We start from the raw sequence: 227,621 nt of genomic DNA on the forward strand, positions 1-227,621 counted from the left end.
CACCGCCGAAGCCGTGTCATTCCGATTATGTCGGGATGGGTAGGGGAGCGTCGTTCAGCCATGGAAGCGCCGGAGTGATCCAGGTGTGGAGGCTGGACGAGTGAGAATGCAGGCATGAGTAGCGAAAGCAGAGTGAGAAACTCTGCCGCCGGATGACCAAGGGTTCCTGGGCCAGGCTAATCCGCCCAGGGTAAGTCGGGACCTAAGGCGAGGCCGACAGGCGTAGTCGATGGACAACGGGTTGATATTCCCGTACCCGTGTGAACGCGCCCATGGCGAACCTTGTGATACTAACCGCCCGAAGCGCCGTGGAAGTCTTCGGACGACTGTGGTTGTGGAGCGCGGGACCTGAACTTGTAGTAGTCAAGCGATGGGGTGACGCAGGAGGGTAGCTCCGCCAGTGAGTGGTAGTACTGGTGTAAGCGTGTAGGCCGACGTGCAGGCAAATCCGCACGTCATTCAGGCTGAGACGTGATGCATAGCCGATTGAGGCGAAGTAGGGTGATCCCATGCTGTCGAGAAAAGCCTCTAGTGAGTGTTCATGCGGCCCGTACCCCAAACCGACACAGGTGGTCAGGTAGAGAATACCGAGGCGATCGGGCGAACTGTGGTTAAGGAACTCGGCAAAATGCCCCCGTAACTTCGGGAGAAGGGGGGCCGAGGGATTTGAAGCCCCATGCGGGCTAGGATTTTTCGGCCGCAGAGACCAGCGAGAAGCGACTGTTTACTAAAAACACAGGTCCGTGCGAAGTCGCAAGACGATGTATACGGACTGACGCCTGCCCGGTGCTGGAACGTTAAGGGGACCGGTTAGTCCTTCGGGGCGAGGCTGAGAACTTAAGCGCCAGTAAACGGCGGTGGTAACTATAACCATCCTAAGGTAGCGAAATTCCTTGTCGGGTAAGTTCCGACCTGCACGAATGGCGTAACGACTTCTCGACTGTCTCAACCACAGGCCCGGCGAAATTGCATTACGAGTAAAGATGCTCGTTACGCGCGGCAGGACGGAAAGACCCCGGGACCTTTACTATAGCTTGGTATTGGTGTTCGGTTCGGCTTGTGTAGGATAGGTGGGAGACTGTGAAGCGGCCACGCCAGTGGTTGTGGAGTCGTCGTTGAAATACCACTCTGGTCGTACTGGATGTCTAACCTCGGTCCGTGATCCGGATCAGGGACAGTGCCTGGTGGGTAGTTTAACTGGGGCGGTTGCCTCCCAAAGGGTAACGGAGGCGCTCAAAGGTTCCCTCAGCCTGGTTGGCAATCAGGTGTCGAGTGCAAGTGCACAAGGGGGCTTGACTGTGAGACCGACGGGTCGAGCAGGGACGAAAGTCGGAACTAGTGATCCGGCCATGGCTTGTGGAAGCGTGGTCGCTCAACGGATAAAAGGTACCCCGGGGATAACAGGCTGATCTTGCCCAAGAGTCCATATCGACGGCATGGTTTGGCACCTCGATGTCGGCTCGTCGCATCCTGGGGCTGGAGTAGGTCCCAAGGGTTGGGCTGTTCGCCCATTAAAGCGGTACGCGAGCTGGGTTTAGAACGTCGTGAGACAGTTCGGTCCCTATCCGCCGCGCGCGTAGGATACTTGCGGAAGGCTGTCCCTAGTACGAGAGGACCGGGACGGACGGACCTCTGGTGTGCCAGTTGTCCTGCCAAGGGCATTGCTGGTTGGCTACGTTCGGAAGGGATAACCGCTGAAAGCATCTAAGCGGGAAGCCTGTTCCTAGATGAGGTATCCCACCCATTCGTGGGGTAAGGCCCCCAAGAGACTATTGGGTTGATAGGCCGGAGATGGAAGGTCGGTAACGGCTGGAGTTGACCGGTACTAATAGGCCGAGGACTTGTCACGAAAATGCTACGCATCCACTGTGCGGTTCTGAAAGAACCAACCGGACACACGGCGACCGTTATTGGGCGCGGTGTCTGTGGTTGGTAATTTCATAGTGTTTCGGTGGTCATGGCGGAGGGGGAACACCCGGTCCCATTCCGAACCCGGTAGTTAAGCCTTCCAGCGCCGATGGTACTGCACTCGTGAGGGTGTGGGAGAGTAGGACGCCGCCGAACATTCTTTCCCTCAGGGGCACCCGGTTATCCGGGTGCCCCTGAGGGCTTTTTGCGTTGATTACGAGGCGTCAGCCGAGTTCGGCGACGATGGCCTCGGCGAGCAGCGTCCCGGACAGCCAGGCCGTTTCGATCTTGGGTGTGCCCCAGGCATCACCGGCGATCCCGATCCGCTCCGGCCCGAAGTGGAACGGCGTGTCGCCGGGCCGGCCGGGGCGGGCGAACGTCCACCGCTGGACGTCCACCCGCTCGGCCGGCTCAGGCAGTTCCAGCAGCTCCCGAACCGCGGACTCGATCTCCTCGGCCGCCGCCACGGTGTCGGCCACGAACTGGCCGGCGAAGTCGGCGGTCGTGTGCGCCACCAGCACCGGCGCCCCGTCCCCGCGCCGGCTCCCGTCGTCGAACAACGTGGTCAGCACGGGGTGGTCGTTGACGAACGCGCCGCGGAAGTCCCAGCCCCGCTCGGCGTACCGGAGCGTGGCGGCGAGCGAAGGCAGCCACTCCTGCGCCTGCGCGGCGTTCCGCGTCGCACGGAGCCGCGGATCCACGTGCCGGGCCACCTGGGCACCCGGCATGGCGAGCACGACGGCGTCCGCCGCCACGCCGTCCACCCGCGGCCCCGGCTCGATCCACTCGACCAGGTGACGGGTCCGCACGTCGAGCCCGTCCGCCAGCCGTTCGACCAGCGAACGCAGCCCGCCGGGGGCGGCCCACCGCATCGGCCCGGCCGCGACGTCCCGACCGGCCGGCGAGTACACCGCGAAGGTGTCGGTCCACTCCCGCGCGAGCCCGGCCGCCCGCCACCCGTCGACCACGGCGGCGAACCGGGCGTCGGAGACGGTGAAGTACCCCGCCCCGATGTCGGCCGGGCGGCCCTCGTACCGCTTGGTCGCCATCCGTCCGCCGCAAACGTGCGCCCGTTCGAGGACACTCACCGTCACTCCGGCGGTGGCGAGCGCCCGTGCGCAGGCCACTCCGGCGATACCCGCGCCCACCACTGTCACCTGCACGAACTTCTCCTCCTGGCCACGGTCACGCGGCTGCCTGTCGCTACCGCTGTCCGAGCGATACCGGTGGGGCGACCGGGTGATGCGAGTCCTGCCCCGCGGTCCGGTCCATAGCGTTGGGCGCATGGACAGCCTGGGTTGGCGTGTGGTGGGTGCGGGGGAGGCTGCGGTGCGATGGTTACCGCGTAGGCGACACGGCAGACATTCGCGGGCGAGGCCGTCGCCCGCCTCGCCCGCGTGGGTGTCCGTGCTGCTGGGCCTGATCGTGTTGGTATCGCTGGTCCTCCTGCTGCTGACCTACGTCTAGCGGGCCTGGAGTGCGTCGACTGCCACGGCCTGGGCGATGACGAGCCGGCGGTCGACCGCCGGGTCCGCGATGTGGATCACGTAGTGGTCGCGCAGCCACGTCTTCTTGTCCACGCTGAACACCGGCACGCCGTCCCGGACGAAGTCGAAGTGGTACCGGAACGGGAACGGCAGGTCGTTGACGAGCGGCAGGAAGTTCCAGATCCGGCGCAGCACGGCGACGCCGTGGTTGCGCTCGCGGCCCGTGGTGGTGCCCGCGTTCGGCTGCTCCAGGTGCCACGTCGAGTTGACCAGCGACTTGCCGAAGTCCTTGCGGAAGTTCCCGATCGTCCGGCCGTGGCCGTCGGTCACGTCGTAGCCACTGGCCAGGTCGATGACCTTGCGCGCCTTGAACCCCGCCAGGACGTGCTGCTTGCCGGCATCGGCGTAGATCGTCACCTGTTCCTTGAAGGCGAGCCGCTTCTGCTCGACGAACCCGACGAGCTGCCCCGGCTCGCCGTTGCCGTCGTCGGCGAACGCCTCGTAGCGGTTCACCATCATGGTGATCTTCTGGTGCAGGTGCAGTGTGCCCAGGGACTGCAGGTCCATGGCCCCCTCATTCGACTGGCCGGAGGTCTCCGGTCGGGAAGCGCCGTTCGTTGCGGTCGATCTTGGCGAACGCGGCGTCGATCAGGTCGACGTCCAGCTTGTCCGCCAGGCGCACGAGGTAGTGCATCACGTCGGCGAGTTCGTCGCGGACGTTCCAGGCAAGTTCCGGGTCCTCCATGGCCTTGGCGGCCTGTTCGGGGGTGAGCCACTGGAACAGGTCGGTCAGCTCGCCCGCCTCCGCCGACAGCGCCATGACCAGGTTCTTGGGCGTGTGGTAGGTGTCCCAGTCGCGTGCGGCGGCGAACCGGCGCAGTGCGTCCCGCAGGTCTTCCAGGCTGTTGTTCATGCCCTCATCGCTACCACACGGTGGTCGCTCGGACGCACTCCGCGCACACGTTTGAACGCGGTGCTGAACGCGAAGCCGTCCGTGTAGCCGACGGCGCGTGCCACCGAGCCGATGGTCGTGTCGGGTTTCGTCAACAGGTCCGCCGCGACCGCCATGCGCCATTCCGTGAGGTAGGTCAGCGGCGGCACGCCGACCTGCGCGGTGAACCGCTTCGCCAGCGCGGCCCGCGAGACCCGGGCGAGGGCGGCCAGGTCGCCGACCGTCCACGCCCGCGCCGGCTCGTCGTGGATGGCACGCAGCGCCGGGCCGACCACGGGGTCGCCCAGCGCCCGGTACCAGGCGGGCGGGTTGGCCTCCGGCCGGTCGAACCACTCGCGCAGCGCGAACACCAGCAGCAGGTCGAGCAGGCGGTCCAGCACGATCTCCTGGCCGGGCTGGTCCTTGTCGATCTCCGCGGACAGCAGGTCCACCGTCGGGCACGGGCCTTCCGTGGACGGCACGACGAACGCCTGCGGGAGCGCGTTGAGCAGCCGGTCGGAGATGCTGCCCTCGACGTCGTAGCAGCCGGTGATGAGCACCGCTTCGCCGTCGGTTCCCCAGCCGTACGTGCGGGGGCCGACCTGCCACTGGTCGCAGCCCGGTGCGCTGGTGTCGATCTGCGGCGGCGTCGCGGGGTCGTCGGCGAGGACGAACCGCAGCGGCCCGCGCACCAGTCCTATGTCGCCGATGCGCAGTTTCATCGGCGGGTGGCCCTCGGCGATCAGCCAGCCGTCGCCGCGGGCCGCCATGGCGACGGTGAGCGGGGCGGCGGCGAACGCGAGGGACCACGGCGGTGAGGCGAAGGAACGGCACACCAGCGCGCCGTGCGCGCGGATGCCGCGCAGCAAATCCGTGAGAGCTTCCACAGAGACGATTGAACATGCGATCAGGCGTTTCGACCATGTTCCGTCGACCACGGTCCTGATTGGCTCGTGCCATGACAATCCTGGTTCTCGGAGCGACCGGCAAGACCGGCCGCCGTGTCGCCGCCACGCTCGGCTCGGCTGCCCGTCCCGTGTCCCGTTCGTCCGCGCTGCGCTTCGACTGGTCCGACGAGTCCACTTGGGACGCTGCCCTGGCCGGCGCCACCGCCGTCTACCTGGTGCCGCCCGCGCTGAACCTCGAATGGGCCGAGGTGGCGGCGTTCCTGCCGCGGGCAGCGGCGGCCGGCGTGCGGCGGGTCGTGTACCTGTCGGCGCGCGGCATCGACCCGGCGGACCGCCGCGAGGCCGTGGTGCGGGAGTCCACTGTGGACTGGACGATCCTGCGCCCGACGTGGTTCCACCAGAACTTCACCGAGGACTTCCTGCTGCCGATGGTGCTCGCCGACGAGGTGGCGCTGCCGATCGGTCCGGGCAGGCACCCGTTCATCGACGCGCAGGACATCGCCGACGTGGCCGTGGCCGCGCTGACGTCGGACGGCCACGCCGGCAAGGTCTACGAGCTGTCCGGCCCGGAGGCGTTGTCGTTCCCGGAGGCGGTGGCTCAGATCGCGGAGGCCAGCGGCCGGACCATCCGCGTGACCGACGTGCCGGAGGGATCGTTCCTGGAGACGCTGGTGGGGTTCGGGATCTCGCGCGACTACGCGGAGACCCTGATCGGCTCCCTGACGGCGGTCCGCGACGGCCACGACGCCCACCTGTCCACCGGCGTGCAGGACGTCCTGGGCCACGCCCCGCGCTCGTTCGCGGACTACGTGAAGGCCGCGGCGTCGTCCGGCGCGTGGGCGTAGCCGCCCGGGTGCTGTGGTCCGGCGCTGGGGTTCCGCGCTCGTGGTTCCGCGGTGGCGGTATCAGCCCTTGCGGGTGGCCACGACCAGCAGGTGCTCCTCGTCCGGCTGGCCTTCGCGGTCGGGCGAGAACACCGAGCTGTCGGTCTCGACGACGTCCAGCCCGGCCTGCTCCACGTGCCGGAGCAGGTCGGGCGCGGCGAAGCTGGTGATGCGGACGGTGTGCCCGAGGAACGGCACTTCGAGGTTCTCGACGTCCATCGGGATGGTGATCAACACCAACAACCCACCCGGCTTGAGCCACCGTGCGATGTCCCCGAGCACCTTGATCGTGTCGGCGCGGGTCATCTGGAGGAACGGGAAGAACGCGCACACCGCGTCCCAGGAGCCGGCGGCGGAGTCCCACTCGCGGATGTCGGCGTGCACGAAGTCGGCGTCGGGCACCTGCTCGCGGGCGATGGCGACCATCTCGGCGGACACGTCGACGCCCATGACCCGGTGCCCGGCAGCCGCAAGATCGCCCGCCACCGGCCGCCCGGTGCCGCTGCCGATGTCCAGCACCCGGGCGCTGTCGGGGAGGCGTTCGAGGAGGAGGCGGACGGCGGCGTCCACGGTGGGCGGCCGACCGAACGCGTCCTCGTAGCCGTGGCCCACGGCGTCGAAGAGTTCGGCGGCGGTGAGGGGTCGGTCCACGGTCATACCTCCGAGGTCGAGGCGATCTTTGCGACCGCGCGCGCCGGTCAGATCCGTCAAGCGTTCGGCAACGGTAGCGACACTCCCAGGCAGTGCGGCGCTTGGCCGCTCTGCGCGGTTCCGGGCAGCCCGTGCGGGACATGACGATGACGGAACTCCTGACCGACCAGGTCGACCGGGAGCCGGCCGAGGGCGGTCAGCCGGTGGCGGCGAGCAGTTCCGACACCGAGTGCACGAGGCGCTGGTGGTCGGCCGGGCTCAGCGTCGACCACTCCCGGCCGTCCCCTGACGGGCGGCGGGTGAACTGCCAACGGCCTTCCGCCGTGTCGTAGAACGACACCGCATAGGGGCCGCGTTTCCTCGGCCCCGGCGCGCCGTTGCGGGACGGGCGGACGGCCACGCCGAACTGGCCCATCCGCACGACACCGCCCAGCACCGAGACGACCTTCTGCGCGTCCGGCCGGGCGACGCCGTTGTCCCGCAACGCGATTTCCATCCGGGATGCCGACTCACCCGCCGTTGCGGCGGCCTTCGCCAAGTCCGCGGAGGGCAGGCTGACCGATCGCGCCCGGGGCGTCCGGTGCGGTGGCAGGAGTGACACCACGGCGTCGGCGAGCATCGTCTCCTCGATCCGTTTCAGCACCAGGCTTTCCGCCGTGAGCACCGCCAGCACGGCATGCCCGCGCCGAGCCGCCGCCACCGCACGGATCCTCGGGCCGTCGTCCAGCCGGAGCCGGGCGTCGACCTCGCGGTCGGGACGGGCCACCAGGTCCAGCCAACCGGCCAGCCTCGCGTCCAGTTCGCCGCGTGCCACCAAACCTCTGGCGGCCAACGTGCGCCAAGCGTCGTCCAGCAGCGCCCGACGTTCGTCCGACGTCGCGCCGTGCGAGGGGATCGACAGGATCGTGGGGTGCTCGCCCAGGTTCAGATGATCCCAGCACAGGTCGAACTCCAGCCGGGACAACGCGAATCTCACCTGTCGTCGTCCCCGATCACCGGGGGTGCGACACGCTGGACGTCTTCCTCTCCCCACACGTCCGCCAGCTCCTCCAGGTACGGAGCGGCTTTGTGCTCGACGTCGTCCTCGCCTTGGCCGCGCTGGGGAGCGCCCATCACGCCGCCCCCGAGCGGTGTCGCGCTTGCCGTGCCGCGAACCGGGTTCGCCGCCGTGCCGGTGCGGTTGGCCGCTGTGTCCGGGGCGACGCCTGACGAACCGCCGGGGCCGAACGGTTGACCTGCGCCGGGTTGGCCGGGTGTTCCTGGCAGGCCGCCGCCGAACCGGGGCGTGCCGCCCGCGGACGAACCGCCGCCGATGGGGAGGCCTCCCGGACCTCTGCGGGTGTGCCGGGAGCCGTCGACCGGCGGTCCCGGACGGTGGGCGATCCGCTCCCGGTGGTTCGGCGGGTTCGGCTTGACGACGGGTGACGGGTACGGGCCGGTGATCGGCGGAGGAGTCGGCGAGGGGCTCGGGACAGGGGTGGGAGTGGGCCGGGGCGCGATGTCCACCGGCGGTCGGGCGTCGGACAGGTGCGTGTCGTCCCCGCCCCGGGTGACCGGAGGCGGCGTGCCGACCGGCTGGGACGTCTGGTGCTGGTGAGCGGACGTCGTGCCGACGGTTTGGCGGTCGGAGAGCTGCGGCGTGTACTGCTGGTGCGCTGCCGGCTGTTCGAAATCCGGTTCCGCGACTTGGGTGACCACCTGGGGCGGCGGCTCGAACGTGCCGAGCGTCGCGGAGGACGCGCCGTCGCGGTAGCCGTTCATCACCCGCACCGCTTCCCGCTTGGCCTCGTTGGCCCGCTGCTCCTCGATGTCCTGGTCGGTCTGGCCGCCGACGAGGTGCGTGAAGCCGGCCGGGATGCCCCAGTAGTCGTCGTTGGCGGTGGAGGACACCTGCACCGGTTCGGGCATGGTCGTCTTCGCGCTGCCGTAGTAGGAGGTCTGCGCGGAGAAGGCGTTGTGCGTCTCCACGCCGGCCGTGCGGGCATCCTCGGCCCACTGCACCAGAGGCGCGGCACTCCCGCTGAACCGCTCACCCGCGGCACCGACCCAGACTGCGTTCGCGTCCCTGATCGCCGATTCCAACTCGGCCTTGGCATTCCCCATGACAGCCCGGAAGTCGTTCCACGCGTCGTCCACGGTCCGGGCGGCGGCGTGGCCCGGGCCGCCGTGGATCTTGTCGTAGAGCTGCCGATGCGACTGGGCGTCGAAGTTGTGCTCGCCGATCTCCATCAGTGCCCCCTCACTTCAGCAGGTTCTGCATCGCGGCTTCGGCCAACTGCCGTGCCCCGTCACAGGGCTCGGGGAACTTGTCCTGGAAACCGAAGGTGACTGCGAAGGTGGCGACGAGGTACTGGCCGCTCGCGGTGTCCACCATGACATCGCAGTTCCGCTCGTCGGAAGGCACGGTCACCGTGATGGCGGCGAAGCCGTGTATCGGCTCGATCTTCGTCGGCCGGCCCGTGCGCTTGCCCCCGGTCCACACTTCGATTCCTTCTTTGGTGACCGGCACCAGGCGGCTGCTCGCGCCGTTGACCGTCCAGTTGCAGGCGGATGTCTGGTAGACGTCGCTGTCGACCGGTCGGCCGGCGCGGTCGATCTTGAGCGTGGACAGTTGCTGGTCGGTCAGCAGATCGCAGGGTTTGACGCCGTCGAGTTGGAGTTCCTGGGGACGGGACGACGCCGACGTGGCCGGTGTCGTCGTGCCGGGCGAGCCGGTGGTCGACCGCTGCGACGTCGGGGTGCCGGGGTCGCCACCGCACCCGGCCGCGAGGACGAGCAGCGCGAGCAGGCTGGGGAGGGATCGCCGCATCGGTTCAGATCCCCCGGTTCGGTGACTGCATCGACTGCGTGTTCACGTCCTCGACCAGGTGGTACGTCTTCGCTGCCAGGTCGAGTTGCTCGATGTTGAGGGTCAGTTCGTGGACGAACCGGTCGACGACGTCGACCGCCGTCATGGCGTTCTCGGCGAAACCCTGCGCCGCGTCCTGCGAAACGTCGTCATCCGCGAGCGGACGTGCGCGGAGGTTGTCCCGCTCGTTGATCAAGAAGTCCTGGATGGTGTCCCGTACGGCTTCGTAGCGGGCCTTGAGCGCCAGGATCCGGTCCGGCTCGACCTGCATGGTCACCGGAGCGGCGCCGGTGTCCGCACCGGCTCCGCCGCTACCGCCTGCCAGGAACGGCATGAGACTCCCCTTCTCGCGCCATGGTCACTGCGGGCTGATCAGGCACAGCCGTATCCAGTCCGCCACGTGTCTTGGCCACGCGACGAGGAATGTCCGGATATCGGCCCGGCCTTCGCGTGCAGTATTCCGGCAGGAGGTCACGTGCATGATCCATCCGGCGATGGATTCACCCTTATGGTGCACTGTCAATGCGAGGAACCTTCGTTTGGCCGTCGGTCGCGGCCAGTTATTCCCGGTCAAAGCGCCATTTTGCGGATTCGCGCATGTGTTGCGGGAACGTACGTTCTATAGGTGCGCCCCATTCGGGGAATACGCGCAGCCGCATCGGGTGCAAGGGGCGGTGGGGCAATCGGCTCAAGGGCCCCAGACTTGAATGGCCCGGACCACGAACGGGGCGTCCGGGACGTAGGTGCCCTTGCCGGGGTACGTGGTGAACTCCGCCTCGGTCGAGCAGGTGGCGCCTTGGAAGACCGTGGTGTCGCGGGTCAGGTTGTTGATGAACGAGCGGGCCACCAGGGCGTTGTCGAACGGGATGCATTCGCCTGGGTTGGCGGTTTCCAGGTCCAGGCGTTGGGCGTTGCCGGTGTAGTCGGTTCCGGACCAGGCGCAGAACTCCCCTCGGTCGCAGGTGACCTCCGGCGCCGTGCTGCCGGAGGTCAGGGCGGCCGTGAGCGCCAGGGCGGTCGCCAGGGTTGGGGTCGGCATCGGCCACCTCCGATCGCTGCGATTGTGAGGGCATGTCGCCGGATCGGCTACTCGGGATTCACACGGGTGGCGAGGACTTCAGGCGGGCGGCGAGTGCCATGGCGTCTCGGGGGGCCATTACCTTGGCGTCGTTGTCGAAATAGGCGTAGACGTCGTGGTCCTGGGACCAAGTTCGGATCTTCGCCGCCCAGCGGTCCAGGGACTCGTCGGTGTAGCCGCTCGTGTACAGCTCCTCCTCACCGTGCAGGCGGATGTAGACGAAGTCCGCGGTGACGGCTTCCAGGTACAGGAACGTGTTCGCGGTGTCGGCGATGACAAGGGCGATGTCGTGTGCGCGCAGCAGGGGCAGGAATCCCGGATCGCGGAACGAGTCGTGGCGGACCTCCAGGGCGTGGCGCAGCGGCCGGCCCTCGTGGGTGCGGGGGAGGGCCCTGAAGAAGTCGGTCAGGAGGTCCGGGTCGTAGCGCAGGGTCGGGGGCAGTTGCCACAGGAACGGGCCCAGTTTCGGGCCCAGGGTGAGCATTCCGGAGTCGAAGAACCTGCCCAGGGCTTCGTGTGGGTCGCGGAGGCGCTTCATGTGGGTGATGAAGCGGCTGCCCTTGATCGCGAAGACGAAGTCGTCCGGGGTCTGCGCGGCCCACGTCCGGAAGCTCGACGGCTTCTGCAGGGCGTAGAAGGTGCCGTTGATCTCCACCGAGCCCACCTGCCGCGACAGGTGCTCCAGCTCGCGCCGGTGCGGCAGCCCTTTCGGATAGAACACGCCTCGCCACGGTGCGTAAACCCAGCCCGACGTGCCGATGCGGATCACCTACCCATTGACCTCCAGCGCACTCGAACGTGCAAGTTTGTCCCCATGGACTCCCAGACCGTCGACGCCTACCTGGACCGGATCGGCGCAAGTCGTGACAGCACGCTGGTCGAGCTGACCGAACGGCACCTGCGCACGGTGCCGTTCGAGAACCTGAGCATCCACCTCGGCGAGACCATCTCGCTGACCGAGGACCTGCTGGTGGACAAGATCGTCCGCCGCCGGCGGGGCGGGTTCTGCCACGAGCTGAACGGCGCGTTCGCCGCGTTGCTCACCGCGCTCGGGCACGACGTGCGGATCCTGGCGGCCAGGGTGTTCGCCAACGGCGAGTTCGGGCCGCCGTACGGCCACATGGCGCTGCGCGTCGGCGACCTGCTGGTGGACGTCGGCTTCGGCCGGTTCGCGTTGCGACCGCTCGACCTGACCGGGCGGGAGGCGCAGCACGACCCGGCCGGGGAGTTCCGGGTGGCCGACGCGCCCGACGGGGACCTCGACGTGCTGCACGACGGAGTGGTGCAGTACCGGCTTGAGCTGCGGCCACGGGCGCTGGAGGAGTTCCGGGCCACCTGCTGGTACCAGCAGACGTGGCCGGAGTCGAGTTTCCGGCGGGCCGCAACCTGCTCGCTGGCCACGCCCACCGGCCGGGTGACGGTGGCGGGCGACAAGCTGATCGTCACCGAGAACGGGGTGAAGCGGGAGGAGCAGTTGGACGACGCCGGGATCATCGAGGCGCACGCCCGGTACTTCGGCGTCGTGCTGGACCGGGTGCCGCGGCTCTAGGACATGCGTTCGGCGAGCGCTCTGGCGTCGTGCGGGGCCGCTCCGTGCATGGTGTTGTCGAAGTAGACGTACACGTCACGGTCGCGTGACCACGTGCGCACCTTGGCCGCCCAGCGGTCCAGGGCTTCGTCGGAGTACTCGCTCACGTACAGCTCCTTGTCGCCGTGCAGCCGCACGTACACGAAGTCGGCGGTCAGCTCCTCCGGCTCGGGGAACCGGCCCGCCGACTCGGCCACGACCAGCGCCACGCCACGCTTCGCCAGCAGCTCGGTCACCTCGGGCACCAGGTAGCTGCGGTGGCGGATCTCCAGCGCGTGGCGGACGGGCGGGCCGGGCAGGTGGTCGAGGAACGCCGCGAAGCGGTCCGCCCGGTAGGGCAGGGTGGGCGGTAGCTGCCACAGGATCGGGCCCAGCTTCTCGCCCAGGTCGAGGACGCCGGAGGCGAAGAACTCGTCGACCGCCTCCTCGGCGTCGCGTAATCGGCGGAAGTGGGTCACTTCTTTGTGCGCCTTGACGGCGAACACGAAGTCGTCCGGTGTCCGCGCGTGCCACGAGTGGTAGTCGGCGGGCTTGCGCAGCCCGTAGAACGGGCCGTTGAGTTCGACGGTGTCCAGCATGCGTGACAGGAACTCCAGCTCCAGCCGCTGCTGGAGGCCGCGCGGGTAGAAGTCGCCGCGCCATTGGGGGTACCGCCACCCCGACGTGCCGATCCGAATCTCACCCATAGTAGTCGTTTGTGCCCCATTGAGTGACCGTCGAAACGTGTAGCACGCATGTAGCACTTTAGGTACCGTTGTGTCATGGGTGTCGCAAGCATCGGCCAGCGCGAACTCCGCAACGACAACGCGGAGATCATGCGGCGCGTCGAGGCCGGTGAGAGCTTCGTGGTGACCCGCAACGGCCGCCCGGTGGCCGACCTCGTGCCGCACGTCGAGTCCGAGCGGCCCCGGCGCACGCTCGCCGAGACGCAGGCCGAGTTCCGCCGGTTGCCGCCGGTCGACCCGGACCGCTGGCACGCCGACCGCCGCGCCGACGACGAGGTCTTCGGCGTGGACGACCCGCTGGCGGACCCGTGGCGCGGGTGACGCCGGCGCGCGTCCTGCTGGACACCGGCGTGGTGATCCGGCTGGAGCGGACCGACTTCGGCGACCTGGCCCGCGCCGAGCCCGCGATCAGCACGGTGACCGTGGCGGAACTGGCCTATGGCCTGGACGTGGACGACCCGGTGGAGCGCTTCGCCCGCACCGAGCGGTACTACGCGGCCCTGGACCGGTTCGAGGTCCTGCCGTTCGACCTGGCGGCGGCCAAGATCTACGGCACCCTGGCCGCCCTCGTCCGCCGCACCGGCCGCAGTCCGCGTCCGCGCCGCCTGGACCTCCAGATCGCCGCCACGGCCGCCGCCCACGGCATGCCGGTGCTGACCGGCAACCTGGAGGACTTCACCGGTCTGGCACGGGTGGTCGAGGTCATCGGCGTCTGAGCGCGCTAGAACCCCGCGCCGTCCAGCGCGCCCGTCACCACCCGCTCGATGCGGTCCTGCTGCGGGTCGCGGGCGAGCGCGGCGGTGCAGGGGCAGTGGGCCAGGTCGTTGCCGCACAGGAAGACGCCGAGCACGCGGAGGCTGCGGGCGGTCTGGCGGAGGCGGGCGGCTCCCCGCAGCCGCACCTGGCCGTAGACGGCCTTGGCGAGCTGGTAGGGCGCGCCGGGGCCCAGATCGACGCACGCCTGGCTGTCCAGCTCCTCCGCCACGTGCGCCAGCGGACGGCAGCCGCAAGCCTTCGCCGAGCGGACCAGGCGCTGGTCCAGGCGGGCCACCAGGCGTTTCGCCACCTCGTCGCGCCAGGACCGGTCCGCGCGCAGGAACGCGACCAGCTCCTCGACGCGGACGGGATCGGGCAGCGGGCGGCGGGCGCGGGCTCTTCGGCGGTGCGGAGTCATCCCCACAAGATCGACCACGACCTGCCGGTATGAGCATTCCTCACCCGGCTGCGCGGCCAGGAGCACACGGCCGTAGCAACACCCCGGTGACGCAGTGCGCCCGGCTCCCCGCGGAGGGAAGCCGGGCGCGCCGGTGAACTGCCTGGTCAGGCCGGTACGGAGGCCACGCCCGGCGGGAGGAAGCGCTTGCCGGTCACCTTTTCGGAGATCCCGGAGCGGTCCAGGTACGGGGTGATGCCGCCCAGCCAGAACGGCCAGCCCGCGCCCAGGATCATGCACAGGTCGATGTCCTGCGCCTCGGCCACCACGCCCTCGTCCAGCATCAGGCGGATCTCCTCGGCCAGCGCCTCCAACGCCCGCGCCTTGACCTCTTCACCGGTCAGCGGCTGGTCGCCGAACCGCCACAGCGCCTGGACCTCGGGGTCCACGGTCTGCTTCCCGGCGGAGTCCCACTGCCACACGGCGTTCTTGCCCGCCGCCACGAACGCCTTCATGTTCTCCGACACGCCGAAGCGGTCCGGGAACGCGCCGTGCATGGTCTCGGCCACGTGCAGCGCCACCGGGGCGCCGACGAGCTGCAACAGCACCAGCGGCGACATCGGCAGGCCGAGGGACTCGGTCGCCCGGTCGGCCACCTCGAACGGGGTGCCCTCGTCGATGGACTTCACGACCTCGCCCATGAACCGCGTCAGCAGCCGGTTCACCACGAACGCCGGGGCGTCCTTCACCAGCACCGAGGACTTCTTGAGCTGCTTGCCCACCGCGAACGCCGTCGCCAGCGTCGCGTCGTCGGTCCGCCCGGCGCGCACGATCTCCAGCAGCGGCATGATCGCGACCGGGTTGAAGAAGTGGAAGCCCACGACCCGCTCGGGGTGCTTGAGGCCCGCCGCCATGTCCGTGATGGACAGCGACGACGTGTTGGTCGCCAGCACCGCCTCGGGCGAGACGAACTCCTCGACCTCGGCGAACACCTTCTGCTTCACGCCCAGGTCCTCGAACACGGCCTCGATGACGAAGTCCGCGTCCGCGAAGGCCGCCTTGTCCAGCGACCCGGTGACCAGCGCCTTGAGCCGGTTCGCCTGGTCCGGCGACACGCGGCCCTTGCCGAGCAGCTTGTCGACCTCGCCGTGCACGTAGCCGACGCCCTTGTCCACGCGCGCCTGGTCGATGTCGGTGAGCACCACCGGCACCTCCAGCCGCCGCGCGAACAGCAGCGCCATCTGCGACGCCATCAGGCCCGCGCCGACGACGCCCACCTTGGTGACCTTGCGCGCGAGCGACTTGTCCGGCGCGCCGGCCGGCCGCTTGGCCCGCTTCTGCACCAGGTTGAACGAGTACAGGCCCGCGCGCAGCTCGTCGCTCATCACGACGTCGGCCAGCGCCTCGGTCTCGGCCGCGTAGCCCGCGTCCAGGTCGTTCGCCCGCGCCAGTTCCAGCAGCTCCAGGGCCTTCAGCGCACCGGGCGCGGCGCCCTTGGTCTTGCCCTCCACGATCGCGCGGGCACGGGCCACCGCGGCGTCCCAGCTCGCGCCGCGGTCGATCTCCCTGCGCGGCGGCACGATCTCCCCGCGCACCACCGAGGACAGCCACCGCAGCGACTGCTCCAGGTAGTCGGCCGAGTCGAACAGCACGTCCGCGATGCCCAGGTCCAGCGCCTGCTTCGGCTTGAGCATCTTGTTCTGGTTCAGCGCGTTCTCGAAGATCACGGTGACCGCGTCGTGCGCGCCGATCAGGTTCGGCAGGAGCTGCGTGCCGCCCCAGCCGGGGAACAGGCCCAGGAACACCTCGGGCAGCGCGATGGCCGCCGCGTTCGACGCCAGCGTCCGGTAGTGGCAGGACAGCGCCAGCTCCAGGCCGCCGCCCATGACCGCGCCGTTGACGAACGCGAAGGTCGGCACCGAGGACTCGGTGAACTTGCGGAACACGTCGTGGCCGAGCCGGCCGATGGCCAGCGCCTGCTCACGCGCCGCCGCGCCTTCCACGGCGGTCAGGTCCGCGCCCACCGCGAAGATGAACGGCTTGCCGGTGACCGCGATCGCCACCGGGGACGCCGCCGCGGCCTCGTCGAACGCCGCGCTCAGGCTCACCAGTGACTGCGGGCCGAACGTCGACGGCCGGGTGTGGTCGTGGCCGTTGTCCAGGGTGATCAGCGCGACCGGGCCGGTCAGGCCGGGCACCGTGATCAGGCGCGTCTTCGCCCGGGTCACCACCTCGTCGGGGAACAGGGCCTTGGCCTCGTCGGCGGTCAACGTGGTCACTTGGCTGCTCCGTTTCCGTTCCAGTGGGGGTTCTCCCAGATGACGGTCCCGCCCATGCCGATGCCGATGCACATGGTGGTGATGCCGTAGCGCACGTCCGGGCGCTCGGCGAACTGCCGGGAGAGCTGGGTCATCAGGCGCACGCCGGACGAGGCCAGCGGGTGGCCGGTCGCGATCGCGCCGCCCCACTGGTTGACCCGCGGGTCGTCGTCGGCGATGCCGAAGTGGTCGAGGAAGGCGAGCACCTGCACGGCGAACGCCTCGTTGATCTCGAACAGGCCGATGTCGGAGATGGTCAGCCCGGCCCGCTTGAGGGCCTTCTCCGTGGCCGGCACCGGGCCGACGCCCATGACCTCGGGCTCGACGCCCAGGAACGAGTAGCCGACCAGCCGCATGCCGACCGGCAGGCCCAGCTCCGCGGCGGTCTCCTCGTCGGCCAGGATGCAGCCGGTGGCGCCGTCGTTCAGGCCCGCCGCGTTGCCCGCGGTGACCCGGCCGTGCGGGCGGAACGGCGTCTTGAGCTTCGCCAGGTCCTCCACGGTGGTGCCCGGACGCGGCGGCTCGTCGGCGGTGGCCAGGCCCCAGCCGTGCTCGGCGGACCGGGTCGCGACCGGCACGAACTCCGGGCCGATCTTGCCGTTCTTCACCGCGTCGGCGTACTTGGCCTGCGAGGCGGCGGCGTAGGCGTCGGCGCGCTGCTTGGTGATGGCCGGGAACCGGTCGTGCAGGTTCTCCGCCGTCGAGCCCATCACGAGCGCCGACGGGTCCACGATCTTGTCGCTGAGGAAGCGCGGGTTCGGGTCGACGCCCTCGCCCATCGGGTGGCGGCCCATGTGCTCGACGCCGCCCGCGATCACCACGTCGTACGCGCCGAACGCGATGCCGCTCGCGGCGGTCGTCACGGCCGTCATCGCGCCCGCGCACATGCGGTCGACGGCGTAGCCGGGCACCGACTTCGGCAGGCCCGCCAGCAGCGCGGCGGTGCGGCCGATGGTCAGGCCCTGGTCGCCGATCTGCGTGGTGGCCGCGATGGCGACCTCGTCCACCCGCTCCGGCGGCAGCTCGGGGTGCCGGCGCAGCAGCTCGCGGATCACCTTGACCACCAGGTCGTCGGCACGGGTCTCCGCGAAGATCCCCTTGGGGCCGGCCTTGCCGAACGGCGTGCGCACGCCGTCCACGAAGACCACGTTCCGAACGCGTGCCGGCGTTGCTGGTGCGGCCACGGCGTCTCCTCCACTGTGTGGTGACGAATACCTGCGGACCGGGCGGGCGCGAACTCCTACCGATCGGTAACACCAACTCTAGACCATGTTACTCATCGGTAACCACCGTGGTCGCCCTGTCGGGTGTGTCACAGCGCGCCCTGATCGCCAGGAACAGCGCGAACCCGAACGGCGACAGGACGATCGTGAACACCAGCAGCGGCCCCATCAGCAGCGGGTGCAGGCCCAGCCGCCTGCTCTCCCGGTACATCCAGGCTCCGATCAGCAGGTCCCACGCGATCACCTGCGCCCACACCGCCGATGCGCCCCACGACGTGTTCAGGAACTCCCTCAAGGTGGTCAGGTCCGGACTGCTCATCGTGGCCCAGAGTTCGGGGAGGTGCCCGGCGACCAGTGCGGTGTAGACGATCAGGGGCGGCACGGCGATCAGCGGCGACGACGCTGTCCGGTGGGTCCACCGCCAGGTCGGGGCGAAGACCATGAGCGCCCAGAACGGGACGGTGAGCCAGAACGTCAGGTCGAACAGGAATCCCGTCATGCCGGTGCCGGCTCCTTGGTGCGGTCGGTGTCGCGCAGCGCCCATGTGGCGGCCACGCCGGTCACGGCCGCCAGCGTCATCGCGCCCACGGTCGTGATCAGATCGGGTCGGAACAGCGGCTGCCCGCGCAGCGCCTGCCACAGGGTCAGGGCCATCAGGCCCGCGTAGTCGATCGCGAGGACCCAGACCAGTCGCGTGAGTTGGGGCATTCGTCGTTCGTGGAACAGCTCGACGGGTACGCGCGGGCCTGCTCGGCCATCGCTGAGCAGGATCTCGAATACGTGTTGGCCGCGCCGTCGAAGGATGCCGCCATGGAGATCGTCGTCGTGGGGAACGTGCTCGGGGACGCGGCTTTGGCGGTGGTGCGGCGATTGGCTCGGCGGGAAGCTTCGAGCCGGCGCGATCAGAATGATTGTTAGACGAACTGCGCCTAGAAGCCAAAAGCGCCAAGAAGGAGAGGCCACCGTTTTGGCTTTCGGTTTCTACGCAGCTTGACGGCAGAAGAGTGACCACGAAGCAAGGCGACCAGTACCTACGCAGGTCTTGGATACAGCCGGGAACATTACGAGGCTGGACCACATCATCGGGAGCCCTAAAGGTTGCCTGGGGACCGGTGTCAGCGCTACACGCCGCCCGCAGAGCAACCCGCCCAGCGTGCCAGGTCGCGTGCCCTCGACCCGAGCACGCGACCTGGCAGCCGCAAGTGCACGTTCCGTAGCGCGCGTGGCGTTCCAGCCGTCCCTGGCAGCCCCAGGGCTTATCGATGATGTGGTCCCGTTGCTTAACGTTCCCGGCTTGAGACCAGACCTGCGTAAGTACTGGTCGCCTTGCGTTGTGGTTCCTCTGCGGTGGTGCCGTTGCGGATTTTGCAAGATGCGGCGTTTTGGCTAGTCCGGTGTTGGTGCCAGTGCCTTTGCCAAGGGCTCTGCGGTCAGTTGGATTTGCCAGTTTCGGGCGCCGCCCTCTCTGAGGACCGCCGCCACGCTTTCTGGGGACGTGTCGGCCGGCGGTTGCCAGCAGGTGCGGCGTACCAGGTCCGGCAGTAGCAGGTTCTCCACCGGCAGGGTGTTCGCCTCGGCCACCGCCGTCAGGGCTATCCGGGCGGCGGCCAGGCGGGCTGCTGCGGCCGGGTCCTTGTCCGCCCAGCGGTTTGCCGGGGGTGGGCCGTCGTGTTGTTGCGACGTTTCCGGCAGTTCGTTGCGGGGGAGGGCGGCGGCTCGTTGTAGCGCGCCCAGCCAGGTCGCGACCATGCGGCGTTGGGCCCGGCCTCGGAACACCGGCAGGGCCAGCAGGCCTGGTTCGTCGGTGGGGTTTCGGACGGCCGCTTCCATCAGGGCGCTGTCCGGGAGGACGCGGCCGGGTGCGATGTCGCGTTCGCGGGCCAGGGCGTCGCGGGTTTCCCACAGCGAGCGCACGGCCGCCAGTTGGCGTGGGCTGCGGATGCGGTGGATGCCCGAGGTCCGGCGCCACGGCTCGGACCTCGGTTTGGGGAGTGGGGCCGTCCGGGCCGCCTCGAACTCCTCCAGGGCCCATTCGAGCTTGCCCTGCTGCTTGAGTTCCTGTTCCAGGACGTCCCGGAGCTCCACCAGCAGTTCCACGTCTAGTGCCGCGTAGTTCAGCCAGTCTGCGGGAAGGGGCCGGCGCGACCAGTCGGCCGCGCCGTGCCCCTTCTCCAGCCGATAACCGAGCAAGCGCTCCACGAGCGTGCCCAGCGCCACCCGTTCGAAACCGGCCAGCCTGCCCGCCAGCTCGGTGTCGAACAGCACGCTCGGACGCAGGTCGAGTTCGGCGAGGCACGGCAGGTCCTGGGACGCCGCGTGCAACACCCACTCTGTCCCGTCCAGCGCCTCGACCAGCGGATCGAGCCGACCGCCCAGGGCGATCGGGTCGACCAGCACGGTCCCGGCGCCCTCCCGGCGAAGCTGCACCAGGTAAGCGCGTTGCGAGTAGCGGTATCCCGAGGCTCGCTCGGTGTCCACCGCAACCGGACCGGTCGCTCCGGCGAGCGCGTCAGCGGCACGCCGGAGCGCCTGAGCGTCGGCCACCACCGGCGGAACCCCATCAGCGGGTTCCGTCAGCGGGACCGGATCAGCTCCGGTTGGTTCGGTTGGCTCGTCGGAGGGTACGTCCACGGCGGAAGACCCTACGACGAACGCACCACTCGCGGGTGTGTTCGGCCCGTTCAGTGTGGCGACCCGGTCAGCGGATCACGCCGGCACGCATGGCCAGCGCGACCATCTGAGCCCGATCCCCGGTGCCCAGCTTGCGCCCGATCCGCGACAGGTGAGACTTCACCGTGAGCGCGGAAAGGCTGAGCGCTTCGCCGATTTCCTTGTTGCTCTGGCCATCGGCGACCAACTGGAGGACCTCGACCTCACGCGCGGAAAGCTCCCGCGGCGTGTTGTCGGTGCCCGGCACGCGGGTGCCCGCGGCAAGCACGGGCGCGACGCTCGGGTCCGCGTAGACGCCGCCGTCGAGGACCCTGCGCACACCGTCGGTCACCACCATCGGCGAGGCGGACTTCAGGAGGTACGCCTGGGCGCCCGCCTGGAAGGCCGACCTGACCGCGTAGGGGTCGTCGGAGGACGCGAGGACCACGATGCGGGGCCAGCCCTGGGCACGGAGTTCCGTGACCAGGTCGATGCCGGTGCCATCCGGCAGACCCAGATCGAGGATCGCGAGGTCGCACGGTCCGGTCGCGAGTGCCCGCGCCCGAGCCTCCGCAACCGAAGCCGCCTCATGCACTGTCCCGGCTCCCATCTGGGTGAGCCGAGCCGATATCGCCTCCCTCAGCAGTGGGTGGTCGTCGACCACCAGCACTGAAAAAAGCTCCTCCCGCGGGTGCGGGACCATGTTCGCCGGCAACGAGCCGGCTGGCGTGGTACGAACGGCCTGACCTAAGCCGACGGCAGCCACGTCACTACCTCCCTGGAGTCGGTCGTGCCCCCCGACCGGCACCGGGACTTTCGTCCAATCAGCCGCGCCACTGATCGACCGAAAGTGGTGTCGTCTGGGGCAGCGTAGCCGCCCAAGCGGGTCTACGGGACGATCAATCGGGTATCTATCCCGAATGAGTTGTCACTGATGGCCCCTGCTGTCACACGATCGGCTGACAACTGGATAGGGCGTGTAACGCGAGTCCCGCTCACGACGACACAGAGGAGTTGCCGGTGGCGAGCACCACACTTCGAGGCCGGGCCGAGGAACTGCTGGCCCGCGTGCCGCTCGTCGACGGGCACAACGATCTCCCGTGGGCGTTGCGCGCGCTCGTCGACCAGGCGCAAATCGGTGAAAAGTCAACGGCGCTGTACGGGTCTTCAGGTGTCCGACAGGTGGACCTGAGGGTACGCCAACCCCGTCTCCAGACCGACTTTTTGCGGTCTCGGCAGGGCCGGTTGGGGATGCAGTTCTGGTCCGTGTGGGTTCCGTGCCGGCTGACGGGCGACGCAGCCGTGACCGCCGTGCTGGAGCAGGTGGAGTTGGTCCGGGAGCTGTGCACGGTCTATCCCGACCTGCTGGGGTTCGCGTCGACGGCGGACGAGGCGGACGCCGTGTTCGCGTCCGGGCGGCTGGCGTCGCTGGTCGGGGCCGAGGGCGGGCACAGCATCAACTCGTCGCTGGGCGTGCTGCGGGCGCTGCGCCGGGCCGGGGTGCGGTACATGACGCTCACGCACAACGAGAACACCCCGTGGGCGGATTCGGCGACGGACGTGGCCGAGCACGGCGGGCTGACCGCGTTCGGCGTCGAGGTGGTGCGGGAGATGAACCGGGTCGGGATGGTGGTTGACCTCTCCCACGTCGCCGTGACCACCATGAACGCGGCGCTGGACGCGTCGTCGCGGCCGGTGCTGTTCACCCACTCGTCGTGCCGGGCGGTGGCGGACCACCCCCGGAACGTGCCCGACGCGGTGCTGGAGCGGCTGCCCGCGAACGGCGGCGTGTGCATGGTGACGTTCGTGCCGGCGTTCGTCTCGGCCGCCTACGCCGCGTGGGACGCGCGACTGAAGGACGCCATGGCGGCGGCGGGGGAGCGGCACAACGATCTGGAGGCCCGGGAGGCGTTCGTGTCCTCCTGGGGCCCTGAGCCGCCCCGGGTGACGCTGGACGACGTCGTGGCGCACGTGGAGCACGCCCGTGAGGTGGCCGGGATCGACCACATCGGGCTGGGCGGCGACTACGACGGGGTCCGGGAGCAGCCCGAGGGCCTGGCGGACGTGTCCACCTACCCGGCGCTGTTCGAGGCACTGCTGGAACGCGGGTGGAGTGAGGACGACTGCGCCAAGCTCGCCGGGGCCAACGCGTTGCGGGTGCTGCGGGACAACGAGGACTAGCGCGAGGGCCGGGGGACTGGCGCGAGGGCCGGCGACCGGCGTGGGGACTGGCGCGAGGGCGGGGTGACCGGCGCGCGGACCTGGCGTGAGGCGGGGCGACCGGCAGGGACTGGCGCAAAGGTCGGCGGAGGTCTGCGGCGAGGGCCGCGATCGGCGCGGTGACTAGCGCAGGGTGCTCACGCCGACCGGCGGGAGGCCCACGGCGGTGGCCATGACGTCGTAGAACGCCCTGCCGTGCGCGGCCAGTTCGGCGTCCCGCGCCGTCCACGACGCCCGCAGCTCCAAGTCGTCGGTGCGGGCCGGGCCGGCGATGTCGCCGAAGCGGGCCGACGACGTCTGGGTGACCGTGCCGCCCAGCGCCAGGAAGCCGGCGTCGGCCACCTCCAGCGCCTCCACCAGCCAGGACCACCCGACCTCCGGCAGCAGCGGGTCGGCCGCCAGCTCCGGGTCCAGCTCCACCCGCACGTACGCGACCAGGCGGAACACGCCCGACCACGCTTCCACGCCGTCCGGGTCGTGCAGCAGGACCAGGCGGCCGGTCGAGAGCTCGTCGGCCGGGCCCGTCGCCTCCGCGGTCAGGGCGAACGCCCAGGGTGCTAGGCGCTGCGGCGGGCGCACCTCGGTCAGCTCCAACTCGGGTCGGGTTCGCACCGACTTGAGCGTCGCCACCGCCCGCCGGAACAGTTCGGGCTCCGCCGCCAGTCCGGTCACACCACGGACTGTATGCCCCTAAACCTCGTTCCGTGAGCGCGGCGCGCCGGGACCGGGCACCGTCCGGTTGGCGAGTCGTGGGAGCATGGCGACGAGATGAGCGACAACACCACCGCACCACTGCTGGTCGCCGCGCGTGGCGGCGTCCCCTCGCGCACCCCGGTCTGGTTCATGCGGCAGGCGGGGCGTTCCCTGCCCGAGTACCGCAAGCTGCGGGAAGGCACCGCGATGCTGGACGCGTGCCTGGACCCGGAGATGGTCTGCGAGATCACGCTCCAGCCCGTCCGCCGGCACGACGTGGACGGCGCGATCCTGTTCTCCGACATCGTGGTGCCGCTGAAGGCGGCCGGCGTGGACCTGGACATCGTGCCCGGCACCGGTCCGGTGGTGGCCGAGCCGATCACCGGCCGCCGGGACGTCGACGCCCTGCCGGTGCTGGAGGCGCACCAGGTCCAGCCGGTGGTCGACGCCATCGGGCTGCTGAACGCGGCGCTGGGCGACGTGCCGCTGATCGGGTTCGCGGGCGCGCCGTTCACGCTGGCCTCGTACCTGGTCGAAGGCGGGCCCAGCAAGCACCACGAGCGGACCAAGGCGATGATGCACGCCGACCCGGAGCTGTGGCACGCGCTGCTCGGCAAGATCGCCGACATCACCGCCGAGTTCCTCCGGGTGCAGGTCGAGGCGGGTGTCAAGGCGGTCCAGCTTTTCGACTCGTGGGCCGGGGCGCTGTCGGAGCGGGACTACCGCGAGTTCGTGCTGCCGCATTCCACCCGGGTGCTGGAGACGATCACCACCGTGCCGCGCATCCACTTCGGCGTGGGCACCGCCGAGCTGCTGCCCGCCATGCGCGAGGCCGGCGCGGACGTGGTCGGCGTCGACTGGCGCACGCCGCTGGACGTGGCGGTCCGCCGGCTGCGGGCCGCCGCGCCGGACCTGCCGCCGCCCGTGGTGCAGGGGAACCTGGACCCGGCCCTGCTGTTCGCCGGCGAGACCGCGTTGCGGCGGGAGATCGACCGGATCGTGGCCGAGGGCAAGGCGGCGGCCGGGCACATCTTCAACCTGGGGCACGGTGTGCTGCCGGACACCGATCCGGACGTGATCACCAAGGCCGTCGAGTGGGTGCATCGGGCCGGATGAGAGCGCTCCACGTCGCGGTGGTCGGTGGCGGCATCTCGGGCCTGGCCGCCGCGCACCGGCTGCGCTGCCTGCTCGGCGCGCAGGCGCGCATCACCGTGGTGGAGCAGGCCGACCGGCTGGGCGGCAAGCTGCGGACCGGCGAGGTCGGCGGCCGGGCCTACGACGTGGGGGCCGAGGCGTTCCTGCACCGGCGGCCGGAGGCGGCCGAGCTGGTCGCCGAGCTGGGACTCGGCGGTGACCTGGCGCACCCGACGCCGGCGGCGGCGAGCATCCGCGCGGCGGGCGCGGTGCGGCCCATCCCGGCCCACACGCTGATGGGTGTGCCGGCGTCCGTGGAGGCGGTCCGGCAGGTGCTGAGCGCCGACGGGCTGCGCCGGGTCGCGGCGGAGCCCGGGTTGCCGCCGATCGAGCTGGCCGGCGCGGACGTCGCCGTCGGGGCGCTGCTGCGGGAGCGGTTCGGGCCCGAGGTCGGCGACCGGCTGGTGTCGCCGCTGCTGGGCGGGGTCTACGCGGGGCGCGCGGACGCGCTGGGGCTGCGGGCGACGATGCCGCGGCTGGCCACCGCGCTGGACTCCGGGGTCGGCTCGCTGCTGGCGGCGGCGGCCACGACGATGCCCGCGCCGCCGCAGCCGAGGGGCAAGCGGCCTCCCGTGTTCGGCACGTTGACCGGCGGGCTGTCCTCGTTGGTCGACCGGCTGGTGGAGGTGGCCGCGCCGGAGGTCAAGCTGGGGCTGCCGGTGCGCGGGCTGGTCCGCCGTGAGCACGACTGGCGGTTGGAGATCGGGTCGGCCGCGTCCCCTCGGCACCTGGACGTGGACGGGGTCGTGCTGGCGGTGCCCGCTCCCGCGGCGCGCAAGCTGCTCGCCGACGTCGCGCCGGCCGCGTCGAAGCAGTACGCCAAGGTCGAGGTCGCGTCGATGGCCGTGGTGGCGTTGGCGCTGCCGCCGGGGACCGCGCTGCCCGAGCGGTCGGGTGTGCTGCTGGCCGAGGGCGAGCGGTTCGCCGACGGGACTCCGTTCACCGCCAAGGCGTTCACCTTCTCCAGCCGCAAGTGGGCGCATCTGGGCGGCCCGGCGTCGGGCGACGAGCCCGTGCTGGTGCGGGGCAGCGTCGGGCGGCACGGCGAGGTCGAGGCGCTGCGGCGGGACGACGGCGAACTGGTCGCGGCCGTGCGGGCCGACCTGGCCGAGCTGACCGGGATCACCGCCGCGCCGGTCGACGCCGTGGTCACGCGCTGGGGCGGCGGGCTGCCGCAGTACGGCGTGGGGCACCTGGACGTCGTGAAAGGGATCGAGGACGCCGTCGCGGACGTGCCGGGGCTGGCGGTCGCGGGCGCGACGCTGCACGGCGTCGGCATCCCCGCCTGCATCGCGACCGGTGACGCGGCGGCGGCGCGGGTCGCCGCCCACGTGCTCGGCCGCGTCCGCTGAACGCCGGGTGAGAGGATGAGGGCATGGCCCGCCTGAACTACAACGAGCTGAACGACACCATCCGCTACACCATGTGGTCCGTCTTCCGGGTCGAACCCGGCCGGCTGCCCGACGACCGGGGGCCCGCCGCCACCGAGGCGCAGGAGTACCTGGACGGCCTGGAGGCCAAGGGCACCGTGGTGCGCGGCGTGTACGACGTGGCGGGTCTGCGCGCCGACGCCGACTTCATGATCTGGTGGCACTCCGAGGAGATCGAGCAGGTCCAGGCCGCCTACACGGGGTTCCGGCGGACCGCCCTGGGCCGCGCGTCGACCCCGGTGTGGAGCCAGGTCGCGCTGCACCGGCCGGCGGAGTTCAACCGCAGCCACATCCCGGCGTTCCTGGCCGGCGAGGACCCGCGCAAGTACATCTGCGTGTACCCGTTCGTGCGGTCCTACGAGTGGTACCTGCTGCCCGACGAGGACCGGCGCAGGATGCTCGCCGACCACGGCAAGGAGGCCCGCGACTACCCGGACGTGCGGGCGAACACCGTCGCGTCGTTCGCGCTGGGCGACTACGAGTGGATCCTGGCGTTCGAGGCGGACGAGCTGCACCGGATCGTGGACCTGATGCGGCACCTGCGCGGCACCGAGGCCCGGCGGCACGTGCGCGAGGAGATCCCGTTCTACACGGGCACCCGGATCCCGGCGGCGGAACTGGTCACCAACCTGCCGTGACGGGCGGTCACCAACCGGCCGTGACGCAACCGGCCGTGACGCGGTAGGAGGGGGCGCCCGCCGCGCGGGCGGGACGCCCCCTCCGCCGGTCACTTCCTGATCTTGTACGCCCGGATCACGGTGTGCTCGAACGTGTTGCCCTTGCTGTCGGAGCCCTTCACCCGCAGCGAGGCGAACCCGCCCGCGTCACCGTTGCGCACCAGGGCGGTGCGGCCGTTGACCGCGACCTTCGACCACGTCCTGCCGTCGTCGAACGACACCTCGACCGCCAGCTTGCGGACCTTGCCGTCCGGCCCACCCTGTTGCTGCTGCACGTCCAGCGGCACGCGCAGCAGCCGGTTGGCCGGCGCGCTGCCCGCGGCGTCCAGCTCCGGTGCAAACCGGACCACCGTCACCGGCACCGGCTTGAACACCGTGCCGGGGACCGTGTCGGAGCGGAACGTCCAGGTGCCCGCGACCTTCGTGCTGAACTCCGACACGCCCGGCAGCCGGACCGCCTCGGTGTCCACCTTGAACTCGGCCGGCCCCGGCGGGACCGTGAACAGGCCGTTCGACGCGTAGGCGGTCTCGCCGACCTTCGTGCCGTCGCGGTACAGCGTGGTGCGGGCGGACGCGGTGTCGGAGTCGCCCAGGTTGCCGTCGTGGTCGCCCCACAGCGGCACGCCGAACCCGATCTGGTCACCCATCCGGGCCGCGTACGGGAAGTCCGCCGCCGGCATCGTCGGGCCGAACACCGGCTTGCCGAACCGCTGGCGGTACTCGCGGCCCGGCCGGTAGCTCCGGTCCGGGGACTGCAGCAGCGCCTCGGGCCGGTCCTGGGCGTTGAACTGCAGGAGCACCCACGTCCACGTCGGGCCCTTGGCGGTGACGTAGTCGATCGCGTCGCCGGCCGCGCCGACCTCGGTCAGCAGGGTGCCGCTGGAGCCGCCGCCGACGATCCGCGGCAACGCGCCGTAGCGGTAGGTCTTGCCGTCCGGGAGGGGTTCTACGCGGCTGTCCACCCGGGCCAGCTCGCCCTTGGCGGGCGCGCGGACGAAACCGGTGGGCACCTTGCCGTGCTCGCCCCACGCCAGCCGGTAGTTCACCGGGGTCGTGCCGACCGGCGCGCCCCTGGCGTGGGCGTGCACCATCGTGTTCACTTCCTCGCGGGACGGCACGGGGCCGAGTTGCGCGATCGACACCTTGTCGCCGAAGCCGCCGAAGAACACGGTGCCGACCGCGAACCTCCGGTCGCCGTAGGTCCGGCTCACCACGACGTCGCCGATCAGGTCCTCGGCCGCCGGGTCCGGGTAGGTGATCCGGATCGGCTTCGCGAGCCGGGCGTCGGCGTCGACCGTGGTCGGGCCGGCGACCTTGAGCAGCGGCTGTGGCAGCAGCGCGCCCGTCACGCGGTCCTCGGCGAACACGTCGTGGTAGGCGAAGTAGTCGCCCTTGGGCAGACGCTCCTTCGCGACACCCGCCGAGCCGGCCGGGAACACCACGGTGTCGTTGTCGAGCCCGATTATCAGCGATCCGCCGTACGCGGGAGGCTGACCGGCGCCGTCGGTGTACTTGATGGTGACGTCGTAGCTCTCCACCTCGCGGCTGATGCTGACCGGTGTGCGCAGCGCACCCGACGCGACGACCGCGCCCGCGTACACGCCGTCCAGCGTGCCGACCTTCGTGTCGCCGGTGACGGTGACCTTGGCAGTGCCGCCGGCCGGGACGGTGACCTTGTCCGGGGCGACCGTGAGCAGCCCCGCCGGGGCGGGCTTGCCGTCCGGTCCCCGCACGTCCAGGGTCAGGTCCAGGGTGACCGGCGTGGCGCCCGCGTTGCGGTAGGTCAGCTCCTTGCCGACCGGCACGTCGTCGTCGTGCGGCCACTGCTGCTGGCCGAGGCCGACGCTCACCGGGTCGGTGGTGACCGTGGTGGTGATGGCCTTGGCCAGGTCGATCCGGCCCGCGCCCTGGTCGAGGACGGTCAGGTCGGGGTTGTTCTTCGCGGACGCGACCAGCGCCGCCTTGAGCTGCGCCCCGGTCCAGTCCGGGTGCTGCTGGGCGAGCACGGCCGCCGCGCCCGCGACGTGCGGGGCGGCCATGGACGTGCCGGACAGCGCCACGTGGGTGGCGTCCACCGGGTTGCCGATGGTGCCCTTGGCCGCCTTGGCGGCGGCGATGTCCACGCCCGGCGCGGTGACGTCGGGCTTGATGCCGCCGTCGCCGGCCCGCGGGCCCCGGCTGGAGAACGGCGCGATGCGGTCGTCCCGCTCGACCGCGCCGACGCTCAGCGCGGCGTCGGCGGTGCTCGGCGAGCCGACCGTGCCGGGGCGGCCGGAGTTGCCCGCCGAGATCACGAACAGCGTGCCCTTCTCGGCGGAGAGCCGGTTGACGGCCTCCTCCAGCGGGTCGACCCCCGGGCGGTCGCCGCCGCCCAGGCTCAGGTTGACGACGTCCGCGCCCTGGTCGGCGGCCCACTGCATGCCGTCGAGGATCCAGGACTCGGCGCAGCCGCCCTGGACGCACACCTTGCCGTCCAGGATCTGCGCGTCCGGCGCGACGCCGCGGTACTTGGCGTGCTTGCTCGCGATGGTCGCGGCGACGTGCGTGCCGTGGCCGTCGTTGTCGGTGGCGTCGGGGTCCTCGGAGAAGTTGCGCTCCGCGACCTCCTGGCCCGCGAGGTCGGGGTGCGCCCCGTCCACGCCGCCGTCGAGCACGGCGACCTTGACGCCCTTGCCGGTGTAGCCGGCCCCCCACGCCGCGGGCGCGCCGATCTGCGCCGTGCTGCGGTCGAGGTTGGTCCGGCGCAGGCCGTCCAGCCAGACCTTCCGCACGTTCGGGTCGGCGACCAGCGACCGGAAGGCCGTGCCCGCCTCGGACTTGGGCGCCCGCGCCGCGACCGCGCCGACGGTCGGCAATTCGCGGGTGACCTGGACGCCTTCCGCGCGTGACCCGCCGCCGATGACGATCAGCGGCACGTGGTCGCGGCGGGCGTCGTCGTAGCCGGACTCGGCGAGCCCGGTCACGTCGAACAGCCGCAGGTCCAGCTTGCCGTCGGCCAGCGGGCCCAACGCGTCGCGCGGGATGACGTGCACGTGGCCGTCCCGCTGGAACGTGTGGAAGACGACCTCGTCGCGGCCCGGTCCCCTCGTCACCGAGCCGAGTCGGTCGCCGTCGAGCAGGACGCGGTCACCCGTGATCAGGGTGACGGTCGCCCGCGCTCCGGTGATGGTGGTGTGGTGGTCGGGCGCCTCCGGTGCGGCGGTGGCCGCACCTGTCCCCGAGGCGATCATCCCGATTGCCAACGCGGCGGCTCCCCATGCGCCACGCTTCCCGGATCTCAACACAGATACCTCCCGAATCTGTTGTGCGCGCTGTGGATCGCGCAGTCGGGAGGCGCGCCGAACTCGCGGTGGCGGCGGTTTACCGGAAGTGACGAAACCCCCCAACGACCTCGACGCTATCCACCCCTCCGAGTGAGAGCAGCGTCTCATTGAGGGATGTTTCACGCCCGAACAGGTCACGTGTTGGTAACGCTCGGTTAGTTGTTGCGCTTCCTGGGTAAGGCGTTCGGACGGTTGCCGAGGGGGCGGGCGACCTTCGGCTCCGGCGGGCCGGCCGGGCCGAGGGGCCTACTTCGCGGCGACCGACCCGTCCGCGCCCACCGACACGACCAGTTGCGGCCCGCCGCCCCCGCAGTCCGGCCCGTTGGGGTAGGACATCGCGGGTGTCGCGGACAACTCGTGGTCGACCACCGCCGTCCCGGCCCGGTCGGCCAGCCTGAGCCGCACCGTCACCGGCCGGTCGGGCAGGTCCGGGATGGCGACGTAGGCGTGCTTCCCGCCGGTCGGCACGGCGCTCGCGCCGCACACGTCGGTCGGGGCGGTCCCGGCGCACGTTCCGCCCGCGGCCCGGCTCGACGGGAACAGGTCGAGCGCAGGGGTGGTGCACCGACCGTCCCAGCACACCTCGATCGTGCCGGTCTCCGCGGTGGTGAGCCCGACGTCCAGACTGACGCCCACCAGCGTGCCGATCGCCGTGCACGACCTGCCCTGTCCCGCGTCCGCGCCGCATGCCGTGACGAGGAACAGGACGCCCAGAGCCACGCTCGGTCTCCACATGCCCCTGGGACGTAACGGCCGCGCCGTCAGGTTGCGCGCCGCCGCCACCAGCGCGCCTTCTTCGGCGGCGGCAGTTCTCCTTGCGCCACGGCCCATTCGGCGAACGCGGCGGCGTCCTCCCGGGCCCGGCTGCCCGCCCGGCGCGGGTGCGCGCGGGCGTAGTCGGCGAACAGCGGGCGGAACCGGTCGCCGAGCGCGTCGGCCACGTCCGGGCGCAGCATCGCCACGATGCCGCGCCGCTTGTTCAGCAGCGCCCGCGCCTCCACCCGCAGCCGGTCCGGGTCGAAGCCCTCGGGCGGCTTCCCGTTGCCCAGCAACGCGTGCAGCAGCTCGGCCTGCGCCGCCGCCAGCCGGTCGCGCTGGGGCCGCGTCACGCCAGCACCGCCCGGATCGCGGCCAGCTCACCGGCCAGCTCGGCGTCCGCCGGGTAGTCGTCGTCCCGCTCCAGCAGCACACCCGGCGGGTCGACCCGGTCCCGTAGCTGCTTGAGCACGTCCAGCACCTCCGGCAGCACGGCGTGCGCGTGCGTGTCGTGGTAGACGCCCTGCTGCTCGACGCCGCCCGCGACGTGCACGTAGGCCAGGCGCTCCAACGGGATCTCGTCCAGGAACCGGCCCACGTCGGTGCCCAGGTTGCGGGCGTTCGCGTACAGGTTGGCCACGTCCACCAGCAGGTGGCAGTCGGTCCGCTCGACCAGCTCGGCCAGGAACTGACCCTCGGTCAGCTCGCCGCCCGGCCACTCCAGCAGCGCGGCGACGTTCTCCAGCGCCAGCGGCACGGGCAGGTCCGCCTGCGCCGCCTTCACGTTGGCCACCAACACGTCCAGCGCTTCACGCGTGCGCGGCAACGGCATGAGGTGCCCGGAGTCCAGCCCGCCCGCGCGCACGAAGCACACGTGATCGCTGACGAACGGCGCTTCGAGCGCCTCCGCCAACGCGCCGAGGTGGGCGACCCGGTCCGCGTCCACGGGCTCCGCGCCGCCCAACGACAGCGACACGGCGTGCGGCAGCACCGGCACACCCCGTTCGCGGATCAGCAACACCGATTCCGGCAGGTGCCCGACGTGCAGGTTCTCCGCCACCACCTCGACGAAGTCCACGTCGAGCCGCTCCACGGTCAGATCGATCTCCGGCCGCCAGCCGATGCCGACACCCAGCCCTTCCACCATCCACCCACCTTTCCACGCTCCGGCGGCGGCAGCGTCGCCAGCGCCGCGCCCGGCAGTCCCAACGCCTCGCCGACCGGCGTCACCCCGCCACGCAGACCCGCCCGCGCGACCCGGTTGAGCGGCGGCACGGAGTCCAGCGGCGTGCGGCGCAACGTCGGCGGCAGGCTCCGCGCGGACCCGGCGAACGGACCCCGCAGGTATCCCGCGACACCCGCCACGGCCACGCACGCGACCAGCGCGGGCAGCACCATCGACGGCAGCAACCCGAACGCGGCTGCCGCGAGCACCCCGACCGCGGCCACGTTCCCCAGCCAGAACACCGGTGTCAGCGCCCGCCACCGACCCGGCGCGACCAGCAGGCCGCGCTCGATGAACGGCTCCACCGGCACCCGTGCCGCGACCGCCTCGACCAGCGCGCCCAACGGAGCCGGCTGCCGCGCCACCCCCAGCGCGTGCGCCTGGGCCTGCGTCGCCGCGCCGCTCGTGTGCACGGCGTGCACCAGGCCGTCCCCGGTGAACCGCAACGCTCCCGCGCCGACCAACGCCGTGACCGCCACCTCGGCGACCCGCCGCGGTCCGGCGATCAACATCGCCTCGTCTTCAGGCGTCATCCCCCACCCCCACCAAAGCCGTCACTTCCCCGTCGCCGCGGCCCGCGGCGAATCCCAGCCACATCCGTCGACCCGATCCCGCGGAGGGCCGGCCTGTCATCAGTCGCCCCCACCGCCCCCGCCACCACAGCCGCCGCCCCCGCCGCCGCACGACGAGCCGCCGTCCGAACCCGACGCGCTGCCGCAACTGCTGCTGGAGCAACTGCCGCACCCGCCGCCGGACGCGCTGGAGTCCGTGCCCCGCGCCCGTCGCTTCAGCGTCGCCGAAGCCCGCGGAGCCAGCCCGAGGACTTCCCACACCAGGTGATTCCCGACCTTGCCCAGCAGTCCGTAGTACGCGACCAGCGCCACCCGGTTCGAGGTCGTCGCCACCGCGTCCAACCGCCGCACCGCCGCCCGCCCGGACCTGGTCAGCGGCCGTCCGGCCCGGCCGATCAGCAGGAGCAGCAGGACACCCAGCACGATCCCGCCCACGGTGTGCCCGGCCTGCAGGTAGTCGGCCGCGGTGAGGGCCAGCACCGCGACCAACCCGAGCATGACCAGCCGCCGTGCCCACCGCACGGCCTTGCGCTGCCCCGGCGACCGCACCAGGCCACGCCCGATCAGGCTCTGCCGCAACGACTCGGCCTCCGGGCTGCCCGCCACCGCGGGCACCAGGTCACCCAGCGACCGCGGCAGCGACCGCATCACGTAGGCCTGCAACGGCGACCACGACCGGATTTGCGTGTGCACGGCGCTGACCACGCCGTCACGGGAGATCCGCACCGCGCCCGCCTCGACCAGCGAGACGATCGCCACCTCGGCGGCGCGTCCGGGGCCGCCCGCCAGCAAGCCCTGTTCCTCCGGCCACAGTTCAGCCGAACCCGCCGAAGTCGGTGTCCACGAAGTCGCCACCGTCATCCCCCTCCAGCCACTGCGAGGCCAGCCAGCCGCCCGCGAGCCAGCCGCCCGCGACGAGCCATCCGTTGCCCCTCCGCCAGCGCCGCGGCTCGACGATCACCACCGGTCGCCTGCGTCGGGGAAGCGACTGCTCGGACGTGTCGGCGTACCCGATCGGTTCCGCCGTCTCGCCGTCGAACACCGCCGTCTCCACCCGCGCCGGGCCGGTGCGCGGCGCGGCCGGGACCGCGGTGCGCACCAGTCCGTAGCGGGCCGTCACCTCCGCCGGGTCGACCGGTGCGAGACCGGCGGTGGCCTCCTCGTACGCCCGCGCCCCGCGCCTGGTCAGCACGGGCGGCGGAGCCAACAGCAGCAGCACGGCGCAGAGCCCGGTGACCGGCAGCGCGGTGGCCATCACCCAGCCTCCCGGCGCCGCGAACACCGCGACCGCGGCGAGCACTGCCACCGGCAGCACGGACAGCACCGCCCGCCACAGCCGGCGTTTCGGGGCCACCAGCAGCCCGCCCGCGACCAGGCCGTGGCCCAGCCGCCGCGCGGGCCCGCCGGTGGCCGCGCCCATCAGCAGGTCGTCCAGGTCCCGCGGCTCGCCGAGGCGGGCCAGCAGGTGCGCCTGGAGTTCGGTGACCGCGCCCGGTTCCTGGCCGGGCACCGCCGTGACGGTCGCGCCGGACACCCTGGCCCGGTTGTCCGCCACCAGCGCCGCCACCGCCACCTCGGCCGCCCGCACCGGTCCGCCGCCGAGGTAGCCGATCTCCTCGAACGTCAGCGGCCGGGTCGGCGCGGCGCCGGTGACCCGTTTCAGCCACAGGCCCGACAGGACCGCGAGCACCAGCGCCGGGCCGTACCACCACAGGAACGCCATGGGCGTCAGCCTAGGAGCCGGAACCGCCCGAGGACCCGGGAACAGCCCGAAGACCTAGCCACCGCCGCCTCCGCCGCCACATCCGCCTCCGCCTCCGCCGCCGCCCCCACCGCACGACGACCCGCCGCTGCCGCACGATGATCCGCCGCTGCCGCACGATGATCCGACCGCCCCGGCCGCCAGGAACGTCGTGCCACCGCCGGCGTCCGCGTGCCGGAACCTCCGGCGGACGGGCCTGCGCGCGGCGGCCCGCAGCGGGATGTTCGGGTGCGCGGCGAAACCGTTGAGGGCGACCAGCCCGGCGTCACCCGCCGGGCCGGCCACCACCCCACCCCCGGGGCTCCCACCCGCGCGGGCCGTCGCCACCGCGCGCGAGCCGAGCGCGGTGCGCGTCAACGGACTCGCCTTGCGCAGCAAGGCGATCAACACCCCGGTCAGCACGAGTTGCAGCGTCAGCCACCCGACGGGCGCGCCGATCGCGAGCCCGTTCACCCACCGCACCACCCCGACGGCCGCGACCAGCGCCATCGGCACGACGCTCCGGCGCAGCCACCGCTTCGCGACCCACGGCGAGACCAGGTAGCCCCGCGCGACCAGCCGGTCACCGACGGCGCGCGGCGCGTCCTGCCCGGACACGGCGGTGAACAGCAGCGGGAGCGTCCGGTACCGGTACCTGGCCGCGTCGGTCAGCACGGCCTGGTCCACCGGATCGGCGGAGACGGGCGTGCCGACCACCCGCACCGCGCCGTCCCGCGCGGGGCGCAGCGCGCCGGAGTCGATCAGGGCGGCCGTCGACGTCTCGACCACCCGCCGCGGCCCGCCGATCAGGAAGGCCAGTTCATAGCGGCCGAGTTCGAAGCGGCCGAGTTCAGAGGGGCCGAGTTCAGCGGGGCCGAGCGCGCCCGCGGGGGCAACTCCCCGCGTCCCCCGCAGGCGCACTCGCACACCGATCGCGACGACCAGCGACACGGCCAGCGCGATCCAGTACAGCTCCAGGAATTCCGGGCCGGACAAGCCCCACGGTCGCTCCACGGTCCACCCCCTGTGGGCCACGGCGGACTGGGGTCCACCGGGTGTCGAGAGGCAATCGTGTGGGTCAGGCCACATCCCGGCAAGAGGGCTTTAGCAAGCCTTGAGGTTGCTCTTTTCCGGCTTCAGGACGACGATGCGCCGTCCACGCCGCCGGAGCCCTCGCCGTCCGTTCCCTTGAAGATGCGCATGATTCCTCCTGGTGTGGACTGGTTGTCATTCGGAGTAGCGCCTTCAGTCTGCTGGACCGGAAGGGTTTTCGACCAGACGCAAGCTGATGCTGTTGATGCAGTAGCGCTGGTCGGTCGGAGTGGCGTAGCCCTCACCCTCGAAGACGTGGCCGAGGTGGCTGTGGCAGGTGGCGCAGAGCACCTCCGTGCGCACCATCCCGAGCGCCCGGTCCTCCCGCAGGATCACCGAGTCGGCGGCCAGCGGCGAGAAGAACGACGGCCAGCCGCAGTGCGAGTCGAACTTGGTGTCGCTGCGGAACAGCTCGGCGCCGCAGGCGCGGCAGGAGTAGACGCCCTCGGACTTGGTGTCGGTGTACTCGCCGGTCCAGGCCGGCTCGGTGCCCGCCTCGCGCAGCACCGCGTACTCCTGGGGCTTCAGGATCTCCCGCCACTCCAGCTCGGAGTGGACCACCTTCGGGGTGGCGCCGACGACAGGTTCCATATCCCCACGTTAATCGAAGAACGTGGACACGATCTCGCCGAGCCCGAACCAGACGCTGACCGCCACACCCAGCAGGATCAGCAGCACCACGGCGACGGCGGTGAGCCTGCGCAGCCCACCCGCGCGGTTCGCCGAGTCTGCGAAGTTCTCCACGCCCGCCAGGTAGCCCTCGACCGTGAACGCGGGCTGCTGGCGCTGCATCCGGTCCAGGTGCTCGGCGAACGCCCTGGTCTCGGGATCGTGGGGGTCGAGCCCCACGAGCTCGTCTTCGACCGTCGGCTGCCCGTCGTCGACCTGGCCGGTGGGCCGGTCGTCCTCCGGCATGTCGGCGGCTCGGGAACTGGCCATGCGGCAAGCGTAATGGCCGGCTCAAGCCGAGAGGGTTCGTGCTGGGCGCACCCGCCCCGACCGGGTCAAGCCGTGAGGGTTCGTGCTGCGCGCACCCGCCCGACCGGGTCAAGCCGAGCGGGTCTGCGCCGGGCGCACCCGCCCCGACCGGGTCAAGCCGTGAGGGCCCGCGCCGGGCGCACCGCCCCGACCGGGCGGCCGTGGCCGAGCACGGGGACGGTGGCGAGGTCCTCGGGCGTGTCGACGCCGAGCGTGCGCAGCGCGGCGACCAGCACGACCGCCCTGGCCCGGCTGGAGCCGTCGGCGATCTTGCAGGCCACCGCCTCACCGGTGGGCAGAGCGATCGCGTAGACCCCCTCCGCGCCGTCCTTGGCGACCGCGCCGGGGATCGCGCGCATCAACCGGGTGACATCCCGGCCCGTGCCGCCGACCCATTCGGGGTACGTGCTCATCGCGTGCGCGATCCGCTGACCGGGCCCGCCTTCGGACGTGGCCAGCCGGGCGAACGCGCGGGCCAGCCCGACCAGGCTGATGCCGAACAGCGGCGCGCCGCACCCGTCCACGCCTTCCGCGCCGATGCGCTCGCCGGCCAGTTCCTCCAGGGTGTCCCGGATGGCCTGCTGCAACGGGTGGCCGGGCGCCAGGTAGCTGTCGGTGGGCCAGCCGTTCACCACGCAGGTGGCGAGCATGGCCGCGTGCTTGCCGGAGCAGTTCATGTACTTGGGCGCCTTGCCCCGGCCGGCCTTCAGGTGCGCCTTGAGGGCGTTCTCCCCGATGGGCAGGTCCGGGGTGCACTGGAGGGCGTCCTCGCCGAGCCCGGCGCCTTCGAGGATGCGCAGGACGCCGTCGATGTGGAAGTCCTCGCCGGAGTGGCTGGCACAGGCCAGCGCGAGCAGTTCGCCGTCGAGGTCCAGGCCGTGGCGCAGCATGGCCAGGGCTTGCACGGGCTTGTTGGACGAACGGGGGTATGTGACCTGGTCCGGCCGTCCCACCTGCAGTTTCGCCGCGCCGGAGTGGTCGAGCGCGACGACCGAGCCGTGGTGCACGGACTCCAGGAACTCGCCCCGCCACACCTCGGCGACCAGCTCGTGCGTCATCTCGTTCCCCTTGCCCGGTAAGCTGCCAACTGTCGACAGTTAACAACGCTTGGCCGGGTTGTGCTAGGGAGATGTTCGTGACACCGCCGTTGCACCTGAGCCTGGCCGGACAAGCCGTGGAGGCGCTGCGCGAGCTGGTGCTGACCGGGGAGATCCCGGCCGGCAGCCGGGTCAACGAGGTCGAACTCGCCGCTCGGCTCGGCATCAGCCGAGGGCCTTTGCGGGAGGCGATCCGCCACCTGGCCTCGGAGGGCCTGCTCGTTCTGACACCGCATCGCGGGGCCCGCGTTCCCGCTGCCACCGCGGCTGATGTCCGGGCGTTGTTCGAACTCCGGACCGCTCTCGAATGTGCCGCGGCCGAGTTGGCCGCATCGCGTCGGACGGATGCCGATGTCGTCCGCCTGCACGCCGTCAACGACGAGTCCCGCCGTAGTTACCAGTCCGGGGAGAGGTTTCCGTATCGGCTGGACCTGGCGTTCCACCAGGCGTTGCTCGACGCGGCCCGGTCGCCTCACATCGCCGAGCAGGTTCGGTTGGTGCAGCAACGTGTTGTGCTGCTTCGCAGTGGTCTAGTCGATGATCCACCTCATCAGCGGGCGTCGCTGGACGATCACGATGCCCTGGTGGCCGCTGTCGCGGCGGGCGATCCCTCACGTGCGTCGGACGTGATGCGCAAGCACCTGGCACGAGTCTGCGCGCAGATGCTCACCAGTCTCGGCTGAGGCGGCCTAGTAGGTCGCCAAGTGGTCCAGGAGGTGGAGGGTGGTCTCCTCCGCCGCTTCCTCCGGGATGAAGTGGCCGGTGTCGGCCATCACCTCGAACCAGTACGGCCCGGTCACCCAGCGACCCGTGTTCTGTGCCGCCTCCGGGCCGATCACCTGGTCGTTCTCGCCCCACAGGAACCTCGTCGGCACGGACACCGGCCGGTACGTCCCGGACACCACCGGGTTCGCCCGGTACCAGTTCAGGACCGCCGTCAGCGCGCCGGGCTCGGTCAGCTTGCGCACGTACTGGTTCACCCGTTCGGGTGCGATCGCGGACGGCCATCCCGCGCGCAGCCGCGCCGCGTTGTCGGCCAGCAGTTCGCGTTCCGCCACGCCCGGCGTGCGCAGGTGGTCGAGGCAGGACCATCTCCGCTGCTGGTCCGGATCGGTGCGCAGGGCCTGCGCCAGCGCGCCCGGGTGCGGTGCGGAGACCGCCGTCAGGGTGCGGACGCGCAGCGGGTACCGGGCCGCCGCGATCCAGGCCACGATGGCGCCCCAGTCGTGGCCCACCAGGTCGAACCGCTTCCAGCCGAGCGCGTCCGCGATCTCCCGCACGTCCTGCACGGCGTGCTCCAGCCGGTACCCGTCGACGTGCTTGGGGCGCACGCCCGGCGAGTAGCCGCGCAGGTCCGGCGCCACGGCCCGGTAGCCGTGGGCGGCCAGGGCGCGTAGCTGGTGCCGCCACTCGATGCCGCACTCCGGCACGCCGTGCAGGAGCAGCACCTTGCGCCCGGTCGCCGGGCCGGTCGCGATGGCGTCGAACGTGCCGGCGTCGGTCGCGATGCGCTGCCGGGTCAGGTCCGACTCGAAGACTGCGGGTCGTGATCGCATGCACTCATCGTGCTGGGCCGGGCGCGGAGAGTCCCTGGTGTGCGCTACCCGAGCCCGGGTGGGGGCAGCCCTACCGTCGTCGGTGTGGCTGCCCGGCCCGCGTCCTAACCGAGCGTGCCGGTGACTTTCGCGTGTCCCTTCAACAGGTTCCGGGCGATGGTGCGGCGCTGGATCTCGTCGGTGCCCTCGTAGATCCGCAGCAGCCGCAGCTCGCGGTACCAGCGTTCGATGGGCAGCTCGCGGGTGTAGCCCATGCCGCCGTGGATCTGGAGCACCCGGTCGACGATCTCGTTGGCCTTGATGCCGCCGTAGAGCTTCGCCATGCTCTGCGCCTGCCGCGAGTCGGCCTTCCGGTCGACCAGCCACGCGGCGTGCAGCACGAGCCAGCGCAGCGCCTCGATCTCCATCGCCGAGTCGGCCAGCATCCACTGGATCGCCTGGTACTCGGCGATCGGCTGCCCGAACGCGACCCGGTTCCTGGCCTGCTCGACGGCCATCTCCACCAGCCGCTCGCACGAGCCGAGCGCCCGCGCGGGCAGCAGGTAGCGGCCCTGGCCGATCCACTGCATGGCCAGCTCGAAGCCCTTGCCGACCTCGCCGAGGACGTTCTCCTCGGGCACCCGGACGTCGTCGAACACCAGCGCCGCCGGACCCCACTCGCCCATGGTCTGGATCGGCTCGGACTTCCATCCCATGTCCCGGTCGACCAGGAAGCAGGTGACGCCGCCGTTCGCGCCCTTCTCCTTGTCGTTCACCGCGAACACCATGACGAAGTCGGCCTCGTTGCCCTGGGTGATGAACGTCTTCTCCCCGTTGATCACCCAGTCGCCGCCGTCCTTGCGGGCGGACGTGCGGATGGCCTTGGCGTCCGAGCCCGCGCCCGGCTCGGTGATTGCGAAGCACGACACGCGCTCGCCGGAGATAGTGGGCAGCAGGTAGCGCTGCTTCTGCTCCTCGTTGCCGTGGAACAGGATGTTGTCCGCGTACCCGCCGAACCGGAACGGCACGAAGCTGCGGCCCAGCTCCTGCTCGATCAGCGCGGTCATCAACGCGCCCAGACCCATGCCGCCGTACTCCTGCGGCGTGAGGACGCCGAAGAACCCGGCGGCCTTCGCCTTGTCCTGCAACTCCTTCAGCTCGTCCCGGCGCAGCCCCGGCTCGCCCGAGCGCTCGCGGCGCAGCACCTCCGGCTCCAGCGGCACGATCTCCCTGCGCACGAAGGTCCGCACCCAGTCGCGGATCTCCTGCTGCTCCCCGTCGAGCGTGAAATCCATGACGTCCTCCCACTACGTGAACGCGTTGATGCCGGTCAGCGCCCGGCCGATGAGCAGTTTCTGGATCTGGCTGGTGCCCTCGTAGAGGGTGGTGACCCTGGTGTCCCGCAGGTACTTGCCGACCGGGTACTCGTCGATGTAGCCATAGCCGCCGAACACCTGGATGGCGTTGTTGGCGACCCGCACGGCCGCCTCGCTGGCGTAGAGCTTCGCCATGGACGCCTCCGTGCCGAACGGCTCGCCCCGGTCGGCGAGGTCGGCGCACCGCCACGTGAGCAGGCGGGCGGCGTCGGTCTCCACCGCCATGTCCGCCAGCAGTTCCTGCACGAGCTGGAAACCGGCGATGGGCCTGCCGAACTGCTCGCGTTCCTTGGCGTACGCCAGACTCGCCTCCAGCGCGCCGCGCGCGGCCCCGACGCACCCGGCGGCGACGGACATCCGGCCGCGGTCCAGCGCCGCCATCGCGAGCGTGAACCCCGCGCCCTCGTCGCCCAGCCGGCAGTCGTCCGGCACGCGGACGGCGTCCAGCGTCAGCTCGGCCGTGGCCTGCCCGCGCATCCCGAGCTTGCCCTTGATCTCCCGGGCCGCGAAGCCGGGGGAGCCGGTGGGCACCAGGAACGCCGTGATGCCCTTGGGCCCGGGACCGCCGGTGCGGGCGAACACCAGTGCCACGTCGGCCCACGTCCCGTTGGTGATGAACACCTTCCGGCCGGTGATCAGCCAGTCGTCGCCGTCCCGGACGGCTCTCGCGGCCAGCGAGGCGGCGTCGGACCCGGTGCCGGGCTCGGTGAGGCCGAAGCAGCCGACGGCCGTGCCCGCGCACAGACCGGGCAGCCACCGCCGCTTCTGCTGCTCCGTGCCGTGCTCGGCGATGGTCTTGCCGACCAGCCCGAGCGAGACGGAGACGATGCCGCGCACCGCCGAGTCGCCGCGCGCCAGCTCCTCCAGGACCAGGCAGTACGCGAGGTGGTCGCCGCCCGAGCCGCCGTGCTCCTCGGCGACGCCGAGCCCGAGGAACCCGACCTCGCCGAGCGCGGGGACCAACTCGCGGTCGATCGCCTCGTCCCGGTCCCAGCGGGCGGCGTGCGGCACGATCCGTTCCTCGGTGAACCGGTGCGCCAGCTCCCTGAGCTGCCGGTGCTCGTCGGACATGGCCAGATCCACCCCGGTGACCTCCTGACCGAACGCTGTTAGGTTTTCTAACGTAGGCGCGCAGACGAACTCTGGGCAAGAGGAGCCGCCATGCCGAGGAACCCGATCCTGAGCGCCTCGCGCATCCGCACCGTCGCCCTGGACATCATCGACCGGGACGGGCTGGACGGCCTGTCGATGCGGAAACTCGCCGCTGAGCTGGGCGTCCAGGCCGCCTCGCTGTACGGGCACGTGTCGACGAAGGACGACCTGCTGCACGAGGTGGCCGGCGGGATCCTGGAGGAGGTCGACGTCTCGGGCTTCGCGGACGGCGACTGGCGGCACGGCCTGACCATGTGCGGGCGCTCGTACCGGGCGGCGCTGGCCGAACACCCGAACATCGTGCCGTTCCTGGCCTACGGCCCCGCGCACCGCGAGGCGTCCCTGCGCCGGCTGGACGTCGTGCACGGCGCGCTGGTCGCGGCGGGGTGGTCGCGGCGGGAGGCGACCATGATCGCGGCGGCCCTGATGTACCTGGTGTTCGGGGCGGCGCTGAGTTCGTTCTCCAGCGGCTTCTCGGAAGACCAGTCCCTGTACCGGGACCGCTACCCGAACCTGGACAAGGCCCACCTGCTGCCGTCGGTGGCGCGGGAACTGGACCACGACAGCTTCGAACTGGCGCTGGACGCCTTCGTCACCGGCCTGGCGACCCGGGCGCCCCGCTGACCCACCGCCTGTGTTTGAGCGCTATCGGGACCGGGTTCGCGTGCCCATATCCGACAGGATTACGACCTCAGGTCCCGCAGGAGTGCGGTGAAGGCGTCGATGGAGAAGGAGAGCGCAGGCCCGGCGGGCTGTTTCGAGTCGCGGACACCGACTTCGCCGGTGGTGTTGGCCACCTCGACGCAGTTCTCCTGGGTGCCGCTGTAGCTGCTCTTGCGCCAGCTTCGCTCGGTGGTCACTCGGTCCTCGCTTCCGGGTCGAGCGTGGCCGCCAGTTCGGTGATCCGGCGGACCGATTCTTCCTGAGTCAGCGCCTGCCCCACCAGATGTCCGCACGGTTGCCTCGTAGGCCCCGATTTCGGCCGGCTCCTCCAGGAAAAGGCTCGACGTCTGGTTCTCCAGGAACACCACCTTGGTCTGGAGGAGCCCCGGTACCAGCATGCCCTCGAAGCAGATGATCAGGTCGGCCTTGGCTTCCAGGTTGATCAAGGTGCGCTGGCGTTGCGCGAAGTCCGGCTTGTCGCGGTGCCACCAGCCACGTCGGTCGACCTCGCGGGTCAGTCGCAGCAACTCGTCGCGTTTGGCCCCGGTGCATAGCTCGATCGTGGCGAGCAGCACCGACGAACCCGGGAAGCGCGGCCGGTCGGTCACTCGACGGTGGGACACCTTGCGGTGTGGGCAAAGCCGATCGGACCACCATGGCGATGATCGTGGCGGGCGGCGCGCCACGCCCGGCAGTCGCCGCACCAGGAGCAATGCCGAACGGTTGTTAGGCTCGGCGGGTGGCACAGGCTGTGGAGCTGACCGTCGGCGAGCGCGTGGTGCGGGTGTCGAACCCGGACAAGGTGTACTTCCCCGAGCGCGGTATCACGAAGCGGCAGGTGGTGGAGTACTACGTGGCCGTCGCCGAGCCGCTGTTGAACGTCCTGCGGGACCGGCCCACGACGCTCAAGCGGTACGTCGACGGGGTGACCGGGGAGGCCTTCTATCAGAAGCGGCTGCCCAAGGGGGCGCCCGAGTGGGTGGAGACGGCGCGGATCAGGTTCCCGTCCGGCCGGCCGGCCGACGAGGTGTGCCCGACCGAGCCCGCGGTGCTCGCGTGGGCGGCGAACCTCGGCACGTTCGACTTCCACCCCTGGCCGGTGCGCCGGCCGGACACCGACCACCCCGACGAGCTCCGCGTCGACCTCGACCCGCAGCCCGGCACGGATTTCGCCGACGCCGTCCGGGTCGCCCTGGTGCTGCGGGAAGTCCTCGACGAACTCGGCATGACCGGCTACCCGAAGACGTCCGGCGGCCGGGGCATCCACGTGGCCGTGCGGATCAGGCCCGAGTGGGACTTCGTGGACGTGCGCCACGCGGTGATCGCCCTGGCCCGCGAGGTCGAGCGCCGGGCGCCGTCGCTCGCGACCACCTCATGGTGGAAGGAGGAACGCGGCACGCGGGTCTTCCTGGACTTCAACCAGGCCGCCCGCGACCGCACCATCGCCTCCGCGTGGTCCGTCCGGGGCACCCCGCGGGCCACCGTGTCCACTCCGGTCACCTGGGACACGCTGTCCACAGTGGACCCGGACGACTTCGACGTGCTCACCGTGCCGAAGTACCTGGCCGAGCACGGCGACCCGCACGCCGCCCTGGACTCCGCGGCGTTCGGCCTGGAGACCCTGCTGGAGTGGTACGCCGCCGACGACCGGGGCGAGATGCCCTATCCGCCGGACTACCCGAAAATGCCCGGCGAGCCGCCGCGCGTGCAGCCGTCGAAAGCACGCAAGACGGAGTGACTACCTGAGGTCCAGGCGCATCCCGAAACGCCGGTCGGCCGCGATGTCGTGCGCCACCAATTCGACCACGGGCCGGTTCCCGCCGGTGGTCGACGTCTCCAGGCGGTAGCTGTCCACGCCCGCCTGGAGGCCGACCGGGATGGCGTGCACGCGGACCCCGGCCGGCAGCGTGACCCGATATCTCAGGTAGGCGAGCGGGTTGCCCAGGAGCATCACGAATTCGTCCGGCCGGCCCGAGCGCATCAGCGGCGTGGCCTTCTGCGGCCAGTGGACCTCGAACCGGAGGACCACCTCGTCGCCTTTCCTCGGCGGCGCGGTCGGGAAGTGCACGAGGACTTCCAGCCGCCCGTCCGGCAGCCAGGACGACGTGCTCTCGCACTGGTTCTTGGCCGCGCCGCCCACCTCGATCCCGGCGACCTTGACCCGCACCTTCCGGCGGCTGCTCATCGGCTGGTCCCAGTTGGGGCCGAGCCGCACCCGGTAGAACCGGAGTCGGTCGCGCTGGACGAAGGCGTGCACCAGGATCGACGCGCTGACGTCCCCGTTGTCCGCCACCTCGGCGGACTCCTCCCACCGGTCGATCCGCCACAGCGGCTGGATCTCGTCGTAGATGAGGTCGCAGTACCGGGCGAGCAGGTGGTCGCGCCGGACGACCTTGCGGTGCAGCGCGGACCGCGACCCGGCCAGGGTCGCCAGCGCGGCCAGCACGTACATCCCGGCGGTCAGCAGGAATGCGGCTTTGAGCGGTGTCGAGCCGAAAGACGCGGCCAGCACACTGCCGAACGCAAGTATTCCCACGGTGGTCTTCACCATTCCGGCCACGCCTTTGTCGGCCAGGTGGTCGGCCAAGAAGGAGATGAACCCGTCCAGCACAGCGACCTCCCCTCACCGGCCGGCTCGGGTGTCCGGATCTCCGCTCCGGTGAACCGCCGCCGGTCCGGGTACTGAAACACCCGGCCGCGAGAGTGGTCAATGCAGTCGACCCGGGCTCGACTATGCAGCACCTGCATAGTCGAGCCCGCCCAGAACGGGAAAAGGGGTCGGGCGGCTACTTGTCGCCGCTCTCGCCGCCTTCACCGCCGCGGAACTCGGTCATGCGGACTCCATAAATGTGAGGGAATGACCTGTTTCACGCCATCTCCATGGCAACGGCGCTCAGGTCCGCGATCAGTTTCGCATACGCCGTGACCTCTACCACACGTGGGGCGGAATATCGCTCGACCGGGGAGTGAGGGATTGCTAGCGTGCCGCTCCGTGACGTTTCCTCTCGCCGAGACCGAGGACCAGTACGACGCCGTCGCGGAGGACGAGCAGGCCCTGCGGCCCGCCGTCGACGCGCTGTGCCGGCACCTCGGCATCGACGGCGCCGTCGAGCGGTTCGCCGAGGGGTCGCTGCCGGTGTACGCGGTGGGCGACGGGCACGTGCTGAAGCTCTTCCCGGCCGTCCACCTCGCCGAGGTGCCCACCGAGCGGGACGTGCTGCTGGCCGTCCAGCACCGGTTGCCGGTGCCCACCCCCGAGCTGTACGCCGCCGGCGAGTTCGGCGGCTGGGGCTACGTCCACATGGAGCGGCTGCACGGGGCGAGCCTCAAGGACGTGTGGCCCGGCCTGGGGGACGACGGGCGGCGGGAGATCGCCCGGCAGGTCGGGGAGGCGTTGGCGGCCCTCCACCTGGTCGCGCCGCCGGCCGCGGAGCCCGCCGACTGGGCGGAGTTCGTCGCCACGCAGCGGCGGAACTGCGTGGCGCGGCAGGAGGGCCGGGGGCTGGACCCGCGCTGGCTGGAGCAGGTGCCGGACTTCCTGGCCGGCGTCGATCTCGGCGATCCGGAGCTGGTGCTCGCGCACACCGAGGTGACGAGCGCCCATCTCCTCGTCCGCGACGGGAAACTCAGCGGGCTGTTCGACTTCGAGCCCGCGATGCGGGCGGCGCGGGAGTACGAGTTCGTCGCCACCGGGGTGTTCCTGACGCGGGGGGACGCGGACGCCAACGCGGCCCTGCGCCGGGGGTACGGGCGGGACGTCGACCCGCGCAAGGTGATGGCCTACACGCTGCTGCACGTGTACTCGCACCTCGCCTGGTACCTCCGCGAGGTGCCGACCGCCGCGACCACCCTGGACGGGTTGGCGGAGCACTGGTTTGGGCCAACCGGCTAGTTGTCGCCGCAGTTCAGCCGCGATCCGACTACACCTCTCGTACCATGAACGGCGACGCCGAAGAGTGGGGAGGCCAGCGATGACGAACGCGTACGTGGTGCGGTTCGTCGGCGGCCCCCTGGACGGCCGCGTCGACTCGGTCAGCAAGCCGCCGGAGGCGCCCAAGCCGACGGTCACCCACGTCCACCTGCACGGCGGACCCAAGATCGTCCACCACTACGACCTGCAGTACGCGGTCGAGTACGGGTGCGAGTACCGGCTTCGGGTGGAGGACCCCTCGTAGCCCCTGCATATGTCCTTTGTGGACTGTCTTCGGCGGTGTGCGTCGGGTGGCCCGAGGGTGCAGGATCCGGTGGATGGACCGCAGCGCGCGTCTCCCCGTCGTCCTCGCCGTGCTCGTCGTCGCGGCGGTGGCGGTCTCCGCCGTCCGGCCGAAGAGCTACCTGACGTGGCTGCTGGAGGTCGCGCCGATCCTCGTCGCGCTGCCGGTGCTGGTGCTGACGTATCACCGGTTCCCGCTGACCCGGCTGGTGTACTGGCTGGTCTTCGGGCACGCCCTGGTGCTGACGCTGGGCGCGCACTACACCTACGCGGAGGTGCCGCTGGGCGACCTGCCGTGGTCGGAGCGGAACCACTACGACCGGTTCGCCCACTTCGTCCAGGGTTTCGTGCCGGCGATCGCGGTGCGGGAGATCCTGTTGCGCCGCACCCCGCTGCGGCCGGCCGGGTGGACGTTCACGCTGGTTTCGGCGGTGTGCCTGGCGATCAGCGCCGGTTACGAGCTGCTGGAGTGGCTGGGCGCCGCGATCGGCGGCGAGTCCGCCCAGGACTTCCTTGGCACGCAAGGAGATGTGTGGGACACCCACTGGGACATGCTGCTTGCGCTCACCGGCGCGATGGTCGCACAGTGGGTGCTCGCTCGCGTGCACGACCGGCGGCTCGCGGAATTGTCGGTGTCGTAGGGCAAGCTGCACGTGACGGATCTTGACGCAGCGGAGGTGCCCCATGGCGAAGGCCAAGCAGAGTTCCTTGTCCCCGGAGGACCTCGACCACCTGCGCGCGGAGCTGGACGCGGGCCGGTCGCCCGCGGTCTGGTTCACCTCCGCCGCCGTGGGCGTGGAGGCGGGGCGGTCGGCGAAGGTGTTGGCGTTCACCGAGCCGGCGGAGGGCGATTACATCCAGGTGCGGCCCACCGGCGCCAGGGACGAGCTGTCGTTCTCGCCGGCGGAGCTGACGCTGGAGAAACCCGCGCCCCGGAAGCGCCCGGCGTCGCCCGCGCCGGCCCCCGTCCCCGAGCCCGCGCCTGCTCCCATCGAGCACATCTACACCCCGGAGCCGAAGCCCGTGCCCGTCCCGAAGCCCGCGCCCAAGCCCGTCGCCGCTCCTCCCCGGCCGCCCGCGCGGAAGAAGGCCGGCGCCGCGGAGGTCACCGTGACGCTGACGTCCACGGCGGAGGGCGAGTGGGCGGTCGACGTGCAGACGGGGGCGAAGCGGGTGTTGAAGTCCGCGCCGATCGCGGCTTCGGCGGTGGCCCAGGCGGCGAAACTGCTCCTGCCGGAAGTGGACGAGGCGGTGCAGAGCGTGGTGAGTGCCGCTCGGGAACGGCACCTGGCCCGGGTCGAGCAACTCCGGGCGGAGTTGGAGGCGGCCCAGCGGGCATTGGATGAGCTGACCGGCTGAATTGCGGGCACGTAGTGCGACATTCTGATGATTGAGGTCCGCGATCGGGTGACGGGACTTCCCCTGGCCGGCGGTAGGGCGCACCGTGGGGGCCGTCCTACCGTGCCAAACGCTGGATGTCCGCGCGATTACGTGGAGGCCATGATGGCTGTAGAGATCACGACGACGGAACAGGCCCAGGCGAGTGGTTGCGGCTGCTGCGGCGGCTGCACCGGACCCGGCTGCGGGTGCTGCTCAAGCTGTTAACTCCGCTGTGCTGAACGACGACGGCCCCTGGAGCCTGGCTCCGGGGGCCGTCCTCCGGTCCGGTGGTCCGGGTTTGTGATCGTTCGTCGTCGGGGTTTGTGAGCGATTCTCGGCTGCGCTCGGACGGAAAGCGGGAAAAGCCGTCGAGGTGGCTGCTTCGATTTATCGAGAACAAATATGCTTCCGTGTTTCCGTCACGGGGGACAGACGGTGCCGCTGGTGGGAATCTCGGCGTCGACCAGGAATTCCTGAGCCGCCTGGGAGGCGCAGGCCGACTGGCCCAGGGCGCCGTGGCCGCCGCCCTGCCAGCCCACCACGATGCCGGCCGGGAGGGCTTGGGCCGCGCGTTCGCTGCCGCCCTGCGGGGTGACCGGGTCGGTGGCCGTGGTGAGCACCAGCACGGGGGGCGCGCTGGTGAGCTTCGGCGGCTTCGCGGGCTGTGGCACCGGGAACGGGCCGCACAGGAGCAGGCGGCGGGCGTGCCACGCTCCGAAGAGGGGGTGCTTGGCGCGCCAGTCCTTGGTCAGGCCCGCCACCCGTTCCGGTGGGATGCGGGTGGTCGTGTCGTTGCAGCCGGTGACGAGGCCCGGGTCGAACAGGGGGATGTCGTCGTCGCGGTCCACGACCTGGGCGCGCACGAAGTCGGTCAGGGGAGCCGGTTTGCCGGATTCGGCCGCCACGATCGCGTCCGCCAGCGCCGGCCAGCGGGAGCGGTCGGCGAGGGCCGTCAGGACCGCGGTGGTGGCGGTGCCCGGCGTCAGGTCGAGGTCGTTGCCGCGCAGTGGCTTGGTGCGCAACGCGGTGAGGAGGGCGGTGAAGCGTTTCGTGGCCTCCGCGCCCAACGGGCAGGAGCGGACCGCACAGTCCTTTTCGAACGCCGCGAAAGTCGCTTCGGCCGCCACCGCCTTGGCTTCGGCCACACCCGGCACGTCCATCGTCGGGTCCGGGGCGCCGTCGAACACCATGCGGCCGACGTGGTCCGGGTAGCGGCTCGCGTAGAGGGTGAGGACCTTCGAGCCCTCACCGATGCCGATCGCGTTGAGGTGGTCCACCCCCAGGGCCTCGCGTAGCTGCTCCAGGTCGGCCGCCGCGCGCCACGAGTCGATGGCGGGCAGCCGGTTCTCCAGGTCCAGCACGCATTCCTGGCTGGCCCGGCCGATCGACTCCAGCAGGTCCTCCTGCGAGTCCTCGTCCGGGTCCGCCTCGACGATGCCGACCCGCGCCACTTCGGGCACGCACTGCACGCCGTCCGACCTGCCGGTGCCGCGTCGGTCCACGCCGATCAGGCTGAACGTGCTCAGGACCGCCGGCGGCAGGGACGCGGCGAGCCGGGCGGCCTTGAGCGTGCCCGGTTCGCCTTCCGCGTCGCCCACCACCACCAGGGCGCTGGCGCCGGTACCCACCCGCAGCAGGGCCATGCCGAGGCTGCCGCGGCCGGGACGGCTCGGGACGTCGAGCTTCACGGTGAGGCGTGCGCACTCGTAGGCCAGATTTCCCGCCGGCGCGGACGAGCCCATCCGCAGCTTCGCCTGCTCGGTGCACGACGACCACGTGATGTTCGAGTTGTAGTTCTCCAAGGGCGGTATCTCGCGAGGACCCGCCGGAGCGGTGGCCTGCGGCTGCTCGCCCTCACCGTGCACGGCGATCACCGGTCGGGTCGACGGGCCCGCGCTGCACGCGGTCAGCACGCTCAGTGCCACCAGCAACAAGGCGACGTGACGCCGACGCGGCACGGTGGTCCCTCACTCTCTCCCGAAGCTCGTGCAAAGCCTCACACAGCGCAGGTGAGACTTCGGTGAGCGGGCTGGGGGAGGATGGTCGCCGTGGTCACAGTGCACGTGGAAGGCATCCCCGAGCGGAGGGTTCCCCAGGTCGGGCCGTTCGCCGCCGTGGCACGGGCGTTCGGCGCGATCCCGCCGCCGGCGCTCGTGCTGCTCGGCGTGGTCAGCGTCCAGGTCGGCGCGGCGGTGGCGAAACAGTTGTTCACGATGGCGGGCTCGGCGGGCACGGTGACGCTGCGGCTGGTGCTGGCCGCCGTCGTGCTGCTGGTCGTGTGGCGGCCTTCGTTCCGAATGGACCGGCGCACGCTGCTCGTCGTCGCCGGCTACGGGCTGGTGCTCGGCGTCATGAACCTGACCTTCTACCAGGCCATCGAGCGCATCCCGCTGGGCGCGGCGGTCACCATCGAGTTCCTCGGGCCGCTGGCGGTGGCGGTGCTGGGCTCGCGGCGCTGGCTGGACGGGCTGTGGGCGTTGCTCGCCGCGGTCGGCGTGCTGCTGCTGACCAGGGCCGACGGCGGGCTGGAGTTGACCGGCGTGCTGTTCGCGCTGGCCGCCGCCGTGTGCTGGGCCGCGTACATCCTGCTGGCCGCCGCGCTGGGCAACCGCACGTCCGACGGCAAGGGGCTGGCGCTGGCGATGGTGTTCGGCGCGCTGGTCGCCCTGCCGTTCGGGGTGGCCGACGCCGGCGCGGCGCTGCTCGACCCGGTGGTGCTGATCGCCGGGTTGGCGGTGGCGCTGCTGTCGTCGGTGGTCCCGTACTCGCTGGAACTGGAGGCGCTGCGGCGCATCCCGCCGCGGGTGTTCGGGATTCTGATGAGCCTGGAGCCGGCGGTCGCGGCGGTCGCCGGGCTGATCCTGCTGCACGAGGCGTTGCGTCCCGCACAATGGGTCGCGGTGTGCTGCGTCGTCCTCGCCTCGGTCGGGGCCACGCGGAGCGCACGTCCGGAGGTCTAGCCCGGCTGGAGGTTGTGGTGGCACGGAGCGACGCGGCGACGGTCGAGGAGTACCTGGCGGAGTTGCCGGCGGACCGGCGGGCCGTGGTGGCGGCGGTGCGGGACGTGATCCTGGCGAACCTGCCGCCCGGCTACGACGAGGGCATGGCGTGGGGGATGATCACCTACTCGGTGCCGCTGAGCCGGTCCGGCAAGACCTACAACGGGCAGCCGCTCGCGTACGTGTCGCTGGCGTCGCAGAAGAACCACCTGTCGCTGTACCTGATGGGCGTGTACGGCGAACACGAACAGGAGTTCCGCGCGGCGTTCGAGGCGACCGGGCGGAAGCTGGACATGGGCAAGAGCTGCGTGCGGTTCAAGCGCCTGGACGACCTGCCGCTGGACGTCATCGGCCGCGAGGTCGCCCGCCGGCCGGTGGACGAGTTCGTGGCCAAGGCCAGCGCCGCCCGAACCTAGCGCTGCCCGAACCCAGCGCTGCCCGAACCCAGGCCGCTCAGTTCGGGCTGCCCGGGTTTGTGCCGCTCAGAGTCGGTCTGCTCGGGTCGGCCTGCTCGGGTCGGTCTGCTCAGGCTGCGGGCAGGTCGGGCTTGGGATCGTCCGTCCCGAGGCGCCCGTCGATCAGCTCCCGGCCGCGCGCGTCGAAGATGGCCGCGTACTGCGCCGAGTACTTCTCGTAGACGGCTATCACGTCGCCGCCCTTCGCGACCTCGCCCCGGAACTGGTCCCGCAGCCGCCGCATGGTGTTGATGTCCGTCCGCCGCTTCTGGCTGTGCACGTAGGGCTTGAACGTCACGTTGAGGCCGCCCACCACCGCCGTGGCGAGCAGCAGCGCCTTGCCCAACGGGGTCTCCGACGACGTGAACCCGACCGCGAGCGTGGCGGGCACGAAGATCAGCACTATCGTGTACAGGACGCCCGTGCTGCGGTGCACCTGCCGCCAATACGTCAGCCGCTCGCAGTCGCGGAGCATCCGGGCGTCTAACTCCTGGACGAGCGCATCGACATCCGCCACGACCCGTCACGGTACGCGATCGGCCGGGTGCCGCGTGGCAACTTTCGGCACACGATTCCGACACGGCCGGGCGACCGGTCCCCGCGGTCAGGCCGGGCGCACCTCGCCGCGCAGGACCGACTCCACGTCGTAGCGCGCCGGCTGGTCGAGCTGGTCGTACCGGCACGACTCCGGGTCGCGGTCCGGCCGCCAGCGGCGGAACTGCCCGTTGTGCCGCAGCCGCACCGGAGCCCCGCCCTCGGTCTGCGTGTAGGCGATCTCCAGCACGCGCTCCGGGCGCAGCGGCACCCACTCGGCCTGCTTGCCCCGCCACCGGTTGATCTCACCGGGCAGCCGGCGGCCGTCCGGCTCCACCAGCCACGGGTGCTCGCCGTCGGTGATCAGGCCGCTCAGCTCCTCCGCCAGCGCCCGCCGCTCGGCCGCCTTTAACGATCCGACCACACCCACGTGGTGCAGCACGCCCCGGTCGTCGTGCAGGCCCAGCAGCAGCGACCCGACGGCCGTGCCCGGCTCGGTGTCCTTGTGCCAGCGCAGACCCGCGACCACGCACTCGGCGGTGCGCGCGTGCTTCACCTTGACCATGGTGCGCTTGCCCGGCGTGTACCCGGCGGACGCGGGCTTGCCGATCACCCCGTCCAGCCCCGCGCCCTCGAACAGCTCGAACCACTGCAACGCCAGCGCGCCGTCCGTCGTGGCCGGCGTCAGGTAGAGCGAGTCACCGGGCGTGACCAGGCCTTCCAGCCGCTCCCGGCGTTTCACGCACGCCTCGTCCAACAACACCTCGTCGCCCACCGCCAGCAGGTCGAACGCCACGAAACTCGCGGGCGTCTGCTCCGACAGCAGCCGCACGCGGCTCGCGGCGGGGTGGATGCGCTCGGACAGGGCGTCGAAGTCCAGCTTGTCGTCCTTCGCCACCACCAGCTCGCCGTCCACCACGACCCGGTCCGGCAAGGTCCGCAGCAGCGCGGCCACCGCCTCCGGGAAGTACCGGTTGAGCGGTTTGCCGCTGCGGGACTGGAGGAACAGCTCGTCGCCGTCGCGGAACACCAGACAGCGATAACCGTCCCACTTCGGCTCGAACACCCAGTCCGGGCCGGTCGGGATCTCGTCCACCGCGTTCGCCAGCATCGGCTGCACGGGAGGGTTCAGCGGAAGCGCCACGCGGGCCATCCTGCCTGGTGAACCCCGTCAACGCACGCGATGCCGCGCACGCGCCGCCAAGTCGAGGCGCACGGCGGTCGGCAGCACCGACACCCCCAGCGCCTCCCGCGCCCGACCCAACACCCCGTCGAGGTCCTGCCACACCGCCCGCAGGTCCGCGCCCTGCCGCAGGGTCAGCTTCATCCGCAGCGCGGGCTCGCCGATCACCTTGACGTTCGCCGACGTCACCCCGTTCACCCGCTCGGCGTCGGCCTTCACGGCGTCCGCCAACGCGTCGGACGTGACCACGAGACCGTCCTCCAAGTCCAGGTCGGGGTGCTTCTCGGGGGTGACGGCCCGCCACGCCCAGCGCAACCCGACCACGAGCAGGAGGAGGCCGAGCACGATCACGCCGACCCGGGTCGGGAGGAGGTGGCCGCGCACCCAGTCCAGGACCGCCGGGTCGAGCACCGGGCGGTCCACGCGGTAGAGGTTCAGGGCGAGCGCGCCGCCGCCGACGAGCAGGGCGACCGTGCCGAGGACGGCCGCGCAGAGCCGTTCGGTGCGGTAGGAGCGGGCGATCATCGACGGTCCCCGTCCGGTCGTTCGCTCGACCGGTCCACGGGCCGGTCTTCCGGTCGTTTGGCGGGTGGGTCTTCGGATCGTTTCGCGGGTGGGTCTTCGGATCGTTTCGCGGGTCGGTCTTTCGGTCGATCCTTCGGCGAGTGGACGACCACCGACACCTTGGGCCGGTTCGCGATCGGCAGTCGCCGCACCGTCTCGCCGACGACCTCCATCAGCCGGGGTCGGAGCGTGGCCTCGTCGTGCAGTCGGCTGGTGGCGCGGACGTGAACCTTGCGCCTGGACGCGGTGACCGACGCGCCGCTCACGCCCTCCTCCTGGCGAACCCGGTGACCGACGACCCGCGCCACGGCGGTCGCGGAGGTCGTGACGACGATCCCGTCCCCCGGTGCGTGGAGGCGGACGAACCTGCGTCGCGCGGTCAGGGCGATGACCAGCAACAGCAGGCCGGCGATGGCGGTGATCAGAGCAGGCACCCGGACCCGGTCGTCGGTCCAGGACAGCCCGGGCAGGTCGGTCACCGCACCGGGGATGAGATGACCCCGGCCCGCCGACTGCCAGGCGACCTCGGCGATCAGCAACACCCCGATGCCGGCCACGGCCAGACCGAGGAACGGGGACAGCAGACGCAACAACACGCGCACGGCTTCACTCCACTCGTGGTCGAGGTGGGGGACGCAGCCCGGACACCGTGACGGTGACGTCCAACACCCGGTAGCCGGTGATGCGTTCGACCTCGTCGGTGACCGTGCGCCGCACGTCGGCCGCCGCGGTCCGGATGGGGGCGGGGTAGTGGAGGGCGACTTTCACCGCGACCTCGATGTCGTGCTCCTCGCCCCGGATCTTCACCGAGGCGCCGGGGACAGCCGTCGGCACCAGGTCGACCGCGTGAGCGGCGACCTTCCTGACCACGGAGGGGTGAATCTCCAACCCGCCACGGTCACCAATGCCGTCACGCTGCTCCCCATCCCGTTCCTGCCCTTGCCCCCGCTCCCGCTCGACCACGGCCCCGGTCACTTGTCCCGCCCCCGCCCGATGAGGTCATGCAGGTCAAGCTCGCCATCCAACACCCGCCCAACCACCAACCCGATAACCCCGACCGCGAGGGTGACGAGAAACGCGGTGAAACCGCCGGTGGCAGCCAGGCCAAGCACAAGCCCCGCCAACAACCCAGTCTGAGTTCCATTCATGCCAAGCACTCCCAAGACTCCTAGATCAGGCTCCGCCGGACCGACACTCGACCAGCCACCGCGCGCTCAACCGCCCTGATCGCTCGATCGGGCGAATGTGGCGCATTCCGGGCACTATTCGGAAGAAAATTTCGTTGCCGGAAACAAGGAGCGCGGCACTCCCGGCGAAGCTTGCGCACCCGGCCACAAGGCCCCACCCAGCGCACCCCAACACCAACACTTGCGTGCGTGCGCGGTGGCTCGCGTGGTCCGTGGTGGCTCGCGTGCTCGCGTAGTCACGGCTCCTCCTCCCAGTCCGCCACCACCACGTCCACCGGCAGGTCGCCGGTCAAGGCCGTGACGGTCGCCCGCAGTTCACGGACCACCTCGGGGATCGGGCGGCCAGGGTGCAGGACGACCGCCACGCCCACGCGCTCGTCCTCCGTCCGCACGCCCACCACCCGCCGGCCCGGCAGGTACGACGCGTAGCGGCCGTCGAGGCGGGCCACCGACGGGTGGGCGAGCAGCGCCGCTTCCAGTTCCTCCGCCGGGTGCATCACTCGACTCGGGACTGAGCCGGCTCCTGGTCCTCGTCGTCCTCGGGCAGGTGGATGTCGTTGACCGCGATGTTCACCTCGATGACCTCCAGGCCGGTGATGCGCTCCACCGCGGTGATCACGTTGCGCCGCACGGCCCGTGCCAGGTCGACGATGCCCGCCCCGTACTCGACCACGATGTCCAGGTCGATCGCCGCCTGCTTCTCGCCGACCTCGACGCTCACGCCGGACGTCGTGGACGTGCCGGCGCCCGGGATCCGCTCGCGCAGCGCGCCGAACGCCCGGGACACCCCGCCGCCCAGCGCGTGCACGCCGGAGATTTCGCGGGCCGCGATGCCCGCTACCTTCTGGACCACCGACGACGCGATGGTGGTCTTGCCCTGGGCCGTGTCGTCGGCCAGGCGGGCCGGGACGTTCGTCGTGCCCGACTTGGTGGGGGCGGCTGTGGGCTGCGCCATGGGGTCCTCCCGGATCCGGATCCTGGGTCGTTCTGCACAGGTTCGGATGCGGACCGTGTCCGGATCATCACGGCAATGTGACCGGGGTCACTAAGGGCCTGGCAAGCTGGTCACCGATGAGCGTCGAACGGTGTCCCCGCGCACCGCGGCCTCCGGCAGAGTCACGCGCCCGCCCGCACGTACCTCAGCAGCAACGCGCTCTCGTACCGCAGAATCGACGCCAGTTCCAGGTCACGAGGGGCGGCCGGCAGCGGGCCGACCGCGATCCGTCCCGCGTCGCCGCCCGTGAGCAGAGGTGCGAACGTCACGCACAGCACGTCCACCAGGTCGTCGGCGATGAGCGCGCCGAACAGCGTCGGCCCGCCTTCGCAGTCGACGCGCCGCAGCCCGCGCGAGTCCAGTGCCCGCAACGCCGCGCGCAGGTCGACCGCGTCCTCCCCGGCCACGACGACGTCCGCACCCGCCGCGGCGAGGGCGTCCCGCCGCGAGACGGGCGCGGAGGACGTGGTGAGGATGATGGGCGGCACGGACGTGTCGGTCAGCAGTGGCGACGTGGGCTCGATCGAGCACCGTGCGGTCACGACCGCGATCGGCGGCACCTCCGCCAGGCCGAGCCGCGCACGGCGTTCCCGCCGCACCTCACCCGCCTTGATCCCCTGGTAGCCCTCGATCAGCGCCGTCCCCGCGCCGACCAGCACCACGTCGGCCAGGTCGCGGCCCAGCCCGAAGACCTTCTTGTCCGCCGGGTTGCCCAGGCCGCGGGACTTCCCGCCGACGGTGACCGCACCGTCCACGCTGGACACGAAGTTGACCTGCACCCAGGGCCGGTCCAGTCCGGAGGGGTAGTCGTAGAGCCGTTCCAGCTCGGCGTCGGTGATCCCGGTCGCCGGGTCCGGGGAGGGGGAGGGTGGCGGCCACAACATCTGCACCTGCCCATCCCAGCACGCCGTTACGCTGCGGGCATGTCAGCCCCGCGCCTGTCCGACCGCGACCCCCGCGTCGACGCGGACGAACTGGTCGGGGCGATGGTCCCGCCGCCGCGCTTCGACGGTGTCCGGTTCGCCACCTACCTGCCGAACCCGGACGAGCCGAGCCAGGCCGCCGCCGTGGAGGCGTGCAAGCTGTTCGCCGAACGGGTGTCGGAGGGCCCCAAGGGCTGGTTCGGGTCGCTGTTCCGGAAGGCCGACGAGGGCAAGCCGGGCTGCTACCTGGACGGCGGGTTCGGCGTCGGCAAGACGCACCTGCTCGCCTCGATCTGGCACGCCGTGCCCGGCCCGAAGGCGTACGGGACGTTCGTGGAGCTGACGAACCTGGTGGGCGCGCTGGGTTTCGCCGAGACGGTGCGGCGGCTGTCCGGCCACAAGCTGCTCGCCATCGACGAGTTCGAGCTGGACGACCCCGGCGACACCATGCTGGTGACCCGGCTGATCAAGGAGCTGGCCGCGGCGGGCGTGGCGATCGCCGCGACCTCGAACACGCTGCCGGACAAGCTGGGGGAGGGGCGGTTCGCGGCGGCGGACTTCCTGCGCGAGATCCAGTCCATGGCGGCGAAGTTCACCGTGGTGCGGGTGGACGGCCCGGACTACCGGCACCGGGGTCTGCCGGCCGCGCCGGACCCGATGTCCGACGAGGAGCTGACCGCGAAGGCGGACAGCACGCCGGGCGCGACGCTGGACGACTTCACCGAGCTGTGCGCGCGGCTGGCCGAGCTGCACCCGTCGCGGTACGGGCGGCTGGTGGACGGCGTCACGGCCGTGCACCTGCGGGGCGTGCGGCCCGCGCCGGACCAGGCGGTGGCTTTGCGGCTGGTCGCGCTGGGCGACCGGCTCTACGACCGCGACATCCCGGTGGCGGTGTCCGGCGAGGCGTTGTCGGGGCTGTTCACCGACGAGATGCTGCGGGGCGGGTACCGCAAGAAGTACCTGCGCGCGGTGTCCCGGCTGGTTGCCCTTTCGAGGTAGCCCCGGACGCCCGTCCGCGCTGGTTTTGAGGGGTTTCGGCAGGGTATCCAAGCCCCGTGATGAGCGATGCGGAGCGTCGGACGCTCAACGAGATAGAGCACAGACTCGCCGTGGAGGAGCCTGCACTGGCCAACGCGCTGGTCGCCGGTCGCCCTCGCCACCCCGTCCGGTCGCACGCGCTGGCAGCCACCTTCGGCGCGCTCGGCCTGCTGTTGATCGTGCTCGGCTCGCTCGGGCCGGCGCTGGCGTCGTTCGGTTGCGCCGCGATCACGCTGATGCTGCGCGGGTTCACCCTCCGCTGAGGCCGGCGCCTCAGGGCACCAGACCGACCCGCGCGGTGCACGTGCCGACGCACGTGGTCGCGTCGTAGTTCTCCCAGCGCGCGCCGCCCTCCCACGGGTCCTGCACGAGCAGCCCGGCGAAGCTGGCCCCGATCAGCCGCAGCGAACTCATCCGCGTGTACCCGGTGACCACCCGCGCGTGGCCCGGCACGAAACTGATCGACGGCCGCTGCTCCCGCACCTCCGACCGGTACTCGGCGAACGTCGGCGCGGTCGTCTCCGCCGTCAGCGCCTTGCCGGTCAACGTCTCCAGCACCAGCGCCACGTCGTGCCCGCCGTCCGCGATCGGCGAGTCCTCGGTGCCCAGCCCCAGTTCCTCGGCCAGCCGCTCCTGGTCGTACCGGTAGCGGTAGAAGTCGAGCACCACCTGCGCGCACGCCGCCACCGCCCACGCCTCGGTCTCCTGCCGGAACGGCCGCCCGCACAGCGGCAGCGCCATCGTGTCGACCCTGGGTCTCAGCACCTCTTCGACCAGCGCCCGGTCGAACCGCCGCACCACCGGCTCGGTCACCTTGAGCACCTGCGCCAGGTGCGTCAGGTCCTGCACGCGCTGCCGGTAGCGCTCCTCGTTCGCGATCCGCGCCGCGTCCGACACCACGGGCCGCGTCACGACGCGGGGCGGCGCGTCGGCCGATCCCTCCGGCACGACCGCCACCAGCGGGGCGCCCAGGCACGGCCGGGCGGCGACGTCCACGTACCCGGAGCCCGCCGCGTGCCGCCACAGCGCCACCCGGCCGGCTTTGTCGAGCACCGGCACCGGCGCGCCGGACAGCCGGACGCTGTCGTCGGGGAACGGCAGCGCGCCCACCGTGACGAGCACTCCTAGCTGCGCCGCGACCAACCGCGCCGACTCGATCGTGGCCATCGGCCCTCCCCAGAATGGTGTCCCGTGCTTCTAGGAGTGGTTCGAGGGGCAAGCTGATACGCGAAACCCGTTGGCGTGACGGTGCGTGTCCAGGCGACCATGCGCGGTGTGGGATTCCTGGACGCGAACGGCCTCGCCTTCCGCCTGCCGGACGGGCGCGAGCTGTTCCGCGATGTGTCGTTCAAGGTCGGCTCGGGCGCGGTGGTGGCGCTGGTCGGCGCGAACGGCGTGGGCAAGACGACCCTGCTGCGCATCCTGTCCGGCGAGCTGACGCCCGCCGCGGGCAGTGTGCGGGTCCAAGGCGGCCTGGGGGTGATGCCGCAGTTCGTGGGCTCGGTGCGGGACGCGAGCACGGTCCGGGACCTGCTGCTCGCGGCGTCGCCGAAGCCGCTGCGGGACGCGGCGGGGGAGCTGGACGCGGTCGAGCTGGCGCTGATGGAGACCGACGACGAGCCGACCCAGCTCCGGTACGCCGACGCCCTGGCGGACTGGGGCGAGGCGGGCGGCTACGACGCCGAGGTGCTGTGGGACACGGTGACCGTGGCGGCGCTGGGCGTGCCGTTCGACCGGGCCCGGTTCCGCGAGGTGCGGACGCTGTCCGGCGGCGAGCAGAAGCGGCTGGTGCTGGAGGCGCTGCTGCGCGGCCCGGAGCAGGTGCTGCTGCTGGACGAGCCGGACAACTACCTGGACGTGCCGGGCAAGCGGTGGCTGGAGGAACGGCTCGCCGACACCGGCAAGGGGGTGCTGCTGGTCAGCCACGACCGCGAGCTGCTCAACGTGGCCGCGACGCACGTGGTGACCGTGGAGGCGCACTCGGCGTGGACGCACAGCGGGTCGTTCGGCACCTGGCACGCCGCCCGCGCCGCGCGGATCGAACGGCTCGCCGAACTGCACCGCCGCTGGAACGAGGAGCACGAGCGGCTCCGCGAACTCGTCCGGACGTTGCAGGTCCAGGCGAAGATCAGCGAGGTGATGGCCGCCAAGTACCGGGTGATGCGGGCCAGGCTGGAGCGGTACGAGGCGGCCGGCCCGCCGCCGGAGCTGCCGACCGACGAGAAGGTCGCGCCCCGGCTGCGCGGCGGCCGGACCGGCGTGCGGGCGATCACCTGCGCCGGGCTGGAGCTGACCGGTCTGATGAAGCCGTTCGACACGGAGATCTTCTTCGAGGACCGGGTGGCCGTGCTCGGCTCGAACGGGTCGGGCAAGAGCCACTTCCTGCGCCTGCTCGGCGGCGGCGAGGTCGCGCACACCGGCTCGTGGCGGCTGGGCGCGCGGGTCGTGCCGGGGCTGTTCGCGCAGACCCACCAGCACCCGGAGTGGATCGGCCGGACCCTGGTGGACATCCTGTGGCACGGCGACGACGGCCGGTCGGGCAAGGACCGGGGCGCGGCGATGGCGGTGCTCGACCGGTACGGCCTGGCCCGCGGCGGTGACCAGCGGTTCGAGACGCTGTCCGGCGGCCAGCAGGCCCGGTTCCAGGTGCTGCTGCTGGAACTGTCCGGCGCGACCCTGCTGCTGCTGGACGAGCCGACCGACAACCTGGACCTGAACTCGGCGGAGGCGTTGCAGGACGCGCTGGCCGGCTTCACCGGCACCGTGGTCGCGGTGACCCACGACCGCTGGTTCGCCCGCACGTTCGACCGGTTCCTGCTGTTCCGGTCGGACGGCGAGGTGGTGGAGGTGGACGAGCCGGTGTGGGACGAGCAGCGGGTGCGGCGGGCGCGGTAGCGGCGGCCCCGCGTCGAAACCCCGCCTGCCGGTGGACCCCGGCGCTCGCCTGGACCGTTAACCCGCGCGGGGTAGAACTGCCGCCGTGGACCACGTGGACGCGTACTGCGAGCGCCTGTCGGCGGGCTTCTGGGCCGAGCCGCTCAACGCCGTCAGCAACCTCGCCTTCCTGGTCGCCGCCGCGCTGCTGTGGTGCCGGCACCGGCCGGGACCGAGGAGCCTCCGGGCGTTGCCGGTGCTGCTCGCGCTGGTCGGCCTGGGCAGCCTGAGCTTCCACACGGTCGCGACGAGGCTCACCAGCGCCCTGGACGTGGGCTTCATCGCCGCGTTCGTGCTCTGGTACCTGGTGGTGTTCGCGCACTGGTTCCTGGGCGCGCGATGGCTCGTCGCGTGGCTCGCGGTCCCGGCGTTCGCGGTGCTCGCGCTCGTCACGTCACCGCCGGCGGGCCTGATCCCGGGCGGTTCCGGCGGGTACCTCGCGCCGTGGCTGGCGCTGGTCGTGGTGGCGGTCGTCGCGGCGGCGCGCCGGCAGCCGTGGCGCGAACTCGCCTGGGCCGCCGGAATTTTCGTGGTGTCGCTGACGTTGCGCACGCTCGACCAGCCCCTGTGCGGGGTCTGGCCGAGCGGCACCCACCACGCCTGGCACGCGCTCAACGCCGTGGTGCTGTTCCTGGTCGCGGCGGGCGCTATTCGACAAGCGCGGGCAGCCGCCCGGACTTGACCGCCTCGGCCAGCTCCTCGTGGTCGGCGGCGGTCCGGTCGGCGTAGTCGACCGCGTACCGGGTGAACGCCTCGTCCAGCCCGTCGCCGTCCGCGCAGTACCCGGCCAGCAGCCGGGGGTCGACCGACCGGGAGTGCGCCCGCGCCAGCAGCGCGCCCGCGAACCGGCCGTAGTCGTCCAGGTCGTCCCGCTTGAGCGTGGTCGCGTCGATCTCGCCCTTGCGGTTGCGGAACTGGCGCACGATGTAGTGCCGGTCCCCGATGGTCGTCCAGCCCAGCAGGATGTCCGTCTCGGCCTGCACCAGCCGCGCGCCGTGCACGATCCGCTTGCCCTCGTGCCTGGCGTCCGGGACGTCCAGGAACGGCGCCAGCGCCGACCGCCGCGCTTCCTTGACCTGGAGGATCAACGCCTCGTCCCCGTTGCCGTGCAACAGGACCAGGTAGTTGCGCAGCCCCACGCTGCCGGTGCCGACCACCCGGAAGGCCACATCGGACACGCCGTAGCGCATGATCAGGTTGTAGCGGGACTCCCGCAGGGTGTCCACATAGGACGGCAGCGCGTCGGCCACGGCCCGCGCCTCGGCGTCCGGGATGCGGGTCAGCACCGGCGGATCGGCGATGAACCGCCAGTGCTCGCCCTCCCGGCGGGTCCACTTGGCGGCGACCTTCGCGCTGGTGTTCTTGCGCGCCTTGGACGCGGCCTTGGCGAAGTCGTCCAACAGGTCGTCGGCCTTGCTCTTGGACAGCACCGACTCGTCGCCGAGCGCGGTCCACGACTCCAGGAACGGCAGTTCGGCCAGGTGCCGCGCCGCGTCCCGGTAGGCCCGCACGGCGTCCGACGCCGCGTCCCGGCAGCCCTTCTCCGACACCCCGCCTTCCCGGCCGGCGAGGACCAGCGACGTGACGAGCCGCTTGAGGTCCCACTCCCACGGGCCGGGCAGCGTCTCGTCGAAGTCGTTGATGTCCATCACGATCTGGCCCTCGGACGTGCCGTAGAGGCCGAAGTTGGCCGCGTGGGCGTCCCCGCAGAGCTGCGCGTCCAGCCCGCTGCGCGCCCCGACGGCGAGATCGCCCGCCATCAACCCGGCACTGCCCCGGAAGAACGCGAACGGCGACGCCAGCATCCGCCCGACGCGCAGCGGCACCAGCTCGGGCAGCCGGCCCTCGTTGGACGCCTCGACGAACCGCACGACCGAGGGACGGTCGGGCGCGAGCGTCATCCTCCGATGAGCCTCGTGCCCGACGGCCGACCGAAGCGCCCGTCCCTGAGCCAGCACTTCCTCCGGCTCGGTCCACCGCCCCAGCGCGACTGCCGCCTCGGCCCGTCTGTGTTCACCCATACCCGGAATGATGCACGCGCGAGGTCGCCGCGGCGGCGGAGCCGACGCAATTTAATTCAGTGCTTGAGCACCTGCGCGATGGCCGCGATGCCCTGGTCGAGTTCCGCCTCGGTGATGACGAGCGGCGGCGCGATGCGCAGGGTGGTGTCCTGGGTCTCCTTGCAGAGCACACCCAGCCGGGCCAGCGCCTCGGACGCCTCACGTCCGCGCGGGCCGCCGGGCGCGATCTCCACGCCGGCCCACAGGCCCCGCCCGCGCACCTCGGCCACCCCGTGCCCGACGAGTTCGCCCAGCTTCGCGTGCAGGTGCGCGCCGAGTTCGCGGGACCGCCGCTGGAACTCGCCGGTCGCCAGCAGCCGCACCACCGCGCGTCCGATCGCGCACGCCAGCGGGTTGCCGCCGAACGTCGAGCCGTGCTCACCGGGCTTCAGCACGCCCAGCACCGCGCGGCTGCCGACCACCGCCGACACCGGCATGATGCCGCCGCCCAGGGCCTTGCCCAGGGTGTACAGATCGGCGCGCACGCCCTCGTGGTCCAGCGCCAGCAGGTCGCCGGTCCGCCCCAGGCCGGACTGGATCTCGTCGGCGATGAGCAGCGCGTCGTGCTCGTCGCACAGGGCCCGGATGCCCGCCAGGTAGCCCGCGGGCGGCACGACGACGCCTGCCTCGCCTTGGATGGGCTCGATGAGCACGGCGGCGGTGTGCGGGGTGATCGCGTCCCGCACCGCGTCCAGGTCGCCGTACTTCACCACCCGGAAGCCCGGCGTGAACGGCCCGAAGTCGGCGCGGGCCGTCTCGTCGGTGGAGAACGACACGATGGTCGTCGTCCGGCCGTGGAAGTTCGAGCCGGCCACCACGATCTCGGCGGTCCCCTCCGGCACGCCCTTCACCCGGTAGGCCCACTTGCGGGCGACCTTGATCGCGGACTCGACGGCCTCCGCGCCGGAGTTCATCGCCAGCACCATCTCGGTGCCGGTGAGTTCCGCCAGTTCCCGGCAGAACAGGCCGAACTGGTCGTGGTGGAACGCGCGGCTGGTCAACGTCACCCGGCCGAGCTGCTCCACCGCGGCGGCCACCAGGTCGGGGTGCCGGTGCCCGAAGTTGAGGGACGAGTAGCCGGACAGGAAGTCCAGGTACCGGCGTCCCTCAACGTCGGTCACCCACGCACCCTCGCCGTGGGAGATCACGACCGGCAGCGGGTGGTAGTTGTGCGTGCTCCACTGCTCGTCTAGCGCGATGAACTGCCCGGTGGTGGGAGCGGCGATGGCGGTCATGTCACCAGGCTAAAGGGCTTGGGCCAGCGATTTCATCCGTGAGGTGTTGCGCATTCGGCTTGTTCGTTGCGCAGTTCGACCTCCGCCCGGCGATCCGTTGCGCACCCGGCGGACCGGGCGCCCCGCCGTTAGAGTCCGACGATGGCGAAGAAGTCCGCGCAGGTCCAGTCGGTCCGGGACATCTTCCGGGTGACGCCCGGGACGTTCGAGATCGCCGGACTCGACCCGGCCGCCACCCCCGTCGGCCCGAAGTCCAAGGCCGGCGCCGCGGCGGACATGGCCGAGGTGGGCGCGGAGCTGGACGAACTCCAGGAAGCCCTCTACGCGGAGGGCTCCGGCGGCGGGCGGCGGCGCGTGCTGCTGGTGCTCCAAGGCCTGGACACCTCGGGCAAGGGCGGCACGATCCGGCACGTCGCGGGCCAGGTGAACCCGCAGGGCCTGCACATCGCCTCGTTCAAGAAGCCGACCCGCGCCGAGCTGCGGCACGACTTCCTGTGGCGGATCCGCCGCCAGGTGCCCGAGCCGGGCCGGATCGGCGTGTTCGACCGTTCACACTACGAGGACGTGCTGGTCGGCCGGGTGGACGAGCTGGTGCCCGCGGCCGAGTGGCGCCGCCGGTACCGGCTGATCAACGAGTTCGAGGCGGAGCTGGCCGCGAGCGGCGTGACGATCGCGAAGTGCTTCCTGCACATCTCGCCGGAGAAGCAGAAGGAGCGCCTGGTCGCACGGCTCCGGAACCCGGCCAAGCAGTGGAAGTACAACCCGCACGACATCGACGTGCGGGCGAAGTTCTCCCAGTACCTGCTGGCCTATCAAGACGCTCTGGTGAAGTGCTCGACCCCCGACGCGCCCTGGTACGCCATCCCGGCCGACCGGAAGTGGTACCGGAACTGGGCCGTCGCCCGGGTGCTGCTGGAGACGTTGCGGGACGTCGCCCCGGTCTACCCCGCGCCCTCGTACGATCCACTGGTCGAATTGGCTCGCCTCCAGGAGGATGACCCGTTGCGCTAGACGCAATCTTCGTTGCACCTATTGCCCTCCCGGAGTGGTCTAGTCCACTGTGGGACTCGCCGCGGGCACGGTGGAGCGGAGGTCTGGCGTGACAGTGGACAGGCGACGGTTCCTGGGGGCCGTGGGCGTTGGAGCGGGGTTGCTGATGACCGAAGGTGTCGCCGAGGCACGCGCGGAGGCCCGCGTCTATCTGGGCACCTACACCACCTGGCCGGGCGGCGGCCCCGGCCTCGGGCTCGCCGTTTACGACGCGGCCACCGGCCGGCTGCGGTCGACCGGTGTGGTCAAGGGCGTGCCGAACCCCTCGTTCGTGATCACCGCGGGACGGCGGGTCTACGCGGTCAACGAGCAGTCGAAGGGCACCGTCACCGCGCTCGCCGTGGGCGCGGACGGCGTGCCGAAGGTGGTCAACACGCAGAGCACCGGGGGTGCGGACCCGTGCCACCTGGTGCTGCACCGCGGGCACGTGCTGGCCGCGAACTACAGCTCGGGGAGCGTGTCCGTGCACCCGGTCCGGCCGGACGGCGGCCTCGGACCGCGCACCGACCTGGCGCGGCACGAGGGCTCCGGCCCCGACCCGGACCGGCAGGAGGGCCCGCACGCGCACCAGGTGCTGGCCGACCCGGCCGGCGAGTTCCTGCTGGCCGTCGACCTGGGCGCGGACGCCGTGTTCAGCTACCGGCTCGACGACGAGGGCAAGCTGACCCGCGTCGCGGCGGCCCGGCTGCACCCCGGCGCGGGGCCCCGGCACCTGGCGTTCCACCCGTCCGGGCGGTTCGCCTACATCGCGAACGAGCTGGACTCCACGGTGGTGGTCGCGTCCTACGCGGGCGGCGTGCTCACGCCGGTCGGGAAGCTCGACACGCTGCCCGCCGGCGCGCCGACGAAGCCGCGCAACTACCCGGCCGAGGTGGTGGTGTCGGCGGACGGCCGGTTCGCCTACCTGTCCAACCGGGGCCACGACAGCGTGGCGGTGTTCGCGGTGGAGCAGGGCGGCGGGTCGCTGCGCTTGCTGGAGGCCACTCCGGTGGGCGGCGAGTTCCCCCGGCACATCGCGCTCGACCCCACCGGGCGGCTGCTGTTCGCGGCCAACCAGAACTCCAACACGGTGACCACGTTCGGGGTGGACCGGGTGACCGGGCGGCTCAAGCTCACGAGCACGTTCCCGTCACCGATCCCGGTGTGTGTCGCTCTGTAGGGTCAACTTCCGTACCATGGGGTGACTTTCCGGCCGGTCACCGTCCACAGTGGTACGCAGTGCGACATGAACCTGTTGGCAGCAGTGATGTTGGTGGCCCTCGTGCCGGCGCCCGCCGCACCGGAGTACGTCGCTCTGGGCGACTCCTACGCGGCGGGCCTCGGCGCGGAACGGGAGTCCTGCGGGCGCAGCCCCGCCGCCCATCCCAGGCTCTACGCCGAGTCGCGCGGGCTGGCCCTGGTGTTCGCGGCCTGCGCCGGGGCGGAGACGGCCGAGGTCGAACGGCAGGCCGAGCGGATCACCCGGCGGACCTCGCTGGTCACGATCACCGTGGGCGGCAACGACGCGGGCTTCACCGACGTGATCACCACTTGCGTGCTCAGGAGCGACCGGGCCTGCGAGCGGCGGGTCGGGGAGTCGGAGCGGTTCGTCCGGGACGAGCTGCCCGGTCGGCTGGACGCGCTGAACGCGGCGGTGCGCGACCGGACGTCCGCGCACGTCGTGGTGCTGGGCTACCCGCACCTGTTCGCCCCGGAGGGGGCGTGCGTGCTGAGCGAGGACAAGCGCGCGGCGCTGAACCGGGCCGCCGACCTGCTGGACGAGGTGCTGCGGGCCCGCGCGGAGGCGGCCGGCTTCACGTTCGCCGACGTGCGTGGCCAGTTCGCGGAGCACGGCGTGTGCTCCGACGACCCGTGGATCAACGATCTGACCTTGCCGGTGGACTACTCCTACCACCCCAACGCCGCCGGTCACCGGCACGGCTACCTGCCGGCCTTGACGAGGGCCACCGCGTAGGTCCGCGACTTGCCGACGAGCAGGCCGGCGGTCTCGCCGCACCCGGTTCGAACGGGGCGTGGACGGCACGGTGTGCGACCAGGCGGGTAACCCGTTGGCGGTAGTCGGCCGCGACCGGCCATGATGCCCGGCGTGAATGCCACGAACGGGCTGCGCACGGTCGCGGCCACCCGCTACGTCACCCCGTTCCGGGAGGGCGGCTCCCTGCCGGGCCTGGTCGAAGCCGACGACCTCGGCATGTACGTGCTCAAGTTCCGCGGCGCGGGCCAGGGCGTGAAGGCGCTGATCGCCGAGATCGTGGTCGGCGAGCTGGCCCGCCGGCTGGGCTTCCGGGTGCCCGAGATCGTCCTGGTCGACCTGGACCCGGAGCTGGCGCGGGCCGAGCCCGACCAGGAGGTGCAGGAGCTGCTGCGCGCCAGCGGCGGCGTCAACCTGGGGCTGGACTACCTGCCCGGCTCGTTCGACTACAACCCCGTGGTGCGCGAGCCGTCCGTCGGGACCGCCACCCGCCTGCTGTGGCTGGACGCGCTGACGCTCAACGTGGACCGGAGCTGGCGCAACCCGAACACCCTGCTGTGGCACCGCGAGCTGTGGCTGATCGACCACGGCGCCGCGCTGTACTTCCACCACTCGTGGAACCCGGAGCGGTTCCCCGCCGCGACCTACCGGTTCGACGCGGCCGACCACCTGATGACGCCGTTCGCGGGCCCGTTGGCCGAGGTGGACGCCGAGCTGTCCGCCCTCGTCACCCCGGAACTCGTGGGCGAGGTCCTGGCGCTGGTGCCCGACGAGTGGCTCGCCCAGGACGAGGCGTTCGGCACGCCCGATAGGGTCCGCGACGCCTATCAGCAGTTCTTCGCGACCCGCCTCGCCCAGCCGCGCGCCTGGGTGGACGCCCTGGAGGCCGCCCGTGCCGCACGTGTTTGAGTACGCGCTGCTGCGCGCCGTGCCCAGGCAGGAGCGGGGGGAGTTCGTCAACGTCGGCGTGCTCGTCTACTGCGCGCCACTGGACTACCTCGGGGCCCGCGTACACGTCGACGAGCCGCGCCTGCGCGCGTTGGACCCGTTCCTGGACGTCGAACTGCTCAAGGCGAACCTGGAGCACCTCGGCGTGTCCTGCGACGGCGCACCGCAGGCGGGCCCGGTGTCGAAGACGTCACCCGGCCAGCGCTTCCGCTGGCTGACCGCGCCGCGCAGCACGATCATCCAGACCTCACCCGCGCACACCGGCCTGACCGACGACCCGGAGGCGTCCCTGGAACACCTCCTGCGGACGCTCGTCCTGCCACCCGACCACTAGGCTGGCAACCTCGCGGCGCACACCGCGTCCTTAGGTGCGAGACGCAAGCCAACACAGGGATCGGGGTCGCTGACATGAGCGCCGGCTACCACCAGGGATACCAGCGGCAGGCCGGCTACCGGCCCGCGCCCAAGCGCCGCAAGCCGAAAGTCGGCCGCATCATCGTCGTGGTCCTGGTGCTGCTGCTGGCCTTCACGATCGGCTTGTGGGTCTACGTCGACTCGTCCCTGCGCCGCAGCGCCGCCCTGCCGGACTACGAGGGCCGCCCGGCCGACACGCCGGGCACGAACTGGCTGCTGGTCGGCTCGGACGCGCGCGACGACCTGACCGAGGAGCAGAAGGCCAACCTGTCCACAGGGGACGCGGGCGGCCGGCGCACCGACACCATCATGATCCTGCACATCCCGGACGGGTCAGGGAAGTCGACGCTGGTGAGCGTCCCCCGTGACTCTTATGTGGACATCCCGGGCAACGGCAAGAACAAGATCAACGCAGCCTTCGCGTTCGGCGGCGCCCCGTTGCTGGTGCAGACCGTGGAGGGCGCGACCGGTTTGCGCATCGACCACTACATGGAGATCGGCTTCGGCGGCTTCGCCGGCATCGTGGACGCGGTGGGCGGCGTCGACATGTGCATCAAGGAACCGATGAACGACCCGCTGGCGGGCCTCGACCTCAAACCGGGCTGCCAGGAGCTGGACGGCGCAAAGGCCCTCGGCTTCGTCCGTTCCCGAGCCTTCGCGACGGCCGACCTGCAACGCGTGCAGAACCAGCGGGAATTCCTGTCGGCGCTGTCCGACAAGGCAACCAGCCTCGGCACCCTCGCGAACCCGTTCCGAGCCTTCCCGTTGCTGTTCGCCGCCACCGATTCGATCTCCGTGGACGATGACGACCACCTGCACAACCTGGCCGGCATGGCGTTCGGCATGGGCGGAGGCGTGGACAACGTCACCGTGCCCGTCGGTGGCACGCCCACCGTGCCGGGCGCGGGCTCCGTCGTGCAGTGGGACCGCGCCAACGCCCTACGCCTCTTCGGAGCCCTGGAGAAGGACGAGCCGGTACCGGCCGACCTGCTGGAACAACCGAAGTAGTAACCACCGGCCCGCACGAGCGCCGCACGCCCGACCGAGGCTTGCGCGAGCACGCCGACTCGAAGCTTGCGGGAGCACAAAGTAGGGCACGCGGGGCGGTCATCCGCAACGGTGGTGGAGGGCGGCACGCATTGGTGGTCAGCCTTCTTTCGTCGCGGTGGCCAGGACGGGCGCGTCCTCGGCTTTTTTGGTGCGGAGCAAGAGGAACGCCGCGATGATCCCGACGGCGACGAGGATCATGGCGCCGGTGAAGAATGCGTTCGTGAACCCGCTGACGGTCGCGCTCAGGACGTCTTGCTGCGTCGGCCGATCGATCGCGTGAAGGCGGCTCGTGGTGGTTTCTGCGGCGATGGCGTTCAGCAGTGCCACGCCTAGTGCGCCGCCGATCTGCGGCAACGCGCTGACCAGCGCGGACGCCACCCCTGTGTCCCGCTCGGCGACGCCTGCCGTGGCCATGTTGGTCGCCAGCGCAAGGATCACCCCGACGCCGAGCCCGGCGATGATCAGGCCCGGTCCGATGTGCGGCCAGTACCTGCCGTAATCGGGGAGCAAGGTCAGCCACGCGAGCCCGAAAGCGCCGACGAGCGCAGCCGCTGCGAATGCCGCCGCGGCCGGAATGCGCGTGAACGGTTTCGCCGACGCGGTCACCGCGCCGACGACCACCCCACCCAGCAGCGGCAGGAACGACACGCCGCTTTGCAGCGGGGAGAAGCCGAGGACCTGCTGCAGGTAGTAGACGATGAATAGAAACATCGAGAACATCGCGACCGGAGTAAGCGCGACGGCAACGAGCGCGGCGCCGCGTTTCCGGTCGGCGACGATGCGCAGCGGCAGCAGCGGGGCGGACGACCTCGCTTGTATCAGCACGAACAGCGTGGTCGCGACAACCCCGGCGCCGATCAGGGTGAGCGCGCCGGCGTCGCCCCAGCCGGCACTGCCGGCGTGGTCGAAGCCGTACACGAGCAGCCCGAGGCCGACCGCCGCGACCACCGCGCTGGACAGGTTCACCGGCACCGGATCGCTCGGTTTCGTGCTGCGCAGCAGGAAAACGCTTGCGATCAGCACCACGGCCACGATCGGCACATTGACGTACATGCCCCACCGCCAGTTCAGGTGCTCGGTGAGCACCCCGCCGAGCACGAGCCCGACCGCGCCGCCCGCCCCGGTGACGGCGCCGAAGACCGCGAACGCCCGCCGCCGCTCCGCGGGCTTGGTGAAGATTTGGTTGAGCAGCGAGAGAACCGCTGGTGCGAGCAACGCGCCGGACGCGCCTTGGAACGCCCGCCCGGTCACCAGAACGGTGAAGTTCTGCGCCAGGCCGCCGACCACCGAGGCAGCCGCGAAGCCGACCAGCCCGACGAGCAGCGTGCGCCGTGCGCCGAACCGGTCGGCGAGCCGTCCGCCGGTGAGTAGCAGCGCGCCGAAGCTGAGTGCGTAGGCGGTCACGATCCACTGCCGCTGCAGGTCTGAAAAGCCGAGGTCGGCCTGGGCGCGCGGCAGGGCGATGTTGATGATGGTGACGTCCATGACGTCGGTCAACTGGGCGAGCGCCAGGATGCCCAGCGCCCACCACCGGTGTCTCGTCACGCTGTTGGTCGTCACGCTGTTGGTCGTCACGCTGTCGGTCGTCACGCTGTCGGTCGTCACGGGTCACCGTTCCCTCGGCTAACTGGAGAGGTCTCACCACTTATGGCGCGAGCGTAGCACCGGTCGCGCTGGGGCGGACCTATCCTGGGGACCGGACGATGGGTGGTGTGATGCGAGCAGTGGAGCTGCGGGCGGACGCCCAGCTCAACCGGGACCGGGTCGTGCAAGCGGCGAGACAGGCGTTCGCGACCGAGGGAACGAGCGTGTCGATGGCGGAGATCGCCCGCCGTGCGGGTGTCGGTTTCGCCACCGCACAGCGCCGATTCCCGACGAAGGAGTCGTTGATCCGCGAGGTGGTCGGCGAACAGCTTGCCGGAATCGGTGAGCTTGCCTGGCGTGGTGGCGAGGTTGGCGGCCGGGCTGGCGAGCCCGACGGCGGGGGTGGCGGGCTCGCTGGCCGGGGTGGCGGGCTCGCTGGCCGGGGTGGCGACTCCGTGGACGACCCGTGGGATGCCTTCGCCACGCCGATCCGCGCCTGCTGTGCACACCAGGCGAGCGAACCGGGCCTGGCCGGGGCGCTGGCCCAGGTCCTGGCCTCAGTGACGGCAGCAGGTGTGCGCGACGTGGTCGAGCCGGTGTTCACAGCTCTGGCGGAACCCGCGAAAACAGCCGGAAAACTGCGGAACGACGTCACCTTCGATGACGTGCTGCTGATCTTGAAAGCAAATGCCGGCGTGGTGGCCAACTCGCCGGGCCGCGAAGCCGAAGAATCGAAGCGGTTCGTGGAGTTGGCGTTAAGCTCACTGCGCTCGGGCGGGAGTTGAGACCCGGTTCGGAGTTGCGCCGGGATGAGCCGATCGGTTGTGGATGCGTGTCCTCGGGGTGGATGATTTCGCGTTCCGGCGGGGACGTCATCACGGTACAGGTTGTCAACGTTTAGATCTTTTAGGTGAAGAGCGGTCGCGATCGCTTCAAGACCACAAGCTACAAGCGTCCTCGCCGGACTGGCAGGCCGCCAAGGATGATCACCAGTGCCAGGGCGTCGTGTCATCCCCGTATGGCCTGGTCAAAGACCACCACCCTTGTCCAGGGAGCGCAAGCGAAAAGCGTGCTTGCGCTCCCTGGACAAGCGCGGTTCCCTGCGGGCAGGCCATACGGGGATGACACGCAGCCCACCGGGAGGTGTGCGCGGCTGCGCGCGCCACTGCGAAGAGCGCGTCGCGCGCCATGGCTTGCGCGTGGGTGTGTGCCTCAGGCCTCGGTGTCGGCGTCCGTGGGCTCGGGCTCGTCCGCCTCGATGTTGGCGCTGGCCTCGATGATGCCTTCGAACTCTCGCAGCAGGTCGTCGTAGATCGGCGTGAGTGACACTTGGTAACCCCCACAGTCTGGTTCGTCCCCCGATTGGACCAAAGCAGCCTACTCATGATCGGGCCATGACTTCACCCGGTATCCACGAAGTGCAGGGGTGTGTCGCTAACTGTCGGCTAAACACATGCCATACCCGCAGGTTGTGTGACCTTCTGCCATGGGCGGGCTGCGCGTTCGGCACCTAGCGTTGTCGCCTATGAACAGTGTCGCCGGTCACAGTGCAGGCCTTTCCGGTCGTACCGCTCTGGTCACCGGCGCGGGCAGCGGTATCGGGCGGGCCTGTGTGGTGGCGTTGGTCGAGGTGGGTGTGGAGGTGCACCTGGTCGATCGGGATGAAGTGGTTGTCGGGGTGGCCGAGGAGGTCGGTGGCACGGCGCATGTCGTGGACCTCGCCGAGGCGGAGCCGGCTCGGGCGTTGCCCGTCGGGGTCGACATCCTGGTCAACAACGCGGGTCTTCAGCACGTGGCTCCGCTCCACGAGTTCCCGCCCGACAAGTTCGCGTTGCTCCAGCAGGTCATGGTGACCGCGCCGTTCCTGCTGGTCCGGCACGTCCTGCCGCACATGTACCGGCAGGGTTGGGGGCGGGTCGTGAACGTCTCCAGCGTGCATGGGCAACGGGCCAGTGCGTTCAAGTCCGCCTACGTCGCCGCCAAGCACGGGTTGGAAGGGCTGAGCAAGGTCATCGCGTTGGAAGGCGCGGAGCGCGGGGTGACCAGCAACTGCGTCAGTCCCGGCTACGTCCGCACGCCGTTGGTCGAGAACCAGGTCGAAGGTCAGGCGCGCGCGCACGGCCTGGAACCGCGGCGCGTGCTGACCGACGTCCTGCTCGCCCGGCACGCGATCAAAGAACTGGTCGAACCGCGGGAGGTGGCGGAACTGGTCCGCTGGCTGTGCGGCGACCACGCCCGGCACATCACCGGTTCCACGTTCACGGTCGACGGCGGCTGGACCGCCCAGTAAAACCTCCGGAAACACACTCCCGATGAAGTGGTGATCCGCCATGTCCAACACCGCCCCGCCCCGGCGGGGATTCGCCAAAGTCGTCATAGGCAGTCTGGTCGGCACGACGATCGAATGGTATGACTTTTTCCTCTACGGGTCGGCTGCCGCGATCGTGTTCAACAAGTTGTTCTTCCCCACCGAAGACGCGTTGACCGGCACGTTGCTCGCATTCCTCACCTACGCCGTCGGCTTTCTCGCCCGGCCGCTCGGCGGTCTGGTGTTCGGGCATTACGGCGACAAGTTGGGGCGCAAGAAACTGCTCGTGCTGAGCCTGGTCCTGATGGGCGGCGCGACGTTCGCGATGGGGTTGCTGCCCACGTATGCCGCTATCGGTGTGGGCGCGCCGTTGCTGCTGACGTTCCTGCGGCTGGTGCAGGGTTTCGCGTTGGGCGGCGAGTGGGGTGGCGCGGTGCTCATCGTGTCGGAGCACGGCAGTGCGGAACGGCGCGGGTTCTGGGCGTCGTGGCCGCAGGCCGGTGCGCCGATGGGCAACCTGCTGGCCACCGCCGTGCTGGCGGTGCTGTCGTCCGTGCAGAGCGAGGAGGCGTTCCTGTCGTGGGGCTGGCGGGTGCCGTTCCTGCTGTCCGGCGCGCTGGTGCTGGTGGGTCTGTGGATCCGGCTCAGCGTGTCCGAATCGCCGATCTTCCTTGCCGCCCAAGCGAAAGCGGACGCGGACGCGGTGAAGGTCAAGGAGCAGCCGCCGATCGTGACCGTGCTGCGTGACCACCGGCGTGAGGTGCTGATCGCGATGGGCGCGCGGATGGCGGAGAACGTCTCCTACTACGTGATCACGGCGTTCATCCTGGTCTACCTCTCCGTCGAACTCGGCCTGTCCCGCTCGACCGGTCTCAACGCGGTGCTCATCGCGTCGGCCGCGCACCTGGTGACGATCCCGTTGTGGGGCGCGCTGTCGGACCGGATCGGCCGCCGCGCCACCTACCTGGTCGGCGCGGTCGGGATCGGGGTGTGGATGTTCCCGTTCTTCTGGCTGCTGGACACGAAGTCGTTCTGGCCGATCACGCTCGCGGTCACGGTCGGGCTCGTGCTGCACGGCGCGATGTACGGGCCGCAGGCGGCGTTCTTCTCGGAGCTGTTCGGCACGAAGGTGCGCTACTCGGGGGCGTCCATCGGCTACCAGCTCGCCTCGATCGCGGCGGGCGCGCTCGCGCCGATCATCGCGACCGCCCTGCTGCGGGACTTCGGCAGCTCGTTCCCGATCGTGCTGTACGTGCTGGCGATGTGCGTGGTGACGGTGGTCGCGGTGCTCGCGGCACGGGAGACCAAGGGCGCCTCGCTGAGCCGGGCCGACGCCGAGCAGGCCGCGGTGTCAGCATGACCGCATGACCGAGGCGGACGCGGCGGAGCACCTGCTGGAGCTGTTGGACCTGCTGGCGGGCGACGCGAGCGGCGAACGGCTGGCGCGGGTGCTCCCCGCCGCGCGGGCGGCCGGGCTCCGCGACGACGCGCTGGACCGCGTCGGCCGGGCCACCGAGTGGGCGTTGCGGGTCCGCCGCACGCTCACCGCCCACCGCCGCCGGGAAGCCGAGCTGGAGGCCCTGTTCGCCACGGCGGGCGACCTGGCGGGCGTGCGCGACACGGACGGGGTGCTGCGGTCCATCGTGCGCCGGGCCCGGATGCTGCTCGGGGCCGACACCGCCTACCTCAGCATGAACGAGCCGGGGGAGCGCGGCACCTACATGCGGGTGACCGACGGGTCGATCTCCGTGCGGTTCCAACAGCTCCGGCTCGGCATGGGCGAAGGGCTCGGCGGCCTGGTCGCGCAGACCGCCCGGCCGTACGTGACGGCCGACTACTTCGCCGACGACCGGTTCCACCACACCGGGACCATCGACTCCGCCGTGCGCGACGAGGGTCTGGTCGCGATCCTGGGCGTGCCGCTGAAGCTGGGCCGCCGGGTGATCGGCGTCCTGTACGCGGCGAACCGGTCGCCCCGCCAGTTCCCGCCGGACGAGGTGGCGCTGCTGTCGTCGCTGGCGGACCACGCGGCGATCGCGTTGGACACCGCGCACCTGCTGGAGGAGACCCGCGCGGCGGGGGAGACGATCCGCGCGCACAACGAGGCCATGCGCCGCGCCGAGGACGCCCACGACCGGCTCACCGACCTGGTGCTGCGCGGCGCGGACGTGCCGGAGGTCGCGGCGGCGGTGGCGAAGGTGCTCGACGGCGGGATCGTCGTGCACGACAGCGAAGGCGTGGAACTGGCCCGCATCGGCGCGGCGCACACGCTCGCGCCCCCGGCGGCGGTCACCGCGTCCCGCGCCGGCGGCCGGGCCGTCCCGCACGACGGCACGTGGGTGTGCGCGGTGCTGGCGGGCCGTGAGCTGCTCGGCAGCATCGCGTTGACCGACCGCCCCGGCCTGGCGGACGCGGACCGCCGGCTGTTCGAGCGGGCGTCGGTGGTGACCGCGCTGCTGTTGCTGCTGCGCCGCACCGTCGCCGAAGCGGAGAACAAGGTGCGCGGTGAGCTGATCACCGACCTGCTCACCGCGCCCGACCTGGACCCGGCGGCGCTGAATGCCCGTGCCCGCCGGGTCGGCGTGGAACTGGCCGCGCGGCACGTGGTGCTGGTCGCCGACGGCCCGCGTGACCGGCTGCCGGCCGCCGCCGCGCACCACGCGTCCGCGCGCCGCGGGCTGGCGGGCGTGCACGGGGAGCACGTTGTCCTGGTGCTGCCGGGTGACGATCCCGCCTGCGCGGCAAGGGATGCGGCGCGGGTGTTGGGCAAGGTGGCGGGCCTGCCGGTGACCGTCGGCGCGGGCGGCCCGGCGGTCGGACCGGGCGAGGTCGCCGCCGCGCACGCCGAAGCCGCCCGGTGCCTGCGCGCGTTGCTGCTGCTGGACCGGCGTGGCGTCGGCGGCACGATGGCGGACCTGGGTTTCGTCGGCGTGCTGCTCGGCGACCGGGCCGATGTCGCCGGGTACGTCCGGACGACCCTGGGCCCTCTGCTGGACTACGACGCGAGCCGGGGCACCGAGCTGGTGCGGACCGTCACCGCGTACTTCGCGTGCGGCGCGAACCTGAGCCGCGCCAAGGACGAGCTGCACGTGCACGTGAACACGGTGGTGCAGCGGCTGGACCGGGTCGCGTGCCTGCTCGGCGACGACTGGCAGTCGCCGGACCGCGTGCTGGAGGTGCAGTTGGCGTTGCGGCTGCGGAAAGTCCTGGGCTGACCGCTCGACCCACCACGGTCGTCTAGGTCGACCAGGCGGGCTACCCCATGTGGTGTACCGCGACGACACCGGGTCACCTGTGGTGGAAACCCACACCATCACCGGTATGGGTCACGGCCAACCGGTGGATCCGCGCGCCGCGCCCCACCAATGCGACGCACAGGCAGCCTATGTGCTGGACCTCAATGTCTGTGCGGCGTGGCATTTCGCCCGTCGGTGGATGCTTTAGTAGCACAAAGGGGTCGTTTTGCAGTGGAGGGCGGGGGTAGCTGAGATGACGCAGCGAAGTTCGCACTCCCAGGTGATTTACCTTCACCCGGCGTGAGGTGAACGCTTCCGGGGTGACTGAGCAACGGCGCTCTGACCCCCTCGACCGGGAATCGGACCTGATCCGGCGCATCCAGAACCTGGCGCACCGCGCCGAACGCACCGCGTTCAACCATTCCAACCTGGTCGGCCCGCCCCCTTCCCAGGAACACCTCGACATCCTGGCGGAGATCCGCGCGCTCACCGAGCAGGCCGTCGCGGCCCGGCTCGGCAGACCGGCCGGCCTGCCCCGACAGGCCGACGCGGTGGAAGACACCCACCTGCCCGCCCCCGCCGTGTAGCGCAGCGGGCTGGGGCCGCACCCAGCCCGCATCTCGTTTGGCACGGCCCGGCGTCCCCGCAGGTCAACCGCAGGCACCCCGACATACCCGCAGGTCAGCGACGTGGCCTCGGCACGCGCCGGGATCGAGCGTGAACAGTCAACCGGGTGACGTGCGGAACGTTGTGCTCTTGCCGTACGTTGCCCGACCGTGACCACTCTCCTGGGACGGTTCAAGCAGTCGCTGCGCCGGTTCGCGCAGAAGCCCGGCTCCGCCGACCTCACGCCGTACCGCAAGCTGCTCGCCGAGGTGAACGAGCAGGCGGACCGCGTGAGCGCCCTCAGCGACACAGAGCTGACCGAGGCGGCGGCCGGACTCCGGGAGAAGTCCGACTTCGGCCGCGCCGAACTGGTCGAGGTGTGCGCGCTGGGCCGCGAGGCCGCCGACCGCGCGCTCGGCCTGCGTCCCTTCGACGTGCAGATCCTCGGCGCGCTGGGCCTGCTCGAAGGCCACGTCGTGGAGATGGCCACCGGCGAGGGCAAGACCCTGTCCGGCGCCATCGCCGCCGCCGGGTTCGCGCTGCGCGGCGACCACGTGCACGTCGTGTCGGTCAACGACTACCTCGCCCAACGCGACGCCGAGTGGATGGGCCCGCTGTACGAACTGCTCGGCGTGTCCGTCGGCTGGCTCAGCCAGAGCAGCAAACCCGAGGAACGCCGCGGCGCGTACGAAGCCGAGGTCACCTACGCGTCGGTGTCCGAGATCGGGTTCGACGTGCTGCGCGACAGGCTCGCCGTCGACGAGTCCGAGCGCATCGTCCCGCCGCCGCGCGTCGCGCTGGTCGACGAGGCCGACTCGGTCCTCGTGGACGAAGCCCGCGTGCCCCTGGTCCTGGCGGGCTCCACCGCCGGCCCCGCCGTCGACCCGGCACTGGCCGACCTCGTCAAGCGGCTGCGCCGCGACCTGCACTTCGAAGTGGACGACGAAGAGCGCAACGTCTACCTCACCGGCGCGGGCTCCGAACTGGTCGAACGCGCCCTCGGCGGCATCGACCTGTACTCCGACGAACACGTCTCCACCACGCTGAGCAAGGTCAACGTGGCCCTCCACGCGCAGGTCCTGCTGCACCGCGACGTCGACTACATCGTCCGCGACGGCAAGGTGCACCTGATCAACGACACCCGGGGCCGCATCGCGAAGCTCCAGCGCTGGCCGGACGGCCTCCAGGCGGCGGTCGAGGCCAAGGAGGCCGTGCAGACCACCGACTCCGGCGAGGTGCTCGACTCGATCACCGTCCAGGCGCTGCTCAGCCGCTACCCGACGGTGTGCGGCATGACCGGCACGGCGGTCGCCGTCGCCGAACAGTTGCGCGACTTCTACCAGCTCGAAGTGCTGGTCATCCCGTCGAACGTGGAATGCGTCCGCGAAGACGAGGCGCCGCGCCTGTACACGACGCTGGAGCAGAAGGAAGCGGCGATCGTCGCGGAGATCAAAGAGGTCCACGAGACCGGCCGGCCGATCCTGGTCGGCACGCTGGACGTGGCCGAGTCCGAGCGGCTGTCCCGCAAACTGGGCGAGGCCGGCCTGGAGTGCGTGGTCCTCAACGCGAAGAACGACGCCGAGGAAGCGGCCATCATCGCCGACGCGGGCTCGTACCGGCGGATCACCGTGTCGACCCAGATGGCCGGCCGGGGCACCGACATCAGGCTCGGCGGCCACGACTCGACCGACCGCGAACGCATCGCCGAACTCGGCGGCCTGTACGTGATCGGCACCGGCCGGCACTCGTCGTCCCGCCTGGACGACCAACTGCGCGGGCGGGCGGGCCGCCAGGGCGACCCCGGCGGGTCGGTGTTCTTCTCGTCGCTCCAGGACGACCTCGTGGCGCAGTACGTGCCGGACCACGACGAGCCCGCCGAGGTCTCCGACGACGGCCGCGTGACGGACCCCGGGACGCTGCACACGGTCGAACACGCGCAACGCGTGGCCGAGGGCGTGCACCTGGAGATCCACCGCAACACGTGGCGGTACAACAAGCTGATCGAACACCAGCGGACCCTGATGCTGGAGCACCGCGACAAGCTCCTGCTGACCGAGGCGGCGTGGGAAGAACTGTCCAGGCGCCGCCCGGAACGCGCCGAGGAACTGTCGGACCTCCCGAAGGACGTCCTGGTGAAGGCCGCGCGCCTGATCACCCTGCACCACCTGGACCAGCGGTGGAGCGACCACCTGACGTTCCTGACGGACCTGCGGGAAGGCATCCACCTGCGGGCCCTGGCCAGGCAGAACCCGCTGGACGAATTCCACCGCGAGGCGATCCCGGCGTACCACAAGATCGTGGCGGACGCGTGGGACGAGGCGGAGGAGACGTTCGCCAAGGTGAAGATCGACGCGGAGGGCGCGCACCTGGCCGAGGCGGGCGTGCAGCGGCCGAACACGACGTGGACGTACCTGGTCAACGACAACCCGTTCTCGTCCGGACTTGAGGAGACTTTCAAGGGACTTGTCAAGTTGGTTCGCCGGCGCTGATTTGCTTCGTATTGCTTCGTTTTCGCCGACCTGCGGAAATGGTGGGGGTTGGGTCACCTGATTGGGTGAACTCGGCGGTGATCGGGGTTTGTCGGGCACTTTCTAGTTACACGTTTCGTTGCCGGGAATGAAGGAGGCGGCGCGGCGGGAGAGTGCGGGCCGGGTTCGGCGGGGCAAGGTCTGGCGGGGCAGGGTCGAAGGCGCAGCTTCTGTGGTCGGGGCTTGGGCGGTTGCAATGAACTGGCTCAACGTCCGCTGGGACCTTCGGGACCGCTGGGACCGCCGCAAGCTTGTCCAGGGTCATCGCCTGGGTCATCGCCATGAGTCACGGCCTCAGCCGGCAACGCGTCGAACCTCATCCCGGCAACGCGTCGACCCCTCGGCCCGCAACCCGTCGAACCTCAGCCCGTTGAGCGGCGACCTCGGCCGAGCGACGAGCGACGAGCGGTGTGGCTGAGCGACGCGAGCAGCGCGGAGAGCCGCGCCCAGGACTGAGCGACCGCTCAGTATGTGACCGCCGTCCCATCCCGCCACATCCGCCTAGCGTTCGCCCCGGGGGAACCGATCCACGAGGTGCAGCGTCCTTGGGACAATCCGATCCCGGGACGTGAACCGGACAGTCGTTCAGGAGGACCCACCGTGGTGTTCAAGAGGATGTTGCGCGCGTTCGGAGTCGGCGGTCCCTCCGTGGACACCGTCCTGACCAACCCGAACGTCCGCCCCGGCGAGCTGCTCACCGGCGAGGTGCGCATCGCCGGCGGCGACCACCCCGCCGACATCGACCAGGTCAAGCTGTCCCTGGTCACCCGCGTCGAGGTGGAGAGCGGCGACAGCGAGCGCAACCGCAACGTCGAGTTCGCCCGCGTCATCGCCGGGCAGCGCATCCAGGTCGCCCCCGGCCAACAGCTCGCCCTGCCGTTCCAGTTCCCGGTGCCGCTGGAGACCCCGCTCACCGTCGTGCACGGCCAGCCCCTGCGCGGCATGACGATGGGCCTGCGCACGGAGCTGGAGGTGCGCGGCGCGGTCGACCCCGGTGACCTCGACCCGGTGGCCGTGCACCCGCTCCGCTCCCAGGAGCACGTGCTCAACGCGTTCGGCGCGCTGGGCTTCCGGTTCACCCGCGCGGACTCCGAGCAGGGGCGCATCCACGGCGTGCCGCAGGAGCTGCCGTTCTACCAGGAGATCGAGTTCCTGCCGCCGCAGCAGTTCCTGGCCAAGATCAGCCAGATCGAGCTGACCTTCGTCGCCGACCCCCACCACCTGTACGTCGTGCTGGAAGCGGACCGCCGGGGTGGGCTGTTCCGGCAGGGCGGTGACTCGTTCGGGCACTTCGCCATGTCGCACGATGAGGTGATCCGCACGGACTGGGCGGCGGTCCTCCACCAGTGGATGGATCAGGTCGCCGGACGGCGATCTTCGCACGGCCACGGCCTGCACGGGGGTCACCACGGGGGTCACCGCGGCGGGGGAATCGGGGCCGGCGGTCTCGTCGCCGGGGCTGCGGCCGGCGTGTTCGGTGGGATGATTATCGGCGAGGCCCTCGACGAGGTCGGGGACTTCTTCGAAGGCGACTAACCCGCAGGAGGCATCGTGGGCATCGGCGGCGTGATCAGCGCTTTGATCGTGGGTCTCATCATCGGACTCCTCGGCAAGCTCGTCGCACCGGGCAAGCAGGCCATCCCGATCTGGCTGACGATCCTCGTCGGCATCGTGGCGGCCTTCCTGGGCACGTTCCTGGCCAAGGCGCTCGGCGTGGAGGACACCAAGGGCATCGACTGGATCGAGATCATCATCCAGGTGGTGATCGCAGCCGTCGGCGTGAGCCTCGTGGCGGGCTTCTACGGCAAGAAACAGGTCCGCTAGCGACCGCGGAGTCGAAGGGTCTTCCGGCGAAACGCTGGAAGACCCTTCGGTGTTTCCCTATCCTGTCGGCGGACTTCGCGCGGACAGGGGGGAAGCGCCGTGGTGGCCGATCCCTCGGAACTGCTGGCGGTCGAGGGCACGAGGGTGGTCGTGGTGGCCACCGCACGGCACGTGAGCGGTTCGCTCCTGCCGGACGTGCCCTCCGCCGAGTCGACCGCCCGTGACCTGGCCCGCGTCTACACCGAGCGGTGCGGGCTGGACGAGGCCGGGCTGACCGTGCTGCTGGACCCGCCGGGGCCGCGCGAGCTGGGCGAGCGGCTGCTCGCGGTGACCGCCGAGGCGACCGAGGTGCTGGTGGTGCACTTCGTCGGGCACGGCGTGGTCGGCCCGGACAACGAGCTGTACCTGGCGACGTTCGCCACCGACGACCCGTCCCGCGGCCTGGTGCACCACCGGGCGCTGCGCTACGCCGAGCTGCGGGACGTGGTCGACCTGTCCCCGGCGCGGTCGGTGCTGCTGGTGCTGGACTGCTGCTTCTCCGGTCGCGCGGGCGGGGTGGACCCGGTGCGCCGGTCGCTGGCCGAGTCGGCGCGGGACGGCGTCTACCAGTTGGCGTCGGCCGGCGCGGACGAGACGGCGTGGGCGCCGGCGGGCAGCCCGCACACCGCGTTCTCCGGCGAGCTGATCCGGCTGCTGGACGAGGGCGATCCGGTCGGGCCGCGCACGCTGACCCTGGACCACGTCTTCGAGGAGCTGTCGAGCAGGCTCACCGAGCGCGGCTACCCGCGTCCCCTCCGGTACGCGACCGGCCGCGCGCCGCAGTGGCGGATCGCGCCCAACCCCGCGTGGCGACCGCCCCGGACGGCCGCCGAACCGCCCGCGCCGGCCACCGACCACCGCGCCCCGTACCGGGGGCTGGCCTATTTCCGGCGGGAGGACGCGGAGTTCTTCTTCGGCCGGGACGAGCTGTCCCGCGATCTGGTGGAACGGCTCGGCGACGACGGCCCGCTGCTGGTGCTCGGCCCGTCCGGGGCGGGCAAGTCGTCGGTGCTGCGCGCGGGCCTGGCGGCGTCGGTGGAACGGCTGCCCGGCTGGGCGTGCCGGGTGGTGACGCCCGGCGCGGACCCGTTCGGGCCGTTGGCGCTGTGGTTGGCCGATCGCGGCCAGGGCCCGGTCGGCGAGCTGCGGGCGGCGCTGCGGGGCAACCCGGACGAGCTGGCGGTGCGGCTGCGGGCCGAGGCGCGGGCGGGCGGCGAGCGGGTCGTGCTGGTGGTGGACCAGTTCGAGGAGCTGTTCACCGCCGTGGCCGACGAGGACACCCGGCTCGCCTACGTGCGGGCGCTGGTCCGCGCGTCCGAGGCCAGGACGTCGGTCGTGCTCGGGGTGCGGGCCGGGTTCTTCGGCCACTGCGCGCGCTACCCGGAGCTGCTGGCCGCGCTCGGCCGGCCGGTGGTGGTGCCGCCGCTGAACGCCGGGCAGTTGCGCGAGGTGATCGCCGAACCCGCCCGCAAAGCCGGTCTGGAGCTGGAATCCGGTCTGGTGGAACGGCTGCTGACGGACCTGGGCGACCGGCCGGGCGCGTTGCCGCTGCTGTCCCACGCGTTGCTCAAGACGTGGGAGGAGCGGGAAGGGCGGCGGCTGACGCTCGCGGGCTACCAGCAGACCGGCGGCATCCAGCGGGCCGTGGCGCGCACCGCCGACGCCGTCTACGACTCGTTGGAGCCGGAAAACCGGGACGTGGCAAGGCGATTACTGCTGCGGCTGGTGCGCATCGGCGACACCGACGACCTGCGCCGGCGGGTGCCGCAGTCCGAGCTGGTGCTCGACGAACGGGCCCAGGCGGTGCTGGACGCGTTCGTGCGCGCCAGGTTGGTCAACGTCGACCAGGACGCGGTGGAGATCGCGCACGAGGCGTTGTTGCGGGCGTGGCCGAGGCTGCGCGGCTGGATCACCGCCGACCGCGCCGGGCTGCTGGTGCGCCAGCAGTTGGCCGAGGCGGCGGAGAACTGGCGGCGGCACGACCGCGATCCCGAGTTCCTGTACCGGAGCAACCGGCTGGCCGAGGTCAGCGCGTGGCAGCGGGAACGGCAGGCGCACGACCCGGTGGGCGAGGTGGCGTCGGCGTTCCTCACCGCGAGCAGGCAGCGGCGGCGGGTGGAGTCGCGGCGCAAACGCGCGGCGGTGGCGGTGCTCGCGGTGATGCTGGTGCTGGCCGTGTCGGCGGCGGTGTACGCGACGGGTCAGCAGCGGGTGGCCGCCGAGCAGCAGCAGTCGGCGGAGTCCAGCCGCAACACGGCGGTGTCCCTGCTGATCGCCCGCACTTCGGCGGACATCCGGCACACCGACCCGACGCTGGCCATGCAGCTCGGTGTCGCGGCGTACCGGACGGCGCGGACCGCCGACGCGCGCAGCGCGCTGCTCAGCTCGGTGACCATCCCGAACCCGGTGGTGGTGTCCGGGCACGGGTACGCGGTGGACGGCGCGGCGTTCGACCCGTCGAACGGGGTGCTGGTGACCGGTTCCGAGGACTTCGACGGCAAGCTGTGGGACGTCGAGTCGGACCGCCGGCACCCGAGGTTGCTCGGCACGCTGAGCGGGCACCGCGGGTACGTGTTCGACGTCGCGGTGAGCGGCCGGGGCGGTGCTGTGGCGACGGCGTCCAACGACCGGACCGCGAAGCTGTGGGACACCCGCGACCCCCGTGCTCCGAAGCTGGTCGCGACGCTGGCCGAGCACACCGGCGCGGTGCGCGGCGTCGCGTTCAACGGGGACGGGACGCTGGTGGCGACGGGGTCCGCCGACGGCACGGCGCGGCTGTGGGACGTGCGGTCGGAGCCGCCGCGCCCGGTGGCGGTGCTGCGCGGGCACACCCACACGGTGCGCGGGGTGGCGTTCAGCGGGACGACGCTGGCCACCACGTCGGCGGACCGGACGGTCAAGCTGTGGGACGTCGCGGACCCGGTGAACCCGGTGGAACTGTCCACAGTGCCCGGTCACGGCGACACGGTGCGCGGGGTGGCGTTCAACAGGGACGGCACGCTGATGGCGACCGCGTCCAACGACCGCACCGCGAAGCTCTGGGACGTGGCCGACCGCTCGGCTCCCCGGCTGCGGGCGACGCTGACCGGGCACGGCGACACGGTGCGCGGGGTGGCGTTCAGCGGGGACGGCACGATCGTGGCGACGGGGTCCTCGGACAAGACCACCAAGCTGTGGGACATCCGGAACCCGGACCGGCCGGTGGCCGTGGCGAACCTCGCGGGCCACGGGAACGCGGTCAACGCGGTGGCGTTCGGCCGGGACGGGCGCACCCTGGCCACGGCGTCGGTGGACCGGACGGTGAAGCTGTGGGACGTCGGCGACCCTGGCCACCCGGCGACCCTGCTGCCGCCGTTGAGCGGCCACCGGAACACCGTGCGGGACGTGGCGTTCAGCCCGGACCGCCGGACGCTGGCAACCACCTCCGAGGACGGCGTGGCCCGGTTGTGGGACGTGAGCGCGCCGGGGCGCCCCGCGTTGGTCGCGGAACTGGTCGGGCACGGCGACATGGTGAACTCGGCGGCGTTCAGCCCGGACGGCCGGGTGCTGGTCACCGCGTCGGACGACCGCACCGCCCGGCTGTGGGACGTGGCGGACCGGGCGAGACCGGAGTTCCTCGGCGCTCTGGAGGGGCACACCGACACCGTGAACGGCGCGGCGTTCAACCACGACGGCACGATCGTGGTCACCGCCTCCGGCGACCGCACGGCGCGGCTGTGGAACGTGCGGTACCCGCGGCAGGCCGAGCCGCTGGGGACGCTGGTCGACCACGACAGCTACCTGTTCGCGGTGGCGTTCAGCCCGGACGGCCGGACCGTGGCGACGGCGTCGGAGGACCGCACCGCGAAGCTGTGGGACGTCGCCGATCCCCGCCGTCCCGTCCTGCGGTCCACCATCGGCGGGCACGACGCGCCCGTGAACGGGGTGGCGTTCAGCCCGGACGGCTCGCTGCTCGCGACCGTGTCGGTCGACCAGACGGCCCGGCTGTCGGACGTGTCCGACAGCGGCCGGGTGGTCGACCTGGCGACGCTGGAAGGCCACATCGCCCCGGTGCACGCGGTGGCGTTCGGGCCGGACGGCAAGACGCTGGCCACCGCGTCGGACGACCGGACGGCGAAGGTGTGGGACATCGCCGACGTGCGGCAGCCCCGCGTCACGGCGACCCTCGTCGGCCACGGCGGCACGGTGTACGCGGTGGCGTTCGGCGAGGGCCTGCTCGCCACCGGCTCGTGGGACCGCACCGCGCAGCTATGGCACACCGACGCGGATCAGGTGGCCGAACTGGTCTGCGCCACCGCCAACACGAGGGTCACGGACCAGGAGTGGTCCCAGGTCCTCCCGGACGTGCCGCGCAGGGCATCCTGCCCGGAATGAGAGGCGATCGGATGGATTTGGTGCTGACGGTGGAAGAGCCGGCGGGCGCGGACGACCTGCGCGGCCTGCACCGCGCGCTGTCCGGGGAGTCGGAGCTGCGTGGCCGCGTCCGCCTGCGCCAGCGCCCGCCCGCGCCGGGCACGCTCGGGCCGGTGGTCGAGGCGGTGGAGGTCGCGCTGGCCCCCGGCGGCGCGCTGACCGTGCTGACGGGCGCGGTGCTGGTGTGGCTGCGGCACCGGCGGGGCACCGTGAAGGTCAAGGTCACCAAGGGCAAGGCGACGGTGGAACTGACCGCGCACCGCATCCGCGACCTGGACCCGGCGGCGGTGCGCGACCTGGTCACGGAGACCGTCGCCGCGCTGGAGCGCAAGGACTGACGTCGTGGACGTGCCGCCGGACCGTCAGGCGCCGAGCATGCGCAGCACCAGGTCGGCGTAGAGGGAGCCGATGTCGGCCGGGGTGCGGCGTCCGCCCGGCTGGTACCAGCGCGCCACGTCGATGCACAGCGACAGCACCGCCAGCGTCGCCCCGCGCACGTCGGGCACCTCGAACACGCCCGCCGCGACACCGTCCTCGACCATCCCGCGCACGGCCGCCTCGATCCGCCGCCGCAGCTCCACGACCTCGGTCAGGTGCGGCGGGGTCAGCGCGCCCAGCTCGTACTGCACCACGCGCGCCGTCGTGTGGTGCTCGGCGTGCCACGAGGCGAACGCCGACACCGCCGCCGCCATCCGCGCCGCCGGGTCGGTGCCGGTGACGGAGGTGAGCACCGCCAGCGAGGACGCGTGGCCGATCCGGGAGATCTGGAACAGCAGGTCCTCTTTGGACCGGTAGTGGATGTAGACCGCCGCCGGGCTCATGCCGGCCTGCGCCGCGATGTCCCGGGTCGTGGTGGCGTGGTAGCCGCGCCCGGCGAACGCGGCGGCGGCGGCGACCAGCATCCGGCGCGCGGCCGGTGGGGAGACGTCGCGCCACGTCCGGTCGAGCGGCTCGAACTCGTGCGCGGTGGTCATCGAGCCTCCTTGACAAGGACGGTCAGCCTACCGCACGCTAAGCACACGCTTAGGGTCTAAGCAACCGCTTAGTATGGGCAAGCACGCACCGCGCCGTGAAGGCCGAGTAACGGAGCGCGGACGTCCAGACGACGACCCGGCCCGCGGCTCCGGGCACGACGATCCTCGGGAAGGCTGAGCTGACAATGGGAATCCTGGACAGGTTCCGGCTCGACGGGCAGGTCGCGATCGTCACCGGCGCGTCCTCCGGCCTCGGTGTGGCGTTCGCCAAGGGCCTGGCGGAAGCGGGCGCGGACGTGGTGCTTGCCGCGCGGCGGGTGGACCGGCTGGAGGACACCGCCGCGCTGGTGACCGCAGCGGGCCGGCGGGCGCTCGTCGTGCGGGCGGACGTGGCGCAGCCCGACGACTGCCGCGAGGTCGCACGTGCCGCCGCCGAGTTCGGCACGGTCGGCGTGCTGGTGAACAACGCGGGCGTGGCATCGGCCGTGCCCGCGTCGCGCGAGACGCCCGAGCAGTTCCGCCGGGTCATCGACGTCAACCTCAACGGCGCGTACTGGATGGCGCAGGCCGCCGCGGCGGTGATGACCGGCGGCGGGTCCATCGTCAACGTCTCCAGCGTGCTGGGCATCGTGTCGGCCGGGCTGCCGCAGGCCGCGTACTCGGCGTCGAAGGCCGGTGTGCTCGGGTTGACGCGCGACCTGGCGCGGCAGTGGACCGGGCGCAAGGGCATCCGGGTCAACGCGATCGCGCCCGGCTACTTCGCCTCCGAAATGACCGACCAGTACCCGGAGGGCTACCTGGAATCGCACATCGCGCGACTGCCGATGGGCCGGGTGGGCGATCCCGAGGAACTGGCCGCCGCGGTGGTGTTCCTCGCTTCGGCGGCAGGCGGCTACACCACCGGCGCGACCTTCGTGGTGGACGGCGGAGCGACCATCGGCGGTTGACCCGCGTGACCCCGGAAGTCGGCACGGGGCAACCGGTCGGCGGCGGATCGATGTGTAACCCGGCGTACAGGACAAACGACATACCGTGGGTAGAGCCACGCTCACACGGGGGATTTCGTGATCCAAGAGCCGGGTTTCACCGTTGTCGACCCGCCCAGGTCCATCTTCCGCCGCAAACGCTTCCTCCTGCCGTTCGGCATCGCCGCGGCCACCGCGCTGGCGGGCGTGTTCGCGTTGTTCGCGTCCGGCACGGTGGCGTTGCCGGCGCAGGAGATCCTGGTGGTGCGCGGGATGCTCGCCTCCAAGCGGGACTTCTTCCAGGACGACGAGGTGCGCCGCATCCTGATGGCCAACCGGATCCAGGTGCAGGTCACGCCAGTCGGGTCGCGGGACATCGTGCACCGGGACGACCTGGACACGTTCGACTTCGTGTTCCCGTCCGGCCAGTCGATGGCGGAACTGGTGTACCGACGGCGCGAGGGCAAGCCCACCAACCCGTACAAGCCGTTCTTCACGCCGATCGTGCTCGCCACCTACCGGGACTACGCGGAAGCGCTGGAGGGCGCGGAGGTCGTCACGGAGCAGGACGGCGGTGACGGCCTCTACTACCACCTGTCCGTGCCGAAGCTGATCGAGGTCGTCCGCGCCGGCACGTTCTGGAGCCAGTTGGAGCGCAAGGACAACACCCGGCTGGGGAACAACAACCGGGTGATCGCCCAGACCCCGGACCCGTGCCGCACCTACTCCGGCTCCACCTACCTCGGGATGGTGGCGTTCGCGCACAACGGCAACCAGATCCCGGCGGACGAGGAGACCGCGCTCCGGCTGGCGCGCGAGATCAAGCCGCTGTTCGCCATCGAGGGCCAGTACGGCGAAGAACTCGCGCCGAAGTACCACGCGCCCGAGGGCCGGACGTTCGCGCCGGTGGTGGTCATCTACGAGCACCAGTACCTGGCCCACCAGTTCGGCGAACTGGACCGCACCGGGCGGCCCGACCGGGAACGCGTGCTGCTGTACCCGGACGCGCAGCACGAGACCGTGCCCGAGCTGCTCGCGTTCACCCCGGCCGGCAGCCGGGTGGGCGAACTGGTCACCAAGAACCCCGACCTGCGGCGGCGCGCGCTGGAGCTGGGGTTCCGCGTCTTCGGCAGCGGCGGCTCGTTCGACGACAGCGAACTGTCCGCCCACCTCAAGCGGCGCGGCCTGCCGACCCCGACCAGCGGGCTCGGCGACACCGAGGCCTGGCTGCCGCCGCGGCACCTGTTCGACAAGATGATCGTGGAGGTCGGTGGCTGCACGTGAGGGTCCTCGTGGCGCTGGTCGTCCTGGCGGGCGCGCTCGTCGGCTGCACGGCGGGGCCGGGCCCGACGACGCTGACCGTGCTGGCCAGCTCCGAACTCGCCGACCTCGGCCCGGTGCTGGCGGACCTGCGCCGGGAGACCGGGGTGGAGCTGAAGCCGGACTACCGCGGCACCGTGCGGGCCAGCGAGGACGTCGCCCGGGGGACGGGGCACGACCTGGCGTGGCTGTCGTCCGCCCGGTACCTGAAGCTGCGCGGCGGCGACCTGCCGCTGGCCACCAGCATGATGCTGTCCCCGTTGGTGATCGGCGTGAAGGCGGGCAAAGCGGCGGCGCTGCGGGGCGGGCAGGCGTCGTGGGCGGACATCGCCGCGCTGGCCGGTTCCGGCGGGCTGAAGTACCTGATGGCCGATCCGCGGGCCACCGGGAGCGGTCTGGCGGCGTTGATCGGGGTGGCGACGGCCGCCGCGGGCACCGGGGCGGCGTTGCGGACCGAGGACGTGCGGTGCGACAAGCTCCAGGGATTCCTGGTCGGCCGGGCGGTGGTGTCGTCCGCCGAGGACGTGGCCGAGGACTACGTGCGGCGGCAGGACGAGGTGGACGCCGTGCTCACCTACGAGTCGACGGTGTTGTCCCTCAACGCCTCCGGCCGGTTGCGGGAGCCGTTGGAGGTGGTCTACCCGCGCGACGGGATCGTGCTGGCGGACTACCCGCTGATGCTGCTGAAGCCGGAGAAGCGGGCCGCGTACGACCGGGTGGTGGCCTGGCTGGGCGCCGAACCCGCCCAGCGGGCGCTGATGGAACGCACCTTCCGGCGTCCGGTCGATCCCAGGCTGCCGCGGACCGATCCGCTGCGGACTCCGTTGGGCACCGCGTTGTACTTCCCCGGCACACAACAGGTCGTGGACTCGCTGCTGGCCGCGTACGACCGTGCCGGGAAGGGGAGCCGGGTGGTGTTCGTGCTCGACTACTCCACCTCCATGGCGGGCGCGCGGATCGAAGGGCTCCGGTCGGCGTTCGCGGCGTTGAGCGGGTTCGACCGGTTCCACCTGGGCGAGACGGTCACCGTGGTGCGGTTCGCGGGCGAGGTGCTGGCCTCGCACACGGTGACGATCAGGGGTCCGGCCGACGTGGACGCGCTGCGGGACCTGTTGGCTGCCAACGACTTGCGGGACGGCACCGCGATCTGGTCGGCCCTCGACCACGCCTACCGCGAGGCCGGCGACGGCACGGTGGTGCTGATGACCGACGGCGAGAACAACGCCGGCGTCGGTGTGGAGGAATTCCTGGCGGCCTGGCCGAAACCCGCCGCGCCGACCTACGCGGTGCGGTTCGGCGAGGCCGATCCGGTCGAGTTGGCGAGGGTGGCGGACGTGTCCGGCGGACGGGTGGTCGACGCGGCCGAAGGGGCTTTGGCGGAGGCGGTGAAGGAAATCCGTGGGTGTCGATAGGGCGTTGTGGTGGTCCGTGTGGTGGCCGTGGGCGGTCGTGTGGGTGGTGACCGCGGTCGCGGTGGTGGTGGCCTCGGGGGTGCTGTTCTTCGCTTGGCGGGCCCGGCGGCGGTTCGCCCCGACGCGGGAGGTGCCGGGGCTGACGCTGTACCTGAACGCGAAGAACGTGATGGACCTGTACCAGGTGGGCGGGTTCGGCGACGCGCTGGTCAAGGAGGTCACCGACCGGGTCGGCGTGACGAAGGACGGCAAGATCGCGCTGCCCGGCCTGCCCGACGTGAGCGCGGGCGTGTCGTCCGGCCGGGAAGTGGTCAAGACCTACCTGGAGCGGTACGAGCCGATCACCGTGGTGGGTGTGCTGATCGACGCGCTGGAGGCGGCGGGGAGCGTCGTGCACGTCGACCTCGTGGAGCAGACCGTGGTGCGCAACGCGGCGCTGGAACGGGTGGCGCACGGCGTTTCGGAGGTGACGCTCCGGAAACTCAAGTCGTACGTGTCGGTGAAGGGCGAGTTCAAGCTGGAGGAGGACTCCTCGTCGTCCTCGGACATCGCGGTGTTCACCGCGGCGGTCGGCTCGGACGGGGTGCGGGTGCGCGTCGAGTGCCAGGCCGACGGTCTGGACCCCAGCGTGGGCGACGTGCCGTTCGACGCGACCTGCCTCGGGCGGGTGCAGGCGTGGCGTCCCGCGTCGCGGGAACTGGTCGTTCGGCCGATCGCCATGTTCCAGTGACGTTTAAGCTGCTCCGCATGGGCACAGTGCCGGAGCGGCTGATCGAGGCCGCGACGAGGTTGTTCGCCGACAAGGGCTTCGACCGGGTGGCGGTGCAGGAGATCGTCGACCTGGCCGGCGTCACCAAAGGCGCGATGTACCACTACTTCGGGTCCAAGGACGACCTGCTGCACGAGATCTACGGCAGCCTGTTGCGCATGCAGACCGAGCGGCTGGAACGCTTCGCCGCCGGCTCCGCGCCCGTGGCGGAACGCCTGCACGCCGCTGCGCTGGATGTCGTCGTCACTTCTGTTGAGAACTTCGACCAGGCCAAGGTCTATTTCCGGTCTGCTGACCAGTTGGCCGAAGATCAGCGGCGGGCCATGCGGGCTGAGCGGCGGCGGTATCACGAGCGGTTTCGGTCGTTGGTGGAGGAGGGGCAGGCGGATGGGGTTTTTCGGGCTGATGTGCCTGCTGATCTGACTGTGCACTATTTCTTTGGCACGGTTCACCATTTGGGGGCTTGGTATCGCGCTTCCGGGTCGTTGACGGCCAAGCAGGTGGCCCGGTATTACGCGGATCTGCTGTTGGCTTCGTTGCGGCCTTGAGGTTTTGGCTGCTGGTCGCGGCTGTTCTCACCGAGTGCTGGGGAGTTTGTGTCAGGGCACTAGTAGTACGACGGTTTCCGCTACGCAGGCCGGTTTCGGGTTGTTCTCGATTTCGACCGTCACCTTGACCACCGCCTGCTTGCCCGGTGGCAGGTCGGTGATGTCGGTCAATTCCGCGCCTGCCCTCACCCTCGACCCGACCGTCACCGGGCTGGGGAAGCGGACCTTGTTCAGGCCGTAGTTCACGCCCATCTTCAAGCCCTGCACGGTGTAGATGTCGCGGACCAGTAGCGGTATCAGGGACAGGGTCAGGTAGCCGTGCGCCACGGGAGCGCCGAACGGGCCCGCCTTGGCCTTCTCCAGGTCCACGTGGATCCACTGGTGGTCGCCGGTGGCGTCGGCGAAGAGGTTGATCTCTTCCTGTGTCACCTCGTGCCACGTGCCGTGGCCGAGGTGTTCGCCCTTCGCCGCCGCCAGTTCTTCCAGGTTCGCGAAAGTCCTCATGGCTAGTCCTTCGGTCCGCCGGCGACGTAGACGACCTGACCGGACACGAAGCCCGCGCCGTCGCTGACCAGGAATGACGCCGTGTGCGCGATGTCCTCCGGCTGCCCGATCCGGCCTACCGGGATGGTCGCCGCCACGCCCTTCTTGAAGTCCTCGAAGTCCACGCCGACACGCGCTGCGGTCGCGGCGGTCATGTCGGTCGCGATGAAGCCCGGCGCGATGGCGTTCACGGTCACGCCGAACTTGCCCAGTTCGATCGCCAGGGTCTTCGTGAAACCCTGGATGCCCGCCTTGGCCGCCGCGTAGTTCGCCTGGCCCCGGTTGCCCAGCGCGCTGGTGCTGGACAGGTTGACGATGCGGCCCCACTTGGCCTCCGTCTGGAACTTCTGCACCGCCCGGCTCATCAGGAACGTGCCGCGCAGGTGCACGTTCATCACCGCGTCCCAGTCCTCGTCGGTCATCTTGAACAACAGGTTGTCCCGCAGGATGCCCGCGTTGTTCACCAGCACGGTCGGCGCGCCCAGTTCCTCCGCCACCCGTTGGACCGCCGTGTCGACCGCCTTGCTGTCGCTCACGTCCACGCCCACCGCGACGGCCGTCCCGCCGGCGGCCCTGATCCGGTCCACGGCCTCCGCGCAGCTCTCCTCGGTCAGGTCCAGCAGGGCCACGGCGAAGCCGTCCTGTGCCAGCCGCGTCGCCACGGCAGCGCCGATGCCGCGTGCGGCGCCGGTGACGATGGCTACCCGGGCGTCGGTGTCGGCCACGGAGTCCTCCTCGGAGAGCGGGGCTAAGCAAGCGCTTAGAAACTACCGGGCCGCACGGCTTGACGCCAGCCTCCGGGCCGGACGACCATGGCGACCGCAACGGACCATACCGACTGGTCGGAATGTTGGCCGGCGGTCGCTGCCCAGGGAGGCGCGGGTGGAGTTCGAGGGCAAGGTCGCACTGGTCACCGGGGGCGCCAACGGAATCGGTGAAGGGGTGGTCCGGCGGCTTGCCGGGCTCGGGGCGCGGGTCGTCGTCGCCGATGTGGACGCCGGGCGCGGCTCGGTCGTGGCGGACGACGTCGGTGGCCTGTTCGTCCGGTGTGACGTGCGGGATTCCCGGCAGAGTGACGCGGCGGTCGCCGAGGCGGTCCGGGTGTTCGGCGGGTTGGACGTCGTGGTGTTGAACGCCGGGATCGCCACCGGGTTCGGGTTGGGCGACGACTTCGACCCCGAGCGCTACCGCGACGTCATGGGCGTCAACCTCGACGGTGTCGTGTACGGCGTGCACGCCGCCCTGCCGGAGTTGAAGAAGCGCGGCGGGCACATCATCGCGACGGCGAGCATGGCCGGGCTCATGGCGATGCCGCTCGACCCGGTCTACGGGGCCAACAAGGCCGCCGTCGTGGCGTTGGTGCGTGCGTTGGGGCCCGTCCTCGCCGCTGACGGCGTCACGGTCAACGCGGTCTGCCCCTCGTTCGCCGACACGGCGATCATCGCCGGCTTCACATCCTTCCTGGAGGCGTCCGGGATGCCCATCCTGACCGTGAACGACGTCGTGGACGCCTACCTCGCCGTGTTGCGCGCCGGCCAGTCCGGTGAATGCTGGTACGTGCAGGCGGGTCGGCCGAGTGAGCCGTTCAAGTTCCCCAACCCGCCCGGCCCGCGTACCGGCCGGGGCGGGCGCGTCGACCTGCACGACCCGTCCCAGGAAGGTTGAAACCCTTGCGTGCCATCCAGATCACCGAATTCGGCGGACCCGAGGTGCTGGCCGAGGTCGAGCTGCCCGACCCGGTGGCGGGTCCGGGCGAGCTGCTCGTGGAGGTCAGCCGGGCCGGGTTGAACTACGCCGACACGCACCAGGCGGAGAACTCCTACCTGGCGAAGATGCAGTTGCCGATGGTGCCCGGCGGCGAGGTCGCCGGGCGCACGCCGGACGGCCGTCGCGTGGTCGCCCTCACGGACTCCGGCGGGTACGCGCAGAAGGCCGTCGTGTCCGAGGCGACCGCCTTCGACCTGCCGGACGGGGTGGACGACCTGACCGCGCTCAGCATGGTCGTGCAGGGTGCGACGGCGTGGTTGCTGCTGCGCCGGAGCACGCACCTGGAGCCGGGGGAGAGCGTCGTCGTGCACGCCGCCGCCGGCGGGGTCGGGTCGATCGCCGTGCAGCTCGCCAAGAAGTGGGGCGCGGGTCGGGTCATCGCCACCGCCAGCAGCGAGGAGAAGCGCCGGCTCGCCCTGGAGCTGGGGGCCGACGTCGCGGTCGACTCGACCGCCGAGGACATGACCGGCGCCCTGCGGGAGGCCAACGGCGGGCGGCGGGTCGACATCGTGCTGGACATGACCGGTGGCCGGGTGACCGACCAGAGCGTGGCGGCGCTTGCGCCGTTCGGGCGGCTCGCGTTCTACGGGATGGCGAGCCGCGAACGGCCGACGCCGGTCGACCCGGGCGCGCTGCTGACGCACTCCACGGCCATCGCGGGGATGTGGCTGCCGCACGCGTTCAAGCTGCCCGGACGGGTCGTGCACCGGGCCATGGCCGAGCTGTTCGAGCTGGTCGGAGCCGGGGAGCTGCGGGCCGTCGCGGGTGGCGAGTACGGACTGTCCGAGGTCCGGCGGGCGCACGAGGACCTGCGGTCGCGCCGGACGACCGGGAAGCTGGTGCTGGACCCGTCACGGTGACCTGGGGGCCGAGCGCGGTGACCCGAGCGCCGAGCGCGGTGACCAGGGCCGAGCGCGGTGACCAAGGGCCGGTCGCGGGGCAGGCGAAGACGCTGCCGCGTTACGGAGGTGCCGCCGCGTGATGAGGGAAGGGACCGCCGGGTCGGTCGGACCGGGCGGCCCCTCGCCGTGTCAGTCGCTCAGTTCGGCCAGCGCGGCCTTGACCTTCGCCAGCTCGGCCTCCAGCTCTTCCATGCGGGTGCGGTGCTGGGCCCGCGCGGCCTCGATGACCTCGTCGATGCCGCCGGCGATGTCCTCGTGCAGTTCCTTGGCCGCCTTCGACACGGCAGCCGCGGAGATGACGAGGCCCTGCACGACCCGCTTGGTGCCGTGCACCAGGTCGGCCTGCCACTCGCCGTCGGCGGTGCCGGTCACGGTCAGCGTCAGCTCGACCGTGCGGGTCTTCTTGGCCGTGCTCTTGGCGGCCCGGGGCTTCGCGGGCTTGGCCGCGGGCGCTTCCTCCTGCTGCTGCGGCGCGGCAGGCTGCTCCTCCTGCTGCACGGGTGCGGCGGGCGCCACGGCGTCCACCTGGTCTTCCTGCTCCACGAGCGTGTCCGCCTGCACGTTCTCGTTCCTCTCTGCCATCCGGCTCGACCCGGCGAGATCATAGAACACGTGTTCGATGGTGGGTCGTTCGCCCCGCACAGCGTAGGGTGTCGGCCTTGTGAGCGGATGGCGGGACTTGTCCGCCCGCCGGTTCCTGGACCGGCTCGGTGGCGAAATCGGAATGGCAACAGCGGCCCTGGCGCCCGTGGGCGTCCTCGCGGCGGTCGACCAGCACGCGGCGGCGGTGCGGGACATCCTGGCGTACGGCACGCCCGCGGTGGCGGCGGCCGCGGTGGTCGTGCTGGCGGGCTACGCGAAGGGCGTGCTGGACGAGGCGGCGGCGCACGGCTGGAGCCTGCCGCCGGTCGTGGAGTGGCCGCACGCGGACTGGACGACGCTCAGACTCGCGGCGGTGTGCTCGCTGGCCCGCTGCGCCGACGAGCCCGCGCTGGAGGCGTAGGAGCGAAAGAGGGGGCGACGGCTTCCGAGTCGCCGCCGCCCCCGTCCCGCCAAGTACTACTGCTGCGGCGGGCGTTGGCCGGGATTCGGTTGGGGCTGAACCGGGTTCCCGACCGGCGGAGTTGGCATGGTGGCGGCGTGCGCCGGGGTGTCCGCGTGCACCCGGGGCACCTGCTGGGTCGGCGCTTCCTGGGTCCGCCGCACGTCCTCGCGGCCCCGCTGGTACGCCTCGGCCTGGGCCTTGGCCTGCGGCACCTCGTTCTCGGCGCGCGTCAGCCAGCCCTCCCAGCGCTGCTGCATCGGCTTGACCAGACCACCGCCGACGCCGACGACGGCGATACCGCCCACGGTCGCCAGGATGGTGATCAGGATCGGCAGGGTGACGGTGGTGGCGACGCCGATCTGGTTCAGCGCGGCGATGACGCCGAGCCCGATGATGAACCAGGACGCCACGTTGGCGACCGTGCGGCCGTAGGACAGGCCGCTCATCGCACGGCCGGCCAGGTCGCGCACGGCACGGGCGATGGCGGCGGCGACCACGATGATCACGATGGCGACGATCGCGCGCGGCAGCCAGGCCACGATCTCGGTCAGCAGGTTGCTCACCGGGTTCGACCCGAACAGCCCGAACGCGATCTGCAACGCGATCAGCAGGATGCCGTAGTAGACGATCTGCGAGACCAGCCCGGACGCGTCGAACTTCGAGCGCGCCATGGCGTCGCTGAGACCTCCGCGCTGCACCGCGCGGTCGAAGTGCACCCTCTCCAGCACCTTGCGCACCGCCGTGCGCAGCACCCGGGCCACGATCCACCCGATGAGCAGCACGACGAGGAACCCGACGAGCTTGGGCAGGAATGTCACCACGGAGCGCAAGGCGTCGCCGGTCGCCTCACCGATGCCTTGAGCCTGCGCCGTCTGCACGGCGAGCAGGGCATTCATCGTTCGACCTCCTCGGGGGAGTGGTACGTCTCACGCACCGGTTACCCCGAGTGGCCCTGCCAAACCTCCCACGTCAAACCTTCGGCGTCGGATTCGCCTGGTTCACGCGGTGGAGGACCCCGGCGGTAAGTGCACCACCCGCTGCCGTTCCACGTCGGCGACGCCGGGCACGGCCTTCAGCGACCGGATCGCCTCCGGGGCGACCGATCCCGTGACCATGCCCAGCGCCTCCAGCACGTCGTCCACCACCAGCCCGGCCTCCCGCAGGTCCGCGACCACGGCGGTCAGGTCGGACAGGCTCTCGTCGGCGACCGAGACCACGACCTTGTCCACGGGCGCCTCCGGGAGGGGTTAGGGAGCCTGCACCAATCCTGCCCCGACATCCGTCGAAGGCAACCCCAGCCGGCGGGCGGACTGCATCAGGCGCGCCCACAGTTCCCAGCCGCGCGCGTTGTACTGCTGGGCGAGCAGCGCGGCGAGGCCCGCGACGTGCGGCGTCGCCATGCTGGTGCCCTGGATGCGCTTGTGTAGGGTCTCGGCGGTCTTGCCGTTCCAACTGGAGTAGATGTTGACGCCGGGGCCGGTCAGGTCGACCTGGCCGACGGTGTCCACCGTCCCGCAGGAGAAGAACGCGGTGCCGCGCTGGTCGTCGACCGCGCCCACGGACATGATCGACGGGCAGTTCGCGGGGTGGCCGACCGGCGCCACCTTGCCCGGCCGCTTGCTCTCGTTGCCCGCCGCCGCGATGATCAGCGTGTTCCTGGCCAGCGCGCGCTGCGCGGCCTGCTCGAAGATCTGCGAGTACGGCGTGCCCGGCTGGACCGCCGCGCCCAGCGACATCGACACGACGGCGCAGCCGTTGGCCACCGCCCACGCGATGCCGTTGAGGATGCCGCCGTCCGCGCCGAACCCCGCGTTGGACAGCACCTTGCCCGCGTAGATCTCCGCCTCGTAGGCGACGCCGTAGCCGGGGCCGCCGGAAACGGGCTTGCGAGGGCCCGCGGCCGAGCCGATGCAGTGCGTGCCGTGGCCGTGCGCGTCGTCCACGGTCTCGCCCTTGATGAACGAGTTGGTCAGCACCGTGCGCCCGGCGAAGTCCGGGTGGTCGACGGTGAAGCCGGTGTCCAGGACGGCGAGGCGGACGCCCGCGCCGGACGAGGAGCAGAGCGTCGCGCCCACGGCCTGGAGGCCCCAGGTGAACACGCTCTCGTCCACGACGGTGGAGCCGGCCTCCTGGTGGGCGGGCGCGGCGAGCGCCTGCACGATCCGCTCCGGCTCGACCACGGAGATCGGGCCGGGCTCGTCCGCGGCCCGCGCCAACGCGCTGACCTGGTCGGGAGCAGCGTTGACCACGGCGATGCCGAGGTCGTGGAAGATCACGCCGTCGGACGACTCCAGCACCTCCGTGGTGACGGATTCCAGGGAGCTGGCGGCGTTGATCCCGGCGACGCGGCTCATTTCACGCGAGCCGGCCGCGACCGAGTTGTCCTCCAGGAGAACGAGGTAGCGACCGGTCGTGGTGTCGGTTTGCTCTGGCATGACGACCCCCTTCGGGGTTGGGCGGCAGTCAGGTGTAACCCCGGCGGACGCTCGTGCTCAAGCGGCCAAACGTGGTTCGTATGCCAGTACTGAGGAATTGATGCCGCGCCGAGATACAAATCAGGCGGTGGCCGGTTCCGCACCACGCTTTCGGGCTATTTTCGCGAGCGGTTCCACGATTCTTGCGGCCACCGGTCCGAGCACCGCCATCAGCAGCACGTAGGCCGTGGCCAGGGCCGCGAGCTGCCCGTCCACCGCGCCGGAGGCCACCGTGAGGCTCGCGATGACGATGGAGAACTCGCCGCGCGCGACGAGTGCCGCGCCCGCCCGCGCCCGGCCCAATTTCCCGATGCCCTGCCGTTGCGCGGCCCACCACCCGGTGGCGACCTTGGTCGCCGTCGTGACCGCCGCGAGCGCCACGGCCAATGCCAGCACAGGGGGAATGGACGCGGGATCGGTGTTCAACCCGAACACGACGAAGAACATCGCCGCGAACAGGTCGCGCAGCGGTTCGAGCATCCGGGTCGCGTTTTCCGCGGTCGACCCGGAGATCGCGATGCCGAGCAGGAAAGCGCCCACCGCCGCCGACACCTGGAGCTGCGAGGCGACGCCGGCCACCAGCAGCGCCGCGCCGAGCAGCTTGAGCAGGAACACCTCGGGCTCGGGGCTGTCCACCAGGGCCGACACGTACCGGCCGAACTTCAGCGCGATGACCAGCACCACGGTGATCGCGGCGAGCGAGATGCCGACCGCGCTCAGCCCGCCCAGGAAGCTCACGCCCGCCAGCACGGCGGTCAGGATCGGCAGGTAGACCGCCATCGCGAGGTCCTCGAAGACCAGCACGGACAGCACCACCGGCGTCTCCCGGTTGCCCAGCCGGCCCAGGTCGCCCAGGACCTTCGCGATGATCCCGGACGACGAGATGTAGGTGACGCCCGCCATCGCCAGCGCGCCCACCGGACCCCAGCCGAGGACGAGCGCGGCGATCGCGCCGGGCGCGGCGTTGAGCACGATGTCGACCACGCCGGCCGTCCAGGACTTCTTGAGGCCGGTCACCAGCTCGGCGGCCGAGTACTCCAGCCCGAGCAGGAGCAGCAGCAGGATCACGCCGATCTCGCTGGAGATGTGCGAGAAGTCCTCGATGCCGTGCAGGGGGATGAGCCCGCCTTGCCCGAAGGCCAGGCCGCCGATCAGGTAGAGCGGGATCGGCGAGATGCCGATCCGCCACGCCATCTTTCCGAGCAGGCCGAGGCCGAAGAAGACTGCGCCGAGCTGGATCAGGGCGATCGCGGTGTTGTGCAAGAGCTTCAGCCGCCCAGGATGTCGGCTGTCCGGGCCAGGCCGTCCGCGGTGCCCACCACGACCACCAGGTCGCCGCCGTCGAACGTGAAGTCCGGGCGCGGCGACGGGTGCACGGAGCCCGCGCGCACCACGGCCACGATGGACGCGCCGGTGCGGGTGCGCAGCTCGGTCGCGCCCAGCGTGCGGCCGTCGAACGTGGAGCCGGGGACGATCGGGAACTGCCGGGTGGAGATGCCCGCCACCTCGCGGTGCTGCTCCTCCAGGTGCGCGACGAGCTGCGGCGAGCCGAGCAGGCCCGCCAGCGTGCCCGCCTCGGCCGGCGTGAGCGGGATCGACGCCGAGCAGTCGTCCGGGTCCTCCTTGCTGGACACGATCAGCTCGAACTTGCCGTCGCGGTACGTGATCACCCCGATCCGCCTGCCCGCGCGAATCATGAAGTCCTGGCGGGTGCCGATTCCAGGCAAGGGCGTGACCTCGACGTTCATGACTGCATGATAATCAACATGACTGTTCGGGTACGGGCCGTGCGCAGCGGCTGGGTGGTCCGGGACCGGGTGCCGGGGCCGGACGTGGACGAGTTCGCCGAGCCCGAGCGGGTCGTGGAGGCGCTGGCCGCCACCCGGAACGGGACTCTGCTGGCGGTGCAGCACCCGCACCGCACGCCGTCCGCGCTGGCCGCGGGGCTGAGCCTGCTGGACGCGTTACCGAAGGCACGGGCCGAACTGACCGTCCTGTGCCGCACGGCGTACCGGCCGGTGTCGGACGTCGTCGCGCCCTACCGGGTGGACGGCCCGGACGGCACGGCGTACGGGCTGCTGTGCCTGGCCGACCCGGCGGCGGTCGGGCACACCGAGGAGGTCTACCCGGACGTGGTGGCCGAACGCGCCCGCGTGCTGGCCGGGCTGGGCTGCGTGACCAGCGCCGCCCTGCTGGTGCCGGTGCCCGCGGACCACCTCGCGTGGCCCACCCGGCGTCCCGGCCGGGGCGTCGCCGAGCCGTCCGAGCTGACCAGGCTGGTGGCGGAGGTGGACGACGAGCCCGCCGTGTCGATGGTCGACCCGAGCGGGCGGCGGCACTGGCTGTGGCTGGTCGGCCCCGGCCACCGCCAGGACGCGCTGCTGGCCGCCGCCGGCGCGCACCCGCTGATGGTCGCGGACGGCAACCACCGGGTGGCGGCGGCTGCGGCGGCCGGCCTGACCGGGCTGCTGGCGCTCGTCGCGGCCGGCCCGGACCTGCGGGTCGGCCCGATCCACCGGGCCCTGGTCGGCACCGGCCTGACGGTGGACGAACTGGCCGCCGCCTGGCGCGGCATCGGCCTGCGGGTGGACGCCGTCGACGTGTCGGTCCGGCCGTCGCCCGGCGTGGTGGTCGCCGTGGCGGGCGCGCGGGCGCTGCGGGTGGAGCTGCCGTCGTCCGGCGTCGACCACGCGTTCGTCGAGGCCGAACTGCTGGAGCGGGCGCTGGGCCTGGACCCGGAGAGCCCGCACGTGCGGCCGGTGACCAACGGCGTGCCGCTGGACGCGGACGCCCTGCTGCTGATCGCGCCGGTGCCGGTGGCCGACGTGCTGGCCGTGCACGCGGCGGGTGGCCGGATGCCGCGCAAGAGCACGTACTTCACGCCCAAGCCGCGCAGCGGCCTCCTGCTGGCCGATCTGGACCGGCCCTGACTCCGGTGTGATGGGCCGCACCAGGCACAATAGGAGGTTGACGGTCTGGTCGCGTTGAGGAGGAAACCCCGGTGGGACACGGTGAGCTGCGTGGCGTGGTGGCCCTCGACGGGCCGTCCGGCACCGGCAAGTCCTCCGTCGCGCGCAGGCTGGCGGCCACGCTCGGCGCGCGCTACCTGGACACGGGCGCGATGTACCGGGCGATCACGCTGGCCGTGCTGCGCGCGGGCGTCGACCCGGCGGACGCCGAGCACGTCACCGAGGTCGCCCGCGCCGTCCGCCTGGAGCAGGGCTCCGAGCCGGACCGGTCGACCACCACGCTGGACGGCGCGGACGTCGGCGCGGAGATCCGGGGCCCCGAGGTGACGCTCGCGGTGTCGCCGGTGTCGGCCGTGCCGCAGGTGCGCGAGCTGCTGGTGGCGCAGCAGCGCGCGATCATCGCCGCGGCGTTGGCGGACGCGGGCGGGATCGTCGTGGAAGGCCGCGACATCGGCACCGTCGTCGCGCCGGACGCCGAGCTGAAGGTGTACCTGACGGCCGACGCGCAGGCCCGCGCGCAGCGGCGCGCCAGGCAGGACAACGCTTCCGGGCGCGCGTCCACGGTGGACGCGACGCTGGCGGACGTGCGGCGGCGGGACGCCTACGACTCGTCGCGCGCGGTGTCGCCGCTGCGGCCCGCCGAGGACGCCGTCGAGCTGGACACCACGTCGCTCGACCTCGCGGGCACGCTGGCGGCGCTGGTGGACCTGGTGGAACGGCGCGGGCTGCGCGTCGTGGCGGTGGGTGGGTGAGCGAGCAGTTGCCTCCGGGCACCCTGCCGTGGCTGATGGACTTCGGCCGGTGGATCGCGCGCGGGCCGTTCTCGTGGGCGTTCCGGGTGCGGGTGTCGGGGCGGTCGAATCTGCCGTCGACCGGCCCGGTCGTGGTGGTCGCGAACCACAGCTCGATGGTGGACGGACCCGTCCTGTTGGGTGCCCTGCCCCGCCGTGTGGTCTTCTTGATCAAGCAGGAGATGTTCCGCGGCGCCGCCGGGTGGGGCCTGCGGCGGATCGGCCAGCTCGCCGTCCGGCGCGGCGTGCCCGACCGGGAGCCGCTGCTCGCGGCCCAGCGGGTGCTGCGGGCCGGCGGGGTCGTCGGCGTGTTCCCGGAGGGCACCCGCGGCTCGGGCGACGTGGCGCAGGCGCAGCAGGGCGCGGCGTGGCTGGCCCGGTCGACCGGCGCGGTGGTGGTGCCGGTCGCGTGCCGGGGCACCCTGCGCCCGCCGGGGTCCGGCCGCCGGTTCCGGCCCGTGGTGGACGTGCTGGTGGGCGCGCCGTTCGAGCTGCCCGCCGACAAGGGTCGGCAGGCGCTGGAGAAGGCGACCGAGCAGGTCCGCGACCGCTTGGCCACGCTGGTGGCCGAGCTCGACAGCAGACGAAGCGTGAGTGGAGAAGCAGGATGACGGACTTGGACGGCACCTGGGCGGACGAGTCCGACTGGGCGGCCATCGACGACGAGTCGATCGACGGTGACGAGGGCGCGGCCGTCCCGCAGCCGGTGCTGGCCGTGGTCGGCCGGCCGAACGTGGGCAAGTCGACGCTGGTCAACCGCATCATCGGCCGCCGCGAGGCGGTCGTGCAGGACGTGCCGGGCGTGACCCGCGACCGGGTGGCGTACGACGCGCTGTGGAGTGGTCGCAAGTTCACCGTGGTGGACACCGGCGGCTGGGAGCCCGACGCGACCGGCATGATGGCGTCCGTCGCGGCGCAGGCCGAATTGGCGATGGCCACCGCCGACGCGATCGTGTTCGTGGTCGACGCGGCGGTCGGCGCGACCACCACCGACGAGGCCGCCGTGAAGGTGCTGCGGCGCTCCAAGCGGCCCGTGCTGCTGGTGGCGAACAAGGTGGACGACGAGCGGCTGATGTCCGAGGTCGCGTCGCTGTGGTCGCTGGGGCTGGGCGAGCCGATCCCGGTCAGCGGACTGCACGGGCGCGGGTCCGGCGACATGCTCGACAAGATCCTGGAGGCGCTGCCCGAGACGCCGCGCGACACGTTCGGCGCGTCGGCCGGCGGCCCCCGGCGGGTCGCCCTGGTCGGCCGGCCGAACGTCGGCAAGTCGTCGCTGCTCAACCGGCTGACCGGGGAAGAGCGCTCGGTCGTGGACGCGGTCGCCGGCACCACCGTGGACCCCGTCGACTCGCTGGTGGAGCTGGACGACGAGCTGTGGCGGTTCGTGGACACCGCCGGCCTGCGCAAGCGGGTGAACTTCGCGTCCGGCGCCGAGTACTACGCGTCACTGCGCACCAAGGCCGCGATCGAGTCCGCCGAGGTGGCGATCGTGCTGCTGGACGCGTCCGAGCCGATCAGCGAGCAGGACCTGCGGGTGCTGACGATGGTCGTCGACTCGGGCCGGGCGTGCGTGCTGGCGTTCAACAAGTGGGACCTGGTGGACGAGGACCGGCGGCACGCCATGGTGCGTGAGCTGGAACGCGGCCTGGTGCGCGTGCCGTGGGCGGAGCGGGTCAACATCTCCGCGCTGACCGGCCGCGCGGTCCGCAAGCTGGCGCCCGCGCTGCGGACCGCGCTGGCGTCGTGGGACACCCGGGTGCCCACCGGACGGCTGAACTCGTGGCTGACCGACCTGATCCAGGCCACCCCGCCGCCGGTGCGCGGCGGCAAGCAGCCCAAGGTGCTGTTCGCGACCCAGGCGAGCACCCGGCCGCCGACGTTCGTGCTGTTCACGACCGGTTTCCTGGAGGCGGGCTACCGGCGGTTCATCGAGCGCAGGCTGCGCGAGGAGTTCGGCTTCGAGGGCAGCCCGGTGCGGATCTCGGTGCGGGTGAGGGAGAAGCGCCCGAAGAAGTGATCGGTTGCCCCGACAGGCGGAATGGGGTTGCCTGTCGTCGTGCCGGTGCGATTGGTCCTCGCGGACGACGAGGCGCTGCTGCGGCGGGGGCTGCGGGTGCTGCTGGAAGCGGACGGCCGCGTGCGGGTCGTCGCCGAAGCGGCCGACGGAGCGGGCCTGCTGGACGCCGTGCGCCGACACCGGCCGGACGTGGCGCTGGTCGACGTCCAGATGCCGGGCATGGACGGTTTGTCGGCGCTGCGCGCGCTGCTGGCGTGGACCGACCCGCCCGCCGTGGCGGTGCTGACGACGTTCGACCTGGACGACTACGTGGCGACGGCGCTGGAACTGGGCGCGCAGGGCTTCCTGCTCAAGGACGCTGAACCGGAAGCCCTGGTCAGGGCCGTCGTGGACCTGGCCGCCGGCGGTGCCGTCATGGACCCCCGGATCACCGCGCGCCTGCTGCCCAGACTGCGCGAGGCAGGCCGCTTCCGGGCGAACCCGCAGCTCCACACGCTGAGCGCGAGGGAGAAGCAGGTCCTGGCGCGGATCGCGAACGGCGAGTCGAACAGCACCATCGCGGCGGGCCTGGGCTTGAGCGAGGCGACGGTGAAGAGTTACGTGTCCACCGTGCTGACGAAACTGGGCGTGGAGAACCGAGTGCAGGCGGCCTTGGTGGCACACCAGGTGGGCGGCACGTGGTGATCGTGCTGGAGGTGCTGGCCGTCACGATCCCGGCCGCGATGGTGCTGCTGGCCGACGGCGTGCCGTACACGTGGTCCATCCCGACGGCTTTAGCCGCCTGCGCCGTGCTCCCACTGCGCAGGTGGTGGCCGTGGCCGGTGGTGGTGGCGTGCCTACCGGCGCTGGCCGGCGGCCTGGGCTGGCCCCCGGCGGTGGTGGCGCTCTACCGGGTGGGCCGCACGTCGTCCGTGCGGCTGATGATCATCTCGGTGTTCCTCACCACGGCGTTCCCGGCGACGCTGGTGGTCGTGACCCAGCAGTTGACGGTGGGCGGAATCCTGCTGACGTACTCGTTCAGCCTCTTCATGTCCGGCGCGCCGACGGCCCTGGGCGCGTTGATCGCGACAAGGCAGCAGTTGACCGAGACACTGGCGGAAGCCTCCAGGGCGCGCGAAGCGGAACTGGAAGCCAGGGAAGCGAGTGCAAGGGCATCGGAACGAGCCCGAATAGCCCGCGAGATCCACGACGCGGTAGGCCACCACGCAACGTTGATCGCGGTCGAGTCGGCGGCCCTGGCAACGACCAGCGACTCACCCCAAGTCCAAGCCACGGCGCACCGCCTGCGCGCGCTGGCGAAGGACGCGCTGGCGGAGATGAGAGCAGCCCTGGGCCTGCTCAACACGGAACCGACGCAAGGCCACGAGGACATCCCGGAACTGGTGGCCAGAGCGAGAGCCGCAGGCCTGACCATCCGCCTGGACGACAAGGTGAAGGAACTGCCGCCCTCCATCAGCCGAGCGGCGTTCCGAGTAGTGCAGGAAGCCCTGACCAACGTGACAAAACACGCACCGGGCGCAGCCGTCCAAGTGCGACTGTCCAAAGTGGATGAAAACGTGCGGATCTCGGTGGTGAACGGCCGCCCGATGCACCCACCGACAACGGAACCCGGCGGCACGGGCCTACACGGCCTCTCGGAACGCGTACGCCTGGTAGGAGGAACCCTCAAAACCACCCCGCGGGCGGACGGTAGCTGGGAACTGGAAGCCGACCTACCCTCCGGTGCGCCGAAAGTTGACAAAGGTGACTCGACTTTAGGCGGTAGTGCCCGAAACCCGACGAACGCATAGTGACAAGGCGTCGATGCTCGGGGGAGCGGCAAGTCGACCGAGGGGAACGCGGAGGCCCACCAAGGTGGACCTCCGCCACCTTCCCGCAACCCCAGGCGATCGACCACACGGGGGGCCGTGTCGGGGGCCCGTTGTGGGTGCGCTAAGCTAGCCGCGCACCCCACAACGGGATGCGGCCGGGACGTGGCGCAGTTTGGTAGCGCACTTGACTGGGGGTCAAGGGGTCGCAGGTTCAAATCCTGTCGTCCCGACGGCCGAGAGGGTCTTCGCAGGTCAGACACTGCGAGGGCCCTCTTTTTGTGATCTTGGGATGTTCGGACGGGTCAAGCACGCCGCTCAGCGACACCTTGACTCGGGGAGTTTCCGCGATGCCCCTGCTGGACCTGGACAAGATCACCACCGGCCTGTCGACGACCTGGTCGGGCTACCTACGAGACTGGGATCGGACCCTGCGGTCGGCAGGACACCCGGAGACCACCCGCTACAACTACCTCCTCGCGGCGGCCCAGCTCGCCCGGTACCTGTCCGAGCACTCCCCGGACCCCGACGCCGACGAGGCGGCCGAGGACCCGTGCGAGGTCACCCGCGCCCACGTCGAACACTTCCAGGCGTGGATGATCGAGACCCGTTCGGGCGCCACCGCCCTGAACAAGCACAAGGGCCTCCAACAATTCTTCCGTTGGCTGCGCGACGACGAGGAGGACATCGACCGCTCCCCGATGGACCGCGTCAAACAACCCAAGACCACGAAGAAACTCATCCCCGTCATCCGCGACGACGACACGAAAAAAGTCCTCGGAACCTGCAAGGGCAAGGATTTCGTCGCGCTGCGCGACGAGGCCCTGATTCGTCTCTACTACAACACCGGTGCCCGCCTGTCCGAAGTCGGCAACCTCACGCTGACCGACGTCGATCTGGACACCGAATCGGTCCGCTACCGCGGCAAAGGCGACAAGGACCGCCGCGTCCGCTTCGGCCCGAAAACCGCCCGCGCCCTGTCCCGCTACCTCCGCGCCCGCGCCAAACACAAAGCCGCCGACCTCCCGGACCTGTGGCTGGCCGAACGCGGCATCCGTCGCCTGGCCCCCAACGGCGTGAAGATCATGCTCAAACGCCGCGGCCTGGCCGCCGGCCTGACCGGCGTCCACGCCCACCGCTGGCGGCACAACTTCGCCCACGAGTGGAAACGCGCCGGCGGCGACACCGGCGACCTGATGCTCCTACTCGGCTGGGCCTCGGAGGACATGCCCCGCCACTACGGAGCCAGCGCCGCGGCCGAACGAGCCCAGGAAACCCAACTCCGCATGGGCATCGGCGAACAGGTGTAGCCGGGGACTGTGTCAAAGAGGCTGAGGTTCCGCTCCGGCGACGTCCTAATGGAGTGACCGGCGTCTTTCAGAACGACGTGGAATTGTGAGTGATGGTCGGCTCGGGATCTGTTCCGAGGTGAAGCCTGCCCTGCGCGTATCGCCAACCGGATCAGTAGTGGTGTGCGCTACGCTGTTGCATGACCAACGGCCGACACGCCTACCTAGAGAACTCTCTGGTTCGTGACGGTCGCGGTGGTTCCCTGAAGGAGAAGGGGTGGTCCGGGCCGGCACGCATACCTTGCGTCCTGACTGGGTTGTTCCCCGCGCGAGCGGGGGTCGGGCGTCGGCGGCGTCGACGCCCTCGGGAATGGGCCGAGGTCGTGAAAGCGAACGAGCCCTTCCGTTGCAGCGGAAGGGCCGTTCTTCTTCCTTCGGGATGGGACTCCAGTGAGAGGAAGCAGGTGCATGTTACCTGGGCAGGGTGCAGGACGTGGTGGGTCTGAGGAGATGCGCGGGTCTGGCGCGCCACCTAGGGCTAGAGGCTTGGTGGAGGGGCGTTCGTTCCTCATCTTCATGGGGGCGGTGCTGCTTGCCGCCCCGATCGCGGTGGCAGCCGGGTTCACTGTGTGGATCTCAACGAGGGAAGTCGATGGGCAGTTGATCGGTTTCGCTACCGTAGGTATCGCCATGATCTCCGCCTTCGTGCTCGCCTTCATGGGGGCCGTGAAGTTCCTGGATCAGTTCGTCGGATGACCTGGAGCCTTATTCAAAAGTGTTGCCCACCCGTGGAATAGACAACAGCCCCGACCGGTTAGGATCGCTTCTTCTCACGGAAACCGATCCACGGCGGGGCTGTTGCACTACGAGTCTACTACCGGGCTCGACCCGGACCAGATCCAGGAGTTGGTCGCCAGGATCCGACAGATCCTGCCGCCGGAACGACGACGGGGACGGCCTCCCGCACTCGGCCTGTACCGGTCGGTCGTGGTCACCCTGATCCTGCTGCGGTCCAATCTCGACCAGGCCACCCTGGCCGACCTGGTGGGGGTCAGCCAACCGACGGTCTCCCGCATCCACCGCAGACTCACTCCACTGGTGGGCCAGGCCCTGTGCCTGCACATCCCGCCCGTCCCCGAGATCCTGCGCGGCCGGGCCGTACTGGTCGACGGCACCCTGATTCCGATCGGCGACCGCGCCGGCCGCCAGGACCACTTCTCCGGCAAACACCGCAGGGTCGGCGTCAACGTCCAGGTCCTCGCCGACCTCGGCGGAACCCTCCTGGCGGTGTCCCCGCCGCAACGCGGCTCGCTGCACGACCGCACCGCCCTGGCCCACACCGGCTGGGAAACCCACCTCACCGACGCCATCGGCGACCTCGCCTACCGCGGCACCACCGTCGTCACACCCCGCCGCCGCAACTACGGCGGCGGCGAACACTCACCCGGCGACCTCGAATGCAACCGCGAGATATCCGCCCTCCGCGCCCCCGTCGAACGCGCCATCGCCCACCTCAAAAACTGGAAGATACTCAAAACCGGCTACCGAGGCCGCCTCGCGGAACTCCCCACCATCATCCGCGTCATCACCGCCCTGGAATTCTACCGACTCGGATGGCAGCCATTATGAATAAGGCTCCTGGTCGAGCGGGCTGTCGTGAGCCTCGGCGGCGACAGCCCGCTCTCGACGGTTCCAGCCTGGTGCGAGTCGTTAGTACGTCGCGGATCTCTCGTGGCGGTGAAGACGCGGGGATGAGTAGCGTTCGTCCTGCGGTCCACTAGCTGTGCGATTGATGCGATGAGGGCACCATGCATGGGCCGTTCCCCACCGCTGTGGATCTGTTGCGCAATCTTGCGGATGGCCAGCAATGAAGCGAGGTGGCCTACTTGTCAGTTCAACTGATCTATGGATTAGCTGATTACGGCGTTCGGGTGAATCTCGACCTGTCTGGGACGGCGAACAAGGGTTGGGTAGGTACCCGGTACGCGATCTGCTTATATGTTGCACCTTGTGAACGGTGTGAGTTGGCCGCGAATTCGGTAGGTGAGTCGTTGTGGGGTCGCCTCCTGTGTGGGGTGCTTGGGGGAAAGCGTCGGGAACGCGGCCTCCGCATCCGTTGGTGTGTCATGTTGTTGACACGGCTGCCGTCGCTGAGCTGCTGATGCCGGTGCTGTTGGGGCCGTCGTGCCTGGCGGAGTTGCGTGGGGCGTTTGCGGCGTTGGGTGATCCCGACGGCTGGGTCGCTGTGCTGTGTGGCCTGCACGATTTAGGGAAGTACGGACCGGGCTTCCAGGCGCTGCGGGCTGATCTCGTCGCGGAGCGGCTGGGTGGTGAGGCGGCTGCGGATGTGGCGTATTTGGAGCGGCCGAAGGGCGTGCCGCGGGTGGATACGCCGCATGGAACCGTGACCGCGTTGCATGTTCGCGACATGCTGACGCGTTGGGGGATGCCGAGGTCGCACGCGGTGGTGGTCGCGGCGGCCTTGGGTGGTCATCACGGCTATTACCCGGCCGGTGGTGAAGTGGACCAAGCGGCGACGGAGGTCAACGATCACGGGGGTGTGCGGTGGGCCGGGTGGCGCGACGGCATGGTCTTGGACCTGGTTCGGGCATTCGGGCTGGAGGAGCCGGAGTCGGCGCGGTGGGCAGGTGTCCGTGTCGGGGTCCGGGCGGCGGTAGCGTTGGCGGCGTTGACGACAGTCAGTGACTGGATCGCGTCCGACACGACGAACTACACGTCACCCGAAGGGCCGTTCGATCTGGTCGACTACGTCGCGCAGGCGCGTGATCGCGCGCGAGGTGCCCTGAAGAAGGCCGGGCTGCGGGCATGGACCGCACCGTCCGACACCTCGTTTGGCGCGTTGTTCCCCGATCTGACCGAGCTGAGACCGGTGCAGGTGACTGCGAGGTCGCTGGTGGCGGGCCGGACCGGGCCGACGATGCTGGTGGTCGAGGCACCGACGGGTGAGGGCAAGACGAACGTGGCGTTGCAGGCGGCCGCGACGCTTGTCGGCGAGTCGCGGTTAACCGGGGTGTACGTGGCGATGCCCACGAAGGCCACCAGCCACCAGTTCCTCGATGAGTTCGAGCGGCTGCTGAAGCACGTGGACGATCCGTCCGCAGTGAAGCTGATCCACTCCGATGCCAAGGCGTTCCTGGAGGAGCGTGCGGTCGAGCCGTCGGACGTGGGGCGGGACGATCGGGAGGATTCCGAGGTCGCCGCGCGCGAGTGGTTCACGCGGAAGCGGAGCCTGTTGGCCAGTCTGGGTGTGGGAACTGTTGATCAGGCGGCGAAGTCGGTGGTGCGGTCCGGGCATCTGTTCGTGCGGTTGACCGCGTTGTCGAGCAAAGTCGTGGTGTTCGACGAGGTGCACGCCTACGACACCCAGATGTCGGCGTTGCTGGACAGGTTGCTGATGTGGCTGGGGTGGTTGGGGACGTCGGTGGTGCTGCTGTCCGCCACGTTGCCGTCCCGTCGACACCTTGAGCTGGTCACCGCATGGCAGGCCGGTGTCCTCGGATGTCCTCCCTCGGCTGTCCCGGCGGTGGAGGGCGATGCTTCCTACCCGCGGGTTACCGTCGCGGGACGGGAGCCGGCCAGGACCGTGCCCGTGGGTGTGTCGGAGCTGAACTCCGGTCGGAAGGTGGTATTGGACAAGGTCGTCTCGGACGAGAAGGTCGTCGGCTGGTTGATCGACCGTGCGCGCGGCGGACGTGCTGCGGCCGTGGTGCACAACCTGAAGTCCCGCGCGAAGGCCACGTTCGAGGCGGTCCGTGACGCGGTCGAAGACTTGCCGCCGCACGAGCAACCGAAGGTTGTTCTTCTCCACGGTGAGTTGACCACTGCCGTCCGCCGCAGGACCGAGGCGCAGCTTCGGTGCTGGTTCGGCAGGCAGGGCAAGCGTCGGCACGCGATCGTCATCGGCACCCAGGTCTTGGAGCAGAGCCTGGACTTGGACTTCGACGCCATGTTGACCGACCTCGCCCCGATAGACCTACTGATCCAACGTGCTGGTCGGGTCCATCGGCACCGCCGCGACGGTCGCGGCGAGCTGGTGCTGGGAGTCACCGGAGTGACCGACACGCCGACCGGGCCGACCTTCCCCCGGTACCTGCACTCGGTGTACTCCACCTACCTCCTGATGCGCACGTGGGCAATGCTGCGCGACAAACAGACAATCGAATGTCCGGATGAGGTGTCCGGCTTGGTCGACGCCGTGTACGGGGTGGACGAGGCGATCGTGTGCCCGGAGGAGTGGAAGGCGTCGTGGCAGGCGTCGGCTCGGACCCACCGGAGGGCGATCGAAGCGCAGAAGGACCAGGCACACCACTGGTATGCGCCCATGCCGATGGCGGTCGAGCGGTTGAACGAGCTGACCGACATTCCCAAGTACGTCAGGAACCTTCGGGCAGGGAGGAAGCGGCGTGACTGACCATCCCGAACCGCTGAGCGCCTCGGTTGCCGTCGTCCTGCTTCGACGCGACCGGTCCTCGGGTGTGCTGACCACCGTGTCCGGGAACGAGCCGGTCGACTTGGACGACGGGCGCCTCTCATCCGCAGCGGTGGCGAGACTGCTGGAGCACGCCACGGGGTTGTCGGCACCGGAGGGTGTCACGGACGTCGTGGTGCGTGCCGTGCAAGCACTGGCAGTGCCGGTGGCGTTCGCGGCCCAGCCGTGGCTGCGTCACCATCGCGCGCTGGTTTTCGACGGCGGGCACTGCCGTGTGGGTGACCAGATGCTGCACTACGACGAGGAGTTCGGTGTGTACACCGATGACGACCTGTGACCGGGCCGGTGTTCGATCTGCTCACCGAGCGGTGGATTCCGGTGCTCGACGAGCACGGGGACGCCGACGAAATCGGCTTGGAGCAGGTTCTCACGCGAGCGCACGGACTGCTGCGCATTGTGGGGGAGACTCCGCCGATGACCGCCGCGTTGTACCGCTTGGTGTTGGCGCTGCTGCACCGTGGGTACGGTCCGCCGAGCGAGGAGGCGTGGGGAGCCTTGTGGACGGCCAAGGAGTTCCCTGAGGAGCCGTTGCGCCACTATTTCGCGGACAAGAGGTCCCGGTTCGACCTGTTCGATCCACAGCGGCCGTTCTTTCAGTGCGCGGCGTTGGCCAGGCTCTCGCCGAGCACCTCGTACAAGCTCGTCGCGCATCGTGCTGTAGGCAACAAGGTCACCCTGTTCGACCACACCACGGCGTCGGATCAGGTGACCATGCACCCGGCGGAAGCCGCCCGGTGGTTGATCACCACGCAGGCGTTCGACCCGGGCGGGATGAAGACGCCGTTCATCAAGGACAAATCCTCGCAGAAGGCACCGTGCAACACGATGGGCGTAGTGCTCCTGGAAGGTGCGACGCTGAAGGAAACCTTGCTGCTCAACGCGCTGGGCTATCGGCCGGAGCTGGAGCGTCCTCACGGGACGAAGATCGACGATCGTCCGGTGTGGGAGGACGACGCGGTCCCGGAGGGTGATCCGAAACAGCGTCCCGCGCGCGGGTGGACAGATCTGCTTACCTGGCCTTCGCGCCGCATCCTGCTGTCACACCGCGAGGTCGACGGTCAGCAGGTGGTCGATGGTGTCGTGCTCACCCCAGGCGACCGGTACGGCGGCTCGCAGCCCGACGACGAGAAGATGGCGGCATTCCGTCAGCCGGTGGGCAGCAACGGCAAACCACTGCGCGACAAGCCACTGTTCGCGGTGCGCCTACACCCGGTGCGGGGCGTGTGGCGGCACAGCGTCGAGCTACTGCTGTCCGACCGGCGCGAGGAGAACAGGTCCAGGCTTCGCCCCAGGACGCTGCACGCGATCCCCGACCGGGTCGCCGACGGCTACATCCCTGCCAAGGCGGTGTACACGCTGCGGGTGTTCGGCCAACAATTGGACGACAAGGGCTCCGTGGTCGAGGCGTATCTGGAGGACCAGGTTCCCGCGCCGGTCCCGTTGTTGCGCGTCGACGACCCGGTGTTGGGCGCGCTGATCGGCACGGCGATCGCGTTGGCGGACAACGCCGGAGCGGCGCTGCGACACATGGAGCGCGACTACCGCAAGGACAAGCGCGCCGCCCCGTCCAGCACCCTGGACCTGGACTACTGGCCGAAACTCGATTCCGCCTTCGCGACGCTGCTCACCGACCTTGGCGAGTGCTGGCCCACGGGCGCGGCCTCCACGGCCGTGGTCACCGCCTGGTCCCGTCACGTACGCCGCACCGCGCAGCGCGCCGGCGAACGCTGGGCGCGAAGCGGCCGGACCGACGTCAACGACTTGGTGGTGATGGCGAAGTACTTCGACAGGTTCCTCACCCGCCTGGCCACGCTGGTCCGCACCTTCGACCACGAGGTGCGCAACTACATCCCCCGGGAGGAGGAATGACCGAGCCGATGTCCCTGCCCGACCGCCGCCGGGCGTTCGTGGACAGCCTCTACGCTCGTGAACGCGGCACCCGATCGAAGAACACCAAGCACGCCGGCGAGTGCCGGCAGGCCTTGGCGCGGATGCGCCGCATGTTCTCCGGCGCCCGCCAGCAGGCCGACGCCTTCGAGTACGTTTTCCCTTACGACCCGCCGCAGGCCGAACAGGACGCCTGGTTGCTGGTGGCCGGGCTGTTCGCACTCAATCCGCAGCCACCGCGCAGCAGGAAAGGCCGCCGCACCTTCGGCGCGTCGATGGGGGAGTTGAGGGCCAAGACCGGCTCCAATGCAGACCGCCGCTTCACCCAGCTGCTCGCGCGCGACCCCGACGCCCTGTCCCACCACCTGCGCCAGGCCATCCGCCTACTCGCCTCGCACGACATCCCCGTCGACCACCACCAGCTGCTGGACGACTTGGTCGTCCTGCTCGGGGACGACCACCGCGGCGACCGGGCCCACCGGATCCGCCTGGACTGGGCACGGGAGTACCACGTCCCACTCGCCAACGGCCGACCCGGCGATCCGGCAGCCGACACCGACGACGAATCCGCACTCGAATCCGGAGAAGTATCGTGATCCTCGAACTGCACCTATTGCAGTCCTTCCCCGTCAGTAACCTCAACCGCGATGACGTCGGCCAGCCCAAGACCGCGACCTTCGGCGGTCACACCCGTGCCAGGATCTCCAGCCAGTCGCTCAAGCGCGCCGCCCGGTTGCTGTTCCAGGACCACGGCCTCGACGTCAGCGAGACCGGCGTGCGGACCAAGCGCCTGGTCGACAGCACCACCGAGCGGCTTGTCGCCGAAGGGCGCGACGAGAAGGAAGCACGGGAGATCGTGATCGCCGCGCTGGGCCACCTCGGGTTCGGCGTCGACGCCAAAGGCCTGACCCAGTACCTGCTGTTCGTCGGACGGTCATCGATCGACCACCTCGCCGAGTACTGCCAGACCAACTGGACCGCGCTGGCGGAGATCGAGAAGAAGGGCACGAAAGCCAAGCCTGACAAGGCTGTCTCCGCCGAGGCCAAACGCATCCTCGACGGCAGTCGCGCGGTCGACGTGGCCCTGTTCGGGCGGATGATCGCCGACAACAAGGACTTCAACGTCGACGCCGCCTCTCAGGTCGCGCACGCCCTCTCCACGCACGCGGTGGCCAACGAATTCGACTTCTACACCGCTGTCGACGACCTCAAGCCCACCGAGGACTCCGGGGCCGACATGATCGGTACCGTCGACTTCAACTCCGCCTGCTACTACCGCTACGCCAATGTCGACCTCAGCCAACTCGCCCACAATCTGGGCGACGACACCGAACTGGCCGCCCGCGGCGTCAAGGCATGGCTGCACGCGTTCGTCCACGCCGTCCCCGGTGGCAAGCAGAACTCCACCGCCGCCCGCACCATGCCTGATACCCTGCTGGGCGTCGTCCGCGACACCGGCGCATGGAACCTGGCCAACGCGTTCCAGAAACCGGTCACCGACAACGATTTCATGGCTTCCTCCACCGACCGGCTCACTCATCACTTCGCCCGGTTGCGCGACTTCTACGGCAGCATCGGCCTGCGCACCGTCGTCGGCGCCAGCGTCGCCGGCAGCCTCCAGCACCTCCCGGACGACGAAGTCGTCACCGGCATCGACGACTTCACCGGCCGACTGCTGACCGCGGCGACCGCATGACCACATCACTGGCCCTGTGCTTCGACGCGCCACTGCAATCCTGGGGTACCCGCTCCCGCGGCATCATCCGCGACACGACCCGTGAACCCACCAAATCCGGCGTCGTCGGCCTGCTCGCCGCCGCACTCGGCGCCCCTCGCGACGACGACGAGACCACACAACAGCTCGCCGCCCTGCACCTGGCGATCCGGGTCGACCGCGAAGGCATCCTCGAACGCGACTACCACATCACCCAGAACGTGCCGACCACCGAAGGAAAAGGGCATCGCACCGTGGTCAGCGAACGCTACTACCTTGCCGACGCCCTATTCCTCGTCGTTCTCGAAGGCGACCCCACCCTCCTGGAACAACTCCACGAGCGCGTCGACCGGCCGCACTGGCCACTGTTCTTCGGCCGCCGCGCCTTCGTCCCCGCGCGCCCCCTGCTTACACACCAAGCCCTCAGCACCCTCCCCGCCGCCACGGTGGTCGCGATGCACCCATGGCTGGAAACCGACCCGGACACGCGCAAGGCCGAACGCCTCAACACCGGCCGCGCACCCCTGCGGACCATCACCGACTGCACCCCCACCACACCAGGCGCACACCCCCGGCACGACCACCCGATCAGCATCGCCCGCCGAACCTTCCGCACCCGCCACGTCCTGAACACCACCACCGACCTCACCGACGCCATGATCCGCACAGGAGAACCCACCTCGTGTTCCTGACCAAACTCATCCTCAACGTCAGGTCCCGTGAGTTCCGCCGCGACTTCGCCGACATCCACGACCTGCACCGCACCGTCATGTCCGCCTACCCCAACACCGACGGCGACATCCCCGCCCGCCAAGCCCACGGCGTGCTCTGGCGGCTCGACCCGACCCACGTCGGCTACACCGCCTACGTCCAAAGCCATACCGGTCCAAACTGGACCAAACTCCCTGCCGGCTACACCACTGCTCCCGCCGAAGTCCGCCCCCTGCAACCAGTCCTGGACGCCGTCGCTCCCGGCTGCAAACTCGGCTTCCGGCTACTCGCCAACCCCACTCAGGACACCCGCCCCATCGAACTCAAGGGCAAGACCCGCCGCGTCGCCCACCAGAAACCCGAAGACCAGATCACCTGGCTGATCGGCAAAGGCAATCAACACGGCTTCGTCATCCCCACCGCCCGCGACGGTCAACCCGACCTCGCACCCTCACCCGTCCCTAGAATGACCGGCCGCAAAGACGGAACCACGATCACTGTCGATGCCGTCCGCTTCGATGGCCACCTCGTCATCACCGACCCCACCGCCTTCACTCACGCCCTCATCACCGGCATCGGACGAGCCAAGGCATACGGCTGCGGCCTACTCACCCTCGCCCCCGCCACACGACACCTGAACGGCGACTGAGAGGCAACGGGATTGGCGTCTGACTGCTGCGCAACCCACGCTCACTCACCGCAAATCATCGCGACACGGTTCAAGCGTGACCAGGGATCAGCAGATTGATGGGCTTCATGGCCTTCGACCTTCAACTTGACCCGCTTCACATGATCACCATGGTGCTGCCATGGCCGTTATCGCGGTCCAATTGGATTTCAAGAATGCGGTTGCGCTGCCGCGTGGGCCCCGGCGCCAGTGTGTCGCCGCCATCCCACGGGCTACAGCAACACATGCGCGCACCGGCAGTTGCGCCGATTCGGAAACGCGTGACCTGTAAATGCAATTCCACCTCGATCCGTCTCGTGGCACCCTGCTCGACGGGCGTGCCGCCGTCCACGGATACGCGCACGGCAGCCGAGTGCTGGAATGTGGTGCCACCGACCGGAGAACGGCGTGCCGACGCTCGCACTTTGGAGCACCTCGGTGAACTCGATCGCAGATTGAGCGGTGGACGCAAGGTGCCGCTGTCCGCGCGGTGACCACCGCCAGCACCACAGGTCAGCTCGGCAGTCGCGTTCTCCGAATATCCCGCGACCGCACGACAAGTCTTTACCGACGACACCGTAGCCCCGACCACGCCCCGGATCGGTCGAGTTCGAACAGCCGCTACGGCAGAGCGTGCGAACTGCGGAATGCTCACTTTCACATCTTCCTGGGCCGGGATCACTCGTCCGTCGCGCCGGACTTGATCGTGGCCTGATCGTGCGTGCAGGACGGATTAGCGGGCCTATGCGAGTGGTGCAGTCATGGCCTGCGATGCCGGGTGTGCTTGTCGGGTACGCCGATGGCTGGTCCTTTCGTTGTGCTGTGCGGGTTCTATCGACCGTGCCGGGCGGGGCTCTTCACTCTGGGTGACGTCGGTGCCCGTGTCAAACCGCTGCGCGGTAACGGGTTCTGCTGTTCCTCCCTTCGGTCGGGCAGAACCCGTTACCGCGCCTGTGCGGTGTGACACGGTCCCCGCCGCCACCCGGGACGAGTGAGCCCCGTCCGGAACGGACCACAACACCGTTTCGGCTGGGGCGCATTCAGAACCGCCGGAGTCACCGCCCGGTTCGGGCACTTGTCCGCTCGCGTTTCAGCCATGCCATCGGCATCGGCTGAGGTGCTCGGTCGAGTGTCAGGAGGCTGTGGAGCGGAGTGGCCCGGCGGCCGGGACCAGTGGGAGGGAATCTCCAGTGACCGCTCTGGCGTGGAGGAACGCGCGTATCGAGTTGCTCGATCCGCGTTCGCTTGTGATGGATCGGAATTCGCGGACGATCACGGATGTGGAGGTGGAGAATCCGGCGTTGTGCGCGAGCATCCGTGCGCACGGTGTCCGTGTCCCGATCATCGTCAACCCTGCCGAGGACGGCGGCTATCGGGTGAGGGACGGGCATTGCCGCACGTTGATCGCGATCCCGTTGGTGGACCGGTATCCGGTGGTTCCGGCGATCGTGACCGGGTCCGAGGACGAGGAGCAGTGGGCGTGGTTGCGGGATCAGTGGGTGGCCAACGAGGTGCGCAGCGGCTACACCACCGCCGACACGATCCGGATTTTCGAGCAGATGACGCTGTTCGGGCTCAGCCCTCAGGACGTGGCGACCGAGCTCAGTGTGGACGTGGCCACGGTGGAAGCGGGTCTGACGGCCCGGCGCAGCACGGCGGTCGCCCGGACGTTGAAGGACTTCCCGCAGCTGTCGCTGGCGCACGCCGCCGAGCTTGCCGCGTTCGAGGACGACGAGCAGGTGTACCAGGCTTTGGTGACCACGTTGGCCGACGATCCGGAGGCGTTCGACCACGAGCTGGCCGAGTGGCAGCAGGAGTACCGGCTGCGCGAGGAGCGTGAGGAGCTGAGCCGCACCCTGCGCGAGTCCGGTGTCGCGGTCGTGGGTGACGTGCTGCCGGTGGGGACGCAGCGGTTGGATCGGTTGTACCGCAGCGACAAGAACCGGACCCGGATGGACGACCCGGCGGCGCACGCGTCCTGTCCCGGTCACGCGGCGATGGTCACCACGGACAACGCCGAGGGCGCTGCGACCGCCGTGTACGTGTGTCGCGAATGGGCCAAGCACGGCCATGTCGATGTGTGGAGTGTGCGCTCGTCGGCCGCGCCGGAGCCGTGGACCGGGGAGAAGAGTGCTGCGCGTGCCCGGGTGGTGCGCAACAACAAGGCGTGGCGTGCTGCGGAGACGGCGCGGCACAAGAAGCTTCGGGAGTTGCTGGCTCGTAGGACGCCGCCGCGTCTGGCGGGGCAGTTCATCGCGCACAGTCTGGTGGCGGGTGGCCAGGAGCTGCGGCGGGCGATGGAGCGCCGGCACCGGCTGGCGTGCACGCTGCTGGGGTTGAAGGAACCCCAGTACGGCAAGCCGCACCCGTTGGCGGACAGGCTGCGCAAGGCCAACGCCAACCAGGCCACCATGATCAGCCTTGCGGTTCTGCTGGCCGCGTTCGAAGCCTCCACGGGCACCGAGACCTGGCGCAGCCCGACCGAGGAGCAGAAGCGCTACTTCGCCGCGCTGGCCGACTGGGGCGTGCGCCTGCACTGGGTGGAGCGACTCGTCAACGACCCCGCGGCCGACGCCCGGGTCGGTGTCGAGGTCGATCTCACCGCCGACCCCGGCGGCAGCACCGACACCGAACCCGCTCCGCAGAGCCCGCGCGCCGGCTGACCCCCCACCAGCCACGACACCCGCCCGAGGGCGTGACCGGACCCTTGTCCGGTCACACCCTTTTCTACTGTGCAAGGAGAAGACCATGACCGACCTCGTTGATTCATCCACTTCGCTGTACTCCCGGCGCAGGAGCGCGTGGGAACTGGCAGGTACCGCTGTCGCCGGCCAGGGTGATGCTCTGTCGGCGATGAGGACCGCCGGTCTGACCGGGTGGAACATCCGCAAGGTCCGCCAGACCGGCATGGACATCACCGGCGATGGGGTGACCGCCGTGGACAATCCCGACCAGGTCATGTTGGTGCGCACCGACCCGCGCACCGGTCGCACCCGCTATCTGAGTTCGGTCGGCGAGGGGTACGGGGTCAAGCAGAACGAGGACCAGGCCGGTGTGCTCGACGCACTGGTCGCGGAAGCCGGCGCGCCTGGCCTGGCGCACGCCGGGGCGATCGACGACGGTCGGCGGACGTTCGTGACGATGAAGCTGCCGACCACGATGACGGTCGCCGGCACCGACCGGGTCGATCTGTACCTGGTGGCGTTCAACTCCCACGACGGCACCGCCGCTTTCCGGGTCGGCCTGGTGCCGTTCCGTGTCGCGTGCGCCAACCAGCTCGACCTGGCCGTCGCCACGGCGGTGTCGTCGGTGGCGATCCGCCACACCCGCAACTCCCGGATCGACGTCGCCGGCATCCGTTCGAAGCTGCGGTTGATGTACGACTACGCCGACGCCTTCGAAGCACAGGCGCAGCGGATGATCCACGCCGAGCTGACCACCGACGGGTTCCGCGACCTCGTCGAGACGCTCTGGCCCGTCGGCCACAACGCCCCGCCACGCACCCGGGCCAACGCCGAACGCCGCCGCACCCACCTGCTGCGCCTGTGGACCGACGCACCCACCCAGGCCTGCATCCGCGGTAGCCGCTGGGCCGGTCTCCAGGCCGTCACCGAATACCTGGACCACTACCAGCCCGCCACCTCCGAAGCCGCCCGTGCCGGACGCGTCCTGACCAGCACGACGGTCCTGCGCCGTAAACAGCACGCCTTCGACCTGCTCACCGCATGACCGGGCACCGCGAGCCCCTCCGTGTGACGCCTGGCAACGAGAAGCCTGCGCCACAACCGAACCATCCCGACACTTCCAGGAGTTCACCATGTCGCTGACATCAGCCGAGTTGCGTGCCCTGCTGTATCTGCTTCGTGCGGCGGAACCACCGTCTCCCGCCCTGCACGACTACGTGGCCGTGTGCGGTGTCGTCGAGGCCGTGGCCCACATCCGCAGCGGCGATGCGCCATCGGCCGTTCTCGCCGAGATCGTCCGTCCGGACGTCGACATCGCCCGCGACCTCACAGCACTGGACACCGGTACGGCCCGTCTGGTCACCCCGCATGACCAGGAGTGGCCGCGGGATCGGTTCGACGCGATGGCGGTCCACGATCTCGGTGTGCCGTTGGCGCTGTGGGTGCGCGGCAGGTCGTCGCTTGCCGAACTGCTTGGCACGGCAGTGACGATCACCGGCGCGCGTGCGGCCACCGAGTACGGATCGTTCGTGGCGGCCGAGCTCGCCGCGGATTTGGCGCGTCGCGGGGTGACTGTGGTGGGTGGAGGTGCGTACGGCATCGAGGGCTGCGCGCATCGCGGCGCGCTGGCCGGTGACGGCGCCACCGTCGTGGTCATGCCCTGCGGTATCGACCAGCGCTTCCCCCGTGAGCACGGCTACTTGTTCGAGTCCGTGGTCGAGCGAGGCGGACTGGTCGTCGGCGAGTACCCGGTCGGCACGGTACCTGCCCGCAGACGGTTCTACGCCCGCAACCGGCTGCTCGCCGGGTTGGCTTCGGCGACGTTGCTCGTGGAGGCGGGCAAACGCAGCAAGACGTTGTTCACCGCGCAGGTCGCCTCCTCGCTCGGACGCCCCGTCTACGGCGTGCCGGGCCCGGTCACCTCCGCCTTGTCCGGCGGCGTCCACGAACTGCTGCGCACCGGCCAGGCCACCATCGCCACCACCGCCGGGCACATCGACGTCCCCGACGGCTCACCCCGCCCCACCAGCGGGGCGTGAACCGTGACCGCACCGCTGTCTTCGACCCATCAGGGAAGGAATCTGCCCGCTATGTCCATCACGCTGATCCCGGACGGGGCGCTCGCCGCACTGCTCGACCACGCCGACCAGGCCCGGGAGGCGGCCCATGCCCTCACCCCCCGAGCGCGCCTGCTCACCGCCGCATACCTGCTGCGCGACCGATTCCCCAACGCCACCATCGTCCTGGTCGACAGCACCTTCCACCACATCGACCCCGTCGGGGTGGAGATCGACGGCATCGAAGACGGCGACGGCAACCTCCTGTGGGGCAACGGATGTCCCCACAGCCCCGATTTCCCCTGCCGGCACTGCATGCAAGCGGACCTGTCCTACCGGACCGCCGACGATGCGACATGGGACGACGTCGTCCAGCAGGTGGCAACCAACCTCACCAAGGCCCTCTGCGGCGACCACCCACGGGACCACTGGCCGCAGCAGACCGCCCGGTCCGCCATTCACCGCGTCAGCCTGCCCGGCACACAAGCCGTCGCAGCGTTGGAACCCGGTCCGCACAGGCGGGCCTCATTGCCAGGCGGGGGAAAGGCTCAACGGATGATGCCGGGCGTCGCGTCCAGCGGCCCGGCGAGCGAACGCCACCGGCTACCCCTGGTGCTCGAGGAACGCGACGACGGACGAATCCGCATCTTCTGCGACGGTCGCGACTGCGTGTGGTCCTGGCCGCTCTATCCGGGTGCGTCGCCGTACGGCAACGGCCAAGCGATCATCAACGCGGTCCGGCACGCACTGCGCCGACACGGCCGCTGACCGATGCCGGCCCGACGACTTGGAGCGTCATGGCGACACATCGTTTCCGGGACGCCGCGATGGCCGCCGCCTGCCGCGGGTGGCCGGTCTTTCCCGCGCATCCGGGGTCGAAACGTCCCGCCATCACGGAGTGGGAGCGTCGAGCCAGCACCGACATCGAATGGATCGACCGGTGGTGGACTTGCTGGCCGACGGCGAACCCCGCCGTGGCCACCGGACCGGCCGGTCTGGTCGTGCTGGACTTGGACGATGCCGTGCGGCACGGGAACATCGTCCATCGCGATCCCGGCACGGTGCGGCACGGGAAGGACGCCTTCGCGCAGCTTTCGCAGGATGCGGCGGGGCAGGTGTCGGAGGGCACGTTCACTGTCCGCACACCCAACAACGGCCTGCACCTGTACTTCGCCGCACCCGTCGGTGTCCGGTTGCACAACACGCAGTCCGGCCTGGGTCCGCTGATCGACACCCGCGCCCACGGCGGCTACGTCCTCGCCGCTGGCGCGGGAACCCGCCAAGGCCACTACGCAATCATCCACGACGTGCCCGTGCAGGCGCTGCCCGACTGGCTTGTCGACGCGTTGGCACCCCGTCCCCACCTCGACACGCCAACGACGGTGGAAGCGACTCACAGCGATGCCTACCTGCGCGCCGCTCTCGCCGACGAGACCCGCAGAGTGCACACGGCCCTCCCGGGAACCCGCCGCCACTCGCTGTTGCGCGCGGCCTGCCGCATGGGACGCCTACCAGGCCTGGACGACGCGGCAATCACCCGCGCCCTCCGCGCGGCCTCCGACCGGCACGTGGCCGACGGCGCCTACAGTCTCACCGAACGCGATCGCGCCATCACCGACGGCATCACGTGGGGACGCGAACATCCGCGACTGCTGGCATAGAACAGGGCAGCGATCCGAAGCGCTGCCCTGCGTCGCCGATACGACGGGGTGGCCCGGCAACGACAGCGCGGAGTCGGGTGAATCCGGACAAGCCCCGAGCTGATTGGTTCGGATCTCACTGGCGAAGTCGATGGTTAAGGTCGCAGTGGCTCGGGGTGTGTCGATCGAAACGCAGGGATGAGTCAGAGCCGCCGGATGATCCGTGCCGGGTTGCCTGCGGCGAACACGTGGTCCGGTATGTCCCGGGTGACCACGCTGCCTGCGCCGATCACCGTGTTCTCGCCGATGGTCACACCCGGACAGACGATCACGCCGCCGCCGAGCCACGTGTTGTCGCCGATCGTGATCGCGGCGGGCCGTTCCCAGCCGGCGCGGCGGCGTTCGTGGTCTTCCACGGGGTGCAGCGCGGTGAGCAACTGTGTCCGTGGGCCGATCCGGACGTCGTCGCCGATCGTGATCGGGGCGTCGTCCATGAAGAGGGCGTCGTTGTTGACGAAGCTGTTGGCGCCGATGCTGATCAGCGAGCCGTAGCTGCACTGGAAGCGTGGCAGGACACAAGCGCCGGGGCCGAACTCGGCGAGCAGTTGCTCCAGGATCCGGCGGCGCTCGGCGTCGTCGTCCGCTCCGGTCGCGTTGAATCTGTCGAGTACTCGCCAACAGCGCCGTCGTTCCTCGACCAGATCGGGTTCGTCAAGGTACCAGTCACCGCGCAGCATCCGATCTTTCTGTTCACCCACGTCGCTGTCCCTTCCAGATGATGCCAGCAGAGGCTCCCAACTCAAGTCTGTAAAGGACAGTCGGTGTTTCCCTCACGTTGCAGTGCAAGCGATCCGTCACTTCCTGCGCTCTGACCACTCTCGAAAGGGCGATTACCGATGACCGATGACGACAGTACCGGGCGGGAGCCGGCGCACTGCCGGTCCGGGCCGTATCCGCCGATCGTGGTGTCCGATCCGGGGAAGCTGCTCGCGGCCATTCCGCACTTGCTCGGGTTCCACCCGACCGACTCGATCATTCTTCTGGTGCGGCAGACCGATTCGCTCATGGTGACAGTACGGCTCGACCTGCCCGCCGACGCGGGGAGCGACCGGCGGGTGGCGGCGGAGGCCGTCGCCTCGGTAGGCGGCTACGGCGCTGCGGGTGTGGTCGCCTTCCTTGTCGGGGATGATCTCGGCGGGAACGGTGTGGGTGCGCGCAGTCCGTTGGCCGCGCACCTGGCGGTGGCGTTCGCGTTGAGCCTGGACGTGATCGTGGACGTCTACGGTGTGCCCGAGATCGCGGTCGGTGCGCGGTGGTTCGAGTACGGCGTCGCCGGCCACACCGGTGTCGTCCCGGACCCGGAGTCCTCGCCGTCGCACGTGGCGGCGACGGCCCGTGGCCTGGTCACCCGCCCGAGCCGGGACGCGATCGCCGCGACGCTGGAACCCGACGCCGACGACGTGCTGGATCGGCGGGCGGCCCTGATCGCCGCCGCGGCCGAGCAGTTCCCGCCCGATCTGGACCCGCTGTCGACGGCGGCGGTGGAGCACGTTTTCCGGCTGGTCGAAGGGCAGGTGCAACGGGCGGCCGACCGCAGTGGGCCGTTGACCGACCGGGATGTCGCCGAGCTGGCGTTGGCGTTGGTGGACCTGCGGGTGCGTGACTGGTGCATCGCGTTCGCGATCGGCGAGCACGCTGTCGCGGCCGAACGGTTGTGGACCGAACTCACCCGGGCGACCCCTACGCCCGAACGCGCAGAGCCCGCCGCCCTGCTCGCGATATCGGCCTACCTCCGGGGCAACGGGGCACTGGCGTCACTCGCACTCGACCGCGCCGAGGCCGCACTACCCGACCACAAACTGGCCTCACTGCTGCGGACATTGCTAACCAACGGACTGCCAGCGACCACCGTGCGGCATCTCGCGGAACGCGCGCAGGCAGCGCGTCGGGAGTTCCTGGCGAAACACCGGAACGACCGCGAGTAGCCGGGTCGGGGTTGGTGGGGAGGGGTTCGTGTCGGGTGTTGTGCCCGCCGCCCGCCAGGGGTCTACAGGAGGGGAGGGGGTGGGGCAAACAAACAGCGTTTGCCCCCCCCCTCCCCTCCTGTCTGCGCACCCCAGGCGGCGGGCACAACACCCAGCCCGCGCCGACCGGCAATGGCACCCGGTCGAGGAACCAAAACCGAAGTTCGTCGGGTCCTCGACCGTGCCCATTCGTGAAGGGGTGATCCTCGATGACCGACGACAGCAGCACCGACCGGCACGCGCGGCCCGGCCAGAGTGCGCCGGGCAGGCCGATGTGCCTGTCCGACCACGGACAACTGATCGCGGCGATACCGCACCTGCTCGGGTTCTACCCGACCGACTCGATCGTCCTCATCCTCGTCCGCGACAACCTCGTGTTCCTCACGCAACGAATCGACCTGCCCACCTCCACCCTGCGCGACGAGCAGCTGGCGGCACAGGTCGCCAACGACGTGCGCCACCACGCCGACGTCGACGCCATCGCGTTCCTCGTCGGCGACGACGCCGGCGGGAACGGACGCGGCGGGCGTCACCAGTTTGCCGTGCACTTGTGGGGCGCGTTCGCCCGCCACGGTCGCGTCGTCGATGTCTACGGTGTGCCGAGAATCGCCGAAGGCGCGCGCTGGTTCGACTACGGCTTTCCCGAGCGCACCGGCACCGTGCCCGATCCGGAGAATTCCCCGATGCACGCGGCGGCGGTCGCGCGGGGACTGGTCACCTACGCCGACCGTGACGCTCTGGCCGCGACGCTGCGACCCGACCCCGACGACGTCCTCAAGCGGCGCGAAGCGCTGATGGACGCCCTCGCAGCCCACCCTTGCTCCGCCGACCCGGGAACGATGCAAGCGGAAACGGAACAGTCCTTCCAACTGGTCCGACGGCAGGTCGAACAAGTACCCGACCGGACCGGGCCGTTGACCGACCAGGACATCGCCGAACTGTCCATCGCGTTGGCCGACCTGTGGGTGCGTGACCGGTGCCTGGGTTTCGCACTCGGCGAGCACGCCCCGGCCGCCGAACGCCTGTGGACCGAGCTGACCAGGCAGAGTCCCGCACCCGAACGTGCCGAGCCGGCGACCCTGTTGGCGATATCCGCCTACCTCCGCGGGGACGGGACGCTCGCGGCCCTCGCACTCGACCGCGCCGAAGCCGCGCATCCCCACCACCGACTGGCCTCGATGGTCCGGGGAGCGATGGATTTGGGGATGCCACCCGCGACCATCCGGGGAATCGCCGAACGCGCCGTAGGGGACCAGCACGACACCTCGCGCGAAGCCGTCCACCACCGCCCGAGCGAGTAACGCAGGTCGACCGCGAAATGCCCGTACGGACAAGGAGAATGTGACATGGCCGGCGAAACGACACTGACCATCATCGGCAACCTGACCTCCGCCCCCGAACTGCGGCACACCCAGGCGGGCGCGTCGGTCGCGAACTTCACCATCGCCTCCACCCCGCGTACCTTCGACCGGCAGGCGGGGGAGTGGAAGGACGCCGACACCCTGTTCCTGCGCTGCACCTGCTGGAACCAACTCGCCGACCACGTCGCCGAATCGATCGGACGCGGGACACGGGTCATCGCCCAAGGGCGGCTGCGGCAGCGGTCCTACGAGAAGGACGGTGAAAAGCGCACCACGATGGAGTTCGAGGTGGACGAGATCGGCGCCGCCCTCCGCTATGCCACCGTGAAGATCACCAAGATCGGCAACGGAACAATGGCCGCATCCGGCGGAGGTACCGCGGATACGGCCGCGGACGAGTTTTCGTCGTGAGCGAGTGGCAACCGCCTCTTGATCCGACCTGCGGCTAAACTGGCGTCGGAGCCGGGTGTGTAAAGGGAACGATACGGCCTTGATGGGCACCGGGCTCCGGTGTCCAGGCGGTCTTGACGGACCGTCCGCTTCGGCGTGCGGCTAGCCTCTCGGGGCTTCCGCCTCGGCACAGCTGGGGGCGACCGGCACCCCGGCCGGCCGCCCCCAGCCGGTCCCACCGGGCAGCGGCCCGTCGGTATACGCACTCCACGAACTTCTGTGTTCCGGACCTGGTCGGTCGGCTCACCTCCGGGGACCCCAGGAGGGGCGGCGCAGTGTATGGGTCGGTGTCGTCATGTCAAATCGCTGTCCGAAACAATTTCACAGCGCACAAAATCCTCGGGCCCCCCACCCCAAGGATTTTGCTGAAATTCTTTCGGCCAAAGCACGCGATGTGACATGACGACACCGACCCGCGGACAGGCAAGAGCGGGCAGGCCGGGGGCCTGCCCTTGTCGTCGCGCCGCCCCTCTTGGAATCCCCTCCACAATGGTCACCGAAAAGCAAAGACAGGAATACGCCGGAAGCACCCGAAAGGGTTGCTCCGAATGGTTGCACCACAGTGGAATGCTCGATACGATCGAATAGCAGGAAACGCCGGGAACGTCAAGCCCGGCACCATCGAACCGTATCGAGAAAGCCGAAACCCATGGCCGAGAATTCCAGTTTCTCTGATTGTCTGGTGAACATCGTCAACGCCGTCCAGGGTGGCGACATCACGACCGCGAAGCGCTACGCCGGTCACCTGCTGAACGAGCTCGATCCGCACACGTTCGGCATCGTCGCCGACTGCGTGAACACCATCGAGCGCTACCCCGACCGCGCCGACATCCACCTCCGCGCCCGGTGGAAGTCCGCCACCAGCGACACCGACCGGTCGCTCATCGCCACGTTCGGCGAAGCCTTCGTCCAACGCGCCCCCCGCCGCACCCCCGACCCCCGCCCAGGGCGCAGGCTCGACGCCGCACCACGCGACCTGCGCACCGAGATCCGGCCCGACGCCCGCCGTGTCCTCACGCCCCACCGTCGCGCCCGGCTACGCGAACAGGACCGGCAGGACACCGTCGTGGCCGACTACGCCGACCGCGCCGGAGTCGACGACCAACCCCCACCGGACACCGTCTACGCCAGTGGCCTGGACTACGACCGCGCCGCCGTCCCCGCACTGCGCGGAACCCCGTGCGTGCGCTGCTGGCTGGAACGCGTCCCCGCCGACCACCGCGCCACCAGCGACGACGGCCTGTGCGGCGAATGCCACGACAAGCGCCGCCCCGGCATCCCCGCACTCCCCGACGGCCACACCCGCGCGGACGCCGTCCAAGCCCGCTGCGCGTTCATCACCGCCACCTACACCAACGCCCGAGCACTCCTGGCCCGCTGGTGGAAGGCCTACGCCACCCCCGCCGACCGAGCCGTGATCACCGACTGGGTACACCGCAACCCCTTCCCACCACCACCCGCCACCACCACGCCACCGGCCAAGCCCACCCACCAGCGTGGAGAAGCGACCTGGTGCGCCCAATGCGGAGACCCACGCGACACCACCGCCGAACTGTGCGCCGACTGCCGCGAAGTCGAACAGATGGTGACCACCACCTGACCACGCCCGCCCCCGGCGGCGCGCCGTCTCGGCCGCCGCCGGAGGGCGGCACGTGCAGCCGAGGTGGCCGGCGCATCGAGCGCCACCCACCTCGGCGAAGGCTGCCGCCCTGGCGCACCCGCCCGACCGTGACCAGCCGGACATCGAGCCGCGCCCGCTCGTTCGTCACGGACACCGCACCCCTTCTCATCACTGCACCGGCAACCAGCGACCCCGCCCGCCATCGGCGACCACCGGCACCACGTCACCGATCCGGTGCGGGTCATCGGGTCACATCTTTCGGCACGCCCGGATCCTGCGACGTGTCCAGTCGCGTCAACGCTTTCAGCGCGCGCACCCGACCCACGTCGACCCCGAGCAGCGCCGCCACCCCGTCGATAGATTCCCCGAGCCCCAGCAGCTCCGCCACACACGCCGCACACGCACGCTCGTGCCGCGCCCGGAACTCCTCGTGCTCGTAGAACGCATCAGCCCACCGCCGAACCCGCTTCTCATGCTCCCGCAACGCCTCACGCCGCCGCGCCTGCGCCAGCCGCGCCCGCCGCCGCGCCTCAACCCTCGCCGACGTACCACTCATAGCCCCACGCTAAGCGCCACGTTGACACAACCCCCTTCCCAGGCCACAGATTCACGGGTCCGACCCATCCGCCAACCCGCACCCACCCACTTATGACCTTGTGGTCCAGGAAGGGCACAAGACACAAGAGACACCTCTGGCACTACGCAGTGCGCGGCCCGCCCACCGACCCGTGAATCCACCGCCAGAACAGCGACTTCCCTCACCCCGGCCGCCTAGCGTCCGGACATGATGGCGCTCAAGGTGCTGCACGCCGGCGACGGCTACACCTACCTCCTGCGCCACATCGCCACCGGTGACACCCCACGCCACGGACGTGACCCGCTCACCGCCTACTACCACGCGGAAGGCAACCCGCCAGGGGAGTGGATCGGCTCCGGCATCACCGCCCTGGGCGTCAGCGGCCAGGTCCGCGAAGACCAGATGCAGGCCCTCTACGGCGAACGCCTTCACCCCGAGGCCAACACCCTCATCGCCGCCGCCACCGCCCAGGGCAGCAGCGTCACCGACGCCCTCGCCGACGTCCGACTGGGACGTCGACTCGCCCAATACGACAACGACATCCCGCTCATCGCCGAACTCCGCGCCGCCTACCAACGGTTCGAACAAGCCCACCAGCGCCGCCCCGACATCCAAGAACGACGCGACATCAAGGAACAGGTCGCCGCAGCCCTCCTGTCCCTGCGCGACCCGAACCGGGCTTGGACCGACACCGAGATCCGCACCTACATCACCGACGAACTCGGCCGCGCCCGCCAACCCGTCTCCGGATTCGACCTGGTCTTCAGCCAACCCACCAAGACCGCCGACATCCTCTGGGCACTCGGCGACCACCACACCCGCACCGCGCTCGAACAGGCACACCACGACGCCGTCCGCACCGCCATCACCTACCTCGAACACGAAGCCGCGTTCAGCCGCGCCGGCAAGGCCGGCATCGCCCAGATCGACACCGCGGGCCTCGTCGCCACCGCCTTCGTACACCGCGAATCCCGCGCCGGAGACCCCAACCTGCACACCCACGTCGCCGTCGCCAACGTCGCGCTGTGCGCAGACGGCCGGTGGCGCACCCTGGACTCACGCCAACTCCACCACGCCGCCGTCTCCGCCTCCGAGGTCTACAACGCCGCCTGGGAACGCGGAGTCACCAACCGGCTCAACGTCCGGTGGACGACCACCCCACGAGGCCTCGGCAAGCGCCCCGTCCGCGACATCGCCGGAATCCCCGCCGAGTGGGTGGCCGGTTTCTCCCAACGACGCACCCAGGTCGAAACCATCTACGACCAACTCGTCGCCCGCTACGTGCGTACCCACGACGGCACCCCATCCCGCAGCATCCAACTCAAACTCGCCCAACAAGCCGCCACCACCGACCGCCCCGACAAGACCGGACTGCGCAGCCTGCGCGACCAACTCGCCGACTGGACCCGTCGCGCACAACACCTGCGCCCGGACCTCGACATCCGAACCGTCGTCCGCGCCGCCGTCACCCCGACGACCCCGACGACCCCGACGACCCCGACACCAGACCCCGTGGACATCCCGACCCTGTCGGCCACCGTCATCCACGCCGTCTCGGAACGACGCGCGACCTGGACCGTCTACCACGTGCGAGCCGAGGCCGAACGTGCCCTGCGCGGCATCCGACCCGGCTCGGAACACGAGCACACCGCACTCCGCGAAGCCGTCGTCCACCACGCCCTGGACCACGACTCCGTCAAGCTGGACATCACCCCCGACCCCGCACCGGCGATGCTGCGACGGGCCAACGGCGAGTCCGTCCTGCGTCGCAGAGGATTCGCCCGCTACACCAGCAACACCATCCTCGACGCCGAACAACGCCTGGTCGGCGCCGCCCGCATCCACCACGGCCCCGCCGTCACCGACACGGTGGTGAACAAGGTCCTCAAACGTCTCGACCGCAAAGCCAACGGCCGCGACAGGATCACGCTCAACCCCGGTCAGCGCGACCTCGTCCGCAGCTTCGTCACCTCCGGCCGCGCCCTCGCCGTGGCCATCGGACCACCCGGAACGGGCAAGAGCACCGCCATGCGCGCCGTCGCCGAAGTCTGGCGCACCACCGGCGGACGCGTCATCGGACTCGCCCCCTCCGCAGCCGCCGCCGGCGTGCTCGGCGACATGCTCGGCATCCCCGCCGACACCATCCACAGCCTCGTCACCGCCCACCGCCACCACCACCCCGTCGACATCCGACCCGCCGACATGCTCTTGGTCGACGAAGCCGGCATGGCCGGAACCCTCATGCTCGACCACATCCGCGCCCTCGCCGCGCAACGCGGCGCCGTGGTCCGCCTGGTCGGCGACTACCGACAACTCGCCGCCGTCGAAGCAGGCGGCGTACTCCGCCTCATCCACACCCGGACCGGCGGCGTCGAACTCACCGAAGTCCACCGCTTCCGCGACCCCGCCGAAGCCCGCGCGGTCCTCCAGGTCCGGGTCGGCGACCGCCGCGCCATCGCCTGGTACACCAAACACCACCGACTCCACGGCGGCCCCCGGGCCGCGGTACTCGACGACCTCTACACCGCCTGGCGAGCAGGCCACGACAACGGCCACGCCACCATCATGTCCTCCGACACCAACGACATCGTCGCCGAACTCTCCGCCCGCGCCCAAACCGAACTCCGCGCCACCGGCCACGTCGACCCCACCGGAATCCCACTCCGCGACGGAAACCACGCCGGCCGCGGCGACACCATCGTCACCCGACTCAACCGCCGAGACCTACGCCCCCGTCTCACCGACCACGTCAAAAACGGCGACCTGTGGACCGTGCGGCGGGTCAACCCCGACGGCAGCCTCAAAGCCCGCCACCTCACACACAAAGGCACCATCACCCTGCCCGCCCACTACGTCGCCCACTTCGTCGAACTCGGCTACGCCGCCACCATCCACAGAACCCAAGGCATCAACGTCGACATCGCCCACGCCCACCTCTCACCCCACGCCACAAGACAACTCGCCACCGTCGCCCTCTCCCGAGGAACCGACCAGAACCACCTCTACCTCGACACCACCCCAGTCCTCACACCCGACGAACCACCAGTCCTCCCCGGGGACCTCTACTACCGCCACCGCGAGACACGACCCGCCGACGCCGCCTTCGTCACCATCCTCACCAACGACGGCACCGAGAAGACCGCCACCGAAACCCAGCAGGACGCCCGAGAACTCCCGCACCGGCTCGACCACCAAGTCCCCGAATACGAACACGCCCTCCTGCTCTACCACGGCACCGACCCCGAAACCCAAGCCGAACACTGGGTCGAAGACGCCCTCCCGGAGTCGGCAGACGCCATCCTCACCGACGACGCCTGGCCCGCACTCCAAGCCGTACTCCACGAAATCCACGACACCGGCCACAACCCCGCCGAAATCCTGGCTACCAACGCCGGCAGTCGTGAACTCGACACCGCCGAAAGCATCGCCAAAGTCCTCCACCACCGCCTCACCCAACATCTCGACCACCTCGAACCCGCACCCCTCCATCCCAACCCGGACCGGCCATCAGTCCCGATCTGGCTACCCCCACCACCCGACCGACCGGCACCAGACGAGCAACACACCGAACTTCTCCACTGGCTGCACGCTAAACACCACTCCATCGCACACCGTGTCGAAGAACTCGCCCACACCACCACAACCAGACCGCCACCATGGCTTCAACACGTCAAACCACCACACGAAGCGGACGCCCGCACGCAATGGCTCGACGCAGTCGGCCAAATCGCCGCATTCCGAGAACGCTGGAACATCCCCGACACCGACCCCGAACCACTCGGCCCACCCGCCAGAGGAACCCACGAACGCGCCCGCCGCGCACTCGAAGCCACCGTGGACCACCTCGGATCCGGCTCCCCTCTCACGACAGAGAGGCCACCACGTCAGACCCCGGACATCCTCGCACCCCAGGCGTCCTCGACCCGGTTCCAGACCGAGATCCGCGAAGCGGCGACTGCGTACCTCCACCACCAAGCCGCACAATGGCTCCACCACGCACTTCCACACCACACCGACCCGATCCTCGCCGACCCTGCCTGGCCCGCACTGGCCCAACGCCTGCATCAGATCGACGACACCGGAGCCGATCCCATCAGCGCTCTGACCGAGGCCCGCGCCGAACGAGAAACCCGCACCGCGAAGTCCTTGACCAAAGTCCTTCACCACCGGCTCGGCGCACTGCTACCCACATCACCCGCACGAACTGCTGAACCCACCACCACGAACCCGCTACCCACATCCGCTGCCCAAACGATGCGAAACCGCCTCACCGAAACCGGACGCCACCTACGCCGCAGCAAACCAACCCCGACCGAACAGTCGACTCCCATCGCCGCGGCCCGCCTCTCCTCTCCGGAGAACGACCACCCCGCGGCACTGGTACCCGGCCCCCACTTCTTCCGAGACCTGGCCGACGCCAGTGCCGCCTACCTTGCCCACGCCACGACCTCCACTGCCGACCAGGAGGCGAGCTGGCGTTCATCCGCGCTCTGGATCCGCACCGCACGGCTCCTGAACCGGGTCAGCCAGAAGAAGACCGGCGCGAGCGCGACCGTCGATCAAAGCACTCAGCCGGCACCGCGTGCCCAGGCCGGCCGGGAAGGCCCCCGGTTCAAGGCATGAGGCGCTGTCCATGGCACCCTGACGCCCTCATGGAGCGAGCGTGTCAGGTTGAGGATTGTCTCGCCCGGTGCGGACGCGCCGCCCTTACGCCGGGTCTGGCACGGTCCGGGTCCTCGATGTGCCGAGCCGCAGAACCTCCTCGGCGCTGACCACAGTGGCGTCGACTCGCCTCTCGTGAGAAGTCCTCCGGCACATTCTCCGGCGGACGAAACTCACCGGCCACGGTTAGCCGGTCCTTCGCAGTTGTGGTCTACGGCCAAGTACATCGAGTTGTTGGTGCCGCGATATGAGGGTGTCGTGTTGCAGCGGACGAATCCACGCTCGCGGCTGGCCCGGGCCCGTCGCGCGGTGCTCGCCGCGCTGGTGCGCCGAATCCCCAGCGACTACGCATGCACCGATTGGTGGCACCGTGCACCATCCTGCGAGGGCATCGACGCCTGTTCACGTCGAGATTGATCTACCCGAGCAGAAGGCGGGGCACAGCACCGGGCTACCGCAGCATCCGGAGCGAGCTGCTCGACTCGGCCATCGGGTGGCCGCGTCGAAAATCCGCAGCATGCTCAAGCTCCCACCGACACCACCGGCACCCAAGCGCGACAGCGACACCTCGCGGCGCCGGTTGCTGCATGCTCAAGTCGCCTGCGCTGACACCAGGATCCGCCGCCACCACTTGTCGGCCTCGACCACGAGGTGGACGGCCACGGCGAACGCTCACGATCCCGCCGCCGGGTGCGGTGTGGAACAGGGCGTTCATGAACGACGCGTAGGTGAACAGCATCTGCAAGCCGACGGTCACCGCGACGCCGCAGCCGTGGGTTCACGCGCAGGATGACGGTGAGGGTGACCATGCCTTCGGTCGCGTTGGCGGGCAGGGCCCGGACGATGAGCTGGCGCAGGTTGTCGAACACCACCCGCACCCGCCCCGCCACCTCGGTGAAGGCGGTGGACAGGTGCTCGCCTCGGACAGGCTTCCCGGTGGCCTTCGGTGGGACTGTCGGGCGTTGTGCGTGCCACGGCGTGGGGAATTATTCCGACCGTCGCCGTATTCTTGCGGGGACCATTGCCGGAATTCCGCCGGAATGGCCGGATCCAGGGTACGCCGATCGGGCCGGTCGGCTCGGCTCCGGCCGGTCGAGTACGTCGAGGGTTACGCTCGTCGGGTGCTGGGCGTAGGGGCCGGGCATAACGGTGCAGCAGTCGGATAGAGGGTGTCGGGCCCTGTGCTAGCGTCTTTGGCGCCGTTCGTGGTGTGCGGATCTCACGTGGCCCGAGGAGGGCAGGTGAAGTCTCCCCGCAGGAGAAACCGCTGGCCGGGTCTCTTTTTGTCGTCCTGGTGCTCTACATCGTCGGTGCCTGCGGTTCCGACAACAACGCACCTGGGGGTGAGGACACCGCGAAGGGGCAGGAAGAGTTCAACTCTGCGACGATGGCCGACCGTGCGGAGCTGATCGGCGGGTACGCGGTCTTCAGGACCGACCTACGGGTCCCGACGGAGAGGACGTTCGACTACACCGTCGCCGTGTGTGGGCCTGACGCGCACCAGAAGACCTCCGTGTGCGCGGCGGCCGGGACACCAGGGCCGTCGACACCGGGGTCTCCGTCCGCATCGTCGTCATCGCAGCAGCCGGTGAGCATCGGCGCCAGGATCAAGGCGCAGTTGACGTCGACGATGCCCGGCGACATCACACCGGCCTCCACCGAGATCCAGCCCGTACTGGTACGGGGCGATGTCGGCACGTGGTCATGGAGCATCAAGCCGCATGAACCCGGCGACTACATTCTGCGTATCCACCTGATCGCGCTGCGCGCGGACTCCGACAATCCGCTGACGACGGAGCAGATCTTCACGGTCCGCCTCAAGGTCGAACAGACGGCTTCGAACGCGGTGAAGGACCTCGGCGGCGGCATGCGTGATTTCCTGGCTTCCGTCGGCGCCGTCCTCACCGCGCTCGGCCTGTCCTTCGCGGGAGGTCTGCTGTGGATCGCCCGTCGTTTCGACCGGAGAAGCGGATCGAGCCGCGAAACCGAAAACAACGAGGATGGTGAGCCGGTCCCAGCGGCAGGGGACGAAGCGGGTGCCCCACACGACGAGCCACGCCCCGGTCGCGCGGAGACCGCAGGGCCCGTACAAGCCCCATCGGCATCCCGATTCTCGAAGTCGCGCACGTCCCCGCTCGTCAAGTCGATCACGATCGCCTGCGCCGTCGTCGGCTTCTCGGGCGTCGCCCTGGTCGCGCTGTCGCTGTCCGGTGTGTTCGACCCGAAGCCGGTGCTGGATCAACCAGTCGAAGAGCCACCGTCGATCACCCCGTGGATTCGCGACCTTGCCGACTGCGGGGGCAGGCCCGAATTGGAGGCGGCGGGCCCGGGTGGTCAGACGGACGTGATGCGCTCGTTCGCCCGCGCCTACAGCAACCGGTGCCCGGGCCACCGGTTGACCCACACCGCATCCGACGGGGGTCGTGGCGTCCAGCGGTTCCTCGACGGCGCCGGCGACCTCGGCGGCACCGACTCGGCTCTGGACAAGGAGAAGGGGGAGGTCGACGCGGCCTCCCGGCGCTGCGGCGGCAACCCCGCCTGGCACCTGCCGATCGTGTTCGACCTGTTGACCATCGCCTACAGACTCGACGCCACCCACGACCTCACCCTGACTCCGGAGGTCATCGCGAAGATCTTCTCCGGTGCGATCAAGACCTGGGACGACCCCGCCATCACCGCCGCCAACGGCGGCGAGGCGCTGCGGGCGAAGCCGATCACCGTGGTCCACAACAGTGACCAGTCGCGCACGACCGAGGAGCTTCAACGGTACCTGGGCATCGCCGCGCCCAGCGCATGGCACGCGCACGGAGGCCCGGAGTTCACCAGCGGCACCGCCTGGGGTTTCCCGCACTCCCGAGATGCCGCCGCCGCGATCGACGCCGCAGACGGAACCATCGGCTACCTCGAACAGCCCGTCGCCGTGGAATGGAAGCTGCAGATCGCCGGCGTGGACAGCGGCACCGGCCCGGTCTGGCCGACCGCCCTCTCGGGCGTCAGGGCGATCAAGAACGTCCGCGCGGGTGAAGGCAACGACCTGGTACTCGACCTCGACGCGCTGTACGCATCGCCCGAAACCGATGCCTATCCACTGATCCTCACGACCTACGGGATCGTCTGCTCCAAGGGCTACGACCCGGACACCGCCAGAGCGGTGAAGGCGTTCCTGACCGTGGCCGTCACCCACGACCCGGCCGCTCTTGCCGACACCGACCACGTGCCACTACCCACCCAACTCCGGAACAGAGTCCTCGACGCTGTCAACGCCATCACGTAGTCGGCTGTGGGTTCCCGATGGCGGTCAGGAGCACTCGAACCGTCGGAGGCGAACCAATCCCGGCTCGTGAGCCGGCCGACGTCGGCCGACAACCGAACAGCACCCGACGGGCAGAGCCCGCGCAGCCGCGGCAACGCCGAGGTGTGGACGGCAGCCCGACACGGCCTGATCCGTCATGGCCGCGTCAGATGCCGGTGGGCGGAACCCACCGTGGGTCCACCGCGCGGACACCACCTCCTCCGCTTCGACGTTCGGGCGGTGGTGGTGCCGGAACGAGGACGCGGTCGCCGCCGTCGCCGAGGCCGCGCGCGCCCACGGCATCGGCGTCATCACCGCCGCCGACCCCGGCGACTACGACACCTGGGAAGACCACGAGGACGCACGCCGGGTCGAACCCGACCCCGAACGCCTCAACACCTTCGTCGTCACCCACCTCAACCCCGCCACCCGCGACCTCATCTCCCGCCGCCTCCGCTGACTCGTCAGCCAGGGCCATGAGACAGCCCGACGCAACACCTGCGACGTTCACCAGACTCCGCGTGACGGCCTGAACGGCAGCTCCACGCAGTCGCCCAAACGTCCACATTTCGGCAGAAGCGGACGATCATCGGGCCGCCCGCTCGGCGGCATGAGCGGATGTTCGACTGATCTCGAACTCGCTGTGTCCGCAGTTGTGCGTTGTACCCAGCGGCGAAGTTGGTTGTGGTGGCGGGTCAGGCGGAGAGCGTCGAAGGTTCGGAGTGGGTGTTGGCGGGGTCTGAGGACAGGGGCAGGGTCATTGCGTTGTGGAGTAGCTGCTGGTCACGGCGGTGATCAGGTCGTGTGATCGGCGGTTGGCGCGTCGGAGGGCGCGGGCGATGTTGGTGTGGCCGTTGGTGCGGTGCCAGCCGATCGCGGTGTTGCGCAGAGTGGCGATGACGGCGGGGCCGGTGCCGGTTCGGGCTTGGTGGGAGTCTTCACGGAACGTCACGTCGCGGACGTGGTGGACCTGGTTCTCGATGAGCCATTCGCGGCGGATCCAGTCCTGCAGATCGACCGGCAGGGCGTCGCCGGCGGGCAGGGACACGGTGAAGTACGCGGTTTCGCGGGTGGTCTTCGTGCCGGTGGTGCGGCTGCGGGTGATCCGGACGGCCTGCTCTGCGTGGGGGAACGCGATGCCGCCGGGAGTGTGCGGGGTGACGGCTTTGACGGTGCGGGTCTCGCGGCGTCCGTGACCTCGGTCGCGAGTGCGGTCCCCGACGGGGATCTTGGGCCAGGGCAGGGATTTCAGTTGGGTGAACAATGTCGGCTGGTTGCCCTTCACCGCGGTCATCAGGTGGGCTCCGCGGGTGGCGACCTGGTGGGCGTGGCCGGCTTGGGTGTGCAGTGCGTCGGCGACGAACACCACGCCCTCCAGGGTGCCCACAACCCTGTGGACGGCGTCGAGAAGCGGGGTGAACGCTGGAATCTCGTTCGACTTCGCGTTCACGGTGACCTGGGCCAGGACGATGCCGGTGTCTGTGTCCAGGGCGGAGAGCAGGTGGACCTGTCGGCCGTCGTCGAGGCGGGCGCCGCGCAGGGTTTTGCCGTCCACGGCGATGACATGGCGGTGTCGGCGTGGACGGACCGGCGGTGATCGCCGGGCGCGGGTGGTGAGCCAGCCGGCGAGGACGGTGGCCAACAGGTCGGCGTCGAGGCGGGTCAGCAGCCGCCACATCGTTGTGCCGGAAGGGATGCGCTCGAAACCGAGCCGGCCACGGGCATCGCTGTCGAGATCCTGTATCCAGTCGGTGATCGCCGCGAAGGACGACGCCCCGGCCAGGACCGCGCAGACCGCAATCATGAGCAATGCCGACAGTGGGTAACGGATCCCGCGCGGGTCACGCGGGTCCGGGACCTTCGCCAAAGCGTCCAGCAGACCGCCATGCTCGCCGTCGGCGACGGGCGCTGGTAGCCGGTCAAGGGTGGGTGTGGTGACGGTCAGTGCGGTGATGAGAGATGATGTCATCGGCGGGTGAGGTCTTCCTCGGAGTCGTGAAGCGTCGCAACTCCATGATCACCGATGCGGTCTCACCTGCCGCTCCCGCCTCCATGAAGGCCCTTCGCTCCGCAAACTCGCAGCTCAGAGCCTTGCTTTCTGACTACGCAATCGCCCTGAGGACAGGGGTGTGCCAGGTTGGCGCAGGCTGTGGGTGGGTCGGTTCGTGATGTGTCGCGAGGCTGCTTTGTCGAGGTCGAGTGCGGCCGACTCGGGGGCCCGGCGAGCAGTCCGATCTAGGCGGTGTGCCGGCGATGGGCGGCGGCGCGATGGCCGCTGGTGGATGTGGCCGGGGCGAGTACCGAGGTCATGGATGAGGATCAACGCGGCATGAGATTTCCGTGGCCCTTCAGGCGGAAATGGGGTGTGTTCGCGCCTGGAGGTGGGGCGGTCGCCGCAGGTGTCTGGGATACCGGCGGTCTGCTGGTCGCGATGACGTCGCAAGCTGTGTCCGATCAGGTGGTGATGCGATCGGTGATCTATGCGGATGTTGCTGCGCGCCGCTGTGGTGCCCAGTCGGGTTCTTGCTGTCATCTTCATCTTGAAATTTGTGGAGTCCGCTCGCCTGATTCTTTCGCATCACACGCCCTGATGGATAAGCGAGGGTAAAGCTGTGCGTCTTCCACGGAGGATCATTTTCTGGGCTGTGCCGGTTTCGGTGATCGTCATCTTGGTTCTGATCATCGTTGTGCTCTACGCAAACGGGCTTGAGCGAGCGGATCGACTGGCAAGCCTGATAGGGTTCTTGGTCTCTACAATTGTCGCGACCGTCAGTGTTGTGCTCGCATTGGCCGGTTGGCGGAAACGGCGGTTGCAGGGGCACGTAGGTTCTCCAGATACGGTCGGTTGGACAGACCGTACGCACGCTCACGGATCATCTGCAATCGCCAACACCGGAGCAGTGCTGGGCGACGTCGGCACAGTGTTCGGCAGCGGCACTCGACACTTTACGGTTGGAGAAATCGCCGGTGAACGGGCTTCGGTAGTCAATGCAGCCATCCTGTCCTACGAGCGGGCACTGGCTGATTCGGAGCGTGCGCTGGGGCCGGAACACCCGGATACACTTTCATTGCGGAGTAATTTGGCGGCCGCGTATCAAAACATCGGCCGCTACGATGAGGCAAGGGCGCTTTCCGAGCAAACGCTGACCGATTCCGAGCGGATTCTGGGTTCGGATCACCCGGATACCTTAACATCGAGGAACAATCTCGCTGGCGTCTATCAGGCTATGGGCCGCTGGGATGAGGCTATATCGCTCTACGAGCGGACGCTCGCCGATCGTGAGAGAGTGCTCGGCCCGGAGCATGTACAGACTTTGACCGCCCGCAACAATCTTGCTGGCGCGTACCAGAATGTGGGGCGCTACGGCGAGGCCGTCTCACTGCACGAGCAAGCGTTGATTGAGTCCGAACGCATCCTGGGCGCGGAGCATCCCGACACGTTGGCAGCGCGCAGCAACTTGGCATATGCGTACGTAGCGACAGGCCGTCTCGATGAAGCGATCGCGCTGTACGAACGAACTCTCTCCGACACCGAGCGAATCCTCGGCACCGATCACCCAACGACCCTCGTCGCTCGAAACAATCTTGCATATGCGTACGAGTCAACCGAGCGGCCAGGCGAGGCCATCTCGATGTATGAGCGGGCACTGGCTGATTCGGAGCGTGCGCTGGGGCCGGAACACCCGGATACACTTTCATTGCGGAGTAATTTGGCGGCCGCGTATCAAAACATCGGCCGCTACGATGAGGCAAGGGCGCTTTCCGAGCAAACGCTGACCGATTCCGAGCGGATTCTGGGTTCGGATCACCCGGATACCTTAACATCGAGGAACAATCTCGCTGGCGTCTATCAGGCTATGGGCCGCTGGGATGAGGCTATATCGCTCTACGAGCGGACGCTCGCCGATCGTGAGAGAGTGCTCGGCCCGGAGCATGTACAGACTTTGACCGCCCGCAACAATCTTGCTGGCGCGTACCAGAATGTGGGGCGCTACGGCGAGGCCGTCTCACTGCACGAGCAAGCGTTGATTGAGTCCGAACGCATCCTGGGCGCGGAGCATCCCGACACGTTGGCAGCGCGCAGCAACTTGGCATATGCGTACGTAGCGACAGGCGGTCTCGATGAAGCGATCGCGCTGTACGAACGAACTCTCTCCGACACCGAACGAATCCTCGGCACCGATCACCCCATAACGAAATCGATCCGTAGCGGTCTGGCGCACGCGCGAGGGCAGCTATGAATGCGGTGTTTGGAAAGCCGCTGGCAAGGGCCATCGGAGCCGCCCTTGTCACATCAGGGCTTGGGATCACCATCAATGTGGCGACCGATCTGAAGGGCAACCTGTTATCTTGGCTCGCGGTTGCGGCTCTGACGGTGACAAGTGGATTCTTGGTCGCAACAACGACCAACGGCGGAGGCGGCCGAGTTGGCACACGATTTCGTGAAACTGTCCTAACATTTACCAACCCTGACTCGAAGTCTAAGGCGAGACCGGGTGGGCGTTACACCCAGGAGGTTAAAGGAATTGTCATGCGAAAGGAGATTGAGACGCATTCAGATGGAACTCGCATCGAGCGAATTGACTACTTTAGTGTCGAGCTTGCATTGAGGGACATCGCATCAAAACCACCCTCGTCGCGGGAAGAACTGAACGAACCGTAGAGTGGGAATCGATGTTCTTTAGTGTGCTTACTGAAACACGAGGCAGTACCGCTTCGTGCGGTTCAAGTAGCATAGTGGAGCATCAGACGACCGAAGTTCCCCACCGGGGGCTGCGCAGGGTGGCGAGCTGTCCGGATACCAGGGCACGGTCCTTCCCTTCTCATGAAGCCGGACTTCGCAACGTTCGGCGTCGAGGTCACCCAGGCGCAGCCCGAGGGCCTCACGAACTGGCCGACGACAGCTTCCAGACATCCGCATCTCGGCAGAAGCGGACATTCGGGGAGCGGGGACGCTCGGCGGAGCCCCGCCTCAGACGCATACAACGGTCGTCTGCCCGTACGGGTAACCATATTCTACCCCCATGGACCTGGTGATATGGGGGACCATGGACGAATGGGTACAGTCCGTACGGACCTGATCGCGGAGCCGGTGGGCGTTGCGGTCCGAGTCACCAGGGCGGCCGCAGCACCGCCCGCCGTGCTGACCACCCACACGGCGGCACAGCTGCAACGAGTCGTCGGGAACGCGGCGGTGGGAATGCTGGTCGCGGCCGGTGCGCAGCGCACGGTGCCGGTCCAACGGTGCGGCCAGGTGCCGCCCGAGGAATGCGGCTGCCACGACGATGACGTGAAGCCCGCGCCCGCCGTCCAGCGAGCGGTACAGGTGCACGATCCGACCGCCACCCCGCCCGGCGCACCCGCCGGAACTACCAACGCCACGATCATCGACGGGTACGTCAGGTCGCTCTGCTCGGACTTCAAGGTCTCCGGCACCCAGGTGGAACCGGTCAGTGGAGCCTGCCGCGCCCCACTGGCCGGCGGCACGCCATTGTCCTGCGACTGCCTGTGCACCATGCACCAGCTCGCCACACCACTCGGCGCCCCGATCACCTGGACGATCGTGGTCGACGACTCCGACTGGCCGCACACGGACCCCACGAGCCGGACCGTGACCGTCCCTTCAGGGTTCTCCGCCGTCGAGTACGGTTACTGGAACCGGAGCTCCCGCCGCAGCATGTACCAGAACTGGCGGGTCCTGGCACACGAGATGTGCGGGCACGCTCGGCTGTTCGCCGCCGGCACGCATCCAACCGGTCCGCCGTCGGGCCACGGCGGCCGGCCCAGCCACGACCCCATCGTCATGATCGAGAACGCGATCTCGGCCGAGCACGGAATCCCCGCCGCCGAGCTGCGCGGGCTGTTCGCCGATCCACATCACGGTGAATCGATCGCCCGGATCATCTTCGCGGAGTTCCCGAACAACTCGACCCGGGTCTCGGCCCTCCCTCCGGCCGAGTCGGCCAAGCTCCGCGTCGCGACTGCGTTCATGAGGAAGGCCGGGGTGGAGGCCGACGTCATCGGCCACTCCGACCAGTCCGGCTCCGCCGCGGTCAACAACCGGGTCTCCCGCTCCCGAGCCGAGAACATCAAGGCGAACCTGATCGGCCGTAGCGTGCGCGCCGGCCAGTTCATCGCCGTGCGTGGCGTGGGCTCAACCGAATGCCCCGCCCCCGGCCCCCAACCGAGCTGCCGTAGAGTCGAATTGATCATGTTCGTGCTGCGCGGCGGCAGCCTCACGCATCCCTAGAAGGAGCGGCATGCCCCGGATCATTCTCCGGTTCCGCCCCACCACCCTGGCCAGCCTCGACCTCGCCGCCGTCCAGGAACGCGCCGCCCGGCTCTCCCGCTGGCAGGCCGAGGTCGTCGACACTCGCCTGTTCGACGCAACCTTTCTCTCCGCCGTCCTCACCATCGCCACCATCGACGACGCCGCTGTCGCCGAGCTACGCGCCGCCTTCACCGACCTGCCCGGCACCCAGGCCTACGTGCTCCGCGCCATCGGCGACGAGCACCCCCTCGACCAAGCCGGCCAGCAACTCCTCGACACCGCGGGACGCGCCTTCCCCGCCTAACAAGACCAACAAGACCAGCCAGGTAGAACAATCGTAAACATAGGCCGCACCCCAGACCGCCCGCTTCGCGGCATGACAGTGCGTTGCGGCGCGAAAGGGATCTCTGTACGGCGTCAGTCGGGTGGGCTTGGCGGGTGGGGTGGCAGTGGGCGAGCGGTTCCTCGGCCGCGTGCTGCCGTTCTCGACAGGCTGACGGGCCTGTGCGCCGCCATCCCTCCGCTGGGGTGGTGTGGTGCGTTGCGGTGCTGGGAGTGGGGTTGTTGGTGGCGCTCTCTGAATAGGGCTCTGACACACATTCGATGACGCCGCTAGGCCATTCAGGTTCGGGCCAGGACGCGGCGGCGGAGGGAACCGAAGCTCGCACGGCCGAACATGGCCCGCTTGATCAGCTTCAACCGATTCACGCAGCCCTCGGTCGGACCGTTGCTGTGCGACAACGTCAGCCCGGCGAGGAGTGCCACGCGCGTCGTGATCTTGCATGTTGATCATTTCATGTGGTTGTCGCTGATGTGATCGCTGTGTTATCCCTCCAGTTGTCCGCTCTGCGTGTGGAGTAACCGTCCGGACCGGTGCTTCGGTCGTGCTGCTTGCGAGGCCGACGCGGACGGCGGCGTGCCCGCAGTGCGGAGCTGACTCGAGTCGACCACGATGACCTCAACATCGGAACGCGAATCTCCCGCGCGGACCCGACAAAACTCGGCAGCTACACCAGGTCGGCATGACCCGTGACTTCACCACGAACCCGCCGGACTCTACTCAAAGTGGAGGATCCCAGGCTTGTTGTGACCGATAGTGGAACGAACGCGGCGGATCAGGGGCGGTTATTCGTTGCGCCTCGATGTTTGAGTAGATCTTCCTGGCCTGGGAGTGGTCAAGTCCCAGCGTCTGCTCAGCATGGGCAAGCGTACGTCTCGTACAGCGTGACTGCCTTGAGGCCACCCATCGATTGATAGACACCAGCCAGGTTTTTCCGCGTAGTCAGGCGTATCTGGGTGGTCGGGTTCCAGCACCCGTTCGTTGTCGTCCAGCGTCGACTCGAAGAGCGGCGCCCAGGCTTGAAGCCAGCGGAGTCGCCGACAGCAGGCCGGTCTGTCATAGTCGCCTGTGTGGGAGAGTCAGTGGGGTAAGCGCCTCGACAACACGGAGGACATCAGATTATGCACCGCGAAGTAGTCAAAATATGGTTGATAGCGTTGCTAGGTGCCGCTGTCCTGGAGGCAGAGGATCTAATCAGGATTTTTCGTAATGCAGGTGGACAGTTCGTCGAAGCTAAATGGATATGGCCTTTGGCCGCCGCACTCGGTGTCACCGTGTTGGTCAATCCTCACGTTAGACGCCTCTGGCCTCGGCTCACCAGTCGCATTATGCTCGCACTATTCGTCTCCGTCGCATTGTCGGGACTCGTGGCTATTGTTGGCCCACTTCGGGTAATGCAGTTCCTGATCCTTGCAGGCATTGGGGCGCTGATGGCGGCGTGGGTCTTGGTTCTGCCGCGCCGACTCGCTCCACCTTTGTCGGTCGAGAGCTTGAAAGCTCTCGAGGGGCGGGACCGTATAGAACTCGTCGATGCTCGACTCAAACGCCAAAACGAAGTGCGCACCACAGCGTTGCAGGCTGTAGCTGGCACGGCCGTCCTGGTCGGGGCCGTGCTTGCCTTCCAGCAGTTTACCGAGGATCGTCAGCAGGCGACAACTAGCCAAGAGCTGACCCGGCAAGGGCTAGCCAGCGAGCGATTTACTCGCGCGATCGACCAACTCGGCAGCGATAGACTCGAAGTCCAGATCGGCGGCATCTACGGGTTGGAGCAAATCGCTCAGCAAGCACCGGACAATCGTTTGACGGTTACTGAAGTTCTGGTTGCTTATATACAACGCCGTAGCCAGCGGTCAAACGAGCCCACCACAGGGCCGCCGCGAGCGTTGCATGCTCGCGCCCCTGAGGTACACGCGGCACTTTCGGTCCTCATGCGCCGTAACGCGACGGTTGACGATCCTGAACTCGACCTCAGCGGACTCGACCTCAGCGGCGCAGAGGTCAAGGACCAATCTCAGGCCTCTTCCGAGGGGGATCGCGTATATAAGGCGGCGGACCTCCAGAGGGTGAACCTGCGAGGTGCGGATCTTCGCGGAGCGAGCTTCTTTATGGCACTCATGAGCGGAGCAGATCTTCGTGACACGGATCTTCGCGGAGCAAGACTCAAGGAGGTGCATCTTGTCGGAGTTGATTTTCGCGGTGCCGACCTTCGTGGCGCCGATCTCGTCAGCGATTACAGTGGGTTCTTCCTGGGCCTAACGGGACGGCCTGAAAAGTTTAAGGACTCTGGAATCAAGACGGCAAGGTTCTCTGGCGCTCGGGCTGATGAATCTACGAAGTGGCCGGAGGGGTTTGACTGGCGGGCTGCTGGCGTAAAGATGACGTAGACCATCACGAGCGTACACTGGGCACCGTTGCACGCGTCGGCGCAGAACAGAAACGGCTCAAACACATCTACAAACCTTGTGTGCGGGAGAGTCGGCCCGGCAACCACGGCGTCCCAGCCGCCACCCAACGGGGTGCCACGATCCATGGCAGTTGATCATGGTGTGTGCTTGCCGTCGAGTTGTTCACAGTGCTGTTTCCTCATCTGTCGGCTTTGCGTGTGGACCGGGTTGATCGGTCGGGCGCGTCGATCACGTTGCATGCCAAGCCAACAGCGGGGACGGCATCGTGTCCGCAATGTGGAACGGAGTCGGCACGCGTGCACAGCCACTACCGACGGAAGGTCGCCGACCTGGCTACTGCCGGGCAGGAAGTGCTGCTGTATTTGGAGGTTCGCCGGTTCTTCTGTACCAACGGTGGTTGTGGCCGACGGATATTCGGCGAGCAGGTGGATGGTCTGACTGTCCGGTACGGGCGTCGCAGCGTGCAGTTGCGGGACGTGCTGCGGCGCATCGCGCCGTCCACACAATCGAGAAGCGTGTCGTCGACCGGACAACGGCAGCACCCCGGGCACCCGCCCCCACCCGGGGTGCAGGGCGAACCGGGCAGCACCAGATCGAGCAGGGCCCACCAGGCATCTGCGATACCGGCCGGCTCCCGCTCGTCGACTCCGCAGCGGCTCAACGCTCCCCGCACGCCGCCGACTCACGACCTGCACCCAACGCACCACGGCAGCCCCATCAACGTCCGCATCTCGGCATGAGCGGACGTTCGTAGGTACCCGCATCGAGGCACGAGCGAATATTCGTCGGATCACGAAATGCTGGACCGCCACCGCCACCGCTGGTATGGGCGACTGGTCGCCGGGGTGGGCGCGCTCTCCACTGGAGAGCATCAGGTGTGACTGGGAGGTCCGCTGTTGCGACCTAGTGCAGCTCGGCTGCCAGTTCGGCCAGACGGACGCCGTTGTATCGCCGCAACAACTCCCGTAGCCCGGCTACGCATTTCTCGTGGGGCCCGGTGTGCAGGCCGAGCTTTCGCAGCGTCTGCGCCCACTCCAGGTCATTGTCGACGACGGCGGCGAGTGACTCCAGCCCGCACTTGCCATCGACGCTGCGGTGCAACGTACGTTGGGCGGCGGGCCACCGCGCACTGATCTCGGCGAGCACGACAAGCTGTTTGGCCTCCTGCACCGACACGGGCTGTGCGGTCCGCAGTACGATCAGCACTCGCACGAAGTACTGCCACACGGTGAGGATGCGCTTCACCTCGCGCACCGAGCGCACGGGCTGGTCGCGCAGCCGTTCGAGGATGCGTGCCCGCACCTCGTCGTCGTGTTCGAGCAGTTCCATGGCCGCAGTCGTCTTCGCCTCGTTCGGCAACATCGTCGTGAAGGTGTGTTGTTGGCCGGGGTCTGTGGTTCCCTGAGCGGGTTCGGCCGTGGCCTGCGCTGTGGCGGTCTGAGCATGCGCGTGGGTGACGGGTTTCGGCAGGAGTTGGTCGACCAGGTCGTCGAGCACGTCCGGTGAGATCGCCGGGATAGGGATCGTCAACTGGATCAGCTTGCGCAGGAAGCTCCAGCCAGGGCTGGGGTCGTCGGTGTCGAGCGGCTTGTCCCGCAACGCCGAATACGTGTCGTCCAGATGCGCCGCCACCGCTGCGCTGTCGAGGCACAGCACGAACCTGGTGACGGGGAACGTCCGGTTCACGAACAGGTTGATCGCCTCGAACACCTCGGCTGTCGTGCGGGACGAGCACCTGTCGAGGTCGTCGACGAACAGCACGATGTGGTGTCCGGCCTCCTTCATGTCGTCCAATGCCGCGAAGACGTCGTGTTGCAGCAGATACAGATAGCCCGAGCGGGCGTTGCGGTAGGGGTCTCGCACTGCCTCGTCGCCGTTGTTGTCGGCGAACGCGGTACTGTTGATCGGGCCGACGAACAGTTCCGCAGGTAGGTAGTCGGCGGCGGGTCTGCGGTAGCGCCAGATCAGATTGCCGGTGCCGGCTGCCAGTGCGACCACGACGATGATCCACGCGATGTTGGCGCCCATGACCTCGGTCAATCCCAGGACTCGGTAGACGTCGGTCGACCGGGCCATTTGCGCGATGATCGGTGTCAGCAAAGCCAGAAGCGCCACCGCGAACAGCGGCGAGGCGGCTTCCTTCAACAGGGATCGCCGCAGCCGTGCCCGATCGACGCGCTCGATGTTGCGCTGGAACCAGTATCTCTCGATCACCTTGTCGTCGCGGAGGAACCTCTCGTTCACGACCCCGAGCAGGGTCCTGGTGATCCCGGCCCACACCTGCTCGCCAGTCTGGTGCGCCCACGGTTCGAACCTCGATGTGACCAGCGACGGCATGCCGTTCTCGCTCACCCTCGGCACCATCTTCTCGGTCCACAGGGCATCTCCTCGCCCACCGAGGGCCTTACGGGCTTCCCACACGCTCATCCGGCCGACCTTCTCGGCCGGGACGTCCAACCTCGGCCCGTGCTTCAGCAGCTTTGCACTGAGGTCGATCACCGAGGTCTTGCCGACCCCCCACGCACCGTCCAACGCAATCACCGTCGGGCCTGCGTACTCCTCGCCCCTCACATTGTTCTGCGGCATGACGAGTGCCCGGAACGCCTGCAGCATCCCGTGTCGGCGCAGCAGGTCCTCGGTGGCGGGCCGATCGCCGTAGCCTCGTATCCCGACCGCACGCCTCGTTGGCGGTTGAGGCTCGGCCGTTGGCACCCGGGCGATGAGTGCGCGACCGGACGCGGACTGGACCAGCACCGGGGTCTGGTTGGCGAGCTTCCGCACCTCGACAAGCACGTACTGGGCCAGTTCGTCGATGTGGACGAGTCCATCCCCGTCGAGGTCGGCGCTTCCGCTGCGTAGCCCGTCCACCAGAATACCGGTGAAGACCGAGCCTGTTTGATCTGGGTCGTCGGACACGTCGATCCGGCGGTCGTAGGAGACTTCCGTCGCACCGGACGACGACAACACCCACAGGTCGGACCTGCCGTACGTGCGGCCGACTCCGCGGGACCATTTCCCTAGGTCGAGACCCGAGTAGCAGCAATCGAGAATGATCACCGCCTGGCCCGCTGGCCCGGTGTGCGCCATGGTGACCAGCCTGTCTGCGGCGAGGGTGCTCTGCTGAAGGCCGGGGTCGCTGTCCGCGACAGCCAGTCGGAGATCGCCGTTGTCGGCAAGGAACCCGTGCCCGATGTAGTAGAGCAGGAGCAGGTCGTCGGGCTCCGAGGTCTCGACGAGCCGCTCGACCGCGCGGGTGACCTCGCTCAGGGCACCGTCGCTGTGGAACTCGACCGAGTCGAAACCGCCGATCTGCGGGTCGTCCAGCACCTTCGCCAGCGCCATCATGCCGATCCGCGACGAGGGCAACGGGGCCAACTGGCTGTGGGCAAAGTTGCTCGCACCGATCAGCAACGCCCTGCGTCTGCCAGCCATCCGACCACTCCTCGCGTGCGACAACACAAGCCATATCGGCGAGGAGCGGCTCTGCGTAACCGAGATCAGGCTCCGACGGTATGTTCAGACGTCGCAGGGCCGCTCCGATGTCGAACTTGTTTTGTGCGTCTTGCAGTCCTTCACCCCGGCGACGAGGGGCAGCGCCCAGGCAGTTCATGGGTCCCACGACACGCCGCGAAGTAGGCGGACTCCCGACCCTGGCCCGGTGGTCGGTCGTGCCGGCAGTCGGTAACCCTGATCCCGCCTCCTGCCATCTCGCTGGGCGTGGACCACGAGGACGGCGAGAAGCCCGAGGAGCTGGCCAGTTGGGGCGTGTTTCTCGGCATGGCGAGCTACGCCGAGGTGGTGCCGCGGCTGTTCGCGTGGCCAGACGTCCAGGTGCACGAAGAAACCTACGAGAACGCGGAGTACGACCAGTACGAGGCCGAGTGCGTCATCTACGACAACGAGGGTGACCGCTTCGTCGCCGAGGACTTCGCCGAGTGGCGCAGCGGCAGGTTTGCACAGGGCCTGCGGCCCTACGCCACGGCGTCGACGAGGTGGACTTCTGGCGGCTAGAGCTGACCCTCAACGAGCTGGGCAAGGCGTTCCTGGTGGTGGACAGGTTCGGGATGGACGGCGGGAGATTGTTGAGGTACGGCTGGTTGCCGACGACCGAGTCGTTCGCGCCATCGCGTTGACCATCGCCACGGTCGTCGCGCACACCTCGACTTCCGGTCCGGCAACGTCCTGCAACTCTGCTTCCTCCGACGTCTACAGGACAGCGCAGGACTCACGTCCAATGCACCCACGCGGGACGGGCCGGAGCCCGCCCCATCGGGTGCTACTCGGGGGCGGACAATCTGAAACTCGACTCCACCACCAGGCTGCCGACGCGAACCCGCTGGTCAGCACTGTTCCCATCCTTTGGTGCTCCTGCCCGAGGTCCGGTCCTCCGCAGAACGATCTCGCGCAGGGGCCGCCGCCCTGCCCGAGGTCCGGCCAGGGCGGCGGCACGTACCGAGATCACCAACCGACAGGAGGCAATGCCGCCGCCACTGGCCTCCGATAGGCCCTCGACCTCCGTTGGATGGCGCGGAAACTGCATCTCACGAGCTGCGCTCTTCGCTCGGTCGGGTCCGAGGAACCGGCGGGGGTTCAAGCCGAGGCAGGCCACGAGGCGGCCGATCGTGCGCACCGGCCCGGTCACGCCGCTGCCGGCGAATTCCAGCCCGTCGATCTCCTACGGGTGAAGACGCTCTGGTCGCACATCGACCCGCCCTCACTGCACGAGCACCCGAGGGTTCGAACGCTCGCTCCGCGGCATGAGCGAATGTCGCGGAGTTTGCAAGATCCACGTCGCAACGACGAAGAACCGACCAAGTTAACCGCCTTCCTGCTCCGTGAGCGGCCAGAACGGTGCCACGTAGATGACCGCAGGTGGTGTAAGAGCCTGCTGCGGCTGCTCGGACTGGTTGCTCTCCGGCCCGGAGCAGACCTGGGCGACCGGGTCGTAGCCTCCCTCGGCTCCGGCGATCGCCGCCTGGGGTTGACAACTTTGGGCAGCATCACGAACGGGCCGTCGGTCCTGGTCGACTCGATCACCGAGGTCTGGCCCTCGATCGCGGTCCGCATCGGGGCCGGGAAACCGGGCAGGAGCGTGCGAATCCCGCGTTCCTCCGCCGTGGCGGACGGCGGTCCGGACAGCATCGCCGCACTGAGCCAGACAGCAGCGTCCACGCCGTAAGGAAAATCAGGCCACGGATGTTCGGCAATATCCCAGCCGCTGCGGTGAACTCACCGGTGGTCATCGAGATCGCGCCAGCCGGCGCTCGATAGACACCCATGGCGTACTGGTACGCGGACAGCGGCCCCACCGGCACGGCCCTGCTGAACTGACCGGCCGCCGCAGCCGGTACCGCGACTGGCGCCTGAGCCGTGCTGATCGGCATCGTCGTCCGGGTCGCACGCATCCATGGCGCCTGCCTGAGGGCGTCGTCGGTCAGGGCCCAAATCCCGGTGCCTCCCCGCAACTGCCCGATGGCCTGTCCGGACTCCGACGTCGCCAGAATCGCCTGCTGCGCTCCCGGGTTGGTGAAGTGCACCAGGTTCGGGTTCGGTCGTGACGCCCCCAGCGCCTGCGGTCCGCCGAAGATCCGGACAGTGCCGCCGATCACGGCCCCGATCACCGCGCCGGTCCCAGCATCCACAACGTAGGCCCGTACGCCGGAGAACTCGCCGACGCCACTGTCCTGGACGCCTCGAAAAGCCGTCGAGCTCGCCGCGCCGCCGATGGCCATCGCGGTGACCACGCCGTAGCCCGCGCGGGCCAACCCGGCGCTGACCCCCGCCTGGCACCGCGAACAAGGCCAACGCCTCACCTGTCACTTGAAGTTCGGACACGCTCGGCTGCACACGCCTCGCTTGCACCTCGGCTGACCAGCGCTTCTGGTGAGCCGACTCCTGGCGTCAGACCCCCTCGGGCGTCGATGGTGGCCGCTGCGGCTTCTACTGTCCGGCGCGTTCGAAGCGCCGGTTTAGCAGACCGGCTGTGGCGGTGACCAGGGCAAGTACGTCCTCGCGGGTCACACGAAGTGCTCGGTGGTGCCGGGATCGTCGTGTGCGGCTCTACTGAGCAGGAAGAAGACGTCCTCGACGAGGAAGGCCCAGCGCTCGCACTGGTCACGATCCCGACGGGCTTTCGAGTTGTCGGATGTGCTCTCGGCGGCGCGGATCGTCTCGACGGCCTTGCGGGCTTCGCCGAGTGCCTGCATCGACTTGCGCCTACCATCCGACAACCACCCATGCAGATACAGCTTGCCCTTCGCCCGCCGGTCATGACGGGGCGAATCCGCCGGACATCTCCGCGCGGCGAAGTTCTCGGTCACCGGGCGAATCTGGGACTTCTCCTCCGGAGTCGCCCGCCGAGAGATCACAGCACCCGCACATACCGTCACTCAACCCGACAAGCCCTAATGGAAGCTTGATTCGGAATTCATTTCTCCGATGTCATGCCGTTCCACCTGTACTCGTCGTGCGGAATCCACCGTCCGCTACGATGGGTTACATGCAGAACGTCGAACTCGTTGAGGCCTGGTCGCTCTGGTTGTCCGGCGAAAAACTTGACGGATTCGCTATTCTTTCTTGGCCATTCTCTACTGGGGACGCGCGGGAAAGTTCGCAGCGTTCATGGGCGGTTTGACGGTGCTGCTCGACATAGCGGGCCCCGACCGGCTGCGAAAGCTCGCGACTTACGGCAGGCGCTTCACCGGCAGATACCGCGCGCTCAAGCCGGGCGAGTCGATAGATTCGCGGAAGGAATCGTATCCAGAAGAATTTTTTCTCCTCACCCTGTGTGCAGCAGGGTTTTACCTTTCATTGCTGTTCGCTCGCTGGGCTTACGTCTCGGGCAAGGGGTTCCCCTCGGCTGTCTTGGCGGCAATAGTGGCAGTGTCGACCCCTGGTGTCCCGTTCTTGTTTATCCTGACCGTGAACTTGATTGTCAAAATCCTCGACAGCAATCGACCGGCGCAGGCATTCAGGTGGACGGGGGTCGTGCTAATTGCCGTAGGATTCCATTTTGATTTACTGGCTTCCTGAGTCGTTGTTCGTGGAGATACCTGGCGGCTTGGTGACCCATGGCGCGGTCGGGTGTGTGGTGCGCCACGGACGCGGAACCTGCGGCTGGCGGAGGGGCCGCCATACCGGAGACGCGGCGACTTCAATGCGGAGCATGAGGAGTTCGCCGCGGATGCGGCGGTAGCCTCAGGTGGGGTTCTCCCGTGTGGCGCAGCACTAGGAGCCGGACGGTGCGGATGGTTGCAGCAGTGCCGCGAGGAATTCTTGGTCGCCGGGGAAGAACCGCGCGGTCGGGCGTTGCCCAGTTGGCGTTGCAGGACGGTGATATGGTGCCGTAGCGCCAGGATCTCTACGTCCTTATCCCGGTCGCTCAGGGGCACGTAGCAGCGCGAAGGCCCTGGTAGGCCAGTCCGAGCAGCATGGCCGGTCATCAAGCCTCGTCAGTCGACGCCACCGCGGACCTGCGGCCGCACCCATGAGCGCTGTGACCCTTCACGCTACGCACGGCTTCAACCCTGCATGGATGAAGTTGTCGGCAGGCGCGGGGTCAAAGCGATAGTTCGCGTCATCGTGCCTACGGCCGCCCATAGATTCTGAACGTCGACTTGTAGCCTGCGATGGCGGCGAGCGCTCGGTCTGGCTCGCCGCCGAAGAGGCCCGCGCGGGTCGGTGGCCAGCCTGCCCGTTCTGCCTCGAGTTCGGCCTTGATCTCGCTGTAGGCACCTCCATGGGACCACCCGCGTCGTGCCGACCGGCCATACCACCGTGTCGAGGACCCGATCGACGGGCCTGTTTGGGCGCGGTCCTGCGAGAGCAACCCGAGTAGCACTTCGGCTCGGTCGAACGCGTCGTCGTAGATTTGGTCGTCCACGTACTGCTCCGCGAACTCCTGGCGTAGCAGTACGTGTAGCCAGTCCGAGACGGCAATGGGCATGGGGTCGGTGGCAGCGGGGGGCTCGGTGAGTTCGGCGAGGGCGCGGCGAGCGTCGACCCCGGTGAGCGCGGAGCGTGCAACCACGCTGCTGACCAGCTCGTCCTCATCCGTGATCGAGCCGAACGGCACGGTGGGGTTGTTCGCCTGGAAGTACGGTTCGCTGTCGCCGTTCCAGTAGACCGGCACTTTCAGGTCGACCAGCAGTACCTTGAAGTTGTCCCAACGCTGTTGTCCCGATGCCGCCAGGGCCGCGGTGAAGGTCAACAGGAGCGCCGGGACGTGTCGCAGTCTCCTCAGTGCGAAAGGGGCGTCAGTGGGTTTTCGTGCCTCGGCGGTGATGGCGCGCAACGCCGACACCCACGCGGCCAGGTCCCGGACCTCCGCCCAGCGCGCCGCCACCTGGAGGGCGGCGCACAACGGCCGCACCAATCGCGCATAGTCCGCTACGAGTTCCGCGGAACGGACGATCCGCGCCTCACGCAACGCGCTCGCGTAAGGCGACACGATCTTGGCTCCCTGGACCGGCTCCGGCTGATGCCACATGGGCTCTTGGTACGGCAGGAAGCGTTCCTCGTCGCGCATCGCCACGAGGACACGTTGCGTCTCCTGGGAGACGAGTTCGTCGAGTTCGATGCGTCGTTCCGGGGCGAGGACCATCTCGCGCGTCAGCCGCTGCAGTACGGCGGGCCGTTCTGCGTCGCCCGCCTCCGCGACGGCGGCACGCACGGTCCGTGCGTCGAGTTTCACCGCGCCGATGAGGTTCGTGATCGTCGTGGTCAGCCTGACCGCGTTGGCCGCGTACTCCTCGCCGAACAGGTCGACGAAGTTGAGGTCGTGCAAGGTCCGGCCTCCACCCAGATCCCAGTCTGGGACCTCGCCGTCATCGAAACGCACGGGGACAAGCCACGGCGCACCGGGCGGGCGGAGCCGGAACTCCTCGACGGCCAGGTTCAGCTCCTCGTTCATGTAGGACCTGGCCTTCGTACGGGAGTTGTCCGAGAAGCAGGCCAGGAAGACGAGCGAGTCTGAGCGGATCGCGTCCCGGATCCGTCGTTTCCAGTGGTCTCCGGGAGCGAGTGACCGGCGGTCCTGCCAGTACGGGACGTCAGCAGCCTCCAACAGCGCGCACAGCTTCCGGACACGGTCGAGGTCTTCGCTGACGTAGGACACGAACACGTGCTTCGCCTCGTTGTCGGCCACCTCGACAGCGTATCGGCCCGGATTGTCCGTCTTTGTATACAGAGCACGGCTCATGCCACAGGGGTTTGCTCTCGTCTGCCGGTCAGGCGAGGCCGCACACGGTCGATTTCGCCCACGCCCGCCTGGTGCTGCTCGGTCGGAGCCTGCGTCCGTGGAGGTCTCCACAACCCAGTAGAGGCACCGCTCCGTCGGATGGACTCGACGCACCCTCCAGCACGAGAAGTTGCTGCGCCGCCTGGGTGTGGATCGGCGTCCGCATCGGCGACTGGCGCGGGGCGGCCCACCGGCACGAGACCACCGTCGACGAGGTGATCAGCAGTACGGACGCGGCGCTTGCCACGGCGATCCGCGGCCCGCGAACAGGAAGGCAGCGCGGACAACCTTGACCCAAGCGACGCTGGTGGACGACCGAGGATACCCGGGTGTCGTCGGAGTTGAGTTGGGTGATCGACTACTCGAATCAGATCGAGGCGATCGTGATCATTCCGCGTCACAAGAATGTCGGTACATAGCCCGAGGCGATGATGGAGGAGGGCGGGAGGGAGATGCGAGTCGACCGCAACCGACTGGTCGCCATCTCACCACGAGGCGAACGGCTGTCGGCTTCCCGGCCATCTCAGGTCACGTGTTCCTCTCGAGTTGGCCCGGCGAGTGTTGTCGTGTCACGGCCACAGAGCTGGAGGCCGCCGTCGGGCCAGCGACCCGTGGATCGACGGCTACCGGGTAGTAGGAGCCCGTCGGGTGTCCTGACACGCCTCTAGGCCGTCGGCGGAAGCGGTCTGGTCTCGGCCGCGGAGCCCGCTGTTCGTCATCGGCCGCGCTCGACGCCTCGCCAGCCGGGGTGGTCAGCGCACCGCCCTGGGCCGGCTGCGCTTGCCGCAGTCCGGCGATCGAGAGGCCAAGCCCAACCATGCCAACGAAGAGGCCCAAGACGCTGGCCAGCTTGTCGGCCTGGTCGAGACCGAGTACCACGAAGAAGACTCCGAGCCCGATCAGGCCGAGACTGCCGACGATGACGGCTGGTAGCTTCCAGCGCCTGCCCACCCACACATCGTGGCGCAAGCCGTTCACCCGACCAAGGCCTCGAGCGATATTCCGCGTCGGCTGGACGATGGCTACCGACTGCGCCAGCGTCCCGGTAATCCCGTGCCGAGGCCGACGCCAATCTCCTCACCGAGGTCGAACGAGAGCGTTACAGGTTCCACGACCTGGTGCGGCTGTACGCGGTGGAACGTGCCGAGATCGCGGAGGCGGCGACCGGGAATGCCGCTTCGCCCCTGGCAGGAAGGGGTATCCGTGCCGACCTGGCGGGAATTCGGCCGGGTCCGGTCCGGCCGATCCGGCGTCGGTAACCCGGTCCGCCGATCGTGGGAATCCCGGCGAACATCCTCACAGCTCCGCGTCATCCTGCTATCCCGGTACCAGGGAGCTGCGGAGCGGGGGCGTGGTGGTGGTCGAGTTCCGGGTGTTCGGAGGCGTCGAAGCGCGAGCGGGCGGTGTTCGCCTCGATGTGGGCCATGCTCGGCAACGCGGGGTGTTGGGGGTGCTCTTGGTCGAGGCGAACCAAGCGGTGTCCGCCGATCGGCTTCTCGACCGCGTGTGGGGAACGAGTCCTCCCTCCAAAGGCCGTGACACGCTCTACAGCTACCTTTCCCGCCTCCGTGCAACCTTGTCCGCCACCGACGACGTGCGGTTGACCCGTTGTTCCGAGGGCTACCGGCTCACCGTCGACGAACAGTCCGTGGACCTGTACCGGTTCCACCACCTGCTCGCTCAAGCCCACGAGGTGCGGGCCGGATCGAGTGCGCTGGACCTGTTCGACCGTGCGCTGACGTTGTGGCGCGGCGAGCCACTGCCGGAACTCGACACCCCTTGGGCCACCGATCTTCGCGCCACGTTGGGGGAAAGGCGACTGGCCGCCGAAGTCGACCGGGCCGAGGAGGCGCTGCGCCATGGGAGGCGCCGGACGGTTCTGGTCGACCTGACCGACCTGGCCAGGCGAAATCCGCTGGACGAACGCGTCGGCGGCCAGTTCATGCTGGCCCTGTACCGCGACGGGCGCCAGGCCGCCGCGTTGGCGCACTACCAGCACATGCGCGCCCGGCTAGCCGATGATCTCGGTGTCGATCCCGGTCCGCATTTGCAGCGGCTCCATCAGCGGATCCTGGTCGCGGACCCGACCCTGGCCGTGCCGGGCGAAACGCTGGCCCCGGTGCCACGCCAGTTGCCGGCGGCACCGTTGTCGTTCACCGGTCGAGCCGACGAACTCGCCGCGCTGACCCGAGCCTTCGACACAGCGACCACACGGGGTACGACAGGCATCTCGGCGCTGGCCGGCTCTGGAGGGATCGGCAAGACCTGGCTGGCGCTGCACTGGGCTCACCAGAACCTCGACCGCTTCCCCGACGGGCAGATGTTCGTGGACATGTGCGGCTTCGGTCCCGGCGGCCGGCCCCTGTCCTCGGAGGCCGCCGTGCGCGGGTTCCTGGACGCCCTCGGCGTCCACCCCGGCCGGCTCCCGGCCGACCCGCACGCCCAAGCCTCGCGCTACCGCGACCTGGTCGCGAGCAGACGCATGTTGATCGTGTTGGACAACGTGGCCACCACCGACCAGATCGTGCCGCTGCTTCCCGGCACATCCATGTGCACCGTGCTGGTGACGAGTCGTCGGCACCTCACCGGGCTGGTCACCAGACACGGCGCCCACCACATCGCCCTCGACGTGTTGCCCGGTGCCGAAGCACGAACCCTGCTGACCACCGGACTCGGTGCTGCTTGGGCGGAAGCGGAACCCGAGGCGGTGGACGAACTCCTCGCCTGCTGCGGCGGTATCCCGCTGGCGCTGGGCATCGTCATCGGTCACGCTCGGACCCACCCTGGGCCGATGCCGGCCGCGCTGGCTGCGGAACTGCGCAAGTCCGGTCTGGACGCGCTGGGCGACATCGACCCCACCGCCAGCCTGCCGGTCGTGCTGTCCTGGTCCTATCAGACCCTCACCCCTGAACAAAGCAATGCCTTCACCCTGCTCGGCCTCTCTCCGGGCCCGGACATCGACCTCCACGCCGCCGCCTGCCTCACCGGCTTGGCCGTGGACGCGACGAGGAGCGTGCTGCGTGACCTGGAACAGGCGTCACTGCTCACCCATGACGCACGGGGCCGATACCGGATGCACGACCTTATCCGCTCGTACGCCATCACCACTGCCCGCCAGGTGCCCGAACAGGCACGGGAAGCGGCGCTACGCCGCGTCGTGGACTTCTACCTGCACACCGCCCACGCCGCCGATCGCGTCCTGCACCCCAGCCGCGAGCCGATCCGACTCGATCCGCCCGCACCCGGCGTCCACATTCAACCCCCGCACGACGAACCGACCGCGATGGCCTGGTTCGACGCCGAACACGCCTGCCTGCTCGCGGCCCAGCGCACCAACGCGGACCTGCACCGCCACCGGCCCGCGTGGCAACTGGCCTGGGCACTGGCGTCCTTCCACACTCGGCGAGGGCACCTGTCCGACGACTTGGACGTGTGGAAGAACGCGCTCGCCGCCGCCGCGCACCTACCCGATCCCGAACCCCTCGTCGTCGCCCACCTGATGCTCGGCTGCGCCCATGCCGACCTGGGAGGTCACGAGGAGGCCGCCGGACACCTGGACCGAGCGGTCCTCCTGGCAGAACAGCACCACAACGCCACCCTCCAAGGCCAAGCCCACAACATGCTCGCGCGGTGCTGGGAACTGCGTGGAGACCATCGACAAGCCCTGGAACACGCGATTCGGGCACTGGACCTCCTCCGCACCGTCGATCCGGTCAGGGAGGCCGCCGGGCTCAACAACCTGGGTTGGTGCCATGCCCGACTCGGCGAGTACGAAGCTGCTCGTGCGCACTGCAGGGCAGCTCTGGACCTGCTGCGGCACCGCCGCGAACCCACTGTCGAGGCGAACACCCTCGACAGCCTGGGCTACATCGACCACCACACCGGTCGCCACCGCGACGCCATCGAGCACTACGCACAGGCGCTCGCCCTCTACCGCGAATCGGGCGACGACTACCACTGCGCCAACACTCTCGACAGACTCGGCCAGCCCTACGCGGCGATCGGTGAGGTCGAACGGGCTCATACGGTGTGGCTGGAGGCGTTGGAGTCCTACCAACGGCAGGATCGCGCCGACGAGGCCGAACGAGTGCGGCAACAGCTCGAGGACCTCAGGATGGCCAGGCACACGTGATCGGCCGACCCGGCGGGATATCCCGCCGGGCGAGTTCCTTGCCTCGGGCACCGGGTGTGGCTGGGCCGGGCACTGCCTGCCAACCGGTCCTCGCGGGTGGCTCTTCGAAACGAACCACCCACGAGAGTTGCGGTGCGCTTACCAGCGGTACCGCCAGTAAGCGGCGTTCTGGGCGGTGACCACCGGTGACGCGCCGTTCACCAGCGGATGCCACTTCTTGTCCGCGTAGTTCCAGTAGCGGACGGAGAAGGACCCTGACGTGATCCTGTGGATCCGAGGGGCGGTTCACCGGGCCTTCCCGGTTCTTGATGAAGATCACGTAGTGCCCGGCCGGCATGGTCGTCGCCGACCATGCCGGCACGATCAGATCGATGTCGGCGCCGACCAAGGTCCAGTCAGTACCGATCGTGGACTGGGGGGTTGGGTGGGCTTCCATCCCGGAACTCGCTGAGCACCGAATGATCGAACCCAGGCTCGGTCAACTCCATCCCCAACGCGTACTTCCAGTCGATCCGGCATGCCACCGCGCGAGCCGCCTGCCGATCGGTGAGGTTCTCCGCGTACTGCAGCACCGACACCAGCGCCAACCGGGCCGGCGCCACCCCACGACGGCCATCCACCGGAAACCAGTCGACGAAGTCGTTGTCGACAAACAGATCCTGCAACCGGTCTCGCATCACCATCGCAGGCGTGCCCTTCGGGCTCGCCGCCCACGCAACCCGCGCGGTCTCCACCGGAACAACAGAACCCGAACCGCGACCCATCGACATCCCGCAATTCCAGCACCGAGACGCTCACCACCCCGGCAGCGACGCGCCCAAACGGTCAACCAGCCAAGATCACCAACAGCGTCCGGAACCGTGCCAGAACCAGTTTTTTCACGCGTCGTCGACAACGATTCGCGCCGTCTGAGCATGCCTGCAGGTGCGAAGGGGCGATGACCGGTCCAGTGAAGTCGATGCGGCCCGGCATCCGCACGGACTTCCCTGCGTGCGTCCTTCCGGTGCACGTCGATCGGCTGACCACCTGTCGCCGGCGGGGGCGTCAGTCAGCCCTTTCCAACCTCATCCGGCGTTGAGGTGGAGTGCGAGGACGGCTCTGGTCAGGTCGGTCATGCGGGTGGTGGAGCAGTGGAGTCTGCGCCGTAGTCGCCAGATCTTGAGGGTGGAGACGGCTCGTTCGCCGAGGGCGCGGATGCGGGCGTGGGAGCGGTTGACCGCCTGCTGTCCTGGTGGGAGGTTGTGCCATTTTCCGCGATAGGGAACGCGGACCGGGCCGCTGGCGCCTCGGTAGGCCTTGTCCGCCCGGCACGGGATGTCCGCTGCGGTGAGGGCGTCGATGATGCCGTGGATGCGGGCCGCGGTCAGGTCGTGGGTCGAGCCGGGCAATGCGGGCGAGGTCCACAGCAGTCGTCCGGCCGGATCGGCGAGGATTTGGACGTTCATGCCGTGTCGCTTGTGTTTTCCCGAGTAGTACGGCCGGTCGGCGGCGATGCGGTCAATGGGCAGCAGGGTGCCTTCGAGGATGACATAGGCCTTGTGCGAGGCGACTTTCACCGCGTCGGCCAGGTCCGGTGCCAGTGCGGCCAGGAGTTCGACCGCCTCGTGGATGTAGCGGCAGACGGTGGACAGGCCGACGCCGAACCCGGCGGCCAGGCGGGTGTAGGTGTCGCCGCAGCGCAGATTGGCCGGCACGAGCAGTGCTTGGCGGCCGGGGTCGAGTCTGCGCCACCTGCTGCCGATCCGGCGTCGGTGCGCGGTCAACTCTCGGGCGAGGAACTGCAGGTGTGAACTGGACAGGTCGATCGCGGATGGGTAGACAAGCACTCGAAGCTCCTGGCGATGGCCTTGCTCTTGGTCGAGAAGTCATCTACCAGGAGCTTCGCCACGTCTCCACCACGGCCGCAGCCCACCACGCCAGGTTGGAAAGGGCTCAGTACCGGGTTGCTCGTCGCGAACATGCCGCACCTTCCAGAACTCGACGGCTTCGTCGATGTGGCTGATCAGAGGTTCAAGGTCCCGCGCAAGGTTTCCCGAAGGCGGCAGGCCCACCCTGGTCGCTTCGGAAGTCGAATCCAAGTATGTGGGTTCGTGAGGGAGGATTCCATGATCCGACGAAGTCGTAGACGGCCGACCTCGCTGTTGGCCTCGATCCTTGTCCTCGGAGCCATGCTGATAACTGCGGTCCCCGCGCGCGCCGCGGCTCCGGTGCGCACGGACGGCGCTGACAAAACGGTGTTGTTCATCCACGGTTACGCCGGACCGACGGGCGAGGGGTACAACTGCCGTGGCTACTGGGATGCCGCGATGGACGCGATGAAATCGTGGGGTTGGACAGGCTCGTTCGAGACGGTCCGTCTCTACCGTGGTGACACCGACTGCACGCTCAACGTGAGTGACGGGGACAAAAAAGTGGGGATCGAGGAACTCGGCAAGCGACTCGCCTGGACGGTTCACAACGAGTTCTCTCGCCGGGGGCAGTCAGTCGACGTCATCGCCCATTCGATGGGCGGACTGGTCGTCCGTGCTGCGCTGACCGGCGTGCAGCGCCGACTATCAGGATGGCCGCCGTACCTCTACATCGAGGACGTCGCGACTCTCGGTACGCCGCATGCTGGCACCGTGCCGGCCTTCGGCTGCGGTGACAGGCAGTGTGTGGACATGCGACCCGGGTCGGAATTCCTGGGATGGGCTGCCGAAAACCCTCAGTCGGCACAGGGGACCGACTGGACGTTGATCGCGTCCGGTTCGGACGATGTCATCCGTCCGCGGGAATCAGCGCTCATCATGGAGGCTGGCCATTGGGTTCTGTTCGCGTCCCCGCCGAATCCGCCACTGATCGACCATGATGCCCTCCGCAATACGACCGGAGGGGATCCCTGGCTGATTCAGTATCGGAACTACTACGAAGGCCGGGTGATCAGAAGCGGACAGGGCGTGTCGCCGATTCGTACCGCCAAGAACGCGATCTACTGGTGGTGGAAGTGGTGACGTAGTATTCACTTTTCCAATCGAGAGGGGTGTCCGTCGGGTCGAACCCAGACCTGGCGGACGCACTCCGACTCGCGTGAGGTGCGTTGGTATCGGTGCGGATCCTGGCGGCATCCACGTTCCCCCACCGATGCGAGGTCGCGGCGGGTACCACGCCATGGTTCTCGACAGGGGCCAAGACCTCCGTCAGCGTGCCGGATCGCTTTCTCGTGGAGCACACCGACTGGATGCGGACGAGTTCCTGCACGACGAAGAGACCGGCCATGCCGAGCAGCGTGCTGGGGGCGGACTTACCGGTCGTCAGGGACCGAGGCGTGACGGGGAAGTCTCGTCCACGCTATCGGCGATGACCGTCCGGGTACGTCGCCCCAGGTTGCGCGATCGGAGCGGCACTTGTGTCATCGAGCCTGTCGAGTTGCTGTCGGACGAGTCGGGCGGCGGTGTCACGCCCTTGTTTCCGGTACAAGTCCACGGCTTCCTGCCAGGCGGTTCGCGCCTCGTCGTACTGCTTCAGGGCGACGTGGGGGTGGCCGAGGTTGTCGAGGGTGACGGCGGCTTCGGTGGCGTCGCCGAGTGATCGGACCAGGGCGAGTGCTTCCCGGTAGTGGTGGATTGCCAGGTCGTGGTGACCGGTGTGGTGTTCGATGTAGCCCAGGCTGTCCAAGGTGCTCGCCTCGCCTTCGGATTGGTGGCCTTGTCGGTCATGTTGCCGGTAGAGGGCGAGGGCCGCTTGGCAGTGGTCGCGGGCGGTGCCGTAGTCGCCCAACCGAGCTGAGTAGTAACCAACCTGGTTGAGAGCACGGGCTTCCCACGCCGGTTGGCCGAAGGTGCGGTACAGGTCCAGGGCGTGCTGGGCATGCGTCAGCGCCTGCTCGTCGTCCAGTTGCTCCCATGCCCACGTGAGAAAGTTGTGGATGAGGGCTTACGGGGTGGTGTCGTCGTGGAGTTCGGCCAGAGTGAGGGCCTGGCCGAGGTGCTCGATGCCTTGGTCGTGCCGCCCCAACCGGACCTGGGCGCGGCCGAGGAACTGGTGGGTGCGGATGCGGGTCGTGTGATCGGGCAGATGGTCGGCGGCGGCGGCGACCTGCCACACGGCCAGTTCGTCGTGGTGATGCCCTTGGCGTCGATGGAAGGTGTGCAGGGTCCAGGCCAAATTCCACACGGCCCGGTAGCGGTGGTGGTCGACGGCGGCGCGTTGAGCGGCCAGCAGGTGGGAGTGGTGTGCGTCCAGCCAGGCCATCGCGGACGGATAGTCGGACAGTTGCCGAGGGTGGGTGCCGGGAGCAGGTGGATCGAGCCGGATCGGCGGGCGGTCGTGCTGTAGGCACCGGTCGGCGCTGTAGGCGGTGTGCAGGTAGAAGTCCACTACCCGGTCGAGAGCCGAGCGCCGGACGGATCGAGCGAGTGTGGTGTGGGCCTGCGCAGCGGCGTAGGCGCGGACCAAGTCGTGCATAGAGTATCCGCCACGGGGGTGCGGCCGATCAGGGACGCGTCGGACAGCGCTCGCAGCAGGACGCGTGTTTCCCCCATCGGCAGGCTCATGAGACTGGTGGCCGCGGGTAGGCTGATATCGGGGCGCGGTCAGTTCCCCGGCGAGGAACCGGAGATGCGAACTGGACAGGTCGATCGCGGATGGGTAGACAAGCACTCGAAGCTCCTGGCGATGGCCTTGCTCTTGGTCGAGAAGCCATCTACCAGGAGCTTCGCCATGTCTCCAGCCCGCCACCATCAGGTTGGAAAAGGCTCAATGTCAACAGTGTCGAATCCGGGGTGCAGGACTGTCCTGTGAACGATGAGCTGTGGACGATCGAACAGCTCCCGGAGCAGGTTGCCGCGCTGCCGGCCGAGAACTACGACGGGCGGCGCAATGGCCGCGTGCGGGAGCTGCCGAACGGGCGTGCCAGTCCACTTGCCGGCGCCCGCCTCATCGCGAACCAGTGTCAACCTGCTGTCGCCGAGTGCCTCCTCGACCCGGAGGTTGGTGTCCAGGGCTCGACCGAGTTCGCGCCAGTCGAAGGCCGGCGCGTGCGAGGAGCGCGTTCGGCGTCGCTGGTCACTGTCAGACTCAGAGAGGCCACGCGAGCGTGGTCCTCGGCTCGTAGGTCTAGGTGCGGTGGTGATGCCGACGACCTCCAGCCGGTCGTACGAGCGGGCGACGCGGTCCAGGTACCGGACGCGGAACTCGTCGTCCCGCAGATCCCCTGGCGGAGAAGACATCTGCGGCAACCGGGAGAGGATCCGGTCGATACCTTCCAACGCTGTCCGCAGGCGTTCCAGCACCTTCACCGCGATCGCGGCGTCGAACTCCGGCAACTCCTTGACCAAGTGGACCAAGACGACACACGTGCGCTCTATAGCGCTGTGTCGTAAAGACGACATCCCCGCTCGGACAGCCCAGCCCGTTCCTCCGGCTGCTGCCCACGCACTTCTGCGGCCAGCGCACGTGGATTGAGGTCAACGGCGCACAGCGCGCTGTCCGACAGATCGGCTCCTCGAGCGCATCCGACACAGCGTCCAGCGCCGCTTGGAGCTCGTTCTCCGGCAGGTCGTACGCGACACGGGCAGGTTCCGGCTCCAGACCTCGTGCTACGTCGTTTTCGATCCGCAGTAACGAGTCGAGCACATTACTTTCCTGTCTGCGGACTGGAAAACTGCCCGAATCAATCGGCTCGGGTCGCGGCCCCGCCTGGTGTCCGGGGACGCTCGCCGGCTGTGGCACGGGCAAGGCGTTCGGCAGGGAAATCCGGGGACGGCAGCCCGCGACACGCCCCCGACGGGCCCTGACGTCCCGACCGGCGGTTTCTGCGCGGACTTGACCTCGAGCGCCACGCGTCCACTCCCTCAGCTTCTGGGATCGTGCACCCACACCAGGAGGGCCACGATGAGGAGGAACCACTGGGCGATGGTCAGCCACCAAGGCGGACCGATGATGTTCAGGGTGATCGTTCCGACGGCTGTCATCGCGAGTGGCGGGCGCATGTCATGCGCGAGCATCTGGTTCCTTCCGCTGTGGGCGTTCGGTCCTCGTCATCAGATGTCGGCGATCGCCTCGTGACAGGGCGGAGACCGTGGGCGAACCGTGCGCGTCCTCGCCCATCTCCTCGGCGATGCGCATGGCCTCCTCGATCAGCGTCTCCACGATCTGGTGCTCGGGAACGGTCTTGACGACCTTGCCCTTGACGAAGATCTGGCCCTTGCCGTTGCCCGACGCGACACCCAGGTCCGCCTCGCGCGCCTCACCCGGCCCGTTCACCACGCAGCCCATCACGGCGACCCGCAGCGGCACCTCCATGCCCTCCAGACCGGCCGTGACCTGCTCGGCGAGCGTGTACACGTCCACCTGGGCCCGCCCGCAGGACGGGCAGGACACGATCTCCAGCTTGCGCGGGCGCAGGTTGAGCGACTGGAGGATCTGGTGGCCGACCTTGACCTCCTCCACCGGCGGCGCGGACAGCGAGACGCGGATCGTGTCGGCCGGCCGCCCTGCAACAGGTTGACCTGGAAGGTGAGGTCCCGGTCCACGAGGTCGCCCAGCAGGGTCCGCAGGTGGCCGAGCGCGATCGTGCTGCCGAGCATGATGTCGAGGGCGAACCGCGCGGCCTGCTTCTTGGACACGAAATCGGTGAGCAGGTCGGCGAGTATGTCGACCATCGCGTCTTCGAAGACGTCCACCATGGACAGTTCCGGGGCGAGGTTCCGCACGGAGCCCTCCACGTTGGCGAAGGACTTGCCCAACAGGGAGATGTGCGGACTGGTGTGGATCCCGCGCCGGGTCGAGTACATCAGGATTCTGCTCAGCACCACCCCGAAGTTGAGTTCGTCGAGCGAAGCGGCGACGACTTTGGGGATGAGCATGGACATGTCGGCGGAGAAGCCGTTGATGTCCGCGCGCGTTGTCGCGTGCCCCATCTCCATCCACCCCCGCGCGGTCGCCTCCGAGTCGTTCTGCGCGACGCTCAGCAGGAGCAGGATCAGCTTCGTGCCGAGGTTGCGGTCGATCCGGCCGACCATGCCCCAGTCGATGATGTTCGCCTTCTCACCGGGGTGCACGAAGATGTTGCCCGGATGCGGGTCGGCGTGGAACACGTGGTCGGAGAAGTAGCCCTGGTACATGAAGGACAGCAGGTCGCGACCGATCTTCTTGCGCTCTTTCATGGAGAACGCGCGGGGGTCCACGCTGCCGATGGAAGCGCCGGGCGCCAGGGTCTGCACCAGCACCCGGGGCGTCGCCTCGATCACCTTGGGGACAGTCAGGTGTTTGAAGTCCTTCACCGCGCGGCGGGCGTCGACCATGTTCTGCGCCTCCAGCGTGAAGTCCAACTCCGGCTCCATGCCGTTGAAGATCACCTGGAGCATCGCGTCCACGTCGATCAACTCGTTGAACTTCGGCGCCAGCCTGCCGACCAGGCGTGCGACCCGCCGCATTTTCTTCATGTCCCCCAGCACCGACGACCGGATGCGCGGGCGCTGGATCTTGACGACGGCGGGACTGCCGTCGACGAGGGTGACCCGGTACACTTGGGCGAGCGATGCGGAGCCGAGCGGGCTGACCACGTCGATCGACCGGAAGCGGACCCGCCACGCGGGCAGTTCCCGGTCGAGGATGTCCGCGAACTCGGCGAACGGGCTCACCTCGACGCTGTCGTGCAAGTTCTCCAGTTCTTCGATCATCACGTCCGAGACGATGTCCGGCCGGGTGGCGAGGATCTGCCCCAGCTTGATGTAGAACGGCCCCAGCCTCTCCAGCGCCACGCGCACCCGGTGCGCTCGTTGCCTGGCCCTGACGAGCGAGGGTTCCCCGGGTCGGGAGAAGTCGGCGTCCGCCGCCGAGCGGAACACCGAATCGGCGGCGATGTGGGCCGCCACGTCGACCAGCAACCGTGATCGCCGGGTTCCCTTCGACCGACCGCGATTCGCCGGACTGCCATCCGGGCCGACTAGGTTCTCCTGTGGGATCAGCAAAGGCGCATCACTCCGTCAATTCTCGCTCGCGGACACAGAGAGTGTGACGTCGACCTCGTCTGCGGGCATGATGAGCAAAGCAACGGCCATGGTCGTTCGGCGATGGCTTGCGGCCGCCGACGTGGTGAAGGTGTTGAACATCGGCGCCCAAGGCCGTGACCGCCACTCAAGTGTTCTGGCGGGTCGACCGTTGATCGGCCCGGTGAGCCGGCAGCGGGTAAGGGTGGAGGGCGCGCTGTCGTGAGCGCAGGGAATTTCCATGGCTTCGGGGTCCGGGGTCAGCCCGGCGGTCACCGCGTCGTGGTCCTTGCGCAGGCCGTGAACGAAGCTGTGCAGGACGGGCAGGTCGTCGGCCAGGACCGCGTCGATCCAGACATCAAGGTCCTCGCCCCGACGGCGGGTGACGATCGCGGCGAACTCCCGCACCCGTTGGACGAGCATGGTCATGGACGGGCAGCTCGCGGTCAGGTCGTCGAGGTGGCGGCGGTGATGCTCGGGCAGGCTTTCCTGCTTGCTCGCCAGCCAGATGAGGCGTCGCGGTGAGGCGGGATGCGCTCGGGAGCGTCGCGGCCTTGCTTGAGGTACCGGACCAGCAGGGAGGCGCTGCCGAGGTAGCCCCGACTGCTCGGGCGAGGCGACCCGGGCGTAGCGCTTGACGGTGTTGAGCGCGATGCCCAGGCGCCGTGCGCACTCCAGCAGCCCGACCCTTTGGGAAGCAGGTCCTGGACCGCGGCGTGCCGCCGCAGGGTCCGCTCCTCCGCGACCTTGGTGCGTCGTTGCGGGCCGACGTACCGGCACGTGCTGTGCGCGGTCACGGTCTTCTCCACCGCCGCGACCAGGTTGTTCCATATGTGCCACCGGTCACCGACCCGGATCGCGTCCGGTGCGCCTTGGCGGACGGCTTCGGCGTAGGTGGCCGACCCGTCCCGACAGACCATGTCCACGCCGGGATGCTCCCGCAGCCAGGCGGTCAGGGTCGCAGCCCTGCGATCGGGCAGGGCGTACACCAACCGCAGCAGCGTGCCGCGCCCCGGCCGGCAGGCCGAGACCGGCGGCCAGACGCGCTCCGGCTCTGCCCGCCAACGCCAGACCGATGCGCTCCAAAGCCCTACGGGACAACGGTGTGCGGCGGGCATGACAGACGGTCAGACCGTCGACCTGCTCGGCGAACGTCCCCGCCGGACAGCGCCGGTCGTCGCAGAAGAACCGTCGCACCCGCAATCGCAGCACCACCGGGCGACCTGCCACCGCAACATCGTCCAGCTTGCGGTCATAGCGGCTGTGGACCCGGCCCGACCGGGCACCGCAGGGCGGACAGGGCGCGGTCCCTGCTCTCGTGCACGCCCAGATCCGCACACCCGCGGAGGTCCGCTCGACCCGCTCGACCACCACACCGGCAAGGTGCGGCAGCAGGACGTCCAGCCAACAGCGGCTACATGAGCGGACACTGCCGCAGTGTCAGCGTGCAGGCGTGAAGATCGTCGACGGCCCGAGGATCGTGTCGAAACCGGCGAGCCACTACGTGGGTATCCGTGTCGTCACACCGTTTCGAGGCATGTTCGCCGCCCGCGACAATGCTGATGGACGAGCTCTACACCTGGCTCGACGGGCGGAGCGTGCCGGACATCGGTCCTGCCTTCTTCCGGCTGCACGTGATCGATATGGACGGCCCGATGAACGTTGAGGTCGGTGCCGTGACCCAATAGGCGCTCGAGGGCGACGATCGTGTCCGCGCGGGCGTCCTGGCGGCGGGTCGGTACGCCGCCTCCCCTACGCCAACCATGCACGTCGTGCGAACCGCACACTGCTCGAATGGTTGCGAGGCAACGGGATCAGGCTCGACAGGTGGGACGAGCCCGTCGGCGACCACTTCACGTGCCGGTACGAGGCCTACCTCACCGACCCGCGATCCGAGCGCATGAAGGGTGGGTGGCGCGTCGAGCTCGACATCCTCCTCGCCGACGACAGCGCCTGAGCAGCCTGCCACCCTCCTCCCGGCTATGAAAGACGTTGCGCAACGCCCTGTCCGAGGCATGAGCGGATGCCCGCTACGTGGCCGGGTCGGGGTGCAGGACCATCGCGAACGTCGTCCGCCGGCGGCCGCCCGTCCGTGCCCTCAGTGGGTGTAGCAGGTCGGTGATCGTGGCGGCGAGGCGGCGCGACTCGGCCGGGGTGACCCAGACCGGGATCTGTTGGTACACGAGGCCGTCGCGGGTGGGTTCGGCGCCGGTGCTCCGCAGGTACTGCTCGAACCCGGCGACCAGCGCGCCGACGAACGCGGCGAAGTAGCGCTGGTGGTCGGCGGAGGAGGCGGCGGCGAAGGCGTGGGGGCCGAGGGCGACCGCGGACTCCACCACCGTGTACGTGCGCTGCGTGCCGCCGCGCACCCGCTCCTCGCGTGTCACCCGCAGCACCCCCGCGTCCACCAGGCGCCCGACGTGGCGGTAGAGCGACGCCTGCGGGATGTCCCCGAGTTCGGCGCCGAGCTGTCGCGCGGTCAGCTCGCGGTCCATGAGCGCGTGCACGATGCGCAATCGGACCGGATGCAGCACGGTTTCCACGATTCCGGCGCCGGGTCGCGCCGGGTCGGCATTGATTGTCACGATCGAGAATGTTAGCTTGAGCCTGATTATTCTCAGATGTGAGAACGAACGAAGGGTGGATCGTTGCGGGAGCAGACTGTCGAGATCCCGGCCCCGGAAGTGCTGTTGGCCGGCGTGCTCACCCGGCCCGACGGGGACGGCCGCCACCCGGCCGCGTTGCTCGTCAACGGCTCCGGGCCGATCGACCGCGACTCCGCCATGCGCGGGATCGCGCTGGGACTGGGCCCGGCGCTCGCGGTGGCACTGGCCGACCACGGCTGTGCCCTGCTGCGGTACGACAAGCGGGGTGTGGGCGCCTCGGGCGGCGACTACCTGGGCACCGGCTTCCACGACGAGTGCGGCGACGCCGCAGCCGCCCTCGCCGCGCTGCGTGCCCACCCCGCGGTGGATCCGGAGCGGGTCTTCGTCGTCGGGCACTCGACCGGAGCGGTGGTGGCGGCCAACCTCGTTCGGGCCGCTCCGCCACCCGCCGGGTATGTGCTGCTCGCGGGTGCCGCGCAGCCTGGCGAACGAGTGATGGCCTGGCAGAGCGACCGGATCGCGACCACGCTGCCACGGCTGCTGCGGCCGTTCGGCCCGGTACTGGCGCGCCGTCAGGCCCGCGAGCGGGACCGGGTCCGCGGATCCACCGCCGACCGGCACGACCGGATGCCGCGCTCGCGGCTCACCGACCGGTGGCTGCGCGAGTACATGGCCCACGACCCGGCCCCGGACCTGGCCGCCATCGACCGGCCGGTGCTGGCGATCACCGGCAGCAAGGACATCCAGGTCGACCCGGCCGACGTGGCGCGCATCGGCCGGCTCGTGACCGGCCCGTTCGACGGCGAGGTGCCGACCGACCTCACCCACCTGCTACGCCGCGACCCCGGGCCGCCGGGACTGTGGCGGTACCGGGGACAGCTCACCAGGCCGATGGACGGCTGGGTCACCGAGCGCATCGCGGCGTGGGCACGGACCCGTCTCGCGAACTGAACACCCCGCGAGCCCTCCATGCCCGTACCCGTCTCACGACACCCGCCACAACACGACCGCTGGACGGCGCTGCTGGGCCGGGCCACTGCTCACAACGACGAGCCTGGCGCACTGAACAGCGCCGGGTCCTGGCCGAACATCCGCTCGTCGGCAGAAGCGGACGTTCACGGTTGCGGTCGGTCCACGGCGTTGTGGAGGTTCGACTTGCAGGGAAGTCGCCGGTCTCATCGGTGGCGGAGGGCCGCGGTTTATGGCGGCGGCGAAGTCAATCCACCGTTTGACGGTGCGCGTCGAGCGATGTCGCGTGCGATGTGCTGGGCGAGTCGAGCTGCGGGGGCGTACGGGTGTCCGTTGAAGTCGAGGTATCCGTCGTTGGTGGGTTCCGGCGATGGGGTGTGTTGGTCCTTGTCGATGCAGCGGCGCAGTGGGGTGTTGGTGTCGGTGAGGCGGGTGAGGGTGGGCCAGAGGTAGTGGTGGCGGTAGACGATGAGTGCCGTGGTGGGTTCGGCAGGGCGGTGGTAGGCGTCCTGCCAGGCGGCGAGCAGCGCGGTGAGATCTTCAACCGCACGCGGGTGCTGGTGCCAGCAGGGCGGAATGTGGTGTGGGTTGGTGAGTTCTTCACGGGTGTTGAGCTGGTGGACGAAGTGGTCGAGTTGGTGCCAGAGGGTGGGGGCGCGGTCGGTGTCGAGGTGGGCCCAGGACCAGCCGCCTGGTTGGGTGCGGTCGATGGTGGGGCGGAGGGTTTCGAGTGCGTCGACGAGGTGTTCGACGGTGTCGGTGAGTCGGAGGTGGTGGGTGCGGAGTTCGGCGAGGGCTCGGGCCAGGTCTGCCGGGTTGGGGTTGGTCATGGCGAGGTGCGGCCCATTCGCTGTTCCGCCTGCTGCTTGAGTGCCTCCAGGCGAGGGGCGTCGGGGCTTTCGAACCAGGCGTCGAGGTGGACGAGGGTGGCGGGGGTGTTGCGGTAGAGCAGGAGGGCCTGGCCGTCGGGCAGCGTGCGGAGCTGGTCGACCCGGAGGGCTTTTTCCCAGGTGTAGCTGGTGGATCGGGTGCGTCGGAATTCGCCGGTGCTGGCGCTGGTCTGGAGTGCTTGGGTGTCGCCGACGAGGCGGGAGAGGTCGTCGAGGGTGTCGGCTTCGGCGACGCCGCCGAGGATGAGTCGGGTGGTGACGGAGTTCCAGATTTCTCTGGTTTGGTCTTTGCCCCAGCGGCGTTGGAGTTGGCCGAGTCCTTGGCAGGCGAGGATCATGTGGATGCCGCGTCCGCCGGAGTCGGAGACGAGTTGGCCGAGGTTTTCCGGTGCTGCGACGTTGCCGATTTCGTCCCAGGGGCAGCGTAGGGGTGGGTCGAGGCGTCCGTCGGGGTAGTGGGTGGCGAGGCGTTTGGCTTGGTGGTGGACGTGGAGTGCGAGGGCTGAGGCGAGTGGTCCGGCGGAGCCGATGCCGCCTTCGCTGATGATGTAGAGGGTTCCGCGTGATCGTAGGAAGTTGCCGACGTCGAATTCCTGGCCGGCGCGTGGTGAGCAGGCGTCGAGGAGTCCTGGCGAGTTGAGCGGGTCGAGGACGAGGTTGAGGGTTTGGGCGATTCCGCCGAGCATTTCGCCGGCGGTGTTGGTGGTGAGGTCGCGCAGGGTGTGGGCCCAGTGGGCGCTGGTGGGGGATTGGCGGAGGATGGCGGTGGGTTCGTCGTCGGTCCAGCGGGATGCCCAGGAGAGTATGTCGCGCATGGTCTTTCCGCTGAGGGCGGCGGCGTGGAGCCAGGAGCGGAGGACGCGGGCCGCGGAGTCGGTGAAGAAGCCCGCGTGGGTGGTGCCGTCCATGGGTCTGGCGGCGACGAGTTCACGGGCTCGGCGGATGGCCTCGTCCGGGTCGTGGCAGCCTTTGACGGGGTTCCAGCGCATCGGTTCCGGCCAGCCTGTGACGTTCTCGGGGTCGAAGACGTGGATCGGGCCGGTGCCTTCTCGGATCCCGACGGTGGCGGCGAGGACGTCGCCTTTGGTGGAGGTGGTGACGACGGGGCCGGGGGCGTCGAGGACGCGGGGGATGATGCGTCGGTTGGTTTTGCCCTGTCGGGTGCCGACCATGACGAGTTCGGCGTCTTCGTGCTGCCCGTAGAGGTCGATGTGGTGGTGGACCGACCGGCCCATGTGGACGGCGATCTCGGACATCGGCCGGTGGCGGAGTTCGCCGGTGAGTGAGGGGCGTGCGCGCCGGGCTCGTGTGCGTGCGGCCCCGGCTCCGAGGGTTCGGCGCAGTTGATGTTTGTCGGCGAGGGTGTTTCCTCGCCTGTTCCGACGCCCGGCGATCGCTGCCAGAGCGGTGGTGGTGGCGAGCACCGGGAGTTCGACCAGGCTGGTGACGGTCCACCAGAGCGCGGGGTGCGAATCGGGATGACCGAAGGCGTGTCCGGGGTGGGCGGGGTCGCGGAGGAGGGTGGCGGTGGCGCGGGCCCAGCCGGTGGAGCGCCAGGTCCAGCCGTGGCCGTCGACCAGGGCGGTGAGCGCGCCGCCGGTTGCCAATCCGGTCAGCATTCCGATGAAGAGCACGACCAGGACCAGAACCACGGCGAGCGCGAGGAGCTGGTCGTCGCCGTGGGGATCGCGGCGGGTGGTCACGGCGCGCCCGTCTTGTGCGCGGTGTCGCGCATCGTCTGGTCGGTGTCGATCAGTGCCCATTCGCGGCCGCCGCGCAGGACCGTGTGGTCGACGAGGTAGGGGGAGTCGTTGATCTTCCACAGTGCGGTGCCTTGTTCGAGGAGGGTGAGCAGGGAGGTTTGGGTGTCGTCGAGGTGGAGTTCGGTGGCGGTGGTGGCGAGTTGGTCGGAGCGTTGGCGGTAGAGGACGCGGGTTCCGCAGTCTGCGAGTAGGGCGCGGCCGTAGTACTGGGATTCGGGGGTGCCGCCGAGGAGGTCGGTGATGCGGTGGCAGAGCAGGAGGGTGGCGTTGCCGGTGGCGCGGGAGACTTTTTGGCCTGCGTTGGTGCGGGCCATGAGGGCGGGGAAGCGGGTGAGGCGCCAGGCTTCGTCGTAGACGGTGTAGCGGTGGCCGGGGCGGTGGGCGAAGGCCAGTTCGATGACGGACTGGGTGGTGGCCATGACCAGGGCGACGGCGGTGTCGCTGGTTTTGACGCGGCTGATGTCGATCACCGTGGCGGTGTCGCGCCAGTCGAGCTGGTTGTCGGGGCGGGGGTCGTCCAGGAGGCCTGACAGGCTGCCGCGGGTCAGGGCGCGGATGGCCAGGCCGATTTCGTGGGTGCGGTCGCGCAGGGTCGTCTGGTCGAGGTGGTGGTGTTCGGCCATCTCCTGGGTGGGGTTGAGGAGCAGGTCGACCAGTAGCCCGAGGTGGATGGGGCGTAGCCGGGTGAGGTCGCCGTCCGCGTCCCGCCGGCGGGTGGCGGTGGTGAGGGCGGTTTCCAGGGCGGTGCGTTCGTCCATGGACAGCGGGCGCTGGTCGGGGAGCAGGGTGCGGATCAGGGCGGCGAGCAGTTCCTCCCAGTGGGAGCGGACGATGGGCCACCACAGTTCGTCGGTGAGGTTGTCGGGTTTGGGTGGGAGGGCCAGGGCGTTGAGGCGGTCGGTCATGCCCGGTCCGAGGCGTAGTACCCGGCCGCCGAGGGCGTCGACTACGGGGACCCATTCGCCGCGGATGTCGCCGGGTACGGCGAAGCGGCGGCCGAAGGCGACTCCGCGGACGCAGAGTGATTTGGCGAGGGCGGATTTGCCGCTGCCGATGACGCCGGCGATGAAGATGCCGGCGTCGTGGAGCAGGCCGTGGGAGTAGAGCCGCCAGGGGTCGAAGCAGAACGGGCTGCCGGAGAACCGTTCCTGCCCGATGTAGGTGCCCACCGGCGGCAGTCCGGCTCCTGCCAGCCAGGGCAGGACGCCGCGTAGTTGGGCGGTGGATTCGATGTGGGCGGGTAGCCGCATCCGGTGTGCGATCCGGCCTGCGCGTCGTCCTGCGGGGCCGAGCCACGGGCGCGGCACCCAGCCGGGCAGTGTTCCACCGACCTGTTCCGTCCGATGGCGGGTCCGGAGGCCTCGGGCGAGGGGGAGTGCGGCGGCCCAGAAACCCTGGTCCTGTTCCCAGTGCAGGACGTGGGGTTCCACTGTGGATTCGTTGAGGGCTGCTTCGGCGGCGCCTGCTTCGACTTCGAGTTCTTCGGGTGTGGTGGCGGTGACGGAGACGAAGCCGAGGAAGCGGAAGTGGGCGAAGCCTTCGACGAGTTCGGCTTCGCGGCGGTGCAGGTCTTCGGCTTCGCGGCGGTCGGAGCGTGTGGTGCGGCGGTCGATGCGGCGGTTCATGGTTTCGCGGGCGTCGTCGGCTCCGGCTTCGACGTCGATCCTGGTTTGGGCTTTGCGGGCGGGGATCGGTTCGAGTACGAGGGACAGGGTGCGGCGGGAGGTGAGGCGGAGCAGGAAGGGTTCGAGGAAGCCGACCGGGACGCCCGTGTCGGCGCGGGGCCATTCGGCGATCCACCAGGTGCGGTGGACGGCGGAGTCGGTGGCGTAGTGGGTGCGGGCGGCGTGGGTGGCCATCGGGTGGCAGGAGGTGGGGTCGACGCCGGAGGGTGTGCCGGGGTCTCCGCCGGCCTGGTCGCCGTGGCCGCCGCCGCGTCGGTCGAGCATGGCGGTGGCGGCGGGGTCGAACGCGGTGCGGACGAGGTAGGCCAGGCCGCGTGGAGGTAGCCAGCCGCGCACGGTGATCCCGGCGGCCCGCAGGCCGCGTTCGACCCTGGTGATCTCGGCGAACAGCACGGAAGCCGCGCCGTCGCCGTCGCCGCCGGCGGCTTTGACGCGTGCGGTGGCGCGTCGTGGGTCGAGTTTGAGGATCAGGAACGATTCGTGGCGTTGTCCGGCGCGGCTGTGCGTGCCGATGAGTTCCTCGTAGGCGGCTGCGGCGAAGGGGTTGGTGTGTTCGCCGCGGACGTTCCACTCGCGGCGGATGGGGTCGCCGGACTCGGGGATGACCCGCTGGAGGATCTGCACGCGGGAGAGTGGGCTGTCGGAGCGGCACAGTGAGTTGAGCACCGCGCCGAACCCGACCACGCGGTGGGCTTGTTCGGCGGTGTCGAGGAGGGCGAAGGTGTCCGCGCCGATCTCCAGTGCCGCGACCATGCTGCCGTCGAGGGTGTCGGTGACGACGCCGAGGTCACGGTCGCGGTCTTCGCCGACCTGGTAGGCGTGCAACCGCAGCCGCGACAGGTCACCGGGTAGTTTCGGGCCGTCGGGCGCGGTCTCGTCGCGGGCGAGGCGGAACGGGCCGCCCCGGTAGTCGTGCTGGCCGGTCGTCCGGGTGACCAGCCTCCCGAGCAGGATCGGCGCGAAGTCCACCAGCGGCCGTCCGAACACCGGTAGCAGGGCCACCGCGACCAAAAGTCCCGCCACGACTAGCGGGACGGCCTTGAGCACGCCGGCGGTGTTCAGCCCGGCGACGGCGGTGAACAGGGCGGCCACCAGGCACACGAGTTGGGCGGGTGTCTTGCCCCACAGGACACCGTCGCTGCGGCGCTTGGAGAAACGAACACGAATCGCGGTCACCACCGACCCCCTCCCGTTGCCGGCCCGGACAGGCCGTTTCCGTGCTTCTGCGTGCCCGGTACGGGCGAACGCTCGGCTCCCGTGGGCGACGGGAGGTAGGGCAGGTGATCGGGGTAGGGGCTGTCGTCGGCGCCGCCCGAGGTCACGCCGTCCATCGCCACCTGGCCCGCCACCGCGCCCACCGCCCCGGCGATCGCGGCGCCGGTCAGCACCGACCGCATCCCCGACGTATGGCTGCTCGTCGCGGACCGGTGAACCTGCTCAGCGCCACCCGGTCGGCCCGTGGACGGGTTGCGGGGCGGCGTGGAGATCGTCACGTTGCCGGAGGACGACGAACGGGGCCCGGCGGCGTGCCCGGCCGGGAGTTGCCTGACGCCGGCACGGCCGTCGGGTAGGGCGGTGGACGAGGTGGTCGACCGGAGCGCGGTGGCGGCGGTCGATCCGCGACCGGCGACCATGGCCAGTGCGGCGGCGGTGGTCATCGCCAGCGACCCGCGCGCCGAACCGCCACCATGGCCGCCGTCGAGCGGGAACCACTTCACCACGACGAACGGCGCGACCGCCGTCACGCCGAGCGTGCCGACGCCGAGCAGGAGGTCACCGAGGCCGCGGCCCTGGCCGATCCAGGTCTCGCCGAGCCGGAACACGATCACGGTCAACGGTTTGGCGATGATGCACGCCCACAGCACGGACAGACCTTTGCGTGACCACTTCCGGGTGCCCCTGGGGCCCGCGCCGCCGGCGAGCTGCAACACCATCAACGCGACCGCCAGCACGATCGCGCCCTTGCGGAACACCAACAGCAGGTAGGCGATCCCGGAGGCGAACGCGCCGAGCAGGCACACCACCATCACGAACAGCCAGCCGGTGGCGTTCGCCCCGCCCGAGGTGGCCAGCGTGTACATCAGCGAGAAGAACCGCGCGTACACGACCTCCGACGTCCCGGCCGTCGCCCCGGCGAACCAGTCCGCGACCCGGTCGGACACGAACACCGCCAACGCGACCAGCGTCAACCCCACGCCGAGCCCGAACGCCCACCGCACGAGCCTGAGCGCGCCCTCGGCGAGTTCCCGGGTCCGCATCCGCAACGCCGCGATCACCGCGTTGACCAGGAACAGCAGCAACACCAGGTAGGCGCTGACCGTGCCGATCGCGCCCAGCACCGAACGCAGCCCCGGATCGTCGAAATCCACCGACGTCGGATGCCGCAACGCCCCCAGCGTGAGCTCCAGGCCGGTGAGCATCGCCCGCGCGGCGGCCTCCGCCAGGCACTTGTCGAACTCGGTGGCGCAGTCCATCGCGCCCCACAGCTTCCCGCCCGCCTGCACCGCCGTCGCCCCGACGCACAACGCGCCCATCGTGAGCACGTTCGCCGGTACCGAGCACAGCGCCTCGACGCTGTCGCCGACCTTGCCCCAGTCCACCACCGACTCCGCGGCCCCGGTCGCCGAGCCGATCGGGACACCGTCCGCGACCACCCGCCCGGCCAGGTTCAGCTCCGCCGCCGTCATCCCTGGCGGGAAGGCGCGGCGGGCAAGGTAGGAGTTGAGCACCGCGCAGGTCCGGTCGATCACCCGCCGGTCGGTGCCCTGCGAACTCGCCGTCGTGAGCGCGTCGCCGAGCTTGTCACGGGGGATCGCGGCACAGTCGATGGTGCCCTCCGCCGCACGCGGCCACCACTGCATCGCCATGCACCCGTCGCGGGCGCCCACGCACGAGCCCACGGCGGTGCGCACCTGGTCGATGCGGCGCTCGTTCTGCTCCTCGGTCCAGTGATAGGCGGGTGACAGCGGCGGTCGGGCCAGGCAGAACCGCCACGTCGCCCGCTGCGGCGAGAGTTCCCTGCGGTGGTTGACGACGAACGTGCACCGCAGCTCGGCGTCGTCGCGCAGGATCGCCTGATCCCCGCCGCACACCGCATCAGCCGGGACCTGTGCCGAGGGCCACGGGCAGCTCGGCGCGAGATACCACCACCGCCCGTCCGCGACCGTCACCCGCGGATACTCCCGATCCGCGATCCGCACCATCCCGATCCCGGCCGTCGGCTGCGGCGCACCGGCCTGCGCGACGGCGGGCGCGGCGAACACGAACAGGGACACCAGCACGAGCATCGCGGCGGACCCCGACCGCGCGACCGTGTCAGCAGCGGACATAGGGCACCGCCGAGAACCCCGAGCTGATCCGGAGGAACGCCGACGCCTTGTGCACCGCCGTACCGGGCAGCGTGGTCGCCTCGGGAGGGGACGACGGCACCCACCGCCCGTCACGCCACACCACCCAGAACGTCCACATCGCGTTCACGACCTCGCCCGCGCCCACCGCGGTGTCCGCGGAGCGGAGCCAGTAGCCGTCGACCGACACCCGCGCCCGGTCACCGTCACGGGCCTCGACCTTGACCGCCGTCGCACCGAACAACGCGTGCCGGTACAACGGGTTCTCCTGCTCCGCCCACCCGGCGAACCCGTCCGCGACCTCCGGCGCGGCACCGAGACCGCGGGCCGCCTCCCTCGCCGCCTGGCCGCCGTCGACCCGCCGGGACACCAGCACCGCCAACTGGGCCGCGGCGGTCGCCGCCAGCGCCTGCTCACCCCGTTCACACCCCACGTCACGGGCCGGCCGCACGTCCGAAACCGTGTCGACGCTGCTCGTCCGTCCGATCAGGACACCGCCGGCGAACACCGCCACCGCCGCGCCGGACACCGCGAAAACCCTGGCCGCAGGCCGGAAACCCCGCCGGTTGATGTAGTCGACCATCGGTACACCACCCTTCAGCCGGAGAACACCGAATACATGAAATTGACCATGATCGAGGCCAGCCCGACGACCGCGCCGAGGAACACCCCGCCCACCACACCGCCGATCCCGACCCCGCGCGCGTGCTGGAACCCCAACCGCGGCCCGACCACGGCGATCCCGATCCCGATCACCACCGCCGCGAGCCCACCCACCAGGACGTACATCGCGATCGAGTTGACCAACGACTCCATCGCCTCCAACCCCGGAGCGTTGCGGCCGTCCTCGATGTCGATCGGTGCCACCGGCCCGCCCTGCTGGACACGCCCCACCGTCGACCAGAACCCGTCGTTCATTGCCAACACCTCACAACTGTTGTGCGGACAGAAGAAACGCGGTCGCGGCGACCCGTTCGGCCCCGAGCCCGCTGCGCACCACCGGCGCGGTCGAGTCGACGAGCGCCCTGTCGAACGGCATCCGCAGCACCGCCGCGACGGCACGCCCGGCGGCCGACTCGGCGACGGCGGCGGCACGCGGCCACCGACCCGGCCGGTGCTGCACCGCGACGATCACACTCCGCCCGGTCAAGTCCCGGCGCGCGTCACCGGCCAACAGTTCGACCAGCCGCCCGCAGCGGCGCACCTCGCCGGCATCCGCCCGGCACACCACCACCAGCACGTCGGCCACCACGGCACACACCCGCGCCACCGGACCCGTGTCGGCCGGGCAGTCCACCACGACCATCCGGCTCACCGCGCGCAGCGCCTCGACCGCGTCCAGGACCTCCGCCGGACCGACCGGCTCCCACGGCCGCGCCGCCGAGACACCGCCCACCCGCGTCACCCAGCCACGCGACCCGGTCCCCGCCCCGAAGAACTCGGCGTGCCGCGCCCTATGGACAAATCCGCTGAGCACCGGAATCCGATCCTGCTTTGCTGGCACCCGACGAAGCCCGGTCCAGTCCAACGCGCCACCCGCCGGGCCCGGAATCCTGCACACGGCACCCGGCCAGACCGCGCCCGACGCGTCGACCACGACCACCGGGCCCGGCTGGTACGACGCCGCCGCCACGGCGAGCTGGGCGGCCACCGTCGACCGTCCCGAACCGGCCGCACCCACCACCGCCACCACCCGCCCGGCGACCGGCGCCCGACGCAACACCTCGTCCACCGCCGTCCGCCGGCCGCGCGTCAACCGTTCGACAGCCGAGGCCGGACCACGGGGGATCACGACGGGAGCGGCCTCCGCCGGTCGCGGGGCACGACGCACCGGGAGCACGGCGGAGGTGGGAAACGGCACCGGCCGCCCGCCCCACGACCCGCCGCTCACCAGTGGTACCCGATCCGGTCGGGCAGCCACGACGGACGAGGCTGCGCGGCAGCCTCCGGAGCCACACCACCGGGCGGCGTGAGGCTCCCCAGCCGCGCCACCCTGGCACGCAGATCCGTCGAGGACACCTCCGACCGGCCCGACGCCCGCAGCCGCCACGGAAGACCATTCCCCGCCCGCGACGACAGCCGCGCACTGACGCCGTCCAACCCCGCCGCCAGCTCCCGGGAATCCCGGTCGGACAGACGCGACGCGGCGTAGACAGGTCCCTCGTACGAGAACGGAAGACCTGCATCGCGCGCGGCCACCGCGGTACGCAGCTCGTGCGCGTGATCCGCGACCCGGTCGCACAACGCCATCGCGTACTGCTTCTGCCGCACGGTCACCGCCGAGAACGCCTCGACCGACCCGGACAGATCGACCAGTCGACCGTCCACCATGGACAAGGTCATCTCCTCCACCAGCCGATCGGCGTGCACGGACCCGCGCAACACGAAATGCCGGTCGACCCCCGCCGCGTACGCGACCGGATCCGCGGCCGGGGTGGCGTCCGGAGACGCCGCTTCCACCCACTGGCCGTCGAACCCCACGAACCCCTCGTTCTCCAGACCGGTCACCGACCTCACCCCGTCTCTTCGACGCCTTCCGTTTGACGTGATCGCTGTGCGGCTTCGTCACCCGACCTCCGTGCGCGGCTGCGTGGACCGACGTGGCGTCCTCCCACCGTCGAACCGGCCACGGTTGCGGGTCGATGCTGCGAGTTGGAACGCGTGGCCCAGACGCTGACGACGAAAGCCGGCCCGGCACGCCCGGAACCCGCCGACACCGCCCGACTGGAAGCCCTCACCGCGAGGGCCGAAGCCGCCGCCGCAGCCCTGCAAGCCCGGATCTCGCCGATGCCGCTCGCCGAAGGGCTCGAAGGCCGGATCGACACCCTCCACCGGGCGGAGGCCACTGGATTCGTGGCGGTCTACTGGGCGGCGGCCTCCACCAGCGGGCGTCCGAACCTCGACTTCCGGGTCCACTTCACCCCACTGTTCTGACAGCGGCTTCTGCACGGCGGCACCCACCCCTTCCATGACACGCCGTCAGCTACCCGCTGGGATGGGCCGTGCCGCGACGCCACGGAAGTCGCCGCCGAGCCGCACCGACGACACCTTCACCACATCACCCGACGCCGGCGCCTCGACCATCCGATGCACCCCGTCGAACACACCGAGGTACATGGCCACGTGATGAGTCCCCCAGAACAGCAGATCCCCCGGCCGTGCCTGCGCGAACGCCACCACCGACGTCGCGCCGGTCAACTGCGCGTCCGACGGCCTGGTGAGCCGCACCCCCGCCTGCGCGTAGGCGTACAACGTCAGGCCACTGCAATCGAACCCCACCTTGGCGAAATCACCATGCGCGTCCGCGACACCGTGATCCCTGACCCCCTGAGTCGGACCGTGCTCATCGCCGCCACCCCACGCGTACGGCGTGCCCAGCCACGCCAACGCCGCACCGATCGCCTGCGCGATCCGCGGCGAGGCAGCGACCACCGTCCCGACGACCCTCGCCTCCAGCGGAAGCTCCACGGTATTTCCCCTGACACGCACCGGAACCGGCCCCGGGACCGACTGTTCCTCGCACGCCGTCGCGCGGTCGAACATCGTGGCGGTGACAGCCTCGGCCCAACGCTGGTGCTTGGCGTACTCGACGGCTCCTGCGCCGCTGGCCTGCACCACCTGTGCCAGCTCGTGATTCGATCGCGGATCGACCGCGTAGCGCGGCACCCGCGTGAGCAGCACCGAGAAGAAGCCTTTCGCCGCTGCCGCCGGGTCGGTCCGGTCATACCCGGCGTAGGCGTGATCCGGGCCTGGGGCGATCTGCTGGAACGCACCGACCGCCCGACCGACAACGACCTCGGCCCGCAAGGTGCTCTCCTGCATCGCGGTCTGCAACGCGACGGTCGCGCCGCGCCGCTCGACGCCCATTCCCCTGGCTGTAGCCACAATCGCGGTCACAACGGCCGCCTGGGACGCCGACAGGCGCACGCTGGTTGTGCTTCCGGCAGCCTCGTCGGAGGCGGCCACGACACAGGACAGCGGCCCGGGGACTGCATCCGCTGTCCAATACACCACAAGCATTCCACCGACCATCACGGTCAAGAGCAGGGCGACGACGACCATCGAGAAGAGTTTCATCAGCCCGCTCGCAACCGGATCTTGAAGCGATACGGGAACGGGCCGGAGACCCAGAACAGATCAGCTTCACCGGCAGGCGCGATCCCGGAAGCCGCGCCAACAAGACCCGGTACCTCGGCGCGGATACGGGCGATACTCGCCACCGCGGTGACCCGGCCACCGGAGAGCTCGACGCGGACCACCCAGTCCGACCCCGACACCAACGCCCACACCTGCGGACGCCCGTCAACGTGCACACACGCAAGCCCGCCCAACCGTTGCGCCGCCGCCCAATGGCCGGTGATCCTCACCGAACCGACCTCGACGAAGCGTTCCGGATGCCGCAACACCAACCGGTTCGCCCCGTCGCTGTGGACCAGGACCTCCCCGGTGTGGCACAACCCCCAACCCTCACCGACGAACCCGACCCGTCGCGTCTCCTGCAACGTCACCGGATCACGCAGAACCGCCACGCCACCATCGAAGACCAACTGCCACAGACCCGCCGGAACCAACGCCAACCCACCGGCACGCATCCCACCGGGCAGACCGACCTGGTGAACCACCCGGCCACTGTCAGGACGGACCACCCTCACCGCACTGCCCGACGCCGTGTCGACGGCCTCGACCAACACCCCGCCAGCCGCGGCCAACCCACGACCGGCCGCACCATCCGAACCCACCTTGGCGACGACCCGCGCCGAGACGACGAGCACACCGCCCGCCCCGACGGTCGAGGACAACGGGCCCACACTCGGTGGCACCGCCGCCTGGTACGTCGACGAAACCCGAGGTGCAGGCGAACACGCCGCTAGCCCGAGGCAGATCACCACCACCCGAACCGCACGCCGTCCGATCGCCGGAGCCTTCATCCCGCACCGCCCCACTCGATGTAACCGATGAGAGACGACAATGACTCCACAAACGGACGATGCAGTCGATCGCCAGCCCGATTACTGGATTTCCCGATCTGCGGAAGCAGGCAGCAATGGGGTGCGTCAGCTTTCCGTAGTGCGGACAGATGGTTTCCGTGTCCTGGTAAAAATGGGCGACCCGGCATTATCGGGTTAGGGTCACTGTTGTTGCCGAACTACCTCATCGATCCGTCGAATGTCATCTCGCCTCGGTGTCCTGAACCGACGCAGGGAGGGTGTATGAGAGACACCGACCGGCCCCCAAGAAACTCCCCGAATACCTCCCACAGTGCTGCCGGACCGCCTGCGGTGCGCCTCGTAGCCGGGTATCGCGACGCAGCTGCCCGACGCCCGACTCAAGGCAGGTGCCGCCCATCACTTCACCCGCTCCCGTCACCGCGGCTCGCCGTGAGACGGCCCGACCCACCGGAGGAACCCATGCGCACCTACAACGGGGAAGTTCCGAGGTTCGACCCCGACGCGATGATCCACCACCGCCGACGAGCCAGGATCACCCAAGTCGAACTCGGTCGCCGCCTCTGCGTACACGACAACCAGATCTACCGCTGGGAGAAGGGCATCACCCCCATTGCCGCCGACGACCTCCGCCGAGTGGCCAGGGAACTGCGAGTCGTCCCAGCACAACTACAACGCCCACTCGACAGCCCACCGACACTGACCGACCTGAGGAGCCTGCTCGCCATCACACCCACAGAACTCGCGCGCCGACTCGCCGTCAAACCCCAACGACTAGCCCACTGGGAACGAGGACACCTCGGCCCAGAACACGGACCACTGCTCGCCGCCCTACTCGGCATCGGCGAAGCCTCCGTCCGCGACTACGAACACACCGGCCAACTACCCGTACCCCTCGCTCACCGCCTGGCCCGCGCACTCCGCACCACCCCCGAGATGGTCTCCGCAGCCTTCCTCGCATCCGGCCGCGCCGCACCTCCGCACGCCCAGGCCGCCTGAACCGCGTATTCCTCATTCCACTCATTCGAATACACCCACCCTCTTGTCCGACCCGGCAATCAATCCTGACACTGAGACGGCGACCGGCGCCCGGACGAGCTTTCGAAGGAGTCGAGGACATGCCAAGCCACCCCCACAACGGCAACAACCCAGACCCACGAACGCCCATCCGACTACTCGGCCCAGCCGCCTGGCCCCGCCGACACGTCATGCAGCCGAGAGTTCCCACCAACCACTTGGATCAACACCAGGACGGCCACGACGCCCCGGCACGCGGCGACTACCTCGACCGCCTCCTCCAGGTACTGGAATCCGTCGCCAAAGCCCGACAGCCACTCAGCCTCTCCGAAATATGCCGGGAACTGTCCCTACCGATGACCACCGTCCACAGGCTGTTGGTGGCACTGTGGAAAACGGGAGTCCTGCAACGAGACAACAGGCGGCGATACCTCCTAGGCGGACGCCTCGTCGCCCTGGTCACCGAACCGGACGACTCCGGCAACGACGCGTCATGAAGACCGGTCCCACCCGACCCTGGAGAGCCCGATCACGCCCGGCACCTCCTCCTCGAACTCGACGATCCGAACACCGAGTCGACACGGCTCGATCGGTGAACCGCGCGGCCAGTGGTAGCGGGGGCTAGAGAGTCCGGGCACCAGGGCGGCTCCGTGCTCGACTGGTCGTCAGGGTGCCCACGGGGCCGTGCCCCGGAGCGACACAACGTCGCGGCCAAGACAAGCTGGGGACCACCCAGTGCGTGGCTTGGTGATGGTGTTTCCGGTCGTGTGCGAGAGAACCCGATCGTGTCCGCCGCCCCGAGGGCGCCGACCACGACCGGGTTCTGGGGTCTAGCGGTGCGGCTGCCTCGGTAGTCGATATTCCGAGGAAGCCGACATCGACGCCACCGGCTGAACCGGCACTACCGCCGTTTACATGCCCAACATGGACGCACCGAGCCGTCCTTGCACCGACAGATAATGGGCGGGATCGGGATGAAGGTCGGTGCCGCTTCGCTCGCATGACATGACCGATGTGTGGTCGAGGGCGAATAGGGAGTCTCACTCGCCTGGGCGACAGAGCCGGTACCCACCAGCAGTCCACTTGCCAGGACCGCCATACCGAGCACGGTACCCGCTGCGCGTTTACCGCAGCTCTTCACGCCATTGGTGATCACTATGCTTCTCCTTGATGATCGATACATCGCCTATAGTGCCCGACCCTGGTGGTGTCCGGGCAGCCGGTCACACGCCGGTCGCATCTTCCAGCACGAAGAACGTTCCCAGCGGTCATCGCTACAGGCCGTCGTCACCACCGATACAGCTGCGTCGACAGTCGACGACGACTTCGTGATCTACGAATTCCTCATGTGAGTCCGCCGAGGCGAGCGTGCTGAAGATGCGGTCATGCGCAGCAGCAGGGTGCCCGCCATACGGCGATGGCATCGCAGGCCCCTCGGAGAACACCCTAACCGGTGACAATCACCCACCCTGCAGTCGGCTGCTACGCGCGCGGTGGGGGAACCAATGCCGCACCCGATACCGCGACACGACGAACGTACTCCTGACCACCGCCGCGTCAGTAGGAGACAATCCTGAGTTCCGAAGTCCGCCGGAGCGCGAGAGGCTAATCTGCCCACGACCAAGGCGCTACCAATCCTCCGATGATCCAAGCTATCCGCTGTCTGCTGGGACCACCCCCGCTCGCGCGGAGAACTAGCGGGAGCCCGCGTCAGTTCCGCCTGTTCACGGGCTACCCCCGCTCACGGGGAAGACGATCCGAAGTTCACGCAGGCAGACCTCGACCACGGACCATCCGCGTTCGCGCGGGGAAGACGGGGGGACGATGTCGAGGTTCGGCGCTCGCGCGGGGAAGTCCAGGTGCAGGCGGAGTTCATGGAGGCTGTGGGGGGACCACCCCGCTCTTGAGGGGAAGACCGACGCCAAGGGGCGCGCGAGCGTCTCGGCGGCGGACACCCCCGCTCGCGCCGGGAAGACGAGCAGGCACGGAAGTTGGACGAGTGCCACCGGGGACCACCCCCGCTCGCGCGGGGAAGACCGTAGGCGGCCCAGTCACCGGAGCTGGCCTGCTGGGACCACCCCCGCTCGCGCGGGGAAGACTCCGGCATGGGTGGGGATTCCCACGTGAATGCGGGACCACCCCCGCTCGCGCGGGGAAGACACTTCTTGACCAGTGAGTTTACACCGCCATAGATCCGTTTTGATTCGATTCATCGTGGTGCCGTATTGGTGTTCGTCCGGTGGGCTTGCAACGGTGGGTGGGCCCGCACGGGGCTGCGTGGCCGTTTGATCCGTCTGTCGGAGGGCGGGCTGGTGGCACTGGGCGCGGGGTCAGTGTCGCGACCTTGTCATGGCCGTGCCCAGCACCCGCGACATGGTTGCCGACCACGAGGAGGGCGATCAGTTCCTCTCTGAGATCGACACCTATCTGCCGATGTTGGGGCGTACCAGCGGACGTACAGCCTGATACGCAGCGTGGACCGAGCGCGGCCGGTGACCTCTCCTGGGACAGGAGATGGGGCGCAGGCCGCGCTCGGTACGAGATGGACGTGCCGTTACACCTCGGGTTGGGTCAGTGAGCACATCACGCGGCCCTCCACGACCAGGAGCCTGGGGGGTGTCGTGACGTAGTAGGCGTTGGCGACCTGTTCTTGTGGCCAGTAGTACTTCGTGCCCCATGGTCCGACACAGGCGCCGTAGCGCTTGCCGTTGGCGATGTCGACGCGGATGAGGATGAACGAGTCCACGCAGTGGCTGTAGCGGGAGACTGCTCCGTTGTTGTGGTCCGGGTTGACGTGGACGAAGCCGCACCCGGAGGCAAGTCGGTCGTCATTGGCTGACGCCGACGGTGGTGCCACTGTCATGAGCGCCGCCGCGAGTGTGGCGACGATGACGCTGGACATCGTTGCAGGGCATAGGTTTCTGTGTTGCATGGTGACCGCCTCACGTTGGGACAAGGCTTGCGGTCACGAGCATCGGTCGGGGCGACGGTCGCCGGGAATGATGTCGAGGCTTCGAATGCTAAGGAATAGACGTCGTCGGGGACTGCTCGGTGTCCGGGATCGGGTCGAGGTAGGTGGCGCCGCCTGAGGCGGTCACGCGGTCGTGGATGCGGTGGTTGTGTTCGACCATGCCGGTGAGGGTGTCGGGGGAGTCGGCGGTTCGGAGTACGGAGAACAGGAACACGATCGGTGTGTCGGGCACCTTGAGCAGGGGTGTGGCGAGTCGCGTGCGGAGGATCGGGTAGACGAGGGCCAGGCCTGTGCTGCCCAGGCTTTGTCGATCCAGTTCGGACAGTGTCCGGGTGATGAGTTCTTCGGCGGTGTGATCGGCGAGGAGCGTGTTGCTCCACGGGTGTGGGTGTTGCCACGGTCCGAGGGTGCGGAGCAGGGCGACGTCGTCGGCCATGCGGTCGAGGAAGTCCCGGTAGCCGGTGTCGGTGACGGTGTCGCCGCCCGTGATGTGACCAAGGCCTTCCAGAAGGCGCGGGCTGTCCGGTATGGATGGTGGTGTGAAGTAGGTGGTGGCTTCGAGTTGGTAGGTCCACGTGCCGCTGTCGTCTGGCTTGACCTTGCCTTCGAGGTAGTCGACGCGGCGGTCGCTGGCCAGCCGGCGTTGGTCGGCGAGCAGGTCCGACAGGCGGTTGTACCGGAGGATGTGTCTGCGGGCGTGGGTGTGGGCCGGGATGAGGCGCAGGGTGGCCCGGACGATGACCCCGTGCCGGCCGCGGCCTGCCCGGACGGCGTCGAACAGTGCGGGTTCGACCGTCGGGGAGCAGGTGCGGTGGCTGCCGTCGGGGGTGACGACGTCCAGTTGCAGCACGTTGTCGGTGTGGGCGCCGTGGTGTCGACTGGTGCCGCCGAGTCCGCCGACGGACAGGGTGCCGCCCACCGACAGTTCGAGGTAGTCGGTCAGGACAGGGGGCGTGAGGCCGTGGGCCAGAGTCGCGGTCAGCACGTCGCTCCAGCGCGCTCCGGCTTCCACCGTGACGTGGTCCGCGGCGACGGGCCCCACTGTGTCGAAACCGCGCATGTCCAGGACCATCCCGTCGGGAGTCTGGGCCTGACCGCCGGTGGAGTGGCCTTCGGCACGAGGCACGACCGGGATCGCGTGTTGATGGGCGAAGCGCTGGATGGCGCAGACGTCGCGCAATGACCCCGGACGGGCGACCGCGAGCGGCCGGTGGCGGACCACGCGACCGAAGTCCTCGGCCGCCCACGCGAGGTCGGCGTCGTGCGTCGACAGCACTCCGTCCAGCGACGGCACCGGAATGTGGTCGGGCTGGGGTGGGCCGCTGAGGAAACGACGCTGCACGGGGTCGAAGCAGGTGATTCCGGAGGGCAACTCGTCTCCTCAGGGGTCTGCGCGTCCGGTCATCCGGCCCGCCGAGGCACCGGAACGGCCTTCCACTCCAACGTATCGAGTTCGGTGCGAATCGCGGCGGCCCGGACGTCGCCGAGCGCTTCGAACAGCAGCAGCGCCTCTGTCCACGCCCGGTGTGCACGTTCGCAGTCGCCCAGGTCCCGATGGCGGTGACCGAGCTTGCGCGGCAGTTCGGCCCGACTCCACCGATCGGCCACGGCCGAGCTGGCGGCCAACGCACGGTTGAGGTGGTCCAGCGACGCGACCTCGTCGCCCTGGTCGCGGTAGACGTCGGAGACCTTGTCCAACGCACAGCTCTCGGCTTGCCGGTCGCCACGCGCACGAAACACGGTGATCGCTTGCGCCAGCAGGTCCAGGGCATATCGGTGGTCGCCGAGCGCCCGATGGGCGTCGGCGAGATAGGCCGTGACGATGGCCCAAGACCACTCGTCCCCGAGTTCGGAGCACAACGTCCGCGCATGGTCGTACTTGTCGGCGGCCGGTTCGTAACCGCCTTGGGCTTGCAGGACCCGCCCGACCCCCAACAGACTCCACACCTGGCCGGCGCGGTCGCCGTCCTCGGTACGCAGCGCCGCCGCTTCGCCGAAGCAGTTGCCGGCCTCGACCAGACGGTGTTGTGCCAAGTGCGCGTTCCCCAGGTTGTTCAGGATCCAGCCCTGGGCGGCACGGTCGCCACATCGCCGTGCCTCGTCCAGGCAACGTTCCAACGGGCCGATCCAGACCCGCCAGGGGTGACGCCAGTACAGGTAGTCCGACAGCACCATCGGCAGACCGAGCGCGACGTCGTGAATACCGTGCAGAGCCGCATGTTGTGTCGCCGCGGCGAGGTTGGCCAGTTCGGTTTCGCACCACGCGACGGCCTCGTCGACCGTGGAAAACGACATGGGCTGCGGCATCGACAACATGACCAGGCCCTCGACGGCAACCTGCGGCCGGTTAGGGGACATGACCAGGTTCGCCGCAGCCGCTGTGCGCAGATACCAGTAGAGAAGCCGTCGAGACGCGCGCTCCGTATCGGCGTGCGACTCATCGGCGGCTGCGCGCTCGACTGCGTAGTCGAGCACCAGGTCGTGGAACCGGTACCGTCGACGACCCGCTTCGTGCAGGAGGTGGACGCCCGCGAGCATGTCCAACAGCCGACAAGTTTCGGAACGTTCGCAGCTAGCCAGGGCCGACGCGGCGTCGACGCCGAATTCGTGTCCAGGATGCAGGCTCAGCAGCCGGAACAGCCGCGCGGCAGCGGGCTCCAGCGCGCGGAACGACCACGACAACACCTGGCGCACCGCCTCGTCGGTGTCATAGGGCGACAGGGTGTCCAGCCGATGATCGGCAGAGGACAGATCCTCTGCCAAATCCGCGAGGGTCAGATGTCGGCTGGCCGCGACACGTTCAGCGGCGACACGGACCGCTAACGGCAAGCCGCCGCAGAACCTCGCGATCCGTTGCGCGGCCTCGCGCTCCGCGTCCACCCGCTCACACCCGACGACGTCGCGCAACAGGCGGACGGCGTCGTCCTGGCCGAACCTGTCGACCGTCAGACAGCGGGCCCCGTACTGCACGGCGAGTCCCGACAGGCGCCGCCTGCTCGTGACGATCACCAGACAACCGGGCGACGCCGGAATGAGCGAGCGGACCTGTTCGATACGTGCGGCGTTGTCGAACAGAAGAAGCGTCCGCGTGCCGTTCAGCACCGTGCGAAGCAACGCCGCGCGCCAGTCCAGCGTCGTGGGGATGTCCTGGGCCGGCACGCCCAGGGCCTTGAGCATGTCCTCCAACACCTCTCCGGGACCAACAGGATCACCATTCGCCGCATAACCATGCAGATCCACGAAAAGCGTGCCGTCGGGAAAGCGGCTCTTGATCCGGTGCGCCCACGCGACGGCGAGTGTCGTCTTACCCACACCCGCTTCACCGTCGAGCGCGACCACGTCAGCCGAAGGGTTGTCGCGTTTCGCGTCCAGCAACCGATCCAGCTCTTGGAGCACGGCGACACGGCCGACCAGGTGCGGCGACGGCGGCAACTGGGCAGGCTTCACCGTCACCCTGGAACTCGTTCCGACCGAACTGAGGAACAGCGCCACGAAGACGCCGTCGGTTCCGAACGCCACGTCACACGCTCGTGCGAAGCCCTCGGTAGGAGGCTTGTGACCATTCTCCACATTGGAATAGTGGCTCGGGCTGTACCCCATCCGGCGTGCCACCGAGCCCTGAGACTCCCGCCCCCGCTGCCTGCGCAACGCCTCCGCGAACGACCCGTGGTCCGCATGTGTTGCCGAACTGGTACTCGTAGTCTCTTCCACCCGACTTCACCGCCCCCTCGTCGTATCCCAGACGGCTCCGGTGGCGTCACGTTGGTCCCTTCCGGCAACACATCCGAGAATTTGATCATAGGTGGAATCGGCGGCGAAGTATCGATGTTGGCATATGATTCCCTGGTCGGGGGATGGTTCATTCTTTCGGTGTACGCACTCTTTTCGAGAGTTGACAATGCGTCAACTTGATGGAACAGGCCGAAGCCCGATGCCGTCCTGGCCCGCGCCGGTCTCACCGCCGACGTGGAGATCCTGTCCGCCACCGAGGCGCTGCTGGCGCGCCTCGGTGTGGATGCTCAAGATCGGCGATGACGGCGAGTCGGGGCTTGTGGTGGTGTCCGTGCCGATGAGCCGGGCTCGTCTCTCAGGTGATGCCGGCCGCTCACTCCCTGACGACCGAGCGGGTTGAGTTCCATCCATGCGGATACCACGACCCTGCACGGGCTCGGTTCGCGACGCGCGAACCGCAGCCGCATGGTCCACTTCCCCAGACCGATGCGTCGGTTGCCACCCCCTCCGAGGGGGTGTGGCCGGGCCCGGTGATAGAGGTCCATCACCACGACCACCCAAGGGCGTTCGCGCCGGACTCGGGAAGAGAACCGACCCGCTCGCCCACGCCGAGCCACACCACGGGCAGGTTGGCAGGAGGGATGCCGTCGCTCTCGGCGTCCACGGGGCTGCACACCACCCGCGCGAGGAAGTGTTCCATCGGAAATCCTGGCTGAGTGGCGACCCGTAGAAGCGTTGTCGGATCGTAGGCGGACAATGCTGCGATCGCGTCGCCGACGGTCACCAGCCGGGTGTTGGTCATCGCGGTCACCTCGCGTTTGGTTGGTGGTGGTTTTACTCCGAACCGGGCGGGCTATCAGGTGGTGACAACGGCGCGTTCAACGGCATGCGCGGCGCTGCGCGCCACGATGTTCGGTGTCGTCAACGACGACGCGCGCCATGTCGAAGAGTCGTTGCCCCGGTAGCTGGAGAGAACAGGGGAATGCCCTCGAGGATCCTCCACGCTCGTTCGCAGTCGGGGCAGGTCGGCCAGCACCAGTCGGGAACCCGTGGCAGCGGACGGTGTGGAACGGTCACCGCCACGCCGCACAGGGTCGCTCCCTCTTCATGTGCGGCCAACTCGTCGGGTATGGCGTGACGGGCACCGTCGTGCGGCAGCCACCGGAACGGCCGTATACCCATCACAGCCGCCGTATCCAGCAGGTTGTCGACGGAACTTCGGCACCCAGGGGCACGTCACTCCGCACCGGATACCGGCCGCGTGTCCCAGCCGGGTTGGAGAAGGTTCGGGGGAAGTCAAGGCGTAGCACGGCGTCTCCGGGAGGTAGCTGATAGTTCTCGTGAGTACAATCAAGCTAGCTCGGATTCACTCGCGATTGAAGTACCTCGATCGGGTGTTTGCTGCCGGTGGTCGTAACCTCGTCAAGGTCAGTTCCGGCTCGCACGCAGGAGGCAGCACACTGATGGCCAGCGGACCGATCCTCACAGCGGTGCACGCCATCGAACTGGGACAGCGCCTCCGCGCCCATCGCACCGCCTTGGGCCTGACGACCAATGCCGTCGGGAAGGCGACCGGGCTGGGCGGCAACAACGTGTCCACGATGGAGATCGCCAAACGACGGCTGACCTCGGCCGGCCTGACCCGGCTGGCCGAGCACTACGACCTGGCACCGAACGAGGTGGCCGAATTGGAGTCGCTGCGCACCCAGACCGAGCGCCACCAGTGGTGGAACGACTACGAGTCCATCTTCAGCGACGAGTTTGTCCGGTTCCTGGGCTTGGAGGCAGGGGCCGCGAGCATCCGGGAGTACGTCGCCGAGACGGTCCCCGGCCTGCTTCAGACGGCAGACTACGCACGAGCGATGATCAGAGGCGGAACGACGTACATCCGGCCGGTCGACGTCGGCCCTCGAGTCGAATCGCGACTCGCACGTCAAACTCGGCTCGAAGGCCCCGAGCCGGTCGACTACGCCGTCGTCCTGGGCCCCGCCGCGATCCGGATGGAGGTCGGTGGTCGCGCGGTTTTGCGCCGCCAACTGGAACACCTGGCCGAACTCGTCGAACGCGACGAAGAACGCCTGCGGATTCGAGTCATGCCCTTCAGCGCCGGGGCACACTCGATGATCGGCTCGGCCGTCTCGATCCTGAGTTTCGACTCACGTTGGGTGCCCGACCACGCATGGGTCGACTCGATCACCAGCACTGCGGGCCTCATCGACCGTCGCAGCACCCTTCTCGAACTCACGGCCAGCTTCAACGAGGTGCTTGAACAGGCGATGGACCGCGACGCGACCCTTGCCACTCTTCACAAGGTCCGCACGGAGATGGAGATCTGATGATCGACGACGTCCCCACCACAACGCACGGCTGCTGGTTCAAGTCCAGCTACTCCAACCCGAGCAACAACTGCGTCGAGATCATGCTCACCGAGAACGTAGTCCACGTCCGGGACACCAAGGCCCGCAATGACCGGCTACCCGTCCTCTTCCGGAGGGACACCTGGCGCACCTTCCTGGAGTCCATGGCCACCGATTGATGGTGAGAACGCCGGGCGCATGCGTACGGCCTCCGACGGGCACAGCCTCGACCACCGTGTTCGGACTGGTTCTTCAGAACGCATGCCAGCGCCCGGCCCTGCGGGTGCGTGTTCCGTCGAGGCGTTGCCGCAGTGCTTCCGCATGTTCCCGTGAGCGGTGTGCATGTCGAAGAGGTGCGCTCAGCTGAACGAAGTCGCGCATCTCCAGCAGTAGCTCGAATCCGGGAGACTCTTCCAGGTCATAGCCGTAGCGTTCAGTGAAGATCCGCACGCGGTCGGGATCGTCGTGGTAGCGACGGGCAGCGTGCCACGTCGGAACCAGATCGACTTCGCGCGGACCCCAGGCGGCGGAGTCCCAGTCTCCCATCAACACGGTCCCATGGTTGCCTCGAAGGAGATTGCCCAACCAGGCATCGCCGTGGATCAGCCCGTTACCCAACGGCCAGTCGACCACCGCGAGTTCGGAGCGCAGTGCCGGGATGCGCTTCTTCAGCCAGTCCCGATCGTCATCGGTAAGCACCGGTGACGCGGCGGGATTCGAGATCGCACGCTCCAGGGACGTCAGCGGTTGCCAGGACCGCAGGCGCACAGGGGGTTGCCGGAGTTCGTGCAATCGGCGGAGCAACGTGCCAAGAACAGCCGAATCGAGGTCGGGCGTCGGCCCGGCCTGCGGATAGTAGTGCCAGAACGTGACGGTATGGCCTACAACGGAGACGGCGTCCGTGTCGCGGAGCGGAGTGACGGCCGGATACCCATGCTGCGACAGCCAGCGCGTGACCGCCAACATGTTCCGTGCCTGAGCCGTGTGGTCGCCCGCCGCGACTCGCGCCACCGCGTGCTCGGCGGGAAGCAGCAGCACGGCGTTCGCGTAGTTGTGGATGACGTGAGCGTTGGCGGGGTCCAGGCCTGCCAAGGCACACGCGGCCCGCGCGACTCGGATCGGATCTGCGCCGCCCGACGAGGTGGGGTCTTCCGAGGTCACATAGGGATTATTCCCGCAGGAAGACCCAGTGAAGCACCGCATTCGGCGATCGCGGTCCGCAACTCCAACGCGGTCCTTCCTCGCAGCGGATTCGCCCCCAGTCTGCCGCGCCAGCCGCCACAGAGGACGCGCAAGCGGGGCGATCACCTCGTCGGCGGGCAGATCGAGGACCGGCCGCATGGCGGCTGCTGCAGCGTCGACCTCGCTAAGGGCTGTCACGTAACTGATCTTGTGGTTGGCGATGCGGACGCTTCTTGGTCAGCCGGTGAGGGCGAGGTTGTAGAGGCGGGCGATGTCGAAGGCGGTGTCGCGGAGCGTGTGGGCCGCGGCGGTGGTCGCGCGGGATGGTCCGGTTCTTCATGCGGGTCGGAGTGTGTTCGGCGCGGGCGTGGATGCTGCGGTGGGCGGTGTTGAGGTGTTCCTGCCTGTCGGTCAACGCGCTGCCGTCGCGGGGTTTGCGGTAGGGCATGATCACTTCGGGGTTGTCCTGCTAGCCGCCGTCGGCCATGACGGGTCGACCGCGAAGCATGTCGGCGATGCCGGAGTCGCGGTAGGCGGTGCAGTCGTTGCGGTTGCTGGGGTGCGGGTCGCCGGTGGCGATCACCAGGCGGGTGTCGGCGTCGATGGCCACCTGCAGGTTGGTCGAGTACCGGTAGTCCTTCGACCGTGCCGCGAGGCGGTGGTCGCGGGTGGGAACCAGGGTGCCGTCCACGATCACGACCCGATCGATGCGGCGGCGGCGCCTCACCGGGGCCAGGAAGAGCAGTGGGCCGACGGTGTCGATGACCCGGTGTGCCGCGGCGTGCGACACCCCGAACAGCGGCCCGAGCTGCCGCATGGTGAGGTTGGTGCGCCAGCAGGTGGCCACCAGCAGCACCCGGTCGGTCAGGTCCGGGCGCCACTGCCGACCGGGACGGCCGTCGGCGATCGCGTCACCGCCTCGCTCGGCCACCACCCGCACCAGCTTGCGGAACTGCCCAGGCTGCAGACCGGTGAACGGTGCGATCGACTCCGACCGGGACGCCGAGATCACCTGCACACGAACATGATCGCCCATCCACCCAGGCGACCCATCACCGAGTTACGTGACAGCCCTTACTGTAGGGCGGCCTGCGCCGTCGCGAGTTCCAGCCGGGAAATGACCAAATCACCGGTTGAGGCCGGGCGGGGGTTCTACCGCCACCCCGAGAAGTGGGCCACTAGCGCTGCGAATGGTCCCGCACCGGGCAACCACCGCGCTGATCGACTTCGATCGACTCTGATCAACCGCACGGCGTCCATTCGGGTTGTCACTCGGATGGAGCGAAATGCCGTGTCGGAAATCGCCGATACCCGTCGGGCGAGAGAGGAAGTCGCCTATTCGAATTCCTTGTGGAATACCGGGAGGAACCCCGTGGCAAGGTATCTGCTCAAGCGGACAGCGCGGTGCGTGGTGGCCGGCGCGGCAGTGGTGGGTCTGGCGGTGGCCGGGGTGGCGGTGGTGGCGCCTCCGGCGGTGGCTGGGGAGCTCGGGTTCGCCTACGTCGCCAACAGCCAGTCCGACACCGTGACCACGATCAGCGTGTCCACCGGCGGCACGGCCACCATCCGGGTGGGCGGCGGGCCTTCGGCCGTCGCGATCTCGCCCGACGGGTCGCTGGCCTACGTGGCCAACACCACGTCCGACTCCGTCTCGGCGATCCGGACCGCCACCAAGAGCGTCGTCGCCACCTTCGCGTCCGGTGGCAGCCGGCCCGCCGGCGTGGCGTTCAACGCCCTCGGCACCCGCGCGTTCGTCACGAACGCGGGCTCCGACACGGTCAGCACGATCGACACCGCCACGCACGGCGTCGTGGCGCTCACCGCGGTCGGCAAGAGCCCGACGGGCATCACCGTGACCCCCGACGGCACCCGCGCCTACGTGTCCAACACCAACAGCAACACCGTGTCCGTCCTGGACACCACCACCACCGCGCACGTGGACGACATCGCGGTCGGCACCCGCCCGGGTCGGCTGGCGGCCACCCCGGACAGCAGCAAGGTCCTGGTCGTCAACACCGGCTCCGGCGACGTGTCCGTGCTGGACACCGGCAGCAACCGTCGGATTCAGACGGTGGCCGTGGGCGCGGGACCGTCCGGGGTCGCCGTGGCCCCCGACGGCCTGCGCGCCTACGTCTCCAACGGGGCCGACGACACCGTCACGGTGCTGGACACCGATCCCGCCACGACCGACTCGATCGCGGTGCGGTACGTCGTGCGTGTCGGTCACCGGCCCACGGGCGTGGCCATCAGCCCGGACGGCGACAAGGTCTACGTGTCCAACAGCGAGTCCGGCACCACGTCGGTCATCGACACCGCGACGACCCGCGTCTCCACCGCCGACGTGGACTCCGGTCCCACCGGGATCGCCACCGGCGTGCCGCAGACCCTCACCGCCGCCGTGTCGCTGGGCGACAGCTTCATCTCCGGTGTCGCGGGCCGGTGGCAGGGCAACGGGGTGCGGGAGGAGCTGAGGGGCAGCGACGTCCTCGGCACCGACCGGGCCGTGTACCGCTGCGGTCCGCTCGGCACCGACTCCTGCAAGAACGACCCGAAGATCGTCTACGGCCGCTCCTACGACAACAAGTGCCTGCGGTCCTACTCGGCGCAGATCCAGGCCGCGGACCTGCCCGTCACCCGCCGGATCAACCTGGCCTGCTCGGGAGCGGACACCTCCAACATCATCAACACCCCGCTCAAGAACGAGCCCCCGCAGTCCCGGCAACTCGCCCTGGTGGCGCGGGACTACCAGGTGAAGCTCGTCGTGCTCAACGTCGGCGGCAACGACATCGGGTTCCGCGACATCATCAAGAGCTGCGTGATCACGTACCTGAGGAGCGGCCCGCGCTGCCGCGGCGAGAAGGCGACGGCCTTCACCAACGGCCTGGTGCGCGCGGAGACCAACGTCGCCCTGGCCATCGACAAGGTCCGCGAGGTGATGGCCGCCGCCGGCCACCACCGCGACGACTACCGGTTCGTGCTCCAGTCCTACCCCTCGCCGGTGCCGACCGGCGCGCAGATCCGCTACCCCGAGGCCAACGGCTACGACCGCTACCAGGTCGGCGGGTGCCCGGTCTACAACTCCGACGCCGACTGGGTGCGCAACGTCGTGGTGCCCAAGATCGCCGACTCGCTGGAGTACGTGGCCGACCAGAAGGAGGTGGAGTTCCTCGACGTCCGGGACCTGTTCAGCGGGCACGAGGTGTGCGCCAGGAGCGCGGAACAGGCGACCGACTACGACAACCACCTCAAGCCCCAGCTGGGCGACAAGGCGGAATGGGCCCGATTCCTCGACGCCACACCGTTCGTGAACCAGGGCGACACCGACGAGTCGGTCCACCCGAACTACTACGGCCAGCAGGCACTCGGCTCCTGCCTGACCGCGTTCTACGAGTACTCGGGCGACAAGTGGAACCACCTGTGCCGCAACGTTCCCGGCAAGGGCGCGAAACACGTGGTCCTGGACCAGATCGACTGACCGACCCCTCGCACCCGCGGCCCGACCGGCGCGGGCACGTCCGAACCGACCGAACCGGTGCCCCTGACCACCAGCACGGTGGCCAGGGGCACCAGCTCTTCGACGTGTCCGCGACGACCTCGATGAACGGTTCTGGTTCGTCATCGACCAGGCCGCACTCGAACGCATGGCGAACATGGACGGCAACTCGGCGGTCCAACGGGAGCAGAAGCTGGCCGTCGCCCAGGCCATTGACCGGCCGAACGTCGAGGTGCAGGTGGTTCCGTGGCGCGTCGGCTACTACCTCGGTCAGGAGTTCAACTACACGATCTTCGGCTACGACAGCGACCCTCAAGTGGAACTCGTTCATGTAGAAGGACTCAAGGACGGCCACGTCACGTCCAACCAGGAGGAAGTGGACGACTACCTCACGGTGTGGGACCACCAGCGGGCCGCAGCACTCGGCCCCGAGCAGTCCCGGGCCTTCCTCCTGGCGCCCTGACGGGGCCGACGCAGCACACGAGGAAAGGAACCGATGATGATCCCCCCAATGCCGCACGGAGCCGAGAGGCTGGCGGGGTGGCGCAAGTCCACACACAGCAACCCCAACCAGTCGTGCGTCGAGGTCGCGGGCGGCGCCGACGGGCCGGTCGTCGCTGTGCGCGACACGAAGAACCGCTCAGCGGGAACCCTGGTGTTCCCCGGCAACGCTTGGAAGGCGTTCACCTCAACAGCCGTCGAGGGGCGCTTCACCGGCTGATGCCGTCACAGCGTGAGGTGCCCCGGCGAACGTCGTCGCCAGGGCACCTCGCCGACCGGCGGCTGTCGGCCGGATGTTGTTACAGCGCAAGGCGTTACACAGGTGGTTGTTGCAGTCGGCAGATTCGTCGTCCGTCGACCTCCATCGTGTCCGGGGCGATGGGGACGTAGTAGGCGTTGCTGACTTGTTCGCTGGGCCAGAACGGCACGGATCCCCGAGGGCCGACGCACCTGCCGTAGTGGCCGCCGGAGTTCTCGACGCGGATGAGGATGAACGAGTCCGCGCAGTGGGTGTAGAGCGCGACCGCGCCGTTGTGGTGGTCGGGGTTGACGTGGTGGAAGCCGCACAGGGCCTGGGTGGCGTCGGCGTCGGCTGGTGTCAGGAGCAGGGCGGCGAGCGCCGGGAGGACGGCGAGGGCATGTCGGGCTGTGGTCGGGTGGTGCATGTGATCGCCTCCGAATTGTTCGGTGTCGCGGTGTGCGACGGGGGCGATCACGAGCATTGGACGGGCGTGGGACGGCCGGTAGACGGTTGTCGCCTTCGAACGGGAAGGAAGGCACTGACGTCACGGTCAGGTGAGCGCGGTGAGCAGTCGTTCCAGGAATACGTCGGCTTGGACGGTGTCCACGACCTTGGTGGGTCGGCGGGTGGTGCCGATGCTGCTTTCGATGTGGGTGGCGCGGGCGATGAGGCGGAGGTCGGCGACGATCTGGCCGCGGGTGTGGGTGCCGGTGAGTTCGACGCCGAGGACGAGTTCGCGGTGGGTGGAGAGGTCGGGGTCGAGGGTGATCGCGACGGCCAGCGGGTCGTGCAGCGTGCAGGCCTTCTGCCCGAGGATGGTGGCGTAGACCTCGGCGTAGTGGGCGAGGATCTTGTTGGCGTAGCGGGCTTTTGGGCTGTCCAGGGTGGAGAGTCTGGTCATCCAGTCGGCGTCGGCGCGGGCGGTTTCGGTGACGTCGAGTCCGACGAGGGTGAGGTCGTAGCCGGCGCGGAGGACAATGTCGGTTGCTTCGGGGTCGTGCCAGGTATTGGCGTCGGCGTAGGGGGTGATGTTGCCGGGGACGGTGACGGCGCCTCCCATGACCGTGATGGAGCGGATCAGGTTGGGCAGGGCGGGTTCGAGCATGGTCGCCAGGGCGATGTTGGTCAGCGGGCCGAGTGCGATGACGGTCAGTTCGCCGGGGTGTGCGCGGGCGAGGCGGACCAGTTGTTCGGCGGCTGACTCTGGCGCGGGGCGGCGGGAGGGTTGTGGTCCGGCGTGGCCGCCGAGGCCGTCGGGGCCGTGGACGAACTCGGCGGTGTGCAGCGGCTGGATCAACGGTTCGCGGGCGCCCACGGCGACCGGGATGTCGGGTAGCCCGAGACGGTCGAGCAGGCGTAGGGCGTTGTCGGCGGCCTGGGGTGCGGGGACGTTGCCGTGCACGCTGCCGATCGCGACCAATTCGGCGTCGGTGCGGTGGGCGAGGTAGAGGATGGCGAGTGCGTCGTCGATGCCGGGGTCGGTGTCCAGGACGATGCGCACGGTGTTCACTCAATCAGTTGGATCGGGTGAGTAACCATCGCCCTGGAGGGTCGGTGGTTCTTTACTGTGCGTGTATGAGGGTGTGTGTGTTCTGCGGGTCGTCCAGTGGTCGTGCTCGTCATGTGGAGGTCGCCGGGCTGGTCGGACGCATGTTGGCCGAGCGGGGTGTGGAGGTCGTCTACGGGGGTGGGCGGGTCGGCACGATGGGGGCGTTGGCCGATGCGGTGTTGTCGGCGGGTGGTTCGGTGGTCGGGGTGATCCCTCGCAGCCTGGTCGAGTGGGAGGTTGCGCATCAAGGGCTGACCCGGCTTCACGTCGTGGAGACGATGCACGAGCGCAAGGCGTTGATGGCCGAGCTGTCCGACGCCTTCGTCACGTTGCCCGGTGGTGCGGGCACGTTGGAGGAGCTGTTCGAGGTCTGGACGTGGGCGCAGTTGGGTCTGCACACCAAGCCGGTCGGTCTGCTGGATGTCGACGGCTACTTTGCGCATCTGCTCAAGATGGTCGACCACATGGTGGAGGAGGGCTTCCTCAAGCCGCCCTATCGAGACATGCTGCTGGTCGAGGACGACCTGGAGCGGCTGCTGGCCCGGTTCCAGGACTACCGGCCACCGGCCTACAAATGGTCCGACGACGGTCCCACCGGGTAGGCGATCTCCTGCCGCTGGGCGGGGACAGGGAGCACGTCGAGTTGTGCCCGGACTTCCGCGGCGTGGGGGTCGCCGAGTTCGTCGAAGATGGTCAAGGCCTCGTGCCATGCCGCATCGGCGTGGTCGGTGTCGCCGGTGGCGAGGTGGCTGTGCCCCATGCCGAGCAGGGCTTCGGCTTGGCCCCAGCGGTCACCGATCCGGGCCCTTGCGGTCAGCGCCAGGTCGAAGTGGTGAAGGGCCTCGGCGTGCTGTCCCATCACCTGGTAGGTGGCTCCCAGCTTGACCAGGCAGAACCCCTCGCCGTAGCGATCGCCGGCCGCGCGTTTGAGTTCCAGCGCCCGACCGAGGTAGCGCAACGCGATGTCCGCGTCGCCGAGAACGCGATGTGCCTCGCCGAGGCTGGCCAACGCCGTGGCTTCACCGTGCAGGTCTGATACCTGTCCGAACAGCTCGACGGCTTCGGTGAACAGGCGGGCCGCGCGGTCCGCGAGGCCGAATTCGAGTTCCAGGAAACCGGTGGCGGTGAGTGTCCACGCCTGCCCGGTCCGGTCGCCGATCTCCCGCCGCAGGCTCAACGCCAGGCGGAGTTGTTCGCGGGCCAGATCGACGTGGCGCCGCTCGCGGTGGGCATTGGCCAGGTTGTTCAACACCCAGGCGGTCCCGAAACGGTCACCGCCTGCTTGAGCCGCGGCGAGCCCGGCGGTGTGGCCGGTGATCCACGCGGTCCAGTGTTTGCGCAGGTACAGGTAATCCCACATGCCGACCGGCAGCTTCCACGCATGGGTGTGCAGACCGACGTCGGCCGCCCGCTGTCCGGCCGCCACGAGGTTGGACAGCTCGCTGTCGTACCAGGCGAGCGCCTCGTCGTAGGTGAACGCCTCCGGACCGGAGGGCACTCCCTCGGTCGGGGGATCCAGGTCGGGATTGCTCCGGTGGGACGACAGCGCGTACGCGGCGAGGTAGGCGGTGTGCAGGTACCAGTCCAGCAGCCGCAGGTTGGCCGCAGACCGGCTCTTCTCCGAGTCTTCGACGTGCGCCCGCTCGGCGCTGTACGCCTTGAGCAGGTCATGCTGTCGGTAGCGTCGCGGTCCGATCTCGTCGACCAGGTGGACGGCGACGAGCCGTTCAAGCAGCCGTTCCGCCGTCGTGGGTGGGAGACCGGACAGGGCCGCTGCGGCCTCCCGGCTGAACGCGGTGCCGGGGTGCAACCCGATCAGCCGGAACAAGCGGGCCTCGTCGTGGGGAAGGGCTCGGTACGTCCACGAGAACACCGCTCGCACCGTGTCATCCCCATGGTGAGGGGACAGTGCGTCCAGTCGTCTGTCCATCGAGGACAGCTCGGTTGCCAGTGCGTCCAAGGTGAGATGAGGATGCGCCGCGACGCGCTCGGCCGCCACCCGCACCGCCAAAGGCAGTCCACCACAGAACCGCACGATCGTCTCGGCCGCCTCGGCCTCGGCATCCACCCTGTCCGCCCCGACGACCTCCCGCAGCAGCACCAGCCCATCGCCCGGATCAAGCGCCGCGACGGTGACGCACCGGGCGTCATGGTGGATCGCGAGACCGGACAGGCGCTTTCGACTCGTGACCAGCACCAGGCACTCCCGCGCGGCCGGGATCAGCGGCCGTACCTGGCCTTCCTCGGCTGTGTTGTCCAACACGATCAACGTTCGCGTTCCGTCCAGCAGGGTGCGCAACTGGGCAGCCCGGCGCTCCACGCCCGACGGGATGTCAGCCGGCTGGATACCCAGCACACGAAGGAAGTCCTCCAGAACCTCGTTGGGATCCAGCGGTGTCACGTCGGCCGCGTGGCCGTGCAGATCGATGAAGAACACCCCATCGGGGAAGCGATCCTTGACCCGGTGCGCCCACGTCACCGCCACGGTCGTCTTGCCCACGCCGGCCTGCCCGTCGACCACGATCACGCCCGCGAACTGATGTTGCCGGACCTCGGCGAGCAGCCGGTCCAGTGCGCGCAGCGTCTCGTCGCGGCCGATGAGCCGTGGAGACGACGGGGGCACCTGCGCCTGTGAACCGCTCCCCAGAAGTTGGACTGGGAATCCAGTTCCGACTTCCGGGGAGCGGTTTGGTGCATCCACGAAGTTCGTTGTCCGAGGGGCAGCGGGAGTCCGCTGTGGCGTTGTTCGAGGCCGGGTATGGTCCGAAGGCTGTGGCAACCCGGTTGGGTGTGTCCAGGGCCGCGGTGCGACGCTTGCATGATCGTTGGAGGTTGAGAGGCGCGGGAGCGCTGATGAACAATCCGGGCAAGCGGTCGTTCACGTTCGAGTTCAAGCTCGGGGTCGTGCGCCGGTTCGTGGCGGGTGAGGCGACCGCGGCCGAGCTGGCGCGCGAGCACGACCTGTCCTCGTCCAAGCTGGTCGAGAACTGGGTGCGGGCGTATCGGCGCGAGGGAGAGGAAGCGTTGCGCCCCAGGCGGAAAGGCCGGCCCGCGGCGCCACCGGCTTCGGAACCGGATGAGCTGGAACGGTTGCGGGCCGAGAACCTGCGGTTGTCCGCGAAGGTGGCCTACCTGGAAAAATTGCGGGCCTTGAGGGAGCAGGGGCGAGGGTGAAAACCCAGGTCATCGCCGCCCTCAAGGCCGACTACCCGCTGCCGGTGCTGCTGGCGGTCGCCGGCCTGGCCCGGTCGACGTTCTTCCATCACCAGGCCCGGCTCACGCGACCTGATCCGCAGGCCGGGCTCAAGACCGCGATCATCGAGGCGTTCGAGGCCGCCCGTGGCCGCTACGGGCATCGGCGGATCCACATCATGCTGATCCGTCAAGGCCGGCAGGTGGCCAAGAAGACCGTGCTCAAGCTGATGAACATCCTCGGCCTGGTCTGCGAGGTCCGGCGGCCACGCCGGTATCGGTCCTGGCTCGGGCAGACCGGCACGACCGCCGAGAACACGCTGAACCGCCAGTTCACCGCATCGGCGCCGGACACGAAGTGGGTCACCGACGTCACCGAGTTCCGCATCGGTGACCGCAAGCTCTACCTGTCCCCGATCATCGACCTGTTCGACCGATCCGTGATCGCTTACTCCTGTGGCCCGTCGCCAACGCTGGAGCTGACCAACTCTTCACTCCGCGAGGCGATCGCCACCCTGCCCGCCGGCACCTCGCCGCTGGTGCACTCCGACCAAGGGTTCCAGTACCAGCACGCCTCCTGGCGGAAACTGCTTGACGACGCGGGCCTGACCCAGTCGATGTCACGGCGGGCCAACTGCCTGGACAACTCCATAGCCGAGAACTTCTTCGGCCACCTCAAGGAAGAACTGTTCCACCACACCAAGTTCGACACCGTCACCGAGTTCACCACGGCGCTGGACGAGTACATCGACTGGTACAACACCACCCGCATCTCGACCACGCTCAAGGGCCTGAGCCCGGTCGAGTACCGAGCCCAGGCCCTCACGGCCTAACCTTCAGTTAGCCAGTCCAACTTCCGGGGACCAGTTCACCGGCCGTGAGGTCCCCTTCCGGCGCGGTCCGAGCATGTCCCGGTGAAAGATCGCGACGAGCCTGCCTCCGGTGTTCAGCGCGGTGTCGCAGGCTCGGGCGAAGTCCTCCGTCGGAGGCTTGACGCCGGTCTCGACGTTGCTGTGGTGCCCAGGGCTGTAGTGCGTGACCTTGGCCAACTCGCGCTGCGACATCCCACCACGCAGCCTGCGCAACTCCTCGACGAACGACGTCTCGCCGACCGCCGCTTCGTGTCCCGCCTTCGCAATTCCGTTCAACCGAATACACCGCCCCCTTGTTGCTGCCCCCAGACGGCTTCGAGACTGATCACGTCGGGATCCTCCGGTGATCAGTTCCGATAGGTCGAGAATATGCCGAACCGTCCGGGGAAGACCGGGGTAGGAGCCCAACGATTGCCCGTTCGAGTGACCCTCTCGTCATTCAGGGCGGCGATCCACAGTGGAGTCCGGGTCGGTGATCGTGCCGTGTGCTGGCTCTTGGAGCGTCGTTGGCGTAGGACTGGGGCATGGTCACCACTGTGGTGTTCGACGTTGGAGAGACCTTGCTGGACGACTCGCGGGAGTGGGGCGCGTGGGCCGACTGGATCGGCGTGCCACGGCACACGTTCTCCACGGTGCTCGGTGCGGTCACCGCCTCCGGACGGGACAACGCGGAGACGTTCCAGTACTTCCGGCCGGGGTTCGATGTCGTGCACGAACGCCTGCTGCGTGAGCAGGCCGGCCGCGGAGAGCAGATCGAGGAGACCGACCTCTACCCCGACGTCCGCTCCGGACTGGCCGCGGTACGAGCGCGTGGCTTGTGGGTCGGCGTGGCCGGCAACCAGACTGCTCGGGCTGCCTCATTGCTGCGCGGGTTGGACTTGCCGGTCGACTTCGTCGCCACCTCCGGAGAGTGGGGCGTGGCGAAACCCGATCCGCGTTTCTTCGGGCGGGTCGTCGAGGCGGCACCGACGCACGACGTGGGCCAGGTGGTGTACGTGGGCGACCATCGGGACAACGACGTGGTCGCGGCGAAGGCTGCCGGACTGCGGACGGTGTTGATCCGACGCGGTCCATGGGGCCATCTGTGGGCTGACGACCCCCTGACACGCCGGAACGCGGACTGGGTGGTCGACTCGCTGCACGAGCTGCCCGCACTGTTGGCGGGATAGCGTGGTGCTCAGCGGGCGTTGGCCCATGCGGCGAGATCGATCAGTCCCGTATCAGGCGAGCGATGCGTACGTAGCAGGGTCGACAGGGCCTTTCGTACCTGTGGATGCTCGCGGGTGTGCTGAGGCGCTGCTTCCCGTGCCAGTTCAAGACATGTATACGCGTCATCGTGATGGCCGAGGCGGAGCTGTGCCCGACCGAGATCGATGTAGTAGTGCGAACGGCGCTCCGCCGGAAGCTCCGCAGGGGGATGCCAGTCTGCCGCGCGTCTGATGCCGTTGGTGTCATGGAGTTCGGTTGCCACCGCGAGTTCGTGGATGCGTAGCGAGGAAGGGCCGAATGCGGTCCCGTGGTAGACGCCCTCAGGCAGGAGGCGAGCGGCACGATCTGCTTCACGCAGATGGTCGGCGGCAGAGTCGGCATTGCCGGCTCGTGCCGCCACAACCGCGGCCCGCATGTGCAACGCGCCGTAGGCGGCTGCGGCGGGCCCGGTGTTCGCGTCGGTGATCTTCACATTATCCGCGGCGGCGACGAGAGCGTGGGAGGCAGTCTCCAGATCGCCGCTGGCGAAGAAGCACTCGGTCCGCACATACGTGGCAGTGGCAGTCAGCAGCGGATCCTCGGACGTCGTTGCCGCTTGACGCATGAGATCGATCAGACGTGCCGACAGATCGTGGTAGCCGAACTTGAACGCGACGCCGTCTGCGGCGCGGAATACCATTGCCAGCAGTGCAGCGATCTTGACGTCCTCAACGTTGCCACGCAGTTGGCGGGCGCGGGCCAACTCGAAGATCAGCTCGGGGAGGCGCCGGACAAGGAGCGCGTAGCGTGCCTCCAGCCTGTGCCGGCTCACCGTGGCCACGTCCGAGGCGATCTCGTCGGAAGGGCGGGTCGGTCCATCATCGGGAACGTCGATGGCGTCGAGAGCCCGTCGCAGGCGTGGGATGGCGGCGTGCACGACTTCCGGGCTCCCGACTGCTCCGTCGGATGGCTGCCACGATGTCTCCACCAGGTCCTGCTGCGGAGCGTTGTTGCGCCGCCGAACGGCACGCTGCTCTCGCTGCGCTTGATCACGAAGGGAAATCAATGCACCGCTGGCGCCGAGTACTCGGTCGAGCGCGTTCACCAGCTCGCGAGAAGGCAGGTTGCTTCCGACTCGTTCAGCGAACGAGACGTATTGGCGGGTATATCCGATCTGAACGGCCAGATGGGGCTGACTGAGCCCGGCAGCGTCGCGCAACCGCTTGATCTCCTGCGCGAGCCGGACGGCTGCGGGTGCCGTCCTTGCTCCCTCTTCAGCTTTGTCGATCACATCGGACTCCGGATGTGCCGGAAGCGGAGTGGTGGTCCTTGACGTAGTCGGTATGCCACTTTCCGTGATAGTAGCTGGTCGTCGCCACATTGCTTCACGTGCCCTTCGGTGAAGGTCGTGCCTCCGGTCGATTGCTGTGCCGCACGCGTCCAGGGGCGGAGGCGTGAAGTGCGTTAGAGTTCCGACATGGAACACATGGAGCCGTAGCTGCGGATCACTGCGGCTCGCTCCGCACAACGACGGGCGCACCAGCCTGGGCAGCATCCAATCCACGAAGTCGTCGTTTCCTTCACGCTTGCTGCCGAAGAGCCCAACAGCCAGCACGAACACGCGGCGGTACCAGTCGACAGGACCACCCCTCGCGTGTGGGAAAGACAGCGTGCTGAGCGGCGGGATGGTGACCCGAACGGGAGCACGCCCGGCTCGCGGGGGAAGACGACGCGGCCCCGCGTGCCTACATGGTTGAGCGCGGATGACCCCGCTCGTGCGGGGAAGACACGCTCCAGGACGGCGACGGTCGAACCTCCGTCGGACCACCCCCGCTGGCGCGGGGAAGACCGACCGCTGAACGACAAGCAGATCGAGGTCGAGAGACCACCCCGCTCGCGCGGGAAGACAACTCGTGGGGCCTGCACATCGAGCTGTGTGCGGGACCACCCCCGCTCGCGCGGGGAGGACGTCGCCGGCGATCAGGCCCACCAGGGTGTTGCCGGACCACCCTCGCTCGCGCGGGGAAGACGGCTCCGACGACAACGGCGACCTGAGGTTCCAGGGACCACCCCCGCTCGCGCGGGGAAGACTGGGCGTCGGCGGACCGTCCGGCTTTTCCACCGGGGACCACCCCCGCTCGCGCGGGGAAGACGCCGACGCTGCGGGCGGGCGCGATTCCGGGGTTGGACCACCCCCGCTCGCGCGGGGAAGACGGCAACGCGGTCAAATCCATCGCGGAAGGCGTGGACCACCCCCGCTCGCGCGGGGAAGACGGGCGCCTGGGCTGGCTGAAGACCAACGGTGAAGGACCACCCCCGCTCGCGCGGGGAAGACCGCGTGGTGCGGGAGCAGCCCGCCCGGCCTGATGGACCACCCCCGCTCGCGCGGGGAAGACCCTGCGCCGCGGCGATCCGCGCCGTGCTCGACCTGGACCACCCCCGCTCGCGCGGGGAAGACGCCCGCTTCCGCCAGTGCAGCCGCTGGTTGTGGGGACCACCCCCGCTCGCGCGGGGAAGACGCCCGCTTCCGCCAGTGCAGCCGCTGGTTGTGGGGACCACCCCCGCTCGCGCGGGGAAGACCTGATGCGCCCGAGTGAGGCTCCGCGCTACCTGGGACCACCCCCGCTCGCGCGGGGAAGACTACGAGGGCAAGGTGCGCCTGGAGGCGCTCGGCGGACCACCCCCGCTCGCGCGGGGAAGACCGCGCGGACTGGTGGGTGACGGCGAGCTGGCCCGGACCACCCCCGCTCGCGCGGGGAAGACCGCAGGAACGTCGCCTCGCCGTCCTTCCAGGACGGACCACCCCCGCTCGCGCGGGGAAGACGAGAACGTACGCTTCGCCGCGCCGCCGTCCTGCGGACCACCCCCGCTCGCGCGGGGAAGACCTGACCGACCTGACGGAGGTGCTGGGCAGCAAGGGACCACCCCCGCTCGCGCGGGGAAGACGTGCTGCTGGTCGGGCGTCCATACCGGCAGGTTGGACCACCCCCGCTCGCGCGGGGAAGACCTCGACCGGCCCGAAGTCCTCGACCCGAACGCCGGACCACCCCCGCTCGCGCGGGGAAGACGCGGGAGCCCGCGTCAGTTCCGCCTGTTCAGACGGACCACCCCCGCTCGCGCGGGGAAGACGCTCCCCTGTGCTGTACGTACGCGACCCTGACAGGACCACCCCCGCTCGCGCGGGGAAGACCAGGCGGGCATCAAGCCCGAGCGGGTCGAGATGGGACCACCCCCGCTCGCGCGGGGAAGACCAGGCGGGCATCAAGCCCGAGCGGGTCGAGATGGGACCACCCCCGCTCGCGCGGGGAAGACGTCGTCCGGCGGGGGCCGTGGGGGTTGTGATGCGGACCACCCCCGCTCGCGCGGGGAAGACACTCTTTGACCAGCGAGTTTACAACGCCGAAGGTCGGTTTTGATTCGGCTTGTTACGGTGTCGAATTGGTGTTCCTCCGGTGGGCTTGCGACGATGGGCTGCCCGCAGGGGGAGTGCGTGGCCGCTGGACCAGTCGGTAGACGGGATGGTGGCGCTGGGGCACGGGTCGCGAGATTACCGGGGCTCGGAGAGGATGACTCGTTCCAAGCGGGTCGAGGCGCTGCTGGTGCTGGGCGGTCTGCGTGCCGCCGAGCATGCCCTGCGGCCGGTGCTGGACACTCCTGCTTTCCGTGTCAGTCCTCTCGTGCACAGCGTCACCGAGGTCGGCGCGCTGGCGACTCGGGTGGGAGGGAGGGCCGATCCGACGGCGAGGAAGATCCGTGGCGCCGTCACGGACTCGGGCGGCGACACCGTGATGCGGGAGCTGACGACATGACCAGGTTCGAATCCCTGCGCGACCATTGGTGGTGGCGGCCGGGTTGGAGGGCGGGCAGGTCGTTCTACACCTGGCACGTCACCTTCGCCGACCAGCCCGGCGTGCAGCAGTTGGTTACCGACTACGCACCTGTGCTCGCTGTGCTTCCCCAACTCGACCCGGTTTCGGCCCGATGGTTGCACCTGACGATGCAGGGCATCGGCTTCACCGACGAGGTCGACCGGAACGACGTGGACCGCATCGTCGAGGCCGCCCGCACACGCTGTGCCGGACTCTGGTCGTTCACCGTCACTTTCGGTCCGGCTCACGTCGACCGCGAGACCATTCAGATGCGCGTCCACCGGCCCGATCCTCTCGTGGAACTGCGGCTGGCTCTGCGCGCCGTGATCGGGGACGTGTGGGGGCCCGGCAACGTGCCGGACCCCGAAGCCGGGTTCCGGCCACACGTCAGCCTCGGCTACTGCAACGCCACGGGCCCTGCCGAACCCGTCGTCGAGATCCTGCGCGCCCATGAGGAACACGAGGAATACACAGCCGAGGTCACCGTGTCCTCGGTCTCGCTGATCGATCTCAACCGCGATCACAGGATGTATGAATGGACCGATGTGGCGACCGTGCCGCTCGGGCCACAGACCTGACATGTCAAGGCGGCTCGGCGAGTCCGGGTCGGTTACGTGGCCATGGCCGATGCCGGTAGCCAGATGACGTGCATCGTCGCGCCGTCTTCGGTGAAGTGGCGGCAGGCGTGTTCGGGTTTGGTGGTGCGTACCCGGTAGTCCCCGGCGATGGAGACGGTTTCGGTGCGGTCGTGGAAGGCCATGCCGTAGGCGACGATTCCGCCGTCGTCGGAGTCGCTGTCGTCCGGGTCGCTGTAGTCGTACGCGATGGCGAAGCATCGTGGAGCGTCGTCGACGGCCAGTGCCATGAGGAAGGCCGGGAGTTCCGTTCCGGACGGTCGCTGCTCCGTTTCGCCTGGCGTGCTCATTGCGTCGTGCCTTTCCGTGCTCTGCGGGCTGTGTGGTTCGACGGCATTGTGTGACGGGAGCGGCAGCCCTCGGGCCTTGTGCGCGATCGCGTAGGCCAGTTCGGTGAGGTCGTCGCTGAGGTGCTGCTCGGTGTCGGCGAGTGGTGTTGTGTACTCGGTGGTGTTCATGGGATTCGCCTCGTCCACCAGGCGCACGACGTAGCGGCCGAGGCGGAAGTTGATTCGTGTGATCCAGGCGTTGAACGGGAGTTCGTGTTCGTTCACGGGCCACCGCCACGTGCGGGGTCGGAGGCGTCGGTCGGAATCCGTTGTGGGGCGGGTGTGTTGACGGGCGGTTCGGTGAGTCTGGCGAGGATGTAGCGGACGGCGTGGGTGAGTGCCTGGTCGTGTTCGTCGGCGTGCAGGGGTGTGTGGGAGATGTCGAGGTCGTGCAGGACCTGTCGGACGTGGTGGTCGGCGAGGCGGCGGAAGGCGGTGTCGGGGTCGCGGGGTTTGTCGGTGCCGAGCGGGATGTCGGGGTCGAGTGTCGTGCGGTAGAGCAGGTCGTAGACGTGGACGTGGCTGCGGACGACGGCTTCGAGGCGGGCGTGGGTGTCGGGGTCGGCGTGTTCGTCGCGGTGGGCCAGCGCGGCGCGGTAGTAGGCCAGTGCGTCGGGGACGGGCCGGTCGACGAGGACGACTTCGGCGTGGGGCCAGACGGCCAGTTCCAGGCTGATGCCGTGGGTGATGAACCACATCGTGGAGGCCCAGGTGTGGTTGTGCAGGATGGGCAGGCCGAGGCGTTGGGCTTGTTCGCCGAGGTCGGCGACGGTGGCGACCTGGATGTTGTTCTTGCGCAGGTCGTGGGCCAGTCGTGCGAGGAAGGTGCTCTTGCCGGTGGAGTGGGTGCCGGTCACGCCGATGGTGATCGGTTTCTCCACCGCGATGGTCACCACAGCCCGTCCTCCGGTTCCGTGCGCGGTTGGAATGCCTTGAGTGCCGCGACGGTGACCAGCTCGTCCCAGGACAGGCCGCTGTCGGTCAGCAGGGTGTGCACGAGCAGCCAGACGCACCAGGCGTCGTACCCGGCGCGGTGCGGCCGGTGCTCACCGGTTTGCCGGGTGTCGAGGCGGGCGTGGGCGGCGAGGTCGGGCAGGCGGTGTCCGGGCAGGTCCGGCCAGACGTGTCGGGCCAGCCTGAGGGTGTCCAGCACCATGGGCGGTCGCCACGTGGGCAGGTGGTCGGCGATCACCCGGTAGTCGACCGTCGCCGCGTGGGCCACCATCGTCCGGCCGGTCACCAGCGGCTCGACCTGGGGTGCGATGTCGTGCCACCGCGGGCAGTGCTCCAACTCCCGGTTGCCGATGCCGTGGATGCGGTGCGAAATGCCGTTCACTGGCGACTTCGGGCGCACGAGCCAGGTGCGCAGGTCGGTATCGGTGACCGGGCCGTCGACGGGCAGGACGGCGATCTCGACGATCTCCGGGGGTTGTGCTCCGTTGCCTTCGACGTCGACCACCGCCAACGGGTGGCCTTCCAGCACGGTGGGGAAGGGGGTTGTCATGAGGCCTCCGTGCGGGTGGGCCAGCCTAGGTCGGCACGGCCGTGGCGGTGCGGGTGGTGCGGGCGGGCGGCGTCGTGGACCTGGAACCCGAGGGTGTGTTGCATCAGGTAGCGGCGCTGCTCGTCCAGGCCGTCCACGACGACCGCCCGGTCGGTGATGGCGACCAGCGTGCCGCCCAACCCGTCGGCCAGCTCGGTGACCGCGCGCGGGTCCGGCGCGTTCCACGCCTGGGCGCAGCGCGTCTGTTGGGCGGCCGGGCAGATGCTGCACAGTTCCCGGATGCCGTAGTGCCCGTTGTAGTCGGCTGTGCCGTGCGCGTGGGCCACCGCGCACGAAGTCTTGCGGAACAACGGCGACCCCGCCGGACGCCGGGACGCCGCGGCCAGGATCCGCTGCTCCAACCGCTCCGGGAAAATCTTGCGCCGTGCCACGTCGTCGTAGGGTTCGGGCAGCCCGTTGGCCCGGTAGTAGTCACGGATCTCGTCCCGGTAGAACAAGCCGGTGAACACCGTGGCGTGCGCGTACACGCTCAGGTCCAGAGCCCAGGTGAGGTGGGTGTCGGTGTCGTTGAGGCCGGGCACGATCGGCCGCCAGTACAACACCACCCGATACCGGTCCGCGTGCTCGAACGCCGTGCGCAACGACCCGGCCGCGATCCGGGAGTCCACGGGTTCGACCCTGTCGTCGTCGATGCCGGAGTAGGTGACCAGCACCGTGACCTTGAGGTGCCGCAACGTGTTGAGCGCGGCGCAGTCGGCCGGGTCGACCCGCCACCGGGTGATGACCAGGACGTGATTGGTCAACTGTCGCTCGTCCAGCCGCTGGAGAACCTCGAACAGGTGCGGCTTGACCGCCGGCAGCATCGGGTCCGTCGCCCGGTTCAACAACTGCACCGGCGTCACGTGCGGACGGAAGAACCGGTGCCCGGTCAGCGCCGCGACCGCGTCCCGCGCGCTCACCACCGCGCGCGGCACTTTCACGGCGAAGTTGTCAAACAGGTGCCGCACGCAATACCCACAGTCCAAAGGACACCCGATCACCGAGTTCAGGCTCAACCCCGACTTGCGGTACTCCACCACATCCAACAACTCCGGCCGCACACCCGCGCGCTCGGCGTCGTCCAATACCCGAAGCCCGCCCGGCCCTCGTATTCCTGTGGTCCGACTCGCCACCGCATTCGCCTCCTCGCCCCTCGCACACCCGTGTGATGCCACGCCCATGCGACCAGGACCAGCTATGATTACGGAAGGAGGCAAACCGACTACCAGGCGATTTGCCCGCTTGACTGCCTATGGCGTGCCCGTGGCCACCGTGGAGCCGACCATGAACGATGCGAATCAATCCGACGGTGAACCGCGGCCGGCCGCGGTTCGGCTCGCATACGAGATCAAGGCCCGCCGGGAGAAGGCCGGGCTCAGCCAACCCCGGTTGGGCGTGGCGATCGGCTACACCCGACAGTACGTGTCCCTGGCCGAGCGCCCCGGTCAGAACCTGCCGTCGTTCGAACTCGTCAAGGCCATCGACAAGGCACTGGAAGCAGACGGAACCCTGATCGCGCTGCGCCAAGCGGCCAAACGCGAACAGCAGACTGTAAGGGGCGACGCGGACTCCAAGCCGCCCGTGGAGGCTCCTGCCGATAGGCGGTCGCAGGCCGGGTCGCCGCTGAGCGGGTTGTCTCCCGCGCAGATCCCGGATCTGGTGGACCACTTGCGTGAGCAGTGGCACCTGCTGGTCAAGACCGACAACCTGTTCGGCCCCCGGTTCGCCCTCGGTCCGGTGCACGACCATCTGCGGCTGCTCCAGGAGTTGATGCGCACCGCGAGGGCGCCGGTCAGGCGCGAGATGGTCCGGTTGGCCGCGCAGTACGCCGAGTCCGCCGCCTGGCTCCACGAAGACGCGGGCGAGGCCCTGCTCGCGCAACACTGGACCGACCGGGCGATGGAATGGGCACATGAAGCCGACGACCGGCTGATGCTCGCCTGGACCCTGTTCCGACGCAGCCAACAGGCCGCAGCCGCCTGCGACCCCGCCCGCACGGTGGCACTCGCCGAAGCGGCACGACGCGACGAAGCCGCCCTGCCGACGCCGATGAAGGCCGCCATCGCCCAGCAGGAAGCACACGGACACGCTCTCGACGGCGACCCGAACACAGCCCAGCACAAACTCGACGAAGCACACACATGGGCCGCAGCCGACACCACCGGCGACGCCCGCGCCGGCCACGGCTCGTTCTGCACCGCCACCTACCTCGAACTCCAACGAGCGGCGTGCTGGCTCACCGTCGGACAACCCGCCCGCGCCATCCGTGTCTATGAAATGGTCCTGCCGTCGCTGGCCCCCGCCTACCGCCGGGACCGGGGCACCGCGCTGAGCCGTTTCGCCACCGCGGCGGCGCGGATCGGCGAGCCCGAGTACGCCGCCCACCTGGCCGACGAAGCGCTGGACATCGCCCACAGCTCCGGATCCGTCCGCACCGAGAACGAACTGCGCACCGTGGCCCTCCTGCTCGCACCGCACCGGACGATCGCCGCAGTGGCCGCGTTCGACCACAAGCTGGCGATGAACACATCACCGTGACCGCCTCGGAACCCGAAATCAGCGCGATGCACCGCGCGATCGCCCTGTCCGCGTTCGGCCTGGGCCACACCAGCCCCAACCCGCCGGTGGGCTGCGTGATCCTCGACCCGACCGGCCGCGTGGTCGGCGAGGGCTACCACCAACGCAAAGGCGAACCCCACGCCGAAGTCCACGCACTCACCGCAGCAGGACAGCGGGCACGCGGCGGCACCGCCGTGGTCACCCTCGAACCGTGCAACCACCACGGACGCACCCCACCCTGCCGCCAGGCGCTCATCGACGCCGGCATCGCCCGAACAGTGATCGCCCTCATCGACCCCACCTCCCGAGAAGAAGGCGGCGCGGCACGACTGCGCGCGGCCGGAATCGACGTGGAGGTCGGGGTACTCGCCGACACGGCCCGACTCGTCCTCGGACCCTGGCTCGACTCGCTGCGCACCCGACGCCCTCATGTCACGTGGCTGTACAGGTCCGATTCGGACGGACGGATCGCTGTCGCGACCGCATCGCAGGTGGCGGCACTGGCCACGGGCGTGGATGTCGTCGTGCACGCCGACGGACGTGTGGTCGAGGCGCAGCCGAACAGCCACGACACCGACACCTTCTCGATACCGGAACCACAACCCGGCACGGACCCGGCCGACCGGCTCGCCCGCCTGCACGACGCAGGAACACGCACCATCCTGCTCGTCGCCGACCCGGACAGCGCTGCCTCTTTCCTCCACAGAGGACTGGTTGACAGGGTTGTCGTCCAGTTGCACCCGCAGAGCCCCTCACACCGTCCGCCGTCCGATGGGCTGCTATCGCTGGTGCCGAGGGGATTCGCCATCGACCGGGTGACCCGGGACGGCCGGAACGTCCGCGTCGGCGCATACCGCCAAGACCTGCCACGACCGTAGGGCTGCCAGCCCGAGCAGTCGATGTGCTCGATCGTCGTGTCGTCACCAGCCGTGCGGCCGACGGGCCCGGCCCGCTCGCCTCGGTCTTCTTTCCGCGCAGCCGCGAACGCTCCCACACCACCGCCGCGCAGCACCTGATTGACGTTCCGCCCGGACGCGAGAACACCAAGTCTGCCCGTCTGGACAGGGCAAATCGCCTGGCAGCCAATTTGCCTCCTTCCGTCCTTCGCCTGTCACAGGTGCGATGACGGCGACAAAGTCGGTAAGCCGCAAGGGGTATCGGGCCGGAAGGCCAATTACGTCGCAGTCGGACGGGTGGTGATCATCGTGTCGGCGTTCGGGGAGATGTTGGTGCCTGCGCGTGAGGCGGTGGCGTGTGGGCGGGTGGATGCCGGCGCGAGGTCGTTGTCCGGTGTGTGGCTGCGGGTTCCGGAGGATGTGGAGCGGCGGGAGCTGGTGGATGCGAGGTCGTTGGCGGGGCGGTTGTTGGCGTTGGGGCCGTGCTCGGAGGAGGTGGCGGTGATGTTCCAGTGCGCCGCGTCGTTCTTCGCCCGCCGTGGCGCGTTCCGGGATGCGGTGGGGATGGGGCGCTGCGAGTTGGCGGTGTGGAGGAACAGGGACCGGTGTGAGCAGGTGACGGAGGCTTGGACGGAGGGCACGCGGGAGGGGTATGTGTCGGCGTTGAGTTCGTTGGCGTCGGTGTATCGGGTGCAGGGGCCGCGGTGGCATCGGATGATCGATTGTCTGGACGAGGCGGTGGAGATGTTGCTCGCCCGTGGCCATGAAGAGGGTGCGGCGTGGGCGTTTCGTGAGTTGGCTGCGCTGATGTCGGAGGCGGGTCGGTATGGCAGGGCGGTGTATTACGCGGGCCGCGCTGACCAGTTCTACACGCGGCTGAAGCCGAGTCGCGAGGTCTCCCGGCATCGTGCGGAGTGTTGGGTGCTGCAGGCCCGTGCCTATTGGGCCGAGGGCCGCGATCATCAGGCGGCGCGGCGCCTGGTCGCGCAGGCGGTCAGGGCGTTGGACGGCGCCCAGGATGGTGCGGATGCCGAGGCGAGTGACCTCCTGGTGGCGATGCGGGTGACGCCGACGGACGGGGCGTTGCCGAAGGTGGATGTATTGCGGGTCGGGGAGTTCGGCGTCGCGTTGTGGGATCCGGCTCCGCCTGTCCCGCGCCTGCTGGAACCGTGCGAACCGGGAACGTGATCACTCCCGAGGCCGTGTTGTGCAATTCCCCGGCGACCGCCACCCACGGCATGGGGTCGGGTCAAGCGCATACCAACAGCCGACCCTGCCGAGGTGCCGCTGGCAGCACCCGACCGGAGACGCTGCCATGGGCGCGTGAGGGTTGGATGACCTGGCGACGGGGGATACCGGCCGATGACGCGAAGTCCGCTGTCGCCCGGATGCCCACTGAGGAACGGCTTGGCGGGAGGTGGCGCTGGAGGAGGATGGTTCGCCGCCGTGGCCACCACCGTGCCTGGGTGGTTTCCGGAGGCCATTGTCTTCGGCATCCGACGGCGCGTGCCGGTGGTAGCGGTAGGACGGCGTGTCACGCGCGGGTCTCCGCGCTTGTGCTTGAGAAGGATCTCGACGGTGACCCCCGAACCAGGTGAAAGCGGGACCACTGTGGGTGGCCCTTGTGTGGCGGTCCGGGACAGCTTCCGCAGGGTCGCGCGTGAGGCCGGATACGACTCCGACTACGCACTGGCCGAGGCGATGGGCGTCAACCGGTCGACGGTGCAACGAGTGCTCGACGGCCGGATGCGTCCGGGCAACAGGTTCATCGCGGCGGCACTGGCGGCACTCGGTCCGCGCAGGTTCAACCAACTCTTCTGGATCAAGTAGCGCAGCGGCGGCCGAAGCGCCGGGACAACCGTGACCGGCTTCGCCGGACGGGAACCGGGTCGCCGGTCTCGGATTGAGTCGGGACATGCTGCCCGACCTGTGTGACGATTCCACGTGGGCTCGAACATGTGTGCGAAGGGATGCTAGGTTGCGGGTCATGGACGTGCCGCAACTGCCGACCGCCGAACCGCAGGGCCCGCTGCGCCGCCGCCTGGACAGCACCAACACGTGGGTCGCGATCCTGCCCGCCACCTGCCGACCACAACGGCACGCCCTGGCGGCGACCGGATATCGGGCGGTGCTCCGTGACGGCGTGCTGGACGTCGTCTGCACCGCCTGCACCGCCGAGCACGGTGCCGCGCCCCACTGGAGGCTGACCACCGACCGCCCCGCGTGCGACCGCGCCGAACTCGACGACACACCGTACCGGGACCTGGTCGCCTCGACGCTCTGGCGAACACCGGCACCGTAGGGGGTCTCGTGCTGGATAGTCCCTACACGCGCTACGACGGCGACGTCCTGCACGGCCGTTATCCGGTGCTGACCGGTGTGTGGGTCGACCTCGCCGCCGCGTTCCCCAGACCGTCCGGCGTCCCGCGCCGGGTGGTGGCCGACGGCCTGGACATGACCGGTTCGGTGCCTGGGGTGTTGTCGGGCTGGTTCCGCAGCGTCGACGGCGACTGGTACGGCGTCGTCAACCATCCGATCCGCTACGCCGACGGACGACGCGCCCACATCCAACTCGCCGACCAACTCCTCCCATCCACGGCACTGCGCAAACGCGACTGACCACAGCAACGTCCCTGAGAGCCCTGCCGGTTTCCGGCTTGCTACGTCGCCGGGTGAGCCGGACGACCGGCTTACCTAGCGGGGTACCCGGCTCGCGGTGGAGTTCCTGGCGGAGGCGCTTCTCCAAGGCTCCGGATTCGGCGAAGTGGTTCGCCGCGATGCGGATCGGGCCGATGCCGCAGCGCCTCCGGTGCAAGTCGCGGTCAACGGGGCGATGACGATCGTCTTGGTGGGCGAAGCTTCGTGTTGCGGCTCGTACACCCCGATCTCGGCGTGGTTGCCGATGACCTCCTCGGTGAACACGCGCTCCAGCGCGGGAGCCACCTCGAACACGGCCCTGTAGCTTCCAGAAAGGTTGAAGTTCTGGCTGTTCAAGGGTGGAGTTCCGGAGCGCCGAGGTGGGGAAGACTTGATCGACGACGCGGCCCCGCCGTACATCGCGGGACCACCCCCGCTCACGCAGGGAAGACGCACACCGTCGCGCCGCCCCCCGCGTCACCGCGGGACCACCCCCGCTCGCGCGGGGAAGACGGTAGCCCACGCTCGGGGCAGCGAGCGGTCAACGGACCACCCCCGCTCGCGCGGGGAAGACATGCACTCCATCGCCAGCCAGCAGCACACGGCCGGACCACCCCCGCTCGCGCGGGGAAGACGCCCCGCCCAGCGGCCGGAAGCCGCGGCCGGTGGGACCACCCCCGCTCGCGGCGGGGAAGACGATGGCGGGCGTCACCGATGAAATGTCCGGTCGGGACCACCCCCGCTCGCGCGGGGAAGACCACCGCGTCGATCGAGGCCCGTGATGCGAAGCCGGACCACCCCCGCTCGCGCGGGGAAGACGGCCACGACCACCACTTCTGGCGCTGCGACCCGGGACCACCCCCACTCGCGCTGGGAAGACCCGAACTTCCGGATCGCGCGGACACTCGGCGGAAAACCACCCCCGCTCGCGGGGAAAACAAAGGGACGCGGCTGGACCTGAGGCCGCGCCGGACCACCCCCGCTCACGCGGGGAAGACCGCACCCAGGGTGACGCGGACTGGCCCGACCCGGGACCACCCCCGCTCACGCGGGGAAGACTCGGAGATCGCGCCCGTGCTGGGGCTGTCGCCGGGACCACCCCCGCTCACGCGGGGAAGACGGTGATGCCGCTGTGGCCCGACTCGCTGATCAGGAACCACCCCCGCTCACGCTGGGAAGACACTTCTTGACCAGCGAATTTACGACGCCGTAGGTCAGTTTTGATTCGGTTTGCCGTGGTGTCGTATTGGTGTTCGTCCGGTGGACTTGGCGACGGCGAGGTTTGACCCGGTATGGGGTGTGGGACCGCTGGATGTGTCGGAGGACGGGCTGGTCGCGCTGAGCCACGGGGCGAGTGATCAGTGTCGACCGCTTACGTAACGCGGGGCTGGCGAACCTTCCGTGTGCTGGTGTTCATGTGGCCGGTGTCGGGCGCGCAAGGTCATCTCGGGGTGGTCAGGAGTCGAGCAATGCTCGTGTGTGTTGTTCGAGTGGTTGGGCGAGGTCGGGGTATTCGCCGCCGTCGATTCGGCGCGACAGTCGGGCGACGACGTAGAGCTGTGCGAACCGACCGGTGTCTGTGTCGAGTACGTCGGCGTAGACCTCGCGCACGCGCTGCGCGATGTCGGGGACCAGGAGGCTGTAGCACAGCAGGGTCGCCGCGTCGGTGCCGACCGGACCGCGTCCCCATAGTTCCCAGTCGAGCAGGCCGAACCGTGGTCGTAGCAGGTTGGCCCAGTGCACGTCGCCGTGCACCGTCTCCCACTCGGGCACCGTAGGGTCGACCGCATCGCCGAACCGTTGGACAAGGCGCTGGGTGACCTTGTCCTGACTGCTGTTGACGCGCTGTGTCGGAGTGGCGGCGACGGTGTCGGTGGTCCGGCGCAGTTCGGCCCACCACTGGTCGGACAGGTCGATCCCGGTGCGCAGCGCGTCGGTGGGTGAGCAGGGGGAGCCCGGCATCCGAGTCGTGATCTCGGCGCGCTGCTGCCGCCATTGCTCCCACTCGAACACGTCGAGCACGTACGGCTTGGAGAGGCCGGCGAACCCGTTGGCGTCGAGGTTGCCGGTCCAGAAGTCGCCGCCGATCCACCGCTTGTCCTCGGACACGACACGCAGCCAATACTCGGCGCCACCCCGGCGGACGGGCGCGCTGATCGACCGGTCGAGCCACCCGTGCAGCGGTTCACCGGTCACGACCACGCCGAAGTGTTCGGCGGCGCGGACGAGGTTGTCGCGCATCCACTGCCGGAATCGTGCGTCGGCGTCGCCGGTGTCGACCGTCACCGGTTGCCCCCTTTCACTGGTCGGTGGTGTACCGCAGGTAGGCGTCGGGATGGTTCATGTACCGGCGCCAGTGGTCGACCAGTGCGAGGTCTTCCCACGCGGTCCGCCGGAACCCGTGGTCGCCTACCTCGATAATGTCGGCTCCGGGGGTGGCGGCGAGGATCGGCGAGTGCGTCGCGCAGATCACCTGCGCGCCGGATCGGCCGAGGTCGTAGAGCAGGTTGACCAGCCGCAGGCACGAGGTGAACGACAGTGCCGCCTCAGGTTCGTCCATCAGGTAGAAGCCGGGTTCGCGGACCATGGACGACAGCACGGTGAGGAAGCCCTCGCCGTGGCTCATCTCGCTGGTGTCCTCTTCCCAGTAGCCGCGCATCCCGCTGACGGCCTGCATGAAACCGAACGCGGTCTCGGCGCGCAGGAAGTACCCGCGGCGTTTGGTCCGCGTCCCGCTCCGGTGGCGGGCGCCGGCGCTGGTGGTGTCCCAGCGCAGCAGCTCGCCGAGGGGTGTTTTCGGCCGGTCGTTGACGTACTTGCGCCCCGCTCGCCCTCCGTGCGCGTCCAGTCCCCACGCTTCGGCGAACGCCTCGACGAGGGTGGACTTGCCCGAACCGTTCTCCCCGACCAGGAACGTGATCGGCCGCTGGAACTCCATGCCTTCCGCGGCCAACTGCGCCACACACGGCACGGTGAGCGGCCACGAGTCGGACACGTCAGGAGACAGCAGTTCGTCGGGAATGTACGCGCGGCGGGCGAGCATGGGCGTGTCCTTGATCAGTACTCCGGTCGGGACGCACTTCCCCTGAGGTGTGCAGTTGTTCGCCGGCGCGCACGCCGGGCTGCAGCTCGGCCCGCACTGCGGGTCGCACATGGTCGGCACGCACGGCGACACGCGCGCGAACTGCCCGGCCAACGCCGCTGTGGCCGCCCGTGAAGTAGCCCTTGCCGGTGCTCGTGTCCCGCGCAAGTCGCTCCCGACGGCGGTGCGCCGCGCCTCGGTGGTCAGCTTCGTTGGAAGCGACGGCATCGTAACTCGTAGAACGGCTCTGGGATGTCGAACGGCTGACAGGACGTGCGGCCTGCTCTCCCCGGCTGCGCAGCGCAGGGCGTGAGGCCTGCTGCGACCGTCGTCTTCGAGCGGTGAGGCGGAGCATGGGTCGGAGATTCGTTCGCCACCGATCGGGTGTACTTGCCCGAGGGTGCCGCAGTAGTGCGGCCTGGCGGGGTTGCGATGGGGCGAGCATGGGGAGTGGCCGAGTGAACGGTGACGGATCTGCGTCTTCGGCCCGCTGTGCTCGGCGGGCTTCGCAGTGTCAGTCTCCGGTCGGCGGATGGGTAAGAGCATGATGGGCGGTCGCCGACCGCTGTTGGGAGAGTTCATGATCGTGTCATCGGTGATGGCGGACCATCCGTCGTGGTTGTCCGACGGCGACGTGGTCTACCGCGCTGTGCGTTCCGGCCGGTCCATCTGGGTATTGAGCGGTGCCCAGGGTTCGGTTCGGCAGGCGGATGCCGAACTGGTCTCGGGTGTTGGTGACGAGCCCGTGGTGGATGTGGTCGATCCGGCCACTCTCGACGGTCCGGGTGACATGGTCGAGGTGCTGCGTGCGGCAGGGCCGGTTGCGCGGTGGCGCAACCCTGATCTGTGGGACGCGCTGGCCACCTCCATCGTCCGTCAGGTGATCCGCGCCGGCCAGGCCCGCAGGCTGTACCGGGCGTTCTGCCGCGCCCACGGCGACGAGGTGACCACGCGCCACGGCAGCACCTGGCTGTTCCCGACTCCCGAGGTCGTGTTGGACCTCGCGGACGTCGAGTTCGAGTCCCTGGGGTTGGCGTTCAAACGCCGTCCGCTCAAGGCCGCGGCGGAGGCGGTGGTGGAGTTCGGGCCGAAGTGGGCGGAGTTGGAGCCGGCCGCTCTGGTGGACGAGTTGCAGAACGTGCCGAGGATCGGGCCGTGGACGGCAGGCGCGACGGTCGCCGACCTCACCAACGACTACGCGCTCTACCCGTATGCCGATCTGGCCGTGCGGACCTGGGCGAAACGCCTGGCACCCCAACGGACCTGGCCGGACACCGAACCCGAGTTCGCACGACTGTGGTCACGGCTGGCGGGAAGCCGGTTGTCGGACTGGACTTCGCTGACACTCGCATGGGGAGTACGCCATGCCCACACCTCGGGAACCGTCGCCTTCTAGATCCTCCGGGCTCATCGCCGGCGCCGACCACCGGCGCACGCTCGACGCGCTGTTGGTCAACGCGCCACTGCGCGACTACGCCGAGCGGCCTCGCGTCAACGACTTCACGCTGCCGGTCCTCGGTATGGCGTATCTGGCCACCTACGCCGCAGCGCAGGGTTTCAACGTCGGTGTCCTGGACGCGGAAGCCCACGGCCTGCGCATCGACCACACGGCCGACATCGTCAACCACGCCGCGCCGCGCTGGGTCGGCTTCAACCTTCTCGCCCCGACCTACAGTGTCTCCGCACGCATCGCCGCCGCGCTGGATCCCGCCATCAAGGTCATGCTCGGCGGCCACCAGGCCAGAGCGATGCCGGAACACATCCTCGCCGACCCGCGCATGTCACGCTGTGCCGCGCTCGTCGTCGGCGAAGGCGAAACCCGTGTCGCCGCCCTCCTTCACGACCACCGTGCGCGGACCGACCTGCCCCAGGTCATGTGGCTCGATCCGGTGCGGCGAACGCCCGTAGCCGGGAGCGCACCGGGCACTGCACACCACTTGGCACCCGACATCGACGCACTGCCTTTCGTGGACCGCCGCTACCTGGCTCAGGACCCGCACCACGAGGCGGACAGGTGGGAGGCGAACATGGTCGGCGCTCGCGGTTGCCCGTACAACTGCTCGTTCTGCGGCGCCGCGGTCTCGGCCAACCCGGACGTCAGCATCCGAACACGCCGACCCGACAACATCATCGCCGAGATGCGCCAACTCCGAGACGGGGGAGTGACGGCGTTCCGGTTCGTCGACGACCTGTTCCTGGGTGCGAAACGGGTGATCGACCGCATGATGACCGCGTTCACCGCCGAACACGTCGGCGACTGGGCCGTCTGGGACGCCACAGGCCGCATCAACGTCCTGCACCGAGCCTCCGACGCCACCCTCGACACGCTCGCCTCCAACGGCCTGCGCGAGGTCGCCCTGGGCATCGAATCCGGCAGCGACCGCATGCTCACCCTGATCGACAAACGCATCGACTCCGCCATGACCCGCCAGGTGGTGCGACGACTCACCGAACGCGGCATCAACGTCAAGGGCTACTTCATCCTCGGATTCCCCACCGAGACACAGCACGAGGTCGACACCACCGTCCACTTGGTACACGAACTGTGGAACCTCGCCGACAGGCTCCCCGGACACTTCCGCGCCTCGGTCTTCGAGTACCGCCCCTACCCGGGCACACCCGACTGGCACCGCCTCATCGCCACCGGCCGCTACACAGCAGACCAATTACTCGACTACACCGCCGTGGACCTCACCGACAACGGAGTGGACGAGTCCATGCGCGAACGCGACGAGTTCAACTTCTCCACCAACCTCCAACTCTCCGACGTCCCGGTCACCCACATCCGTGCCCGACTCGCCGCACTGTCCCGCGAACAACACGCACGCACGGCAGCCGCATGAACGGCCTCCTCGTCACCGTCGACGGCCCCGGCGGCGCGGGCAAATCCACCACGGTCCGCCACCTGCACGATCTGCTCACCGCCCAAGGCCACGAGGTCCACGCGACCACCGAACCGTCCCACGACCTACTCGGCCGCACAGCCCGCGACAACTCCGACACCTACTCCGGCCACGCCCTCGCGTGCCTGGTCGCCGCCGACCGCTACCACCACCTGACCACCGACATCCGCCCACACCTCGACCAAGGTCACATCGTGCTGTGCGATCGCTACGTCGCCTCGTCCTACGTCCTGCAACGCATGGACGGCGTCCCACTCCATTTCATCGAGACACTCAACGCCGCCGCCGACACCCCGGGCCTGGCCGTCATCCTCACCGCCGACCCCACCACCACCGCCGATCGCATCGCCCACCGAGGCACACGCCACCGCTTCGAAACCGGCGTGACCACCAGCCGCACCGAGTCCGACCTCTACGAAGACACGATCCGGCGTCTCACGGAACGCGGCTACCCGATCCTGGCCATCGACACGACAACAACAGCATCGGACCAGGTAGCGGCCATGATCGCCCAACGAGTCAACCAGCTCGCCACCACCGACAACCCTGAATCGACCACCCCGTAAGCTCCGCCGGGTCCACCCCACGACCCTGCCGACGAGGACCGATGGCCGACCGCCACCTGATCGACGTCCACGTCCTCCTGGTCCGCGACGGCCACGTCCTGCTCACCCGCCGCCGCGACACCAACTCCAGGTTCGACGGCCTCTGGCACCTGCCCTCCGGCAAACTCGACGCAGGCGAATCCGTCCTCCAGGCCGCCGCCCGCGAAGCCAGGGAAGAAGTCGGCGTCCACGTCGACCCCACCCACCTGCGCCTGGTCCACACCCTGCACGTCAACGGCTCAGGCCCCGAACCCCGCCTGGGCCTGTTCTTCGAAACCAGCCACTGGACAGGCCACCCCACCAACCAGGAACCCGACAAGTGCTCCGCAGTCGACTGGTTCCCCCTGCACGACCTACCCGACCAACTCATCGACTACCCAGCAGCAGGCCTCCACGCCTACCGCACGGAAACACCCTTCAGCGTCCACGGCTGGCAGAACCCAACCCCCGCCCACTGAACCCCCGCACCACCCCGCCCGCACAGACCTGCGATCGGCGTCCACTACCGGGCAGAGCGGGCCACCCTCACTCCCGCACGAAAAACACCTACTGTTCGGGGCCGCCGCCGATCAGGGGCTACCCCGCTCGCGCGGGGAAGACACGAAGTCCTTCTCCGACGCTCCCACGACCCACGGATTACCCCCGCTCGCGCGAGGAAGACTGTGGTGCCAGTCCGGACGCCACACGCGCGGAGGACCACCCCCGCTCGCGCGGGGAAGACCACTGTCCGGTCGCGCCCCACTGGCATTTGCATGGACCACCCCCGCTCGCGCGGGGAAGACATCGGAGACCCGGCGCACGCCGCGACGCAGAGCGGACCACCCCCGCTCGCGCGGGGAAGACGTCACGGTCCCGGACGCGGCCGTCGGTCAACCACGGACCACCCCCGCTCGCGCGGGGAAGACTTTTCCCTTGCGACGCCCGACGTGGCGGACGCCGGACCACCCCCGCTCGCGCGGGGAAGACCCCGGCAGGTAGGCGGACAGCGAATGCCGGCAGGGACCACCCCCGCTCGCGTGGGGAAGACGCCATCATCCTGAGCGCCCACCGCGACGGCGACGGACCACCCCCGCTCGCGTGGGGAAGACGGGGTGTCCGGCACGTCGAACTCACCCGCCGCGGGACCACCCCCGCTCGCGTGGGGAAGACGCGCTCCAGCACGTGCTGGGCGAGCTGGTCGGCGGACCACCCCCGCTCGCGCGGGGAAGACCAGCGGGGCGCGCACATCGACTGGGCGGACGGGGGACCACCCCCGCTCGCGCGGGGAAGACAGGGCCAGCGACCCCCGTCGTGTCGGCGTCTACGGACCACCCCCGCTCGCGTGGGGAAGACGACATCTGGTTCGCCATCGACGAGGTCCCGGTGGGACCACCCCCGCTCGCGCGGGGAAGACAACCGGATCGAGCTGGAGCGCCTCAAGCGCGGCGGACCACCCCCGCTCGCGCGGGGGAAGACGGTCGGGCGGGAGTGCGGCTCCGGGGTTCGCGGTCCCGGGGAAGGGACCACCCCCGCTCGCGCGGGGAAGACGGAGCAGCGGACCCGGGTCCGACGATCCTCCACGGACCACCCCCGCTCGCGCGGGGAAGACCTTGCGACGCTCGCCGAGGTCCTGTTTTTCGCAGGACCACCCCCGCTCGCGCGGGGAAGACGACGTGAGCACCCCGTCCATCGAAGACACCGAGCGGACCACCCCCGCTCGCGCGGGGAAGACGCGCGCTCCAGCTCGCCCATGACCCGCGCGGCGGGACCACCCCCGCTCGCGCGGGGAAGACACTTCTTGACCTGGGAGTTTACAACGCCGTAGGTCGGTTTTGATTCGAGTTGTCGTGGTGTCGTAATGGTGCTCGTGCGTCGGGTGTGCGTCCTCGGTGGAATGGGTCCGCACACGGCTGTGTGGGCCGCTGCATCTGCCGGAGGACGGAGTGGTGGTACTACCTCCCGGTGGGGATCTGCAACATACGGCGAGGCCGGCACGAAGTGACGGCCGGGACCTCAGCGCTGGCACTGTGCGACAGGTGGGAACCGCATAACCGGCGATTCGGTGTCGGGACCTCTCACTCAAAAGGGTGGTTATCGCAAGGCGATGTCGATCTTCGATGTGATCGCGGCCGTGACGTCGCGCGTGACGCGGAACAGGGTCAAGCGGGGAGGTTCACGAGGTGGATGTGATCTACGGTGATAGCGTTGTTGCAGGTAGATGGCGGTGTGGCCGCTGGCGGTCGCCCTCCGGAGGCGGGCGCGCAGGTTCGAATCCCACCGGGTACGGGCAGAGCGGGCCTCGAACCGGGAATGCGGCGAGGGGACTGCGGACGGCTGTTTCGGGAACGGCTGGTCGAAGCCGTACGTGGCACCTGCCGGGCGGTGATCGGCCGACAACGTCGCGCGGAGATGGTGCCCGAATTGCCTGACATTCCGACTGTGCAAGTCAGCCTCGAGCAGCGTCACGAACCCGGTCGCACCGAGAATCTCACGACCGACCTGGGCCGGTTGACCTGATCCTCACTCTGGAA

Annotated in this window: 219 protein-coding genes, 1 tRNA gene, 2 rRNA genes, 6 pseudogenes and 2 CRISPR repeat arrays (2 of these 230 running past the window's edge); of the genes and pseudogenes, 119 read left to right on the plus strand and 109 right to left on the minus strand. The window is 69.5% G+C overall.

Annotated features, from left to right (window positions below; all coding sequences use genetic code 11):
* Together ACQPZF_RS09675 and rrf are read left to right on the plus strand one after the other, a co-directional pair.
* Positions 1-1,849 (plus strand): 23S ribosomal RNA (locus ACQPZF_RS09675); it begins 1,231 nt to the left of the window's first position.
* A gap of 98 nt (positions 1,850-1,947) precedes the next feature.
* Positions 1,948-2,064, plus strand: a 5S ribosomal RNA gene (gene rrf / locus ACQPZF_RS09680).
* A gap of 68 nt (positions 2,065-2,132) precedes the next feature.
* Here rrf and ACQPZF_RS09685 read toward each other — a convergent pair.
* The 4 genes from ACQPZF_RS09685 to ACQPZF_RS09700 all read right to left on the minus strand — a co-directional run bounded on the left by ACQPZF_RS09685 (position 2,133) and on the right by ACQPZF_RS09700 (position 5,213).
* Positions 2,133-3,071 carry an NAD(P)/FAD-dependent oxidoreductase gene (locus tag ACQPZF_RS09685; protein WP_433270401.1) on the minus strand — a complete coding sequence of 313 codons (939 nt, stop codon included), beginning with the start codon at positions 3,069-3,071 and terminating at the stop codon, positions 2,133-2,135.
* A 300-nt stretch (positions 3,072-3,371) separates the two neighbouring features.
* On the minus strand, positions 3,372-3,962 hold the full coding sequence (locus tag ACQPZF_RS09690; RefSeq protein WP_433270403.1) for a hypothetical protein: 591 nt from the start codon (positions 3,960-3,962) through the stop codon (positions 3,372-3,374).
* 7 nt (positions 3,963-3,969) lie between these two features.
* Positions 3,970-4,308 carry a nucleotide pyrophosphohydrolase gene (locus ACQPZF_RS09695; RefSeq protein ID WP_433270405.1) on the minus strand — a complete coding sequence of 113 codons (339 nt, stop codon included), beginning with the start codon at positions 4,306-4,308 and terminating at the stop codon, positions 3,970-3,972.
* The gene (locus ACQPZF_RS09700; protein WP_433270407.1) at positions 4,305-5,213 is read right to left on the minus strand and encodes an AraC family transcriptional regulator; all 909 of its coding nucleotides are present in this window, start codon (positions 5,211-5,213) and stop codon (positions 4,305-4,307) included. Before ACQPZF_RS09700 ends, ACQPZF_RS09695 begins: the two co-directional genes overlap by 4 nt.
* Before the next feature lie 71 nt (positions 5,214-5,284).
* On the opposite strand from ACQPZF_RS09700, the gene ACQPZF_RS09705 reads away from it, so the two are divergent.
* Entirely contained in the window at positions 5,285-6,079 is a 795-nt protein-coding gene (locus ACQPZF_RS09705; protein ID WP_433270409.1) for an NAD(P)H-binding protein, read from the plus strand.
* A gap of 60 nt (positions 6,080-6,139) precedes the next feature.
* On the opposite strand, the gene ACQPZF_RS09710 is transcribed toward ACQPZF_RS09705, so the two are convergent.
* The 7 genes from ACQPZF_RS09710 to ACQPZF_RS09740 all read right to left on the minus strand — a co-directional run bounded on the left by ACQPZF_RS09710 (position 6,140) and on the right by ACQPZF_RS09740 (position 11,416).
* Positions 6,140-6,769 carry a class I SAM-dependent methyltransferase gene (locus tag ACQPZF_RS09710; protein WP_433270411.1) on the minus strand — a complete coding sequence of 210 codons (630 nt, stop codon included), beginning with the start codon at positions 6,767-6,769 and terminating at the stop codon, positions 6,140-6,142.
* 196 nt (positions 6,770-6,965) lie between these two features.
* Positions 6,966-7,745, minus strand: coding sequence for an ESX secretion-associated protein EspG (locus ACQPZF_RS09715; RefSeq protein ID WP_433270413.1), 780 nt, complete (start codon positions 7,743-7,745; stop codon positions 6,966-6,968).
* Positions 7,742-8,998, minus strand: a complete 1,257-nt coding sequence (locus ACQPZF_RS09720; protein ID WP_433270415.1) for a PPE family protein — start codon at positions 8,996-8,998, stop codon at positions 7,742-7,744. Before ACQPZF_RS09720 ends, ACQPZF_RS09715 begins: the two co-directional genes overlap by 4 nt.
* Before the next feature lie 10 nt (positions 8,999-9,008).
* Positions 9,009-9,578 carry a DUF3558 domain-containing protein gene (locus ACQPZF_RS09725; protein ID WP_433270417.1) on the minus strand — a complete coding sequence of 190 codons (570 nt, stop codon included), beginning with the start codon at positions 9,576-9,578 and terminating at the stop codon, positions 9,009-9,011.
* A 4-nt stretch (positions 9,579-9,582) separates the two neighbouring features.
* The gene (locus ACQPZF_RS09730; RefSeq protein ID WP_433270419.1) at positions 9,583-9,951 is read right to left on the minus strand and encodes a PE domain-containing protein; all 369 of its coding nucleotides are present in this window, start codon (positions 9,949-9,951) and stop codon (positions 9,583-9,585) included.
* 354 nt (positions 9,952-10,305) lie between these two features.
* On the minus strand, positions 10,306-10,656 hold the full coding sequence (locus ACQPZF_RS09735) for a peptidase inhibitor family I36 protein (RefSeq protein ID WP_433270421.1): 351 nt from the start codon (positions 10,654-10,656) through the stop codon (positions 10,306-10,308).
* A gap of 58 nt (positions 10,657-10,714) precedes the next feature.
* The gene (locus ACQPZF_RS09740; RefSeq protein ID WP_433270423.1) at positions 10,715-11,416 is read right to left on the minus strand and encodes a DUF72 domain-containing protein; all 702 of its coding nucleotides are present in this window, start codon (positions 11,414-11,416) and stop codon (positions 10,715-10,717) included.
* A gap of 93 nt (positions 11,417-11,509) precedes the next feature.
* On the opposite strand from ACQPZF_RS09740, the gene ACQPZF_RS09745 reads away from it, so the two are divergent.
* Positions 11,510-12,244, plus strand: a complete 735-nt coding sequence (locus tag ACQPZF_RS09745) for an arylamine N-acetyltransferase family protein (RefSeq protein ID WP_433270425.1) — start codon at positions 11,510-11,512, stop codon at positions 12,242-12,244.
* Here the strand turns inward: ACQPZF_RS09745 and ACQPZF_RS09750 are convergent.
* The gene (locus ACQPZF_RS09750) at positions 12,241-12,969 is read right to left on the minus strand and encodes a DUF72 domain-containing protein (protein ID WP_433270427.1); all 729 of its coding nucleotides are present in this window, start codon (positions 12,967-12,969) and stop codon (positions 12,241-12,243) included. The two genes, ACQPZF_RS09745 and ACQPZF_RS09750, sit on opposite strands and share 4 nt — an antisense overlap.
* A gap of 75 nt (positions 12,970-13,044) precedes the next feature.
* Between ACQPZF_RS09750 and ACQPZF_RS09755 the strand changes: the two genes are divergently transcribed.
* Both ACQPZF_RS09755 and ACQPZF_RS09760 read left to right on the plus strand, forming a co-directional pair.
* The gene (locus ACQPZF_RS09755) at positions 13,045-13,329 is read left to right on the plus strand and encodes a type II toxin-antitoxin system Phd/YefM family antitoxin (RefSeq protein ID WP_433270429.1); all 285 of its coding nucleotides are present in this window, start codon (positions 13,045-13,047) and stop codon (positions 13,327-13,329) included.
* A complete protein-coding gene (locus tag ACQPZF_RS09760; RefSeq protein WP_433270431.1) occupies positions 13,317-13,724 on the plus strand; it encodes a type II toxin-antitoxin system VapC family toxin in 408 nt (135 codons plus the stop codon). Before ACQPZF_RS09755 ends, ACQPZF_RS09760 begins: the two co-directional genes overlap by 13 nt.
* A gap of 5 nt (positions 13,725-13,729) precedes the next feature.
* On the opposite strand, the gene ACQPZF_RS09765 is transcribed toward ACQPZF_RS09760, so the two are convergent.
* The 5 genes from ACQPZF_RS09765 to ACQPZF_RS09785 form a co-directional block, all read right to left on the minus strand.
* On the minus strand, positions 13,730-14,182 hold the full coding sequence (locus tag ACQPZF_RS09765; RefSeq protein WP_433270433.1) for a hypothetical protein: 453 nt from the start codon (positions 14,180-14,182) through the stop codon (positions 13,730-13,732).
* Between the two features lie 146 nt (positions 14,183-14,328).
* The gene (locus ACQPZF_RS09770; RefSeq protein WP_433270435.1) at positions 14,329-16,440 is read right to left on the minus strand and encodes a 3-hydroxyacyl-CoA dehydrogenase NAD-binding domain-containing protein; all 2,112 of its coding nucleotides are present in this window, start codon (positions 16,438-16,440) and stop codon (positions 14,329-14,331) included.
* Entirely contained in the window at positions 16,437-17,663 is a 1,227-nt protein-coding gene (locus ACQPZF_RS09775) for a thiolase family protein (RefSeq protein WP_433270437.1), read from the minus strand. The genes ACQPZF_RS09770 and ACQPZF_RS09775 overlap by 4 nt, the downstream gene beginning before the upstream one ends.
* 88 nt (positions 17,664-17,751) lie before the next feature.
* Positions 17,752-18,201, minus strand: coding sequence for an ABA4-like family protein (locus ACQPZF_RS09780; RefSeq protein ID WP_433270439.1), 450 nt, complete (start codon positions 18,199-18,201; stop codon positions 17,752-17,754).
* Positions 18,198-18,410, minus strand: coding sequence for a hypothetical protein (locus ACQPZF_RS09785; RefSeq protein ID WP_433270441.1), 213 nt, complete (start codon positions 18,408-18,410; stop codon positions 18,198-18,200). The genes ACQPZF_RS09780 and ACQPZF_RS09785 overlap by 4 nt, the downstream gene beginning before the upstream one ends.
* Before the next feature lie 9 nt (positions 18,411-18,419).
* On the opposite strand from ACQPZF_RS09785, the gene ACQPZF_RS09790 reads away from it, so the two are divergent.
* On the plus strand, positions 18,420-18,620 hold the full coding sequence (locus ACQPZF_RS09790; protein ID WP_433270443.1) for a hypothetical protein: 201 nt from the start codon (positions 18,420-18,422) through the stop codon (positions 18,618-18,620).
* A 468-nt stretch (positions 18,621-19,088) separates the two neighbouring features.
* Here ACQPZF_RS09790 and ACQPZF_RS09795 read toward each other — a convergent pair whose 3' ends face one another.
* Positions 19,089-20,333 carry an HRDC domain-containing protein gene (locus ACQPZF_RS09795; protein ID WP_433270445.1) on the minus strand — a complete coding sequence of 415 codons (1,245 nt, stop codon included), beginning with the start codon at positions 20,331-20,333 and terminating at the stop codon, positions 19,089-19,091.
* Between the two features lie 67 nt (positions 20,334-20,400).
* Positions 20,401-21,117: a response regulator gene (locus tag ACQPZF_RS09800; protein WP_015099292.1), complete on the minus strand. Its 717-nt coding sequence runs from the start codon at positions 21,115-21,117 to the stop codon at positions 20,401-20,403.
* A gap of 254 nt (positions 21,118-21,371) precedes the next feature.
* Here ACQPZF_RS09800 and ACQPZF_RS09805 point away from each other — a divergent pair, with 254 nt between their 5' ends.
* On the plus strand, positions 21,372-22,532 hold the full coding sequence (locus tag ACQPZF_RS09805; protein WP_433270447.1) for a dipeptidase: 1,161 nt from the start codon (positions 21,372-21,374) through the stop codon (positions 22,530-22,532).
* 162 nt (positions 22,533-22,694) lie between these two features.
* Here the strand turns inward: ACQPZF_RS09805 and ACQPZF_RS09810 are convergent, their stop codons facing one another.
* Complete coding sequence (locus ACQPZF_RS09810; protein ID WP_433270449.1) at positions 22,695-23,243, minus strand: DUF3000 domain-containing protein; 549 nt, start codon at positions 23,241-23,243, stop codon at positions 22,695-22,697.
* 96 nt (positions 23,244-23,339) lie between these two features.
* Here ACQPZF_RS09810 and hemE point away from each other — a divergent pair, with 96 nt between their 5' ends.
* The 3 genes from hemE to hemQ are packed head-to-tail and all read left to right on the plus strand — an operon-like array spanning position 23,340 to position 26,526.
* Positions 23,340-24,380: a uroporphyrinogen decarboxylase gene (hemE, locus tag ACQPZF_RS09815; RefSeq protein WP_433270451.1), complete on the plus strand. Its 1,041-nt coding sequence runs from the start codon at positions 23,340-23,342 to the stop codon at positions 24,378-24,380.
* Positions 24,377-25,810: a protoporphyrinogen oxidase gene (gene hemG / locus ACQPZF_RS09820; protein ID WP_433270453.1), complete on the plus strand. Its 1,434-nt coding sequence runs from the start codon at positions 24,377-24,379 to the stop codon at positions 25,808-25,810. The genes hemE and hemG overlap by 4 nt, the downstream gene beginning before the upstream one ends.
* A 23-nt stretch (positions 25,811-25,833) precedes the next feature.
* The gene (hemQ, locus tag ACQPZF_RS09825; RefSeq protein ID WP_433270455.1) at positions 25,834-26,526 is read left to right on the plus strand and encodes a hydrogen peroxide-dependent heme synthase; all 693 of its coding nucleotides are present in this window, start codon (positions 25,834-25,836) and stop codon (positions 26,524-26,526) included.
* Between the two features lie 89 nt (positions 26,527-26,615).
* On the opposite strand, the gene ACQPZF_RS09830 is transcribed toward hemQ, so the two are convergent.
* The 11 genes from ACQPZF_RS09830 to ACQPZF_RS09880 all read right to left on the minus strand — a co-directional run bounded on the left by ACQPZF_RS09830 (position 26,616) and on the right by ACQPZF_RS09880 (position 37,310).
* On the minus strand, positions 26,616-29,807 hold the full coding sequence (locus tag ACQPZF_RS09830; RefSeq protein ID WP_433270457.1) for a S8 family serine peptidase: 3,192 nt from the start codon (positions 29,805-29,807) through the stop codon (positions 26,616-26,618).
* A 327-nt stretch (positions 29,808-30,134) separates the two neighbouring features.
* The gene (locus ACQPZF_RS09835; protein ID WP_433270459.1) at positions 30,135-30,608 is read right to left on the minus strand and encodes a hypothetical protein; all 474 of its coding nucleotides are present in this window, start codon (positions 30,606-30,608) and stop codon (positions 30,135-30,137) included.
* 41 nt (positions 30,609-30,649) lie between these two features.
* Positions 30,650-30,997 carry a hypothetical protein gene (locus ACQPZF_RS09840; RefSeq protein ID WP_433270461.1) on the minus strand — a complete coding sequence of 116 codons (348 nt, stop codon included), beginning with the start codon at positions 30,995-30,997 and terminating at the stop codon, positions 30,650-30,652.
* Positions 30,994-31,791 carry a DUF692 domain-containing protein gene (locus ACQPZF_RS09845; protein ID WP_433270463.1) on the minus strand — a complete coding sequence of 266 codons (798 nt, stop codon included), beginning with the start codon at positions 31,789-31,791 and terminating at the stop codon, positions 30,994-30,996. The genes ACQPZF_RS09840 and ACQPZF_RS09845 overlap by 4 nt, the downstream gene beginning before the upstream one ends.
* Entirely contained in the window at positions 31,740-32,402 is a 663-nt protein-coding gene (locus ACQPZF_RS09850; protein WP_433270465.1) for a hypothetical protein, read from the minus strand. The genes ACQPZF_RS09845 and ACQPZF_RS09850 overlap by 52 nt, the downstream gene beginning before the upstream one ends.
* 99 nt (positions 32,403-32,501) lie before the next feature.
* The gene (locus ACQPZF_RS09855; RefSeq protein ID WP_433270467.1) at positions 32,502-33,296 is read right to left on the minus strand and encodes a TIGR04222 domain-containing membrane protein; all 795 of its coding nucleotides are present in this window, start codon (positions 33,294-33,296) and stop codon (positions 32,502-32,504) included.
* Positions 33,256-34,164: a TIGR04222 domain-containing membrane protein gene (locus ACQPZF_RS09860; protein ID WP_433270469.1), complete on the minus strand. Its 909-nt coding sequence runs from the start codon at positions 34,162-34,164 to the stop codon at positions 33,256-33,258. The genes ACQPZF_RS09855 and ACQPZF_RS09860 overlap by 41 nt, the downstream gene beginning before the upstream one ends.
* Before the next feature lie 54 nt (positions 34,165-34,218).
* Positions 34,219-35,196, minus strand: a complete 978-nt coding sequence (locus ACQPZF_RS09865) for a TIGR04222 domain-containing membrane protein (RefSeq protein WP_433270471.1) — start codon at positions 35,194-35,196, stop codon at positions 34,219-34,221.
* Between the two features lie 231 nt (positions 35,197-35,427).
* The gene (msrB, locus tag ACQPZF_RS09870) at positions 35,428-35,865 is read right to left on the minus strand and encodes a peptide-methionine (R)-S-oxide reductase MsrB (RefSeq protein ID WP_433270473.1); all 438 of its coding nucleotides are present in this window, start codon (positions 35,863-35,865) and stop codon (positions 35,428-35,430) included.
* 9 nt (positions 35,866-35,874) lie between these two features.
* The gene (locus ACQPZF_RS09875; protein WP_433270475.1) at positions 35,875-36,213 is read right to left on the minus strand and encodes a hypothetical protein; all 339 of its coding nucleotides are present in this window, start codon (positions 36,211-36,213) and stop codon (positions 35,875-35,877) included.
* Positions 36,214-36,365: 152 nt separating this feature from the next.
* Positions 36,366-37,310, minus strand: a complete 945-nt coding sequence (locus ACQPZF_RS09880) for an asparaginase (protein WP_433270477.1) — start codon at positions 37,308-37,310, stop codon at positions 36,366-36,368.
* Between the two features lie 77 nt (positions 37,311-37,387).
* Here ACQPZF_RS09880 and ACQPZF_RS09885 point away from each other — a divergent pair, with 77 nt between their 5' ends.
* A complete protein-coding gene (locus tag ACQPZF_RS09885) occupies positions 37,388-38,032 on the plus strand; it encodes a GntR family transcriptional regulator (protein WP_433270479.1) in 645 nt (214 codons plus the stop codon).
* Between the two features lie 6 nt (positions 38,033-38,038).
* Here ACQPZF_RS09885 and ACQPZF_RS09890 read toward each other — a convergent pair whose 3' ends face one another.
* The 3 genes from ACQPZF_RS09890 to ACQPZF_RS09900 form a co-directional block, all read right to left on the minus strand.
* Positions 38,039-38,905: an alpha/beta fold hydrolase gene (locus tag ACQPZF_RS09890; protein WP_433270481.1), complete on the minus strand. Its 867-nt coding sequence runs from the start codon at positions 38,903-38,905 to the stop codon at positions 38,039-38,041.
* A 104-nt stretch (positions 38,906-39,009) separates the two neighbouring features.
* Complete coding sequence (locus tag ACQPZF_RS09895; protein ID WP_433270483.1) at positions 39,010-40,179, minus strand: acyl-CoA dehydrogenase family protein; 1,170 nt, start codon at positions 40,177-40,179, stop codon at positions 39,010-39,012.
* Between the two features lie 12 nt (positions 40,180-40,191).
* A complete protein-coding gene (locus ACQPZF_RS09900) occupies positions 40,192-41,331 on the minus strand; it encodes an acyl-CoA dehydrogenase family protein (protein ID WP_433270485.1) in 1,140 nt (379 codons plus the stop codon).
* A 90-nt stretch (positions 41,332-41,421) separates the two neighbouring features.
* Here ACQPZF_RS09900 and ACQPZF_RS09905 point away from each other — a divergent pair, with 90 nt between their 5' ends.
* Positions 41,422-42,036 carry a TetR/AcrR family transcriptional regulator gene (locus ACQPZF_RS09905; protein ID WP_433270487.1) on the plus strand — a complete coding sequence of 205 codons (615 nt, stop codon included), beginning with the start codon at positions 41,422-41,424 and terminating at the stop codon, positions 42,034-42,036.
* A gap of 59 nt (positions 42,037-42,095) precedes the next feature.
* Here the strand turns inward: ACQPZF_RS09905 and ACQPZF_RS09910 are convergent, their stop codons facing one another.
* On the minus strand, positions 42,096-42,683 hold the full coding sequence (locus tag ACQPZF_RS09910; RefSeq protein WP_433270489.1) for a DUF397 domain-containing protein: 588 nt from the start codon (positions 42,681-42,683) through the stop codon (positions 42,096-42,098).
* Between the two features lie 131 nt (positions 42,684-42,814).
* Between ACQPZF_RS09910 and ligD the strand changes: the two genes are divergently transcribed.
* On the plus strand, positions 42,815-43,813 hold the full coding sequence (ligD, locus tag ACQPZF_RS09915) for a non-homologous end-joining DNA ligase (protein ID WP_433270491.1): 999 nt from the start codon (positions 42,815-42,817) through the stop codon (positions 43,811-43,813).
* Here ligD and ACQPZF_RS09920 read toward each other — a convergent pair whose 3' ends face one another.
* Entirely contained in the window at positions 43,814-44,686 is an 873-nt protein-coding gene (locus tag ACQPZF_RS09920) for a hypothetical protein (protein ID WP_433270492.1), read from the minus strand.
* A gap of 381 nt (positions 44,687-45,067) precedes the next feature.
* On the opposite strand from ACQPZF_RS09920, the gene ACQPZF_RS09925 reads away from it, so the two are divergent.
* From ACQPZF_RS09925 to ACQPZF_RS09940, 4 genes are all read left to right on the plus strand, one after another.
* Positions 45,068-45,967, plus strand: a complete 900-nt coding sequence (locus tag ACQPZF_RS09925) for a phosphotransferase family protein (RefSeq protein ID WP_433270494.1) — start codon at positions 45,068-45,070, stop codon at positions 45,965-45,967.
* Between the two features lie 79 nt (positions 45,968-46,046).
* A complete protein-coding gene (locus ACQPZF_RS09930) occupies positions 46,047-46,250 on the plus strand; it encodes a hypothetical protein (protein WP_433270496.1) in 204 nt (67 codons plus the stop codon).
* Positions 46,251-46,323: 73 nt separating this feature from the next.
* A complete protein-coding gene (locus ACQPZF_RS09935; protein ID WP_433270498.1) occupies positions 46,324-46,929 on the plus strand; it encodes a DUF2238 domain-containing protein in 606 nt (201 codons plus the stop codon).
* A 43-nt stretch (positions 46,930-46,972) separates the two neighbouring features.
* Positions 46,973-47,647 carry a DUF6319 family protein gene (locus tag ACQPZF_RS09940; protein ID WP_433270500.1) on the plus strand — a complete coding sequence of 225 codons (675 nt, stop codon included), beginning with the start codon at positions 46,973-46,975 and terminating at the stop codon, positions 47,645-47,647.
* A 440-nt stretch (positions 47,648-48,087) separates the two neighbouring features.
* Here ACQPZF_RS09940 and ACQPZF_RS09945 read toward each other — a convergent pair whose 3' ends face one another.
* The gene (locus ACQPZF_RS09945) at positions 48,088-49,626 is read right to left on the minus strand and encodes an alpha/beta fold hydrolase (RefSeq protein WP_433270502.1); all 1,539 of its coding nucleotides are present in this window, start codon (positions 49,624-49,626) and stop codon (positions 48,088-48,090) included.
* 90 nt (positions 49,627-49,716) lie between these two features.
* Here ACQPZF_RS09945 and ACQPZF_RS09950 point away from each other — a divergent pair, with 90 nt between their 5' ends.
* Both ACQPZF_RS09950 and ACQPZF_RS09955 read left to right on the plus strand, forming a co-directional pair.
* A complete protein-coding gene (locus ACQPZF_RS09950; RefSeq protein WP_433270504.1) occupies positions 49,717-50,628 on the plus strand; it encodes an EamA family transporter in 912 nt (303 codons plus the stop codon).
* A gap of 17 nt (positions 50,629-50,645) precedes the next feature.
* Complete coding sequence (locus tag ACQPZF_RS09955; protein WP_433270506.1) at positions 50,646-51,083, plus strand: iron chaperone; 438 nt, start codon at positions 50,646-50,648, stop codon at positions 51,081-51,083.
* 109 nt (positions 51,084-51,192) lie between these two features.
* Here ACQPZF_RS09955 and ACQPZF_RS09960 read toward each other — a convergent pair whose 3' ends face one another.
* From ACQPZF_RS09960 to ACQPZF_RS10000, 9 genes are all read right to left on the minus strand, one after another.
* Positions 51,193-51,639 carry a hypothetical protein gene (locus ACQPZF_RS09960; RefSeq protein ID WP_433270508.1) on the minus strand — a complete coding sequence of 149 codons (447 nt, stop codon included), beginning with the start codon at positions 51,637-51,639 and terminating at the stop codon, positions 51,193-51,195.
* 87 nt (positions 51,640-51,726) lie between these two features.
* Positions 51,727-52,800, minus strand: coding sequence for an ATP-dependent DNA ligase (locus ACQPZF_RS09965; RefSeq protein ID WP_433270510.1), 1,074 nt, complete (start codon positions 52,798-52,800; stop codon positions 51,727-51,729).
* Between the two features lie 27 nt (positions 52,801-52,827).
* Positions 52,828-53,364 (minus strand): alkaline shock response membrane anchor protein AmaP, encoded by a 537-nt coding sequence (locus tag ACQPZF_RS09970; protein WP_433270512.1) that lies wholly within the window; start codon positions 53,362-53,364, stop codon positions 52,828-52,830.
* Complete coding sequence (locus ACQPZF_RS09975) at positions 53,361-54,005, minus strand: DUF6286 domain-containing protein (protein ID WP_433270514.1); 645 nt, start codon at positions 54,003-54,005, stop codon at positions 53,361-53,363. Before ACQPZF_RS09975 ends, ACQPZF_RS09970 begins: the two co-directional genes overlap by 4 nt.
* A 4-nt stretch (positions 54,006-54,009) precedes the next feature.
* On the minus strand, positions 54,010-54,291 hold the full coding sequence (locus tag ACQPZF_RS09980; protein ID WP_433270516.1) for an Asp23/Gls24 family envelope stress response protein: 282 nt from the start codon (positions 54,289-54,291) through the stop codon (positions 54,010-54,012).
* Positions 54,292-54,374: 83 nt separating this feature from the next.
* Positions 54,375-54,527 (minus strand): hypothetical protein, encoded by a 153-nt coding sequence (locus ACQPZF_RS09985; RefSeq protein WP_433275002.1) that lies wholly within the window; start codon positions 54,525-54,527, stop codon positions 54,375-54,377.
* Positions 54,528-54,826: 299 nt separating this feature from the next.
* Positions 54,827-55,087, minus strand: a complete 261-nt coding sequence (locus ACQPZF_RS09990; RefSeq protein WP_433270518.1) for a hypothetical protein — start codon at positions 55,085-55,087, stop codon at positions 54,827-54,829.
* Positions 55,087-55,545, minus strand: coding sequence for an Asp23/Gls24 family envelope stress response protein (locus tag ACQPZF_RS09995; RefSeq protein WP_433270520.1), 459 nt, complete (start codon positions 55,543-55,545; stop codon positions 55,087-55,089). The genes ACQPZF_RS09990 and ACQPZF_RS09995 overlap by 1 nt, the downstream gene beginning before the upstream one ends.
* A gap of 161 nt (positions 55,546-55,706) precedes the next feature.
* Positions 55,707-56,468, minus strand: coding sequence for a pyrimidine reductase family protein (locus tag ACQPZF_RS10000; RefSeq protein ID WP_433274506.1), 762 nt, complete (start codon positions 56,466-56,468; stop codon positions 55,707-55,709).
* A 39-nt stretch (positions 56,469-56,507) separates the two neighbouring features.
* Here ACQPZF_RS10000 and zapE point away from each other — a divergent pair, with 39 nt between their 5' ends.
* Together zapE and ACQPZF_RS10010 are read left to right on the plus strand one after the other, a co-directional pair.
* Entirely contained in the window at positions 56,508-57,506 is a 999-nt protein-coding gene (gene zapE, locus ACQPZF_RS10005; RefSeq protein ID WP_433270522.1) for a cell division protein ZapE, read from the plus strand.
* A gap of 59 nt (positions 57,507-57,565) precedes the next feature.
* Entirely contained in the window at positions 57,566-57,808 is a 243-nt protein-coding gene (locus tag ACQPZF_RS10010) for a DUF3040 domain-containing protein (RefSeq protein ID WP_433270524.1), read from the plus strand.
* 10 nt (positions 57,809-57,818) lie between these two features.
* On the opposite strand, the gene ACQPZF_RS10015 is transcribed toward ACQPZF_RS10010, so the two are convergent.
* A complete protein-coding gene (locus ACQPZF_RS10015; protein WP_433270526.1) occupies positions 57,819-58,712 on the minus strand; it encodes a hypothetical protein in 894 nt (297 codons plus the stop codon).
* A 216-nt stretch (positions 58,713-58,928) separates the two neighbouring features.
* On the opposite strand from ACQPZF_RS10015, the pseudogene ACQPZF_RS10020 reads away from it, so the two are divergent.
* The 3 genes and pseudogenes from ACQPZF_RS10020 to ACQPZF_RS10030 all read left to right on the plus strand — a co-directional run.
* Positions 58,929-59,330 (plus strand): annotated as a pseudogene (locus ACQPZF_RS10020) (ATP-binding cassette domain-containing protein); the annotation flags it as partial.
* A 516-nt stretch (positions 59,331-59,846) separates the two neighbouring features.
* Positions 59,847-60,440: an ATP-binding cassette domain-containing protein gene (locus tag ACQPZF_RS10025; protein WP_433274508.1), complete on the plus strand. Its 594-nt coding sequence runs from the start codon at positions 59,847-59,849 to the stop codon at positions 60,438-60,440.
* Positions 60,441-60,525: 85 nt separating this feature from the next.
* Positions 60,526-61,161: a hypothetical protein gene (locus ACQPZF_RS10030; protein WP_433270528.1), complete on the plus strand. Its 636-nt coding sequence runs from the start codon at positions 60,526-60,528 to the stop codon at positions 61,159-61,161.
* Here ACQPZF_RS10030 and ACQPZF_RS10035 read toward each other — a convergent pair.
* Both ACQPZF_RS10035 and rocD read right to left on the minus strand, forming a co-directional pair.
* Complete coding sequence (locus ACQPZF_RS10035) at positions 61,127-62,500, minus strand: DUF2252 domain-containing protein (RefSeq protein WP_433270530.1); 1,374 nt, start codon at positions 62,498-62,500, stop codon at positions 61,127-61,129. The two genes, ACQPZF_RS10030 and ACQPZF_RS10035, sit on opposite strands and share 35 nt — an antisense overlap.
* Positions 62,501-62,556: 56 nt before the next feature.
* Complete coding sequence (gene rocD, locus ACQPZF_RS10040) at positions 62,557-63,774, minus strand: ornithine--oxo-acid transaminase (protein ID WP_433270532.1); 1,218 nt, start codon at positions 63,772-63,774, stop codon at positions 62,557-62,559.
* A 141-nt stretch (positions 63,775-63,915) separates the two neighbouring features.
* On the opposite strand from rocD, the gene ACQPZF_RS10045 reads away from it, so the two are divergent.
* The 6 genes from ACQPZF_RS10045 to ACQPZF_RS10070 all read left to right on the plus strand — a co-directional run bounded on the left by ACQPZF_RS10045 (position 63,916) and on the right by ACQPZF_RS10070 (position 69,166).
* Positions 63,916-64,785 carry a PPK2 family polyphosphate kinase gene (locus ACQPZF_RS10045; RefSeq protein WP_433270534.1) on the plus strand — a complete coding sequence of 290 codons (870 nt, stop codon included), beginning with the start codon at positions 63,916-63,918 and terminating at the stop codon, positions 64,783-64,785.
* A gap of 145 nt (positions 64,786-64,930) precedes the next feature.
* Positions 64,931-65,983 (plus strand): lactonase family protein, encoded by a 1,053-nt coding sequence (locus ACQPZF_RS10050; protein WP_433270536.1) that lies wholly within the window; start codon positions 64,931-64,933, stop codon positions 65,981-65,983.
* Between the two features lie 66 nt (positions 65,984-66,049).
* Positions 66,050-66,778: an SGNH/GDSL hydrolase family protein gene (locus ACQPZF_RS10055; RefSeq protein WP_433270538.1), complete on the plus strand. Its 729-nt coding sequence runs from the start codon at positions 66,050-66,052 to the stop codon at positions 66,776-66,778.
* Between the two features lie 123 nt (positions 66,779-66,901).
* Positions 66,902-67,705 carry a HipA family kinase gene (locus tag ACQPZF_RS10060; protein WP_433274510.1) on the plus strand — a complete coding sequence of 268 codons (804 nt, stop codon included), beginning with the start codon at positions 66,902-66,904 and terminating at the stop codon, positions 67,703-67,705.
* A complete protein-coding gene (locus ACQPZF_RS10065; protein WP_433270540.1) occupies positions 67,689-68,078 on the plus strand; it encodes a DUF3037 domain-containing protein in 390 nt (129 codons plus the stop codon). Before ACQPZF_RS10060 ends, ACQPZF_RS10065 begins: the two co-directional genes overlap by 17 nt.
* Positions 68,079-68,152: 74 nt before the next feature.
* Complete coding sequence (locus tag ACQPZF_RS10070; RefSeq protein ID WP_433270542.1) at positions 68,153-69,166, plus strand: LCP family protein; 1,014 nt, start codon at positions 68,153-68,155, stop codon at positions 69,164-69,166.
* A gap of 138 nt (positions 69,167-69,304) precedes the next feature.
* Here ACQPZF_RS10070 and ACQPZF_RS10075 read toward each other — a convergent pair whose 3' ends face one another.
* Positions 69,305-70,813 (minus strand): MFS transporter, encoded by a 1,509-nt coding sequence (locus tag ACQPZF_RS10075; protein WP_433270544.1) that lies wholly within the window; start codon positions 70,811-70,813, stop codon positions 69,305-69,307.
* 110 nt (positions 70,814-70,923) lie between these two features.
* Here ACQPZF_RS10075 and ACQPZF_RS10080 point away from each other — a divergent pair, with 110 nt between their 5' ends.
* The 10 genes from ACQPZF_RS10080 (at position 70,924) to ACQPZF_RS10125 (ending at position 86,084) form a co-directional block, all read left to right on the plus strand.
* Positions 70,924-71,577, plus strand: a complete 654-nt coding sequence (locus ACQPZF_RS10080) for a TetR/AcrR family transcriptional regulator (protein ID WP_433270546.1) — start codon at positions 70,924-70,926, stop codon at positions 71,575-71,577.
* A 740-nt stretch (positions 71,578-72,317) separates the two neighbouring features.
* A complete protein-coding gene (locus ACQPZF_RS10085) occupies positions 72,318-73,082 on the plus strand; it encodes a 3-hydroxybutyrate dehydrogenase (RefSeq protein ID WP_433270548.1) in 765 nt (254 codons plus the stop codon).
* 40 nt (positions 73,083-73,122) lie between these two features.
* A complete protein-coding gene (locus ACQPZF_RS10090; protein WP_433270550.1) occupies positions 73,123-74,460 on the plus strand; it encodes an MFS transporter in 1,338 nt (445 codons plus the stop codon).
* A 4-nt stretch (positions 74,461-74,464) separates the two neighbouring features.
* Complete coding sequence (locus ACQPZF_RS10095; protein ID WP_433270552.1) at positions 74,465-76,315, plus strand: helix-turn-helix domain-containing protein; 1,851 nt, start codon at positions 74,465-74,467, stop codon at positions 76,313-76,315.
* A gap of 341 nt (positions 76,316-76,656) precedes the next feature.
* Positions 76,657-76,923 (plus strand): hypothetical protein, encoded by a 267-nt coding sequence (locus ACQPZF_RS10100; RefSeq protein WP_433270554.1) that lies wholly within the window; start codon positions 76,657-76,659, stop codon positions 76,921-76,923.
* A 189-nt stretch (positions 76,924-77,112) separates the two neighbouring features.
* A complete protein-coding gene (gene secA2, locus ACQPZF_RS10105) occupies positions 77,113-79,431 on the plus strand; it encodes an accessory Sec system translocase SecA2 (RefSeq protein ID WP_433270556.1) in 2,319 nt (772 codons plus the stop codon).
* A gap of 642 nt (positions 79,432-80,073) precedes the next feature.
* Positions 80,074-81,006, plus strand: coding sequence for a sporulation protein (locus tag ACQPZF_RS10110; RefSeq protein WP_433274512.1), 933 nt, complete (start codon positions 80,074-80,076; stop codon positions 81,004-81,006).
* A 15-nt stretch (positions 81,007-81,021) separates the two neighbouring features.
* Positions 81,022-81,294 (plus strand): GlsB/YeaQ/YmgE family stress response membrane protein, encoded by a 273-nt coding sequence (locus ACQPZF_RS10115; RefSeq protein ID WP_433270558.1) that lies wholly within the window; start codon positions 81,022-81,024, stop codon positions 81,292-81,294.
* A 102-nt stretch (positions 81,295-81,396) separates the two neighbouring features.
* Entirely contained in the window at positions 81,397-85,707 is a 4,311-nt protein-coding gene (locus ACQPZF_RS10120) for a caspase, EACC1-associated type (RefSeq protein ID WP_433270560.1), read from the plus strand.
* An 11-nt stretch (positions 85,708-85,718) separates the two neighbouring features.
* Positions 85,719-86,084 carry an effector-associated constant component EACC1 gene (locus ACQPZF_RS10125; RefSeq protein WP_433270562.1) on the plus strand — a complete coding sequence of 122 codons (366 nt, stop codon included), beginning with the start codon at positions 85,719-85,721 and terminating at the stop codon, positions 86,082-86,084.
* A 24-nt stretch (positions 86,085-86,108) separates the two neighbouring features.
* Here ACQPZF_RS10125 and ACQPZF_RS10130 read toward each other — a convergent pair whose 3' ends face one another.
* A complete protein-coding gene (locus ACQPZF_RS10130) occupies positions 86,109-86,720 on the minus strand; it encodes a TetR/AcrR family transcriptional regulator (RefSeq protein WP_433270564.1) in 612 nt (203 codons plus the stop codon).
* Positions 86,721-86,905: 185 nt separating this feature from the next.
* Between ACQPZF_RS10130 and ACQPZF_RS10135 the strand changes: the two genes are divergently transcribed.
* The 5 genes from ACQPZF_RS10135 (at position 86,906) to ACQPZF_RS10155 (ending at position 91,734) form a co-directional block, all read left to right on the plus strand.
* Positions 86,906-87,667, plus strand: coding sequence for an SDR family NAD(P)-dependent oxidoreductase (locus ACQPZF_RS10135; RefSeq protein WP_433270566.1), 762 nt, complete (start codon positions 86,906-86,908; stop codon positions 87,665-87,667).
* Between the two features lie 117 nt (positions 87,668-87,784).
* Positions 87,785-88,969: a hypothetical protein gene (locus tag ACQPZF_RS10140; RefSeq protein WP_433270567.1), complete on the plus strand. Its 1,185-nt coding sequence runs from the start codon at positions 87,785-87,787 to the stop codon at positions 88,967-88,969.
* Positions 88,966-90,417, plus strand: coding sequence for a substrate-binding domain-containing protein (locus ACQPZF_RS10145; protein WP_433270569.1), 1,452 nt, complete (start codon positions 88,966-88,968; stop codon positions 90,415-90,417). The genes ACQPZF_RS10140 and ACQPZF_RS10145 overlap by 4 nt, the downstream gene beginning before the upstream one ends.
* On the plus strand, positions 90,404-91,147 hold the full coding sequence (locus ACQPZF_RS10150) for a hypothetical protein (protein ID WP_433270571.1): 744 nt from the start codon (positions 90,404-90,406) through the stop codon (positions 91,145-91,147). Before ACQPZF_RS10145 ends, ACQPZF_RS10150 begins: the two co-directional genes overlap by 14 nt.
* Before the next feature lie 17 nt (positions 91,148-91,164).
* Positions 91,165-91,734: a TetR/AcrR family transcriptional regulator gene (locus ACQPZF_RS10155; protein WP_433270573.1), complete on the plus strand. Its 570-nt coding sequence runs from the start codon at positions 91,165-91,167 to the stop codon at positions 91,732-91,734.
* A gap of 51 nt (positions 91,735-91,785) precedes the next feature.
* Here the strand turns inward: ACQPZF_RS10155 and ACQPZF_RS10160 are convergent, their stop codons facing one another.
* Positions 91,786-92,238, minus strand: a complete 453-nt coding sequence (locus ACQPZF_RS10160) for a MaoC family dehydratase (protein WP_433270575.1) — start codon at positions 92,236-92,238, stop codon at positions 91,786-91,788.
* Between the two features lie 2 nt (positions 92,239-92,240).
* Positions 92,241-93,002 carry a 3-oxoacyl-ACP reductase FabG gene (fabG, locus tag ACQPZF_RS10165; RefSeq protein WP_433270577.1) on the minus strand — a complete coding sequence of 254 codons (762 nt, stop codon included), beginning with the start codon at positions 93,000-93,002 and terminating at the stop codon, positions 92,241-92,243.
* Positions 93,003-93,159: 157 nt separating this feature from the next.
* On the opposite strand from fabG, the gene ACQPZF_RS10170 reads away from it, so the two are divergent.
* Together ACQPZF_RS10170 and ACQPZF_RS10175 are read left to right on the plus strand one after the other, a co-directional pair.
* Positions 93,160-93,942, plus strand: a complete 783-nt coding sequence (locus tag ACQPZF_RS10170) for an SDR family oxidoreductase (RefSeq protein WP_433270579.1) — start codon at positions 93,160-93,162, stop codon at positions 93,940-93,942.
* Positions 93,943-93,947: 5 nt separating this feature from the next.
* On the plus strand, positions 93,948-94,904 hold the full coding sequence (locus tag ACQPZF_RS10175) for a quinone oxidoreductase family protein (protein ID WP_433270581.1): 957 nt from the start codon (positions 93,948-93,950) through the stop codon (positions 94,902-94,904).
* A 171-nt stretch (positions 94,905-95,075) separates the two neighbouring features.
* Here the strand turns inward: ACQPZF_RS10175 and ACQPZF_RS10180 are convergent, their stop codons facing one another.
* Entirely contained in the window at positions 95,076-95,528 is a 453-nt protein-coding gene (locus ACQPZF_RS10180) for a DUF6319 family protein (RefSeq protein WP_433274514.1), read from the minus strand.
* A 79-nt stretch (positions 95,529-95,607) separates the two neighbouring features.
* Between ACQPZF_RS10180 and ACQPZF_RS10185 the strand changes: the two genes are divergently transcribed.
* The gene (locus tag ACQPZF_RS10185) at positions 95,608-95,949 is read left to right on the plus strand and encodes a DUF6401 family natural product biosynthesis protein (RefSeq protein WP_433270583.1); all 342 of its coding nucleotides are present in this window, start codon (positions 95,608-95,610) and stop codon (positions 95,947-95,949) included.
* A gap of 56 nt (positions 95,950-96,005) precedes the next feature.
* On the opposite strand, the gene ACQPZF_RS10190 is transcribed toward ACQPZF_RS10185, so the two are convergent.
* The 5 genes from ACQPZF_RS10190 to ACQPZF_RS10210 form a co-directional block, all read right to left on the minus strand.
* A complete protein-coding gene (locus ACQPZF_RS10190; RefSeq protein ID WP_433270585.1) occupies positions 96,006-96,887 on the minus strand; it encodes a mechanosensitive ion channel family protein in 882 nt (293 codons plus the stop codon).
* A gap of 102 nt (positions 96,888-96,989) precedes the next feature.
* Positions 96,990-97,220, minus strand: a complete 231-nt coding sequence (locus tag ACQPZF_RS10195) for a hypothetical protein (protein ID WP_433270587.1) — start codon at positions 97,218-97,220, stop codon at positions 96,990-96,992.
* A gap of 18 nt (positions 97,221-97,238) precedes the next feature.
* Positions 97,239-98,426 carry a S8 family serine peptidase gene (locus ACQPZF_RS10200; RefSeq protein ID WP_433270588.1) on the minus strand — a complete coding sequence of 396 codons (1,188 nt, stop codon included), beginning with the start codon at positions 98,424-98,426 and terminating at the stop codon, positions 97,239-97,241.
* A gap of 120 nt (positions 98,427-98,546) precedes the next feature.
* Positions 98,547-99,728: a cation:proton antiporter gene (locus ACQPZF_RS10205; RefSeq protein WP_433270590.1), complete on the minus strand. Its 1,182-nt coding sequence runs from the start codon at positions 99,726-99,728 to the stop codon at positions 98,547-98,549.
* A gap of 5 nt (positions 99,729-99,733) precedes the next feature.
* Positions 99,734-100,213, minus strand: a complete 480-nt coding sequence (locus tag ACQPZF_RS10210; RefSeq protein ID WP_433270592.1) for a cation:proton antiporter regulatory subunit — start codon at positions 100,211-100,213, stop codon at positions 99,734-99,736.
* 18 nt (positions 100,214-100,231) lie between these two features.
* On the opposite strand from ACQPZF_RS10210, the gene ACQPZF_RS10215 reads away from it, so the two are divergent.
* From ACQPZF_RS10215 to cas6e, 17 genes are all read left to right on the plus strand, one after another.
* On the plus strand, positions 100,232-101,395 hold the full coding sequence (locus tag ACQPZF_RS10215; protein WP_433270594.1) for a DUF1015 family protein: 1,164 nt from the start codon (positions 100,232-100,234) through the stop codon (positions 101,393-101,395).
* A gap of 71 nt (positions 101,396-101,466) precedes the next feature.
* Complete coding sequence (gene cmk, locus ACQPZF_RS10220) at positions 101,467-102,186, plus strand: (d)CMP kinase (RefSeq protein ID WP_433270596.1); 720 nt, start codon at positions 101,467-101,469, stop codon at positions 102,184-102,186.
* Positions 102,183-102,836, plus strand: a complete 654-nt coding sequence (locus ACQPZF_RS10225) for a lysophospholipid acyltransferase family protein (protein ID WP_433270598.1) — start codon at positions 102,183-102,185, stop codon at positions 102,834-102,836. The genes cmk and ACQPZF_RS10225 overlap by 4 nt, the downstream gene beginning before the upstream one ends.
* Positions 102,833-104,242, plus strand: coding sequence for a ribosome biogenesis GTPase Der (gene der, locus ACQPZF_RS10230; RefSeq protein WP_433270600.1), 1,410 nt, complete (start codon positions 102,833-102,835; stop codon positions 104,240-104,242). The genes ACQPZF_RS10225 and der overlap by 4 nt, the downstream gene beginning before the upstream one ends.
* 21 nt (positions 104,243-104,263) lie before the next feature.
* A complete protein-coding gene (locus ACQPZF_RS10235) occupies positions 104,264-104,926 on the plus strand; it encodes a response regulator (protein ID WP_433270602.1) in 663 nt (220 codons plus the stop codon).
* Positions 104,920-106,032, plus strand: a complete 1,113-nt coding sequence (locus ACQPZF_RS10240; RefSeq protein ID WP_433270604.1) for a sensor histidine kinase — start codon at positions 104,920-104,922, stop codon at positions 106,030-106,032. Before ACQPZF_RS10235 ends, ACQPZF_RS10240 begins: the two co-directional genes overlap by 7 nt.
* Positions 106,033-106,209: 177 nt before the next feature.
* Positions 106,210-106,283 (plus strand) — tRNA-Pro (locus tag ACQPZF_RS10245).
* A gap of 117 nt (positions 106,284-106,400) precedes the next feature.
* On the plus strand, positions 106,401-107,360 hold the full coding sequence (locus tag ACQPZF_RS10250; protein ID WP_433270606.1) for a tyrosine-type recombinase/integrase: 960 nt from the start codon (positions 106,401-106,403) through the stop codon (positions 107,358-107,360).
* A 525-nt stretch (positions 107,361-107,885) separates the two neighbouring features.
* Entirely contained in the window at positions 107,886-108,095 is a 210-nt protein-coding gene (locus ACQPZF_RS10255; protein WP_433270608.1) for a hypothetical protein, read from the plus strand.
* 102 nt (positions 108,096-108,197) lie between these two features.
* On the plus strand, positions 108,198-108,968 hold the full coding sequence (locus ACQPZF_RS10260) for a transposase family protein (RefSeq protein ID WP_433261485.1): 771 nt from the start codon (positions 108,198-108,200) through the stop codon (positions 108,966-108,968).
* Between the two features lie 439 nt (positions 108,969-109,407).
* A complete protein-coding gene (cas3, locus tag ACQPZF_RS10265) occupies positions 109,408-111,771 on the plus strand; it encodes a CRISPR-associated helicase Cas3' (RefSeq protein WP_433274516.1) in 2,364 nt (787 codons plus the stop codon).
* Complete coding sequence (locus tag ACQPZF_RS10270) at positions 111,764-112,126, plus strand: hypothetical protein (protein ID WP_433270610.1); 363 nt, start codon at positions 111,764-111,766, stop codon at positions 112,124-112,126. Before cas3 ends, ACQPZF_RS10270 begins: the two co-directional genes overlap by 8 nt.
* Complete coding sequence (gene casA / locus ACQPZF_RS10275) at positions 112,123-113,718, plus strand: type I-E CRISPR-associated protein Cse1/CasA (protein WP_433270612.1); 1,596 nt, start codon at positions 112,123-112,125, stop codon at positions 113,716-113,718. The genes ACQPZF_RS10270 and casA overlap by 4 nt, the downstream gene beginning before the upstream one ends.
* Positions 113,715-114,332, plus strand: a complete 618-nt coding sequence (gene casB, locus ACQPZF_RS10280; protein WP_433270614.1) for a type I-E CRISPR-associated protein Cse2/CasB — start codon at positions 113,715-113,717, stop codon at positions 114,330-114,332. The genes casA and casB overlap by 4 nt, the downstream gene beginning before the upstream one ends.
* Positions 114,329-115,432, plus strand: a complete 1,104-nt coding sequence (gene cas7e, locus ACQPZF_RS10285; protein ID WP_433270616.1) for a type I-E CRISPR-associated protein Cas7/Cse4/CasC — start codon at positions 114,329-114,331, stop codon at positions 115,430-115,432. Before casB ends, cas7e begins: the two co-directional genes overlap by 4 nt.
* Entirely contained in the window at positions 115,429-116,142 is a 714-nt protein-coding gene (cas5e, locus tag ACQPZF_RS10290; protein WP_433270618.1) for a type I-E CRISPR-associated protein Cas5/CasD, read from the plus strand. The genes cas7e and cas5e overlap by 4 nt, the downstream gene beginning before the upstream one ends.
* The gene (gene cas6e, locus ACQPZF_RS10295; RefSeq protein ID WP_433270620.1) at positions 116,133-116,810 is read left to right on the plus strand and encodes a type I-E CRISPR-associated protein Cas6/Cse3/CasE; all 678 of its coding nucleotides are present in this window, start codon (positions 116,133-116,135) and stop codon (positions 116,808-116,810) included. The genes cas5e and cas6e overlap by 10 nt, the downstream gene beginning before the upstream one ends.
* A gap of 136 nt (positions 116,811-116,946) precedes the next feature.
* On the opposite strand, the gene ACQPZF_RS10300 is transcribed toward cas6e, so the two are convergent.
* Positions 116,947-117,180, minus strand: coding sequence for a hypothetical protein (locus tag ACQPZF_RS10300; RefSeq protein WP_433270622.1), 234 nt, complete (start codon positions 117,178-117,180; stop codon positions 116,947-116,949).
* Positions 117,181-118,108: 928 nt separating this feature from the next.
* Between ACQPZF_RS10300 and ACQPZF_RS10305 the strand changes: the two genes are divergently transcribed.
* The 5 genes from ACQPZF_RS10305 to ACQPZF_RS10325 all read left to right on the plus strand — a co-directional run bounded on the left by ACQPZF_RS10305 (position 118,109) and on the right by ACQPZF_RS10325 (position 123,230).
* On the plus strand, positions 118,109-119,491 hold the full coding sequence (locus tag ACQPZF_RS10305; RefSeq protein WP_433270624.1) for a ParB/RepB/Spo0J family partition protein: 1,383 nt from the start codon (positions 118,109-118,111) through the stop codon (positions 119,489-119,491).
* Between the two features lie 85 nt (positions 119,492-119,576).
* Complete coding sequence (locus tag ACQPZF_RS10310; RefSeq protein WP_433270626.1) at positions 119,577-120,557, plus strand: DUF932 domain-containing protein; 981 nt, start codon at positions 119,577-119,579, stop codon at positions 120,555-120,557.
* A gap of 88 nt (positions 120,558-120,645) precedes the next feature.
* Positions 120,646-121,551: a DNA-processing protein DprA gene (locus ACQPZF_RS10315; protein ID WP_433270628.1), complete on the plus strand. Its 906-nt coding sequence runs from the start codon at positions 120,646-120,648 to the stop codon at positions 121,549-121,551.
* A 51-nt stretch (positions 121,552-121,602) separates the two neighbouring features.
* A complete protein-coding gene (locus ACQPZF_RS10320) occupies positions 121,603-122,337 on the plus strand; it encodes a hypothetical protein (RefSeq protein WP_433270630.1) in 735 nt (244 codons plus the stop codon).
* A 29-nt stretch (positions 122,338-122,366) separates the two neighbouring features.
* Positions 122,367-123,230 carry a bifunctional DNA primase/polymerase gene (locus ACQPZF_RS10325; RefSeq protein ID WP_433270632.1) on the plus strand — a complete coding sequence of 288 codons (864 nt, stop codon included), beginning with the start codon at positions 122,367-122,369 and terminating at the stop codon, positions 123,228-123,230.
* 182 nt (positions 123,231-123,412) lie between these two features.
* Here the strand turns inward: ACQPZF_RS10325 and ACQPZF_RS10330 are convergent, their stop codons facing one another.
* The gene (locus ACQPZF_RS10330) at positions 123,413-123,967 is read right to left on the minus strand and encodes a sugar O-acetyltransferase (protein ID WP_433270634.1); all 555 of its coding nucleotides are present in this window, start codon (positions 123,965-123,967) and stop codon (positions 123,413-123,415) included.
* A gap of 138 nt (positions 123,968-124,105) precedes the next feature.
* Between ACQPZF_RS10330 and ACQPZF_RS10335 the strand changes: the two genes are divergently transcribed.
* From ACQPZF_RS10335 to ACQPZF_RS10350, 4 genes are all read left to right on the plus strand, one after another.
* Complete coding sequence (locus tag ACQPZF_RS10335) at positions 124,106-125,194, plus strand: DUF4192 domain-containing protein (protein WP_433270636.1); 1,089 nt, start codon at positions 124,106-124,108, stop codon at positions 125,192-125,194.
* A 248-nt stretch (positions 125,195-125,442) separates the two neighbouring features.
* Entirely contained in the window at positions 125,443-126,534 is a 1,092-nt protein-coding gene (locus ACQPZF_RS10340; RefSeq protein WP_433270638.1) for a DUF4192 domain-containing protein, read from the plus strand.
* Between the two features lie 45 nt (positions 126,535-126,579).
* Entirely contained in the window at positions 126,580-127,005 is a 426-nt protein-coding gene (locus tag ACQPZF_RS10345) for a single-stranded DNA-binding protein (RefSeq protein ID WP_433270640.1), read from the plus strand.
* 721 nt (positions 127,006-127,726) lie between these two features.
* Positions 127,727-128,644 (plus strand): hypothetical protein, encoded by a 918-nt coding sequence (locus ACQPZF_RS10350; RefSeq protein ID WP_433270642.1) that lies wholly within the window; start codon positions 127,727-127,729, stop codon positions 128,642-128,644.
* A gap of 262 nt (positions 128,645-128,906) precedes the next feature.
* On the opposite strand, the gene ACQPZF_RS10355 is transcribed toward ACQPZF_RS10350, so the two are convergent.
* Positions 128,907-129,221, minus strand: a complete 315-nt coding sequence (locus ACQPZF_RS10355) for a hypothetical protein (protein WP_433270644.1) — start codon at positions 129,219-129,221, stop codon at positions 128,907-128,909.
* A 228-nt stretch (positions 129,222-129,449) separates the two neighbouring features.
* Here ACQPZF_RS10355 and mobF point away from each other — a divergent pair, with 228 nt between their 5' ends.
* The 3 genes from mobF to ACQPZF_RS10370 all read left to right on the plus strand — a co-directional run bounded on the left by mobF (position 129,450) and on the right by ACQPZF_RS10370 (position 137,656).
* The gene (mobF, locus tag ACQPZF_RS10360; RefSeq protein ID WP_433270646.1) at positions 129,450-133,865 is read left to right on the plus strand and encodes a MobF family relaxase; all 4,416 of its coding nucleotides are present in this window, start codon (positions 129,450-129,452) and stop codon (positions 133,863-133,865) included.
* A 1,333-nt stretch (positions 133,866-135,198) separates the two neighbouring features.
* Positions 135,199-137,178, plus strand: coding sequence for a substrate-binding domain-containing protein (locus ACQPZF_RS10365; RefSeq protein WP_433270648.1), 1,980 nt, complete (start codon positions 135,199-135,201; stop codon positions 137,176-137,178).
* A gap of 175 nt (positions 137,179-137,353) precedes the next feature.
* Positions 137,354-137,656: a hypothetical protein gene (locus ACQPZF_RS10370; protein WP_433270650.1), complete on the plus strand. Its 303-nt coding sequence runs from the start codon at positions 137,354-137,356 to the stop codon at positions 137,654-137,656.
* A gap of 297 nt (positions 137,657-137,953) precedes the next feature.
* Here ACQPZF_RS10370 and ACQPZF_RS10375 read toward each other — a convergent pair whose 3' ends face one another.
* Positions 137,954-139,165, minus strand: coding sequence for an ISAs1 family transposase (locus tag ACQPZF_RS10375; RefSeq protein WP_433261511.1), 1,212 nt, complete (start codon positions 139,163-139,165; stop codon positions 137,954-137,956).
* Positions 139,166-139,841: 676 nt separating this feature from the next.
* Between ACQPZF_RS10375 and ACQPZF_RS10380 the strand changes: the two genes are divergently transcribed.
* The 6 genes from ACQPZF_RS10380 (at position 139,842) to ACQPZF_RS10405 (ending at position 146,952) form a co-directional block, all read left to right on the plus strand.
* A complete protein-coding gene (locus ACQPZF_RS10380; RefSeq protein WP_433270652.1) occupies positions 139,842-141,437 on the plus strand; it encodes a tetratricopeptide repeat protein in 1,596 nt (531 codons plus the stop codon).
* Complete coding sequence (locus tag ACQPZF_RS10385; protein ID WP_433270654.1) at positions 141,434-141,859, plus strand: hypothetical protein; 426 nt, start codon at positions 141,434-141,436, stop codon at positions 141,857-141,859. The genes ACQPZF_RS10380 and ACQPZF_RS10385 overlap by 4 nt, the downstream gene beginning before the upstream one ends.
* A 393-nt stretch (positions 141,860-142,252) precedes the next feature.
* Positions 142,253-143,446 carry a hypothetical protein gene (locus tag ACQPZF_RS10390; protein ID WP_433270656.1) on the plus strand — a complete coding sequence of 398 codons (1,194 nt, stop codon included), beginning with the start codon at positions 142,253-142,255 and terminating at the stop codon, positions 143,444-143,446.
* Positions 143,447-143,456: 10 nt separating this feature from the next.
* Positions 143,457-143,771 carry a hypothetical protein gene (locus tag ACQPZF_RS10395; RefSeq protein ID WP_433270658.1) on the plus strand — a complete coding sequence of 105 codons (315 nt, stop codon included), beginning with the start codon at positions 143,457-143,459 and terminating at the stop codon, positions 143,769-143,771.
* 1,157 nt (positions 143,772-144,928) lie between these two features.
* Positions 144,929-146,191, plus strand: coding sequence for a pentapeptide repeat-containing protein (locus ACQPZF_RS10400; protein ID WP_433270659.1), 1,263 nt, complete (start codon positions 144,929-144,931; stop codon positions 146,189-146,191).
* Positions 146,192-146,409: 218 nt separating this feature from the next.
* Positions 146,410-146,952, plus strand: a complete 543-nt coding sequence (locus ACQPZF_RS10405; protein ID WP_433274518.1) for a transposase family protein — start codon at positions 146,410-146,412, stop codon at positions 146,950-146,952.
* A 163-nt stretch (positions 146,953-147,115) separates the two neighbouring features.
* Here ACQPZF_RS10405 and ACQPZF_RS10410 read toward each other — a convergent pair whose 3' ends face one another.
* Positions 147,116-149,623, minus strand: a complete 2,508-nt coding sequence (locus ACQPZF_RS10410) for a P-loop NTPase fold protein (protein WP_433270661.1) — start codon at positions 149,621-149,623, stop codon at positions 147,116-147,118.
* Between the two features lie 306 nt (positions 149,624-149,929).
* On the opposite strand from ACQPZF_RS10410, the gene ACQPZF_RS10415 reads away from it, so the two are divergent.
* From ACQPZF_RS10415 to ACQPZF_RS10425, 3 genes are all read left to right on the plus strand, one after another.
* Complete coding sequence (locus tag ACQPZF_RS10415; protein WP_433270663.1) at positions 149,930-150,223, plus strand: hypothetical protein; 294 nt, start codon at positions 149,930-149,932, stop codon at positions 150,221-150,223.
* A complete protein-coding gene (locus ACQPZF_RS10420) occupies positions 150,205-150,345 on the plus strand; it encodes a hypothetical protein (RefSeq protein ID WP_433270665.1) in 141 nt (46 codons plus the stop codon). The genes ACQPZF_RS10415 and ACQPZF_RS10420 overlap by 19 nt, the downstream gene beginning before the upstream one ends.
* An 857-nt stretch (positions 150,346-151,202) precedes the next feature.
* Complete coding sequence (locus tag ACQPZF_RS10425; protein ID WP_433270667.1) at positions 151,203-151,391, plus strand: hypothetical protein; 189 nt, start codon at positions 151,203-151,205, stop codon at positions 151,389-151,391.
* 838 nt (positions 151,392-152,229) lie between these two features.
* Here ACQPZF_RS10425 and ACQPZF_RS10430 read toward each other — a convergent pair.
* Complete coding sequence (locus tag ACQPZF_RS10430) at positions 152,230-152,532, minus strand: hypothetical protein (RefSeq protein ID WP_433270669.1); 303 nt, start codon at positions 152,530-152,532, stop codon at positions 152,230-152,232.
* 256 nt (positions 152,533-152,788) lie between these two features.
* Here ACQPZF_RS10430 and ACQPZF_RS10435 point away from each other — a divergent pair, with 256 nt between their 5' ends.
* Complete coding sequence (locus tag ACQPZF_RS10435) at positions 152,789-153,244, plus strand: hypothetical protein (protein WP_433270671.1); 456 nt, start codon at positions 152,789-152,791, stop codon at positions 153,242-153,244.
* Between the two features lie 553 nt (positions 153,245-153,797).
* Here ACQPZF_RS10435 and ACQPZF_RS10440 read toward each other — a convergent pair.
* Entirely contained in the window at positions 153,798-155,357 is a 1,560-nt protein-coding gene (locus tag ACQPZF_RS10440; protein ID WP_433270673.1) for a toll/interleukin-1 receptor domain-containing protein, read from the minus strand.
* A gap of 1,510 nt (positions 155,358-156,867) precedes the next feature.
* Here ACQPZF_RS10440 and ACQPZF_RS10445 point away from each other — a divergent pair.
* Complete coding sequence (locus ACQPZF_RS10445; protein ID WP_433274520.1) at positions 156,868-159,582, plus strand: BTAD domain-containing putative transcriptional regulator; 2,715 nt, start codon at positions 156,868-156,870, stop codon at positions 159,580-159,582.
* A 395-nt stretch (positions 159,583-159,977) separates the two neighbouring features.
* On the opposite strand, the gene ACQPZF_RS10450 is transcribed toward ACQPZF_RS10445, so the two are convergent.
* Both ACQPZF_RS10450 and ACQPZF_RS10455 read right to left on the minus strand, forming a co-directional pair.
* The gene (locus ACQPZF_RS10450) at positions 159,978-160,316 is read right to left on the minus strand and encodes a transposase (RefSeq protein WP_433270674.1); all 339 of its coding nucleotides are present in this window, start codon (positions 160,314-160,316) and stop codon (positions 159,978-159,980) included.
* A 330-nt stretch (positions 160,317-160,646) separates the two neighbouring features.
* The gene (locus tag ACQPZF_RS10455; RefSeq protein WP_433270676.1) at positions 160,647-161,408 is read right to left on the minus strand and encodes a transposase family protein; all 762 of its coding nucleotides are present in this window, start codon (positions 161,406-161,408) and stop codon (positions 160,647-160,649) included.
* Positions 161,409-161,687: 279 nt separating this feature from the next.
* Between ACQPZF_RS10455 and ACQPZF_RS10460 the strand changes: the two genes are divergently transcribed.
* On the plus strand, positions 161,688-162,572 hold the full coding sequence (locus ACQPZF_RS10460) for an esterase/lipase family protein (RefSeq protein ID WP_433270677.1): 885 nt from the start codon (positions 161,688-161,690) through the stop codon (positions 162,570-162,572).
* A 337-nt stretch (positions 162,573-162,909) separates the two neighbouring features.
* Here the strand turns inward: ACQPZF_RS10460 and ACQPZF_RS10465 are convergent, their stop codons facing one another.
* The 10 genes and pseudogenes from ACQPZF_RS10465 to ACQPZF_RS10510 all read right to left on the minus strand — a co-directional run.
* Positions 162,910-163,488 (minus strand): tetratricopeptide repeat protein, encoded by a 579-nt coding sequence (locus ACQPZF_RS10465; protein WP_433274522.1) that lies wholly within the window; start codon positions 163,486-163,488, stop codon positions 162,910-162,912.
* A 6-nt stretch (positions 163,489-163,494) separates the two neighbouring features.
* The gene (locus tag ACQPZF_RS10470) at positions 163,495-164,025 is read right to left on the minus strand and encodes a hypothetical protein (RefSeq protein ID WP_433270679.1); all 531 of its coding nucleotides are present in this window, start codon (positions 164,023-164,025) and stop codon (positions 163,495-163,497) included.
* Between the two features lie 275 nt (positions 164,026-164,300).
* Positions 164,301-164,897 (minus strand): hypothetical protein, encoded by a 597-nt coding sequence (locus ACQPZF_RS10475; protein ID WP_433270681.1) that lies wholly within the window; start codon positions 164,895-164,897, stop codon positions 164,301-164,303.
* Positions 164,898-164,923: 26 nt separating this feature from the next.
* Positions 164,924-165,055 (minus strand): hypothetical protein, encoded by a 132-nt coding sequence (locus ACQPZF_RS10480; RefSeq protein WP_433274524.1) that lies wholly within the window; start codon positions 165,053-165,055, stop codon positions 164,924-164,926.
* A 358-nt stretch (positions 165,056-165,413) separates the two neighbouring features.
* The gene (locus ACQPZF_RS10485) at positions 165,414-165,566 is read right to left on the minus strand and encodes a hypothetical protein (RefSeq protein ID WP_433270683.1); all 153 of its coding nucleotides are present in this window, start codon (positions 165,564-165,566) and stop codon (positions 165,414-165,416) included.
* A 67-nt stretch (positions 165,567-165,633) separates the two neighbouring features.
* Positions 165,634-166,044, minus strand: a pseudogene (locus tag ACQPZF_RS10490) (flavodoxin-dependent (E)-4-hydroxy-3-methylbut-2-enyl-diphosphate synthase); the annotation flags it as partial.
* A gap of 467 nt (positions 166,045-166,511) precedes the next feature.
* Positions 166,512-167,243, minus strand: a pseudogene (locus ACQPZF_RS10495) (AarF/ABC1/UbiB kinase family protein); the annotation flags it as partial.
* A 306-nt stretch (positions 167,244-167,549) separates the two neighbouring features.
* Positions 167,550-167,981, minus strand: a complete 432-nt coding sequence (locus ACQPZF_RS10500) for a hypothetical protein (protein WP_433270685.1) — start codon at positions 167,979-167,981, stop codon at positions 167,550-167,552.
* 17 nt (positions 167,982-167,998) lie between these two features.
* Positions 167,999-168,541, minus strand: coding sequence for a transposase (locus tag ACQPZF_RS10505; protein ID WP_433274526.1), 543 nt, complete (start codon positions 168,539-168,541; stop codon positions 167,999-168,001).
* Positions 168,542-168,737: 196 nt separating this feature from the next.
* Positions 168,738-168,926: pseudogene (locus tag ACQPZF_RS10510) on the minus strand (transposase family protein); the annotation flags it as partial.
* Positions 168,927-169,114: 188 nt separating this feature from the next.
* On the opposite strand from ACQPZF_RS10510, the gene ACQPZF_RS10515 reads away from it, so the two are divergent.
* Positions 169,115-169,240 (plus strand): hypothetical protein, encoded by a 126-nt coding sequence (locus tag ACQPZF_RS10515; protein ID WP_433270687.1) that lies wholly within the window; start codon positions 169,115-169,117, stop codon positions 169,238-169,240.
* A 110-nt stretch (positions 169,241-169,350) separates the two neighbouring features.
* Positions 169,351-169,509 carry a hypothetical protein gene (locus tag ACQPZF_RS10520; protein WP_433270689.1) on the plus strand — a complete coding sequence of 53 codons (159 nt, stop codon included), beginning with the start codon at positions 169,351-169,353 and terminating at the stop codon, positions 169,507-169,509.
* A gap of 73 nt (positions 169,510-169,582) precedes the next feature.
* On the opposite strand, the gene ACQPZF_RS10525 is transcribed toward ACQPZF_RS10520, so the two are convergent.
* Positions 169,583-170,137, minus strand: coding sequence for a helix-turn-helix domain-containing protein (locus ACQPZF_RS10525; RefSeq protein WP_433270690.1), 555 nt, complete (start codon positions 170,135-170,137; stop codon positions 169,583-169,585).
* 63 nt (positions 170,138-170,200) lie between these two features.
* Between ACQPZF_RS10525 and ACQPZF_RS10530 the strand changes: the two genes are divergently transcribed.
* Positions 170,201-171,109 carry an alpha/beta hydrolase family protein gene (locus tag ACQPZF_RS10530; RefSeq protein ID WP_433270692.1) on the plus strand — a complete coding sequence of 303 codons (909 nt, stop codon included), beginning with the start codon at positions 170,201-170,203 and terminating at the stop codon, positions 171,107-171,109.
* 248 nt (positions 171,110-171,357) lie between these two features.
* On the opposite strand, the gene ACQPZF_RS10535 is transcribed toward ACQPZF_RS10530, so the two are convergent.
* From ACQPZF_RS10535 to ACQPZF_RS10570, 8 genes are read right to left on the minus strand one after another with little or no spacing between them, the layout of a single operon-like run.
* A complete protein-coding gene (locus ACQPZF_RS10535) occupies positions 171,358-171,957 on the minus strand; it encodes a DUF4913 domain-containing protein (RefSeq protein WP_433270694.1) in 600 nt (199 codons plus the stop codon).
* Positions 171,954-173,720, minus strand: a complete 1,767-nt coding sequence (locus ACQPZF_RS10540) for a type IV secretory system conjugative DNA transfer family protein (RefSeq protein ID WP_433270696.1) — start codon at positions 173,718-173,720, stop codon at positions 171,954-171,956. The genes ACQPZF_RS10535 and ACQPZF_RS10540 overlap by 4 nt, the downstream gene beginning before the upstream one ends.
* Positions 173,717-176,641 carry an SCO6880 family protein gene (locus ACQPZF_RS10545; RefSeq protein ID WP_433270698.1) on the minus strand — a complete coding sequence of 975 codons (2,925 nt, stop codon included), beginning with the start codon at positions 176,639-176,641 and terminating at the stop codon, positions 173,717-173,719. Before ACQPZF_RS10545 ends, ACQPZF_RS10540 begins: the two co-directional genes overlap by 4 nt.
* Entirely contained in the window at positions 176,638-178,794 is a 2,157-nt protein-coding gene (locus ACQPZF_RS10550) for a hypothetical protein (RefSeq protein ID WP_433270700.1), read from the minus strand. Before ACQPZF_RS10550 ends, ACQPZF_RS10545 begins: the two co-directional genes overlap by 4 nt.
* Positions 178,781-179,395, minus strand: coding sequence for a hypothetical protein (locus tag ACQPZF_RS10555; RefSeq protein WP_433270702.1), 615 nt, complete (start codon positions 179,393-179,395; stop codon positions 178,781-178,783). Before ACQPZF_RS10555 ends, ACQPZF_RS10550 begins: the two co-directional genes overlap by 14 nt.
* Positions 179,396-179,409: 14 nt before the next feature.
* Positions 179,410-179,730, minus strand: coding sequence for a hypothetical protein (locus ACQPZF_RS10560; protein WP_433270704.1), 321 nt, complete (start codon positions 179,728-179,730; stop codon positions 179,410-179,412).
* A 10-nt stretch (positions 179,731-179,740) separates the two neighbouring features.
* Positions 179,741-180,733, minus strand: a complete 993-nt coding sequence (locus ACQPZF_RS10565) for a hypothetical protein (RefSeq protein WP_433270706.1) — start codon at positions 180,731-180,733, stop codon at positions 179,741-179,743.
* Positions 180,700-181,320 (minus strand): hypothetical protein, encoded by a 621-nt coding sequence (locus tag ACQPZF_RS10570; RefSeq protein ID WP_433270708.1) that lies wholly within the window; start codon positions 181,318-181,320, stop codon positions 180,700-180,702. The genes ACQPZF_RS10565 and ACQPZF_RS10570 overlap by 34 nt, the downstream gene beginning before the upstream one ends.
* Positions 181,321-181,473: 153 nt before the next feature.
* Here ACQPZF_RS10570 and ACQPZF_RS10575 point away from each other — a divergent pair, with 153 nt between their 5' ends.
* Positions 181,474-181,746 carry a hypothetical protein gene (locus ACQPZF_RS10575; RefSeq protein ID WP_433270710.1) on the plus strand — a complete coding sequence of 91 codons (273 nt, stop codon included), beginning with the start codon at positions 181,474-181,476 and terminating at the stop codon, positions 181,744-181,746.
* Positions 181,747-181,791: 45 nt separating this feature from the next.
* Here ACQPZF_RS10575 and ACQPZF_RS10580 read toward each other — a convergent pair whose 3' ends face one another.
* Complete coding sequence (locus ACQPZF_RS10580; RefSeq protein WP_433270712.1) at positions 181,792-182,889, minus strand: C40 family peptidase; 1,098 nt, start codon at positions 182,887-182,889, stop codon at positions 181,792-181,794.
* Positions 182,889-183,632: a glutaminyl-peptide cyclotransferase gene (locus tag ACQPZF_RS10585; protein ID WP_433270714.1), complete on the minus strand. Its 744-nt coding sequence runs from the start codon at positions 183,630-183,632 to the stop codon at positions 182,889-182,891. The genes ACQPZF_RS10580 and ACQPZF_RS10585 overlap by 1 nt, the downstream gene beginning before the upstream one ends.
* Positions 183,633-184,220: 588 nt before the next feature.
* Here ACQPZF_RS10585 and ACQPZF_RS10590 point away from each other — a divergent pair.
* A complete protein-coding gene (locus ACQPZF_RS10590) occupies positions 184,221-184,757 on the plus strand; it encodes a helix-turn-helix transcriptional regulator (protein ID WP_433270716.1) in 537 nt (178 codons plus the stop codon).
* A gap of 209 nt (positions 184,758-184,966) precedes the next feature.
* Positions 184,967-185,272, plus strand: a complete 306-nt coding sequence (locus tag ACQPZF_RS10595; protein WP_433270718.1) for a helix-turn-helix domain-containing protein — start codon at positions 184,967-184,969, stop codon at positions 185,270-185,272.
* Between the two features lie 2,057 nt (positions 185,273-187,329).
* Here ACQPZF_RS10595 and ACQPZF_RS10600 read toward each other — a convergent pair.
* The 4 genes from ACQPZF_RS10600 to ACQPZF_RS10615 form a co-directional block, all read right to left on the minus strand.
* Entirely contained in the window at positions 187,330-187,677 is a 348-nt protein-coding gene (locus ACQPZF_RS10600; RefSeq protein WP_433264882.1) for a DUF6355 family natural product biosynthesis protein, read from the minus strand.
* 118 nt (positions 187,678-187,795) lie between these two features.
* Positions 187,796-189,118: an FAD-binding protein gene (locus ACQPZF_RS10605; RefSeq protein ID WP_433270720.1), complete on the minus strand. Its 1,323-nt coding sequence runs from the start codon at positions 189,116-189,118 to the stop codon at positions 187,796-187,798.
* A 29-nt stretch (positions 189,119-189,147) separates the two neighbouring features.
* A complete protein-coding gene (locus tag ACQPZF_RS10610) occupies positions 189,148-191,457 on the minus strand; it encodes a tetratricopeptide repeat protein (RefSeq protein WP_433270722.1) in 2,310 nt (769 codons plus the stop codon).
* A gap of 565 nt (positions 191,458-192,022) precedes the next feature.
* Positions 192,023-192,280, minus strand: coding sequence for a hypothetical protein (locus ACQPZF_RS10615; RefSeq protein WP_433270724.1), 258 nt, complete (start codon positions 192,278-192,280; stop codon positions 192,023-192,025).
* On the opposite strand from ACQPZF_RS10615, the gene ACQPZF_RS10620 reads away from it, so the two are divergent.
* Positions 192,270-192,443: a hypothetical protein gene (locus ACQPZF_RS10620; protein WP_433275004.1), complete on the plus strand. Its 174-nt coding sequence runs from the start codon at positions 192,270-192,272 to the stop codon at positions 192,441-192,443. The two genes, ACQPZF_RS10615 and ACQPZF_RS10620, sit on opposite strands and share 11 nt — an antisense overlap.
* On the opposite strand, the gene ACQPZF_RS10625 is transcribed toward ACQPZF_RS10620, so the two are convergent.
* On the minus strand, positions 192,400-192,660 hold the full coding sequence (locus ACQPZF_RS10625) for a zinc finger protein (protein ID WP_433270725.1): 261 nt from the start codon (positions 192,658-192,660) through the stop codon (positions 192,400-192,402). The two genes, ACQPZF_RS10620 and ACQPZF_RS10625, sit on opposite strands and share 44 nt — an antisense overlap.
* A gap of 194 nt (positions 192,661-192,854) precedes the next feature.
* On the opposite strand from ACQPZF_RS10625, the gene ACQPZF_RS10630 reads away from it, so the two are divergent.
* Both ACQPZF_RS10630 and ACQPZF_RS10635 read left to right on the plus strand, forming a co-directional pair.
* On the plus strand, positions 192,855-193,814 hold the full coding sequence (locus ACQPZF_RS10630; protein WP_433270727.1) for a helix-turn-helix domain-containing protein: 960 nt from the start codon (positions 192,855-192,857) through the stop codon (positions 193,812-193,814).
* Positions 193,814-194,014: a DUF397 domain-containing protein gene (locus ACQPZF_RS10635; protein WP_433270729.1), complete on the plus strand. Its 201-nt coding sequence runs from the start codon at positions 193,814-193,816 to the stop codon at positions 194,012-194,014. The genes ACQPZF_RS10630 and ACQPZF_RS10635 overlap by 1 nt, the downstream gene beginning before the upstream one ends.
* Before the next feature lie 73 nt (positions 194,015-194,087).
* Here ACQPZF_RS10635 and ACQPZF_RS10640 read toward each other — a convergent pair whose 3' ends face one another.
* Positions 194,088-194,996 carry a phosphotransferase gene (locus ACQPZF_RS10640; RefSeq protein WP_433270731.1) on the minus strand — a complete coding sequence of 303 codons (909 nt, stop codon included), beginning with the start codon at positions 194,994-194,996 and terminating at the stop codon, positions 194,088-194,090.
* Positions 194,997-195,254: 258 nt separating this feature from the next.
* Positions 195,255-196,035 (minus strand): annotated as a pseudogene (locus ACQPZF_RS10645) (transposase family protein).
* Between the two features lie 354 nt (positions 196,036-196,389).
* On the opposite strand from ACQPZF_RS10645, the gene ACQPZF_RS10650 reads away from it, so the two are divergent.
* From ACQPZF_RS10650 to ACQPZF_RS10660, 3 genes and pseudogenes are all read left to right on the plus strand, one after another.
* On the plus strand, positions 196,390-198,492 hold the full coding sequence (locus ACQPZF_RS10650; RefSeq protein WP_433270733.1) for a beta-propeller fold lactonase family protein: 2,103 nt from the start codon (positions 196,390-196,392) through the stop codon (positions 198,490-198,492).
* 115 nt (positions 198,493-198,607) lie between these two features.
* A pseudogene (locus ACQPZF_RS10655) lies at positions 198,608-198,973 on the plus strand (DUF5753 domain-containing protein); the annotation flags it as partial.
* Between the two features lie 48 nt (positions 198,974-199,021).
* The gene (locus ACQPZF_RS10660) at positions 199,022-199,231 is read left to right on the plus strand and encodes a DUF397 domain-containing protein (protein WP_433270735.1); all 210 of its coding nucleotides are present in this window, start codon (positions 199,022-199,024) and stop codon (positions 199,229-199,231) included.
* A gap of 94 nt (positions 199,232-199,325) precedes the next feature.
* Here ACQPZF_RS10660 and ACQPZF_RS10665 read toward each other — a convergent pair whose 3' ends face one another.
* Positions 199,326-199,676: a DUF6355 family natural product biosynthesis protein gene (locus ACQPZF_RS10665; protein ID WP_433270737.1), complete on the minus strand. Its 351-nt coding sequence runs from the start codon at positions 199,674-199,676 to the stop codon at positions 199,326-199,328.
* A 126-nt stretch (positions 199,677-199,802) separates the two neighbouring features.
* Positions 199,803-200,762: a nucleoside hydrolase gene (locus ACQPZF_RS10670; RefSeq protein WP_433270739.1), complete on the minus strand. Its 960-nt coding sequence runs from the start codon at positions 200,760-200,762 to the stop codon at positions 199,803-199,805.
* 65 nt (positions 200,763-200,827) lie between these two features.
* On the opposite strand from ACQPZF_RS10670, the gene ACQPZF_RS10675 reads away from it, so the two are divergent.
* Positions 200,828-201,403: a TIGR00730 family Rossman fold protein gene (locus ACQPZF_RS10675; RefSeq protein ID WP_433270741.1), complete on the plus strand. Its 576-nt coding sequence runs from the start codon at positions 200,828-200,830 to the stop codon at positions 201,401-201,403.
* Here ACQPZF_RS10675 and ACQPZF_RS10680 read toward each other — a convergent pair.
* Positions 201,370-203,424, minus strand: a complete 2,055-nt coding sequence (locus tag ACQPZF_RS10680; protein ID WP_433270743.1) for an ATP-binding protein — start codon at positions 203,422-203,424, stop codon at positions 201,370-201,372. The two genes, ACQPZF_RS10675 and ACQPZF_RS10680, sit on opposite strands and share 34 nt — an antisense overlap.
* Positions 203,425-203,492: 68 nt before the next feature.
* Here ACQPZF_RS10680 and ACQPZF_RS10685 point away from each other — a divergent pair, with 68 nt between their 5' ends.
* Both ACQPZF_RS10685 and ACQPZF_RS10690 read left to right on the plus strand, forming a co-directional pair.
* Positions 203,493-203,975: a helix-turn-helix domain-containing protein gene (locus ACQPZF_RS10685; protein ID WP_433270745.1), complete on the plus strand. Its 483-nt coding sequence runs from the start codon at positions 203,493-203,495 to the stop codon at positions 203,973-203,975.
* Complete coding sequence (locus ACQPZF_RS10690; protein ID WP_433267953.1) at positions 203,972-204,826, plus strand: IS3 family transposase; 855 nt, start codon at positions 203,972-203,974, stop codon at positions 204,824-204,826. Before ACQPZF_RS10685 ends, ACQPZF_RS10690 begins: the two co-directional genes overlap by 4 nt.
* Before the next feature lie 3 nt (positions 204,827-204,829).
* Here ACQPZF_RS10690 and ACQPZF_RS10695 read toward each other — a convergent pair whose 3' ends face one another.
* Positions 204,830-205,141 (minus strand): helix-turn-helix domain-containing protein, encoded by a 312-nt coding sequence (locus ACQPZF_RS10695; RefSeq protein ID WP_433270747.1) that lies wholly within the window; start codon positions 205,139-205,141, stop codon positions 204,830-204,832.
* 248 nt (positions 205,142-205,389) lie between these two features.
* Here ACQPZF_RS10695 and ACQPZF_RS10700 point away from each other — a divergent pair, with 248 nt between their 5' ends.
* The gene (locus ACQPZF_RS10700) at positions 205,390-206,034 is read left to right on the plus strand and encodes an HAD family hydrolase (RefSeq protein WP_433270749.1); all 645 of its coding nucleotides are present in this window, start codon (positions 205,390-205,392) and stop codon (positions 206,032-206,034) included.
* A gap of 8 nt (positions 206,035-206,042) precedes the next feature.
* Here ACQPZF_RS10700 and ACQPZF_RS10705 read toward each other — a convergent pair whose 3' ends face one another.
* Positions 206,043-207,344, minus strand: a complete 1,302-nt coding sequence (locus ACQPZF_RS10705; protein WP_433270751.1) for a helix-turn-helix transcriptional regulator — start codon at positions 207,342-207,344, stop codon at positions 206,043-206,045.
* Between the two features lie 650 nt (positions 207,345-207,994).
* A CRISPR array of direct repeats spans positions 207,995-209,426; the repeat unit is 28 nt; unit sequence GGACCACCCCCGCTCGCGCGGGGAAGAC.
* 193 nt (positions 209,427-209,619) lie between these two features.
* Here ACQPZF_RS10705 and ACQPZF_RS10710 point away from each other — a divergent pair.
* Together ACQPZF_RS10710 and ACQPZF_RS10715 are read left to right on the plus strand one after the other, a co-directional pair.
* Entirely contained in the window at positions 209,620-209,862 is a 243-nt protein-coding gene (locus ACQPZF_RS10710; protein WP_433270753.1) for a hypothetical protein, read from the plus strand.
* Positions 209,859-210,500, plus strand: coding sequence for a 2'-5' RNA ligase family protein (locus ACQPZF_RS10715; protein WP_433270754.1), 642 nt, complete (start codon positions 209,859-209,861; stop codon positions 210,498-210,500). The genes ACQPZF_RS10710 and ACQPZF_RS10715 overlap by 4 nt, the downstream gene beginning before the upstream one ends.
* Before the next feature lie 32 nt (positions 210,501-210,532).
* On the opposite strand, the gene ACQPZF_RS10720 is transcribed toward ACQPZF_RS10715, so the two are convergent.
* The 4 genes from ACQPZF_RS10720 to ACQPZF_RS10735 all read right to left on the minus strand — a co-directional run bounded on the left by ACQPZF_RS10720 (position 210,533) and on the right by ACQPZF_RS10735 (position 213,562).
* Entirely contained in the window at positions 210,533-211,015 is a 483-nt protein-coding gene (locus ACQPZF_RS10720; RefSeq protein ID WP_433270756.1) for a hypothetical protein, read from the minus strand.
* Positions 211,016-211,107: 92 nt separating this feature from the next.
* Positions 211,108-211,779, minus strand: a complete 672-nt coding sequence (locus ACQPZF_RS10725) for an AAA family ATPase (RefSeq protein WP_433270758.1) — start codon at positions 211,777-211,779, stop codon at positions 211,108-211,110.
* Positions 211,776-212,390 (minus strand): 3'-5' exonuclease, encoded by a 615-nt coding sequence (locus ACQPZF_RS10730; protein WP_433270760.1) that lies wholly within the window; start codon positions 212,388-212,390, stop codon positions 211,776-211,778. Before ACQPZF_RS10730 ends, ACQPZF_RS10725 begins: the two co-directional genes overlap by 4 nt.
* Positions 212,387-213,562 carry a radical SAM protein gene (locus ACQPZF_RS10735; protein ID WP_433270762.1) on the minus strand — a complete coding sequence of 392 codons (1,176 nt, stop codon included), beginning with the start codon at positions 213,560-213,562 and terminating at the stop codon, positions 212,387-212,389. Before ACQPZF_RS10735 ends, ACQPZF_RS10730 begins: the two co-directional genes overlap by 4 nt.
* A 151-nt stretch (positions 213,563-213,713) precedes the next feature.
* On the opposite strand from ACQPZF_RS10735, the gene ACQPZF_RS10740 reads away from it, so the two are divergent.
* From ACQPZF_RS10740 to ACQPZF_RS10770, 7 genes are all read left to right on the plus strand, one after another.
* Complete coding sequence (locus tag ACQPZF_RS10740) at positions 213,714-214,967, plus strand: helix-turn-helix transcriptional regulator (protein WP_433270764.1); 1,254 nt, start codon at positions 213,714-213,716, stop codon at positions 214,965-214,967.
* A complete protein-coding gene (gene ribD, locus ACQPZF_RS10745; RefSeq protein ID WP_433270766.1) occupies positions 214,964-215,866 on the plus strand; it encodes a bifunctional diaminohydroxyphosphoribosylaminopyrimidine deaminase/5-amino-6-(5-phosphoribosylamino)uracil reductase RibD in 903 nt (300 codons plus the stop codon). Before ACQPZF_RS10740 ends, ribD begins: the two co-directional genes overlap by 4 nt.
* A 513-nt stretch (positions 215,867-216,379) precedes the next feature.
* Positions 216,380-217,072: a tetratricopeptide repeat protein gene (locus tag ACQPZF_RS10750; RefSeq protein ID WP_433270768.1), complete on the plus strand. Its 693-nt coding sequence runs from the start codon at positions 216,380-216,382 to the stop codon at positions 217,070-217,072.
* A gap of 438 nt (positions 217,073-217,510) precedes the next feature.
* Positions 217,511-217,714: a helix-turn-helix domain-containing protein gene (locus tag ACQPZF_RS10755; protein WP_433270770.1), complete on the plus strand. Its 204-nt coding sequence runs from the start codon at positions 217,511-217,513 to the stop codon at positions 217,712-217,714.
* 157 nt (positions 217,715-217,871) lie between these two features.
* A complete protein-coding gene (locus ACQPZF_RS10760; RefSeq protein WP_433270772.1) occupies positions 217,872-218,186 on the plus strand; it encodes a hypothetical protein in 315 nt (104 codons plus the stop codon).
* 8 nt (positions 218,187-218,194) lie between these two features.
* Positions 218,195-218,503, plus strand: coding sequence for a hypothetical protein (locus tag ACQPZF_RS10765; RefSeq protein WP_433270774.1), 309 nt, complete (start codon positions 218,195-218,197; stop codon positions 218,501-218,503).
* 97 nt (positions 218,504-218,600) lie between these two features.
* Positions 218,601-218,846, plus strand: coding sequence for a hypothetical protein (locus ACQPZF_RS10770; protein WP_433270776.1), 246 nt, complete (start codon positions 218,601-218,603; stop codon positions 218,844-218,846).
* A 1,130-nt stretch (positions 218,847-219,976) separates the two neighbouring features.
* On the opposite strand, the gene ACQPZF_RS10775 is transcribed toward ACQPZF_RS10770, so the two are convergent.
* Together ACQPZF_RS10775 and ACQPZF_RS10780 are read right to left on the minus strand one after the other, a co-directional pair.
* A complete protein-coding gene (locus tag ACQPZF_RS10775) occupies positions 219,977-220,807 on the minus strand; it encodes a phosphotransferase (RefSeq protein ID WP_433270777.1) in 831 nt (276 codons plus the stop codon).
* Between the two features lie 13 nt (positions 220,808-220,820).
* Entirely contained in the window at positions 220,821-221,831 is a 1,011-nt protein-coding gene (locus ACQPZF_RS10780) for an AAA family ATPase (RefSeq protein ID WP_433270779.1), read from the minus strand.
* 352 nt (positions 221,832-222,183) lie between these two features.
* On the opposite strand from ACQPZF_RS10780, the gene ACQPZF_RS10785 reads away from it, so the two are divergent.
* Genes ACQPZF_RS10785 through ACQPZF_RS10800 form a run of 4 tightly spaced genes read left to right on the plus strand, consistent with a single transcriptional unit; the run spans position 222,184 to position 225,569 of the window.
* On the plus strand, positions 222,184-222,999 hold the full coding sequence (locus ACQPZF_RS10785) for a hypothetical protein (RefSeq protein ID WP_433270781.1): 816 nt from the start codon (positions 222,184-222,186) through the stop codon (positions 222,997-222,999).
* Positions 222,968-224,446, plus strand: a complete 1,479-nt coding sequence (locus ACQPZF_RS10790; RefSeq protein ID WP_433270783.1) for a B12-binding domain-containing radical SAM protein — start codon at positions 222,968-222,970, stop codon at positions 224,444-224,446. Before ACQPZF_RS10785 ends, ACQPZF_RS10790 begins: the two co-directional genes overlap by 32 nt.
* On the plus strand, positions 224,443-225,072 hold the full coding sequence (tmk, locus tag ACQPZF_RS10795; protein ID WP_433270785.1) for a dTMP kinase: 630 nt from the start codon (positions 224,443-224,445) through the stop codon (positions 225,070-225,072). Before ACQPZF_RS10790 ends, tmk begins: the two co-directional genes overlap by 4 nt.
* 41 nt (positions 225,073-225,113) lie before the next feature.
* Entirely contained in the window at positions 225,114-225,569 is a 456-nt protein-coding gene (locus ACQPZF_RS10800; protein ID WP_433270787.1) for an NUDIX hydrolase, read from the plus strand.
* Positions 225,570-225,683: 114 nt separating this feature from the next.
* Positions 225,684-226,883: direct repeats of the CRISPR family, unit length 28 nt; unit sequence GGACCACCCCCGCTCGCGCGGGGAAGAC.
* Positions 226,884-227,181: 298 nt separating this feature from the next.
* On the opposite strand, the gene ACQPZF_RS10805 is transcribed toward ACQPZF_RS10800, so the two are convergent.
* Together ACQPZF_RS10805 and ACQPZF_RS10810 are read right to left on the minus strand one after the other, a co-directional pair.
* Positions 227,182-227,556, minus strand: coding sequence for a hypothetical protein (locus ACQPZF_RS10805; RefSeq protein ID WP_433270789.1), 375 nt, complete (start codon positions 227,554-227,556; stop codon positions 227,182-227,184).
* A protein-coding gene (locus tag ACQPZF_RS10810) for a hypothetical protein (RefSeq protein WP_433270791.1) crosses the window boundary here: on the minus strand, positions 227,553-227,621 show its 3' portion. The gene runs 540 nt beyond the window's last position; 69 of the gene's 609 nt are visible here — the last part of the coding sequence; the start codon falls outside the window, past its right edge; the stop codon is at positions 227,553-227,555. Before ACQPZF_RS10810 ends, ACQPZF_RS10805 begins: the two co-directional genes overlap by 4 nt.

Source organism: Actinosynnema sp. CS-041913 (assembly GCF_050942485.1).
In the GTDB taxonomy this organism is placed as follows: Bacteria; Actinomycetota; Actinomycetes; order Mycobacteriales; family Pseudonocardiaceae; genus Actinosynnema.

Excerpts from the sequence above, each read along its gene's own strand:
- ACQPZF_RS09690 (WP_433270403.1), bottom strand. The coding sequence starts at position 3,962 with ATGGACCTGCAGTCCCTGGGCACACTGCACCTGCACCAGAAGATCACC.
- ACQPZF_RS09695 (WP_433270405.1), bottom strand. The coding sequence starts at position 4,308 with ATGAACAACAGCCTGGAAGACCTGCGGGACGCACTGCGCCGGTTCGCC.
- ACQPZF_RS09705 (WP_433270409.1), top strand. The coding sequence starts at position 5,285 with ATGACAATCCTGGTTCTCGGAGCGACCGGCAAGACCGGCCGCCGTGTC.
- ACQPZF_RS09720 (WP_433270415.1), bottom strand. The coding sequence starts at position 8,998 with ATGGAGATCGGCGAGCACAACTTCGACGCCCAGTCGCATCGGCAGCTC.
- ACQPZF_RS09725 (WP_433270417.1), bottom strand. The coding sequence starts at position 9,578 with ATGCGGCGATCCCTCCCCAGCCTGCTCGCGCTGCTCGTCCTCGCGGCC.
- ACQPZF_RS09730 (WP_433270419.1), bottom strand. The coding sequence starts at position 9,951 with ATGCCGTTCCTGGCAGGCGGTAGCGGCGGAGCCGGTGCGGACACCGGC.
- ACQPZF_RS09735 (WP_433270421.1), bottom strand. The coding sequence starts at position 10,656 with ATGCCGACCCCAACCCTGGCGACCGCCCTGGCGCTCACGGCCGCCCTG.
- ACQPZF_RS09745 (WP_433270425.1), top strand. The coding sequence starts at position 11,510 with ATGGACTCCCAGACCGTCGACGCCTACCTGGACCGGATCGGCGCAAGT.
- ACQPZF_RS09750 (WP_433270427.1), bottom strand. The coding sequence starts at position 12,969 with ATGGGTGAGATTCGGATCGGCACGTCGGGGTGGCGGTACCCCCAATGG.
- ACQPZF_RS09755 (WP_433270429.1), top strand. The coding sequence starts at position 13,045 with ATGGGTGTCGCAAGCATCGGCCAGCGCGAACTCCGCAACGACAACGCG.
- ACQPZF_RS09765 (WP_433270433.1), bottom strand. The coding sequence starts at position 14,182 with ATGACTCCGCACCGCCGAAGAGCCCGCGCCCGCCGCCCGCTGCCCGAT.
- ACQPZF_RS09780 (WP_433270439.1), bottom strand. The coding sequence starts at position 18,201 with ATGACGGGATTCCTGTTCGACCTGACGTTCTGGCTCACCGTCCCGTTC.
- ACQPZF_RS09785 (WP_433270441.1), bottom strand. The coding sequence starts at position 18,410 with ATGCCCCAACTCACGCGACTGGTCTGGGTCCTCGCGATCGACTACGCG.
- hemE (WP_433270451.1), top strand. The coding sequence starts at position 23,340 with ATGAGCGACAACACCACCGCACCACTGCTGGTCGCCGCGCGTGGCGGC.
- hemG (WP_433270453.1), top strand. The coding sequence starts at position 24,377 with ATGAGAGCGCTCCACGTCGCGGTGGTCGGTGGCGGCATCTCGGGCCTG.
- hemQ (WP_433270455.1), top strand. The coding sequence starts at position 25,834 with ATGGCCCGCCTGAACTACAACGAGCTGAACGACACCATCCGCTACACC.
- ACQPZF_RS09845 (WP_433270463.1), bottom strand. The coding sequence starts at position 31,791 with ATGGTGGAAGGGCTGGGTGTCGGCATCGGCTGGCGGCCGGAGATCGAT.
- ACQPZF_RS09850 (WP_433270465.1), bottom strand. The coding sequence starts at position 32,402 with ATGACGCCTGAAGACGAGGCGATGTTGATCGCCGGACCGCGGCGGGTC.
- ACQPZF_RS09860 (WP_433270469.1), bottom strand. The coding sequence starts at position 34,164 with ATGGCGTTCCTGTGGTGGTACGGCCCGGCGCTGGTGCTCGCGGTCCTG.
- msrB (WP_433270473.1), bottom strand. The coding sequence starts at position 35,865 with ATGGAACCTGTCGTCGGCGCCACCCCGAAGGTGGTCCACTCCGAGCTG.
- ACQPZF_RS09875 (WP_433270475.1), bottom strand. The coding sequence starts at position 36,213 with ATGGCCAGTTCCCGAGCCGCCGACATGCCGGAGGACGACCGGCCCACC.
- ACQPZF_RS09880 (WP_433270477.1), bottom strand. The coding sequence starts at position 37,310 with ATGACGCACGAGCTGGTCGCCGAGGTGTGGCGGGGCGAGTTCCTGGAG.
- ACQPZF_RS09890 (WP_433270481.1), bottom strand. The coding sequence starts at position 38,905 with ATGCGATCACGACCCGCAGTCTTCGAGTCGGACCTGACCCGGCAGCGC.
- ACQPZF_RS09895 (WP_433270483.1), bottom strand. The coding sequence starts at position 40,179 with ATGGATTTCACGCTCGACGGGGAGCAGCAGGAGATCCGCGACTGGGTG.
- ACQPZF_RS09900 (WP_433270485.1), bottom strand. The coding sequence starts at position 41,331 with ATGTCCGACGAGCACCGGCAGCTCAGGGAGCTGGCGCACCGGTTCACC.
- ACQPZF_RS09905 (WP_433270487.1), top strand. The coding sequence starts at position 41,422 with ATGCCGAGGAACCCGATCCTGAGCGCCTCGCGCATCCGCACCGTCGCC.
- ACQPZF_RS09930 (WP_433270496.1), top strand. The coding sequence starts at position 46,047 with ATGACGAACGCGTACGTGGTGCGGTTCGTCGGCGGCCCCCTGGACGGC.
- ACQPZF_RS09935 (WP_433270498.1), top strand. The coding sequence starts at position 46,324 with ATGGACCGCAGCGCGCGTCTCCCCGTCGTCCTCGCCGTGCTCGTCGTC.
- ACQPZF_RS09940 (WP_433270500.1), top strand. The coding sequence starts at position 46,973 with ATGGCGAAGGCCAAGCAGAGTTCCTTGTCCCCGGAGGACCTCGACCAC.
- ACQPZF_RS09970 (WP_433270512.1), bottom strand. The coding sequence starts at position 53,364 with ATGATCGCCCGCTCCTACCGCACCGAACGGCTCTGCGCGGCCGTCCTC.
- ACQPZF_RS09990 (WP_433270518.1), bottom strand. The coding sequence starts at position 55,087 with ATGCACCCGGCGGAGGAACTGGAAGCGGCGCTGCTCGCCCACCCGTCG.
- ACQPZF_RS09995 (WP_433270520.1), bottom strand. The coding sequence starts at position 55,545 with ATGGCGCAGCCCACAGCCGCCCCCACCAAGTCGGGCACGACGAACGTC.
- ACQPZF_RS10000 (WP_433274506.1), bottom strand. The coding sequence starts at position 56,468 with ATGTTGTGGCCGCCACCCTCCCCCTCCCCGGACCCGGCGACCGGGATC.
- zapE (WP_433270522.1), top strand. The coding sequence starts at position 56,508 with ATGTCAGCCCCGCGCCTGTCCGACCGCGACCCCCGCGTCGACGCGGAC.
- ACQPZF_RS10010 (WP_433270524.1), top strand. The coding sequence starts at position 57,566 with ATGAGCGATGCGGAGCGTCGGACGCTCAACGAGATAGAGCACAGACTC.
- ACQPZF_RS10015 (WP_433270526.1), bottom strand. The coding sequence starts at position 58,712 with ATGGCCACGATCGAGTCGGCGCGGTTGGTCGCGGCGCAGCTAGGAGTG.
- ACQPZF_RS10025 (WP_433274508.1), top strand. The coding sequence starts at position 59,847 with ATGAAGCCGTTCGACACGGAGATCTTCTTCGAGGACCGGGTGGCCGTG.
- ACQPZF_RS10035 (WP_433270530.1), bottom strand. The coding sequence starts at position 62,500 with ATGGGTGAACACAGACGGGCCGAGGCGGCAGTCGCGCTGGGGCGGTGG.
- rocD (WP_433270532.1), bottom strand. The coding sequence starts at position 63,774 with ATGACCGCCATCGCCGCTCCCACCACCGGGCAGTTCATCGCGCTAGAC.
- ACQPZF_RS10045 (WP_433270534.1), top strand. The coding sequence starts at position 63,916 with ATGGCGAAGAAGTCCGCGCAGGTCCAGTCGGTCCGGGACATCTTCCGG.
- ACQPZF_RS10050 (WP_433270536.1), top strand. The coding sequence starts at position 64,931 with ATGACCGAAGGTGTCGCCGAGGCACGCGCGGAGGCCCGCGTCTATCTG.
- ACQPZF_RS10055 (WP_433270538.1), top strand. The coding sequence starts at position 66,050 with ATGAACCTGTTGGCAGCAGTGATGTTGGTGGCCCTCGTGCCGGCGCCC.
- ACQPZF_RS10060 (WP_433274510.1), top strand. The coding sequence starts at position 66,902 with ATGCCCGGCGTGAATGCCACGAACGGGCTGCGCACGGTCGCGGCCACC.
- ACQPZF_RS10070 (WP_433270542.1), top strand. The coding sequence starts at position 68,153 with ATGAGCGCCGGCTACCACCAGGGATACCAGCGGCAGGCCGGCTACCGG.
- ACQPZF_RS10080 (WP_433270546.1), top strand. The coding sequence starts at position 70,924 with ATGCGAGCAGTGGAGCTGCGGGCGGACGCCCAGCTCAACCGGGACCGG.
- ACQPZF_RS10085 (WP_433270548.1), top strand. The coding sequence starts at position 72,318 with ATGAACAGTGTCGCCGGTCACAGTGCAGGCCTTTCCGGTCGTACCGCT.
- ACQPZF_RS10090 (WP_433270550.1), top strand. The coding sequence starts at position 73,123 with ATGTCCAACACCGCCCCGCCCCGGCGGGGATTCGCCAAAGTCGTCATA.
- ACQPZF_RS10095 (WP_433270552.1), top strand. The coding sequence starts at position 74,465 with ATGACCGAGGCGGACGCGGCGGAGCACCTGCTGGAGCTGTTGGACCTG.
- ACQPZF_RS10125 (WP_433270562.1), top strand. The coding sequence starts at position 85,719 with ATGGATTTGGTGCTGACGGTGGAAGAGCCGGCGGGCGCGGACGACCTG.
- ACQPZF_RS10130 (WP_433270564.1), bottom strand. The coding sequence starts at position 86,720 with ATGACCACCGCGCACGAGTTCGAGCCGCTCGACCGGACGTGGCGCGAC.
- ACQPZF_RS10135 (WP_433270566.1), top strand. The coding sequence starts at position 86,906 with ATGGGAATCCTGGACAGGTTCCGGCTCGACGGGCAGGTCGCGATCGTC.
- ACQPZF_RS10155 (WP_433270573.1), top strand. The coding sequence starts at position 91,165 with ATGGGCACAGTGCCGGAGCGGCTGATCGAGGCCGCGACGAGGTTGTTC.
- ACQPZF_RS10160 (WP_433270575.1), bottom strand. The coding sequence starts at position 92,238 with ATGAGGACTTTCGCGAACCTGGAAGAACTGGCGGCGGCGAAGGGCGAA.
- ACQPZF_RS10180 (WP_433274514.1), bottom strand. The coding sequence starts at position 95,528 with ATGGCAGAGAGGAACGAGAACGTGCAGGCGGACACGCTCGTGGAGCAG.
- ACQPZF_RS10190 (WP_433270585.1), bottom strand. The coding sequence starts at position 96,887 with ATGAATGCCCTGCTCGCCGTGCAGACGGCGCAGGCTCAAGGCATCGGT.
- ACQPZF_RS10200 (WP_433270588.1), bottom strand. The coding sequence starts at position 98,426 with ATGCCAGAGCAAACCGACACCACGACCGGTCGCTACCTCGTTCTCCTG.
- ACQPZF_RS10210 (WP_433270592.1), bottom strand. The coding sequence starts at position 100,213 with ATGAACGTCGAGGTCACGCCCTTGCCTGGAATCGGCACCCGCCAGGAC.
- ACQPZF_RS10215 (WP_433270594.1), top strand. The coding sequence starts at position 100,232 with ATGACTGTTCGGGTACGGGCCGTGCGCAGCGGCTGGGTGGTCCGGGAC.
- der (WP_433270600.1), top strand. The coding sequence starts at position 102,833 with ATGACGGACTTGGACGGCACCTGGGCGGACGAGTCCGACTGGGCGGCC.
- ACQPZF_RS10235 (WP_433270602.1), top strand. The coding sequence starts at position 104,264 with ATGGGGTTGCCTGTCGTCGTGCCGGTGCGATTGGTCCTCGCGGACGAC.
- ACQPZF_RS10250 (WP_433270606.1), top strand. The coding sequence starts at position 106,401 with ATGCCCCTGCTGGACCTGGACAAGATCACCACCGGCCTGTCGACGACC.
- casB (WP_433270614.1), top strand. The coding sequence starts at position 113,715 with ATGACCGAGCCGATGTCCCTGCCCGACCGCCGCCGGGCGTTCGTGGAC.
- cas5e (WP_433270618.1), top strand. The coding sequence starts at position 115,429 with ATGACCACATCACTGGCCCTGTGCTTCGACGCGCCACTGCAATCCTGG.
- ACQPZF_RS10310 (WP_433270626.1), top strand. The coding sequence starts at position 119,577 with ATGACCGACCTCGTTGATTCATCCACTTCGCTGTACTCCCGGCGCAGG.
- ACQPZF_RS10315 (WP_433270628.1), top strand. The coding sequence starts at position 120,646 with ATGTCGCTGACATCAGCCGAGTTGCGTGCCCTGCTGTATCTGCTTCGT.
- ACQPZF_RS10320 (WP_433270630.1), top strand. The coding sequence starts at position 121,603 with ATGTCCATCACGCTGATCCCGGACGGGGCGCTCGCCGCACTGCTCGAC.
- ACQPZF_RS10325 (WP_433270632.1), top strand. The coding sequence starts at position 122,367 with ATGGCGACACATCGTTTCCGGGACGCCGCGATGGCCGCCGCCTGCCGC.
- ACQPZF_RS10335 (WP_433270636.1), top strand. The coding sequence starts at position 124,106 with ATGACCGATGACGACAGTACCGGGCGGGAGCCGGCGCACTGCCGGTCC.
- ACQPZF_RS10340 (WP_433270638.1), top strand. The coding sequence starts at position 125,443 with ATGACCGACGACAGCAGCACCGACCGGCACGCGCGGCCCGGCCAGAGT.
- ACQPZF_RS10345 (WP_433270640.1), top strand. The coding sequence starts at position 126,580 with ATGGCCGGCGAAACGACACTGACCATCATCGGCAACCTGACCTCCGCC.
- ACQPZF_RS10355 (WP_433270644.1), bottom strand. The coding sequence starts at position 129,221 with ATGAGTGGTACGTCGGCGAGGGTTGAGGCGCGGCGGCGGGCGCGGCTG.
- mobF (WP_433270646.1), top strand. The coding sequence starts at position 129,450 with ATGATGGCGCTCAAGGTGCTGCACGCCGGCGACGGCTACACCTACCTC.
- ACQPZF_RS10370 (WP_433270650.1), top strand. The coding sequence starts at position 137,354 with ATGGCCGCGTCAGATGCCGGTGGGCGGAACCCACCGTGGGTCCACCGC.
- ACQPZF_RS10375 (WP_433261511.1), bottom strand. The coding sequence starts at position 139,165 with ATGACATCATCTCTCATCACCGCACTGACCGTCACCACACCCACCCTT.
- ACQPZF_RS10385 (WP_433270654.1), top strand. The coding sequence starts at position 141,434 with ATGAATGCGGTGTTTGGAAAGCCGCTGGCAAGGGCCATCGGAGCCGCC.
- ACQPZF_RS10390 (WP_433270656.1), top strand. The coding sequence starts at position 142,253 with ATGGGTACAGTCCGTACGGACCTGATCGCGGAGCCGGTGGGCGTTGCG.
- ACQPZF_RS10395 (WP_433270658.1), top strand. The coding sequence starts at position 143,457 with ATGCCCCGGATCATTCTCCGGTTCCGCCCCACCACCCTGGCCAGCCTC.
- ACQPZF_RS10400 (WP_433270659.1), top strand. The coding sequence starts at position 144,929 with ATGCACCGCGAAGTAGTCAAAATATGGTTGATAGCGTTGCTAGGTGCC.
- ACQPZF_RS10460 (WP_433270677.1), top strand. The coding sequence starts at position 161,688 with ATGATCCGACGAAGTCGTAGACGGCCGACCTCGCTGTTGGCCTCGATC.
- ACQPZF_RS10470 (WP_433270679.1), bottom strand. The coding sequence starts at position 164,025 with ATGCACGACTTGGTCCGCGCCTACGCCGCTGCGCAGGCCCACACCACA.
- ACQPZF_RS10485 (WP_433270683.1), bottom strand. The coding sequence starts at position 165,566 with ATGCTCGCGCATGACATGCGCCCGCCACTCGCGATGACAGCCGTCGGA.
- ACQPZF_RS10500 (WP_433270685.1), bottom strand. The coding sequence starts at position 167,981 with ATGACCATGCTCGTCCAACGGGTGCGGGAGTTCGCCGCGATCGTCACC.
- ACQPZF_RS10515 (WP_433270687.1), top strand. The coding sequence starts at position 169,115 with ATGGACGAGCTCTACACCTGGCTCGACGGGCGGAGCGTGCCGGACATC.
- ACQPZF_RS10535 (WP_433270694.1), bottom strand. The coding sequence starts at position 171,957 with ATGACCAACCCCAACCCGGCAGACCTGGCCCGAGCCCTCGCCGAACTC.
- ACQPZF_RS10550 (WP_433270700.1), bottom strand. The coding sequence starts at position 178,794 with ATGTCCGCTGCTGACACGGTCGCGCGGTCGGGGTCCGCCGCGATGCTC.
- ACQPZF_RS10555 (WP_433270702.1), bottom strand. The coding sequence starts at position 179,395 with ATGGTCGACTACATCAACCGGCGGGGTTTCCGGCCTGCGGCCAGGGTT.
- ACQPZF_RS10560 (WP_433270704.1), bottom strand. The coding sequence starts at position 179,730 with ATGAACGACGGGTTCTGGTCGACGGTGGGGCGTGTCCAGCAGGGCGGG.
- ACQPZF_RS10580 (WP_433270712.1), bottom strand. The coding sequence starts at position 182,889 with ATGAAACTCTTCTCGATGGTCGTCGTCGCCCTGCTCTTGACCGTGATG.
- ACQPZF_RS10590 (WP_433270716.1), top strand. The coding sequence starts at position 184,221 with ATGCGCACCTACAACGGGGAAGTTCCGAGGTTCGACCCCGACGCGATG.
- ACQPZF_RS10595 (WP_433270718.1), top strand. The coding sequence starts at position 184,967 with ATGCAGCCGAGAGTTCCCACCAACCACTTGGATCAACACCAGGACGGC.
- ACQPZF_RS10600 (WP_433264882.1), bottom strand. The coding sequence starts at position 187,677 with ATGTCCAGCGTCATCGTCGCCACACTCGCGGCGGCGCTCATGACAGTG.
- ACQPZF_RS10615 (WP_433270724.1), bottom strand. The coding sequence starts at position 192,280 with ATGACCAACACCCGGCTGGTGACCGTCGGCGACGCGATCGCAGCATTG.
- ACQPZF_RS10625 (WP_433270725.1), bottom strand. The coding sequence starts at position 192,660 with ATGGGTATACGGCCGTTCCGGTGGCTGCCGCACGACGGTGCCCGTCAC.
- ACQPZF_RS10635 (WP_433270729.1), top strand. The coding sequence starts at position 193,814 with ATGATCGACGACGTCCCCACCACAACGCACGGCTGCTGGTTCAAGTCC.
- ACQPZF_RS10660 (WP_433270735.1), top strand. The coding sequence starts at position 199,022 with ATGCCGCACGGAGCCGAGAGGCTGGCGGGGTGGCGCAAGTCCACACAC.
- ACQPZF_RS10665 (WP_433270737.1), bottom strand. The coding sequence starts at position 199,676 with ATGCACCACCCGACCACAGCCCGACATGCCCTCGCCGTCCTCCCGGCG.
- ACQPZF_RS10675 (WP_433270741.1), top strand. The coding sequence starts at position 200,828 with ATGAGGGTGTGTGTGTTCTGCGGGTCGTCCAGTGGTCGTGCTCGTCAT.
- ACQPZF_RS10700 (WP_433270749.1), top strand. The coding sequence starts at position 205,390 with ATGGTCACCACTGTGGTGTTCGACGTTGGAGAGACCTTGCTGGACGAC.
- ACQPZF_RS10710 (WP_433270753.1), top strand. The coding sequence starts at position 209,620 with ATGACTCGTTCCAAGCGGGTCGAGGCGCTGCTGGTGCTGGGCGGTCTG.
- ACQPZF_RS10715 (WP_433270754.1), top strand. The coding sequence starts at position 209,859 with ATGACCAGGTTCGAATCCCTGCGCGACCATTGGTGGTGGCGGCCGGGT.
- ACQPZF_RS10720 (WP_433270756.1), bottom strand. The coding sequence starts at position 211,015 with ATGAACACCACCGAGTACACAACACCACTCGCCGACACCGAGCAGCAC.
- ACQPZF_RS10730 (WP_433270760.1), bottom strand. The coding sequence starts at position 212,390 with ATGACAACCCCCTTCCCCACCGTGCTGGAAGGCCACCCGTTGGCGGTG.
- ACQPZF_RS10740 (WP_433270764.1), top strand. The coding sequence starts at position 213,714 with ATGAACGATGCGAATCAATCCGACGGTGAACCGCGGCCGGCCGCGGTT.
- ACQPZF_RS10760 (WP_433270772.1), top strand. The coding sequence starts at position 217,872 with ATGGACGTGCCGCAACTGCCGACCGCCGAACCGCAGGGCCCGCTGCGC.
- ACQPZF_RS10780 (WP_433270779.1), bottom strand. The coding sequence starts at position 221,831 with ATGCCGTCGCTTCCAACGAAGCTGACCACCGAGGCGCGGCGCACCGCC.
- ACQPZF_RS10785 (WP_433270781.1), top strand. The coding sequence starts at position 222,184 with ATGATCGTGTCATCGGTGATGGCGGACCATCCGTCGTGGTTGTCCGAC.
- ACQPZF_RS10790 (WP_433270783.1), top strand. The coding sequence starts at position 222,968 with ATGCCCACACCTCGGGAACCGTCGCCTTCTAGATCCTCCGGGCTCATC.
- tmk (WP_433270785.1), top strand. The coding sequence starts at position 224,443 with ATGAACGGCCTCCTCGTCACCGTCGACGGCCCCGGCGGCGCGGGCAAA.
- ACQPZF_RS10800 (WP_433270787.1), top strand. The coding sequence starts at position 225,114 with ATGGCCGACCGCCACCTGATCGACGTCCACGTCCTCCTGGTCCGCGAC.